Origin of the sequence: Bradyrhizobium sp. HKCCYLRH2047 (genome assembly GCF_051168175.1) — a bacterium.
In the GTDB taxonomy this organism is placed as follows: domain Bacteria; phylum Pseudomonadota; class Alphaproteobacteria; order Rhizobiales; family Xanthobacteraceae; genus Bradyrhizobium.
On the sequence record NZ_JBNPUM010000001.1, the window covers coordinates 223,718 to 448,949 of the forward strand.

General features: G+C 66.2%; 206 protein-coding genes, 2 tRNA genes and 2 pseudogenes (1 of these 210 only partly in view). 93 read left to right on the forward strand and 117 right to left on the reverse strand.

All coding sequences use genetic code 11. The features are described 5' to 3' along the window. The first annotated feature begins 174 nt into the window (after positions 1 to 174). The 3 genes from ACQR1D_RS01040 to folD are packed head-to-tail and all read left to right on the forward strand — an operon-like array spanning position 175 to position 1,752. Complete coding sequence (locus tag ACQR1D_RS01040; RefSeq protein ID WP_315716734.1) at positions 175 to 465, forward strand: YggT family protein; 291 nt, start codon at positions 175 to 177, stop codon at positions 463 to 465. A gap of 18 nt (positions 466 to 483) precedes the next feature. Next, entirely contained in the window at positions 484 to 816 is a 333-nt protein-coding gene (locus tag ACQR1D_RS01045) for a DUF167 domain-containing protein (protein ID WP_315800820.1), read from the forward strand. A 51-nt stretch (positions 817 to 867) separates the two neighbouring features. After that, positions 868 to 1,752, forward strand: coding sequence for a bifunctional methylenetetrahydrofolate dehydrogenase/methenyltetrahydrofolate cyclohydrolase FolD (folD, locus tag ACQR1D_RS01050; RefSeq protein WP_315800821.1), 885 nt, complete (start codon positions 868 to 870; stop codon positions 1,750 to 1,752). Between the two features lie 120 nt (positions 1,753 to 1,872). Here folD and ppa read toward each other — a convergent pair whose 3' ends face one another. Then, positions 1,873 to 2,409 carry an inorganic diphosphatase gene (gene ppa / locus ACQR1D_RS01055; RefSeq protein ID WP_011923519.1) on the reverse strand — a complete coding sequence of 179 codons (537 nt, stop codon included), beginning with the start codon at positions 2,407 to 2,409 and terminating at the stop codon, positions 1,873 to 1,875. A gap of 172 nt (positions 2,410 to 2,581) precedes the next feature. Next, positions 2,582 to 3,091: a GNAT family N-acetyltransferase gene (locus ACQR1D_RS01060; RefSeq protein ID WP_006611902.1), complete on the reverse strand. Its 510-nt coding sequence runs from the start codon at positions 3,089 to 3,091 to the stop codon at positions 2,582 to 2,584. 240 nt (positions 3,092 to 3,331) lie between these two features. On the opposite strand from ACQR1D_RS01060, the gene ACQR1D_RS01065 reads away from it, so the two are divergent. From ACQR1D_RS01065 to ACQR1D_RS01090, 6 genes are all read left to right on the forward strand, one after another. After that, entirely contained in the window at positions 3,332 to 4,237 is a 906-nt protein-coding gene (locus ACQR1D_RS01065; RefSeq protein ID WP_316180190.1) for a dienelactone hydrolase family protein, read from the forward strand. A 9-nt stretch (positions 4,238 to 4,246) separates the two neighbouring features. Then, a complete protein-coding gene (locus ACQR1D_RS01070) occupies positions 4,247 to 4,714 on the forward strand; it encodes a DUF2269 family protein (protein WP_316180188.1) in 468 nt (155 codons plus the stop codon). 10 nt (positions 4,715 to 4,724) lie between these two features. Then, the gene (locus ACQR1D_RS01075) at positions 4,725 to 6,053 is read left to right on the forward strand and encodes an SDR family oxidoreductase (RefSeq protein WP_434838770.1); all 1,329 of its coding nucleotides are present in this window, start codon (positions 4,725 to 4,727) and stop codon (positions 6,051 to 6,053) included. Beyond that, a complete protein-coding gene (locus ACQR1D_RS01080; RefSeq protein WP_434893689.1) occupies positions 6,053 to 6,463 on the forward strand; it encodes a thiol-disulfide oxidoreductase DCC family protein in 411 nt (136 codons plus the stop codon). Before ACQR1D_RS01075 ends, ACQR1D_RS01080 begins: the two co-directional genes overlap by 1 nt. 133 nt (positions 6,464 to 6,596) lie before the next feature. Next, positions 6,597 to 7,658: a YeiH family protein gene (locus ACQR1D_RS01085; protein ID WP_434838768.1), complete on the forward strand. Its 1,062-nt coding sequence runs from the start codon at positions 6,597 to 6,599 to the stop codon at positions 7,656 to 7,658. A gap of 7 nt (positions 7,659 to 7,665) precedes the next feature. Further along, complete coding sequence (locus tag ACQR1D_RS01090) at positions 7,666 to 8,568, forward strand: LysR family transcriptional regulator (RefSeq protein WP_315800827.1); 903 nt, start codon at positions 7,666 to 7,668, stop codon at positions 8,566 to 8,568. 142 nt (positions 8,569 to 8,710) lie between these two features. On the opposite strand, the gene ACQR1D_RS01095 is transcribed toward ACQR1D_RS01090, so the two are convergent. The 3 genes from ACQR1D_RS01095 to ACQR1D_RS01105 all read right to left on the reverse strand — a co-directional run bounded on the left by ACQR1D_RS01095 (position 8,711) and on the right by ACQR1D_RS01105 (position 13,070). Continuing rightward, positions 8,711 to 9,955 (reverse strand): flavin monoamine oxidase family protein, encoded by a 1,245-nt coding sequence (locus tag ACQR1D_RS01095; RefSeq protein WP_434838767.1) that lies wholly within the window; start codon positions 9,953 to 9,955, stop codon positions 8,711 to 8,713. Between the two features lie 166 nt (positions 9,956 to 10,121). Beyond that, positions 10,122 to 11,948: a translational GTPase TypA gene (typA, locus tag ACQR1D_RS01100; RefSeq protein WP_315800830.1), complete on the reverse strand. Its 1,827-nt coding sequence runs from the start codon at positions 11,946 to 11,948 to the stop codon at positions 10,122 to 10,124. Between the two features lie 360 nt (positions 11,949 to 12,308). Beyond that, entirely contained in the window at positions 12,309 to 13,070 is a 762-nt protein-coding gene (locus ACQR1D_RS01105) for a Crp/Fnr family transcriptional regulator (RefSeq protein ID WP_316238584.1), read from the reverse strand. 168 nt (positions 13,071 to 13,238) lie between these two features. Between ACQR1D_RS01105 and ACQR1D_RS01110 the strand changes: the two genes are divergently transcribed. Next, positions 13,239 to 13,613 (forward strand): response regulator, encoded by a 375-nt coding sequence (locus tag ACQR1D_RS01110; RefSeq protein ID WP_315800832.1) that lies wholly within the window; start codon positions 13,239 to 13,241, stop codon positions 13,611 to 13,613. A 45-nt stretch (positions 13,614 to 13,658) separates the two neighbouring features. On the opposite strand, the gene ACQR1D_RS01115 is transcribed toward ACQR1D_RS01110, so the two are convergent. Together ACQR1D_RS01115 and ACQR1D_RS01120 are read right to left on the reverse strand one after the other, a co-directional pair. Then, positions 13,659 to 15,230 carry an alkaline phosphatase D family protein gene (locus tag ACQR1D_RS01115; RefSeq protein ID WP_434893688.1) on the reverse strand — a complete coding sequence of 524 codons (1,572 nt, stop codon included), beginning with the start codon at positions 15,228 to 15,230 and terminating at the stop codon, positions 13,659 to 13,661. 139 nt (positions 15,231 to 15,369) lie between these two features. Next, a complete protein-coding gene (locus ACQR1D_RS01120; RefSeq protein WP_434893687.1) occupies positions 15,370 to 16,716 on the reverse strand; it encodes a TAXI family TRAP transporter solute-binding subunit in 1,347 nt (448 codons plus the stop codon). 349 nt (positions 16,717 to 17,065) lie between these two features. Between ACQR1D_RS01120 and ACQR1D_RS01125 the strand changes: the two genes are divergently transcribed. Together ACQR1D_RS01125 and ACQR1D_RS01130 are read left to right on the forward strand one after the other, a co-directional pair. Further along, the gene (locus ACQR1D_RS01125) at positions 17,066 to 17,368 is read left to right on the forward strand and encodes a 4a-hydroxytetrahydrobiopterin dehydratase (RefSeq protein WP_315800835.1); all 303 of its coding nucleotides are present in this window, start codon (positions 17,066 to 17,068) and stop codon (positions 17,366 to 17,368) included. Positions 17,369 to 17,473: 105 nt separating this feature from the next. Next, positions 17,474 to 17,887 (forward strand): YkvA family protein, encoded by a 414-nt coding sequence (locus tag ACQR1D_RS01130; RefSeq protein ID WP_315800836.1) that lies wholly within the window; start codon positions 17,474 to 17,476, stop codon positions 17,885 to 17,887. 120 nt (positions 17,888 to 18,007) lie between these two features. Here the strand turns inward: ACQR1D_RS01130 and ACQR1D_RS01135 are convergent, their stop codons facing one another. From ACQR1D_RS01135 to ACQR1D_RS01145, 3 genes are all read right to left on the reverse strand, one after another. Beyond that, a complete protein-coding gene (locus tag ACQR1D_RS01135; RefSeq protein ID WP_315800837.1) occupies positions 18,008 to 19,183 on the reverse strand; it encodes a TAXI family TRAP transporter solute-binding subunit in 1,176 nt (391 codons plus the stop codon). 148 nt (positions 19,184 to 19,331) lie between these two features. Next, the gene (locus ACQR1D_RS01140; RefSeq protein WP_315800838.1) at positions 19,332 to 20,342 is read right to left on the reverse strand and encodes a hypothetical protein; all 1,011 of its coding nucleotides are present in this window, start codon (positions 20,340 to 20,342) and stop codon (positions 19,332 to 19,334) included. A 528-nt stretch (positions 20,343 to 20,870) separates the two neighbouring features. Further along, on the reverse strand, positions 20,871 to 21,845 hold the full coding sequence (locus ACQR1D_RS01145) for an NADPH:quinone oxidoreductase family protein (RefSeq protein WP_434893686.1): 975 nt from the start codon (positions 21,843 to 21,845) through the stop codon (positions 20,871 to 20,873). A gap of 262 nt (positions 21,846 to 22,107) precedes the next feature. On the opposite strand from ACQR1D_RS01145, the gene ACQR1D_RS01150 reads away from it, so the two are divergent. The 5 genes from ACQR1D_RS01150 (at position 22,108) to argG (ending at position 26,967) form a co-directional block, all read left to right on the forward strand. Then, entirely contained in the window at positions 22,108 to 22,719 is a 612-nt protein-coding gene (locus tag ACQR1D_RS01150; RefSeq protein WP_434893685.1) for an invasion associated locus B family protein, read from the forward strand. A 115-nt stretch (positions 22,720 to 22,834) separates the two neighbouring features. Beyond that, positions 22,835 to 24,046, forward strand: coding sequence for a 23S rRNA (adenine(2503)-C(2))-methyltransferase RlmN (gene rlmN / locus ACQR1D_RS01155; RefSeq protein WP_434893684.1), 1,212 nt, complete (start codon positions 22,835 to 22,837; stop codon positions 24,044 to 24,046). A gap of 168 nt (positions 24,047 to 24,214) precedes the next feature. Next, positions 24,215 to 24,700 carry a hypothetical protein gene (locus ACQR1D_RS01160; protein ID WP_315800842.1) on the forward strand — a complete coding sequence of 162 codons (486 nt, stop codon included), beginning with the start codon at positions 24,215 to 24,217 and terminating at the stop codon, positions 24,698 to 24,700. Positions 24,701 to 24,746: 46 nt separating this feature from the next. Further along, positions 24,747 to 25,526, forward strand: a complete 780-nt coding sequence (locus ACQR1D_RS01165) for a phosphatase PAP2 family protein (protein ID WP_434893683.1) — start codon at positions 24,747 to 24,749, stop codon at positions 25,524 to 25,526. A 103-nt stretch (positions 25,527 to 25,629) separates the two neighbouring features. Next, positions 25,630 to 26,967 carry an argininosuccinate synthase gene (argG, locus tag ACQR1D_RS01170; protein WP_316238588.1) on the forward strand — a complete coding sequence of 446 codons (1,338 nt, stop codon included), beginning with the start codon at positions 25,630 to 25,632 and terminating at the stop codon, positions 26,965 to 26,967. Between the two features lie 219 nt (positions 26,968 to 27,186). On the opposite strand, the gene ACQR1D_RS01175 is transcribed toward argG, so the two are convergent. The 10 genes from ACQR1D_RS01175 to sdhC all read right to left on the reverse strand — a co-directional run bounded on the left by ACQR1D_RS01175 (position 27,187) and on the right by sdhC (position 38,966). Continuing rightward, complete coding sequence (locus ACQR1D_RS01175) at positions 27,187 to 29,232, reverse strand: OmpA family protein (RefSeq protein ID WP_434893682.1); 2,046 nt, start codon at positions 29,230 to 29,232, stop codon at positions 27,187 to 27,189. A gap of 243 nt (positions 29,233 to 29,475) precedes the next feature. Beyond that, positions 29,476 to 29,694: a hypothetical protein gene (locus ACQR1D_RS01180; protein WP_315800846.1), complete on the reverse strand. Its 219-nt coding sequence runs from the start codon at positions 29,692 to 29,694 to the stop codon at positions 29,476 to 29,478. Next, positions 29,694 to 30,179 carry a pyridoxamine 5'-phosphate oxidase family protein gene (locus ACQR1D_RS01185; RefSeq protein ID WP_315800847.1) on the reverse strand — a complete coding sequence of 162 codons (486 nt, stop codon included), beginning with the start codon at positions 30,177 to 30,179 and terminating at the stop codon, positions 29,694 to 29,696. The genes ACQR1D_RS01180 and ACQR1D_RS01185 overlap by 1 nt, the downstream gene beginning before the upstream one ends. Positions 30,180 to 30,265: 86 nt before the next feature. Next, positions 30,266 to 31,093, reverse strand: a complete 828-nt coding sequence (locus ACQR1D_RS01190; RefSeq protein WP_316215445.1) for an FkbM family methyltransferase — start codon at positions 31,091 to 31,093, stop codon at positions 30,266 to 30,268. Positions 31,094 to 31,212: 119 nt separating this feature from the next. After that, a complete protein-coding gene (locus ACQR1D_RS01195; RefSeq protein WP_434838759.1) occupies positions 31,213 to 33,168 on the reverse strand; it encodes an ABC transporter ATP-binding protein/permease in 1,956 nt (651 codons plus the stop codon). Between the two features lie 64 nt (positions 33,169 to 33,232). Beyond that, the gene (locus tag ACQR1D_RS01200) at positions 33,233 to 35,383 is read right to left on the reverse strand and encodes an ATP-binding protein (protein WP_434838758.1); all 2,151 of its coding nucleotides are present in this window, start codon (positions 35,381 to 35,383) and stop codon (positions 33,233 to 33,235) included. A 116-nt stretch (positions 35,384 to 35,499) separates the two neighbouring features. Then, positions 35,500 to 36,282, reverse strand: a complete 783-nt coding sequence (locus tag ACQR1D_RS01205; RefSeq protein ID WP_315800851.1) for a succinate dehydrogenase iron-sulfur subunit — start codon at positions 36,280 to 36,282, stop codon at positions 35,500 to 35,502. Positions 36,283 to 36,330: 48 nt separating this feature from the next. Beyond that, positions 36,331 to 38,169: a succinate dehydrogenase flavoprotein subunit gene (gene sdhA / locus ACQR1D_RS01210; RefSeq protein WP_315800852.1), complete on the reverse strand. Its 1,839-nt coding sequence runs from the start codon at positions 38,167 to 38,169 to the stop codon at positions 36,331 to 36,333. 3 nt (positions 38,170 to 38,172) lie between these two features. After that, positions 38,173 to 38,547, reverse strand: coding sequence for a succinate dehydrogenase, hydrophobic membrane anchor protein (gene sdhD / locus ACQR1D_RS01215; RefSeq protein WP_315800930.1), 375 nt, complete (start codon positions 38,545 to 38,547; stop codon positions 38,173 to 38,175). 20 nt (positions 38,548 to 38,567) lie between these two features. Then, entirely contained in the window at positions 38,568 to 38,966 is a 399-nt protein-coding gene (gene sdhC / locus ACQR1D_RS01220; RefSeq protein WP_315800853.1) for a succinate dehydrogenase, cytochrome b556 subunit, read from the reverse strand. Positions 38,967 to 39,521: 555 nt separating this feature from the next. Here sdhC and ACQR1D_RS01225 point away from each other — a divergent pair. Beyond that, positions 39,522 to 39,779, forward strand: coding sequence for a hypothetical protein (locus ACQR1D_RS01225; protein WP_315800854.1), 258 nt, complete (start codon positions 39,522 to 39,524; stop codon positions 39,777 to 39,779). 7 nt (positions 39,780 to 39,786) lie between these two features. On the opposite strand, the gene ACQR1D_RS01230 is transcribed toward ACQR1D_RS01225, so the two are convergent. Next, entirely contained in the window at positions 39,787 to 41,313 is a 1,527-nt protein-coding gene (locus ACQR1D_RS01230; RefSeq protein WP_434893681.1) for a malonate--CoA ligase, read from the reverse strand. Positions 41,314 to 41,492: 179 nt separating this feature from the next. Between ACQR1D_RS01230 and ACQR1D_RS01235 the strand changes: the two genes are divergently transcribed. After that, positions 41,493 to 42,251: an SDR family oxidoreductase gene (locus ACQR1D_RS01235; protein ID WP_434893680.1), complete on the forward strand. Its 759-nt coding sequence runs from the start codon at positions 41,493 to 41,495 to the stop codon at positions 42,249 to 42,251. Between the two features lie 986 nt (positions 42,252 to 43,237). On the opposite strand, the gene bamA is transcribed toward ACQR1D_RS01235, so the two are convergent. Beyond that, the gene (gene bamA / locus ACQR1D_RS01240) at positions 43,238 to 45,739 is read right to left on the reverse strand and encodes an outer membrane protein assembly factor BamA (protein WP_434893679.1); all 2,502 of its coding nucleotides are present in this window, start codon (positions 45,737 to 45,739) and stop codon (positions 43,238 to 43,240) included. On the opposite strand from bamA, the gene ACQR1D_RS01245 reads away from it, so the two are divergent. The 4 genes from ACQR1D_RS01245 to ACQR1D_RS01260 all read left to right on the forward strand — a co-directional run bounded on the left by ACQR1D_RS01245 (position 45,690) and on the right by ACQR1D_RS01260 (position 51,284). After that, complete coding sequence (locus ACQR1D_RS01245) at positions 45,690 to 45,878, forward strand: hypothetical protein (RefSeq protein WP_434893715.1); 189 nt, start codon at positions 45,690 to 45,692, stop codon at positions 45,876 to 45,878. The two genes, bamA and ACQR1D_RS01245, sit on opposite strands and share 50 nt — an antisense overlap. A 745-nt stretch (positions 45,879 to 46,623) precedes the next feature. Next, the gene (locus ACQR1D_RS01250; RefSeq protein ID WP_434893678.1) at positions 46,624 to 47,838 is read left to right on the forward strand and encodes an aminotransferase class I/II-fold pyridoxal phosphate-dependent enzyme; all 1,215 of its coding nucleotides are present in this window, start codon (positions 46,624 to 46,626) and stop codon (positions 47,836 to 47,838) included. A gap of 11 nt (positions 47,839 to 47,849) precedes the next feature. Then, positions 47,850 to 50,327 carry a DNA translocase FtsK gene (locus tag ACQR1D_RS01255; protein WP_315800859.1) on the forward strand — a complete coding sequence of 826 codons (2,478 nt, stop codon included), beginning with the start codon at positions 47,850 to 47,852 and terminating at the stop codon, positions 50,325 to 50,327. A 168-nt stretch (positions 50,328 to 50,495) separates the two neighbouring features. Beyond that, positions 50,496 to 51,284, forward strand: coding sequence for an outer membrane lipoprotein carrier protein LolA (locus ACQR1D_RS01260; RefSeq protein ID WP_409997877.1), 789 nt, complete (start codon positions 50,496 to 50,498; stop codon positions 51,282 to 51,284). A gap of 19 nt (positions 51,285 to 51,303) precedes the next feature. Here ACQR1D_RS01260 and ACQR1D_RS01265 read toward each other — a convergent pair whose 3' ends face one another. Next, positions 51,304 to 52,374, reverse strand: a complete 1,071-nt coding sequence (locus ACQR1D_RS01265) for a DUF2336 domain-containing protein (RefSeq protein ID WP_434893677.1) — start codon at positions 52,372 to 52,374, stop codon at positions 51,304 to 51,306. Between the two features lie 231 nt (positions 52,375 to 52,605). Between ACQR1D_RS01265 and ACQR1D_RS01270 the strand changes: the two genes are divergently transcribed. From ACQR1D_RS01270 to ACQR1D_RS01280, 3 genes are all read left to right on the forward strand, one after another. Beyond that, positions 52,606 to 54,144 (forward strand): YifB family Mg chelatase-like AAA ATPase, encoded by a 1,539-nt coding sequence (locus ACQR1D_RS01270; RefSeq protein ID WP_434838753.1) that lies wholly within the window; start codon positions 52,606 to 52,608, stop codon positions 54,142 to 54,144. A 99-nt stretch (positions 54,145 to 54,243) separates the two neighbouring features. Beyond that, positions 54,244 to 54,720 carry a hypothetical protein gene (locus tag ACQR1D_RS01275; RefSeq protein ID WP_434838752.1) on the forward strand — a complete coding sequence of 159 codons (477 nt, stop codon included), beginning with the start codon at positions 54,244 to 54,246 and terminating at the stop codon, positions 54,718 to 54,720. A gap of 136 nt (positions 54,721 to 54,856) precedes the next feature. After that, the gene (locus ACQR1D_RS01280; RefSeq protein WP_434893676.1) at positions 54,857 to 57,091 is read left to right on the forward strand and encodes an ATP-binding protein; all 2,235 of its coding nucleotides are present in this window, start codon (positions 54,857 to 54,859) and stop codon (positions 57,089 to 57,091) included. A 48-nt stretch (positions 57,092 to 57,139) separates the two neighbouring features. On the opposite strand, the gene coaA is transcribed toward ACQR1D_RS01280, so the two are convergent. The 7 genes from coaA to hisB all read right to left on the reverse strand — a co-directional run bounded on the left by coaA (position 57,140) and on the right by hisB (position 61,904). Then, a complete protein-coding gene (coaA, locus tag ACQR1D_RS01285; protein WP_315800864.1) occupies positions 57,140 to 58,096 on the reverse strand; it encodes a type I pantothenate kinase in 957 nt (318 codons plus the stop codon). Between the two features lie 32 nt (positions 58,097 to 58,128). Then, entirely contained in the window at positions 58,129 to 58,452 is a 324-nt protein-coding gene (locus ACQR1D_RS01290) for a phosphoribosyl-ATP diphosphatase (RefSeq protein WP_316183042.1), read from the reverse strand. Between the two features lie 77 nt (positions 58,453 to 58,529). After that, entirely contained in the window at positions 58,530 to 59,306 is a 777-nt protein-coding gene (gene hisF / locus ACQR1D_RS01295) for an imidazole glycerol phosphate synthase subunit HisF (RefSeq protein ID WP_316183041.1), read from the reverse strand. An 11-nt stretch (positions 59,307 to 59,317) separates the two neighbouring features. After that, positions 59,318 to 60,052, reverse strand: a complete 735-nt coding sequence (gene hisA, locus ACQR1D_RS01300) for a 1-(5-phosphoribosyl)-5-[(5-phosphoribosylamino)methylideneamino]imidazole-4-carboxamide isomerase (protein WP_434838750.1) — start codon at positions 60,050 to 60,052, stop codon at positions 59,318 to 59,320. A gap of 59 nt (positions 60,053 to 60,111) precedes the next feature. Continuing rightward, the gene (gene hisH, locus ACQR1D_RS01305) at positions 60,112 to 60,762 is read right to left on the reverse strand and encodes an imidazole glycerol phosphate synthase subunit HisH (RefSeq protein ID WP_316215433.1); all 651 of its coding nucleotides are present in this window, start codon (positions 60,760 to 60,762) and stop codon (positions 60,112 to 60,114) included. Continuing rightward, positions 60,759 to 61,283 (reverse strand): DUF2628 domain-containing protein, encoded by a 525-nt coding sequence (locus ACQR1D_RS01310; RefSeq protein ID WP_315800869.1) that lies wholly within the window; start codon positions 61,281 to 61,283, stop codon positions 60,759 to 60,761. Before ACQR1D_RS01310 ends, hisH begins: the two co-directional genes overlap by 4 nt. 27 nt (positions 61,284 to 61,310) lie before the next feature. Further along, entirely contained in the window at positions 61,311 to 61,904 is a 594-nt protein-coding gene (gene hisB, locus ACQR1D_RS01315; RefSeq protein WP_434838749.1) for an imidazoleglycerol-phosphate dehydratase HisB, read from the reverse strand. A 195-nt stretch (positions 61,905 to 62,099) separates the two neighbouring features. On the opposite strand from hisB, the gene hslV reads away from it, so the two are divergent. The 4 genes from hslV (at position 62,100) to ACQR1D_RS01335 (ending at position 65,974) form a co-directional block, all read left to right on the forward strand. Then, entirely contained in the window at positions 62,100 to 62,660 is a 561-nt protein-coding gene (gene hslV / locus ACQR1D_RS01320; protein ID WP_434838748.1) for an ATP-dependent protease subunit HslV, read from the forward strand. A 3-nt stretch (positions 62,661 to 62,663) separates the two neighbouring features. After that, entirely contained in the window at positions 62,664 to 63,263 is a 600-nt protein-coding gene (locus ACQR1D_RS01325; RefSeq protein WP_434838747.1) for a DUF2585 domain-containing protein, read from the forward strand. A gap of 50 nt (positions 63,264 to 63,313) precedes the next feature. Beyond that, entirely contained in the window at positions 63,314 to 64,618 is a 1,305-nt protein-coding gene (gene hslU, locus ACQR1D_RS01330) for an ATP-dependent protease ATPase subunit HslU (protein WP_434893675.1), read from the forward strand. A gap of 234 nt (positions 64,619 to 64,852) precedes the next feature. Further along, positions 64,853 to 65,974 carry a hypothetical protein gene (locus tag ACQR1D_RS01335; protein ID WP_434838746.1) on the forward strand — a complete coding sequence of 374 codons (1,122 nt, stop codon included), beginning with the start codon at positions 64,853 to 64,855 and terminating at the stop codon, positions 65,972 to 65,974. 3 nt (positions 65,975 to 65,977) lie between these two features. On the opposite strand, the gene ACQR1D_RS01340 is transcribed toward ACQR1D_RS01335, so the two are convergent. The 3 genes from ACQR1D_RS01340 to ACQR1D_RS01350 all read right to left on the reverse strand — a co-directional run bounded on the left by ACQR1D_RS01340 (position 65,978) and on the right by ACQR1D_RS01350 (position 69,069). Then, positions 65,978 to 66,553, reverse strand: coding sequence for a Smr/MutS family protein (locus tag ACQR1D_RS01340; RefSeq protein WP_316183034.1), 576 nt, complete (start codon positions 66,551 to 66,553; stop codon positions 65,978 to 65,980). 12 nt (positions 66,554 to 66,565) lie between these two features. Then, complete coding sequence (mltA, locus tag ACQR1D_RS01345; protein ID WP_434838745.1) at positions 66,566 to 68,200, reverse strand: murein transglycosylase A; 1,635 nt, start codon at positions 68,198 to 68,200, stop codon at positions 66,566 to 66,568. A 167-nt stretch (positions 68,201 to 68,367) separates the two neighbouring features. Further along, positions 68,368 to 69,069 carry a Tim44/TimA family putative adaptor protein gene (locus tag ACQR1D_RS01350; protein ID WP_315800876.1) on the reverse strand — a complete coding sequence of 234 codons (702 nt, stop codon included), beginning with the start codon at positions 69,067 to 69,069 and terminating at the stop codon, positions 68,368 to 68,370. Between the two features lie 383 nt (positions 69,070 to 69,452). Here ACQR1D_RS01350 and secB point away from each other — a divergent pair, with 383 nt between their 5' ends. After that, positions 69,453 to 69,941: a protein-export chaperone SecB gene (gene secB / locus ACQR1D_RS01355; protein ID WP_315800877.1), complete on the forward strand. Its 489-nt coding sequence runs from the start codon at positions 69,453 to 69,455 to the stop codon at positions 69,939 to 69,941. A gap of 60 nt (positions 69,942 to 70,001) precedes the next feature. Here secB and dnaQ read toward each other — a convergent pair whose 3' ends face one another. The 4 genes from dnaQ to ACQR1D_RS01375 are packed head-to-tail and all read right to left on the reverse strand — an operon-like array spanning position 70,002 to position 72,853. After that, on the reverse strand, positions 70,002 to 70,700 hold the full coding sequence (dnaQ, locus tag ACQR1D_RS01360) for a DNA polymerase III subunit epsilon (protein WP_434838744.1): 699 nt from the start codon (positions 70,698 to 70,700) through the stop codon (positions 70,002 to 70,004). Positions 70,701 to 70,756: 56 nt separating this feature from the next. Further along, a complete protein-coding gene (coaE, locus tag ACQR1D_RS01365) occupies positions 70,757 to 71,356 on the reverse strand; it encodes a dephospho-CoA kinase (RefSeq protein ID WP_316183032.1) in 600 nt (199 codons plus the stop codon). A 37-nt stretch (positions 71,357 to 71,393) separates the two neighbouring features. Beyond that, entirely contained in the window at positions 71,394 to 72,002 is a 609-nt protein-coding gene (locus ACQR1D_RS01370) for a Maf family protein (protein WP_315800880.1), read from the reverse strand. A gap of 11 nt (positions 72,003 to 72,013) precedes the next feature. After that, positions 72,014 to 72,853 (reverse strand): pyruvate, water dikinase regulatory protein, encoded by an 840-nt coding sequence (locus ACQR1D_RS01375; protein WP_315800881.1) that lies wholly within the window; start codon positions 72,851 to 72,853, stop codon positions 72,014 to 72,016. A 415-nt stretch (positions 72,854 to 73,268) separates the two neighbouring features. Here ACQR1D_RS01375 and hemJ point away from each other — a divergent pair, with 415 nt between their 5' ends. The 7 genes from hemJ to ACQR1D_RS01410 all read left to right on the forward strand — a co-directional run bounded on the left by hemJ (position 73,269) and on the right by ACQR1D_RS01410 (position 81,416). Next, the gene (gene hemJ, locus ACQR1D_RS01380; RefSeq protein ID WP_315800882.1) at positions 73,269 to 73,691 is read left to right on the forward strand and encodes a protoporphyrinogen oxidase HemJ; all 423 of its coding nucleotides are present in this window, start codon (positions 73,269 to 73,271) and stop codon (positions 73,689 to 73,691) included. Between the two features lie 240 nt (positions 73,692 to 73,931). Continuing rightward, complete coding sequence (rho, locus tag ACQR1D_RS01385; protein ID WP_315740414.1) at positions 73,932 to 75,197, forward strand: transcription termination factor Rho; 1,266 nt, start codon at positions 73,932 to 73,934, stop codon at positions 75,195 to 75,197. A gap of 163 nt (positions 75,198 to 75,360) precedes the next feature. Next, positions 75,361 to 76,698 carry a tRNA uridine-5-carboxymethylaminomethyl(34) synthesis GTPase MnmE gene (gene mnmE / locus ACQR1D_RS01390; RefSeq protein ID WP_434838892.1) on the forward strand — a complete coding sequence of 446 codons (1,338 nt, stop codon included), beginning with the start codon at positions 75,361 to 75,363 and terminating at the stop codon, positions 76,696 to 76,698. Between the two features lie 234 nt (positions 76,699 to 76,932). Next, the gene (gene mnmG / locus ACQR1D_RS01395; RefSeq protein WP_434838743.1) at positions 76,933 to 78,810 is read left to right on the forward strand and encodes a tRNA uridine-5-carboxymethylaminomethyl(34) synthesis enzyme MnmG; all 1,878 of its coding nucleotides are present in this window, start codon (positions 76,933 to 76,935) and stop codon (positions 78,808 to 78,810) included. 12 nt (positions 78,811 to 78,822) lie between these two features. Then, complete coding sequence (gene rsmG / locus ACQR1D_RS01400) at positions 78,823 to 79,482, forward strand: 16S rRNA (guanine(527)-N(7))-methyltransferase RsmG (protein WP_434838742.1); 660 nt, start codon at positions 78,823 to 78,825, stop codon at positions 79,480 to 79,482. Positions 79,483 to 79,516: 34 nt separating this feature from the next. After that, complete coding sequence (locus ACQR1D_RS01405; RefSeq protein ID WP_315800885.1) at positions 79,517 to 80,368, forward strand: ParA family protein; 852 nt, start codon at positions 79,517 to 79,519, stop codon at positions 80,366 to 80,368. A gap of 151 nt (positions 80,369 to 80,519) precedes the next feature. Further along, entirely contained in the window at positions 80,520 to 81,416 is an 897-nt protein-coding gene (locus ACQR1D_RS01410; protein WP_315800886.1) for a ParB/RepB/Spo0J family partition protein, read from the forward strand. 354 nt (positions 81,417 to 81,770) lie between these two features. On the opposite strand, the gene holA is transcribed toward ACQR1D_RS01410, so the two are convergent. The 4 genes and pseudogenes from holA to ACQR1D_RS01430 form a co-directional block, all read right to left on the reverse strand. Next, the gene (holA, locus tag ACQR1D_RS01415) at positions 81,771 to 82,799 is read right to left on the reverse strand and encodes a DNA polymerase III subunit delta (protein ID WP_434893674.1); all 1,029 of its coding nucleotides are present in this window, start codon (positions 82,797 to 82,799) and stop codon (positions 81,771 to 81,773) included. Positions 82,800 to 82,817: 18 nt separating this feature from the next. Then, positions 82,818 to 83,369, reverse strand: coding sequence for an LPS assembly lipoprotein LptE (gene lptE / locus ACQR1D_RS01420; RefSeq protein WP_315800888.1), 552 nt, complete (start codon positions 83,367 to 83,369; stop codon positions 82,818 to 82,820). Continuing rightward, positions 83,356 to 84,717: pseudogene (locus ACQR1D_RS01425) on the reverse strand (class I tRNA ligase family protein); the annotation flags it as partial. The gene lptE and the pseudogene ACQR1D_RS01425, both read right to left, overlap by 14 nt. Before the next feature lie 165 nt (positions 84,718 to 84,882). Then, a pseudogene (locus ACQR1D_RS01430) lies at positions 84,883 to 86,211 on the reverse strand (class I tRNA ligase family protein); the annotation flags it as partial. Between the two features lie 324 nt (positions 86,212 to 86,535). Here ACQR1D_RS01430 and ACQR1D_RS01435 point away from each other — a divergent pair. Beyond that, positions 86,536 to 87,522, forward strand: coding sequence for a GGDEF domain-containing protein (locus tag ACQR1D_RS01435; RefSeq protein ID WP_315800933.1), 987 nt, complete (start codon positions 86,536 to 86,538; stop codon positions 87,520 to 87,522). A gap of 20 nt (positions 87,523 to 87,542) precedes the next feature. Here the strand turns inward: ACQR1D_RS01435 and ACQR1D_RS01440 are convergent, their stop codons facing one another. Continuing rightward, positions 87,543 to 89,240 carry a sensor domain-containing diguanylate cyclase gene (locus ACQR1D_RS01440; protein WP_434893673.1) on the reverse strand — a complete coding sequence of 566 codons (1,698 nt, stop codon included), beginning with the start codon at positions 89,238 to 89,240 and terminating at the stop codon, positions 87,543 to 87,545. A gap of 108 nt (positions 89,241 to 89,348) precedes the next feature. On the opposite strand from ACQR1D_RS01440, the gene ACQR1D_RS01445 reads away from it, so the two are divergent. Further along, positions 89,349 to 90,035, forward strand: a complete 687-nt coding sequence (locus ACQR1D_RS01445) for a YggS family pyridoxal phosphate-dependent enzyme (RefSeq protein WP_315800891.1) — start codon at positions 89,349 to 89,351, stop codon at positions 90,033 to 90,035. 24 nt (positions 90,036 to 90,059) lie between these two features. Here ACQR1D_RS01445 and ACQR1D_RS01450 read toward each other — a convergent pair whose 3' ends face one another. Next, positions 90,060 to 90,845 carry a 2-keto-4-pentenoate hydratase gene (locus ACQR1D_RS01450; protein ID WP_316183025.1) on the reverse strand — a complete coding sequence of 262 codons (786 nt, stop codon included), beginning with the start codon at positions 90,843 to 90,845 and terminating at the stop codon, positions 90,060 to 90,062. Positions 90,846 to 90,864: 19 nt separating this feature from the next. Then, positions 90,865 to 91,386, reverse strand: a complete 522-nt coding sequence (locus ACQR1D_RS01455; protein ID WP_434846110.1) for a L,D-transpeptidase family protein — start codon at positions 91,384 to 91,386, stop codon at positions 90,865 to 90,867. 274 nt (positions 91,387 to 91,660) lie between these two features. Between ACQR1D_RS01455 and ACQR1D_RS01460 the strand changes: the two genes are divergently transcribed. Both ACQR1D_RS01460 and ACQR1D_RS01465 read left to right on the forward strand, forming a co-directional pair. Continuing rightward, complete coding sequence (locus ACQR1D_RS01460; protein ID WP_315716813.1) at positions 91,661 to 92,347, forward strand: response regulator transcription factor; 687 nt, start codon at positions 91,661 to 91,663, stop codon at positions 92,345 to 92,347. Between the two features lie 66 nt (positions 92,348 to 92,413). Beyond that, positions 92,414 to 92,857, forward strand: a complete 444-nt coding sequence (locus ACQR1D_RS01465; protein ID WP_315716814.1) for a cyclic nucleotide-binding domain-containing protein — start codon at positions 92,414 to 92,416, stop codon at positions 92,855 to 92,857. A 226-nt stretch (positions 92,858 to 93,083) separates the two neighbouring features. Here ACQR1D_RS01465 and ACQR1D_RS01470 read toward each other — a convergent pair whose 3' ends face one another. From ACQR1D_RS01470 to rsmI, 4 genes are all read right to left on the reverse strand, one after another. Then, positions 93,084 to 93,899, reverse strand: coding sequence for an exodeoxyribonuclease III (locus tag ACQR1D_RS01470; RefSeq protein WP_315805600.1), 816 nt, complete (start codon positions 93,897 to 93,899; stop codon positions 93,084 to 93,086). Between the two features lie 115 nt (positions 93,900 to 94,014). Further along, entirely contained in the window at positions 94,015 to 94,956 is a 942-nt protein-coding gene (gene gshB / locus ACQR1D_RS01475) for a glutathione synthase (RefSeq protein WP_315805601.1), read from the reverse strand. A 33-nt stretch (positions 94,957 to 94,989) separates the two neighbouring features. After that, positions 94,990 to 95,400: a YraN family protein gene (locus ACQR1D_RS01480; RefSeq protein WP_315805602.1), complete on the reverse strand. Its 411-nt coding sequence runs from the start codon at positions 95,398 to 95,400 to the stop codon at positions 94,990 to 94,992. Next, positions 95,387 to 96,346 carry a 16S rRNA (cytidine(1402)-2'-O)-methyltransferase gene (rsmI, locus tag ACQR1D_RS01485; RefSeq protein WP_434838739.1) on the reverse strand — a complete coding sequence of 320 codons (960 nt, stop codon included), beginning with the start codon at positions 96,344 to 96,346 and terminating at the stop codon, positions 95,387 to 95,389. Before rsmI ends, ACQR1D_RS01480 begins: the two co-directional genes overlap by 14 nt. 304 nt (positions 96,347 to 96,650) lie before the next feature. On the opposite strand from rsmI, the gene ACQR1D_RS01490 reads away from it, so the two are divergent. Next, positions 96,651 to 97,859 carry a penicillin-binding protein activator gene (locus tag ACQR1D_RS01490; RefSeq protein ID WP_316183022.1) on the forward strand — a complete coding sequence of 403 codons (1,209 nt, stop codon included), beginning with the start codon at positions 96,651 to 96,653 and terminating at the stop codon, positions 97,857 to 97,859. Between the two features lie 221 nt (positions 97,860 to 98,080). Here the strand turns inward: ACQR1D_RS01490 and hemW are convergent, their stop codons facing one another. The 3 genes from hemW to rph are packed head-to-tail and all read right to left on the reverse strand — an operon-like array spanning position 98,081 to position 100,579. Beyond that, entirely contained in the window at positions 98,081 to 99,238 is a 1,158-nt protein-coding gene (hemW, locus tag ACQR1D_RS01495; RefSeq protein ID WP_434893672.1) for a radical SAM family heme chaperone HemW, read from the reverse strand. Further along, entirely contained in the window at positions 99,225 to 99,869 is a 645-nt protein-coding gene (rdgB, locus tag ACQR1D_RS01500; protein ID WP_315805606.1) for an RdgB/HAM1 family non-canonical purine NTP pyrophosphatase, read from the reverse strand. The genes hemW and rdgB overlap by 14 nt, the downstream gene beginning before the upstream one ends. Next, a complete protein-coding gene (gene rph, locus ACQR1D_RS01505; protein ID WP_315716822.1) occupies positions 99,866 to 100,579 on the reverse strand; it encodes a ribonuclease PH in 714 nt (237 codons plus the stop codon). The genes rdgB and rph overlap by 4 nt, the downstream gene beginning before the upstream one ends. Positions 100,580 to 100,753: 174 nt before the next feature. On the opposite strand from rph, the gene hrcA reads away from it, so the two are divergent. Continuing rightward, positions 100,754 to 101,842 carry a heat-inducible transcriptional repressor HrcA gene (hrcA, locus tag ACQR1D_RS01510; RefSeq protein WP_431337589.1) on the forward strand — a complete coding sequence of 363 codons (1,089 nt, stop codon included), beginning with the start codon at positions 100,754 to 100,756 and terminating at the stop codon, positions 101,840 to 101,842. Positions 101,843 to 101,972: 130 nt separating this feature from the next. Next, positions 101,973 to 102,593, forward strand: a complete 621-nt coding sequence (gene grpE / locus ACQR1D_RS01515) for a nucleotide exchange factor GrpE (RefSeq protein ID WP_315805608.1) — start codon at positions 101,973 to 101,975, stop codon at positions 102,591 to 102,593. A 155-nt stretch (positions 102,594 to 102,748) separates the two neighbouring features. Here the strand turns inward: grpE and ACQR1D_RS01520 are convergent, their stop codons facing one another. Both ACQR1D_RS01520 and ACQR1D_RS01525 read right to left on the reverse strand, forming a co-directional pair. Then, positions 102,749 to 103,684 (reverse strand): hypothetical protein, encoded by a 936-nt coding sequence (locus ACQR1D_RS01520; RefSeq protein ID WP_434838737.1) that lies wholly within the window; start codon positions 103,682 to 103,684, stop codon positions 102,749 to 102,751. Positions 103,685 to 103,882: 198 nt separating this feature from the next. Then, positions 103,883 to 105,391, reverse strand: a complete 1,509-nt coding sequence (locus ACQR1D_RS01525; RefSeq protein ID WP_434838736.1) for a hypothetical protein — start codon at positions 105,389 to 105,391, stop codon at positions 103,883 to 103,885. A gap of 354 nt (positions 105,392 to 105,745) precedes the next feature. On the opposite strand from ACQR1D_RS01525, the gene dnaK reads away from it, so the two are divergent. The 8 genes from dnaK to ACQR1D_RS01565 all read left to right on the forward strand — a co-directional run bounded on the left by dnaK (position 105,746) and on the right by ACQR1D_RS01565 (position 113,022). After that, on the forward strand, positions 105,746 to 107,641 hold the full coding sequence (gene dnaK / locus ACQR1D_RS01530; protein WP_315805611.1) for a molecular chaperone DnaK: 1,896 nt from the start codon (positions 105,746 to 105,748) through the stop codon (positions 107,639 to 107,641). Between the two features lie 145 nt (positions 107,642 to 107,786). Beyond that, positions 107,787 to 108,917 (forward strand): molecular chaperone DnaJ, encoded by a 1,131-nt coding sequence (gene dnaJ / locus ACQR1D_RS01535; protein ID WP_315805612.1) that lies wholly within the window; start codon positions 107,787 to 107,789, stop codon positions 108,915 to 108,917. Between the two features lie 242 nt (positions 108,918 to 109,159). Continuing rightward, positions 109,160 to 109,762, forward strand: a complete 603-nt coding sequence (locus ACQR1D_RS01540; RefSeq protein WP_315805613.1) for a class I SAM-dependent methyltransferase — start codon at positions 109,160 to 109,162, stop codon at positions 109,760 to 109,762. A gap of 45 nt (positions 109,763 to 109,807) precedes the next feature. After that, complete coding sequence (locus ACQR1D_RS01545) at positions 109,808 to 110,386, forward strand: NADPH-dependent FMN reductase (RefSeq protein WP_434838735.1); 579 nt, start codon at positions 109,808 to 109,810, stop codon at positions 110,384 to 110,386. A gap of 6 nt (positions 110,387 to 110,392) precedes the next feature. Beyond that, positions 110,393 to 111,124 carry an orotidine-5'-phosphate decarboxylase gene (gene pyrF / locus ACQR1D_RS01550; protein WP_434838734.1) on the forward strand — a complete coding sequence of 244 codons (732 nt, stop codon included), beginning with the start codon at positions 110,393 to 110,395 and terminating at the stop codon, positions 111,122 to 111,124. 33 nt (positions 111,125 to 111,157) lie between these two features. Further along, positions 111,158 to 111,460 (forward strand): DUF1330 domain-containing protein, encoded by a 303-nt coding sequence (locus ACQR1D_RS01555; protein ID WP_434838733.1) that lies wholly within the window; start codon positions 111,158 to 111,160, stop codon positions 111,458 to 111,460. A gap of 95 nt (positions 111,461 to 111,555) precedes the next feature. Then, on the forward strand, positions 111,556 to 112,374 hold the full coding sequence (gene dapB, locus ACQR1D_RS01560) for a 4-hydroxy-tetrahydrodipicolinate reductase (RefSeq protein ID WP_434838732.1): 819 nt from the start codon (positions 111,556 to 111,558) through the stop codon (positions 112,372 to 112,374). Positions 112,375 to 112,398: 24 nt separating this feature from the next. After that, positions 112,399 to 113,022, forward strand: a complete 624-nt coding sequence (locus ACQR1D_RS01565; protein WP_315716834.1) for a 2,3-bisphosphoglycerate-dependent phosphoglycerate mutase — start codon at positions 112,399 to 112,401, stop codon at positions 113,020 to 113,022. Positions 113,023 to 113,826: 804 nt separating this feature from the next. Here the strand turns inward: ACQR1D_RS01565 and ACQR1D_RS01570 are convergent. The 4 genes from ACQR1D_RS01570 to ACQR1D_RS01585 form a co-directional block, all read right to left on the reverse strand. Next, the gene (locus ACQR1D_RS01570; protein ID WP_434838731.1) at positions 113,827 to 114,720 is read right to left on the reverse strand and encodes a restriction endonuclease; all 894 of its coding nucleotides are present in this window, start codon (positions 114,718 to 114,720) and stop codon (positions 113,827 to 113,829) included. Between the two features lie 67 nt (positions 114,721 to 114,787). Next, the gene (locus ACQR1D_RS01575; RefSeq protein WP_434838730.1) at positions 114,788 to 115,006 is read right to left on the reverse strand and encodes a hypothetical protein; all 219 of its coding nucleotides are present in this window, start codon (positions 115,004 to 115,006) and stop codon (positions 114,788 to 114,790) included. Between the two features lie 573 nt (positions 115,007 to 115,579). Further along, positions 115,580 to 116,479 (reverse strand): methylated-DNA--[protein]-cysteine S-methyltransferase, encoded by a 900-nt coding sequence (locus tag ACQR1D_RS01580; RefSeq protein ID WP_434838891.1) that lies wholly within the window; start codon positions 116,477 to 116,479, stop codon positions 115,580 to 115,582. Between the two features lie 362 nt (positions 116,480 to 116,841). After that, positions 116,842 to 117,375, reverse strand: coding sequence for a DUF2244 domain-containing protein (locus ACQR1D_RS01585; RefSeq protein ID WP_434838728.1), 534 nt, complete (start codon positions 117,373 to 117,375; stop codon positions 116,842 to 116,844). Positions 117,376 to 117,397: 22 nt separating this feature from the next. On the opposite strand from ACQR1D_RS01585, the gene nth reads away from it, so the two are divergent. The 4 genes from nth (at position 117,398) to ACQR1D_RS01605 (ending at position 121,600) form a co-directional block, all read left to right on the forward strand. After that, positions 117,398 to 118,219: an endonuclease III gene (nth, locus tag ACQR1D_RS01590; RefSeq protein WP_434838727.1), complete on the forward strand. Its 822-nt coding sequence runs from the start codon at positions 117,398 to 117,400 to the stop codon at positions 118,217 to 118,219. 209 nt (positions 118,220 to 118,428) lie between these two features. Then, positions 118,429 to 119,481, forward strand: coding sequence for a type III polyketide synthase (locus ACQR1D_RS01595; RefSeq protein WP_434838726.1), 1,053 nt, complete (start codon positions 118,429 to 118,431; stop codon positions 119,479 to 119,481). Further along, the gene (locus ACQR1D_RS01600) at positions 119,478 to 119,984 is read left to right on the forward strand and encodes an isoprenylcysteine carboxyl methyltransferase family protein (protein ID WP_434838725.1); all 507 of its coding nucleotides are present in this window, start codon (positions 119,478 to 119,480) and stop codon (positions 119,982 to 119,984) included. Before ACQR1D_RS01595 ends, ACQR1D_RS01600 begins: the two co-directional genes overlap by 4 nt. Then, on the forward strand, positions 119,981 to 121,600 hold the full coding sequence (locus ACQR1D_RS01605) for a DHA2 family efflux MFS transporter permease subunit (RefSeq protein WP_434838724.1): 1,620 nt from the start codon (positions 119,981 to 119,983) through the stop codon (positions 121,598 to 121,600). Before ACQR1D_RS01600 ends, ACQR1D_RS01605 begins: the two co-directional genes overlap by 4 nt. On the opposite strand, the gene ACQR1D_RS01610 is transcribed toward ACQR1D_RS01605, so the two are convergent. Both ACQR1D_RS01610 and ACQR1D_RS01615 read right to left on the reverse strand, forming a co-directional pair. Then, entirely contained in the window at positions 121,538 to 122,290 is a 753-nt protein-coding gene (locus tag ACQR1D_RS01610) for a sulfate transporter family protein (RefSeq protein WP_434838723.1), read from the reverse strand. The genes ACQR1D_RS01605 and ACQR1D_RS01610 overlap by 63 nt on opposite strands. Before the next feature lie 77 nt (positions 122,291 to 122,367). Then, entirely contained in the window at positions 122,368 to 125,013 is a 2,646-nt protein-coding gene (locus ACQR1D_RS01615; RefSeq protein WP_434838722.1) for a heavy metal translocating P-type ATPase, read from the reverse strand. Between the two features lie 46 nt (positions 125,014 to 125,059). On the opposite strand from ACQR1D_RS01615, the gene ACQR1D_RS01620 reads away from it, so the two are divergent. Next, positions 125,060 to 125,335: a metal-sensitive transcriptional regulator gene (locus tag ACQR1D_RS01620; protein ID WP_315805626.1), complete on the forward strand. Its 276-nt coding sequence runs from the start codon at positions 125,060 to 125,062 to the stop codon at positions 125,333 to 125,335. Positions 125,336 to 125,347: 12 nt separating this feature from the next. Here the strand turns inward: ACQR1D_RS01620 and ACQR1D_RS01625 are convergent, their stop codons facing one another. Beyond that, complete coding sequence (locus ACQR1D_RS01625) at positions 125,348 to 126,325, reverse strand: YiiX/YebB-like N1pC/P60 family cysteine hydrolase (protein ID WP_434838721.1); 978 nt, start codon at positions 126,323 to 126,325, stop codon at positions 125,348 to 125,350. A 194-nt stretch (positions 126,326 to 126,519) separates the two neighbouring features. On the opposite strand from ACQR1D_RS01625, the gene ACQR1D_RS01630 reads away from it, so the two are divergent. Next, the gene (locus ACQR1D_RS01630) at positions 126,520 to 127,932 is read left to right on the forward strand and encodes a flavin monoamine oxidase family protein (RefSeq protein WP_434838720.1); all 1,413 of its coding nucleotides are present in this window, start codon (positions 126,520 to 126,522) and stop codon (positions 127,930 to 127,932) included. A 153-nt stretch (positions 127,933 to 128,085) separates the two neighbouring features. Here the strand turns inward: ACQR1D_RS01630 and ACQR1D_RS01635 are convergent, their stop codons facing one another. The 7 genes from ACQR1D_RS01635 to rpmI all read right to left on the reverse strand — a co-directional run bounded on the left by ACQR1D_RS01635 (position 128,086) and on the right by rpmI (position 134,769). Next, a complete protein-coding gene (locus ACQR1D_RS01635; protein WP_434838719.1) occupies positions 128,086 to 129,030 on the reverse strand; it encodes an MBL fold metallo-hydrolase in 945 nt (314 codons plus the stop codon). Positions 129,031 to 129,063: 33 nt separating this feature from the next. Next, positions 129,064 to 129,840 (reverse strand): sulfite exporter TauE/SafE family protein, encoded by a 777-nt coding sequence (locus ACQR1D_RS01640; protein WP_434838718.1) that lies wholly within the window; start codon positions 129,838 to 129,840, stop codon positions 129,064 to 129,066. Continuing rightward, positions 129,837 to 132,245 carry a phenylalanine--tRNA ligase subunit beta gene (pheT, locus tag ACQR1D_RS01645; RefSeq protein ID WP_434838717.1) on the reverse strand — a complete coding sequence of 803 codons (2,409 nt, stop codon included), beginning with the start codon at positions 132,243 to 132,245 and terminating at the stop codon, positions 129,837 to 129,839. Before pheT ends, ACQR1D_RS01640 begins: the two co-directional genes overlap by 4 nt. After that, a complete protein-coding gene (locus tag ACQR1D_RS01650; RefSeq protein WP_315805632.1) occupies positions 132,242 to 132,739 on the reverse strand; it encodes an endonuclease domain-containing protein in 498 nt (165 codons plus the stop codon). The genes pheT and ACQR1D_RS01650 overlap by 4 nt, the downstream gene beginning before the upstream one ends. 155 nt (positions 132,740 to 132,894) lie before the next feature. Beyond that, positions 132,895 to 133,977, reverse strand: coding sequence for a phenylalanine--tRNA ligase subunit alpha (gene pheS / locus ACQR1D_RS01655; RefSeq protein ID WP_434838716.1), 1,083 nt, complete (start codon positions 133,975 to 133,977; stop codon positions 132,895 to 132,897). A 154-nt stretch (positions 133,978 to 134,131) separates the two neighbouring features. Then, positions 134,132 to 134,491 carry a 50S ribosomal protein L20 gene (rplT, locus tag ACQR1D_RS01660; protein ID WP_172113603.1) on the reverse strand — a complete coding sequence of 120 codons (360 nt, stop codon included), beginning with the start codon at positions 134,489 to 134,491 and terminating at the stop codon, positions 134,132 to 134,134. 77 nt (positions 134,492 to 134,568) lie between these two features. Then, positions 134,569 to 134,769 carry a 50S ribosomal protein L35 gene (gene rpmI, locus ACQR1D_RS01665; RefSeq protein ID WP_008539890.1) on the reverse strand — a complete coding sequence of 67 codons (201 nt, stop codon included), beginning with the start codon at positions 134,767 to 134,769 and terminating at the stop codon, positions 134,569 to 134,571. A 261-nt stretch (positions 134,770 to 135,030) separates the two neighbouring features. On the opposite strand from rpmI, the gene ACQR1D_RS01670 reads away from it, so the two are divergent. Continuing rightward, positions 135,031 to 135,411 (forward strand): hypothetical protein, encoded by a 381-nt coding sequence (locus ACQR1D_RS01670; RefSeq protein WP_315805634.1) that lies wholly within the window; start codon positions 135,031 to 135,033, stop codon positions 135,409 to 135,411. 94 nt (positions 135,412 to 135,505) lie between these two features. Here the strand turns inward: ACQR1D_RS01670 and infC are convergent, their stop codons facing one another. Next, positions 135,506 to 136,045, reverse strand: coding sequence for a translation initiation factor IF-3 (infC, locus tag ACQR1D_RS01675; RefSeq protein WP_315805664.1), 540 nt, complete (start codon positions 136,043 to 136,045; stop codon positions 135,506 to 135,508). A 327-nt stretch (positions 136,046 to 136,372) separates the two neighbouring features. Between infC and ACQR1D_RS01680 the strand changes: the two genes are divergently transcribed. Continuing rightward, positions 136,373 to 137,158: an alpha/beta hydrolase gene (locus tag ACQR1D_RS01680; RefSeq protein ID WP_316239380.1), complete on the forward strand. Its 786-nt coding sequence runs from the start codon at positions 136,373 to 136,375 to the stop codon at positions 137,156 to 137,158. A gap of 11 nt (positions 137,159 to 137,169) precedes the next feature. On the opposite strand, the gene queG is transcribed toward ACQR1D_RS01680, so the two are convergent. After that, positions 137,170 to 138,354 carry a tRNA epoxyqueuosine(34) reductase QueG gene (gene queG / locus ACQR1D_RS01685; RefSeq protein WP_434838890.1) on the reverse strand — a complete coding sequence of 395 codons (1,185 nt, stop codon included), beginning with the start codon at positions 138,352 to 138,354 and terminating at the stop codon, positions 137,170 to 137,172. Continuing rightward, a complete protein-coding gene (locus ACQR1D_RS01690) occupies positions 138,303 to 138,995 on the reverse strand; it encodes a glutathione S-transferase family protein (RefSeq protein WP_316182999.1) in 693 nt (230 codons plus the stop codon). The genes queG and ACQR1D_RS01690 overlap by 52 nt, the downstream gene beginning before the upstream one ends. Positions 138,996 to 139,352: 357 nt before the next feature. Between ACQR1D_RS01690 and ACQR1D_RS01695 the strand changes: the two genes are divergently transcribed. Further along, positions 139,353 to 140,159 carry an undecaprenyl-diphosphate phosphatase gene (locus ACQR1D_RS01695; protein WP_434838715.1) on the forward strand — a complete coding sequence of 269 codons (807 nt, stop codon included), beginning with the start codon at positions 139,353 to 139,355 and terminating at the stop codon, positions 140,157 to 140,159. A gap of 126 nt (positions 140,160 to 140,285) precedes the next feature. Here the strand turns inward: ACQR1D_RS01695 and ACQR1D_RS01700 are convergent, their stop codons facing one another. Then, on the reverse strand, positions 140,286 to 141,254 hold the full coding sequence (locus ACQR1D_RS01700) for a complex I NDUFA9 subunit family protein (RefSeq protein ID WP_434893670.1): 969 nt from the start codon (positions 141,252 to 141,254) through the stop codon (positions 140,286 to 140,288). 224 nt (positions 141,255 to 141,478) lie between these two features. On the opposite strand from ACQR1D_RS01700, the gene ACQR1D_RS01705 reads away from it, so the two are divergent. Together ACQR1D_RS01705 and ACQR1D_RS01710 are read left to right on the forward strand one after the other, a co-directional pair. Further along, a tRNA-Leu gene (locus ACQR1D_RS01705) sits at positions 141,479 to 141,565 on the forward strand. A 1,136-nt stretch (positions 141,566 to 142,701) separates the two neighbouring features. Continuing rightward, positions 142,702 to 143,433, forward strand: coding sequence for a hypothetical protein (locus tag ACQR1D_RS01710; RefSeq protein ID WP_434838713.1), 732 nt, complete (start codon positions 142,702 to 142,704; stop codon positions 143,431 to 143,433). Positions 143,434 to 143,508: 75 nt separating this feature from the next. Here ACQR1D_RS01710 and ACQR1D_RS01715 read toward each other — a convergent pair whose 3' ends face one another. The 5 genes from ACQR1D_RS01715 to ACQR1D_RS01735 form a co-directional block, all read right to left on the reverse strand. Continuing rightward, positions 143,509 to 144,429, reverse strand: coding sequence for an NAD(P)-dependent oxidoreductase (locus tag ACQR1D_RS01715; RefSeq protein ID WP_434838889.1), 921 nt, complete (start codon positions 144,427 to 144,429; stop codon positions 143,509 to 143,511). 139 nt (positions 144,430 to 144,568) lie between these two features. After that, positions 144,569 to 144,997 carry a hypothetical protein gene (locus ACQR1D_RS01720; protein ID WP_434838712.1) on the reverse strand — a complete coding sequence of 143 codons (429 nt, stop codon included), beginning with the start codon at positions 144,995 to 144,997 and terminating at the stop codon, positions 144,569 to 144,571. A 127-nt stretch (positions 144,998 to 145,124) separates the two neighbouring features. Next, the gene (locus tag ACQR1D_RS01725) at positions 145,125 to 146,417 is read right to left on the reverse strand and encodes a TRAP transporter large permease (protein WP_434838711.1); all 1,293 of its coding nucleotides are present in this window, start codon (positions 146,415 to 146,417) and stop codon (positions 145,125 to 145,127) included. Next, positions 146,408 to 146,953: a TRAP transporter small permease gene (locus ACQR1D_RS01730; RefSeq protein ID WP_434838710.1), complete on the reverse strand. Its 546-nt coding sequence runs from the start codon at positions 146,951 to 146,953 to the stop codon at positions 146,408 to 146,410. Before ACQR1D_RS01730 ends, ACQR1D_RS01725 begins: the two co-directional genes overlap by 10 nt. 110 nt (positions 146,954 to 147,063) lie before the next feature. Then, positions 147,064 to 148,035: a TRAP transporter substrate-binding protein gene (locus tag ACQR1D_RS01735; protein WP_316178966.1), complete on the reverse strand. Its 972-nt coding sequence runs from the start codon at positions 148,033 to 148,035 to the stop codon at positions 147,064 to 147,066. 461 nt (positions 148,036 to 148,496) lie between these two features. Between ACQR1D_RS01735 and ACQR1D_RS01740 the strand changes: the two genes are divergently transcribed. From ACQR1D_RS01740 to ptsN, 7 genes are all read left to right on the forward strand, one after another. Then, entirely contained in the window at positions 148,497 to 149,111 is a 615-nt protein-coding gene (locus ACQR1D_RS01740; RefSeq protein WP_315758171.1) for a ribonuclease D, read from the forward strand. Positions 149,112 to 149,270: 159 nt separating this feature from the next. Further along, positions 149,271 to 149,972: an LPS export ABC transporter periplasmic protein LptC gene (gene lptC, locus ACQR1D_RS01745; RefSeq protein ID WP_316215388.1), complete on the forward strand. Its 702-nt coding sequence runs from the start codon at positions 149,271 to 149,273 to the stop codon at positions 149,970 to 149,972. Positions 149,973 to 149,976: 4 nt separating this feature from the next. Beyond that, positions 149,977 to 150,663 carry an LptA/OstA family protein gene (locus ACQR1D_RS01750; RefSeq protein ID WP_434838709.1) on the forward strand — a complete coding sequence of 229 codons (687 nt, stop codon included), beginning with the start codon at positions 149,977 to 149,979 and terminating at the stop codon, positions 150,661 to 150,663. Between the two features lie 354 nt (positions 150,664 to 151,017). Continuing rightward, complete coding sequence (gene lptB / locus ACQR1D_RS01755; protein WP_315805647.1) at positions 151,018 to 152,031, forward strand: LPS export ABC transporter ATP-binding protein; 1,014 nt, start codon at positions 151,018 to 151,020, stop codon at positions 152,029 to 152,031. Between the two features lie 211 nt (positions 152,032 to 152,242). Next, on the forward strand, positions 152,243 to 153,877 hold the full coding sequence (gene rpoN / locus ACQR1D_RS01760; RefSeq protein WP_434838708.1) for an RNA polymerase factor sigma-54: 1,635 nt from the start codon (positions 152,243 to 152,245) through the stop codon (positions 153,875 to 153,877). Between the two features lie 72 nt (positions 153,878 to 153,949). Further along, positions 153,950 to 154,552 carry a ribosome hibernation-promoting factor, HPF/YfiA family gene (hpf, locus tag ACQR1D_RS01765; protein ID WP_315741249.1) on the forward strand — a complete coding sequence of 201 codons (603 nt, stop codon included), beginning with the start codon at positions 153,950 to 153,952 and terminating at the stop codon, positions 154,550 to 154,552. Positions 154,553 to 154,880: 328 nt separating this feature from the next. After that, positions 154,881 to 155,342, forward strand: coding sequence for a PTS IIA-like nitrogen regulatory protein PtsN (gene ptsN / locus ACQR1D_RS01770; protein ID WP_315805649.1), 462 nt, complete (start codon positions 154,881 to 154,883; stop codon positions 155,340 to 155,342). Here the strand turns inward: ptsN and ACQR1D_RS01775 are convergent. The 10 genes from ACQR1D_RS01775 to ACQR1D_RS01820 all read right to left on the reverse strand — a co-directional run bounded on the left by ACQR1D_RS01775 (position 155,303) and on the right by ACQR1D_RS01820 (position 164,305). Further along, positions 155,303 to 156,307: a sulfotransferase domain-containing protein gene (locus ACQR1D_RS01775; protein WP_434838707.1), complete on the reverse strand. Its 1,005-nt coding sequence runs from the start codon at positions 156,305 to 156,307 to the stop codon at positions 155,303 to 155,305. The genes ptsN and ACQR1D_RS01775 overlap by 40 nt on opposite strands. A gap of 187 nt (positions 156,308 to 156,494) precedes the next feature. Next, on the reverse strand, positions 156,495 to 157,001 hold the full coding sequence (locus ACQR1D_RS01780; RefSeq protein WP_434838706.1) for a GNAT family N-acetyltransferase: 507 nt from the start codon (positions 156,999 to 157,001) through the stop codon (positions 156,495 to 156,497). Positions 157,002 to 157,145: 144 nt separating this feature from the next. Next, the gene (locus ACQR1D_RS01785) at positions 157,146 to 157,409 is read right to left on the reverse strand and encodes a DUF1150 family protein (RefSeq protein ID WP_009026315.1); all 264 of its coding nucleotides are present in this window, start codon (positions 157,407 to 157,409) and stop codon (positions 157,146 to 157,148) included. Positions 157,410 to 157,467: 58 nt separating this feature from the next. Then, the gene (locus ACQR1D_RS01790) at positions 157,468 to 157,893 is read right to left on the reverse strand and encodes an Hsp20 family protein (protein ID WP_006613108.1); all 426 of its coding nucleotides are present in this window, start codon (positions 157,891 to 157,893) and stop codon (positions 157,468 to 157,470) included. A 134-nt stretch (positions 157,894 to 158,027) separates the two neighbouring features. Beyond that, entirely contained in the window at positions 158,028 to 159,107 is a 1,080-nt protein-coding gene (locus ACQR1D_RS01795; RefSeq protein ID WP_315805652.1) for a sn-glycerol-3-phosphate import ATP-binding protein UgpC, read from the reverse strand. A gap of 138 nt (positions 159,108 to 159,245) precedes the next feature. Continuing rightward, positions 159,246 to 160,094 carry a sn-glycerol-3-phosphate ABC transporter permease UgpE gene (gene ugpE / locus ACQR1D_RS01800; RefSeq protein ID WP_315805653.1) on the reverse strand — a complete coding sequence of 283 codons (849 nt, stop codon included), beginning with the start codon at positions 160,092 to 160,094 and terminating at the stop codon, positions 159,246 to 159,248. Then, positions 160,094 to 160,975, reverse strand: coding sequence for a sn-glycerol-3-phosphate ABC transporter permease UgpA (gene ugpA / locus ACQR1D_RS01805; protein WP_315805654.1), 882 nt, complete (start codon positions 160,973 to 160,975; stop codon positions 160,094 to 160,096). Before ugpA ends, ugpE begins: the two co-directional genes overlap by 1 nt. 49 nt (positions 160,976 to 161,024) lie before the next feature. Beyond that, positions 161,025 to 162,344: a sn-glycerol-3-phosphate ABC transporter substrate-binding protein UgpB gene (ugpB, locus tag ACQR1D_RS01810; protein WP_316178976.1), complete on the reverse strand. Its 1,320-nt coding sequence runs from the start codon at positions 162,342 to 162,344 to the stop codon at positions 161,025 to 161,027. Positions 162,345 to 162,555: 211 nt separating this feature from the next. Beyond that, on the reverse strand, positions 162,556 to 163,758 hold the full coding sequence (locus ACQR1D_RS01815) for a CaiB/BaiF CoA transferase family protein (RefSeq protein ID WP_316178978.1): 1,203 nt from the start codon (positions 163,756 to 163,758) through the stop codon (positions 162,556 to 162,558). A gap of 121 nt (positions 163,759 to 163,879) precedes the next feature. Then, positions 163,880 to 164,305, reverse strand: a complete 426-nt coding sequence (locus tag ACQR1D_RS01820) for an organic hydroperoxide resistance protein (RefSeq protein ID WP_009026309.1) — start codon at positions 164,303 to 164,305, stop codon at positions 163,880 to 163,882. Between the two features lie 166 nt (positions 164,306 to 164,471). Between ACQR1D_RS01820 and ACQR1D_RS01825 the strand changes: the two genes are divergently transcribed. Beyond that, positions 164,472 to 164,933 (forward strand): MarR family winged helix-turn-helix transcriptional regulator, encoded by a 462-nt coding sequence (locus ACQR1D_RS01825; protein ID WP_434838705.1) that lies wholly within the window; start codon positions 164,472 to 164,474, stop codon positions 164,931 to 164,933. 36 nt (positions 164,934 to 164,969) lie between these two features. Here the strand turns inward: ACQR1D_RS01825 and ACQR1D_RS01830 are convergent, their stop codons facing one another. The 3 genes from ACQR1D_RS01830 to ACQR1D_RS01840 all read right to left on the reverse strand — a co-directional run bounded on the left by ACQR1D_RS01830 (position 164,970) and on the right by ACQR1D_RS01840 (position 166,146). Then, a complete protein-coding gene (locus tag ACQR1D_RS01830; RefSeq protein ID WP_315805659.1) occupies positions 164,970 to 165,206 on the reverse strand; it encodes a GIY-YIG nuclease family protein in 237 nt (78 codons plus the stop codon). Positions 165,207 to 165,584: 378 nt separating this feature from the next. Further along, positions 165,585 to 165,660, reverse strand: a tRNA-Ala gene (locus tag ACQR1D_RS01835). Between the two features lie 81 nt (positions 165,661 to 165,741). Continuing rightward, the gene (locus ACQR1D_RS01840; protein WP_315805660.1) at positions 165,742 to 166,146 is read right to left on the reverse strand and encodes a TIGR02300 family protein; all 405 of its coding nucleotides are present in this window, start codon (positions 166,144 to 166,146) and stop codon (positions 165,742 to 165,744) included. Between the two features lie 151 nt (positions 166,147 to 166,297). On the opposite strand from ACQR1D_RS01840, the gene aroA reads away from it, so the two are divergent. The 12 genes from aroA (at position 166,298) to ACQR1D_RS01900 (ending at position 178,301) form a co-directional block, all read left to right on the forward strand. Beyond that, positions 166,298 to 167,635: a 3-phosphoshikimate 1-carboxyvinyltransferase gene (aroA, locus tag ACQR1D_RS01845; protein WP_434893669.1), complete on the forward strand. Its 1,338-nt coding sequence runs from the start codon at positions 166,298 to 166,300 to the stop codon at positions 167,633 to 167,635. Then, positions 167,632 to 168,270, forward strand: coding sequence for a (d)CMP kinase (gene cmk, locus ACQR1D_RS01850; RefSeq protein ID WP_434893668.1), 639 nt, complete (start codon positions 167,632 to 167,634; stop codon positions 168,268 to 168,270). Before aroA ends, cmk begins: the two co-directional genes overlap by 4 nt. A 250-nt stretch (positions 168,271 to 168,520) precedes the next feature. Continuing rightward, the gene (rpsA, locus tag ACQR1D_RS01855) at positions 168,521 to 170,230 is read left to right on the forward strand and encodes a 30S ribosomal protein S1 (protein ID WP_315741235.1); all 1,710 of its coding nucleotides are present in this window, start codon (positions 168,521 to 168,523) and stop codon (positions 170,228 to 170,230) included. Between the two features lie 217 nt (positions 170,231 to 170,447). Then, positions 170,448 to 171,428, forward strand: coding sequence for a signal peptide peptidase SppA (gene sppA, locus ACQR1D_RS01860; protein ID WP_315803968.1), 981 nt, complete (start codon positions 170,448 to 170,450; stop codon positions 171,426 to 171,428). A gap of 169 nt (positions 171,429 to 171,597) precedes the next feature. After that, positions 171,598 to 171,915 carry an integration host factor subunit beta gene (locus tag ACQR1D_RS01865; protein WP_315803967.1) on the forward strand — a complete coding sequence of 106 codons (318 nt, stop codon included), beginning with the start codon at positions 171,598 to 171,600 and terminating at the stop codon, positions 171,913 to 171,915. A 77-nt stretch (positions 171,916 to 171,992) separates the two neighbouring features. Beyond that, on the forward strand, positions 171,993 to 172,385 hold the full coding sequence (locus ACQR1D_RS01870; protein ID WP_315803966.1) for a lipopolysaccharide assembly protein LapA domain-containing protein: 393 nt from the start codon (positions 171,993 to 171,995) through the stop codon (positions 172,383 to 172,385). 77 nt (positions 172,386 to 172,462) lie between these two features. Continuing rightward, positions 172,463 to 173,122: a phosphoribosylanthranilate isomerase gene (locus ACQR1D_RS01875; RefSeq protein ID WP_434888194.1), complete on the forward strand. Its 660-nt coding sequence runs from the start codon at positions 172,463 to 172,465 to the stop codon at positions 173,120 to 173,122. After that, positions 173,119 to 174,342 carry a tryptophan synthase subunit beta gene (gene trpB, locus ACQR1D_RS01880; protein WP_434893667.1) on the forward strand — a complete coding sequence of 408 codons (1,224 nt, stop codon included), beginning with the start codon at positions 173,119 to 173,121 and terminating at the stop codon, positions 174,340 to 174,342. The genes ACQR1D_RS01875 and trpB overlap by 4 nt, the downstream gene beginning before the upstream one ends. Further along, positions 174,339 to 175,175, forward strand: a complete 837-nt coding sequence (gene trpA / locus ACQR1D_RS01885; protein ID WP_316178992.1) for a tryptophan synthase subunit alpha — start codon at positions 174,339 to 174,341, stop codon at positions 175,173 to 175,175. The genes trpB and trpA overlap by 4 nt, the downstream gene beginning before the upstream one ends. Positions 175,176 to 175,269: 94 nt before the next feature. Then, entirely contained in the window at positions 175,270 to 176,208 is a 939-nt protein-coding gene (gene accD, locus ACQR1D_RS01890) for an acetyl-CoA carboxylase, carboxyltransferase subunit beta (RefSeq protein ID WP_315803962.1), read from the forward strand. Continuing rightward, the gene (locus ACQR1D_RS01895; protein ID WP_434874530.1) at positions 176,205 to 177,548 is read left to right on the forward strand and encodes a bifunctional folylpolyglutamate synthase/dihydrofolate synthase; all 1,344 of its coding nucleotides are present in this window, start codon (positions 176,205 to 176,207) and stop codon (positions 177,546 to 177,548) included. Before accD ends, ACQR1D_RS01895 begins: the two co-directional genes overlap by 4 nt. Before the next feature lie 12 nt (positions 177,549 to 177,560). Then, the gene (locus ACQR1D_RS01900; protein ID WP_434893666.1) at positions 177,561 to 178,301 is read left to right on the forward strand and encodes a metallophosphoesterase family protein; all 741 of its coding nucleotides are present in this window, start codon (positions 177,561 to 177,563) and stop codon (positions 178,299 to 178,301) included. A gap of 2 nt (positions 178,302 to 178,303) precedes the next feature. Here the strand turns inward: ACQR1D_RS01900 and ACQR1D_RS01905 are convergent, their stop codons facing one another. From ACQR1D_RS01905 to ubiE, 13 genes are all read right to left on the reverse strand, one after another. Next, positions 178,304 to 179,314: an ATP-dependent DNA ligase gene (locus ACQR1D_RS01905; RefSeq protein ID WP_316179411.1), complete on the reverse strand. Its 1,011-nt coding sequence runs from the start codon at positions 179,312 to 179,314 to the stop codon at positions 178,304 to 178,306. A gap of 143 nt (positions 179,315 to 179,457) precedes the next feature. Then, positions 179,458 to 179,778, reverse strand: coding sequence for a thioredoxin (gene trxA / locus ACQR1D_RS01910; RefSeq protein WP_015663255.1), 321 nt, complete (start codon positions 179,776 to 179,778; stop codon positions 179,458 to 179,460). A gap of 98 nt (positions 179,779 to 179,876) precedes the next feature. Then, positions 179,877 to 183,350, reverse strand: coding sequence for a double-strand break repair helicase AddA (gene addA / locus ACQR1D_RS01915; protein ID WP_434893665.1), 3,474 nt, complete (start codon positions 183,348 to 183,350; stop codon positions 179,877 to 179,879). After that, positions 183,344 to 186,490 (reverse strand): double-strand break repair protein AddB, encoded by a 3,147-nt coding sequence (gene addB, locus ACQR1D_RS01920; RefSeq protein WP_434893664.1) that lies wholly within the window; start codon positions 186,488 to 186,490, stop codon positions 183,344 to 183,346. The genes addA and addB overlap by 7 nt, the downstream gene beginning before the upstream one ends. 1,145 nt (positions 186,491 to 187,635) lie before the next feature. Further along, the gene (locus tag ACQR1D_RS01925; RefSeq protein WP_434893663.1) at positions 187,636 to 188,364 is read right to left on the reverse strand and encodes a hypothetical protein; all 729 of its coding nucleotides are present in this window, start codon (positions 188,362 to 188,364) and stop codon (positions 187,636 to 187,638) included. A 157-nt stretch (positions 188,365 to 188,521) separates the two neighbouring features. Then, entirely contained in the window at positions 188,522 to 189,244 is a 723-nt protein-coding gene (locus ACQR1D_RS01930; protein ID WP_434893662.1) for a nucleotidyltransferase family protein, read from the reverse strand. A gap of 150 nt (positions 189,245 to 189,394) precedes the next feature. Further along, positions 189,395 to 189,700 carry a PilZ domain-containing protein gene (locus ACQR1D_RS01935; protein WP_008963143.1) on the reverse strand — a complete coding sequence of 102 codons (306 nt, stop codon included), beginning with the start codon at positions 189,698 to 189,700 and terminating at the stop codon, positions 189,395 to 189,397. A gap of 179 nt (positions 189,701 to 189,879) precedes the next feature. Further along, positions 189,880 to 191,421 (reverse strand): tRNA (adenosine(37)-N6)-threonylcarbamoyltransferase complex ATPase subunit type 1 TsaE, encoded by a 1,542-nt coding sequence (gene tsaE, locus ACQR1D_RS01940; RefSeq protein WP_434893661.1) that lies wholly within the window; start codon positions 191,419 to 191,421, stop codon positions 189,880 to 189,882. Further along, positions 191,418 to 193,925: a sensor histidine kinase gene (locus ACQR1D_RS01945; protein WP_316215376.1), complete on the reverse strand. Its 2,508-nt coding sequence runs from the start codon at positions 193,923 to 193,925 to the stop codon at positions 191,418 to 191,420. Before ACQR1D_RS01945 ends, tsaE begins: the two co-directional genes overlap by 4 nt. Positions 193,926 to 194,114: 189 nt before the next feature. Further along, positions 194,115 to 194,573, reverse strand: coding sequence for a dUTP diphosphatase (gene dut / locus ACQR1D_RS01950; RefSeq protein ID WP_316179005.1), 459 nt, complete (start codon positions 194,571 to 194,573; stop codon positions 194,115 to 194,117). Beyond that, positions 194,570 to 195,997, reverse strand: coding sequence for a bifunctional phosphopantothenoylcysteine decarboxylase/phosphopantothenate--cysteine ligase CoaBC (gene coaBC / locus ACQR1D_RS01955; protein ID WP_434838690.1), 1,428 nt, complete (start codon positions 195,995 to 195,997; stop codon positions 194,570 to 194,572). Before coaBC ends, dut begins: the two co-directional genes overlap by 4 nt. Positions 195,998 to 196,204: 207 nt before the next feature. After that, positions 196,205 to 197,779 (reverse strand): 2-polyprenylphenol 6-hydroxylase, encoded by a 1,575-nt coding sequence (gene ubiB, locus ACQR1D_RS01960; protein WP_316179009.1) that lies wholly within the window; start codon positions 197,777 to 197,779, stop codon positions 196,205 to 196,207. After that, positions 197,776 to 198,537: a bifunctional demethylmenaquinone methyltransferase/2-methoxy-6-polyprenyl-1,4-benzoquinol methylase UbiE gene (gene ubiE / locus ACQR1D_RS01965; protein ID WP_434838689.1), complete on the reverse strand. Its 762-nt coding sequence runs from the start codon at positions 198,535 to 198,537 to the stop codon at positions 197,776 to 197,778. The genes ubiB and ubiE overlap by 4 nt, the downstream gene beginning before the upstream one ends. 105 nt (positions 198,538 to 198,642) lie before the next feature. Between ubiE and mutM the strand changes: the two genes are divergently transcribed. Together mutM and ACQR1D_RS01975 are read left to right on the forward strand one after the other, a co-directional pair. Next, on the forward strand, positions 198,643 to 199,524 hold the full coding sequence (gene mutM / locus ACQR1D_RS01970; RefSeq protein ID WP_434838688.1) for a bifunctional DNA-formamidopyrimidine glycosylase/DNA-(apurinic or apyrimidinic site) lyase: 882 nt from the start codon (positions 198,643 to 198,645) through the stop codon (positions 199,522 to 199,524). Positions 199,525 to 199,602: 78 nt separating this feature from the next. Beyond that, a complete protein-coding gene (locus ACQR1D_RS01975; protein WP_315803949.1) occupies positions 199,603 to 200,076 on the forward strand; it encodes a cyclic nucleotide-binding domain-containing protein in 474 nt (157 codons plus the stop codon). Between the two features lie 252 nt (positions 200,077 to 200,328). On the opposite strand, the gene ACQR1D_RS01980 is transcribed toward ACQR1D_RS01975, so the two are convergent. Together ACQR1D_RS01980 and ACQR1D_RS01985 are read right to left on the reverse strand one after the other, a co-directional pair. Continuing rightward, a complete protein-coding gene (locus ACQR1D_RS01980) occupies positions 200,329 to 201,132 on the reverse strand; it encodes an AAA family ATPase (protein ID WP_434838687.1) in 804 nt (267 codons plus the stop codon). A 451-nt stretch (positions 201,133 to 201,583) separates the two neighbouring features. Then, positions 201,584 to 202,936, reverse strand: coding sequence for a peptidoglycan-binding protein (locus ACQR1D_RS01985; protein ID WP_434838686.1), 1,353 nt, complete (start codon positions 202,934 to 202,936; stop codon positions 201,584 to 201,586). 151 nt (positions 202,937 to 203,087) lie between these two features. On the opposite strand from ACQR1D_RS01985, the gene ACQR1D_RS01990 reads away from it, so the two are divergent. Next, entirely contained in the window at positions 203,088 to 203,891 is an 804-nt protein-coding gene (locus ACQR1D_RS01990) for a HesA/MoeB/ThiF family protein (RefSeq protein WP_434838685.1), read from the forward strand. Positions 203,892 to 204,143: 252 nt separating this feature from the next. On the opposite strand, the gene ACQR1D_RS01995 is transcribed toward ACQR1D_RS01990, so the two are convergent. Next, positions 204,144 to 205,148, reverse strand: coding sequence for an aldo/keto reductase (locus ACQR1D_RS01995; RefSeq protein ID WP_316179020.1), 1,005 nt, complete (start codon positions 205,146 to 205,148; stop codon positions 204,144 to 204,146). A gap of 122 nt (positions 205,149 to 205,270) precedes the next feature. Between ACQR1D_RS01995 and ACQR1D_RS02000 the strand changes: the two genes are divergently transcribed. Continuing rightward, a complete protein-coding gene (locus ACQR1D_RS02000; RefSeq protein WP_315803945.1) occupies positions 205,271 to 206,200 on the forward strand; it encodes a LysR family transcriptional regulator in 930 nt (309 codons plus the stop codon). A gap of 127 nt (positions 206,201 to 206,327) precedes the next feature. Here the strand turns inward: ACQR1D_RS02000 and ACQR1D_RS02005 are convergent, their stop codons facing one another. Then, positions 206,328 to 207,329, reverse strand: a complete 1,002-nt coding sequence (locus tag ACQR1D_RS02005; protein WP_315803944.1) for a 2-hydroxyacid dehydrogenase — start codon at positions 207,327 to 207,329, stop codon at positions 206,328 to 206,330. A gap of 413 nt (positions 207,330 to 207,742) precedes the next feature. Here ACQR1D_RS02005 and ACQR1D_RS02010 point away from each other — a divergent pair, with 413 nt between their 5' ends. Further along, positions 207,743 to 208,228: an SH3 domain-containing protein gene (locus tag ACQR1D_RS02010; RefSeq protein ID WP_434838888.1), complete on the forward strand. Its 486-nt coding sequence runs from the start codon at positions 207,743 to 207,745 to the stop codon at positions 208,226 to 208,228. Positions 208,229 to 208,335: 107 nt separating this feature from the next. Here ACQR1D_RS02010 and irrA read toward each other — a convergent pair whose 3' ends face one another. Further along, positions 208,336 to 208,806: an iron response transcriptional regulator IrrA gene (gene irrA, locus ACQR1D_RS02015; RefSeq protein ID WP_315803979.1), complete on the reverse strand. Its 471-nt coding sequence runs from the start codon at positions 208,804 to 208,806 to the stop codon at positions 208,336 to 208,338. A gap of 455 nt (positions 208,807 to 209,261) precedes the next feature. On the opposite strand from irrA, the gene fabA reads away from it, so the two are divergent. From fabA to ACQR1D_RS02035, 4 genes are all read left to right on the forward strand, one after another. Next, positions 209,262 to 209,783, forward strand: coding sequence for a bifunctional 3-hydroxydecanoyl-ACP dehydratase/trans-2-decenoyl-ACP isomerase (gene fabA, locus ACQR1D_RS02020; protein ID WP_434838684.1), 522 nt, complete (start codon positions 209,262 to 209,264; stop codon positions 209,781 to 209,783). 76 nt (positions 209,784 to 209,859) lie between these two features. Next, on the forward strand, positions 209,860 to 211,083 hold the full coding sequence (fabB, locus tag ACQR1D_RS02025; protein ID WP_315803942.1) for a beta-ketoacyl-ACP synthase I: 1,224 nt from the start codon (positions 209,860 to 209,862) through the stop codon (positions 211,081 to 211,083). 147 nt (positions 211,084 to 211,230) lie between these two features. After that, the gene (fabI, locus tag ACQR1D_RS02030; RefSeq protein WP_315803941.1) at positions 211,231 to 212,031 is read left to right on the forward strand and encodes an enoyl-ACP reductase FabI; all 801 of its coding nucleotides are present in this window, start codon (positions 211,231 to 211,233) and stop codon (positions 212,029 to 212,031) included. 226 nt (positions 212,032 to 212,257) lie between these two features. After that, positions 212,258 to 214,243 carry an autotransporter outer membrane beta-barrel domain-containing protein gene (locus ACQR1D_RS02035; protein WP_434838683.1) on the forward strand — a complete coding sequence of 662 codons (1,986 nt, stop codon included), beginning with the start codon at positions 212,258 to 212,260 and terminating at the stop codon, positions 214,241 to 214,243. 18 nt (positions 214,244 to 214,261) lie between these two features. Here the strand turns inward: ACQR1D_RS02035 and ACQR1D_RS02040 are convergent, their stop codons facing one another. The 10 genes from ACQR1D_RS02040 to nusA all read right to left on the reverse strand — a co-directional run. Next, positions 214,262 to 215,077, reverse strand: coding sequence for a hypothetical protein (locus ACQR1D_RS02040; RefSeq protein ID WP_316179027.1), 816 nt, complete (start codon positions 215,075 to 215,077; stop codon positions 214,262 to 214,264). Positions 215,078 to 215,151: 74 nt separating this feature from the next. After that, positions 215,152 to 215,988 carry a hypothetical protein gene (locus ACQR1D_RS02045; protein WP_316179029.1) on the reverse strand — a complete coding sequence of 279 codons (837 nt, stop codon included), beginning with the start codon at positions 215,986 to 215,988 and terminating at the stop codon, positions 215,152 to 215,154. 114 nt (positions 215,989 to 216,102) lie between these two features. Next, entirely contained in the window at positions 216,103 to 216,573 is a 471-nt protein-coding gene (locus tag ACQR1D_RS02050; protein ID WP_316179032.1) for a GNAT family N-acetyltransferase, read from the reverse strand. Positions 216,574 to 216,715: 142 nt separating this feature from the next. After that, positions 216,716 to 218,872, reverse strand: a complete 2,157-nt coding sequence (gene pnp, locus ACQR1D_RS02055; protein ID WP_315803936.1) for a polyribonucleotide nucleotidyltransferase — start codon at positions 218,870 to 218,872, stop codon at positions 216,716 to 216,718. 359 nt (positions 218,873 to 219,231) lie between these two features. Continuing rightward, positions 219,232 to 219,501 (reverse strand): 30S ribosomal protein S15, encoded by a 270-nt coding sequence (gene rpsO / locus ACQR1D_RS02060; RefSeq protein WP_015663225.1) that lies wholly within the window; start codon positions 219,499 to 219,501, stop codon positions 219,232 to 219,234. Positions 219,502 to 219,503: 2 nt separating this feature from the next. After that, the gene (gene truB / locus ACQR1D_RS02065) at positions 219,504 to 220,610 is read right to left on the reverse strand and encodes a tRNA pseudouridine(55) synthase TruB (RefSeq protein WP_315803934.1); all 1,107 of its coding nucleotides are present in this window, start codon (positions 220,608 to 220,610) and stop codon (positions 219,504 to 219,506) included. Further along, positions 220,610 to 221,026 carry a 30S ribosome-binding factor RbfA gene (gene rbfA / locus ACQR1D_RS02070; protein WP_315716923.1) on the reverse strand — a complete coding sequence of 139 codons (417 nt, stop codon included), beginning with the start codon at positions 221,024 to 221,026 and terminating at the stop codon, positions 220,610 to 220,612. The genes truB and rbfA overlap by 1 nt, the downstream gene beginning before the upstream one ends. Before the next feature lie 161 nt (positions 221,027 to 221,187). After that, the gene (gene infB / locus ACQR1D_RS02075) at positions 221,188 to 223,950 is read right to left on the reverse strand and encodes a translation initiation factor IF-2 (protein ID WP_434884981.1); all 2,763 of its coding nucleotides are present in this window, start codon (positions 223,948 to 223,950) and stop codon (positions 221,188 to 221,190) included. Between the two features lie 77 nt (positions 223,951 to 224,027). After that, positions 224,028 to 224,741, reverse strand: coding sequence for an RNA-binding protein (locus ACQR1D_RS02080; RefSeq protein ID WP_315803932.1), 714 nt, complete (start codon positions 224,739 to 224,741; stop codon positions 224,028 to 224,030). A gap of 80 nt (positions 224,742 to 224,821) precedes the next feature. Continuing rightward, on the reverse strand, positions 224,822 to 225,232 hold the end of the coding sequence (nusA, locus tag ACQR1D_RS02085; protein WP_316179038.1) for a transcription termination factor NusA. It continues 1,212 nt past the right edge of the window; only the last 411 of its 1,623 coding nucleotides appear in the window; the start codon falls outside the window, past its right edge; it ends in the stop codon at positions 224,822 to 224,824.

Consider the following 225,232-nt stretch of genomic DNA (forward strand, 5'->3'; position numbering starts at 1 on the left):
GAAAAGGCGGCCGGCAGATCGGGCGCCATTTACAGTGGGTGCCGAGGTCAAGTCAAGAACGGTCACATCGGCCGTTAGCCTTGACGGGCACCTTCCCTTGTTTGCGCCGGGGGGAACCGATATCTAGCGGTCGTCACAGGTCGAATTCGCGACCTCGCCCCCGAGTGGACCCGCATGCGTGCCGTTCTCGACATCGTTCTGATCGTTCTCGACCTCTATGTCTGGCTGCTGATCGCCTCGGCGATTCTGTCGTGGCTGATCGCGTTCAACGTCGTCAACACGCGCAATCAGTTCGTCTCCGCCGTGGCCGAGTTCCTGTACCGAATCACCGAGCCGGTGCTGGCGCCGATCCGCCGCATGCTGCCCAATCTCGGCGGCCTCGACATCTCGCCGATCATCCTGATCCTCATCATCATGCTGATCCAGCGCGTGATCACCTACTACATCTATCCATTCGTGTTCTGATCGGCCTGGCCGCCCGCCATGGAGCCCTGGCGCGCCGCCGCTGACGGTCTCACCGTCGCGCTGCGCGTCACGCCGCGCGGCGGCCGCGACGCGATTGACGGCGTCGAAACGCTGTCCGACGGCCGCAGCGTGCTCAAGGTCCGCGTCCGGGCCATCGCCGACGGCGGCGAGGCGAATCGCGCGGTGACCGAGCTGCTCGCCAAGGCGATCGGCGTCACCAAGGCCTCGGTGCGAATCACCTCGGGCACCACCTCGCGGCTGAAGCAGGTTGCCATCGATGGCGATCCCGCCAAGCTCGATCAGGCCTTGCGCGACCTCATTGCAGCCCATAAGCCGACCGGGAAATCCTAGAGCGGGCCGCGCTCGTGCGACCAGCGGCGAACGACGAGGCAGAGAGCAGACATGACGGCGCGCATCATCGATGGAAAAGTGATTGCGGCGGATCTGCGCGCGCAAGTCGCCCGTGAGGTCGAGCGGGTCAAGCGCGAACATGGCCTGACGCCAGGGCTGGCCGTGGTGCTGGTCGGCAACGACCCGGCGTCCGAGGTCTATGTCCGCAGCAAGCACACCCAGACCCAGGCGGCCGGCATGGCCTCGTTCGAGCACAGACTGCCGGCCGACGTGTCGCAGGACGCGCTGCTGGCCTTGATCGGCAAGCTCAACCGCGATCCCGCCGTGCACGGCATCCTGGTGCAGCTGCCGCTGCCGAAGGGGCTGGAGACCGAGGTCGTGATCAATGCGATCGATCCGGCGAAGGACGTCGACGGGCTGCATCCGCACAATGCCGGCCGCCTCGCCGGCGGGCAGCCGGCGCTGGCGCCATGCACGCCGCTCGGCTGCATCATCCTCAGCAAGACCATTCACGCCTCGCTGGAGGGCCTGAACGCGATCGTGATCGGCCGCTCCAACCTGGTCGGCCGTCCGCTGGTGCAGTTGCTGCTCAACGAGAACGCCACGGTGACCATCGCGCATTCCCGTTCGCGCGACCTGCCGGCGCTGACCGCGCGCGCCGATCTGGTCTACGCCGCCGTCGGCCGCCCGGAGATGGTGAAGCGCGACTGGATCAAGCCGGGCGCGACCGTGATCGACGTCGGCATCAACCGCATCCCGACGGCCGAGGGCAAGACGCGGCTGGTCGGCGATGTCGCCTATGCAGAGGTGTCGGAGGTCGCCGGCGCGATCACGCCGGTGCCGGGCGGCGTCGGCCAGATGACCGTGGCCTGCCTGCTGGTGAACACGCTGCGCGCCGCCTGCGCCATTGCCGGGCTGCCGAAGCCGGCGGTCTGAGCTCACCGTCATTCCGGGGCGATGCGCAGCATCGAGCTGAGGTGCGCAGTTGCGCACCTGAGAATCTCGAGATTCCGGGTTCAGCCGCTGCGCGGCTGCCCCGGGATGACGTCAATCGTTTTACTTCTTCGCCGCCTTGGCGCGCGCGATGCCCTCGGCGATCAGCTGGTGGGCGTCGTCGGCATTGCCCCAGCGCAGCACCTTCACCCATTTGCCGGGCTCGAGATCCTTGTAGTGCTCGTAGAAGTGCTGGATCTGCTGCAGCGTGATGTCCGGCAGGTCGCTGTAGGTGCGGACCTTGTCGTAACGCTGGGTCAGCTTCGAGGACGGCACAGCGATGATCTTCTCGTCGCCGCCGGCCTCGTCCTCCATCAGCAGCACGCCGACCGGACGCACGCTCATCACCGCGCCCGGCACGATCGCGCGGGTGTTGGCGACCAGCACGTCGCAGGGATCGCCGTCATTGGACAGCGTGTGCGGGATAAAGCCGTAATTGCCGGGATAGCGCATCGCCGTATAGAGGAAGCGGTCGACGAACAGCGTGCCGGCTTCCTTGTCGAGCTCGTACTTGATCGGCTCGCCGCCGACCGGCACTTCGATGACGACGTTGACCTCGCGCGGCGGATCTTTCCCGATCGGGATGGCGTCGATGCGCATGGATGCTCCGTAGAACTTGAACGTTTCAGGGTCGGACGCCCGAGGAATGAGCGCTGGCATTCGCAGTCGCAAAAAAATCGCGGCTGCGCAACAGCTACCTCAAGCCAACACTTTCAGTTCAATTCACCGGCGCGTTAACGCTTAACGCGCCCAGAGCACAGCCGGTCCAGGCTCAGTTGGTCCAGGCAAAGGCAACCTTGTCGAGCGACTTCGGCCCGAAGCGCTCCGACGACCGCGCGACCATCCGGCCGCCCAAGGCGCGGTAGAACTCGGTGGCGGGATCGTTGTCGGACAACGCCCACACCACCATGCTCTTCAGGCCGCTCTGCGCGAGGTCGCGCTTGGCGGACTGAAAGAGCCGGCGACCGAACCCCAGCCCCTGAAATTCCGGTCGCAGATAAAGCTCGTAGACTTCGCCGTCAAAATGCAGGCTGCGGGCGCGATTGCGGCCGTAATTCGCGTAGCCTGCGACCTTGTCGTTGAACACCAGCACGCTGACGCGGCTGCCTTTGCGGATCGCGCTGTCCCACCATTGGGGGCCGCGCCGGTTGATCAGCTTCTCCAGCTCTGCGCCAGGGATGATCCCCTGGTAGGCGGAACGCCAGGCTTCATCATGGGCTGACGCCACCGCAGCCGCATCTGCAGCCTTGGCCGGACGGACTTCGATCAGGGTTGTGCTCATGAGTGGATCAAAGCAAGTCGGCGGTCCGCCTTCAAGGTGCCACGTTAAAGATCGGTTAACCTGTGGACTTTCGGCATCACCGTGGCGGAAAGCTGTGCCGAAAAGGGACAATTTCGCAACATTGTTGAGGGTCGGCGGTGCCCTGTCACCGCGCGTTCATACGTCGAACGAGAAATCGCATCCGACGGGCCGCGGCCTCGGCTAGTGTGGCGCGGGCTCAACATCTTCCCGTTCGGCTGAATGGTGCTGCTTCGCTGCGTCTCATGGTTGCTCGCGCTGGTCGTCCTGTCAGTAGCAGCCGGCGCAACGGCACAGCCGTTCGGTCCCGCGTCGCCCGAAACCGAGCCGGCGCGCCGGCAGCAATGGCTGATTCCGTCGATCGAGCCAGAAATTCCCGCGCATGCGATCCTCTATCGGCCTGCTGGCGATGGACCGTTTCCGCTGGCGGTGATCGCGCATGCCTCGACGCAGAATCCGCTGTGGCGGGCACAGCTGCCGCAGCCCACCTACACGGCGCTGGCGCGTCTCCTGGTCGGCCGGGGCTATGCCGTGCTGGTCCCGGAGCGGCTCGGGCACGGCCGCACCGGCGGTCCCTATGTCGAAGACCAGGGCGGCTGCGCCGACGCGGACTACGAGAAGGCAGGACGCGCGACGGCGGCGCAGATTTCGCGCGCGCTCGCCTACATGCGCGAGCAGCCGTTCGCGGCGAAGGGCGGCGCCGTCGTCATCGGCCATTCGGCCGGCGGCTGGGGCGCACTGGCACTCGCCGATCAGCCGCCGCAGATCGTCTCGGCAATCATCGTGTTCGCACCCGGCCGTGGCGGCCATGCCGACGACGTGCCAGGGCGCGTCTGTGCAGAGGCGCGCCTGCTCGATACGGCCCGCGTGTTCGGACTCGGCGCGCGTGCTCCGGTCACGTGGCTGGTCGCGACCAATGACAGCTACTTTCCACCAGCGCTTTCGCGTCGGCTCGCGGAGGCCTTCAATTCGGCCGGAGGCCGGGCGGGCTTCAAGCTGTTGCCAGCTTCCGGCGCGGAGGGGCATTGGATGATCGAGCACGACGACGGCGTGGCACTGGCGGCGAATTTGTTGTTGAAGGCGCTGACAACGACTCGTCGGTCGACGCATCCGATGCCGCCGAACTAGCAGGACACGATGACGCTGTATTTCCTGGTCAAATATCTCCACGTGCTCGGCGCCATCGTCATTCTCGGCACCGGCACGGGGATCGCATTCTTCATGCTGATGGCGCATCTCAGCGGCGAGGCCGCGTTCATCGCGCGCACCGCCGGCGTCGTGGTGATCGCCGACATGCTGTTCACGCTGTCGGCCGTGCTGCTGCAGCCGATCACCGGCGGCACGCTTATGTGGCTGTCGTCGACGGCCGTCACCGACGGCTGGCTGCTCACCTCGCTCGCGCTCTACGCCGTTGCCGGCCTGTTCTGGGTGCCGGTGATCTTCATGCAGATCGAGCTGCGCGACCTGGCGCGCCTCGCGGACATCGGCGCCGAGAAGCTGCCGCCGCGCTATTTCATCGTCTTCCGCCGCTGGTTCCTGTGTGGCATCCCCGGTTTCGGCGCGGTCATGGCCATCCTGTGGCTGATGATCGCAAAGCCGTTCTGAGGACAGGCGCATGATCCGTTCGGTCAACTCCCGCATCCTCGTGCTCGGCGCCTCCGGCCTGATCGGACGCTTCATCACCGACGATCTGCGCCAGCGTGGCTGTACGACGGTCGGTGTCGCGCGCGCGTTCTCGCCCTCGCAACGCGCGTCGCCGTTCGACATCGAGCTGCCGATCATGGCGCTCGATGCGCCGGCCTTGGCGAGCCTGATCCGCGCTCACGAGAGCGACGTCGTCGTCAATTGCCTCGGCGTGCTGCAGGATGGTCCGGGGAGCGATACCGCTGCCGTGCATCGCGACTTCGTCGCGCGCCTGCTCGCGGCGATCACGGCGTGCGGCCGTCGCGTGCGCTTCATCCACATCTCGATCCCCGGCATGGCCGACCAGGATCACACCGCCTTCGCCACCACCAAGCGCGAGGCGGAGCGGCTGATTGCATCCTCAGGCATTGCCCACGCCATCCTGCGCCCGGGCTTCGTGATCGCACCGTCGGCCTATGGCGGCAGCGCGATGGTGCGCGCGCTGGCAGCGCTGCCGGTCGACCTGCCGGCGAAGGATGCGGCGACGCCGTTCCAGCCGGTGGCGGTCGCGGACATCGCCACGACCATCGCCTGGCTCGCGACGCAGCCGACCGATGACGAGGCGACGCGCGCGGTGAGCTGGGACCTGATGCAGCCCGAGGCGGTGACGCTCGGCGACGTCGTCGGCGCGTTTCGGCGTAGTTTGGGCACAATGGATTGGCCGCGCGTTGCCGTGCCCACGACCCTGATCAATCTCGGCGCCTTCGCCGGTGACCTCTGCAGCAGGCTCGGCTGGATGCCGCCGATGCGCACCACCGCGATCGCCGAGCTTCGCCGCGGGGTGCAAGGCGATCCCGCACCGTGGATCGCGGCAACCGGCATCACACCCGCGACGCTGGACCGCGCCGTCGGCGCGCATGGCGCCACCATTCAGGACAAATGGTTCGCGCGGCTCTTCCTGATCAAGGCGCTGATCATCGCGAGCCTCGTGCTGTTCTGGGTCGCATCGGGGTCGATTGCGCTGTTCATCTCGTTTCCCGCGACCACGGCGATCCTAACCACGCGCGGCTGGCCCGACTGGTTCGCCGTTCCGTTCGCGGCGATCACCAGCATGATGGACATCTCGGTCGGCGTGTTGATCGCGTTCCGCAAAACGGCGACTTTCGGCCTCGCTACCGGCATCTTCGTCTCGCTCGGCTACATGGCGGGCTGCGCGGTGCTGACGCCTGATCTCTGGCTCGAACCGCTCGGCGCATTGGTGAAGACGGGACCGGCGATCGTGCTGATGCTGGTCGCGCTGCTCATGATGGACAATCGCTGATGACCAACTGGCCCGACGACGACGTGATTCTCTACGACGGCGTCTGTGTGTTCTGCTCCCGCTGGGTGCAGTTCGTGATCGCGCGCGACACCGCCAAGCGCTTCCGCTTCACGCCGATCCAGTCGCCTTACGGCACCCGGCTGGCGCAGGCCTTCGGCATCGATCCCCGGGATCCCGACACCAACGCCGTCGTGCATGGCGGCACGGCGCATCTGAAATCCGATGCTGCGCTGACCGTCTTGTCGAACCTGCCGGGCTGGGGCTGGACGCGCGCGCTACTCGCCATTCCGAAGCCGCTGCGCGATGCGGTCTACAGCGTGGTCGCGCGCAACCGCTACCACATCTTCGGTAAATATCAATCCTGCTTCGTGCCGGATGCCGAGCTGCGCAATCGAGTGCTGGAGTCGTGATCGGGTCGGCGGAGAGATGCGGCAGCGAGCCAATTAATCGATTGAAACGAATGATACATACAATATAATCTGTTGGATCGATTGATAACAGCATGAAATTCTTCTCCCCAGACTTGGTTTGGGAGAGATTTCCATGACTGCCCCTTCGCATGATCTGATCGCCGATGCGCCCATTGCCGTTCATCATCGACCTGCGCACGCGCCGGCGGCATCGGCGCTGCTGCCCGGGCTCGCGCTGTCAGCCGCGCTCGCGGCCGGCGCCTTCGGGCTGCGGCTGCTGCCGGGCCTCGGCCTGTTCAGCCCGATGATCCTGGCGATCGTGGCAGGGATGGCGCTGCACAACGTGGTCGGCACCCCGGCGCGCGCCAAGCCCGGCGTCGCCTTCTCGATGCGCCGCGTCCTGCGGCTGGCGATCATCCTGCTCGGCCTGCAGCTGACGGCGGCCCAGATCGTCGAGGTCGGCGCGCGTGGTCTCGCCGTGATCGCGCTGAGCCTCACCGGCACCTTCCTGTTCACGGTGTGGATGGGACGGCTGCTCGGCGTCAACCGCAAGCTGGCGGAGCTGATCGCCGCGGGGACCTCGATCTGCGGCGCGTCCGCCGTGATCGCGACCAACACGGTCACGCGCGCCCATGACGAGGACGTCGCCTATGCGGTGGCCTGCGTCACGGTGTTCGGCTCGATCGCGATGTTCATCTATCCGCTGCTTCCGGCGCTGCTGCATCTCGACGCGCACGCCTTCGGCCTGTGGAGTGGCGCCTCCATTCACGAGATCGCCCAGGTGGTCGCGGCCGCGTTTCAGCAGGGCCAGCAGGCCGGCGAGTTCGGCACCATCGCCAAGCTGGCCCGCGTGATGCTGCTGGCGCCGGTCGTGCTCACGCTCGGCCTGCTGGCAACGCGGCGTGTGCGCCATGGCGGCGAGACCCGGGGCAATGCGCAGCCGCCACTGCCCTGGTTCGTGTTCGGCTTCATCGCGCTGGTCGGCCTCAACAGCGTGATCAGCATTCCCGCCGAGATGAAGACGGTGATCGTGACGACGACCACATTCCTGCTGTCGATGGCGCTGGCCGCGATGGGACTGGAAACCGATTTCGCCAAGCTCAAGGCAAAGGGCCTGCGGCCGCTGGCGCTGGGCCTGCTCGCCTTCCTGTTCATCGCAGGCTTCAGCCTGGCCCTGGTGAAGCTGACCACGTAGGACGCATGTGACGCTCGAACAGCTCAGGATTTTCGTTGCGGTCGCGAACCGCGAGCACGTCACCCAGGCGGCCCGCGACCTCAATCTGACCCAGTCGGCGACATCGGCGGCCGTGGCCGCGCTCGAAGCCCGCTACGAGACCAAGCTGTTCGATCGTGTCGGACGCCGCATCGTGCTCACGGCGACCGGGAAGGCGTTTCTCGTCGAAGCAAAGGCGGTGCTGGCGCGCGCGGCCGCAGCCGAGACCGTGCTGAACGATCTCGCCGGCCTGAAGCGGGGGCAGCTGGCGCTGGCCGCGAGCCAGACCATCGCCGGCTATTGGCTGCCGGCCTTCATTCACCGTTTCAAGACGGCGCATCCCGCCATCAAGCTGCAACTGTCGATCGGCAATACGGAGCAGGTGGCGGACCGGGTGCGCGAAGGCTCCGCCGATCTCGGCTTCGTCGAGGGCGACGTCGACGATCCCGCGCTCGCGGCCCAGCCGGTCGCCGAGGACGAGATGGTGCTGGTCGGGCCGATCGATCATCCGTTGTGCCGCGGCGCGTCTGTCACAACCAGAGACCTGAAGACGGCACGCTGGGTGCTGCGCGAGCAGGGCTCCGGCACGCGCGCCGTGCTCGAATCAGCGCTCGGCGGGTTCGGGATCGCGCCAGCCGAGCTCGACGTGGCGTTCGATCTGCCGTCCAACGAAGCCGTGCGCGGCGCCGTCGAGGCCGGCGCCGGCGTCACGGTGCTGTCGCGCCTCGTCGTGATGCGCGCGGTCAAGGCGGGCCTGCTTGCTGTCGCCAATATCGAACTGCCCAAGCGCCGCTTCTACAGCCTGCGCCACAAGGAGCACCATCAGACCCAGGCTGCGCGGGAGTTCCTGCGAATCGCAGGGGAGACCGCGGCTGTCGACACTCATCGGTGACGGCTGAACCGCGAAAATCACAGAGAGAATCGAATCTGGATCAACGAATTCCGTCATCGCGAGCGCAGCGAAGCGATCCAGAACTGCGACCACCTGCGTGACCCTGGATTGCTTCGCTGCGCTCGCAATGACGAAGGAAGGACTAGGGCTTACGTAACGATGCCAACGCTTCCCGCGCCGCCCGCTCGCCCGAGTCTCGCGCGCCATGGGCGGTGGAGAAGAAGTCCGATGGCGTCGCTTCCCCAGCGAAGAACAGGCGGTCATCGACCGGCGCGGCGAGCACCGCGCGCTTGTCGGCATGGCCCGGCAGCGCATGCGAATAGGCGCCGCGCGCGAACGGGTCGGCACCCCAGCGCGACTCGGCGAGCGGCTTGAGACTTTTGCGGATGTCGCCGCCGAGCAGCGCGACGACGTCATCGATCGCCTGGGCCGCGAGCGCGCCCTCGCCGGCCGCTTCGATGTCGCGGGCGAAGCTGCCGCCGTAGAAGCCTTCGATGCAAGGCTGGCCGAACGGGCGCAGCTGGAAGCTGCCGACCCGCGCGGTGCTGCTGCGGCCGCGCATCCCGGAATCTTTTGGCAGGTGCTCCCAGCCGTCGAGCGCCAGCGTCACCTTGTTGTCGAGGCCGAGCGGCAGACCAGCGGCGGCTTCGACCTTGGCCGGCAATGCGGGCGTAAAGCGGATCGCCTCGTCCGCGATGAGATTGGTCGGCACGGTGACGATCACCTTGTCGGCGGTCAGCGTGCCCTGTGATGTCGTCAGACGGATAGGCTTGTCGCTGTGATCGATCCGCGTGACGTCGCAGTTCAGCGCGATTGGCAGGCCGGCACCGTAGGCGGCAACCAGCGCGCCATAGCCGCGGCGGATCCGCCAGTTCAGCTCGGTGTCCTCATAGGCCTCGAAGTCGAGCAGCGACATCTGCTCGAGCTCGCAGCCGTTGAGATAGGTGCAGATCGCATCGATCATGCCGTTCCAGCGATTGCCGGGCTCGAGGCAGATGCTCGCAGGCGCATCGCGGCCGCTCTTGGCAGCATCTGCCGTGCGGGTGAAGAACGACTCCAGCGCGCCAAGGAAATCCTCGCGCACAGGCTGCGGGAATGCCGCGTCATAGGCCTGGTCGCGCCACGGCGGACGTGACTTGTCGATGGCGAAAGCGAGCTTCTCGGCGATGGCGACGAACGAATTGCGATCGGCCGAATGCAGCCAGCCGCAGCCGAGATCGAAGGTCACCTCGGGCGAGGCCATGATGGTGTGGGCTCGCCCGCCGATGCGGTCGCGCGCCTCCAGCACGATGAAGGAGACGCCCGCGTTCTTCAGTGCGTGCGCGGCGCCGAGGCCGGCCGCGCCGGCCCCGATGATGGCGATGTCGGTGGAGAGTGGAAAGGACATTGGCTCATCCAACTCCGTCGTCATGCCCGGGCTTGACCCGCCTGCGCGGCCGAAGCCGCTTCGGCGCGGCGAAGGCCCGGGCATCCACGCCGTCGCTTCCACGGCGCCAGACCGTGGATGGCCGGGTCAAGCCCGGCCATGACGAAGGAAAGAGCAAAGGCTGGCCTTACGCCACCGCTTCCTTCTGCTTCTCCGCGCGCTTGCGCTCGTTCGGGTCGAGGTGCTTCTTGCGCAGGCGGATCGACTTCGGCGTGATCTCCACCAACTCGTCGTCCTCGATATAGGCCAGCGCCTTTTCCAGCGTCATCCGGATCGGCGGAGTCAGACGGACGGCCTCATCCTTCGAGGTGGTGCGGATGTTGGTGAGCTGCTTGCCCTTGAGGACGTTGATCTCGAGATCGTTGTCACGGGTGTGCTCGCCGACGATCATGCCCTTGTAGACCTTCCAGCCCGGCTCGATCATCATCGGGCCGCGGTCCTCCAGCTTGAACATCGCGTAGGCCACGGCCTCGCCCTGGTCGTTCGAGATCAGGACGCCGTTGCGGCGGCCCTGGATCGCGCCCTTGTACGGCAGGTAGTTGTGGAACAGGCGGTTCATGATCGCCGTGCCCTTGGTGTCGGTCATCAGCTCGCCCTGATAGCCGATCAGGCCGCGGGTCGGCGCGTAGAACACCAGCCGCAGACGGTTGCCGCCGGACGGCCGCATCTCGATCAGCTCGGCCTTGCGCTCGCTCATCTTCTGCACGACGACGCCGGAATGCTCCTCGTCGACGTCGATCACGACTTCCTCGATGGGCTCCAGGGTCTGGCCGGTGGCCGGGTCCTTCTCGAACACGACGCGCGGACGGGACACGGAGAGCTCGAAGCCTTCGCGGCGCATGGTCTCGATCAGGATCGCGAGTTGCAATTCGCCGCGGCCGGACACTTCCATCGCGTCCTTGTCCTGCGATTCCACCACACGCAGCGCGACATTGCCCTCGGCCTCGCGCAGCAGGCGGTCGCGGATCAGGCGGCTGGTGACCTTGTCGCCTTCGGTGCCGGCGAGCGGCGAATTGTTGACGATGAACGACATCGACACGGTCGGCGGATCGATCGGCTGCGCCTGCAGCGGGCTCTCGACGACCGGATCGCAGAACGTATCGGCCACGGTGCCCTTGGTGAGGCCCGCGATGGCGACGATGTCGCCGGCTTCGGCGAAGTCCACCGGCTGGCGCTCGAGACCCCGGAACGCCAGGATCTTGGTGATGCGGCCGGTCTCGATCAGCTTGCCTTCACGCGACAGCACCTTGACCGCCTGGTTCGGCTTCACGGTGCCGGAGGCGATGCGGCCGGTGATGATGCGGCCGAGATAGGGGTTGGCCTCGAGAATGGTGCCGAGCAGCCGGAACGGGCCCTCTTCGACCACCGGCGGCGCCACATGCTTGATGACGAGATCGAACAGCGGCTGCATGCCGTCCTCGTGCGAGGCATCGGGCGAGGTGCCCATCCAGCCGTTCTTGCCCGACCCGTACAGGATCGGAAAATCGAGCTGCTCATCGGTGGCATCGAGGGCGGCGAACAGGTCGAACACCTCGTTGACGACTTCGGTGATGCGCGCGTCGGGCCGGTCGACCTTGTTGATGGCGACGATCGGCTTCAGGCCGAGCTTGAGCGCCTTGCCGACCACGAACTTGGTCTGCGGCATCGGGCCTTCGGCGGCATCGACCAGCACGATCACGCCGTCGACCATCGACAGGATGCGCTCGACCTCACCGCCGAAATCGGCGTGGCCGGGGGTGTCGACGATGTTGATCTGGGTATCCTTCCACTGCACCGAGGTGCACTTGGCCAGAATGGTGATGCCGCGCTCGCGTTCCAGATCGTTCGAATCCATCGCGCGCTCAACCTGACGCTGGTTTTCGCGATAGGTACCGGATTGCTGCAGCAGCTTGTCGACCAGGGTCGTCTTGCCGTGGTCAACGTGGGCGATGATAGCGATGTTACGGAGGTTCATGGTCGGTGTCTTCTAAGCTTTCTCAAGAGCCCGTGCTCTGTCCCCGGCGGGGCGCGCGCTTTATGATAGTCGAATCAAGCTGTTAGCTTTGCGACGCGCGCTCGCGAAACTCGTTCGGCGGCAGGGGCCGGCAGCCCCAAATAGGAAGCCCGGCCAATCGACCGGGCAGACCTCGCGCGTTGCGGCGCAATATAGGCAGAAAATGCCAAAAAACAATGACTGCTTTCAGGAGCGAGGAGCAGTTTCCGGGCGGCTGGCTAATGCCTCCGCCGCCACGCGCCTCCGGCCGCGCGGGAGAAAACGCTGACGGCCGACGCGGCCGCTGCGCCCATGCGCGGAAAGTCAATGGCGCCTGCGGGCTCAGCCCGCCTCGGCCTGCTCGGTCGGATAGACACCGCGCAGGACCTCCTCGAAATGGGTCTTCACGGCCTCGTTGCACAGGCAGGAACGGCGCTTCAGCGCGTCGAAGTCCCGCACCATGAAGGCGCCGCGGCGGGTTTCGAGAATGCCCTCGGCCCTGAAGGTCTGGACAACCCGGCTGACGTAGCTGCGGCCGACGCCCAGCAGCGTCGCCAGCTGCTCATGCGTCAGTGGCACGATCGGCTCGCCATCGGTGCGGTCCATCGCGGCCACGATCCACTTCGCCGTGCGCTGCTCGATCGAATGGATCGCGTTGCAGGCGGTCGACTGGAACATCTGCGCCAGCATGCAATCGGCGTAGCGCGCGAACACGTGGCGCAGCGTCTTGGATTGCAGCTTGGCGGCCGCCAGGCGGGACAGCGGCAGCCGGGCGAACGGGCCGCCGAACTTGACGACGATCCGCGTATAGGCCGGCAGGAAGCCCTCGCTGACGATGCCGCCGACGGCACCCTCGCGGCCGACCAGGATGGTCTCGACGTCGCGACCGTCCTCATTGGGAACGAGATAGGACGTCAGCGCCGGCCCGCAGGGAAAATGCACGATCTGCACGTCGTCGCCCGGACTGTAGAGCAGCTCGTTCGGCGTTGCCGTGTCCTCGACCAGATTCGGCGAGATCAGCGCGTAGTCGGCCGGACTGAGCCGCCGCAGCAGGTTGTTGTAGGGCCGTTCCCGGCTCAACGTGGTCACACCCTGGCTCAGCATCGTCATCCCCCGTGCGCAACGCATGTGCGTGATCCGTGCTCCTTGTGTTCACAAGTGCACCGACAGAGGAACTCTGATATGCTGCCTTGGTTCCAGGAACCCGCCAGCGCGCTCGAGAGGAGGCGCCGGCCGCGGGGTCCGTCCCTCCTCCTGGAACCCGCAGATCCCATGACCAGCTCGCAATCAGGCGTGCCCGAGTTCTATCAGCATGTGCTGGTCGTCGAAGACGACCCCATCATTGCGCTCGGATTGGAAGACACGATCACCGACCTCGGCGTTCCCGACATCAGGATCGCAGCCGACGTCGCCACCGCGCTCGCCATGATCGCCGAGCGCGTCCCGCAATTCGCACTCCTCGATGTCGGCCTGGTCCGCGAGAAGAGCTTTGCGATTGCCGAGCGGCTGGCGGCGCTCGGCATTCCCTTCGCATTCTCGACCGGTTATGGCGCCGACCGCGTGCCGGCCGCATTCGCCGACCGGCCGCGGCTGCCGAAGCCGTGCCCGACCGAGGCGCTGGAGGCCGTGCTGCGGCGACGCGATTAGTTGCCGTCGCAGCACGCGATCGTGTTGCCGCCGAGCAACAAGACCTCAGCCGAGCTTCGGATCGAGCGTGGTCGACCACAGCGCGACGTCGGCGCGATCTCGCAGGGTCACGGTCATCTGGCCCGTTGCGCCTTCGATCTTGACGTGGCCGAAGAACTGCATCCCGGCCGATGGCGGCAGGTTCTGCTTGTCGAGGCCGGGCGCCTTGATGAAGCGCACCTCGGGGCCGAAGGTGTTGTCGAGTTCGTTCGGACCGAACGTGCCGGCATGCAACGGACCGGAGACGAACTCCCAGAACGGCTCGAAGTCCTGGAACTGCGCCTTGTTCGGATCGTAATAATGCGCGGCCGCGTAGTGCACGTCCGCCGTCAGCCACACCGTGTTCTGGATCGGCGCCGTCTTGATGAAGCGCAGGATCTCGGCAATCTCGAGCTCGCGGCCGCGCGCCGGGCCGTCACCCTGGGCGATGGCTTCCGAGCCCTTCTTGTTGGCCGCGTCGTCATAGACGATGATGCTGAGCGGCATGTCGGAGGCGATCACCTTCCAGGTCGCGCGCGAATTGAGCAGCGCCTGCTTCAGCCAGCGCATCTGCTCCGGCCCGATGAAGTAGGACGCCGGGCCATATTTGTCCTCGAGATTGGGACCGTTGGCGCCGCGGTAGCTGCGCTCGTCGAGCACGAACACGTCGAGATGCGGACCGTAGTTGATGGTGCGATAGACGCGGCCCGGCTCGATGATGCTCTCGCGCATCGGATACATCTCGTGGAAGGCGCGCGCCGCGCGGGCCGCGAGCAGCTGGATGTTGCGCTCCTTGTAGCTCGCCGGCAGCTCCTTGGAAGCCGACCAGTTGTTGGTGACCTCATGATCGTCCCACTGCACGAAGATCGGCACCTCGGCATTGAAGGCGCGAACGTTCTCGTCGAGGAAATTGTATTTGTGGGCGGCTCGGAATTCGTCGAGCGTCTCGGCGACCTTGGCCTTCTCTTCCACGGTGAGGTTCTTCCACACCTTGTTGTCCGGCAGCTTTACCTCGGACTTGATCGGGCCGTCGGCATAGATGGTGTCGCCGGAATGCAGGAAGAAATCCGGGCGGTGCTTCTTCATCGTCGCAAAGGTGAACATGCCGCCATCATCGGGATTGATGCCCCAGCCCTGCCCCGCCACATCCCCGCCCCAGACGAACGAGACGTCGCGCTTGTTGCCGGGCGCGGTGCGGAAGCGGCCGGCCACGGCCTCGCTTTCGACCGCGGTATGCGACAGGTCGCGGAACTTGACGCGGTAGAAGATGTCCTGGCCGCTCGGCAGGCCTTCGATCAGCATCTTGGCCGTGAAGTCGCTCTCCGGAAGCGCGGCGATCGCTGGCAGCGCCCGCGCGTCCTTGAACGATTCGGTGGTCGCCACCTCGACCAGCATCTGCGACGGCCGGTCGGCGCGCGCCCAGACCACGCCGCCATCCATGCCGACGTCGCCGGACTGCACGCCATGCGTGATCTGCGGCCGGTCGGCGGCGCGGCTCAGATAGGGCATCGCCAGCGTAGAGACGCCGGCGGCGGCGGCCGTCGACAGGAAGCGGCGGCGGGACAGGGCTGTGTGCGGTCGAGGAATGCGAAGCGTCATGCGGATCTCCTGGTCGGATCGCGCGCGGGAGCAGGCGCGAGCCACGGCCCGGCAGACCTAGGAAAGATTGATGACGCTGGAATTACAATCGCGCCCCGGCCGGCGCGTGACACGGCCGCAGCGCAAGCGTGATCCGACCTCAGGTCCCGGCGGCCCGCAACTGCGCGCCGGTTCGCTGCAGATTGGCGGGCATGCTCATCAGGATGAGCTTGCGATCGGCGACCGCGTTGTGGAACTGCTCGAGCGCGATGTTGAATGCGGTCAACGCCGCGTGCTCGATAGCACCGTCCTCGAAGCAGGTCAGCGTGTTGCGCAGGATCTCGTCGGCCTCGCTCTGCAGCAGGTCGAGCTCCTCCGTCGAATCGCTCTTGCGCGCGATGGTGATCATTTCGAGCAGGCGATCGCGCAGCGAGCTGTTGATGGTGCGTTCGTCGCGCTTGAGATAGCCGGCGAACCAGGCGCCGGCCGAGCCCATCGCCGACAGCGCCATCAGGCTCCACCAGATGTAGTCGCTGTAGCGGTCGAGGAAGGTCTTCTCCTCGCCGTCGACGAACGCCGCCGCGCCGGGATGAGCGGGGATCGCCGCGTCCTTGTCGGTGTCCGGCGTCTCGATCTTGGCGGCAAGCGGAAATTCCGACAGCAATTGTTGGCGCACCGAGAACAGCTGATGCGTAAACGTCGAGACCGTCGATTCGGCGAGGCCCTTGCGTGCCACGATGTGGTGATTGAAGCTGATCGTCTTCACTTCATCTTCGGGGCGATCGGGCGCCCCGCCGAACGCGCCGGCCGGAATCTCGGTAGCCTCGTATTCAGGATGGTTCTGTGCGATGGCGGCGGCGGAATCGATGGCCAGGAAGGTCGGAGGCCCGCCTTCCTTGGTGGCGGCGGCGATCGCATCCGTCGTGATCTTGCTGTTGATGGGACCGGCCGCCAGATAGACATCCGCCCTCTGGCTTCGGACCGCTTCGGCGGCCTCGGTTATCGGGAACTGGACGATCTCGACCTTGCTGGCGTCGACGCCATACTGGCGCAGGATGACCTTCAGCAGGTTCGCGTTCGCCGGCGTCCGGCCGATGATGCCGACCTTGTGGCCCGCGAGCTGCGAGATCTTCGTGATCTTGGCGCCGCCTTTGCGGTTCTTGCCCTTGCCGGACGAGGGCACCCAGAGGACGACGACGTTCTTGCGCAGCGTCGCCACCGCCTGTGCGTTCTTTGGGACCTCCAGGTCACCCCGCACGATGGCAAGATCCACCTTGGTGGCGGCCAGCGCCTGCGCGCTCTCGGCGGCGCCCTCGGTCGGAACCGGCCGCAGCCTGACGGAGGCGTGCGACTGGGAAAAGGCCTGGGTCAGGGCCTGGACGACCTTCAGGTCGTCGCTGTTGGGCGGACCGACCGCGATCTTGAGCACCACGGGACGCATCGCAAAATAGTAGGCACCCGTCAAAGCGCCGACGACCGCGAGGATCCCGGCGATGACGATGAACACGGCAGGGCGCATCCGTGAGCGCTGCGCTGGCGTGGTCTGAGTATCGACCAGATCCCGTCCTCCGGTGGTCCCAGGCCCGGGCGATGCCACAGGCGGCTTCGTCTGGCCACGTCGTCCTTCGATAGAGCTGAACTGTAGCAAATTTCTTGTCCGCCCGGGGTGACATCTGCGTCATGGTTACCATCGCACCAGCCACCGGGGGATCGGGACAGGTCCGAGCCCCTCCGGCAACGGCCTGTGACAAGGCTCTGATCGGGCGGACCCCGGCGCGATCCGGCTGGAGGTAGACCCCGCAATCGCCCGGATGTTGCCACGTGTCCGGTCGATTGCACCACGAGAGGAGATCGAGATGCCGCAACGATTGTCGGCGGAGGCACGCGCCACTGCCTTGCGGGAGCTTCCCGGCTGGTCCGAGGCGGTGGGCCGTGAGGCCATCGCCCGCACGTTCACATTCACAGACTTCAACGAAGCCTTCGGCTTCATGACCCGCGTCGCCCTGGTCGCCGAAAAGGCTGACCATCATCCCGAGTGGCGCAACGTCTACCGCACCGTCGAGGTGGTCCTCACGACCCATGACGCCGGCGGCGTGACCCTGCGCGACATCGAGCTCGCCAAGGCGATGAACGCGATCGCCGCGACGATGCGCGGCTGAGGCCTTGGCGACGACGGCACGCGCCTTGCGGCCGGCGTCGCCATCACCACATCCGAGGGCGAGGACCGCGCCCCCGGCGCCGTCTGGAACCGGAGATCGGACATCATGTCGGATGCGACCGACTACAGCGTTGGCTTCGAGCCCGCGGAGCGGCTGGCCCGGGATCGCGAGACCCTTCGCCGTCGTTTCTGGATCAAGTTCAAGAAGGTTGTCGCGCGGTTGCCATTCGCCGAGGAGCTGCTTGCGGCGTATTACTGCGCCTTCGACAAGGAGACACCCCGGCACGTACAGGTCGCCCTGCTCGGCGCCATCGCCTACTTCGTCGTGCCGTTCGACTTCATGCCTGACGTGCTGCCCATCCTCGGCTTCACCGACGACGCGGCGGTGCTCGCCACCGCCATCCGCATGGTCGCCTCGAACATCACGCCCGACCATCATGCCGCCGCCCGCGCCGTACTCGCGCGGCTGGCGGCAGACAAGAACGCTGACGTCGCGAAGGACGGCGAGACGATCGGCTGACGACGGCTCCGGCCGGGCAAGCCGGGCGCCCGCAGTCAGCGCCTCGGAAGGGCGCAAAAGCAAAAAGCCCCGCATCCGCGGGGCTTTTCTCTTGATGGGACGTCGTCGAACGCTCCGAGCTCAGCGCTGGCCGCGCGCCTGGGCGCGGGCGCTGCCGGTCTTCTCGGCCTCCCAGGCCTGGTACTGCTTGAACAGCGCCTCGCGGTCGGCCTGGCTGGGCATCGCCCTGCCGGCGCTGCTCTGCTTCAGGAAGTCGTCGAAGCGGTCGCGTTGCGCGCCTTCCATGGCATGGCTCTCCAGCCATTTGCTGGCGGACGGCAGCCGCTGCCAGCCGGCGAGCGGGGCCGACAGCGAAACCTCCTTCCACTTCGGATGGAACGGCGGATTCTGGAATGCCGGGAATTTGGTGAAGAAGGCGTCGACGAAGGTTGCGAGCTTGCGATAGCGGTCGGTGTTCGGCGCCCAATTGTAGGCGGCGAGCACGGCCGGCACCGCGATCGTGTCGACCTTCTCGCCCTCGGCGATCAGGTTCGGGTAGTCCTTCGCCGTCAGGGTCGCGGGCAGATAGTCGGTCTGCAGCGGTCGATCGTAATCGACGTTGACGAGATGGAAGCGGCCGTCGTTCACGAAGGTCGAGACCGACTTGTAGGGCTTGCCGCCGACCACGATGACGGCATCGAGCTCGCCGCGCTTCAGCTTCTCCATCGCGATGCGCTGCTCGATGTAGGCGAAGTTGGCGCGCAGGCCAAGCCGCTCGAACACCGTCAGCGCCGTGACGAAGGTGCCGCCATTCGGCAGGTCGACGCTGACGCGGCGGCCCTCGAGGTCACGCAGGTTGCGCACCGCGCGCGGCGCGATCACCTGCATCTCTTCATTGTAGAGCTTGGTGACGTAGGTGAACTGCCGCTTGATGTCCTTGGCGAAACCCTTGCGCTCGAGATAGTCGAGCGTATCGGCGCGGACGATGCCGAGATCGACGCCCTGCAGGAACAGAATGTCGGCCACGCTCTGCACCGAGCCGCGGCCGACGATCGGCAGGACGCGCAGATTGTTGCCGTCGTCGAGCAGCGAGGCCAGGTCGGCGCCGAACTGCACATAGGTGCCGCCGATCGTGCCGGTGATGAGCGTCACCGTGTTGGCGTTCAGCGCCTGCTTGGTCTGCACCGAGCCGAACTGGAAGATCGCCTTGAGGCTGTCGCTCACCTTGGCCGGGTCGAACTCGCCTTCCTCGGCGTGGGCAGCAAAACCGCACGCTATCATCATTGCGGCTAGGGCCGCTCCAACAAGACGTCGCATCTGTCCCCCTTGATGTAAGGCTGGCACATGGTTGCGAGCCGGACGCGGGCAGCGCCAAGTCTCGGCTGGCGTCGCCCCTGAACGGACCCGAAAATCATGCGTGAAACAAAAAAATGAAACGGGGCGGCATCGCTGCCGTCACGAGCGTTCAGTTCTGCAGCTGATCGAGCCTGCGCTGCGCCTCTGACGAGCCGAGTTGGGCGGCGCGGCGGTACCAGTTGCGAGCCGCAGCCGGATCGGCATTGATATTGCGGATGTCCTTCGTTCCCAGCACGTGGGGATCGTAGGTCTGCGCCAGCATCAGCGCCGCGGCCGGTTCTTGCGCCTCGGCGGCGCGCTCCAGCAGCAGTCGCGCCGGCGGGATGTCACCCGCGGCCAGCAGACTCTTGGCGCGTTTCATGATGCCCGCGAGTTCGTCGGGATCGAGCCGGCGGACCTGCGCGGGCGGCGGAGCGGCGGTCACGGCGCCGAGGCCGGGTGCGACGATTGCCGATCCCGCGCCAGGCGAATTGATCGAGGACGGCTCCATCGCGCTCGGGGCCGGCGCGGCCGGTGCCGTGGCGAAGCTCGGCGGTGCTGCAACCGGCGCAGGCTGCGTCACGCTGCGATTCTGCAGCGCTGTCTGGTAGGCGTTGGCGATGTCGTCACGCGTCGGGGCGACGGCTGCCGTCTGCACCGGCGCCGCAGCGGCAGCCGGCGGCTCGGGCGGCAGTCGCGCCGGCTCGTTCAGCTGCATGTCGCGCGCGGTGAGCTGCGTGTTGGTGGCCTGCGGCGGGGCCGTCGGATCCGGCGTGGCGCCGATGATGGAAGCCTTGGCACTGGCGATCAGGTCGCGCGTCGCATCCGAGGTGACAAGCGCGAAGAGCACCGCGACGCCGGCCGCAGCCACCACGGCGAGAAGGATCCGGGACGAGATCGAGACGCGGCGGGTCCGCGCCGGCCACTGGTCCTCGAAATGCGTGCTGTCGATCTGATTGCCGCTCTCATACTCAGAGAGGAACATCGGCATCGATTCGTCGTTTGGATAATTGTCCTGGGTCGACCGGCCGAAACGATAGTTCGGTGGGCGCTCCTGAGGGAGTTCGTCGGGGAAAGGCCTGAAGTCAGGCTCCGAAGGAGTTCTGTTGTTGAAACGTCCGCGCGTCGTCCGCTCAGCCATGGCCTTCATCCCCATCTCAACTTCACGCAACATACTTTTGGTCCCAAGCCCGTCAGAAGCTCGAGACACGTCACGATTGCCAGAGGCACCCCACTGCCGACAACTAATTGACTAATTGAATCCGACTAAAAGTGGACGAGAGCCGGCATGATTCTGGAAATATTTTGATCTGATTGTGGCGACGCACGTGCGACATCGCACGGCACCAAATCCAGAAACGTCGAGATAACAACGGCAAAGCCCTACAATTAACTATGCCATAATGTGGCGAGGTTGCGTTAACCAAGAAATGCTCGTTTTCGGATTTTCTGCTTCCGGTTGCGAATCCGTGACGCCGGCGCGGCAGCCCGCCGAACAAATTTGCGACCGCCGCGCATCGCGCGGATGTCACAGCGACCTCGGGCCGGCTCGGCTCGAGCCTTGCGCCCGCAGAACAGACAGGGCTCTGCCCGGTTTGGTTGCGCGGATCAGGGCGAGGCCACCCCGGGGGAATACAGCAACCCCGGGGGCCTTCATTGCGCGACGTCCTCAGGGGTGCAGGATCACCTTGCCCATCGCCTGGCGGCCGGCCAGCACCTTCAAGGCATCGGCGGTCTGCGCCAGCGGGAAGGTGCGGTCGACATGCGACGACAGCTTGCCCTCCGCGGTCCACCGCACCAGCTTTTCGAGGTTCGCGCGGTTCTTGGCGGGGTTGAGTCGGGTCCAGGCGCCCCAGAACACGCCGCGGATATCACAGCCCTTCAGCAGCGCGAGGTTCAGCGGCATCTTCGGGATGTCGCCGGCGGCGAAGCCGATCACCAGGAACCGGCCTTCCCAAGCGATCGAGCGCAGCGCGGCCTCGGCGTAGGTGCCACCGACGGGATCGAAGATGATGTCGGCGCCCTTGCCGTCGGTGAGCCGCCGCAGCCCCTCCTTGAGATCCTCCTTGGCGTAGTTCAACGTCAGCGTCGCGCCGTGCTGCCTGGCGAATTCGAGCTTCTCGTCCGAAGAGGCACAGGCGATGACCTTCAGCCCCATCAGCTTGCCCAGCTCGCAAGCGGCAAGGCCGGTGCCGCCGGCGGCACCAAGCACGGCCAGCGTCTCGCCCGGCTTCGGACTGGCACGATCCTCCAGCGCATGCAGCGCGGTGCCGTAGATGATGATGATGCCGGCGGCGCGATCGAAATCGAGATTGTCCGGAATCTTGACGATCGACGCGGCCGGCAGCGCGATCTTTTCGCGCGCGCCGTTGTGGCCGCAGGAGGCGACGACACGGTCGCCGACCTTCAGGTCGGTGACGCCATCGCCAACGCTCTCGATGACACCTGCGACCTCTGCGCCCGGCGAGAACGGGAACGGCGGCTTGATCTGGTACTTACCCTGGATCATCAGGATGTCGAAGAAGTTCAGCGCCGCCGCCTTGATCGCAATCACGGCCTCGCCGGGACCGGCCACCGGATCTGGCACCTCGGTGAGGACGAGATCGTCGGGCTGACAGAATTGCGAGCAGAGAATGGCTTTCATGGGCGCTCCTTGGTCGTTGCCGCCGGATCGAGGTCCGGCTTTGGGAACGTCATGCCGGATTTGCCGCCGCGCCACAATCATCATCGGGCCGCGGCATGGGCGCGGCGCCGGCCCGAGGACGCGAAGCGCCGGACAATCCGGCTCTGCGGCCTTTGCAAGCGGTGCATTTAGCCGCTATCCATCGCGACCACGGTCAGCGATTCCGGGCCATTTTCCAGTCACAATATTGGTGGAACGAAGTCGCGGGGGAACTCAACGTATCATGTTGTTCGGGCGATTGTTGACAACGCTGGTCGGCGGCGTGCTGCTGTTCGGAGCTCCGAGCCTCGTCGTGGCACAGAGCGCCGCGCCAAAGGCCGCAGCTCCGCATCCGAAGGCCGCACCGAAATCGGAATCGAAGCCGGCCGTTCCCAGCATCGGCGGCGCGGAACCGACGCTGATCGGACAGTTCGGCGGCTGGGGCGCCTACACCGCGATGCCCGGCGGCAAGAAGGTCTGCTTCGCGCTGGCCAAGCCGACAACCTCCAAGACCAATCCGCCCAACCGTCCGCGCGATCCCGCCTATGCCTTCGTGTCGACCCGGCCCTCCGAGAAGGTCTTCAACGAGGTTTCGATCATGATCGGCTATGCGCTGAAGCCCGGATCCGACGCCGCGGTGGAGGTCGGCGGTGCCTCCTATGCCATGTATACCCAGGGTGACGGGCTCTGGATCAAGAACGCCGCCGAGGAAGAGCGGATGGTCGAGTCCATGCGCAAGGCGCCCGAGGCGGTGGTCAAGGGCGTTTCGGCCAAGGGCACGGAGACCACCGACGTGTTCTCGCTGAAGGGGCTCGCCCAGGCGCTCGACCGCATCGCGCAGGATTGCCGCCGGTAGACGGCGGCCGCCGGTACCGCTCGTCAGGCGGGTCGCATTTGCCGGCCGGATCGTTATATAAACCCGCTGAACGCCTTCGGCCGCCGCGGCCGGGCAGCACTTTGGGCTCCTCGACATGGCAACGACTGCCGGGCTGCGCGACTTATCTGCGCCCCTCGAAAAGACTCCGCTCGAAACCTACGTCCCGCCGGCGAAGCCCTCGCTGATCGGCCTGTCGCGCGCGGAGCTGGCCGCGAGACTGGGCGAGGTCGGAGTACCCGAGCGCCAGCAGAAGATGCGGGTGCAGCAGTTGTGGCACTGGATCTATTTCCGCGGCGCCAGCTCGTTCGACGAGATGACGTCGGTGTCGAAGGACACACGCACCGCGCTGGCCGAGCATTTCACCGTCGACCGTCCCGAGGTCGTGGCCGAGCAGATCTCCAACGACGGTACCCGCAAATGGCTGCTGCGGCTGCCGAGCGGCGACAATCTGCAGAAGGCGCACGAGGTCGAGTGCGTCTACATCCCCGAGACCGACCGCGGCACGCTCTGCGTCTCGTCGCAGGTCGGCTGCACGCTGAACTGTTCGTTCTGCCACACCGGCACGCAGCGGCTGGTCCGCAACCTGACGGCCGGCGAGATCGTCGGCCAGGTGATGGTGGCGCGCGACCGGTTGAACGACTGGGCCGACCGCGAGACCCCGCTCGGCAACCGGCTCATCACCAACATCGTCATGATGGGGATGGGCGAGCCGCTGTACAATTTCGACGCGGTGCGCGACGCGCTGCTGATCGTCTCGGACAACGAGGGCATCGGCATCTCCCGCCGCCGGATCACGCTGTCGACGTCCGGCGTCGTGCCGAACATCAAGCGCGCCGGCGAGGAGATCGGCGTCATGCTGGCGATCTCGCTGCACGCCGTGCGCGACGAGCTGCGCAACGAACTGGTGCCGCTCAATCGCAAATATCCGATTGCCGAGCTGCTGCAGGCCTGCCGCGACTACCCCGGCGCCTCCAACGCGCGCCGCATCACCTTCGAATATGTGATGCTCAAGGGCGTCAACGATTCGCTCGATGACGCCCGGCTGCTGGTGAAGCTGCTGAAAGGAATCCCGGCCAAGATCAACCTGATTCCGTTCAATCCCTGGCCCGGCTCGGCATATGAATGCTCGGATTGGGAGCAGATCGAGAAGTTCTCCGAATACGTCTTCAACGCCGGCTATTCGTCCCCGGTGCGCACGCCGCGCGGCCGCGACATCCTCGCCGCCTGCGGCCAGTTGAAGTCGGAGACGGAGAAGTTGTCCGCACGGGAGCGTCAGGCGCTGCGCGCGATGGCGATGACGGATTGATTCTTCTAATCCTCGGCGACTTCAAGCAACTCGTCATGCCCGGGCTTGACCCGGCCATCCATCCGCCAGCATGACGCGATCTTGATCGAGTGATGGATGGCCGGGTCAAGCCCGGCCATGACGAGCGAAGAAAACGGAGCCTTGCTTGTCTAACGCGGGTCTAGAGCCATGGCGCTGATCGGCCGTCTCGTCGTGATCGCGTTCGCCTTTCTCGCCGCGTGCTTCCTGGCCGGGCTGATCGTCGTGACCGCGATCCTGTTCCCGGAGTTCTCCGATCTCGGCAACGGCCCGATCGACCAGGGCGCGTTCGAGGTCATCATCGGCTTCGGCTTCATCTTCGTGTCGGGGTTCGCGCTGATCCCGGCGCTGCTGATCGCGCTGATCACCGAGGCGTTCTCGATCCGCAGCGTGCTCGCCTATGCGATCGGCGGCGGCGTGGTCGGCGCCGCCTGCTATCTTGGCCTGGTCCCGTTCGATCCCGAGACCTTCCGGTTCGAGGGCATCGTGCGCCGCCATCTCGAGATCCTGACCGGCGCCGGCATCGTCGGAGGGCTGGCCTATTGGCTGATCGCCGGTCGCAACGCCGGCCGCTGGCGCGAGCCGTCGCCGCCTCTGCCGCCGCCCCCTCCGCTTCCGTCGGGGTCGCCGCGGTGAGCGCGCGGCCTTTCCATCGCCACCCGCTTTCGCTAAACCGCGCGCCATGAACCGCACTGGACTCTTCATCGCATTGTCGCTCGCGCTCGTCATCGGCGTGCTGTTCGGCGTCTATCCCGAGCTCGACCTCAAGCTCGCCGCGCTGTTCTACGATTCCCACACGCGCAGCTTCCCCGTGAAGCTCGACGGCTATGCCGCGTTCGCGCGCGATGCCGCGATGTGGGTTGCCTGGGGCATCGCGCTGCCGTCCATCGTTGCGCTGGTGGTGAAGCTCATCCGTCCCGACCGGCCGCTGCTGGTGAAGGGCCGCGCCATGGCGTTCCTGCTGCTGACCTTGTCGCTTTCGGCCGGCGTGCTCACCAACTTCACCTTCAAATCCTATTGGGGCCGTCCGCGCCCGGTTGTCGTGACCGAGTTCGGCGGCGACATGCAGTTCGTGCCGTGGTGGGATCCGCGCGGCGGCTGCGGCCGCAACTGCTCGTTCTTCTCCGGCGAGGGCGCCACCGCATTCTGGACGCTGGCGCCGGCCGCGCTGACGCCGCCCGCGATCCGGCCCGTCGCCTACGGCGCCGCCGTCCTGTTCGGCATCGCCACCTCGGTGTTGCGGATGGCGTTCGGCGGACATTTCTTCACCGACATCGCCGCCGCCGGCCTCGTCACCTTCGTCGTGATCTGGCTGCTGCACGGCTACATTTACCGCTGGCCGTCCACCCGCCTGACCGACGCCGGGATCGACGCCGCCCTGACCCGTTTTGCCTGGCCGGGCTACCGCCTGATGCGACGGATATTCGGCCGCCGCCAGCCAGACACCAGCCCCGCGGCCTGAGCGCAGCGAGAAGCCGATTAATCGCGTGCCGATCGGGGCGAAATCTGCTATCCGCGCCCGAATTTCTGAACGATACGGCCATCAACACCGGTTGGACTCTCCCATGACCACGATCCTGAAAAGCCTGCCCAAGGGCGAGAAAGTCGGCATCGCCTTTTCCGGCGGCCTCGACACCAGCGCCGCGCTGCTCTGGATGAAGCAGAAGGGCGCGCGCTGCTTCGCCTACACCGCCAATCTCGGGCAGCCCGACGAGTCCGACTATGACGAGATCCCGCGCAAGGCGCTGAGCTTCGGCGCCGAGAAGGCGCGCTTGGTCGATTGCCGCACCCAGCTGGTGCATGAGGGCATCGCCGCGATCCAGTCCGGCGCCTTCCACATCTCGACCGGCGGCATCACCTATTTCAACACCACCCCGCTCGGCCGCGCGGTGACGGGCACCATGCTGGTCGCCGCGATGAAGGAGGACGGCGTCAACATTTGGGGCGACGGCTCGACCTACAAGGGCAACGACATCGAGCGGTTCTATCGCTACGGCCTGCTCACCAATCCAAACCTCAAGATCTACAAGCCCTGGCTCGACCAGCAGTTCATCGACGAGCTCGGCGGCCGCGCCGAGATGTCGGCGTTCCTGACCGCCAACGGCTTCAATTACAAGATGAGCGCCGAGAAGGCGTACTCGACCGACAGCAACCTGCTCGGCGCCACCCACGAGGCCAAAGATCTCGAGAGCCTCGACAGCGGCATCCGCATCGTCAACCCGATCATGGGCGTGCCGTTCTGGCGCGAGGACTGTGTGGTCAAGCCGGAAACCGTCGTCGTCCGCTTTGAGGAGGGCCAGCCGGTCGCGCTGAACGGCCAGACTTTCGGCGACGCCGTGGCGCTGTTCCTGGAGGCGAACGCGATCGGCGGTCGCCATGGTCTCGGGATGAGCGACCAGATCGAGAACCGCATCATCGAGGCCAAGAGCCGCGGCATCTACGAGGCGCCGGGCATGGCGCTGCTGCACATCGCCTATGAGCGGCTCGTCACCGGCATCCACAACGAGGATACGATCGAACAGTACCGCATCAGCGGCATGCGCCTGGGACGCCTGCTCTACCAGGGCCGGTGGTTCGATTCGCAGGCTTTGATGCTGCGCGAGACGGCGCAGCGCTGGGTGGCGCGCGCCGTCACCGGCGAGGTGACGCTGGAGCTGCGCCGCGGCAACGACTACTCGATCCTCAACACCGAGAGCCCCAACCTGACCTACCAGCCGGAGCGGCTGAGCATGGAGAAGGTCGAGGACGCCGCCTTCACTCCGGCCGACCGCATCGGCCAGCTGACGATGCGCAATCTCGACATCACCGACACCCGCTCCAAGCTGAAGCTCTATTCGGACACCGGGCTGCTGTCGGGTTCGGACGGCGCGGAGATCTTCCAGCTCGGCCACGACAAGGGTTGAGCGCCGTCTCCACCGGCGTCGTCCCTGCGAACGCAGGAGCCATAACCACCGGCTGACGTGGTGAGAGCTGGCTGTAGCTCCAACCATCGCAAAACTGGATCCTGGGAGTATGGGTCCGCGCGTTCGCGGGGACGACATCGAGTTGGCCGCGACAGATTGCCTCCAACGAAAAATGGCCGGGATTGCTCCCGGCCATTTTCTTTACTGAGTCGCAGCGCCTCAGCGCGGCGGCGCGACGCCCGGAGGCGGCGGCGGCAGCGCGGCCTGGCCGCCATTCAGCAGCGGCGTGATGCGGCGGACCGTGACGCGCCGGTTGATGCGGCTCGGCCCCTGCGTCTGCTCCTTCAGGTACTGCTCGCCATAGCCCTGCGAGGTCAGGTTCTCGGCCGGCACGCCGAACTGCTGCGTCAGCAGCGTCGCCACCGACTCGGCGCGGCGATCCGACAGCGACAGATTGTCGGTCTCGTTGCCGACCGCGTCGGTGTGGCCCTCGATCAGGTAGACCTCGCGCGGATTGCGCTGGATCGCCTGGTTGAGGCCGTCGGCGATGACCTGCAGCTTCGCCGCCTGCTCCGGTCCGATCTCCCACGATCCGGTATCGAAAGTGATCGTGTTGAGATCGATCGACGGCATCAGCTGGCGCACCGACGGCGAGTAGCGGACCTCGTCGAGCGAGTAACGGCGCTGCACGCGCTCGACAGGCGGGGCCATCAGCGTGTCGTAGATGACATCCGGCGGCGCCTCTTCGGCGTCGACGATGTAGCGGTTGTAGGGGATGCGGATCTCCGGCGGCGGCAACTCGACATAGAAGCCGCCGACCGCAGCCGGATCGCGATAGGTGTTGTCGATGATGATGATCTCGCGGCCGCCGATGTCGCGGCGGATGCGCCGCAACAGCCGGCCGTCGGGCGTGGTGACCGTCACGATCTGGCTGCCGTCGGGACGGATCACGACGGTGCGGGTCTCGCCACGCTCCTGCTGGACGCGGATGTCCCGCGCGCCGTAGCGGAAGCGCTCGAGCTCATCGTGGCGCACGAACTCTTGTCCGCTCGGGTCGCGGACAATGACGCGGCCGGGCTCGTAGATCACCGTGCGACCACCCTCCTGAACCTCGCGGCGCTGGCCGCGGAAGTCTTCCAGCCGCTGCGGCCCGGGCATCGGAGCGCCCGGTGCGATCGGCGTGAGCTGCTGGGGCGTCGGCGGGGGCGGCGCCGGAAGTGGCGCGGCGACCTGCGGCGGCGGCCGATTGGACATGGCCGGGGGACCGGCAGGCGGCACGGCGCCCGGCCCGGCCTGCGGCGCGCCGGCGGGTCCCGGTCCGGGTCCAGCAGCACCGGGACCTGCCCCCGGGGCACCCGGGGCCGTTCCCGGACGTCCGCCGGGCGGGCTGCCAGCGACGGGCGGCGTGCCTTGCTGTGTTGGCGTCTGGGCGGCCGGAGGCGCGGGTGGCGCCGGCGGAGTTCCCGGAGCAGGCGCGACGGTGCCGGCGGGCGGGATCGGAGCCCCTCGCGGCGGGGGTCCGCCTTGCGGGGAACCGGGCGGCGGGCCGCCGGCGCCCGGACGGCCTCCCGGTCCACCGGACGGTGGAGTAGGCGCGGCCGAGGGTTGCGGCGACGGGCCCGCGGCGGGTGGCGGCGAATGGGGCGGTGTTGCGCCAGCCGGAGGCGGCGGGGTTCCTGGCCGCTGATTCGGCGCAGCACTCGGCGGCGGGGGCGGAGCAACCACGGGCGGCGCAGGCGGCGTTGGCCGCGATGGTGCCGCCGCGGGCGGCGGCGGAGCGGGCGGAGTTGCTGGACGCGGAGGCTCGCGCACCACGGGCGGCGGGGCCGGCGGATGCGCCGGAGGCGCTGCGACCGGGGGCGGGGGCGTTGTCGGACGCGGGGGAGCCGCCGGCGGCGGGGGCGCGGGGCGCGGTGGCTCCGCACGGGGTGGCGGCGGGGGAGGCGGCGGCGCGGGACGCGGTGCCGCAGCCGGGGGAGGCGGTGGGGGAGCAGGACGCGGCGGAGCCGCCGCGGGCGGCGGCGCAGGCGGTGCCTGATGGGGCGGTGCAGCGGCCGGCGGCGGGCCAGCCGGCCGCTGAGGCGGGCCTGGCGGTTGACCATGCGGCGGCTGCTTGGGCCGACCGTCCGGGCCGACCTCGCCGCCGGGGCCGCCTGGACCTTGCGCCATGATCATCGGCGCGCTCCGCGCGTGGGAGCCGGAGCTCATCAGTTGCATCGCCGACAGCGCAGTCGTCGCCAGCAGCAGGACGCGAAGTTTGCTCATGTGTCTTGTTTTCCCGGAACGATCTTTTTCAAGCACGGAGAGATCAACGAGTATGGGTTAGGCCGGATTGTGGCGCAGTTCAAATCCGCAGGCGGATTTATTTCGACGCGAAGCCACCACCGCGGGGCCGCCATTCAGGTTTCATTCAGCCTTGATTTTCAAGGGCTTGGCGTAACCGCAGAGATGCGGACCGGCTCGCGGCCAAGCCCTTGGCAGGCGATCATCATGACCGTCCAATCGCGGTCAATCCGTGGCCGGATTCGGTGTGGTGGGACCGAGCGGCCCTCGGCCGGGGATTTCGTCCGGCGTCGGCCCTGGCAGCTCGCGCGGCGGCGCCGGCGCATCAGGCTCGTACACCGGCGGCGGAATGTCGGGCTGCGGATTGCCGACCGGGTCTTCCTGCGGCGGTTCAACCGGATGGCCCGGCGTCGCCGGCGGAATCTCTGGCGGTTCGATCGGCATCACATCGCGACCTTGCGGTTGTCGCCGAGGTCGGGACGCGTGCCGGTCACCGCGGCCGCCGCCATCTTGACGTAGCTCACGACCGTGCCGGGCGAATCCCAGAACTCGGCGTCATCAGGCGTGATCTTCAACAGGCGGATGTTCGGATCCTCGGCGCTGTCCCACCAGGCCTTAGCCGGCGTCGAGAAGAGCTCCCGGATCTTGCCGCGATCGTTGGAGACGGCTGCCGTGCCCGTCAGCGAGACGTATTTCTGGGCTCCGGCGTCCGCAAACGACAGATTGATCTGCGGCGACCGCGCGATCTCCTCGTCCTTGTGACGCCGCGCGTCGGTGAGGAAATAGATCATGTTCTCGTCGCGCGCGAGATAGGCGCTCATCGGCCGTGCTCGAAGCCTGTCACCGTCGCGGGTGACCAGCATCGCAAATCCGATCTTCTTCATCAGGTCCCAAACGCGATCCTGATCGCGCGCGTCGTCATTGCTCATGGCCGGCTCCCTTGATGTCAGGGCCGACAACGCAGCGTGGGGCGCCGCGTTCCGGACGTAGCAAGGAAAGCGGACGGATGCGCGGTTCAGCCGCGCAGCAGCAGCGTGTTGCTGCGGGTGCGGCCGCTCTCGCGGTAACCGCGGCCGAGCATGTCGGCGAGGCAGTCGTTCTGCCATTCGTCGCGCGACAGATGTTCGATGACCACCGCCCGCGGCCACAAGGCGGCAGGCGCGTCACGGAAGAAGCAGGTCAGCACGCGGTCCTCGAAACCTTCCACGTCGATCTTCAGCGCGTCGACCTTGGTCGCTCCGGCCTGTTCGAGGATGGTCTGCAGCCGCAACGATGGGACCTTGAATGCCTCCGCTCCGGCCTCGCCGATCACGATATGGCTGGCGCCGAGATTGTCACCGTCCGTCTCGATCATCACCTCGCCGTCGCTGTCGCCTGCGGCCGCTGCCACCAGCCTGACCTGGGACAGCGCGGACGCAGCACGGTTGAAGCTCAGCCGCGCATGCGTGACCGGATGCGGCTCCACCGCGATCACGAGGCCGTCGGGCCCGACGTGACGGGCCAGCGGCAAGGCGAACGTTCCGACATTGGCGCCGATATCCACCACCACGCCGCCCTGCGGAACGTGGCTGCGCAGGAAATCCAGCTCCTCGCGATTGTAGTCGGGATTGAACAGCGCGCCGCGCTCGGTCGCACTGAGCTGATGGTAGAAGCGGAAACTGGCGCCCTGATAGCCGACGTCAACGGGGCCCGCCCCGAGCACATTGACGACGCGCGTCAACATCGGCCGGAACGCGCCGCGCTTGAGCCCGGAGCCGTGCGCCAGCCGGATCACCAGCGCCTGGGCGGCGTTGGGAGCGAAGGCACCAAAGGGAGGCGGAGAAGGATCGTTGTCGGGCGTCAAGGTCGCGTCCTGGGCTGAAGGCGACGTGTGATAGCCGGTTTCGCTGCGATCTCCAATGCAGGCGGCGTGTCCGCATTGTGTCGTCACCGGGACAGCGCTGCGGCAGGGGCGCGAGGCGCTCAGGCCGCCTTGCGCTGGCGCAGGAAACGTCCGATGAGGCGACGCTTCCCCTTGCGCGGAATGAGGTCGATGTCGCTGACGAGCTTGGCGCCGCCCTTGCGCCGCTCGAGCACGATCTTGCGGCTATGGAAGGCCTCCAGCTCCACCCGGTGCGCCACGCTCACGATGGTCGCCTTCGGCAGCTCGCTCGTCACCATCTCCATCATCTTGTCCTGGCTCTTCTCGTCGAGCGCGGAGGTGGCTTCGTCGAGCACGACGATGTCGGGGCTGTGCAGCAGCAGGCGCGCGAAAGCGAGGCGCTGCTTCTCGCCGCCGGAGAGCGTCTGGTCCCACGGCGCCTCCTCCTCGATCTTGTCCTTGAGATGATCGAGCCCGACCTTGTGCAGGGCTTCGCCGACCTGCGCCACGCTCCAGTCCTCGGCGGCGCCGGGATAGGCGACGGCCCGGCGCAGGCTGCCCGAGGGCACGTAGGGGCGCTGCGGCAGCATGAACAGCCGCCGGTCGGGATGGAAGTCGATGCTGCCGCCGCCCCACGGCCACAGGCCGGCAATGGCGCGCACCAGCGTGCTCTTGCCGGTGCCGGATTCGCCGGCGACCAGGAGTCGCTCGCCGGGATCGACGACGACCTCGGTTTCGCCGACCACGGCGGTGCCGTCGTCGAGCGTCACCTGCAGATCATTCAGACTGAGCATCGCTTCGCCGGCGGTCTCGCCGCGCTTGATACGGCCAATGCCGTCGCCCCGCTCTGCACGCTCCAGCGCGTCGAGCGACATCATCAGCGAGGCGATGCGGCGGGCACAGGCGTTCCAATCCGCGAGACGCGGATAATTGTCGACCAGCCAGCCGAACGCAGTCTGCACGATCGTGAATGCGCTCGCGGCCTGCATCACCTGCCCGAGCGTCATGCTGCCGTCGAGAAATTTCGGCGCGCACAACAGCAGCGGCACGACCGGAGCGATGAGGCTGGAGCCCTGCGACACCAGCGTGGTGCGCATATGCTGGCCGGCGAGCCGCGCCCATTGCTGCAGCACGTTACCGAACGTCCGGTCGATGCCGGCGCGCTCCTCGGTCTCGCCGCCGAGCAGGGCGATGCTCTCGCCGTTTTCGCGGACGCGGGTCAGGGTATAACGGAAATCGGCCTCGGCCTGGTTCTTGTCCTCGGACACCTGCACGAAGCGGCGGCCGATCGTCATGATCGAGCCCGAGGCGATGGCGGCGTACACGATCGCAGCAATGACCAGAAAACCGGGAATGGTGATCTCGGTCGCGCCGAGATGCAACGTCAGCGCGCCGCCGATGGTCCAGAGCACGACGATGAACGTCGCGGCCGACAGCAGCGCAGAGGTCACGCCGGCGATGAAGTCGACCGGCGAATCGGTTGCGACGCGCAGGTCCTCGGCGATCCGGTATTCCGGATTCTTGTGGTCGCCGCTGACGAGATTGAGCTGATAGTAGCGCCCGCTGGTCAGCCAGCGGGTGATGACGCTGTTGGTCAGCCACGCGCGCCAACGCCGCTGGATCGCCATCCGCGCATAGACCTGGGCGACGCCGAGGATGACGCTGCCGATCGCGAGCGGAAAGAAGATCGCGGTGAGATGAAAGACGGTCGCGGAATCGCGTTTCTCGATCGCGTCGAAGATCGACCGATTCCAGACGTTGATGCCGTACTGAAATCCGACAGTCGCAACGATCAGGACCAGCAGCCCGATCGTGAACGCCCACGCCAGACGTTCGCCGCTCCGGCCCCAATAACCGCGGGCGCTGATCCAGAACCGGGTCAGCAGATAGCGCTTGCGCAGTTGCTCGGCCTCTTCGGGCGACAGCTCCGGATCAGGCTCCACCAATTCGGGCGGCGGCGGCTCGACCTCAGCGCCATTCTCGGCCGCGATCTCGATGATCGGCGCCTTCTCGGGCGCCTGTGCCCCCGGCCGCGCGATGTCCTGAACCTGTCCCATGGCGCGATAACAGCAACGCAACCAGAAGGTTCCCGTCCGGGTTCCCGCGCAATGCGTGCCGGTCTCACGGCACCTGCGTGTTCGGCGCCATGGGTGGGGCGCGATACAGCGGCACCGGAACGACCTTGTGCAGCACGCGCGACAATTCCTCGATCGAATAGGGCTTGCGCAACAGCTCGAAGCCATGCGTGCCCTGCTGCACCAGCACATGGCTGTAACCGCTCGCGAGCACGACCGGCACGTTGAGCTCGAGCCGCCTGATTTCCTCGGCAAGTTCCAGCCCGGTCATGCCGGGCATCACGACATCGGTGAAGACGACGTCGAATCGGCTGGTGCCGCCGATCAGCTCCTCCAGCGCGTCCCGGGCGTTGTCGACCAGCGTGGTCCGATAGCCGAGCTCGGCCAGCGCTTCGGTCGCCGACCTGCCGACGTCGATGTTGTCCTCGACCACCAGCACCGACATGCCTCGACCGCCGATCGGCTCGGCATGGCTACCGTCCTCGCCGCGCTGCACCTGGGCTGGAGCGACGCGCGGCAGATAGAGCGTGAACGTCGCGCCGCGGCCCTTCTCGCTCGTGACCCCGACTTCGCCGCCAGACTGCTTGGCGAAGCCGAACACCTGCGAGAGGCCGAGGCCGGTGCCCTGGCCGATGGTCTTGGTCGTGAAGAACGGCTCGAAGATGCGTCCGAAATGCTCCGACGGGATGCCGACGCCGGTGTCCTGGACGTTGATGGCGACATAGCCCAGCGGCGGACGGTCGTGCGGCGCCGCCGGAGTCGGCAGCGCCGCTGCGGGGGCGACGGTGATGCTGAGACGTCCCTGGCCGGCCATTGCGTCGCGGGCATTGACGGCCAGGTTGATCAGCGCCGTCTCGAACTGGCCAGCGTCGGAATTGACGTAGCACGGCTCGTCGGGAACGGAGATCACGACCTCGACGCGTGACCCGACCAGGGTCTTGGTCATGTCGCGCAGGGCGATGACGCTGCGGCCGATGTCGAACACCTCGGGCTTCAGCGTCTGGCGCCGGGCGAACGCGAGGAGCTGCGACGTGAGCTTCGATGCGCGCGCCACCGTATCCGAGATCGCGTCGATATAGCGCTGCCGCCGTTCGTCAGCCAGATCCGGCCGGCGCAACAGGTCGGCCGAGGCCCGGATCACGGTCAGCAGATTGTTGAAGTCGTGCGCGACGCCGCCGGTCAGTTGTCCCAGCGCCTCCATGCGCTGACCGTGCTTGAGCGCATCCTCGGCCTCGAGGCGGCGGGCGGCCTCGACATGCAGGCGCTCGGTCCGCCGCTGGGCAAGGGTCAGGAAGACGATGAGCAGCGCGGTGGCCGGGATGCCGAAGATGAGGTGCCGGCCGATCGTGCCGAGCCAGCGGTTGCGGATGATCGACGTCGCCAGCCCCGCCGAGACGTAGACCGGATAGCCGCCGAGCCGCTGATACCCGACGAGACGCTCGACGCCATCGACCGGCGAGATCTCGGTGACGAGCTGCTCCGCATCTGCGGCCCCGGCGGGAATGTCGCTGGGCCCTGCAGCCGCGCCTCTCCCGCCGCCCGGGAAGCGCGCCAGGATGAGACCATCGAAGCGGCGCAGCGCGAAGTAGCTGCCGGGTGCCCGGCCGATCCGGGCGTAGAAGTGCTCGAAATAATCCGGCAGCACCGAGGCCTGGATGATACCGGTGAAGCTGCCGTCGTCGCTCTGGCGGCGGCGGCTGATGCTGAAGAACGGCGCGCCCTGATAGGGCGGCCGCGGCGTCAACCGCGCGCCGATGAAGGTGCCGATGCTGTCCTTGACGTGGGCGCTGAAGTAGTCGCGGTCGAGGAACGTCATGTCCGGCGCCGGATAGATCATGCTGTTGACCAGCGGCCGGCCATTGGCGTCGAACACCCAGGCGGACTTCATCTGCGGCAGCGCGTCCGACAATTGTCGCAACCGGGCGTGCAGCGCCTGCTCGCGCGCCTTGATGTCGGCATCCGACAGGTCGCGGACGACCTCGTCGATCTCCGAGAGGCTGCGCTCGATGGTCTCGAACACCTTCAGCGCGTGCTCGTGGACGATTTCGAGCGAGCGGCTGATCTCGCGATCGGCCTCCTCATATGTCGTGCCGTGGGAGACGTAGGCCGCGATCACGAACAGAGCGACAGGAAGCGCAAGTGACGCGACCATCATCCAGCGCAGCATCGTCAGCGATTTGCGTTGTGCGGTCTGCACGGTCGCTCCGGCCTCAAAGGGCCACGAGCTTAACGCAATCGACGGCGGCTACAAACTCGCTGCGCCCGGAACTTGTGCCGGTTCCGGGCGCATGATCGGTAAAGCTGTCCGCCCGGCTAGATCTGCCGCTCGACCAGCTTGAACTTGAGTTCCGCGATCGCCTCGGCGGGGTTCAGCCCCTTCGGGCAGGCCTTGGCGCAGTTCATGATGGTGTGGCAGCGGTACAGCCGGAACGGGTCCTCGAGATTGTCGAGCCGCTCGCCGGTGGCTTCGTCGCGGCTGTCCTTGACCCAGCGCGTCGCCTGCAGCAGCGCGGCGGGTCCGAGATAACGCTCGCTGTTCCACCAGTAGCTCGGGCACGAGGTCGAGCAGCAGGCGCACAGGATGCACTCGTAAAGGCCGTCGAGCTTCTCGCGATCCTCGTGGCTCTGCCGCCATTCCTTCTGCGGCGTCGGCGAGGTCGTCTTCAGCCAGGGCTCGATCGAGGCGTATTGCGCGTAGAAATTGGTGAGGTCGGGCACCAGGTCCTTCACGACGGGCTGATGCGGCAGCGGATTGATCTTGACCGCGCCGTCCTTCACGTCGTGCATCGAGCGGGTGCAGGCCAGGGTGTTCTGGCCGTCGATGTTCATCGCGCAGGAGCCGCACACACCCTCGCGGCAGGAGCGGCGGAAGGTCAGCGACGGATCGATGTGGTTCTTGATCCAGATGAGGCCGTCGAGCACCATCGGGCCGCAATCGTTGACGTCGACGTAGTAGGTGTCGACGCTCGGATTCTTGCCGTCGTCCGGATTCCAGCGATAGACCTTGAACTCGCGAACCTCGGTGGCACCGGCCGGCTTGGGCCAGGTCTTGCCACCGGTGATCTGAGAATTCTTTGGAAGTGCGAACTCAGCCATTTCGGAAGGCCTTCTTGGGTTTGACGGTCGGGCTCAGGTCACACGCGATCAGTACACGCGCGCCTTCGGCGGAATGTACTGCACGTCGTTGGTCATGGTGTAGTTGTGCACCGGGCGGTAATCGATCGTCGTCTTGCCGTCCTTGCTGTCGATCCACGCCAGCGTGTGCTTCATCCAGTTCGTGTCGTCGCGATCCGGAAAATCCTCGCGCGCATGGGCGCCGCGGCTCTCGGTGCGATTGACGGCCGAGTCCATCGTCACGACCGCCTGCGCGATCAGATTGTCGAACTCGAGCGTCTCGATCAGGTCGGAATTCCACACCAGCGAGCGGTCAGACACGGCGATGTCGCCGATGCCGCCATACACCTTGTGGATCAGGTTATGGCCTTCCTGCAGCACCTCGCCGGTGCGGAACACGGCGCAGTTGGTCTGCATCACGTTCTGCATGCTCTCGCGCAGCTTCGCGGTCGGCGTGCCGCCGGAGGCATGGCGATAATGGTCGAGCCGGCCGAGCGCCTTGTCGGCGGAGTCCTTCGGCAGGTCCGGCTGCTTGCCGTTCGGCGTCAGCTTCTCCGCCAGTCGCAGCGCCGCCGCGCGGCCGAACACCACGAGGTCGATCAGGGAGTTCGAGCCGAGCCGGTTGGCGCCGTGCACGGAGACGCAGGCGGCCTCGCCCACCGCCATCAGGCCGGGGACGATCGCGTTGTCGTCGCCGTCCTTCTTGGTCAGCACCTCGGCGTGATAGTTGGTCGGGATGCCGCCCATGTTGTAGTGCACCGTCGGCACGATCGGGATCGGCTCGCGGGTGACGTCGACATTGGCGAAGATCTTGGCCGATTCGGAGATGCCGGGCAGACGCTCGGCCAGCACCTTCGGATCGAGATGGTCGAGATGCAGGAAGATGTGGTCCTTCTTCCGGCCGACGCCGCGGCCTTCGCGGATCTCGATGGTCATCGCGCGGGAGACGACGTCGCGCGAGGCGAGGTCCTTGGCGGATGGCGCGTAGCGCTCCATGAAGCGTTCGCCCTCGGCGTTGACGAGATAGCCGCCTTCGCCGCGCGCGCCTTCGGTGACCAGACAGCCGGAGCCGTAGATGCCGGTCGGGTGGAACTGCACGAACTCCATGTCCTGCAGCGGCAGGCCGGCGCGCAGCGCCATGCCGCCACCGTCACCGGTGCAGGTGTGCGCCGAGGTGCAGGAGGCAAAGGCGCGTCCATAGCCGCCCGTCGCCAGGATCGTGGTCTGTGCGCGGAAGCGGTGCAGCGTGCCGTCGTCGAGCTTCAGCGCGATGACGCCACGGCAGACGCCCTGGTCGTCCATGATCAGGTCGATGGCGAAGAACTCGATGAAGAACTCCGCGGCGTGCCGCAGCGACTGGCCGTACATCGTGTGGAGCATCGCGTGGCCGGTGCGGTCGGCGGCGGCGCAAGTGCGCTGCGCCTGGCCCTTGCCGTAGTCCAGGGTCATGCCGCCGAACGGCCGCTGGTAGATCTTGCCGTCCTCGGTGCGCGAGAACGGCACGCCCCAATGCTCGAGCTCATAGACGGCCTCGGGCGCGTTGCGCACCATGTATTCGATCGCGTCCTGGTCGCCGAGCCAATCCGACCCCTTGACGGTGTCGTACATGTGCCAGCGCCAGTCGTCCTGGTGCATGTTGCCGAGCGAGGCCGAGATGCCGCCCTGCGCCGCCACGGTGTGCGAGCGGGTCGGAAACACCTTGGTGATGCAGGCGGTGCGCAGGCCCGCCTCGCTGCAGCCGACGACGGCGCGCAGGCCCGCGCCACCGGCGCCGACCACGACGACGTCGTAGGTGTGGTCCTCGATCGGATAGGCTTTTCCGTTCGTCGCGGGCGCGCCGTTCGCGCTGCCATTTGCTCCGCCGGCCATGGGCTAGACTCCAGTGGACAGTTTGATGAGGGCGTAGATCGAGGCGAGCGCCACGGTCACCGCAAAGAAGTTATTGGCCATGATCGCAACGAGCTTGAGCGGCTCGCTGTGGACGTAGTCCTCGATCACGACCTGCATGCCGATCTTCATGTGCCAGCAGCTCGCGATCACGAACAGCAGCATGATCACGGCGATCGGAATCGAGCCCAGGATCTGGACCGCGCCGGCCTGGTTGCGGCCGAGCAGCATGATCACGACCACGACGACCGGCACGATCAGCAGGGTCATGGCGACGGCGGTGATGCGCTGGCGCCAGAAGTCGCCGGTGCCGGAATGCGCTGCGCCGAGGTTGCGGACGCGGCCGAGCGGGGTCCGCATCGATTTCGCGCGTGCGTTGCTCATCGGCCGCCTCCCACCGCGTAAGCCACGATCCACACCAGGACGGTCAAGGTGATGCCGCCGATCAGGGCACCCCAGGTCAGCGCCTCGCGCTCATTGGGCTTGAAGCCGTAGCCGAGGTCCCAGACGAAGTGGCGGATGCCGGACAGCAGGTGGTGCAGCAGCGCCCAGGTGTAGCCGAACACGATCAGGCGGCCGAGGAAGCTGCCCATGAAGCCCTGGACGTAGGAGTAGGCGCTGGGACCAGACGCGGCGGCGATCAACCACCAGGCCAGCAGCAGCGTCCCGAAATATAGTGCAACCCCGGTGGCGCGATGGACGATCGAGAGGATCATCGTCAGCGTCCAGCGGTAGGTTTGCAGATGCGGCGAAAGCGGTCGTTCGATCCTGGCTGTCATTGGTTGCTTTGATGATTTCTTGTGGGCCGTGAACGCGGGGGGCTTGCGGCCGTGTGGATCGGCAAGGCGGCCTTTATTTACGGAGAAGGAACAGGCGTTGCAACGAACAAATCGCTCAAAATAGAACGCGGATTCAGTACTAGGCGGCCCGAAGGAAAAGGATCAATCGCCGCCGTGGTATACCAGAAACCGATCGCGGCTGGATGCAGCGAACCATTATTCATTGCTACCTCCTCTCCCCGGCCGTTGCCAACGTGGCGGAACAGCTGAATAGCGCCGATCGCCGAGCACTGATTCACCGCTTAACGATGGTCCTGAGCGAGCGGTTTCGCGACAACAGCCAGCGCCATCTGATGATTCTGCAAACCTGCCCGGAGCGATACGCGGAGCAACAACCTGTCTCGGCGCCGGCCCGCGCGGCAGCAAAAGCGCCTCGATCTCCCGCGTTCCTCGCCGCGCACATGGCCCTCCGCCGGTCGATTTTGCCGCATGTCGCCACCCGGCGAAGCAGCCTAGTCTCAACGAGGTGCAACAGACGCGGTGCAGGGAGCCTCGATGCCGCTGCCGACGGTGCGACCGACAGCCACTGAACGCCCGGCGGAACTGCCGGCGCGCAAGGTGTCGTCGCACGAGCCCGTCGAGGAGCCCCTGACCTGCGTGCTCGGCTTCGCCGCCGCCGGCCTGTTCGCCGCCTGTCTCGCGCTGGCCATCCAGCATGAGATTGCCTCGCTCGCCGTGCTCGAATTCGTGCTGATCTGCGCCGCGCCGCCGCTGGCCGCGCTCGCCGGCCTTGCGATCGGACGACGGCGCTAGGCCGTCGTCACTTCGTATAAATGTCCTTGTACTGATCACGCAGCACGTTCTTCTGCACCTTGCTCATCGCATTGCGCGGCAGCTCGTCGACCACGAATACGCGCTTGGGCATCTTGAATTTCGCCAGTCGGCCGTCGAGACCCTCGAGCACCCCGGCCTCGCTGACATCGGCGCCGGGATGGCGCACCACGACCGCGGTGACACCTTCGCCGAAATCGGGATGCGGCACGCCGATGACGGCGGACTCGACCACGCCGGGCATGGCGTCGATCTCGCTCTCGATCTCCTTCGGATAGACGTTGAAGCCGCCGGAGATCACGAGATCCTTGCCGCGCCCGACGATATGGACGTAGCCCTGTTTGTCGATCTTGCCGAGATCACCGGTGATGAAGAAGCCGTCGTCGCGGAATTCCGACTTGGTCTTCTCCGGCATCCGCCAATAGCCCTTGAACACGTTCGGGCCCTTCACCTCGATCATGCCGATGTCGTCGCGCGCGAGCTCCTTGCCCGTCTCGGGATCGGTGACGCGCACCGAGACTCCGGGCAGCGGGAAGCCGACCGCGCCGGGCACGCGCTCGCCCTCGTAAGGATTTGACGTGTTCATGTTGGTCTCGGTCATGCCGTAGCGCTCGAGCACGGCATGGCCGGTGCGCGCGAACCACTCGCGATGCGTATCGGCGAGCAGCGGCGCCGAGCCCGAGATGAAGAGCCGCATGTGGCTGGTCGTCTCCTTCGACAGCCGCGGGTTCTGCAACAGCCGCGTGTAGAACGTCGGCACGCCCATCAGCACGGTGGCGCGCGCCATCAGGTTGATGATCAGGTCAGGATCGAGCTTGGGCAGGAAGATCATCGACGCCCGCGCGAACAGCGTAACGTTGCTGGCCACGAACAGGCCGTGGGTGTGATAGATCGGCAGCGCGTGGATCAGCACGTCGTCCTGGGTGAAGCGCCAGTAGTCGATCAGGGTCAGCGAGTTCGAGGCGAGATTGTCATGAGACAGCATCGCGCCCTTGGAGCGGCCGGTCGTGCCGGACGTGTAGAGGATCGCGGCCAGGTCATCCGCGCCGCGCGGCGCGGTGGTGAACGCTGCATCGGCCTTGTCGGCCGCCTCGGTCAGCGAGCCCTTGCCGGACGCGTCGAGCGTTTCCACCTTGGCGCCGACCTTGGCCGCCAGCGCGCCGATGCCCTCGGCCTTGGCCGGATCGCAGACGACGACCGTTGGCTCGGCGTCGCCGATGAAATAGTCGAGCTCGTTGAGCGTATAGGCGGTGTTGAGCGGCAGATAGACGCCTCCGGCACGCACCGTGGCGAGATAGAGCACGAGGCCGGACACCGACTTCTCGGTCTGCGCCGCCACGCGATCGCCGGGCTTGACGCCACGGGCCACCAGCACGTTCGCCATCTGGCCCGCGCGCGCGATCAGATCGCCGTAGGTGATGCGCTGGCCGTCATGGGTCTCGATCGCGAGACGGCTGGGATCGTCGAGACCGTCGAACAGGCGGGAGAACAGATTGGCGTTGGCGGCTTGGTTCATGCGACATTCCCCTGGAGCGGTGGCCCGCCGGCAGTGCCAGCCTGCGGAACATGATGCTCGACGAAGACGAAAAGGGCTGGGACGGCGGATGGCACCGGCGATGTCGCCAGGGTTGCCGTCTCTGATCGAGGCTGCCTTAGCAAAAACGCCCTTTCAAAGGCAACGGGAGACGCCAAGATATGACCAAAGGGAAACGGATCGCGTGGATCACGGGCGGCGGCACCGGAATCGGCGAGGCCGGCGCGCTGGCGCTGGCGTCCGATGGCTGGACGGTCGTGGTGTCGGGCCGTCGCAAGGCGGCGCTCGACTCCGTGGTGGCGCGAGTCGCGGCGAGCGGCGGCACAGCCGAGGCTGTCGTGCTCGACGTCGCCAAGGCGGCGGACGTGCAGGCCGCCGCCGATGCCATCCTGATGCGGCACGGCCGCATCGATCTCCTCGTGAACTCCGCCGGCGTGAACGTACCGAGGCGGCGCTGGGACGACATGACGCTCGACGGCTGGAACCAGCTCGTCGAGATCAATCTCAACGGCGTGCTGTATTGCATGAAGGCAGTGCTGCCGGCGATGCGCGCGCAAGCGGACGGCACCATCATCAACGTCTCGTCCTGGGCCGGGCGCCACGTCTCGAAGATGCCGGGGCCGGCCTACACCTCGACCAAGCACGCGGTGCTGGCGCTGACGCACTCCTTCAACATGGAAGAATGTGTGAATGGCTTGCGCGCGTGCTGCCTGATGCCGGGCGAAGTCGCGACGCCGATCCTGGAGCAGCGCCCTGTGGTGCCGAGCGCGGAGGAGCAGGCGCGGATGCTGCATCCGGAGGATCTCGGCCGCACCATTGCTTTCGTCGCCAACATGCCGCCGCGCGTGTGCATCAACGAGATCCTCATCAGCCCGACTTGGAATCGTGGGTTCATCCAGACGCCGGGCTACAGGGATTGAGGGGGCTTGCATATCAAACATGCCGAACGTTCCCTACAACGACAGAGGACCTCGGGCCTGGTCTCACGGGATAACCACTGTCGGGCGGGCCTATCACGCGCGACCCCACCGGTGTCGTCCCCGCGAACGCGGGGACCCATACCGCGTGATGTCTGAAACAGGCAGGCGGCCAGTATCGAGCACGACAATTTAGCCCTGTGGTTATGGGTCCCGGATCTGCGCGCTTCGCGCTTGTCCGGGACGACAGTGGAGGTTGGCGCATCGAGCGCCGCCTCCGAAAAGCAGATTGAAATCGTGCGGTCTCATCCTCGCGACACGGTGCGCCCGAGCTGTGCTGAAACTCATCGCCCTCAAACAAACAGAGGGCGCAGGGAAGGCCGGGCGCTGGCCGCGCCCGTGGCCCGCCTGCGAAAGAAAATGCAGGCGGCAGGTACCACAGGTCTGGCCGAACACACCCGGCCCTCCCTGCGCAACGGTTTTAACGGCTGCTTCGCGTTCTCCCTGGTGCGCCGGCTTGCTGGCCACCATCACGAGCGCGACACGCCAGGGCATCGCCACCCGCTTGATATCAGCGTCGGGATATCAGGACCGCGCGACTTGACCGTGCGTGCATCGCCGTTCGTCCGCGCAGACGGATCCACGCTGCAGCCACACACGCCCATCGCATCCCACTGCCAACGTCTCGTGACGGTCGCGACACGCCCCTCATGCGGCAGCAGGGACGCGCGGAAATGTGCAGGTGATTTGCCCGACGGCGCAAGGCCGAATATCGCGACAAACTAACACGACGGGCAGTTTGCGCATGGGAGGGATGCGAGCGACGTCAGGCGATCTCGCATGAGCGATCATGTAGCCGAAGACTGTGCCGCCCGGACGGTCGGCTTCCCTCCCCCTTGCGGGGAGGGGAGCGCACCGTCGTTGCGGCAAGGGCGGCGTCACCGACGGAAAGCGACGTCATAACTGCCCAGAGTTCGTCACGCCCGCCCTCAGAACGACGTGCCGCCGCCGAACCGGAATTCCTGGGTGACGTCGTATTTGCCCTTGGACAGCGGCACCGCGTAGTCGAAGCGGAGCGGGCCGAACGGGGAGGCCCAGATCAGGCCGACGCCGACGGAGGAGCGCACGACCTTGCTGTCGTCATACAGCATGCCGCATTTGCAGGCGGCCGAGTTGACCTCGCCGGTGGCGGCCCAGGAGGTCGGGCCCTGATAGCCCCACAGCGAGCCGGCGTCGGCATAGACGGCGCCCTTGAGGCCGACTTCCTTGGGCAGGAACCAGAACGGCATCTGCAGCTCGGCGGAGGCGCCCCAATATTTGGTGCCGCCCAGCGAATCGCCGGTGGCGCCGAGGCTGCGATAGGTGATGTCGCGCGGCCCGATGCCGTTGGACGCGAAGCCGCGCACCAGCGTCGGGCCCATCTGGTAGTGGTCGAGCATGCGCAGGTCCTTGTCGCCGATCTTGTTCAGCATGCCGCCCTGCAGATGGATGACGCTGACGATATCGGCGACCAGCGGGGTGTAATATTTCGCGTCCACCGCCGACTTCAGATAGCTGACATTGCCGCCGACGCCGGCGAAATCCTGCCGCCAGTCGATCAGCAGGCCGTCGGTCGGGTTCTTGGTGTTGTCGAGCGTGTTGTAGGTAAGAGTGTAGCCGAGCGCCGAGGTCAGCGCGGCGCCGTCATTCAGCTCCTTGCGCACCGCCAGGCTGGATTCGCCGTCGCCGTAGCAGCCATAGCCATAGACGCCGGAGCTGGTCGCGTTGGTCGGATCGACGCCGCCGAGCACGCTCTGGATATAGGCCGGGGTCGGATTGAAGGCGAGCAGGCCGTTGGCGTTGTTGTTGTTGCAGTTCGCCAGATAGGACGGCAGCGTGATCTCCTGCCGGTACAGCGAGTAGCGCAGCTGCAGCGACAGGTCCTCGCGCAGCTGGAAGCCGAGCCGCGGGCTGAAGCCGATCGTGCGCGTGCCGTAGCTCGTATAGCTGTTGGCGAGCTGCTGACGATAGGAGACGTCCAGCCCGAGCGCCACGCGGTAGTCCAGCAGATAGGGCTCGACAAAGGACAGCGACACGCCGCGGGTATATTGTCCGTAGGTGACCGCCGCCTTGGCGTACAGGCCGCGGCCGAGGAAATTGCGCTCGGAGATCGAGACCTCGGCCAGGGCGCCGTCGGTGGTGGAATAGCCGCCCGAGATCGAGAAATCGCCGGTCGACTTCTCCTCCAGATTGACCACGAGGATGACGCGGTCGCTCGACGAGCCCGGCTCGGCGGTGATCTTCACGTCCTTGAAGAAATCCAGGTTCTTCAGCCGGCGCTCGGCACGGTCGACCAGCGCGCGGTTGTAGGCGTCGCCCTCGGACAGATCGAACTCGCGCCGGATCACGTAGTCGCGGGTGCGGGTGTTGCCGCGGATGGTGATGCGCTCGATATAGGTGCGCGGGCCCTCGTCGACCTGGAACACGATCGCCACCGTATGGGCTTCCAGATTGCGGTCGCCGCGCGGACGCACGACGGCAAAGGCGAAGCCGCGGCGCGACGCCTCGATCTGCATCTCCTCGACCGACTTCTCGAGCTGCTCGACGTTGTAGAGCGCGCCGACATTGACGCGCGAATAGCCGCGCAGCGTGTTGGCGTCGAGCGCCGCGACGCTCGACTGGAACTGCACCGAGCTGACGCGGTATTGCTGGCCTTCCTCGATCTGGAACGTGACCAGGAAGCCCTTCTGCCCAGGGTCGTATTCGCTGAGCGCCGCGACGACCTGAACGTCGGCATAGCCGTTCTTCAGATAGAACCGGCGAATCAGGTCTCGATCGGCCTCGACGCGATCGGGGTCGTAGACGTCGTTGTTGCCGAGAAAGCTGAGCCAGTTCGATTCGTGGGTCTTGATCACGTCGCGCAGGCGCGCGGCGGAATAGGCGTTGTTGCCGACGAAGCTGATCGACTTCACGCCGGTCTTGACGCCCTCTTCGATGGTGAAGACGAGATCGACGCGGTTGTTGGGCTGCTCGATGATCTCGGGCGTGACGCGGACGTCGTAGCGGCCGGAGCGGCGATAGATCTCGGCGATGCGCTGCGCGTCGGACTGCACCATCGGACGGGACAGCGTGCCGCGCGGCTTCGACTGCACTTCCGCCGTGAGCTGCTCGTCCTTGACCTTCTTGTTGCCCTCGAAGGCGACGCGGCCGATCACGGGATTCTCGACCACGCGCACGATCAGCCGGCCGCCCTGCCGGTCGATCTTCACGTCGGCGAACAGGCCGGTCTCGACCAGCGCCTTGAGACCGTCGTCGACCTGGCCGGCATCGAGCGTGCCGGCGGGACCCGGCTTAAAGTAGGAGCGGATGGTGTCGGATTCGACGCGCCTGTTACCCTCGACGGTGATCGCGCTGGCGACGGCGGGTGCCGCCGCGGCCATGCGGGGCAGCGAGGAAACGGGCATGGCCAGCAGCATCAGGGCAAGCACGCCCAGCAGTCTCAGACGCATCATCGACGCTCTTTCGAAAGTCAGAGTCCTCGGCGCGCAGACGTTCGTCGGCACGCCACCGGAATCGCTGATGCCCGTCAAAGATGGTCGCGATGCGCCGATCACGTTTCGTGAAATGTCTGATGATGCTGGATGTGACTGAGTGTTTCCGGTCAGACAAGATTCTCGGGCCAACCGAGCGGCAGAGGGCATGAGCAGCTAATAAGTGCGTCGCCCGCGCTGCGACCGGAAAGCCACGGCTGAGACGGACATCTCCGTTAAGCAATTGGTCCATCCACGCCGCACTCGGTGGCTTCCGAAATCAAATTCTACAAATCTTCGGAAGTTGGCAATACAAGGGAAAAACCAGGGTGCTAATTGACCATCACCCGAACTAAGCCCCCAAGTAGTTCGGCCAAGGCCCGGTGCGCGCAGATTCCCATTGATATTCCGGCGCACCGGGCCGCCCGTTTTTGTCATCTGCGGCGGTGCTTATGAATGCGCCCTCTCCCCTTGTGGGAGAGGGCATGTATGAGCGTGCGGCAGGCGCGGTTGAGTGAGGGGTATCTCTTCACAAGTTCAGCCCGCGGAGAGAACCCACCCAACCGCGCTCGCGGATGGGCCAGCGATGCCCTCTCCCACAAGGGACGAGGGCACCGTATCGCACAGCGCGCTGGCGGCCGCTTGGGCCTAGCCAAATGAGACGGTTCCCCGCCGCCCCACCCGAATCACCACAATGTCCGCCGCTGTTGCGAAATTGCCTCTGGATCGGGGCGGGAAAACCGATCAAAACGGGCCGCAGCGCCGATGGTTAATCGCGTCTTAACCTCGCCCCACCTATGGTGACCACACAGGCACCGGTTCATGGGCGATCGGCGGCTTCCACTGGTTTGGCGCGCGTTTTACGTATGGCAATGACCGCTTCATCCCCCGCGCCCGCTGGCGCCAGCCATTCGGAGAGCGAACGCTCGCCGTTTGCGCGGCTGAACGAGCTGCTCGCCCCGTACAAGCCGGGCAAGCCGATGATCACACTCGCCGTTGGCGAGCCGCAGCATCCGGTGCCGGACTTCGTCGGACCTGTATTGGCCCAGCACATCGCCGAGTTCGGCCGCTACCCCGCGGCCAAGGGCATCGAGCCGTTCCGCAAGGCGGCCGCCGGCTGGCTGTCGCGCCGATTCGCGCTGCCGCGCGCTGTTGATCCCGAGCACGAGATTCTGGTCCTGAACGGCAGCCGCGAGGGCCTGTTCTTCGCCGCCCATGCGGCGCTCCGCCATGTCGGCCCGCGCCGCGGACGGCCCGCGATCCTGATGCCGAACCCGTTCTATCCGGTGTATGGCGTCGGCGCCCGCACCGCCGGCTGCGAGTCCATCTATCTGCCGACCACGCGCGACAACGGCTTCCTGCCCGATCTCGATGCGATCGACGAGGCGACCCTGGCGCGCACGATCGCGTTCTACCTCGCGACGCCGGCCAACCCGCAAGGCTCCGTGGCATCAGCGGACTATATGCGCAAGCTGGTCCGGCTCGCCAACGCCTACGGCTTCCTGATCTTCAGCGACGAATGCTATTCGGAGATCTACACGAAGGCGGCGCCCGGCAGCATGCTGGAGCATGCCGGGCCCGACTACACCAATGTGGTCGCGTTCCAGTCACTGTCGAAGCGCTCCAACGTGCCGGGCATGCGGATCGGCTTCGCCGCCGGCGACCGCCGATTCCTCGCGGGCTTTCACGAGCTGCGCAATGTCGCCGCGCCGCAGGTGCCGGTGCCGCTGCAGCACGTGGCGGTCGCCGCCTATGCCGACGAGGCCCATGTCGAGGAGAACCGGCGGCTGTACCGCGCCAAGTTCGATCTCGCCGACCAGATCATCGGCAACCGCTATGGCTACAGGCGGCCCGATGGCGGCTTCTGCGTCTGGCTCGACGTCGCGGACCACGGCGGCGACGAGGAGGTGACGTTGCGGCTGTATCGCGACGCCGGCGTGCGCGTGGTGCCCGGCAGCTACCTGGCGCGGCCGCAGGCCGACGGCTTCAATCCGGGCCTCGGCTACATCAGGCTGGCGCTGGTGGCCGATGCCGAATCCACCGGTGAGGCGTTGCACCGGCTGGTCGAGGTCCTGGGATAATCGCGGGGCTGATGCAGATGCCGGCGATCGAACGAGTCATTCCCCTGGTCAACCACCTGCCGACGTCGCTGCGCGACGCGCTGGTGCGGCGGCTGCGCGAGCTCGCGGGCCTCTGCCTGATCGCGCTGTGCGGCGTGGCCGCGGCGGCGCTGATGACGTGGTCGGTGCAGGATCCCAGCCTGAGCCACGCCACCTCGCGCGCGATCCGCAACATCGTCGGCTATCCCGGCGCGATCAGTGCCGATCTCCTGATGCAGATCCTCGGTCTCGGCTCGATCATGGCGATCCTGCCGCTTTCGATCCGCGGCTGGCGGATGATGACGCACCGGCCGTTCGACCGCGAGGCGCTGCGCTTCGGCGCCTGGATTCTCGGCGCCGTCATCGCCGCCGGCTTTGCCAGCTGCTGGCCACGCTCCCATGCCTGGCCGCTGCCGACCGGTCTCGGCGGTGTCGTCGGCGATGCCCTGGTGCGCGCACCGGCCGTGGTGTTCGGACCGCCCGGCGTGATCTATCGGCTGGTGCTCGGCGCCCTTCTTCTGGTGGCGATGATCGGCTGCCTGCTGGTGGCCGGCGGCATGGGCGCGAAGGAAGCCGACCCGAGCCTGCTCGCCGACGAGGACGACGACACGCCGCTGGCCGACCCGGAGGATGACGACGACCGCAAGGCGATCCGGCTCGGCTGGGTGTTCCATGCCATCATGAGCGCCAAGGCCCAGGTCGTCTGGTTCCTGAGCACGGCCTACCGCGCGCTGGTGTCGTCAGGACCGCAGCCGCGCGCCGCCGCCGCAGGCCGGCAGGAGCCGAGCCTCGGCCGCGGCCAGGGCAAGCCGACGCTCGCGCCCGAGATGGACGAGGACGGCGGCGACGAGGAAGAAGCCGAGGAGGGCGAGGACGAAGAAGAGGAGGAGGAGCCCGCTCCGAAGTCGCGCAAGAAGCCGGCGCCGAAGACTCCTGCGAAAAAGTCCAACGACAAATACGACCTGCCGTCGGTCTCGATGCTGGCGGCGCCGAAATCGTCCGACCGCCAGCCGCTGTCGAAGAGCGAGCTGGAGGCCAATTCGCGCGCGCTGGAAGGCGTGCTGCAGGATTTCGGCGTGCGCGGCGAGATCGTCAAGGCGCATCCCGGCCCGGTCGTCACGCTGTACGAGCTGGAGCCGGCGCCCGGCATCAAATCGTCCCGCGTGATCGGCCTCGCCGACGACATCGCCCGCTCGATGAGCGCGCTGTCGGCGCGCGTCGCCGTCGTGCCCGGCCGCAACGCCATCGGCATCGAGCTGCCCAATGTGCACCGCGAGAAGGTCTACTTGCGCGAGCTGCTGGTCGCCAAGGAGGCGACCGAGAGCGTCGCCAAGCTGCCGCTCTGCCTCGGCAAGAACATCGGCGGCGAATCCATCATCATCGATCTCGCCCGCACCCCGCACATGCTGATCGCCGGCACCACCGGCTCGGGCAAGTCGGTCGCGATCAACACCATGATCCTGAGCCTGGTGTATCGGCTGCGCCCCGATCAGTGCCGCCTCATCATGGTCGACCCGAAGATGCTCGAGCTTTCCGTCTATGACGGCATCCCGCATCTCCTCACGCCCGTCGTGACCGACCCGAAGAAGGCCGTGGTCGCGCTGAAATGGGCCGTGCGCGAGATGGAGGAGCGCTACAAGAAGATGGCCAAGCTCGGCGTGCGCAACATCGACGGCTACAACGCCCGTCTCGGCGAAGCGCGCGCCAAGGGCGAGGAGCTGACCCGCACCGTCCATACCGGCTTCGACAAGGAGAGCGGCAAGGCGATCTACGAGGAAGAGAAGCTCGACCTCGATCCCCTGCCCTACATCGTCATCATCGTCGACGAGATGGCCGACCTGATGATGGTCGCCGGCAAGGACATCGAGGGCACGGTGCAGCGCCTCGCCCAGATGGCGCGCGCCGCCGGCCTGCACGTCATCCTGGCGACGCAGCGTCCGTCGGTCGACGTCATCACCGGCACCATCAAGGCCAACTTCCCGACCCGCATCTCCTTCCAGGTGACGTCGAAGATCGACAGCCGCACCATCCTGGGCGAGATGGGCGCCGAGCAGCTGCTCGGCCAGGGCGACATGCTCTACATGGCCGGCGGCGGCCGCATCAGCCGCGTGCACGGCCCGTTCTGCTCCGACGAGGAGGTCGAGAAGGTGGTCAAGCATCTCAAGGCCCAGGGCTCGCCGGAATATCTCGAGGCGGTCACCGCCGAGGAGCCGAGCGAGGAGGATGGCGCCGTGTTCGACGCCACCGGCATGGGCGGCGGTGGCGGCGGCGACGACCTGTTCTCGCAGGCGGTCGCCGTGGTCAAGCGCGACCGCAAGGCCTCCACCAGCTACATTCAACGGCGGCTGCAGATCGGCTATAACAAGGCCGCTTCGCTGATGGAGCGGATGGAACAGGAAGGCATCGTCGGCCAGGCCAACCACGCCGGCAAGCGCGAGATCCTGGTGCCCGAGGAGGAAGGCGGGTTCTGACGGCCCGATGGCCGCAGAAACGCCGCTTCGGTGCCCGATCTTCACGCGATTACGATCACGCTGCCCGGCCGAACCGGGATAGAACGCGTAAAACCTCAGGACGTCGTTTTGAAAAGCTCCTTGTTGAACAGCACGTTTTCGTATCACGCAGCCTGGCGCGGGCGCCGGATCGGCGCCTGGCTGGTCGCCTGCGCCGTGACGACATGCTCCATCGCCGGAGCGTCCGGTCACGCCGCCGCGCAAGGCACGCCGGCTCCGAAATCAGGCCCGAAGAGCGGCTCCCAGCTCAGCGCCTCCGACCAGCAGCGGGCCGGCCAGAGCCCCTCGACCACCCAGACGGCCCCGCCCAATCCGGTCATTCCCGATCCCCGGCGCAACGTGCCGGCCAGCATCTTCACCTCGTTCGACGCCAACCAGAAGGCGCAGGCGGCCAAGGTCAGCGCCTATCTGTCGTCGCTGCAGACGCTGGTCGGGAATTTCGTCCAGGTCGGCCCGGACGGCAGCAAGACCAAGGGTGATTTCTACATCCAGAAGCCCGGCAAGGTCCGCTTCGAATATGACCCGCCGACCCCGATCGACATCATCGCCGACGGCTCCTCGCTGGTGGTGCGCGACCGCAAGCTCGCCACCCAGGACGTCTATCCGCTGTCGCAGACGCCGCTGCGCTATCTCTTGTCCGACCGCATCGACCTGTTGAAGGACACCAACGTGATCGCGGTCGCCGCCGACGACCTCTACGTCACGATCACGATCGAGGAGAAGCAGGCCCTGATCGGCACCAGCCGGCTGATGCTGATGCTCGGCGCCAAGGACGGCCAGCTCAAGCAGTGGACCGTGACCGATCCGCAGGGCTACGACACCACGATTGCCGTCTACAATCTCGATACGACCAAGAAGCTCGACCCGGCGATGTTCAAGATCGACTTCACGGCCTACCCGTCGACCCCGCCGGGCTGACGCCGCTTCCCGCGCTCGCTCAGCGCGATTCGAGCCCGCGCACCTTCCACTGCGCTTCGGACAGCGCAAGCTTCTCGAAGCGCTTGCGCGCCTCCTCGAGGTCATCGGCTGGAAGCGCGTCGCAGCCGGGCCGGTCGCGCAGGATCATCGACGTCGTCGCCCAGCTCAGCCGTGCCGCCTTGCAGGCCAGCAGCAGATCCGTGAGGCGATCCTCCTCCAGCAGCGTTTCGATCGTCTCGATGGTGACGACGCAGAGCAGCGCCAGCGCCGCGATCACGGCAGGGAAATCGCCGGTGGCACAGAAGCGGTTGACGGCGGAGTCGCCGAGCTTGCCGGTGCGGCTGAGGGCGGCGACCTCAGCCTTGACCTGCTGATAGTCCCAGATCGCGCGCATCGCCGCGCCGGGCGAGCGGGTCGGCGTCGCCTGAAGGGTCGCGCGGGTCGCCGGCGGTGCGGCCTTGATGAAGCGGGCGCGGGCGCCCTCGCTGGCCGCGGCGACGAAGGCCCGCGACAGCTTGGCCGGCAGGTCGGTGCGCAGCGCGAGCTTCTCGGCGAGATCCTCATCGCGCTCGGCGATCTTGAACAGGCTGCGATAGCCATCCTCGGACAGCTTTGCTGTGAGGTTCTGCGCCAGCGCCATGCGCACCGCCGGAAAGCCGCGCGCGATCAGCTGCGTCGTGAGGTTGTCGCCGATGCCCCTGCGGCTGGCGAGCGCGACGAGATGCGCCGGGCTGCCGGTGCGGATGAACTCGGCGAGGTCGCGCTCGGTCAACACCGCCGCCTTGGCCAGCATCGGCCCGGCGACGCGCAATTCGGGGTGAACGGCGAGCATCCGCGCCGTCGCGTAAGGCGCGCGCTCGACGCCGGCGAGCGCCATGCTCAGCTCGGCCAGCAGTTCGGTCGCGACCTGCGGCATCAGCCGGGCGAACATCTGATCGTAGAGATCGAGCTGCTCGGCGGACGCCGGCCGCGGACCGGCCAGGAACAGGCTGGTGGTCCGGCGCAGCATGTCGGTGGCGAGCTCGGACACCGTCCGCGCATCACCGGCGGGCGTCTTGGCGGTCGGAGCTGCCGCGGGCGCTGGAGGCATCACACGTCCCTCGTTGGGCGCCTCTCGGCCGTGACGGAGGCGCGGGTCGATCATCGATTGCGGAAGAATGCGAAGGCCGGACTAAAGGGGCGTTAAGCCCAGCGGCCGGAGCTGCAACCTCACGCGGCTGTCGTTAATGGATTGCAGCAGAGCGCGGCAACGACAATGTTCCCGTATTGTTCTTGCGAACAATGCCTGCTTCCGCTAGCCTCCCTGCCCGGGAGGGGCATCATGGTCCAGCGCGTTTCCACCGTCGCCTTTGAGGGGATCGAGGCCCGCGCGGTCGACGTGCAGGTCCAGGTCGCGCCTGGCCTGCCGGCGTTCGCGATCGTTGGCCTGCCGGACAAGGCGGTGTCGGAGGCGCGCGAGCGGGTGCGCTCGGCGCTGATCGCCTCGGGGCTGGCGCTGCCGGCGCGGCGCATCACCGTCAACCTGGCGCCGGCCGACGTGCCGAAGGAAGGCAGCCATTACGACCTGCCGATCGCGCTCGGCCTGATGGCCGCGATCGGCGCCATTCCACCGGATGCGCTCGGCGGATTCACCGTGCTCGGCGAGCTCGGCCTCGACGGCTCGATCGCGCCGGTCGCCGGCGTGCTGCCCGCCGCCATCGGCGCCAATGGCCGCGAGGAAGGCCTGATCTGCCCGGCCGCCTGCGGCGCCGAGGCGGCGTGGGCGAGCCCCGATCTGCAGATCATCGCGGCGACATCGCTGATCCAGATCGCCAACCACTTCAAGGGCACGCAGGTGCTGTCGCGGCCGCAGCCGAAGATCCAGGAGGCGCCGGCCAGCCTGCTCGACCTGCGCGACATCAAGGGCCAGGAGAGCGGCAAGCGCGCGCTCGAGATCGCCGCCGCCGGCGGGCATCATCTCTTGATGATCGGCTCGCCGGGCGCCGGCAAGTCGATGCTGGCGGCGCGGCTGCCCTCGATCCTGCCGCCGCTGTCGCCGGCCGAGCTCTTGGAAGTGTCGATGATCGCCTCGGTCGCCGGCGAGATCGAGGGCGGCGCGCTGACCAACCGGCGGCCGTTCCGCAGCCCGCATCATTCCGCCAGCATGGCGGCGCTGACCGGCGGCGGCCTGCGCGCCCGCCCCGGCGAGATCTCGCTGGCGCATCAGGGCGTGCTGTTCCTCGACGAGTTGCCGGAGTTCGATCCGCGCGTGCTGGATTCGCTGCGGCAGCCGCTGGAGAACGGCGAGGTCTCGATCTCGCGCGCCAACCACCGCGTCACCTACCCTGCCCGCTTCATGCTGGTCGCGGCGATGAATCCATGCCGCTGCGGCAACGCCTTCGAGCCCGGCTATGCCTGCAAGCGCGGCCGCATCGACCGCTGCACGGCCGACTACCAGACGCGCATCTCCGGCCCGCTGATGGACCGCATCGATCTGCGCATCGAGGTCCCCGCCGTCACCGCCGCCGACCTGATCCTGCCGCCGTCCAAGGAAGGCTCGGCCGAGGTCGCTGCCCGCGTCGCCGCCGCGCGCGACCTGCAGCGCGAACGCTATGCCAAAGCGGGCCTGCCGCAGGTCAGGACCAATGCCGAAGCGCCCGCCGCCGTGCTCGACGAGATCGCCAAGCTCGACGCCCCCGGCCAGAAGCTGCTGCGCGAGGCCGCCGAGACGATGCGGCTGTCGGCGCGCGGCTATCACCGCGTGCTGCGCGTGGCGCGGACGCTCGCCGATCTCGATCACGCCGAGGCGATCGGCCGGCTGCATCTGGCCGAAGCGCTGTCGTATCGCGCGCTGGCGGAGGACAATCGTCACGCGGCGTGACTGCCCGCCCCTTCAACACTCTGGTAACGACTTCTCTTTACGCTCCGACAACCATAAGGCCCGCGTTTCGTCCTCGGGCCTGCCGCGTCGGTGCGTATCATGTTGCGTTTCAAGGTCATCGTTTCGGCCGTGCCGCTGATCGCGGCCGTGGTCTTCGCCAAGATCGAATTGGCGCCCTCCCCCCAGCCCTGCATTGCCGTCGGCGCCGACTCCGTCGCGCTCGGCTCGGCGCCGTTCCACGCCGATCTGCATGTCGATTTCACCGATGATCCGGGGCTGGCGACGGTGCGCGTGGCGCTGGCCGACAGTCCGGAGACGGCCGATGTCGTCGTGGTCGACGATGCGCCCGTGACGGAGGACCAGGGTTGCGGCATCACGGCAGCCACCCAGCTCGTCGCCATCGCTGCCGACCCGCGTCCCGGCACGTCCCTGATCTATCTCGCCCGTGATGATGCCGATGGCCGCGCCGACTATCGCATCTACGTCCGCTCCAGCCACACGACGGCCGGGGACGCTGCCGCATTGATCGTCGCGGCCCGTAATCATTTCTCATCGCCGGCCAACCCGGTTCTGTGACTCGGGCTAACGCCCGGTTCACCATCTCTGCACCGCCGGCTGGCGTGGGCATGACCTTTCAAAGTCTCAGCAATACCGACGCCGCATGGTGCGGGGTCGGCGAGGACATTGGGATCGGAAGCTGGGGGTGATCGAGATGGGACCGATTTTTCACGTCAGGCTGCGCCTGCGCCGGTTCATGCGCCGTCACCGCACCATCTTCGCGATCCTGCGCTCGCTGATGATCTTCTCCGCCGGCTTCGGCGGCGCCTACGGCTTCATCAAGGCCAGCGTCTCCCCGAACTCCGGCTACAATCCGCACGCCTTCGCGATCGGCGCCAGCTTCCTGTTCGCGCTCGCCTGCGTCGGCCTGGCCACGCTCAGCATGCGGCTGCGCTTCGTCGCCAGGAAGCTGCACAAGATCGCGCTTCACAACGAGGTGCTGGCCGACCGGAACTGGGAGCTCCAGGAAGCCGAGCAGCGCGCCCGCAATCTGTTCGAGCAGCAGGGCGACCTCATCGTCATGCGTGCGCGCGACGGCAGCATCATCTTCGTCAACGACGCCTATTGCCGGATGGCGGGTCTCGACCGCGACAAGCTGCTCGGCAGCGCGTTCACCTTCCAGCTGATCGAGCAGGGCGACAGCGCGCTGGAGCCGAGCGGCACCCGCGTCCACGACCAGCGCATCGAGAGCGCGATCGGGCCGCGCTGGATCGCGTGGCGCGAGGCGCTGGTGCGCTCCGACGCCGGCCAGCCCGCCGTGCTGCAATGCGTAGGCCGCGACGTCACCGACCGCACCGAAACCGAGCGCGCGCTGGCGGAGGCGCGCGACCAGGCCAACGCCGCGAACCGCGCCAAGTCGCGCTTCCTGGCGATGGCGAGCCACGAGATCCGCACGCCGCTGAACGGCATCCTCGGCATGAGCGGCCTGTTGCTCGACACGCAGCTCACGCCGGAGCAGACGACCTACGCCAAGGCGGTCCGCACCTCGGGTGAGGCCTTGATGTCGCTGATCAACGAGCTGCTCGACTATTCCAAGATCGAGGCCGGCAAGCTGGCGCTCGAGGCGCAGCCGTTCTCGCTGGCGGCGCTGATCGAGGAGATCGCCGAATTGCTGGCGCCGCGCGCGCAGGCCAAGCAGTTGGAGATCGCGGCCTATCTCGACGAGCGGCTGCCGACCTGGGTGACGGGCGACGCCGCGCGGCTGCGCCAGGTGCTGCTCAACCTCGCCGGCAACGCCATCAAGTTCACCGCGACGGGCGGCGTTGCGCTGATCGCCGAGCCCGGCATCTGGCCGAACGAGATCAGCTTCCAGGTGCGCGACACCGGCATCGGCATCGCAGCCGACGCGCAGGAGCGCATCTTCCGCGAATTCGAGCAGGCCGACGACAGCGTGGCGCGCAGCTTCGGCGGCACCGGGCTCGGGCTCGCGATCTCCGACCGGATCGTCAAGCGCATGGGCGGGCGCATTTCGCTGCAAAGCCAGCTCGGCGCCGGCTCGACCTTCGAGGTGGCGGTGCCGCTGCCGCCGGCGCTGGAGCGCGGCGAGCAGAACAGCTTCCGCGGCCCCGACCTCGCCGGACAGTCGATCATGCTGGTCGCGCCGGCCGGGCTGCAGGCCGAGCTGATCGAACGGCGCCTGCAGAACTGGGGCGCGCAGACCTGCCTGGTCGCGGAGGCCGAGGTGGCGGAGGCCCTGCTGCCCGAACGCGCTTGGCATGCCGTGCTGGTCGACGATGCCATCGGCAGCGATGAATCGCTGCGTCTGGGCCGGGTCGCGCACCACCATACGACACGGCTGATCGTGCTGGTGACGCCGGCGAGCCGCCACGAGCTGGCACCGGCGGCGCCATTCCACGGCTATCTCGTCAAGCCGCTGCGCGCCGCTTCGCTCGCCGCGCGCGTGAGCTTCGACACCGACGGCACGGTCCTCGCCGACGATCCAGTCCCGACGATCGCGCCGCCGATCGCGGCTCAGGCCGGCGCGGGCCTGTCGATCCTCGTCGCCGAGGACAACGACATCAACGCGCTCCTGATGCGCTCGCTGCTGACCAAGCTCGGCCATCACGCCGACATCGCCGTGCATGGCGAAGCGGCGCTGGACTCCTGGCTCGCGGCACGCTCGGCCGGCGCGCCGTACGATCTGATCCTGATGGATGTGCAGATGCCGAAGCTCGACGGCATCGCTGCCGCCAGGCGCATCCGCGCCATCGAGGCCAGCGAGCCCGGCGGGCGCACCCCGATCCTGGCGCTGACGGCCAACGCGCTGGTCGAGGACCGCTACGCCTGCTTCGAGGCGGGCATGGATGGGTTCCTGGTCAAGCCGATCGATCGCGACAAGCTCGACGAGGCGCTGGCGAATCTGGCGGCGGCGCGACAGGTGCCAGCGTAAGGAATTAGTTGGGGCGGATCAGCCCGGCGCCGCGCCCGCCGGCCCCGTTTACAACCGCCTCAGCGCCACCGTCTCGATCTCGTGATCCGCGCCCTTCTTCAGGATCAGGGTCGCGCGCGGCCGTGTCGGGAGGATGTTGTCCTCGAGATTGGCCAAGTTGGTGCGCTCCCAGATCGCGATCGCGGTGGCGATGGCCTCCTCGTCCGACAGCAGCGCGTAGCGGTTGAAGTAGGACCTGGGATCATGGAACGCCGTGTCGCGCAGCGACAGGAAGCGCTTGACGTACCATTTGCGCAGGATCGCCTCGTCGGCATCGATATAGACCGAGAAGTCGAAGAAGTCGGAGACGACCGGCACGGCCTTGCCGTCGCGCGGCAGCGGACCGGTCTGCAGCACGTTGACGCCTTCGACGATGAGGATGTCCGGCTGGTCGATCTCGGTCCACTGATTGGGGACGATGTCGTAGCTCAGATGGGAATACACCGGCGCGCGCACCGGATGGCGGCCGGCCTTGATGTCGGAGAGAAAGCCGAGCAGCCGCGGCAGGTCATAGCTTTCCGGAAAGCCCTTCTTCTGCATCAGGCCCTGCCGCTCCAGCACCGCGTTCGGATACAGGAAGCCGTCGGTGGTGATGAGATCGACCTTGGGCCGCGGCGACCAGCGGGTCAGCAACGCCTGCAGCACGCGCGCGGTGGTCGACTTGCCGACCGCCACCGAGCCGGCGACGCCGATGATGTAGGGCATCTTGCGGTCGCGGATGCCGAGGAACTGGCGCTGCGCGTAGTACAGCCGCTGCGCCGCGTCGACATACATCGACAGCAGTCGCGACAGCGGGAGGTAGATGTCCTCGACCTCCTGAAGGTCGAGACGATCGTGCATCGACCGCAGCTTGGAGAACTCGCCGGGCTCCAAGGTCATCGGCGTGTCGTTGCGCAGCTCGGCCCATTGTTCGCGGGTGAAGACGCGGTACGGATTATATTGTTGTTCGGTGGTGCGCATATCCATGACGCTGCCCTTCGTTTCCCCGCCGTCGCGCCCTACTCCGTCTTGCGCGACGCCTTTTCTTCCAGTCCCGATTGACCGGTGCGCTTGCCGAGCGCCGCCTCGACCTCCTCGAGCCGGACGTCGCGCGACTTCAACAACACCAACAGATGAAAAAGCAGATCGGCGCTTTCGGAGATCAGATGCTCGCGGTCGGTGCCAACAGCGGCAATGACGGTCTCGACCGCCTCCTCGCCCATCTTCTTGGCGCATTGCGGCGGCCCCTTGTCGAGCAGCTTGCGCGTATAGGACGCCTCGCCGCCCGCCGCGGCGCGCGCGTCGATGATGGCAGCGAGATCGTGAAGCGTGAAGCGGGACATCAGCCGGTACTCGGAACGCCTGCCCGACCACGGCGGCCGGACCAGCGTTCATCTAACATTTTTGCGACGCAATGTCGTCAGGGATCGAGCCGCATCGGCAGGCCCTGGCGCACCATGTGCTCCTTGGCCTGCCGGATGGTAAATTCCCCGAAATGGAAGATCGACGCCGCCAGCACCGCGGTCGCGCGGCCCTCGCGGATGCCGTCCACCAGATGATCGAGGTTACCGACACCCCCGGAGGCGATCACCGGCACCGGGACGCTGTCGGCGACCGCCCGGGTCAGCGGCAGGTCGAAGCCTTGGCGGGTGCCGTCGCGGTCCATCGAGGTCAACAGGATCTCCCCTGCCCCCAGCGATACCACCTCCTGGGCGTATTCCAGCGCGTCGATGCCGGTCGATTTGCGGCCGCCATGGGTGAAGATCTCCCAGCGGCTGCCGCCGCCAGGGCGCGACACGGACTTGGCGTCGATCGCGACCACGATGCACTGCTCGCCGAACTTCTCGGCCGCCTCCTTGACGAATTCGCGCCTGCTCACCGCGGCCGAATTGATCGAGACCTTGTCGGCGCCGGAACGCAGCAGGGTCTTGATGTCGTCGATGGTGCGCACGCCACCGCCGACCGTGACCGGCATGAAGCAGGCCTCCGCCGTGCGCCGGACGACGTCCAGCATGATGCCGCGGTTCTCATGGGTGGCGGTGATGTCGAGGAAGCAGAGCTCGTCGGCGCCTGCGGCGTCATAGGCGATCGCCGCCTCCACCGGATCGCCGGCATCGCGCAGGTTGACGAAGTTGACGCCCTTGACGACCCGTCCGTCCTTGACGTCGAGGCAGGGAATGACGCGGACCTTGAACATCCTGTTTCCTCCTACGCACGCGCCGCGCGGATCAGCGCCAGTGCTTCCGCGGGATCGAGGCGGCCGTCATAGAGCGCGCGGCCAGCGATGGCGCCTTCGAGCTTTTTCGCCCGTGGTGTCAGCATCGCCTTGACGTCCTCGATCGAGGCCAGGCCGCCGGAGGCAATCACGGGGATCGAGATGGCGTCACCGAGCGCGATCGTCGCCTCGAGATTGAGGCCCTTGAGCAGGCCGTCGCGCGCGATGTCGGTGAAGATGATCGCGGCGACGCCGGCGTCCTCGAAACGCCTGGCGATGTCGAGCGCCGTGACCTCGGAGGTCTCGGCCCAGCCTTCGACCGCGACCTTGCCGTCGCGGGCATCGAGTCCGACGGCGACGCGGCCAGGGAAGGCCTTGGCTGCGGTCTTCACCAGCTCGGGATCGCGCACCGCCGCGGTGCCGATGATGACACGGGTGATGCCTTTGCTGAGCCAGGCCTCCACCGTCTTGAGATCGCGGATGCCGCCGCCGAGCTGCACCGGCATCTTGACGACTTTCAACATCGCCTCGACCGCATGCGCATTCATCGGCTTGCCGGCGAAGGCGCCGTCGAGATCGACGACGTGGAGATAGTCGAAGCCCTGGTCGGCGAAGCTCTTGGCTTGCGCAGCGGGATCGAGATTGAACACGGTGGCGCGCTCCATGTCACCCTGCTCCAGGCGCACGCATTGGCCGTTCTTCAGATCGATGGCAGGAAAAAGGATCATCGGAGCTGTCTTTCAGGCAAGCGCCCTGCCCGCCTCCTGGACGGACAGGCGCGCTGCGCTCACGGCTTCCACTTCAGGAAGTTGGAAATGAGGGCGAGACCGAAACGCTGGCTCTTCTCGGGATGGAATTGCGTGCCGATCGCGGTGTCCTTGCCGACGATCGCGGTGACCGGACCGCCGTAGTCCGCGCGCGCCAGCACGTCGTTCTCGTTGACGGCATTCAAGTGATAGGAGTGCACGAAGTAGGCGTGCAGGCCCTTCGGCCCGAGCGGCAGCCGCTCCAGCACCGGATGCTCTTGCAGCACATCGAGCGTGTTCCATCCCATGTGCGGGATCTTCAGGCTCTCGTCGCGAGGCGTGATCTTCTCGACGTCGCCGGAGACCCAGTCGAAGCCGTCGGTGGTGACGTGCTCCTTGCCGCGCGTCGCCATCAGCTGCATGCCGACGCAGATGCCGAAGAACGGCCGCGCCTTGTGGCGCACGGCTTCGGTCATCGCCTCCAGCATGCCGTCGACGGAGTCGAGACCGCGGCGGCAGTCGGCGAAGGCGCCGACGCCGGGCAGCACGATGCGGTCGGCGCGATACACCGTATCCGGATCGCGGGTCACCACGACCTTCTGCGGATCCGCCATGCCGCGCGCGGCGCGCTCGAACGCCTTGGCGGCGGAATGCAGATTGCCGGAGCCGTAATCGATGATCGCGACACTCATCGTCCACCTCCGGGTTCTGGGAACAAGCCAATGATGCTGGCATGCGGCAGCGGCGGCGGGTGCTGCCCATTGCCATTGTCACGCGAGGGCGGCGGTGCGCCGCGATCGACGGTGTAGTTGCTGTAGCCGAGATCGCTGCGCCGGGCGGCCCAGCGCTCGAAGAAGCGGCGCTCGGCGGCATCGAGATCGTCGGCCACGACGACGTCGAGCTGGCGCCAATTGCCGCGCGAATAGCTCCAGCGCTTCAGGCTCGAGGCTTCGAGCCCGAGCAGGATCGCAAGCAACAGATCGATCCCGGCAATCGCGGCACCGCTGACGCCGACGCGCACCAGGACGACGTCGAGCGCGATCATCAGCAGGGCCCAGACCAGCATCGCAAGCCAGAGGCGATGCCAGGCCAGCCAGACGGCGCCGAGCACGGCGGCCCAGAAATGGAAGCCATCGCGGATGAAGACGAAGCGATCGGTCGAGCGCAGATCGGCTCCGGCGGCGAGGGGAGCGTGAACCGTATAAACGGGCATGTCGAAATTCCCTTGGGAGGAGGGAGGTCAGCCGCCGAGCTGACCCTTGGTGGATGGCACTTCGCCCTTGTTGCGCGGGTCGATCGCGAGCGCAGTTCGCAGCGCCCGGGCCAGACCCTTGAAGCAGGATTCGGCGATATGATGGGCATTCTCGCCGTACAGCGTTTCGACATGCAAGGTGATGCCGGCGTTCATGGCGAACGCGTTGAACCACTCACGCACCAGCTCGGTGTCGAACTCGCCGATCTTGTCGCGCGCGAAGGTCGTGCGGAACACCAGCATCGGCCGGCCCGACACGTCGATCACGACGCGCGTCAGCGTCTCGTCCATCGGCATGTGGATCGAGGCGTAGCGGGTGATGCCGGCCATGTCGCCGAGCGCCTGACGCACGGCCTGGCCGAGGGCGATGCCGACATCCTCGGTGGTGTGGTGGAAATCGATATGCAGGTCGCCGGCCGCCTTGACGGTCATGTCGATGCGGGAATGCCGGGCCAGCAGATCCAGCATGTGATCGAAGAAGCCGATCCCGGTCGCGATGTTCACGACGCCGGTGCCGTCGAGGTTCACGGACACCTCGATCTCGGTCTCTTTGGTCTTGCGCTTGATGGTCGCGCTACGCATGGGGTCAGCTTTCCCTTGAAAACGCGGCCCTTTTATCAGGCGGATGACACCTTAGCTACTGCGGGATGACGCCCCTCGGCCCTGATCTCGGGCCATGGTGAGCGGATTTCAAGGCCCGCCAGGGCAGGGCAGGGACCCGGTAATTGTATCCCGACGCCTGAGCGCCTAAATCAGGGCATCAACCAGGGATCCCCCATGCACGCATCCTCGAACGAGCCCTCCGTCTGGCACGGCACCACGATCCTGACCGTCCGCAAGGGGGGCAGGGTGGTGATCGGCGGCGACGGCCAGGTCTCGATCGGCCAGACCGTGATCAAGTCCAACGCCCGCAAGGTGCGCAAGCTCGGCAAGGGCGACGTCATCGGCGGCTTCGCCGGCGCCACGGCCGACGCGTTCACCCTGTTCGAGCGGCTGGAGAGCAAGCTGGAGCAATATCCGGGGCAGCTGACCCGGGCCGCGGTCGAGCTCGCCAAGGACTGGCGCACCGACCGCTACCTGCGGCGGCTGGAGGCGATGATGATCGTGGCCGACAAGGAGGTCTCGCTGGTGCTGACCGGGACGGGCGACGTCCTGGAACCGGAGGCCGGCGTGATGGCGATCGGCTCCGGCGGCAACTATGCGCTGGCGGCCGCGCGGGCGCTGATCGACACCGACAAGGACGCCGAGAGCATCGTGCGCCGCTCACTCGACATCGCCGCCGACATCTGCGTCTACACCAACCGCAACATCACCATCGAAGCGCTGTCGGCCGAGTAGACGATGACCGCGGACGAGATCGGCGCCCCGTCCCGGCCTTGGTCCGGACCCTGGCTCATCCTGGCGCTCGGTCTGCTGGTGCTGCAGGCCGCACTGTTGTTCGCGCTGGGCCGGCTGCCGATCTGCGCCTGCGGCACCGTGAAGCTGTGGCACGGCGTGGTGCAGAGCTCGGAGAACTCCCAGCATCTCACCGACTGGTACACGTTCTCCCATGTCATTCACGGCTTCCTGTTCTATGCGCTGACCGCGCTGGTTCTGCCGTTTCTGCCGTGGCAGGGGCGGCTGATCATCGCGATGCTGATCGAGGGCGCCTGGGAGCTGGTCGAGAACTCCAGCTTCATCATCGAGCGCTATCGCGCCGCCACGATCTCGCTGGACTATTTCGGCGACAGCATCGTGAACTCCGTCGGCGACACCTTGGCGATGATGACCGGCTTCCTGCTGGCGCGGGTGCTGCCGGTCTGGCTGACCGTCGTGATCGCAATCGCGTTCGAGATCGGGGTCGGCCTGCACATCCGTGACAACCTGACCCTCAACATCCTGATGCTGATCCATCCAACCGAGGCGATCCGGCAGTGGCAGGCCGGGCCGCCGCTCCTGTGACGGCGGAAATCCGGCTTGCCCTCATCCCCGTCCGACCCTAGCTAGAGCCCATGACCGACTTTTCCCCCCGCGAAATCGTCTCCGAACTCGACCGCTACATCGTCGGCCAGGCCGACGCCAAGCGCGCCGTCTCCATCGCCCTGCGCAACCGCTGGCGCCGGCTGCAGCTCGATGCCGGCCTGCGCGAGGAGGTGCTGCCGAAGAACATCCTGATGATCGGCCCGACCGGCGTCGGCAAGACCGAGATCGCGCGGCGGCTGGCCAAGCTCGCGGGCGCGCCGTTCCTCAAGGTCGAGGCGACCAAGTTCACCGAGGTCGGCTATGTCGGCCGCGACGTCGAGCAGATCATTCGCGACCTCGTCGAGGTCGCGATCGTCCAGGTGCGCGAGCGCAAGCGCAAGGATGTCGCCGCCCGCGCCCAGCTCGCCGCCGAGGAGCGCGTGCTGGATGCGCTGGTCGGCGCCAATGCGAGTGCTGCGACGCGCGACTCGTTCCGCCGCAAGCTGCGCGCCGGCGAGCTGAACGACAAGGAAATCGAAATCGAGACGCAGTCCTCGGGCGGCGGCATGCCGATGTTCGAAATCCCAGGCATGCCGGGCGCGCAGATGGGTGCGATCTCGATCGGCGACATCTTCGGCAAGCTCGGCGGCCGAACCAAGACGCGGTGCGTGACGGTCGAGGCCTCGCACGACATCCTGATCGCGGAGGAATCCGACAAGCTGCTCGACAGCGACCAGCTGGTGCAGGAGGCGATCGGCGTGGTCGAGAACAACGGCATCGTGTTCCTCGACGAGATCGACAAGATCTGCGTGCGCGAGAACCGCGCCGGCGGCGACGTCTCGCGCGAGGGCGTGCAGCGCGACCTGCTGCCGCTGATCGAGGGCACGACGGTCTCGACCAAGCATGGCGCGGTCAAGACCGATCACGTCCTGTTCATTGCCTCGGGCGCGTTCCACATCGCCAAGCCCTCGGACCTCTTGCCGGAGCTGCAGGGACGATTGCCGATCCGGGTCGAGCTGCAGGCGCTGACGCGCGACGACATGCGGCGCATCCTGACCGAGCCGGAGGCATCGCTGATCAAGCAATATGTCGCGCTGATGCAGACCGAGGGCGTGACGCTCGACATCACCGACGATGCGATCGACGCGCTCGCCGACATCGCGGTTGCGGTGAATTCCACGGTCGAGAACATCGGCGCGCGCCGGCTGCAGACGGTGATGGAACGCGTGCTGGACGAGATCTCCTTCAACGCCTCCGACCGCGGCGGCGAGACGATGCGTGTCGACGCCGCCTATGTGCAGCAGCATATCGGCGACCTCGCCAAGAACACGGATCTCAGCCGGTTCATTTTGTAAGAGGCGTCGCCCTTCAGCCTCTGCGCTCTTTCGCACAGGCGTAGCGTCACCCTCCGCTGTCGTCCCCGCGAAGGCGGGGACCCATAACCACCGAAGCTGATTGTCACTCAAGATGGCGGCTCCAGCCCTGCCTCATCACGTACAGCGGTGGTTACGGGTCCCGGCTCAAGGCCGGGACGACAGCGGTGGGTGTGGCGGCGAGCTTGCCTCCATCTCTCACCGCTCGGACATCGCATGACGGCCGCCTACAGCCGGCACTGGCGCACGATGCTCGCCGTCAACGCCGCGGTCATGCTCGGCGTGTTCCTGCACAAGCTCACGCTGCCGCCCTACATTCCCTACATCCACCTGCTTGTCGACTATCACCACGGCTTCATCAAGCGCGCGCTGATCGGGGCCATCGTCGGGTTGTTCACGACGAAGGTGCCGGTGTGGCTGGTGTTCGCGTTGGCAGGCCTCGTCTGGCTGATCACGTTCGGATTGTTCGTCCAGCTATTCCGCCGAACATTCGGATTGAACAGCGCACAGCTCCCGCTGTTCGTCTTCACCGCTGGCTCGCCGTTCGTGTTCAAGAACTTCCTGTTCACGCTCGGGCACTTCGACGTCTATGGCTGTCTTGGTGCCATCATCCTGATGGTGGTGCCGGCGGGCTCGCTCGGCTACGTCCTGCTCGCTGCGCTGACCTCGGCGGTGCTGGTGCTGATCCATCACATCCATCTGCTGATGTACGTGCCCACCATCGCCGCCATCGTCGTGCTGCGCTACTACTTGCCGCGCAGGACGACGCGCCTCGACATGGCCGTCGGCGGAGCCGCACTGATCGGACTCGGCGCGCTGTTCCTAACGGCGCAGTTCCTCGGCACGATGCCGCTGCCGGAAGCGGACTTCACAGCATATCTGCGGACCCGCATGGCCGATCCGACACGCACCGAGCTCTTGCAGTTCGCTTACGTGTGGTACCAGCCACTGACGAAGGAGGTGCAGGACACCTGGGCAAGACTGCCGTCGAACCTGCTCGGCGTTCCCGTGTATGCGCTGCTGCTCTGGCTTCACGCGCCGCTCTGGCGCACTTTCAGGGACCTGATTGGCGCGCTGGAAGAGCAGCGCCATCGCCAGATCGTCATCGCCGCGCTGGTTGTCATCACTCTCGCTTACCTCGTGATGTTCGCGATGGTGTTCGACTATTCGCGCTGGATCTCGAGCTGGGTGGTCTGCATGGTGCTGATGCTGCACGCGGTGAAGACGCTGCCCACCACAAAGCCTGTGGCCCTCATCGACGCCGGCGACCGCACGACCACGATCCTGGGCTGGATCGTCACCGCCATCCCGCGCGTCGGCATCATCCGGCCGTTCTGAGGCTCAGCCCCGGGCGCGCCTGATCCGGACATAGAGCGCGCCGGCACCGCCATGTCCCACATGAGCCTCCTCGAAGCCGACAATCAGCGAGCGGAATTCCGGCAGGCTCAGCCAATGCGGCACCTGGCGCCGGAGCACGCCGCGTTCGGGATCCGCACCGATCGTACCCTTGCCGGTGATGACGAGCACGAAGGTGAGCCCGTCATGCTGGGCGCGATGCAGGAAATGATGCAGCGCCTGGTGCGCCCGGCTCTGGGTCATGCCGTGTAGATCGAGCCGCGCATCGATCTCGCTGCGGCCGCGCGACAGTTTCGAGCGCTCCTTGCGGCCGAGCGAGACCAGAGGCGGGATGGCCGGCCGGGCCGGCTTCGGCACGACCACCGGCGCGACCGGCCGCGGCGTCATCATCGGCTTGTCCGGCTGCGGCTCGGCCGTCACCATCGGAGGATGCGGCCGCACCGGACGCGGTGTCTTGCGCAGCGGCTTGACCTGGCGCGCCACCGTCTCCCACAGCGTACGCTCGTCCTCGGAGAGGCCACGCTTGCGACGGCCGCGGGGCGGCTCGGGATCTTCAGACATGGAGACGGCTTGTCATCGGCGGTTGCGGTGGCGCCTGCCATAACGCAATCGGCGGATATTGCGATCACTTTCGATACGGGGGCGGGCCTCGGGCAGGGGCACGGGCTGTGGTGCCACGACGTTCTGCGCCACCGTGGTCGCCGGGCTTGCGCTCGCGGCGGGAGCAGGGGCTTTCGCGTCGTTGACCGGAGAGGCGGCGGCTTTGTTGGCCTGGTTGGCCTGCCCCTGATCCTTCCCTTGATCCTTGACCTGATCCTTGGCTGCCTCCTTCGGCAGCACCTGCGGAAACAGTTTTGCGATCTTCTCCGACGGCCGTGCATCCGGCAGCGGCATCTTGCGGCCACGCGCAACCGGATCGAGGCTCTTCGGCACCAGCATCACGAACTGGATGCTGTGCTTGAGACGGCCGGAAACCTTGCCGGCGTCCTGGCCGGCGCCGAAATAGAGATCGGCCCGCGCAGGTCCGACGATCGCCGAGCCCGTATCCTGCGCGATCATCAGCCGGTGGAACGCCGTCTTCGACTTCTCGGATTCGATCGGCAGCTCGCCGGTGATGAAGAACGGCGTGCCATAGACGTGCAGCGACTTGTCGACCGCGATCGAGCGGCCCGGGGTCAGCGGAATGCCCTGCGCGCCGACCGCCTCGTCCTTCTCCGACAGCTGCACCTCGCGGAAGAAGATGTAGGAGCGGTTCATCCGCCGCAGCTCGTTGGCACCTTCCGGATTCTGCTCCATCCAGTCGCGGATGCGCTGCATCGACATCTGCTCGCGTGGAATGATGCCGCGCTCGATCAGGATGCGGCCGACCGGTGTGTAGGGAAGGCCATTATAGGCATCGTAGTTGATGCGAATGGTCGAGCCGTCGTCGAGACTGATGCGCGCCGATCCCTGGATCTGGGCAAACAGCAGGTCGGTCTGGTTCCTGAGCCACGCGATCTCCAGGCCGCGCCCCTCGATCGCACCGTCCTCGATCTCGGCGCGGTCGTAGTAGGGGACCAGCTTGCGCCGTCCGATCTTGCGATAGACGGGGCCCTTGTTGGGCAGACTCGTCGCATCCTGCTTGAAACCACGGACAAACAAATTGGAGGGCCGGCGATAGACTGGAACGTTGTAGACCTCATTCTGGGTCCGCGAGCCCTCGATGACGGGTTCGTAGTAGCCGGTGACGAAACCGTCGGCATCGCCGAGCTTGGAGATCCTCAGCGGCTCGAAGTGCCGTTCGAAAAAAGCCCTTGCCGCAGCATTGTCGGCGAGATCGGTGGCCCGAGCATCGCGACAGGGGTGGCGCAGGGAATCACCCAGCGCCTTACCATCCACCCTGCCATCCGGCGCTGCATCCGTCTTCGCGGCGATCGGCTTGCAGCTGGCGCGGAACGTCCGATAGGCCGCGAGCTGATCGTCGTCGTTCCAGCCGGGCACGTCGGTCCAATCCATCGGCAGGTACTGGCTGTTGCTGATCTCGAGCGGCCAGTCGAGCTGCGGGTAGGGCAGGTGGCGCATCGGCGGCGTCGCCGCCCGATGGCGCGCGCGAACCGCCTCGGCTGCATAGGGGGCGAGCGCCACGGCAGCGACGCTCAGGGCGAGCGCCGGCGTCCAGTAGGTCAGGCGGCGAGCGGTGAAACCCCGCTTCCAAATTTCGCGAACCATGCTTGCACCATCAAAGTACCACTCAACGCGAAATTCAGAGAAAACGGGATGCTGAAAAGATCCGTGTCAAAAATCGAGGATGCGCCTCTTCACGCGCCTCACGCAGCCGGTCGACAACGGGAGCAGGCGATCTCCCAATGTAACGCCAGCGGCGGCAGCCTATTCCATCAATGGCTGCCGGTTCCGACCAGCTTCCAGTTCGGATCGCGCGAGCCGGTGTCGCGGGCGAAAGTCCAGATGTCGGTGATGTCGGCGACCTTGTCCGGATTGCCGTCGACGATGTTGCCGCCCTTGTCACGTGTCACCGAGATCATCTGCGAGACGAAGCGCACGGTGACCTGCGCGGTGCGGTCGCGCAGCTCGGCGCCGACCAGTTCGGCGGTATCGATGGAGACGAAGCGGGTTTCGGTCTTCTGCTCCTGCTTCTCACGCTCCTTGATGACGGCGTCGAAACTCTCATAGACCTCGGACGACAACAGGTCGCGCAACGCGCGGCGATCGCCATTGGCAAACGCCAGCACGATCATCTCGTAGGCGCTGCGCGCGCCGGTCAGGAAATGGCGCGGATCGAACGAGGAGTCGTCGGCGACGATCGCATCGAGGCCACGGGCGAGCGGCGTGCCCGGCTCGGCCAAGCCACGCCAACGATCGCCCGGCGCCGGCATCTCGCCGCCGGGAACCGCAGCCGAGGGGTCGATGGGCTTGTTGGGAACCGGCATGACGTGGTTGTCCTGCGCGCCCTGGACCGCGTTTCGGGCGGCATGATCGAACGGCGTCCGCTCGCTCCCGGTGCGCTGCCCGAGCACGGCGCGCAGGCGGATGAAGATGAAGACCGCCAGCGCCAGGAAGATGATGGTATAAATGTCCACGTCGTGTTCGCTTTCTGACTTGTCGAGCCGAACGCGGAGCCCGGCCACCGGGCACCTGTTCTACAGGATCCAGGTAAAGACCCGTGAATCCCTGGTCGTCCCGGATGTAGTCATCGAATTGGGCCCGGCCAATGGCACATTGTGGCGCGCCGATCCTAACCCTTTTCCCCCTCTAGGGGAAATCCGATCGGCCCGGATTGGAACAGGGAACGCCCGTCGCTGGTTCCACCCGGCGGTCGATGCGACAAATAGAGGCATGCCGGCCGGATCGAGCGGTTGCCTCGGCCCTTGACGGCGTCGGTGGCTCGTCCTTGTGGAACAAGCCGGCCCTATGGTAGCCACGCGCCGCAACGACCCGCCCTTTTTGCCTGGAGAACACTGCGATGACCAACGGTAACGGCGCCACTCCCGACGCGGCTCCTCCTCCTCAACTGAACGTGCTGGCGCAATACATCAAGGATCTCTCGTTCGAGAATCCGAACGCTCCGCAGTCCCTGGCGCCGCAGGGTCAGCCGCCGCAGATCAACATCCAGATCAATGTCGGTGCCAATGCGCTGAATGACACCGAATACGAGGTGACGCTGACGATCGAGGGCAAGGCCGAGAGCGGCAGCCAGGTGATGTTCAGCTTCGAGCTGGTCTATGGCGGCGTGTTCCGGCTGGTCAACATCCCGCGCGAGAACCTGTCGCCGATGCTGCTGATCGAATGCCCGCGCCTGCTGTTCCCGTTCGCCCGCGAGATCGTCGCCAACTCGGTGCGCGACGGCGGCTTCCCGCCCCTGATGCTGGACCCGGTCGATTTCGTCGGCCTGTACCGCCAGAACATGGAGCGCCAGGCCGCGGCCCAGGGCGGCCAGGTGCTGTCGAGCTGATCGTTTCGCTCTTTAAAAATTTGATGTTTGCAGGGCGTGATCCGCCGCCGATCGGGCGGATCACTTGCCGGCGAGAAACTCCATCCAGATCGGCTTGTCGCCGAGGGTAGCGATGAAGGCGCGATGCGCCTCTCGCTCCGCCTCCGTGACCCGCGGCGACAGCGGCTGCTCTCGCTGACGGCGCGGCGTCTCGCCGGCGGACCCGATGCGGATCTCCTGGCTGTCCTGGGTCAGGATCAGCTGCGACTGCCGCGCCCCGACCAGATCGACATAGACCTCCGCCAGCAGCTCGGCGTCGAGCAACGCGCCGTGCTTGGTACGTCGTGAGTTGTCGATCGCATAGCGCGAGCAGAGGTCGTCGAGACGGTTCGACACGCCAGGATGCTTGCGACGCGCGAGCAGCAGCGTATCGACCAGACGATCCCTGGGAATGGCCGCGCGCTTGACCCGGTCGAGCTCGGCATTGATGAAGCCGATATCGAACGAGGCGTTGTGGATCACCAGCGGGGCATCGCCGATGAACTCCAGGAACTCCTCGACGACCTCGTGAAACAGCGGCTTGTCGGCCAGGAACTCGCTCGACAGGCCGTGAACCGCGAACGCTTCCGCCGGCATGTCGCGTTCGGGATTGATGTAGCGATGGTAGACTTGGCCGGTGGGCATGCGGTTGATGATTTCGACACAGCCGATCTCGACGAGGCGGTCGCCGCGCAGGGCGTCGAGGCCGGTGGTTTCGGTGTCGAGAACGATCTCACGCATCTGATTTGATCCGTCTGACTTGATCCGTCGAAATTCCGCGCGGCCGGATTTGCGAATCAGCCCCGGCGCTGCGGCATTCTAACGACCTCCGCCAGGATGTCGCGGATGCGTGCCCGCACCGGATCGAGCCCGTGCGAGGTATCCACGACGAAATCGGCGCGCTTGCGCTTCTCGGCATCCGGCATCTGCCGTGCGAGCAGCGCATCGAGCGCTTCGTCCGTCATCGTGCCGCGCGCCAGGATGCGCTGACGCTGGATCTCGGGCGAGGTCGACACCACCACCACGGCATCGACGCGCTTGTCGCCGCCGGTCTCGAACAGCAAGGGGACATCAACAACGGCAACGGGCACGCCGGACTGCTCGGCGTCATCGAGAAACTTCTGATGATAGGAGCGCAGCATCGGGTGCACGATCGCTTCGAGCCGGCGGATTGCGGCGGGATCGCCGACGACCTTGGCCGAGAGCCTGGCCCGATCCACCTTGCCGTCCACCGTGGTCCCGGGAAATTCGGCTTCGATCGCCGGCGCGGCTTCGGCTTCATAGACCTTATGAACGGTCGCGTCGGCGTCGTAGACCGGGACGCCGGCTTCGGCGAACAGCTTCGCGGTCGTCGACTTGCCCATGCCCATCGAGCCGGTCAGACCCAGCACTCTCATCCGCGGTCACTCCCCTTACGCGTGGCTGCGGTCGGCATCAGATCCTGAGCAGCTTCGCTTCGCGAAAATAGGCGAGCAGCGGCAACAGCGGCAGGCCGAGGATGGTGAAGTGATCGCCGTCGATCCGGTCGAACAGGTGCACCCCGAGCCCCTCCAATTGATAGGCGCCGACGCTGGATGTGACGGCGTCGCCGGCGGCATCGAGATAGGCGGCGATCTCGGCCTCAGAGAGGGCGCGCATCGTCATCCAGGCGACGGCGACGTGCGAGAACAGCACCTCGCCGTTGCGGACCACCGCGATGGCCGAGTGCAGCGCATGGGTGCGCCCGCCCAGCGCCAACAATTGCTGCATGGCATGCTGGCGGCCGGCCGGCTTGTTGAACATGCGCTCACCCAATGCGAGCGTCTGATCCGCGCCGACCACATAGGAATTGGGCCTGCTTGCCGAGACCGCAGCGGCCTTCGCATTGGCGAGGTGTAGCGCAATCTCGTAGGGCGCGACCAGGCCGGCTTCGGCCTGGACCGCGCGTTCGTCGATATCGGCCGGAAGCGCCTCACACGCGAGTCCTGCGTTCGCGAGCAGCATCCGCCGCGCGCGGCTCTGCGATGCCAGAATGAGAGGCTCGTCACTGCACCAGATGGACATTGATCCGCTCACTAGTCCGGAAGCCGCTGCCGCTGCCGGTCGGTATAGAGTTTCAGGATCGCGGCGGCCGTCTCCTCGATCGAGCGCCGCGTCACGTCGAGCATGACCCAGTTGAACTTCGCACTGAGCTTGCGTGCATAGGCGACCTCGTCCGTCACCGACTGCTTGTCGACATAGTTCTCATTGCCGGATTCCGCACCCATGCTGAGCAGGCGATTCTGCCGCACCTGGATCAGCCGCTCCGGGGTCGCATGCAGGCTGACGACCAGCGGTTTCTTCAATGTCTCGAGCTGGTGCGGGATTGGAATGCCCGGGACCAGCGGCACGTTGGCTGTGCGCACGCCGCGGTTGGCGAGATAGATCGAGGTCGGAGTCTTCGAGGTCCGGCTGACGCCCACCAGCACCACCTCGGCGTCTTCGAGGCCGTCGACCATTTGCCCGTCATCGTGGAGCATCGTGTAGTTCAGCGCATCGATGCGGGCGAAATATTCGGCATTGAGCACGTGCTGCGCACCGACGCGGCCGGCGGTCGACGCGCCGAGATAGGCCTCGAACAGCTGCATCACCGGACCGATGATCGACAGGCTCGGAATGTTGATCTGCTGGCACTTGCCTTCGAGCCGGCTGACCAGGTCCTTCTCGAGCAGGGTGAACAGCACGATGCCCGGCGCTTCCTCGATCTCGTCGAGCACGCGGTCGAGCTGCTTCTGGCTCCGCACCAGCGGGTACACGTGCTCGACCGGGGTCACGTTGGTGTATTGCGCGGCGACTGCTCGCGCGACCGTGATCAGGGTTTCGCCCGTCGAGTCGGAAACCAGATGCAGGTGAAAATAGTTGCCGGTGCTGGGCATCAAATCCTTAACGATCTGTGAATCCCTGTGAAGGATGGGACCAAAAAGCAGCCGCCGACCGCGCCCCTTTGGATAACCCCGATTCTTCTGCACATGGTCGCCGTCCGGGACAACGCCAAGCCGCAGGCCGATGATATCGGGACGACGTTCGTTTGTCTCTGGATAAGCTGTCGACGGATTTCGGCAAGCGTTTGAATCGCATTGAACTCTGGAGCGATCCGGCGGGCGCGGCTCGCATGTTGAGGAATGTGAACAAGCTGCGGGCAAACTGCGGATGACATTTCATGAGTCCAATCCACCGCTACCTAGACTCAAACCTTAAGATTCTAAAATTATTTGGTTTGGAGGGGACTGAGCGAGCGGATATGTCTCAGCACGCAAGCTTATCGCTGCCTGAGAGGACCGCGCGTTTCCGATGTATGAGTGGATCAAGGCCCTTCACGTCATCGCTGTCATCGCGTGGATGGCCGGCATGCTGTATCTGCCGCGGCTGTTCGTCTATCATTGCGAGGCCGAGATCGGCTCGAAGCAGTCCGAGACGTTCAAGGTTATGGAGCGGCGCCTGCTGAAGGCGATCATCAATCCGGCGATCACCGTGACTTGGCTTGCCGGACTCTATCTGGTCTGGGCCGGCCACTGGTATACCAGCGGTTGGTTTCATGCAAAATTTCTCCTGGTGCTGATCATGTCGGGAGTCCACGGACTGTTCACCCGCTGGGTCAGGGAATTCGGCGCCGACAAGAACACCCGGAGCCAGAAATTCTACCGCTATGTCAATGAGGTACCGACGGTGCTGATGATCGGCATCGTGATTCTCGTGATCGTCAAGCCGTTCTGACCGTTTCCCAGGGAATACCGCTCCGCTGCAGATGCCTTGCAGACGACGGCGCGATTTTCTATATTATGGATATCCCACCCCACGCAGGCGGATGTGGTTGCGTTCCGGCTTGACCGGCCGCCGCATCAGGTCTGGTGCCTCATCGGCGCCAACCTTGCTCAGACCTGCGGACCTCATTTTCGTCCGCCTTCCCACAGCCACCTCGCATCCCTCCCAAGTCGCTTCCACAGGACCACCCCAATGCGGGAAATCAAACTACAGGACCTCAAGTCAAAGACGCCGGCCGAGCTCGTCTCCTTCGCGGAGGAAAACGGGGTCGAGAACGCCAGCACGATGCGCAAGCAGGAGCTGATGTTCGCCATCCTCAAGCAGCTCGCCATCCAGGAAATCGACATCATCGGCGAGGGTGTCGTCGAGGTTCTTTCTGACGGTTTCGGCTTCCTCCGCTCGCCCGATGCCAACTACCTGCCCGGTCCGGACGACATCTATGTCTCGCCGTCGCAGATCCGCCGCTTCGGCCTGCGCACCGGTGACACGATCGAGGGCCACATCCGCAGCCCGAAAGAAGGCGAGCGCTATTTCGCGCTGCTCAAGGTCAACACGCTGAACTTCGAGGATCCCGAAAAGTCCAAGCACAAGGTCAATTTCGACAACCTCACGCCGCTGTTTCCGGACGAGCGCTTCCGGCTCGAGCTGGAGGATCCGACCCGCAAGGATCTGTCGCCGCGTGTCATCGACATCGTCGCTCCAATCGGCAAGGGCCAGCGCGCACTGATCGTTGCGCCGCCGCGCACCGGCAAGACCGTGCTGATGCAGAACATCGCGCACTCGATCACGGCCAATCATCCCGAGTGCTACTTGATCGTACTGCTGATCGACGAGCGCCCCGAGGAAGTCACGGACATGCAGCGCTCGGTGAAGGGCGAGGTCGTGTCCTCGACCTTCGACGAGCCGGCGGCCCGTCACGTCCAGGTCGCGGAGATGGTGATCGAGAAGGCCAAGCGCCTGGTCGAACACGGCCGCGACGTCGTCATCCTCCTGGACTCGATCACCCGCCTCGGCCGCGCCTACAACACTGTCGTGCCGTCATCCGGCAAGGTGCTGACCGGCGGTGTCGATGCCAACGCGCTGCAGCGGCCGAAACGCTTCTTCGGCGCCGCGCGCAACATCGAGGAAGGTGGCTCGCTGACGATCATCGCTACTGCGCTGGTCGACACCGGCAGCCGCATGGACGAGGTCATCTTCGAAGAGTTCAAGGGCACCGGTAACTCCGAACTCATCCTCGACCGCAAGGTCGCGGACAAGCGAACCTTCCCGGCGATAGACATCGCCCGGTCCGGCACCCGCAAGGAAGAGCTCATCACCGAGCCGCAGAACCTCAAGAAGATGTACGTCCTCCGCCGCATCCTCAATCCGATGGGCACCATGGACGCGATCGACTTCCTGCTCGACAAGCTCCGCAGCACCAAGAGCAATGCCGAGTTCTTCGAATCCATGAATACCTGATTGGACCACGGTCTCGATCTGGACGGGGGCGCTCTTCGGAGCGCCCTTTTTGTTTGCGGGACTGTATCAGGCGCGGGCGCCACCGCTCGTCGGCGGCATCCGACGTAAAGCATGCCGCTGCAAACCGATTGTGTTTCGCTGCCGGCAAGCCCAACTGAGGATGATGCATCCTCACGATCAGACCATCTTTGCATTGTCCTCGGGACGGCTGCCGAGCGCGATTGCGATTGTCAGACTCTCTGGCTCACATGCGGGATCTGCCCTTCGGCTGCTGGCGGGAAGATTGCCGGTGCCGAGGACTGCAACACGCGCCTTGTTGCGCGATGGCGGTGGCGAAGCGATCGACGATGCCGTCGTGCTGTGGTTTCCCGGACCCGCAAGCGCCACCGGCGAGGATGTCGCCGAGCTGCACGTCCATGGCAGCCGGGCCGTCATCGCGGCGGTGTTCTCGCTCCTCTCGACGATGCCGCAGATGCGCCCTGCGGAGCCGGGCGAGTTCACGCGGCGCGCGTTCGAGAATGGCAAGATCGATCTGACCGAAGCCGAGGGGCTCGACGATCTCATTCACGCCGACACCGATCGCCAGCGGCGCCAGGCGTTGCGGCAGTTGAAGGGCCTGCTGGGCGATAAGGCGCGGAGCTGGCGTGAGCAGATCATCGAAGCTGCGGCGCTGATCGAAGCCGGGATCGACTTTGCCGATGAAGGCGACGTTCCGGCTGAGCTGATGGCGCCGGCGCTGTGCCGGATCGAACAGCTCCTGGCGGAGATCGAGACCGTGTTGACGGCGCAGGGCCGGTCGGAGCGGCTGCGCGACGGTCTGACGGTCGTGATCGCCGGACCTCCGAACGCCGGCAAGTCGACATTGATGAACCAACTGGCCCGGCGTGAGGTGGCGATCGTCTCGCCCCATGCCGGCACCACGCGCGACGTCATCGAGGTTCAGCTCGATCTCCAGGGCTATCCCGTCACGGTGATCGATACTGCGGGGATCCGGGAGACGGACGATCCCGTGGAGCAGGAGGGCGTGCGGCGGGCCCGCGATCGGGCGGCGCAGGCCGATCTCGTGCTGTGGCTGTCCGAGGATGATCAGGCGGAGGCAGAGCGTCGAACCGGGGTGCCTGTCTGGCTGGTCCGCAACAAGATCGACCTGCCGACCCCCCAGGAGAGAGCTGCGGCGTCGGTGCAAAGCGCGGATCGAGTTTTTGCGATCTCGGCGAGAACCGGAGCAGGCTTGTCCGAACTGCTGGAGGCCCTGATCGGCTTCGCTGGTGACTTCTTTGGATCGATCGAGAGTGGCCTGATCACGCGGGAGCGGCAACGAACCCTGCTCGAGGAGACCGCGGCCGCACTTCGCCAGAGCATTGCGGACGTAGATCTCGGGGAGGAGCTCGCCGCGGAGGAGCTGCGGATCGCCGCCCTCGCGCTCGGGCGCCTCTTGGGGCGGGTTGACATCGAGGATGTGCTGGACGTGATCTTTCGCGAGTTCTGTATCGGCAAGTAGCGACGGCAACGGCCTCGGCACGACAGATATACTTAATGAAGCGTTGCTTGGTTAACGGACCATCAACTGTTTCACGTGAAACAGAGGCGGAACTCTTTGCGACGTTTCACGTGAAACAAGTTCCGATCTCACAGGGGTGCTGTTTCACGTGAAACGTCCTCGCCTTGGTCATCGGCGGAATGTTTCACGTGAAACGTCTTCCGAGCGTTGTCTGCAAGCGTTAGATAAGCCCCCATGATCCAGCATCTGACATCCTACGACGTCATCGTCATCGGTGGCGGCCACGCCGGCTGTGAAGCTGCAGCGGGTGCGGCACGCATGGGCGCCCGGACCGCACTGATCACCCATCAGTTCGCGACGATCGGGGCCATGTCCTGCAATCCGGCCATCGGAGGATTGGGGAAAGGACATCTGGTTCGCGAAGTCGATGCTCTCGACGGCTTGATGGGCCGCGTCGCCGATGCGGGCGGCATCCAGTTTCGGGTTCTGAACCGCCGGAAGGGACCCGCCGTTCGAGGTCCGCGCGCCCAGGCCGATCGCAAGCTTTATGCCGCAGCAATGCAGTCGGCGATCCGGGAGACCGCGAACCTTTCTGTGACCGAAGGCGAGGCGGACGAACTGATCGTCACGGACGGCCGGGTCACGGGCGTGCGGTTGGCCGACGGCCGGACCTTTGTCTGTGCTGCTGTGGTCATCACGACCGGGACGTTCCTCCGTGGTCTGATTCACCTCGGTGAGCGGACCTGGCCGGCGGGCCGGGTCGGCGAAGCCCCGGCGCTGGGACTCTCCCAGTCCCTCGAAGCCATCGGATTTCGTCTCGGCCGGCTCAAGACCGGGACCCCACCGCGTCTGGATGGATCGACGATCGACTGGACAGCAGTCGAGATGCAGCCCGGCGACGATCCGCCGGAGCCGTTCTCCGTCCTGACCGGTAAGATCACCACCCCACAGATCCAATGCGGCATCACCCGGACGACGACCGCGACCCATGAGGTGATCCGCGCCAATGTCCATCGCTCGCCGATGTACTCCGGGCAGATCAAGTCGACCGGGCCGCGCTATTGTCCCTCGGTCGAGGACAAGATCGTTCGCTTCGGTGATCGCGACGGCCACCAGATCTTCCTGGAGCCGGAAGGACTCGACGACACGACGGTCTACCCGAACGGCATCTCGACCTCGCTGCCAGAAGAGGTTCAGCTCGCGCTGCTGCCGACCATCCCGGGTCTCGAGCGGGTCCGGATGATCCGGCCCGGCTATGCGATCGAGTATGACCACGTCGATCCGCGTGAGCTCGAGCCGACCCTGCAGACCAGGCGGATGAAGGGTCTATTCCTGGCCGGTCAGATCAACGGCACGACCGGGTATGAGGAGGCCGCGGCTCAAGGTCTGGTCGCCGGCCTCAATGCGGCGCTGGCCGCAGGCGGCGGCGCGCCGGTCGTGTTTGATCGCGCCGACGGTTATCTCGGGGTGATGATCGATGACCTGGTCACGCGAGGGATCACCGAGCCGTATCGGATGTTCACCTCGCGCGCCGAGTATCGGCTGACGTTGCGGGCGGACAATGCGGACCAGCGGCTGACCGACAAGGGCATCGCACTCGGCTGTGTCGGCAATGAGCGTGCGTGTTTCCATCGAAGCAAGATGGATGCGTTGGAGGCTGCCCGTTCGCTGGCGAGGTCGCTGACGATCACGCCCAACGAGGCGGCTAAGCATGGCCTCACGCTCAACAAGGATGGCCAGCGCCGCTCGGCCTTCGAGCTGATGGCCTATCCGGAGATCGGCTTCTCCGAGGTGAGGGTGATCTGGCCGGAGCTCGGCGCGATCGATGCCGCCATTGCCGCGCATCTCGAGATCGATGCCAAATATGATGTCTATGTCCGCCGCCAAAGCGACGACGTCGATGCCTTCCGGCGCGACGAGGGATTGGTGCTCGGCGACATCGACTATGCGCTCGTTCCGGGTCTTTCCAATGAGGCGCGGGCGAAGCTGGCGGCTGCCAGGCCGTGGACTATCGGGCAGGCGGGCCGGATCGACGGCATGACGCCGGCGGCGCTCGGAATTCTCGCGGCCTATCTTCGCCGCGAAGCGCGTCGCAGCAAGGCCGCGGGCTGAAGGGCGTTTCACGTGAAACAGGCAGTGGCGTCCAAGGTGATCGAATCCGACAAGGCGGCTGCGCTCGCCTTGACGCCCGTTTCACGTGAAACGGAGCAGCGCCTCGATCGCTATGTCCCCCTGCTGCTGGAGTGGCAGGCCAAGACGAATCTCGTCGCGCCCTCGACCTTGCCGCATCTCTGGACCCGGCACATTTCGGATTCGCTGCAGCTTCTCGATCTCGCGCCCGACGCCCGGATCTGGGTCGATCTCGGCAGCGGCGGCGGGTTTCCGGGCGTCGTCCTCGCCTGCGCGCTGGCCGAGCGGCCCGGCGCCCAGGTCCATCTGGTCGAGCGCATCGCCAAGAAGGCGGCGTTCTTGCGCGAAGCAATTCGCGTCACCGGCGCTCCGGGGATCGTGCATTTGTCAGAGATCGGGGATATCGTGGAGAAGTGGAGTGGGCGAGTCGATTGCGTGACCGCACGCGCGCTGGCTCCGCTACACCAACTCATCGGCTTTGCGGAGCCCCTGGTGAAAAAAGGCGCGAAAGCGCTGTTTCTCAAGGGTCAAGATGTAGAAGCGGAATTGACCGAATCTACTAAGTATTGGAAAATTGAGCCGAAACTTCATTCCAGCCGGACGGGCGGGCAGGGCTGGATCGTCGCAATCGATTGCATCGAGCGACAGAGCTGAATTCCGTCAAGACGACAACCAATGGCGATCGCGCATGGCCGTAATTGATCAGATTTATCAAGAAGATAGGGCTCCTCACCCGGAGGGGCATCCGCGCATCCTGGCGCTCGCCAACCAGAAGGGCGGGGTTGGCAAGACCACGACCGCGATCAATCTCGGCACGGCGCTGGCCGCGATCGGCGAGCGCGTGCTGATCGTCGACCTCGATCCGCAGGGCAATGCCTCGACCGGGCTCGGCATCGACCGTGGCAGCCGCAACTGCTCGACCTATGACGTGCTGATCGGCGAGGCCTCGCTGCGCGACGCCGTCGTTGCGACAGCCGTGCCACGGCTGCACATCGCCTCCTCGACGATGGACCTGTCGGGTCTGGAGCTCGAGCTCGGCTCCAGCGCCAACCGCGCCTTCCGTCTGCGCGACGCGATCGCCGGTCTCAACAACAACGTCTCGCCGGAGAACGACTACACCTACGTGCTGGTCGATTGCCCGCCGTCGCTGAACCTGCTGACCGTCAATGCGATGGCCGCGTCGGATGCGATCCTGGTGCCGCTGCAGTGCGAGTTCTTCGCGCTCGAAGGTCTGTCGCAATTGCTGCAGACCGTGGAGCAGGTGCGCTCGACCCTGAACCCGAACCTGTCGATCCACGGCATCGTGCTGACGATGTTCGACTCGCGCAACAACCTGTCGAACCAGGTGGTGGCCGACGTCCGTCAGTTCATGGGATCGAAGGTCTACAACACGATGATCCCGCGCAACGTGCGCATCTCGGAAGCACCGTCCTACGGCAAGCCGGTGCTGGTCTACGATTTGAAGTGCGTCGGCAGCGAGGCCTATCTGAAGCTCGCCACCGAGGTCATTCAGCGCGAGCGTGACCTGCGCACGAACTGACCTTGCCTCTGCTCCGGGCACCTCGTCGCCCGGATCTCATTTGAGGACGGCAGCGGATCCGGTCAGGATCCGCTCCCTCGTTCATTGTGCCGGCGGGACTGATCGGCAGCAGACGCAAGCGGAGCGTGACGTGAATCCAAAGGAGAAGGCGATGGCCGACGAGTCGCGATCGCGATTGGGCCGGGGTCTTGCAAGTCTGATCGGTGACGTCGGCCGCGAGGCCGGCGCGCCGCCGGAGCGGCCGCGCAATCAGCGCAAGGTGCCGATCGAGTTTCTCAAGCCCAATCCGCGCAACCCGCGCAAGACGTTTTCCGACGGCGAGCTCGCCGAGCTCTCGGCCTCGATCAAGCAGCACGGCGTGATCCAGCCGATCGTGGTGCGTCCGGTGAAGGGCCAGCACGACCGCTACGAGATCATCGCCGGCGAGCGGCGCTGGCGCGCCTCGCAGGCCGCCGGCCTGCACGAGGTGCCGATCGTTCCGGTCGATGTCAGCGACAGCGACGCGCTGGAGCTCGCGATCATCGAGAACGTGCAGCGTGAGGATCTCAACCCGATGGAGGAGGCGCAGGGCTATCACGCGCTCGCCAACGAGTTCAAACGCAACCAGGAAGACATCGCCAAGATCGTCGGCAAGAGCCGCAGCCACGTCGCCAACATGATGCGGCTGACCAAGCTGCCGGCCGAGGTGCAGGGCTTCATCGCGACCGGGCAGATCTCGGCCGGTCATGCGCGCGCGCTGATCAACCTGCCGGATCCGATGTCGGCGGCGAAGAAGATCATCGCGGAAGGATTGAACGTCCGGCAGACCGAGGCGCTCGCGCATGAAGAGGGCGTGCCGGAGCGCAAGCCGCAGAAGCCGCGCAGCGCTGGAGGCAGCGCGACGGCGGAGAAGAAGGACGCCGACACCATCGCGCTGGAGAAGCGCGTCGGCGATGCGCTCGGCCTTTCCGTGTCGATCAGCCACCGCGATCCCGGCGGCACGGTGCAGATCACCTATCGCAGCCTGGAGCAGCTCGACGAGGTGATGCGTCGGTTGGAGCAGGGTTAGATGTGAGTTGGCGGCGCTTACTGCGCCGCGGTCTCTCATGAGTTCGTTGCCCCGAACTCACATTCGTCAAGCACGAGCATGACGAGCTACTAATGAGTGACGAGAGTGGCCTGCATGTGTCCTCGTCGCGTCTGCCTCTGCTGATCTCGGCTCTCTCCTCCGTCATTCCGGGGCGCGCGAAGCGCGAACCCGGAATCCATTTTACGGCAGATGACGCAGCCCGATGGATTCCGGGTTCGCCGCGCTGCCGCGCGTCGCCCCGGAATGACGCCGGAAATTGGAGCGCGGTCGCTGGCCAATTTGGGGTGTGCGCTTCGTCACCGCCGCCGCCTCAGCCGACGTTACGTAGACGCGTCACCCCTTCCGCCGTGCCGCGACCGCGATCGACAACAATGTCCGCTGCGCGATCGCCGCTGCGAGCCCCGGCTGCTTGCGCATGTCGAGCGCGGCCGTCGCCAGCTGGTCGATGATCGGCAGCAGCCGGGCAGGGGAGAAATTGCGCAGTGCGACTTCCGCGCTCGGCTTGCGCGAGAAGTGCAGCCGGGGGAAGCCGCCTTCGAGGATGGACGAGACCGGCGTGCCGGAAGCGACGGCGAGCGCCGATTTGTGCAGCCATGCCGCATGTCGCTGCGCAGCGGAGATGATGACGCCGGGATAGCTGCCGGCGATCATCGCCTTGCCGAACTCGGTCTCGACAATTTCGGGCTTGCCGCCGAAGGCGCCGTCGACGATCGGGTCGAGCTTCATCTCCGAGGCGTCCGCGACCACGGCCATCACGTGGTCGAGCGTCACCTCGCCTTCGCCATGGGCGAACAGGGTCAGCTTGCGCAGCTCGTTGCGCGAGGCCTGGCGGTCGCCCCCGAGCAGCGCCATCAGATAGGCGCGAGCGTCGGGCGCGATGCGCAGGGCCGCGATGCGCAATTCGTCGTCGATCAGCTTGGCGAGATCGCGCTCGGTGTCCGGGTAGCAGCCGATCGCGACCGCCGTTCTGGCCTTCTCGCAGATCTTGCGCAGTGGCGAATCGGGGCGGATGTCGCCGGCCTCGATCACGATGCGGCAATCCCGCACGTTCATCTCGCTGAGCGTCTCGACGCCGCTGGCGAAATTGCGCGACCCGGCGCGGACTCGGATGGCTCGCCGGCCGCCGAACAGCGGCACGGTCATGGCTTCGTCGACGAGGCGCGACGGCTCCGCGGCGAGTTCGTCACCATCGAGCCTGACCACGGAGAACGGATCATCGGGGTTGTCGACGGCCGAAGCGATAAGCGCCTCGGCGCGTTCGCGAACCAGGCCCGTATCAGGTCCGTACAACAGGATCAGCGGACGCGCGGCGTCCGGTTTGGCCAGGAAGGCATCGATGTCTCGTCCGCGCAGCGCGACCACGGCGATGTCAGCCGTGCGTCAGGTGCCCGCGGTGAAATAGGCCGCGAGCCGGGTCTTGATCTTCTCGGCGACCTCCTCGGAGGCGCGATCCTCGGCGTCACGGAAGGCGCGCTGCCGGGCGAAGCGCTGGTACGAGCCGGGGATGTCGTAGGAGGTGCGCGCGAAGGTCGTTCCGGTCATGACCGACTTGTTGGTCGCCAGCTCGACCAGATTGTACTGCACGTCGAGGCCGACATTTTCGGTGGTCGGCAGGCCGGTGGTCTGCGAGACGATCAGCGAGGACCGGCTGGTCTGCAATCGCAGCACCAGCTTGTGGGTCGGCGCCGTGCCGGTTGCGGTGCCGTACAGCTTGAAGGCGAGCGCGTTGCGGATGCCGACGCCGATGCGCGCCTCGGGCGAGGCGTTCGGCTTGTCGACCGGCGGCAGCTCGATGCCGGCAAGCTTTTCACGCAGGCCGGGCGTGCCGTCGGTATGTTCCGCATACATCGGCTGGAAGCAGCCTGCCGTCAGCGCGGCCAAAGCGGCCACGGCAACAAGCCGAGCAGCGATCCGAAACCTAGCCGACGACATTCACGATCCTCTTGGGAACAATGATCACCTTGCGGACGGGTTTGCCATCCAGCGCCAGTTTTACTGCATCGAGGGCCAAAACGGCAGCCTCAATTTCCGGATTCTGCGCGTTGCTGGCGACTGTGACTTCTCCGCGCTTCTTGCCGTTGACCTGGACGACCAGGCTCATGCTGTCCTCAACCAGCAAATCTCGTTCGATTTGCGGCCAGGACGCCTCCGAGATCAGCCCAGTGTGGCCCAGCAACTGCCAGCATTCCTCGGCCAGATGCGGCATCATCGGCGAGAAAAGCTGCACCAGGATCCCCGCAGCCTCGCGAATCGCCCAGGCCAGGTCGGGGGCCGGCTTGGCCGGCCGCGCCAGGACGTCGGCCAGCGCGTTGGCGAATTCGCGGATATGCGCCAGGCAGACGTTGAAGTGCAGCCGCTCGATGCCGCCGGTCACCTTGTCGAGGGCGCCGTGGGCCGCCTTGCGTAGCGCCAGCGCGTCGGCGCCGAAGGCGGCGGGACGGGGGGAGGGGGTTTCGGCGGAAGCCGCGACCGATTCGTTGACCAGCCGCCACAGACGCTGGACGAAGCGCGCCGCGCCCTGCACCCGCTCGTCGCTCCAGATCACGTCGCGGTCCGGCGGCGAGTCCGACAGCATGAACCAGCGCGCGACGTCGGCGCCGTAGCTCTCGATGATGTCGTCGGGGTCGACCGTGTTCTTCTTCGACTTCGACATCTTCTCGATCGGGCCGATCGTGATGTCCTCGCCGGTCGCGCTCAGCACCGCGCGGCGGCCATTGCCGCCAACCTCGATCTTGACCTCGGCCGGGTTCACGTAAGTGCCGTCGGCCTTCTGGTAGGTCTCGTGCACCACCATGCCCTGCGTGAACATGCCGGCGAACGGCTCGTCCATGGCGACGTGCCCGGTGGCCTTCATCGCGCGGGTGAAGAAGCGGCTGTAGAGCAGATGCAGGATCGCGTGCTCGACGCCGCCGATATACTGGTCGACCGGCATCATCCGGTTGGCCACCGCCGGCGTGGTCGGCGAGGTCTCGTTCCACGGATCGGTGAAGCGCGCGAAGTACCAGGACGAGTCGACGAAGGTGTCCATGGTATCGGTTTCGCGCGTCGCCTTGCCCCCGCATGTCGGGCAGGTGACGTGCTTCCAGGTCGGATGATGGTCGAGCGCATTGCCCGGCTTGTCGAAGCTGACATCATCCGGCAGCACCACCGGCAGGTCCTTCGCCGGCACCGGCACCACGTCGCATTTGGCGCAGTGGATCACCGGGATCGGGCAGCCCCAGTAGCGCTGCCGGGAGATGCCCCAGTCGCGCAGGCGGAAATTGACCTCGCGCTTTCCGACGTAAATGGGCGTTGCGAACCGCAACACTTCGCTATCGCCGAACTGATCCTCACGGCCTACGACAAACCGCTTCAAATTTGGCATCCAGTGACCGGGCTCTAGACCCCACTGAAACCGCTTGTCGAAGCTACGTGGAACATCGAATGGCGGGACTAGTTTGCCGTCAGTAGCATTAGTGACCACTGGCGTTACTAGCGCTTCGGGCGTCTCTTCGGTCCCTTTTGGGAGATCGAGGCGATATCCCCAAACCGTATTCTCAAGACGACTGGCAACTTCGTTCTTTGCTGCGGCTACAGTCATTCCGTTCAAGAAATCGGAGTTAATCATCCGACCTTCGCCATCATACGCGGTGTCAGTCACCACAAAGGTCGCGGGATCTTGGCCTTCAGGGCAGACCACCGGCGTGTTGCCGAGATTGTATTTATTCGCGAGATCTAGGTCGCGCTGGTCATGCGCCGGACAGCCGAAGATGGCGCCGGTGCCGTATTCCATCAGCACGAAGTTGGCGACGTAGACAGGTATCTCCCAGCTTGGATCGAACGGATGTACCGCTCTGATTCCGGTGTCGAAGCCCAGCTTTTCGCCAGTGTCGATCTCGGCCTGAGCTGTTCCCCGTCTCATGGCCCGAGCGCAAAACTCGGCCAGTTCTTCATTCTTGCTGGCGGCGGCTAACGCAACCGTATGGTCCGGCGCGAGCGCCAGGAACTTGGCGCCGAAAAGAGTGTCCGGTCGCGTCGTAAATACCTCTATCTCCTGCTCTCCCTGCGGAGCCGTCTCCGACGTCAGTCTAAATTTTACCCTCAAGCCCTCGGAGCGGCCGATCCAGTTCCGCTGCATCAGCCGGACCTTGTCGGGCCAGCGGTCGAGACCATCGAGCGCGTCCAGCAGCTCCTGCGAGTACTTCGTGATCTTGAACACCCACTGGTTCATCTCACGCTGTTCGACCACCGCACCGGACCGCCAGCCGCGACCGTCGATGACCTGCTCGTTGGCGAGCACGGTCATGTCGACCGGATCCCAGTTCACCTTGCGCTGCTCGCGCTCCACCAGCCCGGCTTGCATGAAATCGAGGAACATCTTCTGCTGGTGCTTGTAGTAGGACGGATCGCAGGTCGCGAATTCGCGCGCCCAGTCGAGCGACAGGCCGATCGAGCGCAGCTGCTTCTTCATCGCGGCGATGTTGTCGTAGGTCCATGCCTTCGGCGCGACCTTGCGCTCGATCGCGGCGTTCTCCGCCGGCAGGCCGAACGCGTCCCAGCCCATCGGATGCAGCACGTTGAAGCCCTTGGCGCGCATGAAGCGCGCCAGCACGTCGCCGAGCGTATAATTACGGACATGGCCGATATGGATGCGTCCCGACGGATAGGGAAACATCTCGAGTACGTAGTATTTCGGACGCGGATCGTCGTTCCTGGTGGCGAAGATCGCCTTCTCGTCCCACTGGCGCTGCCAGCGCGGCTCGGCTTCACGGGCGTTGTAGCGTTCGGATGTCATGGAATCGCTTATAATTTTCGAGGATTCGCGTCGTTTGAAGACGGCGGACTAGGCCACAAAAGCGGCAGCCCGGTCAATGGGGCGACAGATGATGATACCATTTTGGGCATCCGCTAAGCGACGGTAATCGCGAGTTTTTTTGCAGCCTCCGCCGGCTGTGTCGAAGGTCCGATTGAGGCACGGTTAAGACTTGAATGGGAGACTGAGTGCATACATCCAGGCATCAGCCCGCATCTGGGATCACTCCACATCGTGTCCGGCGCTACGTTCGACGAGCTTGACTTCGAGTACGCGACGACGGTCGCGGAAAAGGCCATGAAATCCATGGCTCAACAGCGCGTGCCACCGACGCCTAACAACTTCCATCTGTGGTTCAAGTACTCACTGGGCTCGGCGTCGGATCTCAAGCGCGCCGTCGACATCCTGGTCAGCAACAAGCGCAAGTTCGACAAGACCACCAACCAGGCGCTGTTCGACACCTATATCGGCCAGCAGGGTACGGAAGCGGCTGTCGTCCACAAAGTCTCGCAGCAGTTGCATGGCGTGATGGACTCCGCCAAGCAGTATCTGACGGCCGCGATCGCCGACAACCGCACGCACATGGCGGCGATCGATGGCGTCGCCGAACGCAGCGAGCAGGGTGTCGATCCGAAGATCCTGATCGAGAACCTGGTCAGTGAGCTCGCCCAGGCAACCGCGCGTGCGGCGAAACTCGAAGCGAGCTTTGCCGAGAAGTCACGCGAGCTCGACACCATCCGGGACTCGCTCAACAAGTCGGAGCAGCGCGCCCGCACCGACACGCTGACTGGATTGCCGAACCGGCGCGCGCTCGAAGAGTTCTTCCGCCATGCACAGGTCGAGGCGATGGAACGCGACGAACCGCTCAGCATTCTCCTGATCGACGTCGACCACTTCAAGAAGTTCAACGACAATTACGGCCATGGCGTCGGCGATCAGGTGCTGCGCCTCGTCGCCAAGGCATTGCGCGAGCGCGTCCGCGACAAGGATCTTCCGGCGCGCTACGGCGGCGAGGAACTGATCGCGGTGCTGCCGCAGACCGACCTCGAAGGTTGCACCGTCATCGCTGAGCGCATCCGGCGCACCATCGCCGACTGTCAGTTCACGCGGCGCTCGACCGGCGAGGTGCTGCCGCAGATCACGGTGTCGATCGGCGTCGGCCAGTTCCAGTTCGGCGAATCGATGGCTGATCTGATCGACCGTTGCGACCGCTCGCTGTATCTCGCCAAGAAGCTCGGCCGAAACCGCGTGGTCACCGAGCTCGAGCTCGACCGGAAGCTCGCGGTCGGCTGATCGCTGGCCGCGGCGCAGCCCTATCCGGCGCGTGCCACGCCGCTCCTGTCATCCGCGACATCCGCGAAGCCATGCGCGATGACCGTGTTGCGGCCGCGATGCTTGGCCGCATAGAGCGCGGCATCGGCGGCTTCGATCAGGTCGGAGGGCATCAGCGACTCGTTCGGCCGGGTCGAGGCGACACCGACGCTCACGGTGACGCATCGATGCGCCGACGTCGCGTGCGGCAGCTCGAGCTCCAGCACCGTGGCGCGCACCTGCTCGCCGACCGCGAGCGCCTCTCTCGCACCCATGCCCGGCAGCAACAGGCAGAACTCCTCACCACCATAGCGGCCGGCGAAAGCCGTCATTGCACCGGCGATCTGCGACAGCGTCTCGCCGAGACGTGACAGGCAGGCGTCGCCCTCAGGGTGCCCATAGGTGTCGTTGTAGAGCTTGAAGTGGTCGACGTCGATCATCAGCAGCGACAGCTCGGTGCCGGCCTGCTGCGCGCGGCTCCATTCGACGTCGATGCGGTTCTGGAAGCCGCGGCGGTTGGCGAGGCCCGAGAGCATGTCGATCGACGCCATCACCGTCAGCCGGTCATTGGCGGCGACCAGCTCGCGCTCGCGCTGGCCGAGTTTGGCGGCCATCGCATTGAAGGACTTTGCCAGCGGAACGAACTCCGACGGCAGATGCTTGGTGGTGACGCGCGCCGACCAGTGGCCGTGGCCGAAGCGCTTGGCGGTCGCGGCGAGCATGCTGACGGGCTTCACGATCAGCTTCTCGGCGGCGATCAGCGCGCCGAGCAGCACGATCAGGCAGACGAGGCCAGCCTGCAGATAGGCATTGCGGATCTCGCGGTCGATGGCGGCGGTGACGCGCGTCTCATCGATGCTGACGATCAGCCGCGAGCCGGTGTCGGCGATCCGGGTGAAGGTGATCGCGCGCTTGGAGCCATCCGCCGCCGTGAAACTCATCGTCTCGGACGGCTTGCCCGAGCTCAGCGCGGTCTCGGCAACGGCCGACAACAACGGCACGCTGTCGAGCGGCCGGCCGATCAGCTCGGTGCGGTCGGCGGGCGTCGCCAGCACGGTTCCCTCGCTGTCGATCAGCACCGCCGTGATGCCGGGACGGCCGCCAAGATTGCTCATGATCTTGGACATCCATTCCAGGTTCACGCTCGCCAGCATCACCGCGTCCGGCTCGCCGGTGATGGCGCCGACCGGATAGGCGGCCATGACGATCGGCACGTGCGACGGTTTCGACAGCAGGTAGTCGCTGAACACGAAATCACGTGATTCCTGGGCGCCACGGAAATATGGCCGGTCGCTGAAATCGAGCCCGACATATTGGTTGTTGGTCGAACACTGGATGCGGCCGTCGCGGCCGGCGATCATCAGGGTGCGGATCCACGGCAGGGTCGCCGGCAGGCTGGCGCGCATCATGTCGCAGCTGCGGCTCACGCCGGTGCTCGACGCCCGGACATAGGCCGTCGATTTCAGCACCGTCTCCACCGACATGATGACCTCGCGCTGCATGTCGGCGCTCTGCCGGGCGAGGCTGGAGAATTCCTCCGATGCGAGCGCGATCTGCCTTGTCCTGGCGCCTTCCAGCGAGCGCGCACGTTCCAGCATCAGCGGCGCCACCAGGATCAGGGCGAGCAACGCCAGCCGGGCGCGGATCCCCATCAGCCGGTTCAGCTTCACTCTATTGCGATTGAACCGGATGCTTGGCATTTCTTCCCCCTACCCCCGGCCGTGGAGGGTAAGGAGAAGGGCTCAAGAACCTTTTCTCGAACTGCGTAAAATTGCAGCCAAACCCGTAATCTACCGACGGACGCCATCGTGCCTGATGAATCGAACGCCTCAACCTCGTCCTCGCCGTCCGCGCTCGCCGCCGTCGAGCAGGAGATTCTGCGGGCCTGCCGCGACGCCAAACGTGATCGCGGCTCGGTCACGCTGATCGCTGTGTCGAAGACCTTCGATGCCGACGCGATCGAGCCGGTGATCGCGGCCGGACAGCGCGTGTTCGGTGAAAATCGCGTTCAGGAAGCCAAAGCCAAATGGCCGCCGCTGATGGCCGCGCATCCGGGACTCGCGCTGCACCTGATCGGGCCGCTGCAATCCAACAAGGCCAAGGAGGCGGTGGCGCTGTTCGACGCCATCCATTCGGTGGACCGGCCGAGCCTGTGCGTGGCGCTTGCCAAGGAGATTTCCGCCCAGGGCCGGCATCCGCAACTGTTCATCCAGATCAACACCGGCGAGGAGCCGCAGAAGGCGGGCATCGCGCCCGGCGACGCCGACGCCTTCATCGCCGCCTGCCGCACGGATTACGGGCTCACGATTTCAGGGCTGATGTGCATTCCGCCGGTCGACGAAGCACCCGGGCCGCATTTCGCGCTGACCGCCAAGATCGCCGCCCGCAACGGCCTCGCGCATCTGTCGATGGGCATGAGCGCCGATTTCGCCATCGCCATCCAGTTTGGCGCCACACATGTCCGTGTCGGCTCGGCGATCTTCGGGCATCGCTGAAGAGGGCGCGGTCGCGGCAGGTCCCTACTCGAACCGCACCGATACCTGCCCCAGATCGCCGAAATCGGCCTCCATGTGGTCGTCGCTGTCGATCGGCAGCGGCGGATGACAGGTGCCGGTCGTGATCACCTGCCCTGCTCGCGCGGGCACGCCGAGCGCGCTGAGCTCGTTGACCAGCCAGGCCAGCGCGATCAGGGGATCACCGAGCACGTTGCGGCCGTGGCCGATGAAGGTCTCGCCACGCAGCGTGATCCGCGGCCGCTCCGCGATCAGGTCGCGGCTGCGCCAGTCGGCGGTGCTGGCCTCGCCCAGCACGAACAGATGCGCGCAGGCATTGTCGGCGATCAGTTGCGCCTCGCCGGCACTGACGAAGTCGGCGAACCGCGAATCGGGAATTTCGATCGCGGGGTGCAGCGTGTCGACCGCGGCCAGCACCTCCGCGACATTATAGGGTGTCGGCCGGGGCGGCAGATCGCGTCCGAGGCGGAAGGCGAATTCCGGCTCGGCGACCCGCATCGCGTTGCCGGCCATCGACGCGGTGCCGCCGACCGGCAGCACCGTTTCGGCCAGGATTCGCCCGGCCATCGGACCGGCGACATTGATATGGCGCTGGCCGGCCTCGCTGGTCGCCGCAATCTTCCAGCCAAATAGCGGCTTGGGCGAGTGGCGCTCGAGCTCGGCCTGGACCGCATAGCCCTCTGCGCGGTCGCGTGGACGCAGCTCCGGCGGCAGCGCCGCCAGCTTCCGGCCTTCGCTCCAATGCTGGCGCAGGATGCCCGAGGCGCTGGCTGGCTGATCCGGTGCGCGCATGACGTCGTCCTCCCTTACATTATTGGATGACGATCCTGGTGCGCGGGCCGATCCTTTGCAACAGACGCAGCATCGCCGGTCGGGTCATGGCCACGCAGCCTGCGGTCGGGCCGAAATTCGGCCGCGCCAGATGCAGGAACACGGCGCTGCCGCGGCCCGCGATCCGCGGTCGCGCGTTGTGATCGATCTCGATGATGAAGTCGTAGAGATGGTCCTGGCGCGCCAGCCGGTCCCCGGGCCGGTCGCCGCGCAGCCGGATCGCCCGATTGTAGTGCCGGTCGGCCGGGTCCTCGCACCAGGCGTCCTCCGGACCGATCCCTCGGATCGGAAGAAAGGTCCGCGGACGCGGATGACGATCGGCCCGCCACCACAGCTGCCGGGGCCGGAAGGTCCCCCGGGGGGTGCCACCATCGCCCTCGCGCTTGTTGGCCAGGACGCCGCCGCGGCCGAGCGCCACCGGGATGACATGGCCCCAGACATGGAGCCAGCCGCGCTGCCGCGACCCGGCTTTGGCGCGAATCGAGATCCGCGATGCTGGCATGCCAGGCTTCACCTTCGATAACGACATGAAACAACGTGCCTTTTCATTGCCACGGATTGCCCGGTAATTGCCTTAATGTCGGCAAATGGTCCGGCGCGAGGGTCGAACAGGACAATCATCTCAATCCCTGCTCAATTCTGGAGTAGAGTCCCGGGCGCTTGTGAATCGGTAACAGCCCCCTACTTCAAGACGGAACAGGGCTGATGAGCCTGTTTGCCCACCGTTGACGGCGCCACCCATCCGATCCCGCCGGCGCCACCTAGAGGATTGTACAATGGCCAATGCCCGCAAGATCCTGATCGTGGATGACGACACCGATCTGCGCGATGCCCTGATGGAGCAGCTCTCGCTGCATGACGAGTTCGAAGCCCAGGCCGTCGATACCGGCGCCAAAGGCGCCACCGCCGCAAAGGCCAATTCACCCGACCTGGTTCTGATGGATGTCGGCCTGCCCGACACCGATGGCCGCGAAGTGGTGCGGTCCCTGCGCAAGGGCGGCTTCAAGGCGCCGATCATCATGCTGACCGGGCACGATACCGATTCCGATACGATTCTCGGGCTCGAATCCGGCGCCAATGACTATGTCGCCAAGCCGTTCCGCTTCGCCGTGCTGCTGGCCCGCATCCGGGCCCAGCTTCGCCAGCACGAGGCCAGCGAGGACGCGGTGTTCTCGGTCGGCCCCTACAGCTTCCGGCCGGGCTCGAAGATGCTGACCGGCGCCAATGCCCGCAAGGTCCGCCTGACGGAGAAGGAAACGGCGATCCTGCGCTTCCTGTACCGCGCCGGCCAGCAGCCGGTGTCGCGCGAGACCCTGCTCCAGGAGGTGTGGGGCTACAATTCCGGCGTCACCACCCACACCTTGGAAACGCACATTTACCGTCTGCGGCAGAAGATCGAGAAAGATGCCGCGAATCCGGAGATTCTGGTGACGGAGGCCGGTGGCTACAAGTTGGTACCGTGATAGGTTCGGGGATGGCGGTTTCGCCATTTATGATATTGGTTCCATTCTGCCTTCCCCGGGCCCTTGATGTCGATCGAAGACGATATTGCGCTATTGGAGCGCGTCCCAACATTGCGCCTGCTGGGAAGCGACTCACTTCGCATGATCGCCATCGGCTCCGAGCAGCGTAACATCCAGAGCGGCGAGACCCTGTTCCGCGAGGGCGACACGGCCGATTGCGGCTATGTCGTCCAGCGCGGGTCATTGCGCATCAGCGACGAGGTCGGTGCCGAGATCGTCGCGACGCCGACCATGCTGATCGGCGAGCTGGCGCTGCTGGTCGAGATGCGGCGTCCGGCGACCGCGACGGCCCTGGAATATTCGACCGTCGTGCGGATCTCGCGCAGCCTGTTTCAGCGTGTGCTGGAGAGCGACGCCAAGGCTGCGCGCCGGCTGCGCGACGAGTTCGCCCACCGCGCCAGCCGAATCGCCAACGACATCATGGCGGCCGGGGCCAAGCTGACGTCGTGACGGGGCTGGCGGCCGCCCGAGGTCTACGCGGACCTCTTGCCGATGCAGCACGATCGTCTCGCTTGAGTTTGGCTCCTTCCCCGCCGTCATGGCCGGGCTCGTCCCGGCCATCCACGTCGTCCGGCGTGCTAAGAACGGCGTGGATGCCCGGGACAAGCCCGGGCATGACGATGTGGGGACAGGCGAATGACAAACTCGGCACTGACGGGTCTGTCTGGTCGCGCCGTCAAACGTCCAGCGTCACCGTGACCGGCACGTGATCCGACGGCCGCTCCCAGCTGCGGGCGTCGCGCAGGATCCTGAAGTCGCTGACCCGGTCCTTCAAGGCGCGTGACACCCAGATGTGGTCGAGCCTTCGGCCGCGATCACCCACGGTCCAGTCGGCGGCGCGGTAGCTCCACCACGTGTAGACCTTCTCCGACATCGGGATGCGTTCGCGGGCGACGTCGACCCATTCGCCATGGGTCTGCGCCGCCAGCAGCTTCTCGCATTCGATCGGAGTGTGCGACACCACCTTCAGGAGCTGCTTGTGCGACCAGACGTCGTGCTCATGCGGCGCGACGTTGAGGTCGCCGACCAGGATATGCCGGTCGTCGCCGCGCGGATGCAGCGGCTCGCACGCCTTCAGTTCGTCGAGGAATTGCAGCTTGTGCTCGAATTTGGGATTGAGCGCGGGATCGGGAATGTCGCCGCCGGCCGGCACATAGAAATTATGCAGCACCAGCGGCTGCGCGAGCTGCGCCTTCTCGCCGAATGCCACGGTGATGTGGCGCGAGTCCACCTTGTCGCAGAAGGTGCGGACGTTGGTCTCCTCGAACGGCCATTTCGAGATCACGGCGACGCCGTGATAGCCCTTCTGCCCGTTCAGTGCGACGTGCTCATAGCCGAGCCGCTTGAAGCGCTTCAGCGGGAAAGCGTCGTCGATGCACTTGGTCTCCTGCAGGCACAGGACATCGGGCCTGACCTGCTTGATGAGCTTGGCGACAAGGTCGATGCGCAGGCGCACCGAGTTGATGTTCCAGGTGGTCAGGACGAGACGCATGAGAATGGCGTCATAGCATGAATTGCGCCGATGTCAGCGATTCCGCCTCGCCTCTGACGCATCGGACTGATCGCGTTGGTTGGCCTTATCCCCAGCGAAGTGGGACGGCGCTTGATCAGCGCCGTTTGCTCTCGATGACGTCCCATACGCGGGCCGCGATGTCGGGTCCGCCGAGCCGCGAGATCGCGCGGATGCCGGTCGGCGAGGTCACGTTGATCTCGGTGAGGTTGCCGTCGATGACGTCGATGCCGACCAGCAATAGCCCGCGCGCGCGCAACTCCGGACCCAGCGTATCGCAGATCTCGCGCTCGCGGGCGCTGAGATCGGTGGCCTGCGCGGCGCCGCCGCGCACCATGTTGGAGCGCAGATCGTCGGCCGCCGGCACGCGGTTGACGGCGCCGGCGAACTCGCCGTCGACCAGGATGATGCGCTTGTCGCCATGCTTCACCTCGGGGAGAAAGCGCTGGATCACCCAGGGCTCCTTGAACGTCACCGAGAACATGTCGAACAGCGAGCCGAAATTCATGTCCTGCGGCATGACGCGGAACACCGCCGCGCCGCCATGGCCATGCAGCGGCTTCATCACCACGGCGCCGTGCTGATCGCGGAAGGCGTTGATCTCGTCGAGGTCGCGCGAAATCAAAGTCGGCGGCATCAGTTGCGGGAAGTTCATCACGAACAGCTTTTCCGGCGCGTTGCGCACGCTCGCGGGATCATTGACCACCAGCGTCTTCGGATGGATGCGCTCGAGGAAATGCGTCGAGGTGATGTAGGCGAGATCGAACGGCGGATCCTGGCGCAGGAGCACGACGTCGAACGAGGTCAGCGCGGTCGGCTTCGGTTCGCCGAGCGTGAAGTGGTCGCCGACCTGGTCGCGCACCGTCAGCGCCTGCACCGGCGCATACAGCTCCTCGCCGCGCAGCGACAGCTTGTCCGGCGTGTAATAGCACAGGCCATGGCCGCGCCTCTGCGCTTCGAGGAGCATCGCGAAGGTGGAGTCGCCGCGGATGTTGATGCGCGCGATGGGGTCCATCTGGACGGCGACGTTCAGTTTCATGGGCAGGTCCCTGCTCTCTGCAATCAGTTCATGTCAGGTGCTGGCGTCGAACGCCGCTACCAGATGGCGCGGCAGGCTGCGCGGCGCAACCAGAATCGCGTCGAAGCGCAGCTCCAATTCGGCATGGTCGGGATGCGCCATCAGCCACGCCTGCGTGGCATTGATGATGCGCTGCTGCTGGCGCGGCGTCACCGCATAGGCGGCATCGTCGAGCGAGGCGCGCGCCTTGACCTCGACGAACGCCACGAGGCCGCGCTTGCGCGCGATGATGTCGATCTCGCCATGCGGCGTGCGGAAGCGCTTGGCGAGGATGCGATAGCCCTTGGCGATCAGCAGCGCTGCCGCGCGGGCCTCCGCCGATAGTCCGGTGCGAAAGGCGGCGACGCGCTCCGGCGCAGCCGTCTTGGCCGGCTTGTCGGCGGACGCGCGCTCAGTCTTCGCCATCGGCCGACCCTGACCGCGCGTCCTTCGCCAGCTCGAGCGCGCGCGCATAGACTTCGCGGCGCGGCCGGCCGGAGAGCTCGACCGCATGCATGACGGCATCCTTGACGCTCGATCGCTGCAGCAGATCCTTCAGTACGGCATCGAGCGCGTCCGGCGTCAGCACCCCGGCGCCGCGCGGCGGCGGACCGATCACCAGCACGAATTCGCCGCGGGTTTCGAGATCGCGAGCCGCTGCAGCGAGATCGCCGATGGCGCCGCGCAGCACCTCCTCGTGCAGCTTGGTGAGCTCGCGGCAGATCGCGGCCTGGCGTTCCGCCATGGCCTCGGCGAGATCGGCCAGCGTCTCCTGAACCCGGCTGCCGGCCTCGAACAGCACCAGCGTCGCGTCGATGCGCGCGAGCTCGGCCAGCCGCGCGCGCCGCGCCTGCTGCCTGGCCGGCAGGAAACCCTCGAAGAAGAAGCGGTCGGTCGGCAGCGCCGCGACGCTGAGCGCCGCGAGCACGGCGGACGGGCCCGGCAGCGCGGTGACGTCATGCCCGGCCTCGCACGCCTCGCGCACCAGCTTGTAGCCGGGATCGGAGATCAGCGGCGTGCCGGCGTCGGACACCAGCGCGATGGCCGTGCCTTCGGCGAGGCGCTGCAGAATCCTGGGCCTGACGGCTTCGGCATTGTGCTCATGATAGGCTGCGAGTTCCGCGCTGAGGCCGTAGCGCTCGGTCAGGCGCCGCGTGATTCGCGTGTCCTCGCACAAGATGAGATCGGCGCCGGCCAGGGTTTCCAGCGCGCGCAGTGTGATGTCGCCGAGATTGCCGATCGGCGTCGCCACCAAGTGCAATCCAGGCCGCGCCTTGGGCGCGGCAACGATCTGCCCCGCCACCAGATAGGTCGGCGTGGTGGAAGATTTGCCGTCGTCCGGCGACGTCTTGGGGATTGCCTTCGCGCCCATCGAGGTAATTTAAAGGGCCTGCCGCGGGATTGCCACAGGGGAACAGCCGCGCGGCGATTTGAAGTTCCGGGATCGGCATCGCCGCGTCGCCATTCATCGCCGATTCAAGTCCGAAACGGCACATCGATGGGGGTGTGGACGAGCAGGGGATAGGCCGTGCAAAACGTCGAATTGATCGGCGGTGTGGCGCTGACAGCCTTTTGTTTTGCTTAACTATTCGTCGACAATATGAGTGAATCGGCACGGCCTTGCGGACGTGCGTTTGGGGAACTTCTGGCCGGTCTCGGCCGAACGAAGAGATGCCATGGTGGGCCCGCGTCATCCCAACTCTCTCGGTCCGGGACCCCATGGGGTCGCCCGGCGAACGGCGCTGGGCCTGATCGTCGGCGCGCCGCTGCTGTCGGCGTGCTCCAACGTGCAGCAGGGCTTCAACCCGTTCGAGCAGCCGACGGCGCCGGCCGGACCGCCGCAGCAGCCGGCGGTGGCCGGCAACGGCCAGGTCAAGGTCGGGCTGATTCTGCCGCTGTCGGCGTCGGGCAATGCCGGCGTCGCCGCGCAATCGATGAAGAACGCGGCCGAGATGGCGCTGGCCGAGTTTCAGAACCCCAACATCCAGCTCCTGATCAAGGATGACGCCGGCAGCCCGCAAGGCGCGCAGCAGGGCGCGCAACAGGCCTGCGACGAAGGCGCCGAGATCATCCTCGGCCCGCTGTTCGCCGGCTCGGTGCCGGCGACGGCCCAGGTGGCGCGCACGCGCAACATCTCGGTCATCGCCTTCTCGACGGATTCGAGCGTGGCGGGGCGCGGCGTCTATCTGCTCAGCTTCCTGCCGGAGTCCGATGCGAGCCGCATCGTCGAATATTCCGCCAGCGTCGGCAAACGCTCGTTCGCGGCGCTGCTGCCCGACAATGCCTATGGCACCGTCGTCGAGGGGGCGTTCAAGACTGCGGTCAGCCGCCGCGGCGGACGCATCGTGGCATTCGAGAAATATTCCGGCGACCGCACCGGGCCGGCGCGCACGGTGGCGCAGGCGCTCGGCGGCGCCGATGCGCTGCTGCTGGCCGACGACGGCGAATCGGTCGCGGCGACGGCCGATGCGCTGACCGCTGCCGGCGCCAATCTGCGCAACATCCAGCTGCTCGGCACCGGGCTGTGGGACAATCCGCGCGTCTATGCCAGCGCCAGCCTGCAGGGCGGCCTCTATGCCGCGCCGGATCCGTCCGGCTTCCGCGCTTTCGCCGGACGCTACCGGACGCGATTCGGCGGCGATCCCGTACGCACAGCGACCCTCGCCTATGATGCGGTGGCGCTCGTGGCCGCGCTGGCGCGCACCCAGGGCAACCAGCGTTTCGCGCCCGATGTCCTGACCAATGCCTCCGGCTTCGCCGGCATCGACGGCCTGTTCCGGTTCCGCAGCGACGGCACCAATGAGCGCGGGCTTGCCGTGATGCGTGTCGGTTCGGGGGGCGGACAGGCTGTCGCCGGCGCACCGAAGAGTTTCAGCGCGACTTAGATCGTCCAGCGCGGCTTGTTCGGCGGGTCAGAGCGGTCGCCGCGATGTCGCGCCTTACAGAAGGCTGCTTCCCCTCACCCTGAGGAGCCCGCCGAAGGCGCGCGTCTCGAAGGGCGAGGCCCCGGCACGGGCCTCATGGTTCGAGCGCCTGCGGCGCTCCTCACCACGAGGGTTAGCGCCGAAACCGCCGCTGCATCACGCGCAGCATCCTCATGCAAAGCTCAGGCGGCGAGGTCGGCGACGACCGCGTCGAGCACCGGAAAGCCGTCCTGGGTCACGCGCAGCCGCCCGTCCGGATCGACCGCGATGGCGCCCTCCTCGCGCAGCAGCGCGATGCGGCGCGGATCGAGCGTGCGGCCGGAGATCCTCGCGTAGCGCTGCGGGTCGATGCCCTCGGCCAGTCGCAGCCCCATCAGCAGGAATTCGTCGGCGCGCTCCTCGCGATTGAGCTCGTCGTCGGTCATCACACCGTGACCGTTGGACTCGACCCGCATCAGCCAGGCCTCGGGCCGCTTGTCGGTTGCGGTCGCGTGTCTGATGCCGCCGATGTCGAGACGGCCATGGGCGCCGGGACCGATGCCGGCATATTCCTGGCCACGCCAATAGAGCAGGTTGTGCCGGCACTCCGCGCCCGGGCGGGCATGATTGGAGATCTCGTAGGCCGGCAGTCCGTGACGGCCACAGATCTCCTGCGTGACGTCGTACAATGTGCGCGCCAGGCCGTCATCCGGCGTCTTCAGCTTGCCCGCGGCATGCAGGCCGAAGAATGGCGTGCCTTCCTCGATGGTCAGTTGATACAGCGACAAATGCTCGGCTGCCTCGCCGATCGCGCGCGTCAGCTCCTCGGTCCACATCGCCGGCGTCTGGTCGGGCCGGGCATAGATCAGATCGAACGAATAGCGCTCGAAGGCATTGCGCGCGATCGCCACCGCCTTCATCGCCTCCTCGGCCGTGTGCAGTCGGCCCAGCATCTTGAGCGACGCATCGTCCATCGCCTGGACGCCGAGCGAGACGCGGTTGACGCCGGCGGCGCGATAGCCGGCAAAGCGCGTCGCCTCGACGCTGGTCGGATTGGCTTCCAGCGACACCTCGACGTCAGCGGCGACATGCCAGTGCCGGCCGATCGCGTCGAGAATCGCGCCGACCGTCTGCGGCTGCATCAGCGACGGCGTGCCGCCGCCGAGAAAGATCGAGCTGACGGTGCGCGGCCCAATGCGGGCGGCGGTGGTCGCGATCTCCTGGGCGAAGGCGCGGGCGTAGCGCTCCTGGTCGATGGCCGCATGCCGGACATGGCTGTTGAAGTCGCAATACGGACATTTCGACAGGCAGAACGGCCAGTGCACATAGACGCCGAACGCTTCGCTGTCAGCGCTGGTCAAGGCAGATCTCCGCGAGCTTCACGAAGGCGCGCGCCCGGTGCGACAGGCCGAGGCCGAGCGGCGGCAGGCCGTGCTTCTCGATGCTGGTCATCTCGCCGAACGTGCGATCGTGCCCTTCTGGCAGGAACATCGGGTCGTAGCCGAAGCCGGCCGTGCCGCGCGGCGGCCAGACCAGCGTGCCGTCGACCCGCGCCTCGACCTCCTCGACATGGCCGTCCGGCCATGCCACGCACAGCGCCGAAACGAAATGAGCGCCGCGCTGGTCGGCACCCGCGGCGCCGCGCTCCTGCAGCAGGCGCTCGATCCGCGTCATCGCGCCGGTGAAATCCTTGTCCGGTCCGGCCCAGCGCGCCGAATAGATCCCCGGCGCACCGTCGAGGGCGTGAACCACGATGCCGGAATCGTCGGCAAAGGCCGGAAGCTGCGCGGCCTTGGCCGCGGCGACCGCCTTGATGCGGGCGTTGGCCTGGAAGGTCTCGCCGGTCTCGTCCGGCTCGCCCAGGCCGAGATCGCCGGCCGACACCGCCTCGACGCCATGGGGGGCGAGCAGCTCGCGCATCTCGGCAAGCTTGCCGGGATTGTGGGTCGCGATGACGATGCGACCGGTGAGCCTGCGGTGCGGACCGTTCACGCGACCGCCATCTTCTGCAGGTCGACCAGCCGCGCGACGCCCTTGCGGGCGAGCGCCATCAGCGCCAGGAACTCGGCCTCGGTGAACGGCGTCTTCTCCGCCGTGCCCTGCACCTCGATGATGCGGCCGTCGCCGGTCATGACGAAATTGGCATCGGTCTCCGCCTCGGAATCCTCAGCGTAGTCGAGATCGAGCACCGGCGTGCCGTTGTAGATGCCGCAGGAGATCGCGGCGACGTTGGCGCGCAGCACCTCGGTCTTGATCATGTTGCGCGACTTCATCCACTTGATGCAGTCGGCCAGCGCGACCCAGGCGCCGGTGATCGACGCCGTGCGCGTGCCGCCATCGGCCTGCAGCACGTCGCAGTCCACCGTGATCTGGCGCTCGCCGAGCGCTTCCAGGTCGATCGCGGTGCGCAGCGAGCGGCCGATCAGGCGCTGGATCTCGACCGTGCGGCCGGTCTGCTTGCCGGCGGAGGCCTCGCGCCGGGTTCGCTCCAGCGTGGCGCGTGGCAGCATGCCGTATTCGGCGGTGATCCAGCCGCGTCCCTGGCCCTTGAGCCAGGGCGGCAGCCGGTCCTCGAGCGTGGCGGTGACCAGCACATGGGTGTCGCCGAACTTCACCAGGCACGAGCCCTCGGCGTATTTGACGACGCCGCGTTCCAGGCTCACGGCCCGCAGTTCATCCGGTGCACGGCGGCTCGGCCGCATGATTCTCTCCGTGAAAGAGGCGAAAGAGGGTGTTTGACGGCCTTGTAGGAGCCGCGACCGGCAGCGGCAAGGGTTTATCAAGGGCCCGTCGCTCCCGGAGCCCCCTCCTCATGACCGGCTTGCCACCGAGCCGCCGCATGGACACATTATAGGCAGCTGGGAGGAGTGCATCTGGTGGCCCACCACGATCCGATCAACCTGATGACACCGCCGGCCGGTCTGGCGCAGCTGAACGAGCGCTCGCGCGAGATCTTCCGGCAGATCGTCGAAAGCTATCTGGCGACCGGCGAGCCGGTCGGCTCGCGCAACATTTCGCGGCTGATCGCGGTTCCGCTGTCGCCGGCCTCTGTGCGCAACGTCATGGCCGATCTCGAGCAGCTCGGCCTGATCTACGCGCCGCACACCTCGGCCGGCCGGCTGCCAACCGAAGCCGGCCTGCGCTTCTTCGTCGACGCCCTGATGCAGGTCGGCGACATGACGGAGGCCGAGCGGCAGTCGATCCAGAGCCAGCTCGCGGCCGTCGGCCGGGCGCAATCGGTCGAGGCGGCGCTGGATGAAGCGCTGACCCGGCTGTCGGGTCTGACCCGTGCCGCCGCCGTGGTTCTAACCGCCAAATCCAACACCCGGCTGAAGCACATCGAGTTCGTCAGGCTCGAGCCCGAGCGCGCGCTCGTCGTTCTGGTCGGCGAGGACGGACAGGTCGAGAACCGGGTCCTGACCCTGCCGCCGGGCGTGCCGTCCTCGGCATTGACCGAAGCGTCCAATTTCCTCAACGCCCGGATCAGAGGGCGGACGCTGGCGGAAGCGCGGCTCGAGCTCGAGACCGCGCTGGCGCATGATCGCGCCGAGCTCGACCAGCTGACGCAGAAGGTGATCGCCGCCGGCGTCGCGAGCTGGTCCGGCGGCGACAGCGACGAGCGGCAGCTCATCGTGCGCGGCCACGCCAACCTGCTCGAGGACCTGCATGCACTCGAAGATCTCGAGCGTGTCCGGCGGCTGTTCGACGATCTCGAAACCAAGCGCGGCGTCGTCGATCTGCTCGGGCGCGCGGAGAGCGCGGAAGGTGTCCGCATCTTCATCGGCTCGGAGAACAAGCTGTTCTCGCTGTCGGGCTCGTCGACGATCGTGTCGCCCTATTCCGACGCCACGGGTCGCATCGTCGGCGTGCTCGGCGTCATCGGTCCGACCCGGCTCAACTATGCCCGGGTGATTCCGACGGTCGATTATGCCGCGCGCCTGGTCAGCCGGCTGCTGGGTGGCTGATGCGTGAGATGGTTAATCCGCGGACGGCGTCTCCGGCGAGCCGGTCAGGCTGCGCTTGATTTTCGACGCTCAAAGCACGATATCCCGCCCCATATCCCCAAACCCGTCAGCCGAACTTGCGAGTCTGTCCATGACCGATCCCGACCTGCATAAGAATGATCCGGAAAACCCGGCGCAGGCCAGCGAACCCGTCGTCTCCAAGCCCTACATCATGCCCGATGATCCCGAGGCCGGCTCGGCAGAGGCCCTTGCCAAGGAGGCGGCCGACGCGCGCGACAAGATGCTGCGCACGCTGGCGGAGATGGAGAATCTGCGCAAGCGGACCGCCCGCGAGGTCGCCGATGCGCGGATGTACGGCATCACCGGCTTCGCCCGCGACGTGCTCGACATCGCCGACAATCTGCAGCGCGCGCTCGATGCCGTGCCGGCGGAGACGCGCGACAATGCCGATGCGGGCCTGAAGTCGCTGATCGAGGGCGTCGAGCTCACCGAGCGCTCGCTGCTCAACACGCTGGAGAAGAACGGCGTCAAGAAGTTCGATCCGACGGGACAGAAGTTCGACCCCAATTTCCAGCAGGCGATGTACGAGGTGCCGGATCCGTCGGTGCCGTCCGGCACGGTGGTGCAGGTCGTGCAGGCCGGCTTTATGATCGGCGAGCGCGTGCTGCGCCCCGCTTTGGTCGGCGTGTCCAAGGGCGGCGCCAAGGCGGCGCCCGCGGCGAGCAACGATCAGTCGAACAGCGCCGCCTGACGGCGAGCACGGGCACGCATTCTGCGGCCGTCCTGTTGTCGAACGAAGAAGCCACGGGCAGCGATGCCCGTGGCTTCTTGTTTGTCGGCGCGACCTTGTAGTTCGTCTCGCGGCGAGCAGCCGGCGTGATCACGCCGTCCGATGCCGGGCTGGTCTCAGCCTCTTGGCTGGATGCCGTCGCGGACGGCACGGAACCGCGGGAAGGCCGCCGACCACTGGTCGCGCGGCGCGCTGCCGATGATCCGCAACGTGTTTGGCCCGCCGAAGCGCAGCCACTGCACCACCGTCACCGGCGTATTGTCCTTGCCGCTGGTGGCGTCGATCCGGGTCTCATAGGCCGGCTGGCCGTCGATGCGGATCGGCTCGGACATCGTGATGCGCGCTTCGCGGACGCCCGGAATGGTGGTGGCCGCCTGTTGCGCCACGCGCGCGCGGTCGCCCGCCTCCGGGGCCACGCCGGCCACCAGCCCGATCACCACGAAGGGCGCGGCCTCGAATCCCTTGTCCTCCTCGCCGTCGGCGAGGATCAGGGCGCCCGGCCCGAGCGTGCGGATGGTCTTGAACCCGGAGAGGTCGGTGACCTTGAACGGCATCATCGCGAGCTGCTCGTCGACCGGAACGTCCTTGCGGACGACGGCGGAGGCGAACATCTGGCGCACGGCATCGTCGGTGTAGATCCGGCTCGCGGTCTCCGGAATCTGCACGGCCACGTAGCCGGAGAAGCCGTTGCCGGGCAGGATCATCGAGTAGCGCCGCACCGGCGTGTTGCCATCGCGGCCGTTCTCGACGGTATAGTAGGCGGTGCCGGCGGCGGTCTCGATGCTCTCCGGCTTGACGCTGCCGGTCCCGGCGGGATTGGCGGTAAACGCGTTCTTCACCTCGCCATAGGCGGCGGCGGGCAGTTCGGTCAGCAGCACCTTCACGCTCTGGTCCTCGGTTTCGAAGCCGGAGAACGTCTTGGCCTTGGCGAGCCCGACCAGCGGCGCGAGCCCGATGCGGACGCCGGGCGGAAATACGGCGTCAGTGGCCAATGCGGGGTGCAGCAGCGAGATCAGCAGGGTGGCCGCGGTGAAGAGTCGAACGATCATCATCAAACATTGCCTCGTTGACCGGGGCCGCGCGCCGAGGCGGTCGGGGGTCCTCGCCAGCGTGGTCTTCGGCGGGCACGCTTTTAGCGGCTTTGCGCCCCCCGCAACAGGCCGGGCGCGCGGTTTTGATCGCCTGCGGCGGTCGGCGCGCTCCGGCGGGGCACATTTTGCCTCAAAAGGCGGATTCAGGATGGTACAGCGCTAGCCGCGCTTCAGGATTTCGACGCCGTCGACGGTCTGTACCAGCACATAGGGCGCGAGCAGGGCCCTGAGCTCGGGGTCGGAACGCGCCCAATCGCCCCAGTCGCTGTTCTGATTGTCGATCAGGACGACGTCGGGCGGCTGCTTCCGGAAGTCGGCGATGATCCCGGCGCGTTCGCGTTCCACATAGGGCGCGAGCCGCTGCGCCGTCTGTGAATCGATGGTTCCGTCCTGTTGCGATCGGCGGACGATTTCCCGGACCCAGAACGCCTCCTGGCGCGAGATCCAGGTGCCACCGAGGGTCCGCACCATCGGGTGGCCGATGACTGCGGCCGCGCTGAGCACCAGCATGCTCGGGCGCGGTCCGAGCCGCGCCACCTGGGCTTCGATTTGCCGGACGTCGACGCTGCCATTGAACCAGAGGCAGGTCTGCACGAACAGCACGGCGCCGGCGAGAGCGGTGGCGACCTGCGGCCAGCGCCGCATGTCGCGGCTGGTGTCGATCGCCGACACGGCAAGGCCGGCGGCAAGCAGCGCCAGCGCGACCATGGGATAGGCGTGATAGCCCCAGCCCTTCTGCTGCGCGACGAACGACACCAGGAATCCGAGCGATCCGGCCAGCGTGGTGAAAGACGCCGCGTCGCGCGCGTGCTGCCGGCGTTGGAGGAGGAGAATGGTGATCGCTGCCGCAAGCCACAGGCCCATCGGCAGGGTCACGAGGATGGTCGGCACCGGCGCCTTCAGGAGCAGATAGACGTCGCGGACCAGCGGATAGATGAGCGTGAAATATTCGGGAAAGAACAGGTAGATACAGGCCGCGTTGAGCAGCACCAGCGCCGCGGCGATCCAGTTCTCCAGCGCGAACAGCACGCGCCAGTCGCGCGCCTGCGCGGCGGCGGCGAGAATGCAGAAGCCGGCGCTGAAGGCGAAATAGGGCTTGAAGCTCATTGTGAGGCCGGCGCTGAGCCCGGCGATGAGCACGGCGGCCGGGCCCACCCGCTCGCCCCTGGCGCGCCGGATGTACACCGCGATCGCCGGCAGGATCGTGATCAGGGCCAGGTGTTCCCGCTGGCCGAAATCATACATCGGCGCGATCAGGAGCAGGGCGGCCGTCCACGCCGCCAGCCAACCGTCGGCGAGGCGATGGCGCAGGGCCGATGTCCGCAGCACCAGCCACACCAGCATCAGGGACGCCGCCGTCATCGCGAAGATCAGGATGTTCGTCGCCAGCTCGGGCCGGAGATGGATCGCACGCGCCAGCGCAACGGCCAGCAGATAGACCGATCCGGCCATCGGCGGATTGGTCTCGAGGATATCGACGTAGAGCCGCTGGCCGTCGAGCATGCGCTCGCTGACGAGGAGCCACCAGCTGACATCGACATTGAGGGGAAGGGCGTGCCGCAGCCACGCCGCTGCAACCACGATGGCGCAGATCAGCAGTCCGGGGAACGTGGCCTGGCCGGCTTCGCGCGCACGCTGCGGAAAGCCCCAATCGGTGTCGATGACCATGCCTCATTCCCGTCCCAGGAGTGCGGCAGGCTAGGGCCCGTGGGTTAACAACGCATTTCGGTCATCGGGGCAGATCCGGAGTACCGGATTCGTTGCTCCCTGCCCGCGATCGCACCCTCCCGTTTAGGGCGCTGCCAAGGTCGATTGGCCCTTCTTGATGACTCCGCGAGGTCGTTCGGCGAGGGCCGTGATTTTCGTGGGGTCGAACCCCTGGTCCGGTCCTTGCGGGCCACTCCCCCCCTCCTATATGACGCTCATCGTCGCAATATCGCGAGCATTTGATCTGAGGGGGTTTTGGATGGGGGCGCCGTCAGGGCCCCACCCAACCTGCCGCAAAAAGAAGGATATGAGACCATGGGAAAGGTCATCGGGATCGATCTCGGCACCACGAATTCGTGCGTGGCCGTTATGGACGGCAAAACGTCGAAGGTCATCGAGAACGCCGAGGGCATGCGGACCACGCCGTCGATCGTCGCCTTCAGTGACGACGGCGAACGTCTGGTCGGCCAGCCGGCCAAGCGCCAGGCCGTGACCAACCCCGAGCGCACCTTCTTTGCGGTCAAGCGCCTCATCGGCCGCCGCTATGATGACCCGATGGTCGAGAAGGACAAGAAGCTCGTCCCCTACAAGATCGTCAAGGCCGGCAACGGCGACGCCTGGGTCGAGGCCGACGGCAAGACCTATTCGCCCTCGCAGGTCTCCGCCTTCATCCTGCAGAAGATGAAGGAGACCGCGGAAGCCCATCTCGGCCAGAAGGTCGACCAGGCCGTCATCACCGTCCCCGCTTATTTCAACGACGCCCAGCGTCAGGCCACCAAGGACGCCGGCAAGATCGCGGGCCTCGAGGTTCTGCGCATCATCAACGAGCCGACCGCGGCGGCGCTCGCCTACGGCCTCGACAAGACCAAGGCCGGCACGATCGCCGTGTACGACCTCGGCGGCGGCACCTTCGACGTCTCCATTCTTGAAATCGGCGACGGCGTGTTCGAGGTGAAGTCGACCAACGGCGACACCTTCCTCGGCGGTGAAGACTTCGACATGCGTCTGGTCAGCTACCTCGCCGACGAATTCCAGAAGGAGCAGGGCATCAACCTGCGCAACGACAAGCTCGCTCTGCAGCGCCTGAAGGAAGCGGCCGAGAAGGCCAAGATCGAGCTGTCGTCGACCACGCAGACCGAGATCAACCTGCCCTTCATCACCGCGGACCAGTCCGGTCCGAAGCATCTGACGATGAAGCTGACCCGCGCCAAGTTCGAGGCGCTGGTGGCCGACCTCGTCGAGAAGACCATCGAGCCGTGCCGCAAGGCGCTGAAGGATGCCGGCCTCACCGCCGGCGAGATCGGCGAAGTGGTGCTGGTCGGCGGCATGACCCGCATGCCGAAGATCCAGGAGATGGTGAAGCAGTTCTTCGGCAAGGAGCCGCACAAGGGCGTCAACCCCGACGAGGTGGTGGCGATCGGTGCCGCGATCCAGGCCGGCGTGCTGCAGGGCGACGTCAAGGACGTGCTGCTGCTCGACGTGACCCCGCTCTCGCTGGGCATCGAGACCCTGGGCGGCGTGTTCACCCGCATCATCGACCGCAACACCACGATCCCGACCAAGAAGAGCCAGGTGTTCTCAACCGCTGAGGACAATCAGAACGCGGTCACCATCCGGGTCTTCCAGGGTGAGCGCGAGATGGCGGCCGACAACAAGATGCTCGGTCAGTTCGACCTGATGGGCATTCCGCCGGCCCCGCGCGGCATGCCGCAGATCGAGGTGACGTTCGACATCGACGCCAACGGCATCGTCAACGTGTCGGCCAAGGACAAGGCCACCGGCAAGGAGCAGCAGATCCGCATCCAGGCCTCGGGTGGTCTGTCGGAAGCCGACATCGACAAGATGGTCAAGGACGCCGAGGCGAATGCCGCGGCGGACAAGAAGCGCCGCGAGGCGGTCGACGCCAAGAACCATGCCGACGCGCTGGTGCATTCCACCGAGAAGGCGCTGGCCGAGCATGGCTCGAAGGTCGCCGACACCGAGCGTCGCGCCATCGAGGATGCCGTCAGCGACCTCAAGGAAGCGCTGAAAGGCGACGATGCCGAGGCCATCAAGGCCAAGACCAACACCCTGGCCCAGGCGTCGATGAAGCTCGGCGAGGCCATGTACAAGCAGCAGGCCGAGAGCGACGCGGCCCGCGACGCCGCCAAGGATGACGTGGTCGACGCGGAGTTCACCGAGGTCGACGACGACAAGAAGAAATCTGCTTAACTGAGGCAGAGGTAGTGACCATGACCCCCATGCCAAAGAGCGCTTTCAGCGGCTCGTTGGATGGGGGTCATTTTCATTGACCCGGAACGCGCGCGGCGATCGCGCCAGCCGTTCCTGTTGGGCGAAGTTCGGGCGGGTTTGATTGATGTCCACCAAGCGCTGCTACTACGAGACTCTGGAAGTCGAACGCGACGCCGACGAGGGCAAGCTCAAGGCCGCCTTCCGCAAGCTGGCCATGAAGTGGCATCCGGACAAGAATCCGGGCGATGCCTCCAGCGAAGTGAAATTCAAGGAAATCAACGAGGCCTATGAGGTGCTGCGCGACGCCGACAAGCGCGCCGCCTACGACCGCTATGGCCACGCCGCCTTCGAGCAGGGCGGCATGGGCGGCGCGCACGGCTTCGGCGCCGGCTTTGCCTCCTCGTTCTCCGACATCTTCGAAGACCTGTTCGGCATGGCCGGCCAGCGGCGCGGCGGCACGGGGCGCGAGCGCGGCGCCGACCTGCGCTACAACATGGAAATCACCTTGGAAGAGGCGTTCCAGGGCAAGACCGCTCAGATCGAGATTCCGGTCTCGGTGACCTGCGAATCCTGCTCCGGCACCGGCGCCAAGGCCGGCACCAAGCCGAAGACCTGCGCGATGTGCGGCGGCGCCGGCCGCGTCCGGCAGGCGCAGGGCTTTTTCACCCTGGAGCGCACCTGTCCCGGCTGTCACGGCCGCGGCCAGATGATCGAGGACCCCTGTCCGTCATGCTCCGGCTCGGGCCGCGTCACCCGTGACCGCACGCTGTCGGTCAACATTCCCCAGGGCGTCGAGGACGGCACCCGCATCCGTCTCGCCGGCGAGGGCGAAGCGGGCCTGCGCGGCGGGCCGCCCGGCGATCTCTACATCTTCCTGTCGCTGACGGCCCACGAGTTCTTCCAGCGCGACGGCGCCGACCTGCACTGCCGCGTGCCAATCTCGATGGTGACGGCGGCGCTCGGCGGCGAGTTCGAGGTGCCGACGATCGACAAGGGCAAGACCAAGGTCAAGATTCCCGCCGGAGCGCAGTCCGGGCGCCGGTTCCGGATCGCGGCCAAGGGCATGCCGGTGCTGCGCTCGCGCCAGACCGGCGACATGTATGTCCAGATCGTGGTCGAGACGCCGCAGAACCTGACCAAGAAGCAGCAGGAGCTGCTGGCCGAGTTCGAGAAGTTGTCGTCCGGAGCGACCCAGCCCGAGGCGGCCGGCTTCTTCACCAAGGTCAAGGACTTCTTCGGCAAGGCGGCGAGCTGAGCCGTGAGTTCAAGCAAGCACGGCCTCGTGGTTTCGCCGAATGATTTCGGGATTCAGATTCAGAGGTCGAGCGAATTTGCTGCTCTGCACATGCAAAAAATTATCGAATGCAACTGTAAGAGCGCGGACCCGCCAGCCTTAATCGTACGTTACGGTTCGGCTTGACCGTCCCGCCTGCGCCCTATACGTCTTTGTGACTCTTTTCTGACATCGCCGTGAAAGCGGTCCCGTCTGGTACCGAGATGCCCCTGCAAACGTCCGTGCGTGCGTCGAAAAAGCCTCTCCGTCTGGACGACGAAGTGCGCTTCCTCCGCTCATGGATCGAAAAGCCGCTGCATATGGGCGCCGTCATGCCGTCGGGCCGGCTGCTGGCGCGGACCATGGCGCAGTACGTCGATCCGCACGGCACAGGCCCTGTCATCGAGCTCGGACCGGGCACCGGCGCGATTACCAATGCGCTGGTCGAGCGCGGCGTCGATCAGAAGCGGCTGGTGCTGGTCGAGTACAATCCGGGCTTCTGCGCGTTGCTGCGCGACCGCTACCCGCAGGCCAAGGTGGTCCAGGGCGACGCCTATCGCCTCCGCGACACACTCTGGAACGTGCTCAGCGCCCCTGCCGCCGCCGTCGTCTCCGGCCTGCCGCTCGTGACCAAGCCGATGCTGACGCGCATGAAGCTGATCCGCGATGCGTTCGCGGCGATGTCGCCGAATGCGCCGTTCGTGCAGTTCACCTATTCCGTCGTGCCGCCGATTCCGAAGTCGCTGCCCGGCGTCACCACGCAGGCCTCCGAGCGCATCTGGATGAACCTTCCGCCGGCGCGCGTCTGGGTGTATCGCAAGCCCTGACCGGCGGCCGCGATCCTTCGTGGCGGGTCGCTGACCGACCTCACGATGTCCGCGCTGAAGATCCTCATCATTCCCGGCTCGACCCGGGCCGGCTCGCACAACGCGAAGCTCGCCGCGGCCGCCGCCTATCAGTTCGTGCAGGCTGGCGCCGACATCACCCGTATCTCGCTCGCTGACTTCCCGCTGCCGATCTACGACGCCGACCTCGAGGCGCAATCGGGCATACCGCATCACGCCCTCAATCTGACGCGCATGATCGGCGTCCATCACGCCGTGCTGCTGGTGACGCCGGAATACAACGCCTCGGTGCCGCCGCTGCTGACCAACGCCATCACCTGGATCTCGCGGGTCGACGAGCCGCCCGGCAGCCGCGGCGCGGTTTTTCGCAGCCGGCCGTTCGCGATCGCCGCCGCCTCCGAGAACCGCTTCGGCGGCATCCGCGCGCTCGCCGCCTTGCGGCTGGTGCTGACCGCCTGCAATGCGACGGTGATTCCGAGCCAGCTCGCGCTGGCCTTCGCCGACAAGGCCTACAACGACATGGACCGGCTCAAACTGCCCGCTGACGTCACCGCGCTCGACGCGCTGGTGCGGGAGCTGATCGCAACAGCGCAACATACGATGTGAGGTGACATGCCGACCGAGATTGCTCCGCGCGACCGCCTGATCGTGGCGCTCGACCTGCCCGGCGTGGCCGAGGCCGAGGCGATGATCGCCAGGCTGGGCGAAGCCGTGACGTTCTACAAGATCGGCATGGAGCTGACCTATGCCGGCGGCCTCGGCCTCGCCGAGCGCCTCGCGGCCGAGGGCAAGCACGTCTTCATGGACCTCAAGCTGCACGACATCCCGACCACGGTCGAGCGCGCCACGAGGCAGATCGCCCGGCTCGGCGCCCGTTTCCTTACCGTGCATGGCTTCTCGCAGAGCATGCGAGCGGCGCTCGCCGGCGCCGCCGGCTCCAGCCTCGAGCTGCTCGCCGTCACCGTGATGACGTCCTACGATGATGCCGACCTCGCCGCCGCCGGCTACGCCATGGGCGTCAAGGAGCTCGTCGCCAGGCGCGCCGTGCAGGCCAAGGAGATCGGCATCCACGGCCTGATCCTGTCGCCCGAGGAAACGGCGCTGGTGCGTCCGCTGGTCGGGCCTGACATGCAGCTCGTGACCCCCGGGATCCGTCCGGCGGGATCCGACGTTGGCGACCAGAAGCGCATCATGACCCCGGCCCTGGCGATCGCCGGCGGCGCCGACCGCCTCGTCGTCGGGCGTCCCGTCACCGGCGCTGCCGATCCGGCTGCGGCCGCCGAGAGCATCGTCGCCGACATCGCCGGCGCCGTGGCGCTGGCCGGCAGGACCAATCGCACGTAAGCAACAGCGACCGAGAACAGGGAGACGACAGGGATGCCCAAGGCCTATTGGATCGCGCGGATCGACGTGCACAACATGGACGGCTACAAGGACTACGTCGCGCAGAACGGCGCGGTGTTCCACGAGTACGGCGCCAAGTTCCTGGTCCGCGGCGGCCAGTACGAGACCAGGGAAGGCACCTCGCGCTCGCGCAACGTCGTGATCGAGTTCAAGGACTACGCGACCGCGCTGGCGTGTTACAATTCTCCTGAATACCAGCGCCTGGTCGCGATGCGCGCGCCGCATTCGCAGGGCGATCTGGTGATCATCGAGGGCTATGACGGCCCGCAGCCCTGATCGCCGCCCGCCCCACACCACGCGCGACCTGGCCTCGCTCGGTTGCCGCCGCCATCGGCCCCGGCTATAGCCCTTGAAGGAGCGGAGGAGCTGAGATGTCCAAGATGCGCTTGATCGTTGCCGGAGCCGGCGGCCGCATGGGCCGCGCCCTGGTGCGTGCGATCGCCGAGACCGACGGCGCCGTGCTGGCGGGTGCGCTCGAAGCCCCCGGCTCGGAGCTGATCGGCAAGGACTCCGGCGCGCTCGCCGGCCTGCCCGCCAACGGCATCAAGCTGTCGGGCGACCTCTGGAGCATGTCCGCGGACGCCGACGGCATCCTCGATTTCACCGTCCCGGCCGCGACCATCGCCAATGTCGCCATCGCCGCCCAGCGCGGCATCGTCCACGTCGTCGGCACCACCGGCCTGTCCGCGTCCGACGATGCCGTCATCAGGAGCGTGACCAAGCGCGCCATCGTCGTGCAGTCCGGCAACATGAGCCTCGGCGTCAACCTGCTGGCGGCGCTGGTGAAGCAGGTGGCGAAGTCGCTCGATGCCGGCTTCGACATCGAGATCCTCGAGATGCATCACAAGCACAAGGTCGACGCGCCCTCGGGCACGGCGCTGATGCTCGGACGCGCCGCCGCGGAAGGCCGCGGTATTGATCTCGATGAGCACTCCGCCCGCGGCCGCGACGGCATCACCGGCGAGCGCCGCTCTGGCGACATCGGCTTCGCCTCGCTGCGCGGCGGCACCGCCGCAGGCGATCACAGCGTCATCTTCGCCGGTCCCTCGGAGCGGCTGGTGCTGTCGCACCAGGCCGAGGACCGCATGATCTTCGCCCATGGCGCGCTCAAGGCGGCGCTGTGGGCGCACGGCAAGCCGCCGGGCTACTACACGATGGACGACGTGCTCGGCCTCACGGACCTGTTCTAGTTCAACGTCGATGGAAGCGAACTGATGAGCGAACGTCTCCTGGTGCTGGTGCGCCACGGCCAGAGCGAGTGGAATCTGAAGAACCTGTTCACCGGCTGGAAGGATCCTGACCTGACCGAGCAGGGCGTGGCCGAGGCCAAGGAGGCCGGCCGCAAGCTGAAGGCGCAGGGGCTGGTCTTCGACGTCGCCTTCACCTCGGTGCTGACGCGCGCCCAGCACACGCTCGACCTGATCCTGACCGAGCTCGGCCAGACCGGCCTGCCGACAGCCAAGAACCTCGCGCTCAACGAGCGCGACTATGGCGATCTCTCCGGCCTCAACAAGGACGATGCCCGCGCCAGATGGGGCGAGGAGCAGGTCCACATCTGGCGCCGCTCCTACGACGTGCCGCCGCCCGGCGGCGAAAGCCTCAAGGACACGCTGGCCCGCGCGCTGCCCTACTACGTCCAGGAAATCCTCCCCGGCGTCCTCCGCGGCCAGCGCACGCTGGTGGCGGCGCACGGCAACTCGCTGCGCGCTTTGATCATGGTGCTGGAGAAGCTGACCCCGGAAGGCATCCTGAAGCGCGAGCTCGCGACCGGCGTGCCGATCATCTACCGCCTGAACGCGGATTCGACGGTGGAGTCGAAGCTGGATCTGGCGGGCTGATCGAGCGGACCCGACGCGCGAGCTGATCAGTTAGCTCGTCATGCCCGGGCTTGACCCGGGCATCCATCCCCTTCGATGAACTTGTTTCAGAGAAGCTGGATGGCCGGGTCAAGCCCGGCCATGACGGCCTGAGTGACCTAACGACGACCGGCATTGAGGCGACGTTGTCCGAAGGCACGCGCCACCACACGCCCCGCGTAGCCGACCACGCCGATCATCTCCCCGATTCACATCTCAAACAGCCCGCCCACGGCTCCACGACCTCGCGGCGTCTCCCGCCCGAGTCCTGCTCCAACCATGTCCCTCCGAAATCGAGAGGGCGCAGGGAATGCCGGATGCTGGCCGCACCCATGGCCCGCCTGCAGAAAGAAAAGCAGGCGGCAGTCACCACAGGTTCAGCCGAGAACAACCGGCATTCCCCGCGCGATGGTCTTCACGCTTATACGCAGTCTCCCTGGTGCGCCGGGCTTGTTGGCCACCATCCCCACGCGAAGCGAAGCTTCGTCGTGAGTTGATACCAGCGTCGGGGTATCAGGACCCTGCGACTTCACGTCCGCAATCCAGCCGTTCGTCGGCGCGCCCGAAGACACGCTGCGGCAGACCGCGGCCATCGCCTCCCCACCTCGCGTGTCGTGACGATCGCGCGCAACGCCCCTCTCGTTGAGGCGGGATGTCGGGATAGAAACATGATTTCTGAAAAATAGCAAGATAATTATTATTATCGGCAGTCGCGAGTACGGCGCCGGCTAGAAAGCAGAGACGAAGTCGGGATCGCGAACCCAGAAAATCTGAGCACCACATGCCTCAAGGCGCGAGAAAATAGACCGGTTCGAGACGCAGTTTCGATCGCTTCGCCTCCGGTATCTTGCCGTAATGCTGCTGCCAGAGCATCAGGAAGCGATCGAGATCGACCAATTCGATATGAACGGCGCCGACTCCCGCTTCACGGCGGGCCTCCTTGGTGAAGCCGCCTGAGGACACGAAAAGCCCGATCTCGCGGTCTCCGCGCATGATCCCTCTGAGGGCCGCGACATCCTCGCGCGAGGCAGCCTGATCACGGTGCTTCACCTGGACACGAATGTGAGGGGTCTGTGCCCCCAAAGGGTCCGTGTAGGCCAAGATGTCCGTCCCGCCGTCGGCACCCGGCTTGGATACGGCGCTGGTTGCATAGCCCATGCCTTCGAGAAGCGCGGCGACGAGGTCCTGAAACTCGTATCCAGAAAGCGTGTCGAGATACTCATCAATCTCGGCCCGGGCCTTCTCCTTTGCATCGTCGAATAGAACCGATGTGTCCGGGACTGGTGGCGGATCGTCAGCCGTTGCTATGGTCTCGGCCTCCGACTTCGCCTTCGGCTGGCCCCACCGCCATTCCCGATAGCGCGATCTCAGATAGCGCTTCAGTTCATCGTCCGGTAGCCCAGCCGCCTTCTGGCCTTCCTCAGTGACGAGCCACTGTCCGTCCGATTTCACCAATAGCCCTGCTTTGCTGGCCGCGACGGACTGAAAATGTAGCAAGGCGCGCCAGCGCGGCAGGCCGGAGCCCTTCATGATCTCCTTGTCGAAATTGTCGAGCGGAAGCTTGGCTTCGATATCGGCATAGAGGTCGCGAGGCGGCTTGCCGTCGGGATACGACTTCAGCAGTCCCAGAACGAACTTGATCAACACGACGCCGCGATCAACAGTCTTGATCTGGCTCATGGCTTTCGTTCCTCAACGAACGAGTCCAACAAGCCGCCGTAGCTTCCAGTTGAACAACCCATCGGCCTTACGAACTCTGCTTGGCGATCTCGGGCACCTTTGTATCGAAGGACTCCCAAGACAGAAAATGGTGCTTCTTGGTGCTTTTGCCGGGATACCAGCGAAGGCCACCCTTGCTCACGACGAGACGGCCAATCTGCCCATTTCCATTCGTGGCCCGGAACGTAATTGGCTTCTGTTCCTTGCGCAGCTCATGGTCAGACGTTTGGAAAATCACCTTCGCCATGACATTCCCTCCTGAAAATTGATTGCTTTGGTCTCGCTGCCGAGACCTACCTGCGGGGTCGGAAAAATGTCTGGACAGACAATGCCCCATACGACAGTCAACCCGATTCAGGGCGAGCATGCAACTTCAGGATGGGTCTGCTTGCCATGACGGTCATGGACCCGCTAGTCGCGCTCAACCGGCAACGGGCCGCCGAGGAGAAGCGCGGTCGGTCCGCTGGCTACGTCACGACGTCGGATGGCAGGGCGTTCGCGTTGCGCAAGGTGGCGCAATCGTGATGCCGCGACTGGTCGAGCTTTTGCCGATAGGCGGTTCTCGAAGTGCCTGATGCTTTGGCTGCGAGGTCTCGAAGCTCGACGAGCGCGGACTCGTTCTCTGTACTATCAGGCCGCTGGGCTTCGACGAGTAGTTCAGCGAATGGTGCGCCCCCGCTCCCCGTTCTTACGGCGAGGGGGGCGGGGTGGGGGCAGCTGCGCGCACTGACCGTGCGGAGAGTCCCCCTCACCGGATTGCATCTTCGATGCAATCCGACCTCTCCCCGCAAGCGGGGTGAGGTGCACCGAGCAAGCCGCTCTACCCCATCCCCACCTGCCCAGCCTCCCAGCCGATCATCGCCTGCTTCCGCGTCAAGCCCCAATGATAGCCTGTCAGCGCGCCGGTCTTCCCCAGCGCGCGATGACACGGCACCACGAACGAGATCGGGTTCTTTCCCACCGCCGCGCCCACCGCGCGCGAGGCTTTCGGCGACTCCAGCCGGGTCGCGATGTCGGAGTAGCAGACGGCGCGGCCCATCGGGATCTTGAGCAGGGTTTCCCAGACGCGGACCTCGAAGTCGGTGCCGATCAGGACGACGCGTAAGGGCTGGTCGGGGCGCCACAGGGTCTTGTCGAAGATGCGCTGGGCGAGGCCGGCGGTGCCGGGGACGTCCTCGATATAGGTGGCGCGGGGCCAGCGGCTCTTCATGTCGGCGAGCGCGGAGGCCTCCTCGCCGGGGTCGGCGAAGGCGAGGCCGGCGAGGCCGCGCGGGGTGGCCATCACCAGGGCCATGCCGAACGGGCAGGGGTGGAAGCCGTAACGGAGCGTGGTTCCGGCGCCGCCGGTCTTCCATTCGCCGGGGGACATCGCCTCGTGGGTGACGAACAGGTCGTGCAGGCGGCCGGGGCCCGACAAGCCGGAGTCGAGCGCGGCGTCGAGCACGCTGGCCGAGCCCTTCAGCAGGCCCTTGGCGTGGTCGAGCGTCAGCGCCTGCATGAACGCCTTCGGCGTCAGCCCGGCCCAGCGCCGGAACAGATGGTGCAGCTCGTCCGGCGTCAGGCTGGCGGCGTCGGCCATGTCCTCGATGGTCGGCTGCCGCCGCCAGTGCTCCGAGATGAACGCGATCGCGCGGCGCACCGCGTCGTAGTCGCGCAAAGCGGCCGATTGCTGCGGGCCCGGCTTGGCCAGGGCGGAATCGTGAATGGCAAGGGTCATCATCATGATCCGGATGTAGGGCGGCCGGGGTGGGCACTCCACCCGATTTCTGATCGGAGGGCTATGGGGGATGTGATCGGCCGGGCTGCTCGTTTCGGGCCTCATGGTTCGAGACGCGCCGCGCACGACGATTTTACGACGTAACGGCCTGATCGGCGCAGCGCTCCTCACCATGAGGGGGCAAGCGCCGGAACGGCCGCTGCACACGTGACCATGAACACGCTGACAGCGTGTTCATGGCGAGGGTTGGGAACCCTCCGCGTATTCAGTCCTCGTCCTGAGGAGCACGCCGCAGGCGTGCGTCTCGAAGGACGGCCGCGGGGTTGCTCGTCGTTCCGCGGGAGAGCCGCCGGCCACGGGCAGGACTACAGCGGATTGTACACCGGCCCGCGCTTGGCCGCCTGCAACCCCGCCGTCAGCGCCTTGGCAAAGCTCGCCTTCTCCTCCGGACCGAGGAAGCTCGCGATCGCCACGCGCTGGCCGCGGGCGACGAGGTAGAGGCGCTCGATGCCGAACTCCTCGTGGGTCTCCTGGTCGAGCCGCACCCAGAGCGGGTTGAAGCGCCATTCCATGACGTGGCCCTTGTGACTGACGCGGCGCAGGCGCAGCTCGGTGAGCGTAATCGAGACGTCCTCATAGGCCCGGGCGCGGCGGAAGTTGACCTTGAATGCCCAGTAGATCGCCAGCGCGTCCAGGCCGAAGAAGCCGAGCACCGGCCAGGCGCCCATCATGAGCGAGGCGATGCCGCCGACGAAGCTGATGGCGCAGACCACGGCCATCAGCACCAGAAATCCGGTGCGGTTGAGCGAGCGATGCGGCGTCAGCCGGGCCGAGAACAGCTCGGGATCAGCGGCGTCGGTGCCGGTCTCCTGATACGCAAAAGCGTTGCCTGGCGTCATGGGGCCTCAGTATACCCGGATCATGGCCAAAATCACCCGCCCCCAACGCGCCAAGCCGGCGCCGGTTCGCAGCCCCTCCAAGAAGGCTCCCAAGGCCGCTCCCAAGTCTGCCCCCAAGGCGGCCTCGAAACGGGCCGCCAAGGCCGCGAAGACGGCCCCAAAGGGCTCGCCGGGCCGGCCGGTCAAGAGAGCGCTGAAAGCGACGAAGCCCTGGACCCCGGCCGAGATCCGCGAGGCCTTCAGCCGATTTGCTGCGGCCAATCCGGAGCCGAAGGGCGAGCTCGAGCATCTCAACCCCTACACCTTGCTGGTCGCCGTGGTGCTGTCGGCGCAGGCGACCGACGCCGGCGTCAACAAGGCGACGCGGCCGCTGTTTGCGGTCGCCGACACGCCGCAGAAGATGCTCGCGCTCGGCGAGGAGCAGTTGCGCGACACCATCAAGACCATCGGCCTCTACCGCACCAAGGCGAAGAACGTGATCGCGCTCTCGCAGAAGCTGATCGCCGAGTTCGGCGGCGAGGTGCCGCGCACGCGCGCTGAAATCGAATCGCTTCCTGGTGCCGGCCGCAAGACCGCGAACGTCGTGCTCAACATGGCATTCGGCGAGCACACGATGGCGGTCGACACCCATGTGTTCCGCGTCGGCAACCGCACCGGGCTCGCACCCGGCAAGACGCCGCTGGAGGTCGAGCTCGGGCTGGAGAAGGTGATCCCGGCCGAGTTCATGCTCCACGCCCATCACTGGCTGATCCTGCACGGCCGCTACACCTGTCTGGCGCGCAAGCCGCGCTGCGAACTGTGCCTGATCAAGGACCTCTGCCGCTGGCCCGACAAGACCGCCTGATACGTTTTGCGTGCCGAACGGTTGCACCTGAGAACGCGTTTGACAGTCACTTTTGTGTCACGCGGCGACGCCGTCTCACCATGGCCGGGCCACATCGCCGCCCGCATTGGTCATAAGATGACACGCGTAATCCGGGGCGATGTGAGTGGCGCGTGACGATTCCCGCGTTCTCGGACCTTTCTGCGCCGGGACGTTGAAGGATCAGCCGCATGGACAACACTGCCGCACTCGTGTCGCTCGCGACCTCCGTGCCACCGCATCAGTTCCGCCAGAACGAGGTGATGGAGGCCGCACGCGTGGTGCTGTCGCCGCGCTTTCCGCAGTTCGACACGATGGCGAGCCTGTTCGCCAACACCGGCATCCGCCAGCGCTACGGCGTCAAGCCGATCGAATGGTACATGGAGCGGCGCGGCTGGCCGGAGCGCACCGAAGCCTATCTCGAAGGCGCCGAGGCGCTGTTCGTCGATGCGGCGAACAAGGCGCTCGCGCAGGCCGATCTCAACGCCGCCGATATCGACACCATCGTCACCGTGAGCTCGACCGGCATCGCGACGCCGACCTTGGAAGCGCGCGTCTCCGGCCGCATGGGTTTTCGCGCGGACGTGTCACGCGTGCCGGTGTTCGGGCTCGGCTGCGCCGGCGGCGTCTCGGGCCTGTCGATCGCAGCAAGGCTGGCGCAGGCCCGGCCCGGCACCAACGTGCTGCTGGTGACCTTCGAATTGTGCACGCTGGCCGTCCGCCATGATGAGCTGACGAAAGCCAACATCGTCGCGCTGAGCCTGTTCGGCGACGGTGCCGCCGCGGCGATCCTGCGCGCCGGCGATGGCGGCGCTATCCGCGTCGAGGCGACCGGCGAGAAGCTGTGGCCCGATACGCTCGACATCATGGGCTGGAGCGTCGATCCCGAAGGCTTTGGCGTGATCTTCCAGCGCACCATTCCGGACTTCGTCACCGAGAACATGGGCCCGGCGGTCACCGAGATCCTGGACCGGATGAAGCTCGCGCCTGCCGACGTCGACCGCTTCGTCTGCCATCCCGGCGGCGCCAAGGTGATCACGGCGCTGGAGCGCGCGCTGTCGCTGGATCAGGGCACGCTGGATCATGAGCGCGAGATCATCGCCGACTACGGCAACATGTCCGCGCCGACCGTGCTGTTCGTGCTGGAGCGCGCCCGCGCGCGGGGCTTGCCGCCGCGCTCGGTGCTCACAGCGCTCGGACCTGGGTTCACCGCAAGCTGCGTATCATTGAGGAACGCCGCATGACCTTCGCCGCCTTCGTCCTCGCCCTCGTCACCATGCAGCGGCTCGGCGAGCTCGTGCTCGCCCGCCACAACACCAAGCGCCTGCGCGCCATGGGCGCGGTCGAGGTCGGGGCGGATCATTATCCGCTGATGATCTCGATGCATGCGGCCTGGCTGGTGTCGCTGTGGCTGCTCGGCGCCGACCAGGAGGTCGACCCATGGCTCTTGAGCGGCTTCGTGGCTCTGCAGGGGCTGCGCTGGTGGGTGCTGGCGACGCTCGGCCCGCGCTGGACGACGCGCATCATCATCCTGCCCGGTGCGCCCTTGGTGACCGATGGTCCGTATCGCTACATCTCTCATCCGAACTATCTGGTGGTCGCGGCTGAGATCGCGCTGCTGCCGCTGGCGCTGCATCTGCCGTTGATCGCGCTGATCTTCTCCGGCCTGAACGCGGCGGTGCTGTTCATCCGCATCCGCGCCGAATCCGAGGCGCTCTCCGGCATCGGCAGCGGCCAGACCGCATGAGCGCATCGGCCGCGCCGCAGGACAGACCAAGCCTCGCCACCTGGCTCGGCTTCGTCCTGATGTGCGTCGGCATGTTCATGGCGATCCTCGACATCCAGGTGGTGGCGACGTCGCTGCCGACCATCCAGGAGGCGCTCGGCATCACGCCGGACGCGATGAGCTGGATCCAGACGGCGTATCTGATCGCCGAGATCATCGCCATTCCGCTGACAGGCCTGCTCACGCGCGTCTTCACGCTGCGCTGGCTGTTCGTCGGCGCCGTCGGCATCTTCACCGCCGCCTCGTTCGGCTGCGCGTTCAGCGGCAGCTTTCACATGCTGCTGGCGTTCCGCGTGCTGCAGGGCTTCTTCGGCGGTCTCCTGATCCCCGTCGTGTTCTCCGCCGTCTTCCTGCTGTTTCCGCCGCGCCTGCACGCGGTGGCGACCACCATCGGCGGTGTCGTCGCGGTGCTCGCGCCGACCATCGGCCCGGTGGTCGGCGGCTTCATCACCAACACCTGGTCGTGGCCCTGGCTGTTCCTGATCAACATCGCGCCCGGCGTCGTCGCCGCGCTGGCGACGCCCGGCCTGCTGCCGAAGCAGCGCATGGACCTCGCGGAGCTCGACAAGCTCGATTTGTTCGCGCTGCTGCTGCTCGCGGTGTCCCTGGCGAGCCTGGAGCTCGGGCTGAAGGAGGCGCCGAAGGGCGGCTGGCTGTCGTCGAACTGCATCGCATTCCTGGTGCTGAGCGCGTCCTGCCTCACTTTGCTGGTCCAGCGCCTGCTGGCCTCGCCGCACCCGATCCTGCGGCTCGGCAGCTTCCAGCGCCGCTCGTTCACGCTCGGCTGCCTGTCGAGCTTCTGCCTCGGCATCGGGCTGTTCGGCTCGGTCTATCTGATGCCGGTGTTCCTCGCCTTCGTGCGCGGCCACGACGCATTCGAGATCGGCAAGATCATGCTGGTGACCGGCGTGGCGCAGCTGATCGCCGCGCCGCTGGTGACGGCGCTGGACGGCAGGGTCGATGCGCGTCTGCTGACCGCGTTCGGTTTCGTGCTGTTCGGCTTCGGCCTGGCCGCGAGCGCGTTCCAGCCGCCGACGGCCGACTATCAGGAGATGTTCTGGCCGCAGGTGGTGCGCGGTGTCGGCATCATGTTCTGCCTGCTGCCGCCGACGCGGATCGCGCTCGGCGACCTGCCGCAGGCCGAGGTGGCGGACGCCAGCGGCCTGTTCAACCTGATGCGCAATCTCGGCGGCGCCATCGGCATCGCGCTGATCGACACCATCATCTATGGCCGCGTCGCCCTGCATGCCCAGGCGTTTCGCGACCGCCTGCTGGCCGGCGACACCGTGGCAGCCAAGGCGATCGGGCTCGCGCCTGAGCTGCTGCGCAACCGCCCGCGCGGCGTCTCGGAGGAGCAGGCGATCGCCTATGTCCGGCCGCTGGTGGAAAAGGCCTCGCTGGCGCTGTGCGTCAACGAGGCGTGGTCGCTGCTCGCCGGCGTCGCGCTGCTCGGCTTCCTGCTGATCCCCTTCGCCCGCAGCAAGGCGGCCAGCCTGTCGCCGCGGATGATGGCGCTAGAGGCTGCGCAGCCGGCGCTCCGGCGACGGCTCGATCAGCTCGGGCCGCGGTCCGGATAGGCGCTTGTGCAGATGGACCATGAACGCCATGCCGAACAGCGGCGTGGCGAGATTGACGATCGGAATCGTGACAAACGCCGCGATGATCAGTCCCGCAGTGAACACGGTCACCGCATTGTCGCGCCGCATCGCCTTGGCTTCGGCCGGCGGCCGGAAGCGCATCGCGGCGAGCTCGAAATATTCGCGGCCGAGCAGCCACGCCGTGGCGATGAAGAAGATCACGAAGCCGGCGCCGGCCAGGAACACGAAGGGCAGGGCGACCAGATAGACCAGGATGGTGAGGCCGGCGGCCTTGAGGCCCTCGATGATGGCGACGCCGAACGGCAAAGCGACGCCGGGGCGCTCGGCCGGATAGTGCTCGCGCTCGACGAGGTCGGCGACGTCGTCGACGAACAGGCTCGCGATCACCGATGTGATCGCCGGCATCAGCATGATGCCGCCGAACACGACGCCGAAGCCGGCGGCGATCGAGATGATCCAGGTCAGCACTTCGAGCGTGCCATGCGAGTTCGGCCCGAGCATGGTCTCCGCCCAGCCCTCGCCGGCGGTTGCCAGCCAGGTCAACAGCCGCTGCAGCCCGATCGCGAGCACCGTGACCAAGACCAGCGCCAGCCCGATCGAGCGCCACAGGATCGAGCGCATCGGCGGCGACAGAATCTGCGAAATCGCCTTGATGGCGGCGTCGATCATGGCGGGGTCCCTCGCTGCAAAAGCCCGCGGCAGAGGTAGACATGCCGGCGGGCTTCGGCAAGTCCGCCGGCATTGGATCAGAGGTCGGTCGCCCGCAGCCGCAGCGCGTTGCCGACCACGCTGACCGACGACAGCGACATCGCGGCCGCGGCAATGATCGGCGACAGCAGGATGCCGAACACGGGGTAGAGGATGCCGGCGGCGATCGGGATGCCGGCGGCGTTGTAGATGAACGCGAAGAACAGGTTCTGGCGGATGTTGCGCATCGTCGCCGACGACAGTTTTCGCGCCCGCGCGATGCCGCCGAGATCGCCTTGCAGCAAGGTGACGCCGGCGCTCTCCATCGCCACGTCGGTGCCGGTGCCCATGGCGATGCCGACGTCGGCGGCCGCCAGCGCCGGCGCGTCGTTGACGCCGTCACCGGCCATCGCGACCACCTTGCCGCTGGCGCGCAGCCGCGCCACCACCGCGCTCTTCTGCTCCGGCAGCACCTCGGCCTCGACCTCGGTGATGCCGATTTTTCGCGCCACCGCGGTGGCCGTGGTGCGGTTGTCGCCGGTCAGCATGATCACCTTGATGCCGTCGGCCGCGAGCGCCTTCAGCGCCTCGGGCGTCGAGGCCTTCACGGGGTCGGCGATCGCAAACAGCGCGGCCGGCTTGCCGTCGACGGCCATGGTGATCACGGTGGCGCCCTCTTCGCGCAGCCGCTTGCTCTCGACGCCCAGCGTATCGGTGATGATGCCGAGCGAGGCGAGATAGGTGGCATTGCCGAGCACGATCGCCTTGCCGTCGACCTCGCCGCGCGCGCCCTTGCCGGTCGGCGCGTCGAAACCTTTCACATCGGCCAGATTGAGCTTGCGCTCGGTGGCGTGACGGACGATCGCTTCAGCGAGCGGATGCTCGCTGGCGCGCTCGACGCTGGCGGCGAGCCTGAGCGCTTCGGTCTCGTCGAAGCCATCAGCCGTGACGATGTTGGTCACCTTCGGCTTGCCCTCGGTGAGCGTACCGGTCTTGTCAACGACCAGGGTGTCGACCTTCTCCATCCGCTCCAGCGCCTCGGCGCTCTTGATCAGCACGCCGGCCTGGGCGCCGCGGCCGACCCCGACCATGATCGACATCGGCGTCGCCAGTCCCAGCGCGCAGGGGCAGGCGATGATCAGAACGCTGACGGCTGCGACGAGGCCGAAGGCGAAGCGCGGCTCGGGACCGAAGGCGTACCAGGCGACGAATGCGGTGATTGCGGCCGCGATCACGGTCGGCACGAACCAGCCCGCGACCTGATCGGCGAGGCGCTGGATCGGCGCGCGCGAGCGCTGCGCGTCGGCGACCATCTGCACGATCTGCGACAGCAGGGTCTCGCGTCCGACCTTGTCGGCGCGCATCACGAAGCTGCCGGTCTGGTTCAGGGTGCCCGCGATGACGCGCTCGCCTTCATCCTTGGTGACCGGCATCGACTCGCCGGTGACGAGCGATTCGTCGAGCGACGAGCGACCTTCGAGGATGACGCCGTCGACCGGTACCTTCTCGCCGGGACGGACGCGCAGCCGGTCGCCGACCGCGAGCTCGGCGATCTCCACCTCATGATCGTTGCCCTCGGCGTCGAGCCGCCGCGCCGTCTTCGGCGCCAGCTGCAGCAGCGCCTTGATGGCGCCCGACGTCGCCTCGCGCGCCCGCAGCTCCAGCACCTGGCCGAGCAGCACGAGGACGGTGATGACCGACGCCGCCTCGAAATACACCGCCACCGCGCCGCCATGGCCGCGGAAGGCCGGCGGAAACGCCTGCGGCGCGAAGGTCGCGATGACGCTGTAGACATAGGCGACGCCCGTGCCCATCGCGATCAGGGTGAACATGTTGAGATTGCGGGTCTGGACCGACTGCCAGCCGCGCACGAAGAACGGCCAGCCGGCCCACAGCACGACCGGCGTCGCCAGCGCGAACTGGATCCAGTTCGACAGCACGGGATCGATCAGGCCGTGTCCGCCGACGAGGTGGCCGCCCATCTCCAGCACGACCACGGGAGCTGCCAGCACCGCGCCGATCCAGAATCGCCGCGTCATGTCGGCGAGCTCGGGATTGGGCGCATCGTCGAGGCTGATGACGTCGGGCTCCAGCGCCATGCCGCAGATCGGGCAGGTTCCCGGGCCTTCCTGCCGGATCTCGGGATGCATCGGGCAGGTGTAGATCGTGCCCGCCGGCATCTCCGGCGGCGGCTCGCGCTCGCCGAGATATTTGTCGGGCTCAGCCGCGAATTTGGTGCGGCAGCCGGCCGAGCAGAAATGGAACGTGTGACCCGCGTGCTCGAAGCGATGCTTCGAGGTCGCGGGATCGACGCTCATGCCGCAGACGGGATCGATGACCTTAGCGTCATCGTGCTGGTCCGCGTGATGATCATGGCCGCCACAGCACGACCCGGCGGCCGCGGGCGCGGCCGTCACGAGATATTTGGCGGGATCGGCGGCGAACTTGGCGCGGCAACTCGCGGAGCAGAAATGGAAGGTCTGTCCCTGGTGCTCGAAGCGGTGCTTCGAAGTCGCGGGATCCACCGACATGCCGCAGACCGGATCCGTCACCTTCGCCGCCTCAAGCGCCGGCGCCGCGCCGGCACGATCGCTGCAACAACCGTCCGCGGATGCTTGTTTGTGTCCGGTTTCCGCCGCGCGCGCGTGCGATCCACAGCCGCATCCGCCCTCCGCGCCACCATGCTCGTGTCTGGTTTCCGACATCGCCAAGCCTCTTGAAACCTATACCCTGTAGGGGTATATAAGCCGCATGCGCGAGGACATCAAGACATCCTGTCAGAAACGTTTGAGCCGGATCGAAGGGCAGGTCAGGGGCCTGTCGAAAATGGTCGAGGACAACCGCTACTGCATCGACATCGTGACCCAGATCTCCGCTGTGCGGGCGGCGCTGCGCCGGGTCGAGGAGGAGATCCTGCGCGACCACGTCGCGCATTGCGTCGAGCACGCCATCGCATCCGGCGACAAGGCCGATCAACGGCAGAAGATCGCGGAGTTGATGGATGTGATCAGCCGGTCGGATCGCTGAGGTCAGTCCGGGTCAGACTGCCACCTTGTTGCGGCGTCGTGCGGTCGGACGTGGCGCGACGTTTCGTACCGGCTCGGCGACGAGAAAATGCTCGCTGACCACGAGCCGCTCGCCGAGCTTCGCAACTACTTCCTCAGCCGCAGCCTGCTGCGTCGCTTCTTCGTCAGCCGTCTCAGGAACGAGCGGCGGCGCTGTGATGGCTCCTGGAAACACGGCGAACTCGCCCGCTACCTCCGCGAGCGGCTTCTGCTTGTCGGCCCAATGCAGCGTCGTGTAGTCGAATCCGTTGACGATGGTCGGCTTGACGATCTCGAAATAGGGCGAGATGTCGAAGTCGCGCGGCATATACAGCGACGAATCCCGGATGTGCAGGATCTCGCGCTTGGCGCGCCGCGACGGCGCCCGCGTGATCTTGGGCAGGATCGGATAGCGCACCGCATCGAAGGCCTGCGCGATCAGCGCCGAGCAGATCATCTTGGTCGGATCGCCCGAGCCCAGCGCGATCATGCGCCGCCGCCAGCGTTGCGGAATCGGCATCGGGATCAGATAGCGCATCAGGTCGATGATGTTCTTGGTATCGTAGCCGAAGCCGATGCGGTTGATGGCATAGCGGCAAACCGTGTGCCGGTCCTCATACGTTAGTCCGACCGGGCGGCACACACGGGTGTGGTAGGCGAAATATTTCGACAGCGGCGCCGAGATCACGCCGTCGCCGACATAGGCCTCGACCAGCACGTGCGGCTCCCCATCGGGCTCGACGGCGCCATCGATCGGCCCGACATAGAGCGCGGCATGCGACCAGGTCGACTGCGTGAGGTATTTGATGATGCCGGAAATCCGGCTGTTGCCCTCGACGAGCAGCACGTCGCCGGGCTGGACATCCTTGCGCAGATAGTCCGGATCGCTCGGCGTGAACGGCTCATAGCCCGGGATCTCCTTCTGGAGATAGGCGGCAATCAGCTTGCCGATGTGATCGAGCACGATACCCATAACGCTCCCCGGGCGACCTTGGCCGGTCGCCGGCTTTTTCCCTTCTTCCATGATGGTCGATTGCGGTTGCAATTTGGTTCATAGTCGATGCGTTCTGCACGGTATCACGTTTACCATCCCGGTTGCCGCAGCGCGGCAGATGCGGCAAATTCGGCGGGTATTCGTTTGATTCAAAAGCTTTCGGAAACCATGTCATGAATGTCACGCGCCGCGGCTTCCTCTCCGCTTCCGCGGCGCTGGCCGCGCTGCCTATTGCCGGCCGCGCCGCGCAGGCGGCTGTTCCACGCGAGGCTGACATTGTCGTGATCGGGGCGGGAGCGGCGGGAATCGCCGCGGCCCGTCGGATCGTCGCGGCCAACCGCAAGGTCGTGGTGCTGGAGGCCGCGCCGCAGCCCGGCGGCCGTTGCAGCACGGATACTGCCACCTTCGGCGTGCCGTTCGATCGCGGCGCCCGCTGGCTGCTCAACGCCGACGGCAATCCCATCAGCAGGCTCGCGCGGGGTCTCGGGCTCGATCTCGTCGCGGCCCCCGTCGGGCAGAAGATCCGGGTCGGTCGGCGCAATGCGCGGCCCGGTGAGACCGAGCAGTTCCTGGCGGGGCTGGTGCGCGCCAATCGCGCCATCGACGAGGCGGCGCGCGGCAAGCTCGACACCTCCTGCGCCGCGGCGCTGCCGAAGGATCTGGGCGACTGGACCAGCACCACCGCCTTCGTGCTCGGCGCCAGCGCGACCGGGAAGGATCTCGCCGATCTCTCCGCGATGGACAAGGCGCGTGCGCAGGATCGCAGCGCGCCGCTGGCCTGCCGCCAGGGGCTGGGCACCTTCATCGCCAGGCTCGGCGAAGCGTTGCCGTTGTCGCTGTCGACGCCGGCAACGCGCGTCGTGTGGGCCAACCGCGACGTCGCGGTGGAAACGCCGGCGGGGCGAATCGCGACGCGCGCCGTCATCCTCACGGTGTCGACCAACGTGCTGACATCAGGCGCCATCAAGTTTGCGCCCGAGCTGCCCAAGCGGCAGCTCGACGCCGCCGCCAAGCTCAGCCTCGGCAGCTACGATCACATTGCGCTGATGCTGGCGGGCAATCCGCTCGGCCTGTCGCGGGACGAGGTCATCATCGAGCAGAGCAATTCCAACCGCACGGGTCTGTTGCTGGCCAATATCGGCGGATCGTCGCTCTGCGCCGTCGATGTTGCCGGCGCCTTCGGCCGCGAACTCTCAGCGCAGGGCGAGGCGGCGATGGTCGACTTCGCGAGGGACTGGATCGGCAAGCTGTTTGGAAGCGAGGCCGCCGCGGCGGTGAAATCGTCCGCAGCCACGCGCTGGAACCAGGCGCCGGGCGTGCTCGGCGCGATGTCGGCGGCCACGCCCGGCAGCCAGGGGGCGCGCAAGATCCTCGGCGAACCCCTCGGTCCGCTTTTCCTGGCGGGCGAGGCGACGCACGAAACGCTGTGGGGCACGGTCGACGGCGCCTGGGACTCCGGCGAACGCGCCGCCGAAGCCGCGCTGCGCCGGATCGGCGCGCTGAAGGATCCCGAGCCGGAGCCGAGCAGTGAGCGGCAACGGCCGCGCCGCCGCGGCAAGGTACGCTCGGCCTCGCCGGAGGATTGAAGTAGGACCGTAGGGTGGGCAAAGGCGCAGCCGTGCTATCACCACATTCGAAAATCGTCGTGGCGCCGTGCCCACCATTTTGCTGATGAGTTCGCGGGTGGATGGTGGGCACGCTGCCGCCTTGCGGCGGCCGCTTTGCCCACCCTACGCGGGCTACACCGGCAGCTTCAGCTCCATCAAATCCTTCGCCACGATGATCCGGCCCGTGTAGTTCTTCTTCACGTCGCGCGTCCAGTCGTCGTCGGTGACCTCCGGATCATCACCGGGCACGAAGTGGCTGAGCGCCAGCACCTTCACGCCTGCCGCCGCAGCGATACGCCCGACGTCCTCGGTCGTCGTGTGGCTGTCGAGCAGGTGCTTCTTCAGCGTCGAGCCGTTCTTCGTTTTCGCGACCAAGCGATCGACCGCCGGCACATACAGGCATTCGTGCACCAGCACGTCGGCGCCCCTGGCGAACTCGGCGAGCTTCGGATTGTAGGCGGTGTCGCTCGAGAACACGATCGTGCCGTTCGGGGTCTCGAACTTGTAGGCGAAGTTGTCGGTGATCGGCGGATGCGGCGTGCGGAACGCGGTCACCGTCACATCCGCCGTCTTCAGCACGACGCCGTCCGCGTCGATGTCCTTCGCGACCAGGAGCGGCCGAGGATCGGGCCTGCCTTCATCTGCGATGCGGGTGTCGACGTCGAACTTGTTGGTTTCCCAGAAACTCCTGGTCATCGCCTCCAGGCCCTTCGGTCCGAACGACTGGATTGGCGTCGACAATCCTGCGGCCCAGGCGTTGTAGAACAGGTTGCCGTATTCGAGATTGTGATCGGAATGGTGATGGCTGATCAGGATGTACTTGACCGACGGGATCGGAACGCCCGCATTGACGAGCTGACGGCTGACGCCCATGCCGCAATCGATCACGAACGGCGTGCCGTTGACGACGACGAGATTGGCCGGATTCGAAGCGCCCACGCCGACGCGTGGGCCGCCCTTGGTGCCGAGGAAGACGATCCGCGTGCCGGTCTTGGCGCCTTGCGCGAACACCGAGCGCGCTGCGACAGCTCCGGCTGTGCCCAGCGCGAGCGACAACATCGTGCGGCGATTGATCATGGTGTCCTCCCGGTCGGTCTCGTTGCGGGGAGGCTAGCCTCGCCCGAGCACGCCGTCGAGGGCCGGCAGGCCGGCGATGACGGCAATTGCGATCAGCACATAGCAGATGGCGCGGAACACCTGCTCGCTGGCGCGGCCGAACAGCGAAGCGCCGAACGCAACGCCAAGCGCGTAGACCGGCCCGATCAGCAGCGAGAGCTTCAGCGAATCCCAGGAGATCAGCCCGCTCATTGCGTAGCTCACCATCGCGAAGAAGTCCGATGCGCCGAAGAACAGCACGATGTTCGCTCGCGCGATCTTCGGCGGGATCGGGCGTCCCAGCCAGTAGCCGACGATCGGCGGGCCCCCGGTCTGCGCCAGTCCGCTGCAAAATCCGGAGATACAGCCGACAGCGACCGACAGTGCGGTGTACTCCCTGCCGCGATAGCGCCAGCCGGACAGCAGCAGCGCAAGCAGCGCGAGCACGAAACCGGTGATGATCCAGCGGACGGTGACCGGGTCCAGCCGGCTGAGGAAATAGGTGCCCACGGGCACGCCGACCAACGCGCCCGTAACGATCACCGCGGTGGCCTTACGGTCGGCCTCGCGCCAGGCCGGCGCCACCATCGGGGCCATCGAGACGAAATCGATCACCAGCAGCAGCGGCGCGACCAGACGGGGCGTCGCAAAGCTGCTCGCGAGCGGCATGAAGATCAGCGCCGAGCCGAAGCCGGAGAAGCCGCGCGCGGTCGCAGCGATAAAGGCCGTGATCGCCAGCGCGACCGTCGCGAAGGAGCTGAGGTCGGCAGGGATGAGCCCGGACAGGCTCATCCGCGCAACGTTCCGCCGGTCTTCTTGGCGACGTCGGCGGTGATCTTCGCCGCGACGGCGTCGATTTCCTCGTCGGTCATGGTCTTGTCGCGTGGCTGCAGGGTCACGGCGATCGCGACCGATTTCCTGCCGTCCTCGATGCCCTTGCCCTCGTAGACGTCGAACACGGTGACATCGGTGATCAGCTTCTTGTCGACGCCCTGTGCGGCGCGCACGATGTCGCCGGCCTTGACCTTGCGGTCGACGATGAAGGCGAAGTCGCGCGACACCGGCTGGAACGCCGAGAGCTCCAGGACCGGCTTGGCGCGCGTCGGTTTCGCCTTGGCGGCCGGAATGCGATCGAGGATGACCTCGAAGGCGACGAGCGGGCCGTCGGCTTTGAGCGTCTCCAACGTGCGCGGATGCAGCTCGCCGAAATGCCCGAGCACGTTCTGCGGTCCCATCTGGATGGTGCCGGAGCGACCCGGATGCATCCAGGCCGGACCGCCGGCAACGATCTGCAGCGACGCCATCGGCGCGCCGGCCGCCGCCAGCACGGCGAGCGCATCGGCCTTGGCGTCGTAGGCACTGGCCGGCTGCGATCCTGTCCAATGCCGGCCGAGTCCCTTCGCCGAGGCGATGCCACGGCGGATGCCGCTCGCGGCCACGAACTGATCCGTCGGGCCGTCGTCCTTGAAGACCTGCCCGACCTCGAAGATCGCGGCATCGCCGAAGCCGCGATCGGCGTTGGCCTGCACAGTCGCGATCAGGCCCGGCAAAAGGCTCGGGCGCATGTCCGAGAGATCGGCCGCGATCGGATTGGCGAGTGCGAGTTGGGCCTTGCCGCCGCCGAACAATTCGGCGGCCGGCTTCGAGATGAATGACCACGTCACGGCTTCGACCATGCCGCGTGCCGCCAACGCGCGCTTGGCGCGCCGCGTGCGCAATTGCAGCGGCGTCAGAACCGGCTTGCGCGGCGCATCGCCGCGCTCGAACGGCGTCATCGGCACCTTGTCGACGCCGACGATGCGCACGATTTCCTCGACGATGTCAGCCTTGCCGTGGACGTCGCTGCGCCAGGACGGCACCGCGACCTTCACGACCGGGCCATTGCCTGCGACCACGAAGCCGAGATGCGTCAGGATCCGCCGCATCTCGGTCAGTGGCACCTCGATGCCCGCCAGCCGCTTCACCTCGGTGAGCGGGAAGTCGACGATGCGGTCATCGCCGAAGGGATTGCCGACGACGAGGGTTTCCGATGGCGTCCCGCCGCACAGGTCGAGCACCAGCCTGGTCGCCATCTCCAGGCCCGGCACCATGAAGGCCGGATCGACGCCGCGCTCGAAGCGGTAGCGCGCATCGGAGTTGATGCCGAGCTTGCGGCCGGTCTGGGCGATGTTGATCTCGTTCCACAGCGCCGATTCGATCAGCACGTCGGTGGTGTCTTCATCGCAGCCCGACGCCTCGCCGCCCATGATGCCGGCGAGCGATTCGACAGCGGCGTCATCGGCGATGACGCACATCGAATCGTCGAGCGTGTAGGTACGGCCGTCCAGCGCCAGCAGCGTCTCACCGTCGCGGGCGCAGCGGACGACCAGGTTGCCCTTGACCTTCTTGGCATCGAACACGTGCAGCGGACGCGCGCGGTCGAATGTCATGTAGTTGGTGATGTCGACGAGCGCGTTGATCGGGCGCAGGCCGATCGAGGTCAGGCGCTGCTGCAGCCATTTCGGCGACGGGCCGTTCTTGACGCCGCGCACCAGCCGCAGCGCGAAGCCGGGACACAGCTTCTCGTCTTCGAGCACGACTGTCACGGGACAGGGGAATTCGCCCTTCATCGGCTTGATGCCGGGGTCTTTCAGCTTGCCCATGTCGGCGGCAGCGAGGTCGCGTGCGATGCCGTGCACGCCGGTGCAGTCCTGGCGGTTCGGCGTCAGATTGATCTCGAACTGGGGATCGCCGAGCCCGGCCCATTCGGCATAGGGGGTGCCGATCGGCGCATCCGCCGGCAGCTCCATGATGCCGTCGTGATCGTCGGAGATCTCAAGCTCGGCCGCCGAGCACAGCATGCCGCGGCTCTCGACACCTCTGATCGTGCCGACCGAGAGCGTGATGTTCTTGCCGGGGATGTAGGTGCCGGGCGGCGAGAACACCGACACCAGCCCCGCGCGCGCATTCGGCGCGCCGCAGACCACCTGCACCGGCGCGCCACCGTCACCGGTGTCGACCATGCAGACGCGCAGCCGGTCGGCGTTCGGGTGCTGCTCGGCGGAGACGACGCGCGCAATCCTATACGGCGCGAGCAGCTTCGCCTTGTCCTCGAGATGCTCGACCTCGAGGCCGATCATCGTGAGCTTGTCGGCGATTGTCTCGACCGACTCATCGGTGTCGAGATGGTCCTTCAGCCAGGACAGCGTGAATTTCATGGCTGCATGCCTCGGATCTTGCTGGTGTTTGTATCGTGAGTGTGGTCGTGTTCGCTGTCTTGGTCGCTTGCGACGCTCTCTCCGCTCCCTCCCCCCTTGTGGGGGAGGGGTGGGGAGGGGGGTAAGCCGCGGGCGCGGTCGGCAATGGCTTGGCGGATTGCCGCAACAACACCTTCCAGATTCGAGGTCACCTGCTCATTAGTGAAGCGGAGGACCTCGAAGCCTTCGGCTGCGAAGAAGGCGTCACGCTCGGCGTCTCTTGCCTGCCGTTCGGTGAAATCGTGCGACTCGCCATCGAGCTCGATCACGAGCTTGGCCGAGAAGCAGGCGAAGTCTGCGATGTAGTTGCGAAATGGCACCTGGCGGCGAAAGCTGGCGCCGTCAATTCGGTCGGCCTTGATGTAGCGCCACAGCAGCGTCTCGGCGCGCGTCATCGCCTGGCGAAGTTGCTTCGCTCGGTTGCGCTGGCGGTTGCTGACAACGGCGTGCGGCATCCTGGGCTACCCCCCTCCCTGACCCTCCCCCACAAGGGGGGAGGGAACGGAGAGACCGATGGTTGTCGAAGTAAGAGCGCGCAGATCCCAGCCCTCCCCCGCAAGCGGGAGAGGGAGTCCTAGCGTTTGCTGGGAAACATTGGGGCCGACAATCGTCACGTGCTCAATCCCCCGGCCAGCGTCGGCACCTCCAGCGGCTTGAAGCCGTAGTGCGACAGCCAGCGGACGTCGCCTTCGAACAGTTGGCGGAGGTCGCTCATGCCGTATTTCAGCATCGCGATGCGGTCGATGCCCATGCCCCAGGCGAAGCCCTGGTACTCGTCGGGATCGATGCCGCAGGCGCGCAGGACGTTCGGATGCACCATGCCGCAGCCGAGAATCTCCAGCCAGTCCTCGCCCTCGCCGAAGCGGATCTCGCCCTTGTCGCGGCGGCACTGGATGTCGACCTCGAGCGACGGCTCGGTGAACGGGAAGAACGACGGCCGGAACTTCATGTTGATGTGGTCGACCTCGAAGAACGCCTTGCAGAACTCGTGCAGGATCCATTTGAGGTGGCCGAGATGCGAGCCCTTGTCGATGACGAGGCCCTCGACCTGGTGGAATTGCGGCGTGTGGGTCGCGTCCGAATCGATGCGGTAGGTGCGGCCCGGGCAGATGACGCGGATCGGCGGCTTCTGGCTCAGCATGGTGCGCACCTGCACCGGCGAGGTGTGGGTGCGCAACAGCATGCGCGAGCCGTCCGGCTTCGGATTGAAGAAGAACGTGTCGTGCATCTCGCGTGCGGGGTGGCCTTCCGGGAAGTTCAGCTTGGTGAAGTTGTAGTCGTCGGTCTCGACATCGGGGCCTTCCGCGATCGAGAAGCCCATGTCGGCGAAGATCGTGGTCAGCTCGTCCATCACCTGGCTGAGCGGATGGATGCGGCCGGTCTCGGCCGGCGAATCCTGCAGCGGCAGCGTGACGTCGATGGTCTCGGCCGCGAGCCTCGCGTCGAGCGCCGCGGCCTTGAGCACCTCGCGGCGCGCGGTCAGCGCCTGCGTGACCTTGTCCTTGGCGAGGTTGATCGCCGCGCCTTGCGTCTTGCGCTCGTCCGGCGACATCTTGCCGAGCGTCGCCAGCAGCGCCGAGATCGAGCCCTTCTTGCCGAGCGCCGAGACGCGGACGGCTTCCAGTGCGGCTTCATCGCCGGCGGCGGCGATCTGGTCGAGGATCGAGGTTTCGAGCGTAGCGAGGTCGGACACGGTCAAAATCTCCGCGGAATAAAAGGCGGCTGGTTGTCGCCGTGCGGGCGACACGGGTCAAGCGAAAGCAGGCAAGCAATCGGCATGTCGCCGGATAGCAAAAAGCGGCCGAGAGCATCGGCCGCTTTTGAAACCCTCACGATGCGCTGGGCGATCAGGCGGCGAGCGCCGCCTTGGCCTTCACAACGATCGCCTCGAACGCGGCGGGCTCGTTGATCGCGAGATCCGACAGCACCTTGCGGTCGACGGTGATGCCGGACTTGGACAGGCCGTCGATAAATCGGCTGTAGGTGAGCTCGAACGGGCGCACGGCGGCGTTCAGGCGCTGGATCCAGAGCGCGCGGAAGGTGCGCTTCTTGCGCTTGCGATCGCGGAACGCATACTGGCCGGCCTTTTCGACGGCCTGCTTGGCGGTGCGGATCGTGTTCTTGCGGCGGCCGTAATAGCCCTTGGCGGCCTTGAAGACTTTCTTGTGCTTGGCGTGGGCGGTCACACCGCGTTTGACGCGAGACATGCCGGAAATCCTTGGATTCAGAGATGACGATCAGCCGCGGCTTTGAGGCGGCCAGGGGTTCGGAAGCGAGAGGCCGGTCAGGCGTTCGGCAAGAAGTACTTCTTGACGTTGTCGCCGTCGGTCTTGAACAGCACGCGGGTGCCGCGCAGCTGCCGGATCTGCTTCTTCGTCCGCTTGATCATGCCGTGGCGCTTGCCGCGCTGGGCGTGCATCACTTTGCCGGTGGCAGTCACCTTGAAGCGCTTTTTGGCGCCGGATTTGGTCTTCAGCTTGGGCATTTGGCTCTCCTTGATGCCAACGGCAAGCCGCCCGCAAAAGCGGCGCCATCCGGCGAAAATGCTCGTTAGAGCGTTGGTTGTGCTCAGGTTTCGGGTCCAAACGAGGATCCACCCGCACAGAAACATCGCCACGGCAGCCCTTGATCAGCCGGGCGACGAAGGCCGCGCTTATGCCAGAGACAAAGCCAGTTGGCAACGTCGAACCACGGAATCGGCTATTCCGACCCATGATCAGCCGACCATGACAGTCGAGGATCGACCATGACCCGCCTCATTCGCCGCGCCATCTCCGCCGCCCTTACGACCGCGCTGCTGACGGGCCTCGCAGGCCTGCCGGCGAGGCCTGCGCACGCTGCCGGCTTCGATGGCGCCTGGACCGTGCTGATCATTACCGAGGCCGGCAGTTGCGACCAGGGCTACAGCTTCCCGATCCGGATCAGCAGGGGCCGGGTCCTCTCGAACAGCACCGCCAACATCACCGGCTCGGTTGGCCGCGGCGGCGCCGTCACCGTGCGGGTATCCCAGGGTGGCGCCTCGGCCAGTGGCACCGGCCGGCTCGGCGCCACCTCAGGTTTCGGTCGCTGGAGCGGCAAAGGCTCGTCCGGAACCTGCCGGGGGCGGTGGCAGGCGACGCGGTCCTGACCCCGGCCCGCAAGAGCGGTCCTGGCGGGCGCCCTCAAGAGAAAAGCCCGCCAAACGCGTGGCGGGCCCGGCTTCGGGTGTCGGTGTGCTGGACCTAGCGCGGCGCCAGAACCATGACCACCTGACGGCCCTCGAACCTGGCGTCCTGCTCGACCTTGGCGAACGCTGCGACGTCGGATTTCACCTTGTCGAGCAGCTTGGTGCCGATCTCCTGGTGCGCCATTTCGCGGCCGCGATAGCGCAGCGTGATCTTGACCTTGTCGCCCTCTTCGAAGAACCGCTGCATCGCGCGCATCTTCACGTCGTAGTCGTGGTCGTCGATCATCGGGCGGAGCTTGATCTCCTTGATCTCAACGACCTTCTGCTTCTTGCGGGCCTCGGCGGCCTTCTTCTGCGCCGAATATTTGTACTTCCCGTAGTCCATGATCTTACAGACGGGAGGCGTGTTGTTCGGCGAAATCTCGACCAGATCCATGCCGGCGTCAGCGGCCATCTTGATCGCGACAACGGTCTCGACGACACCACGGTTGGTGCCTTCGGCATCGATCAGCTGGATCTGCGCATTGCGAATCTCATCATTGGTGCGCGGCCCGTCTTTGACGGCAGCGGGCGGGGCTCGATTGGGGCGGCGAATGGGTAGTTCTCCAAGGTTGTGGAAGAAGGCGGCTAGTTTGAAGGAAGATGCTTTCGCGGGCAAGGTCGCAACTGTCCGGTGCGTCGAAATTCCGCCCGGCCGTCGCGGCTCCTGCGACGCATGCGCGAGACTCGTGCGTCGATGCATTCCCCCAAGGAAGCCACACGGCCGAGAATTGCGATCAAACTCGCGCTTTTTCGGGCCCTCGTGGTTCCGCCGGGGGACATAGAGTGCGCCGCGCGCTTTCGCAAGCGGCAGCGTCAAGCTTGGCCGATTGACGGAAACGGCCGGTTCGCCCACACAACACCCGACAGCGAGTAACGATCCATGAACCCTGCTGCAGAGAATGCCGATCCGCCTGTCTTCATCACCGTCGGCGCGGGCGAATCGTCGCGCCGGATCGCGGTGCGGGCGCGGCCAGGCCATCCGCCCGGGCTGTTCTGGCTCGGTGGCTTCAATTCCGACATGAAAGGCACCAAGGCACTGGCCCTCGATGCCTGGGCCGCCGGGCGCGGCCGCGCCTGCGTCCGCTTCGACTATTCCGGGCACGGCGAATCCGGCGGACGCTTCGTCGACGGCACGATCAGCCGCTGGCTCGAGGAGAGCGTTGCCGTGTTCCGGCAATTCTGCCGCGGACCGCAGGTCGTGGTCGGCTCCTCGATGGGCGGCTGGATGGCGCTGCTGCTGGCGCGCGCGCTGCTCGATGAGCCGGCCGAAGCGACGCTGGCGGGCCTGGTCCTGATCGCCCCGGCGCCCGATTTCACCGAGGAGCTGATGTGGAAGGGCTTCTCGCCGGCGGTCCGGACCGAGATCGAGACCAACGGCGTCTGGATGCGCCCGTCGGAGTACGGCGAGCCCTATCCCATCACCAGGGCGCTGATCGAGGACGGGCGTCATCATCTCCTGCTCGGCGGTGCCATCAAGATCGGCTGCCCGGTGCGCATCCTGCAGGGCGCGCAGGACCCGGACGTCCCCTGGCAGCATGCGTTCGCGCTGACCCACCGCCTGCCCGCCGAAGACGTGGTGCTGACCATGATCCAGGACGGCGACCACCGGCTGTCGCGTCCGCAGGACATCGCGCGCATGCTGGCCGCCGTTGGCGAGATGGGCTGAGGCGGCCTGCTTCAGCATCGGACTTGCCATTCCGCGCGGACGCTCTCGGCGGCCTCGGTCGCCAGCGCAATCGTCGCACGTTGGGCAAAAGCCCCCGGGTCGAGCAGTTGCGCCAAGGCCCAGGCGGCGGCACCGCGCACCAGCGGACTCGGATCGGTGGCCAGCCGCTCGGCGGACGGCGTCAGCGCCACATCGCCGGAGTTGCCGATCGCGATCAGCACGTTGCGCAGGAAGCGGTCGCGGCCGATGCGCTTGATCGGCGATTTCGCGAACAGCGCGCGGAACGCGGCATCGTCGAGCGCGGCCAGCTTCGCCAGTGAAGGCGCGCGCAACGCGTCGCGCGCCGCCAGCTTCGCCTCGCGTCCAGCCTGCGCGAACTTGTTCCACGGACAGGCGGCGAGGCAGTCATCGCAGCCGTAGATGCGATTGCCCATGGCCTTGCGGAACTCGCGCGGGATCGGCCCCTTGTTCTCGATCGTCAGATAGGAGATGCAGCGCCGTGCATCGAGGCTGTAGGGGGCCGGGAAGGCCGCGGTCGGGCAACTGTCGAGGCAGGCCCGGCAGGAGCCGCAATGATCGAGCTCCGGCGCATCCGGCGGCAGGTCCAGCGTGGTGTAGATGGCGCCGAGGAACAGCCAGGAGCCGAAGCCTGATGACACCAGGTTGGTGTGCTTGCCCTGCCAGCCGAGCCCGGCCGCTTCGGCCAGCGGCTTCTCCATGACGGCCGCGGTGTCGACGAACACCTTCACGTCACAGCCGGCCTGCGCGACCAGCCAGCGCGCGAGCGTCTTGAGGTTCTTCTTGATGACGTCGTGATAGTCGTCGCCGCGGGCATAGACCGAGATCGCAGCATTGCTGCGCTGGGACAGCACCGCGCGCGGGTCCTCGTCGGGGCCGTAATTGACGCCCAGCATGATGATGCTGCGGACCTCGCTCCACAGCGTTGTGGGATCGGTGCGGCGGGACGGCTCGCGCGCCAGCCAGTCCATGTCGCCGTGCTGGCCGGCGGCGAGGAAGCGTTCGAACGCGGCGGCCCGCTCGGCGCTCACGACCGGGGCGGTGAGACCGATGACATCGAAGCCCAGCCGCTGCGCCTCGGCGGCCAGCGCCGCCTTCAACGTCTCCGGCGTGGGCCTATCGGCGCTCAGAAGTCCAGATCCACATAGGTGCGCGACGCCGGCACGCCGGCCAGCCAGTCGCTCAGCAGCGGCCGGAACGACGGCCGCGACTTCACCCGCGCGTACCACGCCTTCGCGGCGTCGTCCTCGATCCATGGCACGTCGCCCAGATAGTCGATCGCCGACAGATGCGCGGCGGCGGCCAAATCAGCATAGGTCAGGCGGTCGCCGGCCAGGAAATTGCGCCGCTGCGCGAGCCAGCCGATATAGGCGAGATGATAGCGCACATTGGTCTTGGCGGCGCGAATCACGTCGGTCGACGGCGGCCCGCCGCCATCCTCCTCGCTCATGAAGCGCTTGTAGATGCGCTCGGTGACCAAGAGGTTCGAGGCCTCCTCGAAGAACTTGGTGTTGAACCAGTCCATCAGCCGGCGCACCTCGATGCGCTCGGCCGCCGTGCCCGGCATCAGCCGGCGATCGCCCATCTCAAGCCCGCAGGTCTCATCGATGAATTCGGCGATCACGCCGACACCGGGCACCGGCGGCAGGCCTTCGACCGACAGCACCGGCGTGGTGGCCGCGGGATTGAGCACGAGAAACGCCTCGCGGCGCTCCCAGGCGCGTTCCTCCACCAGGCGCAGATCGAGCCCGTATTCGCCGAGCACCAGCCGGACGAAGCGTGAATGCGGGCAGAAGGGATGGTGGAAGAGCGTGTACATGGAGCCTTTCGACGATTCCGCGGCTGCGGCGCTTAACGAACAATCAACCATCGGTTCGCACCGATGCCTCGTCCCGATACCGGCGCGCGGTTGCGCTCGCGAATCGGACCATTAGCGCATGGTCGGCGAAAGTGTAAGCAGTAGGGCGACGGGTCAGCATGCGGGAAACGACGTTCGGGGAACACGCGTCGGTGAGCTGGATCGGCCCTCCGGACCCGTCGCGTTCTGATTCGTAAGCTGCGCTCACGCGCCGGTTCATTCATCCGATAGGACCGCCCATGCCGTTTTTTGCAATTGCGGGCGGGGGCCGAATAGGCGAGAAGGGCGGCGTTTTGCCGGCAATCCAGGATCCGATCCATGATGTCAGATACGCTGCGGGCGGTGCTTCTCGGCATCATCGAGGGCGTCACCGAGTTTCTTCCGGTATCCTCGACCGGCCATCTCTTGCTGGCGGAGCGCTTCTTCGGGCTCGGTGACGAGGGGTTCTGGAAGAGTTTCGCGATCCTGATCCAGCTCGGCGCCATCCTCGCCATCGTCGCGCTGTACTTCTTCAAGCTCACCCGCGTCGCGATCGGCGCGCTGACGAACCCTGACGACCGCCGCTTCATCATCGGCGTGCTGGTCGCCTTCCTGCCCGCGGTCGTTGTCGGCCTCATCGCCGGCAAGTACATCAAGGCGCTCCTGTTCGATCCCTGGGTGGTGTGCTTCTCGCTGATCGTCGGCGGCGCCATCCTGCTGTGGGTCGATCAGATCGATCTCAAGCCGCGGGAGCACGACGCCACGCGCTATCCGCTGATGATGTATCTGTGGATCGGCGTCGCGCAGTGCCTGGCGATGATCCCCGGCGTGTCGCGCTCCGGCGCCACCATCGTGGCGGCGATGCTGCTCGGCGGCGACAAGCGCTCGGCGGCGGAATTCTCCTTCTTCCTGGCGATCCCGACCATGGTCGGCGCCTTCGTCTACGACTTCTACAAGAGCAGCGCCGAGATGACGTCCGATCACCTCGGCCTGATCGCGATCGGCTTCGTCGTGTCCTTCATCACCGCGATGATCGTGGTGAAGGCGTTCCTCGGCTACGTCACCCGCCATGGCTTCGTGCTGTTCGCCTGGTGGCGCGTCATCGTCGGCACGATCGGCCTGATCGCGCTGGCCCTCGGCAAGTAAGTCGGCCCGTCTCTCTCCGCTCGTCATTGCGAGCGCAAGCGCAGCAATCCAGTGTGGTGGGCGGGACTCTGGATTGCTTCGTCGCTTCGCTCCTCGCAATGACGGCGTTTAGCAGGGGGGCCCTTCTTACGCGTTCTTGCGCTGGAACTGCCCGGCGGGACGGAAGCGCCAGAGATATTGCGGGGCGACCGCCTCGAGTGAATCCGGCGTGATGCCCAGGCCCTGAAAAGTCAGGCCGGCCGCCTTCGCCGCCTCCGACACGACGTTGTCGTGGCGCAGCAGCTCGACCTGGTCGGGCGTCAGCTTCAGCGGCCCCGGCGCGAACTGCAGGAAGGTTGCCTTCATCTTCGCCAGTCCGAACGGCACCGGCAGCAGCGCGCGGTCGCGGTCGGTGATCTCGAGGATGATTTTCAGGATCTCCCGGAAGCTCAGCACTTCGGGCCCGCCGAGCTCGTAGGTGGCGCCCGGCTGCGCCTTGCCGTCGACCGCATCGGCCACTGCTGACGCGACGTCGCCGACATAGACCGGCTGCATCTTGGTCTCGCCGCCGCCGATCAGCGGCAGGAACGGCGAGATCCGCGCAAGCCCCGCAAAGCGGTTGGTGAACTGGTCCTCGGGGCCGAACACGACCGAAGGGCGCATGATCACGGCCTCGGGGACCGCCGCCAGCACGGCGGCCTCGCCGGCCGCCTTGGCGCGGGCGTAAGCAGACGCCGACTCCGCATCGGCGCCGATGGCCGAGACATGCACCATGCGGGCGCCGGCCGCGGCGGCCGCCTTGGCGACGGTGGCGGCACCCTCGGCCTGCACGGCCTCGAAGGTCTGCGCGCCGCTCTCGGTCAGGATGCCGACGAGGTTGATGGCGACATGGCTGTCGCGCAGCGCTGATGCCACCGAGTCGGGATAGCGCAGATTGGCCTGTACGGCGTGGATCTGACCGACCCGGCCGAGCGGCTGCAGGTGGCCGGCGAGCTCCGGCCGCCGCACCGCGACGCGGATGCGGTAGTCGCGCTTGGCCAGCGCCCGGACCACGTTGCGCCCGACGAAGCCGGAGCCGCCGAAGACGGTAACCAATGTGTCCAGATTCGATGCCATGGAATGCTTCCTGGGATTGCATCGGGCGGTCGGGCCGCCTCGACGAGAGGGCTCTGAGCGGCGATTCGCACCCCGCGGGCCGCCATCCTGGCCCGCTGTATAGCCCATCGTCCGCACCGCGGAAAAGTGGCCGTGTTTTTGCGCATGGCGTGAGAAAAATTGTCATCTTGGGCGTTCAGCGGTTTGACAAGCCGCCGTTCGATCCGTACACACCGCCTCCACATGCCCAGGTGGCGGAATTGGTAGACGCGCTGGCTTCAGGTGCCAGTGGCTTAACGGCCGTGAAGGTTCGAGTCCTTTCCTGGGCACCACGCTTCGCTCTTCGAGCTTCGCGTGGCGCCGCCGAGCTAAGGCTCGGTTTTGATTTTTCCCCGACATCGCTGTAGCTCCGAAGTCGCCGGACCACGCATCCCGTCGGTCGCAGACACGCTTCGCCGCGCATCGGCGGCTTTCGCCGTGAGCTCCGGTTCGGCCATGCCAACACCTCGTGTCATTCTCGATCTCGCCGCAGCGACGGTCAGATCCCCTCCCCCTTGCGGGGAGGGGTTGGGGGTGGGGGTCCGCACGCTCCGCTGCAAATGAGGCGCACGTCGCTTCTCTTGCTTCAGAGAGGTGGTGCCTGTCGCTTGCTTCATCGCCCGGAGACCCCCACCCCCGACCCCTCCCCGCAAGGGGGAGGGGAGTGGACCGAGACCTTGGTGAGACTTTGATCCGATCGCGTAACGAAGAAAGGCAAGGCGCCTCCTGCACGAAGATGCATCTGTGTCAGTCGTCCTCATCGTCTCGGATCTCGTGCGCTTCTCGGAAATCATTCTGGACGAGCCTCCTCAACCTCGCGACGCATCCGCGCCCGAGTCATGCTGATCGTCTCGCCCTCCAAATCATGAGGGCGCAGGGAAGGCCGGGTGCCGACCGCACCCATGGCCCGCCAGCGGAAGAAAATGCTGGCGGCAGGAACCACAGGTACGCGCCGGAGCATCCGGCCCTCCCTGCGCAACGGTTTTAACGGCTGCTTCGCGTTCTCCCTGGTGCGCCGGGCTTGTTGGCCACCATCCCCCACGCAATGCGCCAGCATTGCGCCAGGTTGATATCAGCGTCGGGATATCAGGACCGCGCGACTTGACCGTGCGTGCATCGCCGTTCGTCCGCGCGATTAGCTCACGCTGCGTCGACACACGCCCATCGCATCCCACTGCCAACGTCTCGTGACGGTCGCGACACGCCCCTCATGCGGCAGCAGGGACGCGCGGAAATGTGCAGCTGATTTGCCCGACGGTGCAAGCGGGAATACTGCGACAGACTGGCACGACGGGCAGTTCGTGCATGGGAGGTAAGCTAACAACTCCACCGTCATTGCGAGCGCAGCGAAGCAATCCAGGGCTCCGGGCGTCGCCCTGGATTGCTTCGTCGCTTCGCTCCTCGCAATGACCGTGGCTGGGATCGTGCCGTGAACCGCTGGGATGAGATCTGCAACTTGCCCGTGTTATTGGTCTGCAAGATCACGACGCGGGATCGTGTATATAGAGGTTGGGCTAATCATAGCTGGATCGTCACGATCTGGCAGATGATCGCAACATCGAACAGGATCGTCATGGCGGATCACCTCGTTGTCGGCCTCTCGGCCTGGATCATCCAGGACGGCAATTACGGTGATTTCACGCGCGGCGACCGCACCGCGTTCGCGCTCGAATTCTGGGCGCAGCCGCCACCGACGCGAGTCGAACCGCGAGACGAGATCATCGCCTCAATGGCGCATCGCGGAAGTGCGATATATGAAGTCGTCGCGCGCGTTGTTCATGTTGCCGAGGATTGGTGGGCGATCGACGTCGGCGTTCTTGTGTATCAGTACAGCAGGCCACCGGACTCTGCGCAGCCCGGCGCCTGGCTGCGGGGAAACGTCTTCATCGGGATCGATCCATTTCTCTATTTCGAGGACTGCGGCCGCCGGCCTGGCGCGCCCGCGCTGGTCTACGAATGGAGCATCGACAAGATCGAGATTGAGACCGCGCCATTCGTAGAAGTGAGCCCGCGGCGATTTGAGCGTGATGCCAGTCAGCTCGGCTGGCGGGAGGTCGCCGCGACGACAGCCTGGGAAGACGACTCGGGCATGGGAGACTATTTGCTCCATTGCACGCTGCTCGCCGGCCCTCGTTTGCCTCGCAGCAAGGATCTGCCGTAGACGCGCGACCTAGTCGCTGCGAAGCATGTTGCTGGCGCGACCTCGTTGTCAGCGAGGCAAAGTCCGACGTCCAGGTCACTCCGTGCGTGACGCCGCGATCACGCGCGCCAGCACGGGCCAATACAGATCGCCATACCCCGCCTCAATCGCCTCTCCGAGACGTCGGTCCGCGAGCTCCGCGCCCGGCAGATCGATCTGCACGGACCTGGCGAGATCCAGCGCGTAGCCGATGTCCTTGCGCGCATATTCGGTCGAGAATGCGCGCTCGGGAAATGTGTCCGGCAGCATTGCCTTCATGCCGTGGTTGCGCAGCGCGAAGCTGTCGGCGGAGCCCTTCGCGAGGGTCTCGAACAGCAGCTTGGGATCGAGGCCCGCACGCTTGGCGGTCTCCAGCGCCTCGCCGAGCGCGACCACGGTCTGCATCAGCACCATGTTGTTGAGGATCTTCACGACCTGGCCGGCGCCGACGCCCCCGCAATGGGTGATGTCGGTCGCGAACAGCGCGATCAGCGGCCGCAGCCGTTCGAACGTCGCCGCGTCGGCCCCGACCATCACGCTCAGCGTGCCGTCCTCGGCCGCCTGCCGGGTGCGGGCGATCGGCGCATCGGCGAAGGCCGCGCCCTTGGCGGCGAAACGGGCGGCGAGCTCCCGGCTGGCCTGCACCGGCGAGGTGCCGAGGTCGACGATGGTGTGGCGCGCCTCGACATGGCGGAGCAGGCCGTCATCGCCGTCGCACACGGCCTGGACATGCTTGCCGCTCGGCAACGCCATGAAGATCAATTCGGCCTCCCGCGCCAGCTCCGCGAGCGACGCGGCCCTGATGACGCCGACCTCGGCGAGCCGCTCCAGCGGGGCGTCCGCACGATCGAAGCCGAACACCGTGGCGCCGGACTTCCGCGCCAGATTGCGGCAGATCGGCTCGCCCATGACACCCAGACCGATGAATCCGATCGCCGCCATTGCAAGCTCCCTTTCATTCGGACCTGCCTGTCCGATCGACCATGGTGCCGCTCTGCGGGGCAGCCCAGTCCAGATCCGGATAGTCGTCTGAATATTCGCCGGTGTCGATCGAGCAGACGATCCTGCCGCTCTTGCCGGCAGCACGGACCTCGTTGCCGAGTTTGCGATCTGACCGTCAGGGGAGCGAATCCGGTTGGTCCTTGCCTTCGGGACCGCGGGACTTGCGAAAAGGATACACCGTGATGCCGATGGCTGCGCCGAGCGTTGCGATGCGCAGCAGCAGGTCGGCGGAGATCGTGGTCTCAAGCGCGGGGAATTCGCGGCCGCCCTCGAAGCCGTAGGAAAAGGTGCGCGACGTGCAGCCGTTCCACAGCGCCCTCGCGGGTTGGGGCAGCGATTCGATCAGCGTCAGGAATTGCTCGGTGCATGTGGTCGGATCGGGGGATTCTGTCGTGTTGATCTCCAGGACCAACAGAAACTCCCGCTCATGCTCCGCATGATGCAGAATGTACACGCTCTGATCCAGATGCGCGATCAGCGGCGTGAAGTCGAATGTCGACTTCAACGCCAGATCGAGATTCAGGAAATGCGAGAATGCGGCCATCCTCGCTCACGCGGATTGCTGTGGAGACAGGTGTCGAGTGTACCGCGAGCAGTCGCGGCAGGTCGAGGCCGAACGCATCGGGATGCGGCGGAGGATCGCCGGCCGAAGCCGGCGATCCTCGGGACGGCTATCCCTTATACCCCATCAACAGCCGCGGCAGCCAGAGCGAGAAGGCCGGCACGTAGGTCACGAACATCAGGGCGGCGATCAGGGCGGCGTAGAACGGCAGGATGGTGCGCATGACGGCGCCGACTGAGATGCCGCCGATGGCGCAGCCGACGAACTGCGTGGTGCCGACCGGCGGGGTGTTGAGGCCGAGCGCGCAGTTGATCAGCATCAGCATGCCGAACTGCACGGGATCCATGCCGGCCTTCATCGCGATCGGCAGGAAGATCGGCGTGCAGATCAGGATGGTCGCCGCCATGTCCATGAAGGTGCCGAGCAGGAACAGGATGACGTTGATCAAGAGGAAGATCATCCAGGGCTGCGTCGAGACCTTGCTCATCAGGTCGCCGGCGAAATCGGCGACCTCGTAAAGTCCCATCAGGTACTGGAACATGGTGGAGACGCCGATCAGCAGCAGCACGACGCCGGTGGTCTTCACCGCCTTGGCGGCGGCGCGCAGGAAGTTGCCCAGGGTCATCGTGCGGTAGATGAAGAACGTCAGCAGGATCGTGTAGGTCACCGCGACGGCCGCGGACTCCGTGGCGGTGAAGACGCCGGACAGGATGCCCGTCAGGATGATGCCGACGATCAGAAGGCCGGGCAGCGCCGCCGCGAACGAGCGGAAAACTTCCGCCCAGCCTGGAAACTTGCCGGCGGGATAGCCGCGCTTCACGGCGACCGCATAGGCGGCCACCAGCATGCAGACCATCAGCACCATCGCCGGCAGGAGGCCCGCGGCGATCAGCGCGCCGATCGACACCTTGCCGCCGGCGGCCAGCGCATAGATGATCATGTTGTGGCTGGTCGGCATCAACGCGCCGACCAGCGAGGCGTGGGTGGTGACGTTGACGGCGTAGTCGGTGTCGAACCCTTCCTTCTTCATCATCGGGATCATCACCGCGCCCATCGCCGAGACGTCGGCGACGGGTGAGCCGGAGACGCCGCCGAACAGCGTGCAGGCGACGACGTTGGACATGCCGAGTCCGCCGCGGATGTGGCCGACGAGGTTCTTGGCGAGCTGCACGATCTTGTCGGCGACGCCGCCATGCAGCATCAGCTCGCCGCTGAACACGAAGAACGGGATGGCGAGGAACGAGAAGATGTTCATCCCCGACATCATCTGCTGGAAGATGACGGCGACCGGCAGGCCTTCATACAGAATGGTGCAGATCGCGGAGAGGCCGATGGCGAAGGCGACGGGGACGCCGAGGATGAGAAAGCCGAAGAACGTGACGCCGAGAATGATCAGTTCCATGACGGGATGACCTCTTCACCGCGCAGGAGAGCAATGATGTGCTCGATCGAGAAGGAGACGATCAGGAGCCCGGAGACGACCAGCGGGACGTAGCGGACGAGCTCGGGCAGGCCGAGATTGGCGATCTTCACGGTGCCGACGGAGGCGCCGAGGATCCAGCCGTTGTAGGCCATGGCGATGCCGAACAGGGCGACCAGCACGTGAATCACGATCTCGATCTTCTCGCGCGTCGAGTCCGGCAGCATCACGAGGAGACTATCCATGCCGATATGTCCGGCGTCGCGGACGCCGACGGCGCCGCCGATCAAGGTGACATAGAGGATCAGGACCAGCGCCAGGTTCTCGGTCCAGGTCGGGCTGGAGTTCAGCACGTAGCGGCCGAACACCTGGTAGAACACGATGGTGACGATGACGAGCAGGCCGGCGACGGACAGATACATGCCCAGCCGCGCGATGACGGCGTTGATCCGCGTCAGCGGGCCGCGTGACGGGCGTCCCTCCCCATGCTCGTGGTCGCCGACATGTGGGTCTGTCATTCCCGTCCCTCCCCTGGCCTTCCTCCGGCGCCGCCTGAGGGCGACGCCGGAGCGTATGATTGTTGTTCTTGGTAGATGTCTTTGAAGTCGCGATTGTTACGTCGCCACTCTTACTTGGTATCCTGGATGCGCTTGACGAGACTCGAGAGCTTCTCGTCGCCGGCGAACTTCTGGTAGACCGGCTTCATCGCGTCGACGAATTCCTGCTTGTTGGCGATCGTCACGACCTGGACGCCGGCGGCCTCGACGGCCTTGCGGGAGGTCTGCTCGCGCTCGTCCCACAGCTTGCGCATGACCGGCACGGAGTCCTTGGCCGCCTTGCGGATCATCGCCTGATCCTCCTTGCTCAAGGTGTCCCAGACCTTCTTGGACATCACCAGGACTTCGGGCGCCAGCGAGTGCTCGGTGACGTTGTAGAACTTGGCGGCCTCGAAATGGCGCGAGGATTCGTAGGACGGCCAGTTGTTCTCGGCGGCGTCGACGAGGCCGGTCTTGAGCGCGGTGTAGACCTCGCCATAGGGCATCGGCGTCGGGTTCGCGCCGAGGCTCTGGATCATGCCGACCCAGAGGTCGGACTGCTGGACGCGGATCTTCAGGCCCTTGAGGTCGGCGAGCGACTTGACCGGCGCCTTGACGGTGTAGATCGAGCGCGCGCCGCTGTCATAATAGGCGAGGCCGATCAGGCCGGCGGGCTCCATGGCGGCCAGGATCTCGTCGCCGATCGGCCCGTCCAGCACGGTGCGCATGTGCTGGGTGTCGCGGAACACGAAGGGCAGGCACAGCGCGACGGTCTCGGGCACGAAATTGTTGAGCGGCGAGGAGTTGATGCGCATCATGTCGAGCGCGCCGATCTTGAGCTGCTCGATCGTGTCCTTCTCGGAGCCCAGCGCCCCGTTCGGAAACACCTTGACGCCGAGCTTGCCGCCGCTCGCCGCCGCGAGCTGCTTGCCCATGAACTTGACGGCTTCGACGGTCGGATAATCGGCGGGGTGCACGTCGGCGGAGCGGAAATCGCGCGCGGTCGCCAAGGGCGACGAGACCGCCAGCACAGCGGCCGCAATGATACCTGTAAGTGCCTTCATCCTGGCTTCCTCCTCATGTGATTATGTCGTTGTCGGCAGATGCTGCGGCCGCCTTGGGTCGCTGCACTTCAGATGCGAAGTCATGCGACAATATCACGCGTACGGCCAGTGGCATTTTCTGTCCAAGCCAAAGGCGGCATCGATCAATGCAAGAGTTGCATCGATCGACGGGGTGCGATCTGGCGCGATGCAACCGGCGGGTCGACCGCCTCATGAGGAGGGCGCCGCCTCGACCGGCCGCGTGACACCTGCCGGCGCCAGCTCGGATGCGATCACCTTGCCCCGTCCGGCCCTTGCGCCCGGGCGGCGGGGCTGGCATTCCCGCGGCTGATCTCCGGACCGGCCCGGCGCGTTTGCCGGTTGGTTACCAGCGCCGGGCTACAGCCGGTTCCCGAGCGCTTCCCGCGGCGTTGCTCCGGCCCGTCGCATCCGATTTCGATTCGACCGAGGTTTTGAGAGCCATGACCGTACGCCTGCACCGCGGCGACCTGCCCGATCTTTCCCGCTACACCTCGTCGGTCGCGATCGACACCGAGACGATGGGGCTCAATCCGCACCGCGACCGGCTGTGCGTAGTGCAGCTGTCGCCCGGCGACGGCTCGGCCGACGTGGTGCAGATCCCGAAGGGGCACACCGACGCACCGAACCTGAAGGCGCTGCTCGGCAACCCCGACATCACCAAGATCTTCCACTTCGCGCGCTTCGACGTCGCGGCGCTGTTTCACGCGTTCGGGGTGATGCCGCAGCCGGTGTACTGCACCAAGATCGCCTCGCGGCTGGCGCGCACCTACACCGACCGCCACGGCCTCAAGGATCTCGTGCGCGAGCTGCTCAATGTCGATCTCTCCAAGCAGCAGCAGTCGAGCGATTGGGGCGCCGAGCAGCTCAGCGAGCCGCAGCTCGCTTATGCCGCCTCCGACGTGCTGCACCTGCATGCCCTGCGCGAGAAGCTCGACGTGATGCTCGCGCGCGAAGGGCGGCTGGCGTTGGCGCAGGCCTGCTTCGCGTTCCTGCCCCACCGGGCCACCCTCGATCTGGGCGGATTCGAGGCCGAGGACATCTTCGCGCATTCCTGACGGGGGCGAATCGCAGACGTGTTCACGATCATTAATGTCTCGTAATGATCGCGAGGCCCTTGCGTCGCGATTTCGCGCCAGTTCCAGGCTGCAATGGTGGGGCCCCCCATGGTAGGATGGGCGCTGTTTCGCGCGCATCCCGTGTCCGTCGGAGCCCTGGTGAACTCGGTCCACAACCCCGCCTATGATCCCACCCTGCAGGCGCGCTTTGCGGTCGCGGCGCGCCACAGCCGTTTCGTGCGCGTGCTGCGGGTCGCGGTGCCGGCGGCGGTCGGACTGGCGATGGCGGTCGTGATCGGCATCGCGCTGTTCAATCCGTTCCACATGGAGATCAACACCCCCAATCTCACCGGCAACCTCGTCATTTCCGGCCGCAAGATCACGATGGAGACGCCGCATCTGACCGGCTTCACGCCGGACCAGCGGCCCTATGATCTCGTCGCCCGGAGCGCGGTGCAGGACCTCACCGATCCCGATCACGTCGAGCTCAACATCCTCCGCGCCAAGGTGCTGATGGAGGATCAGTCGACGGTGACGTTGAAGGCCAATACCGGCGTGTTCGACACCAAGCAGCAGCAGCTCGAGCTGAAGAAGGACATCCTGCTGACGACGTCGACGGGCTACGAGGCGCGGCTGAGCCGGGCCTCGGTCGACATGGCCAAGGGCACCGTGAGCTCGGACGAGCGCGTCGACGTCAAGCTCACCAACGGGACGCTTTCCGCCGACCGCCTGCGCATCACCGACAATGGCGAGGTCATCCGCTTCGAGGGCAACGTGATGATGAACCTCGACAACATGAATGCCGCTCCGGCCACGACCGCGAGCGCCGATCCCGGCCGTCCGGCCCGCAACGTGAAGTGAGCTCATGACGACGTATCGTTTGATTGCCGCGGTCCGGCGCGGCGCCTCGTTCGGTGCGCTGGCGCTGATCGCGTTCGCCGATCCGCTGCAGGCGCAGAGCGCGACCACCGGGGTGCCGAACGCGCTGCAGGGATTTTCGCAGAACCGCGACCAGCCGATCCAGATCGAGGCCGCTGCGCTCGAGATGCGCGACAAGAAGAAGGAGGCGACCTTCACCGGCAACGTCAAGGTCGTGCAGGGCGATACCACCATGACCTCGAAGTCGCTGGTGGTGTTCTACGACGGCGGCGCCCAGCCGGGCGGCGCCAAGTCGACCAAGGCCACGCCGGCGGCGACGCCGGGGCCGGACGGCAGCTCGGCGATTCGCCGGTTGGAGGCGCGCGGCGACGTCAAGGTGACCCAGAAGGATCAGGTCGTGACCGGCGAGACCGCGGTCTACGACACCAAGACCAACATGATCTCGATGCAGGGCGGCGTGGTGCTGACCCAGTGCAAGAACGTGATGCGTGGCGACCGCTTGACGGTGGACATGACCACGGGCGTGTCGCGCGTCGAATCCGACAGCGGGCGCGGCGTGCAGGTGCTGCTGCCGCAGGCCGGCGCCGGCGCGGGCGGCGGCTGCGGTCCGTCGACCGCCTCGGCTCCGGGCAGCGCCGCGCCGCTGCAGCTCGGTCCAGGCAAATCGAAGTGACTTCAATTATTTAGCAAAACGCCGGCGGCCCAGTTGAACCGCGCCGCTGCTGCCTCTATCTAGCGGGCGGGCGGTTCTGTCGCAGGACCGATGTAACGGGAGGCCGTGGAGCCCGTTGCATGGCTGCGAAAGAGTGATGCCGGACACGATTGCGATCTTGCGATCGGTCGCCTGCGTGGCGACCGCGACTTCGCCGTCAGACGACAGACTCCGAAGCGCGGCCTGCCGCGCTTTGGCCGGCCTCGCGCTCCCTGTGATCCGCGAGAGAGGTGAGATGCGTTCGCTCGCGGTGAGCGGGCGAGCCAGCGCTGCGGTCGGTGACGGGCAGCCTCGAAGGGCGTAAGCGAAGCGGGGATGGTGGATCTACTCGGCATGTTTCGTGGGCGTCCCGCCAAGCGCGGCCAGCGAGGCTCCTCGCGCCGGCGCGACGACATCACGGCCATGGACGATCCGTTCGGCAATTCCTACAGCGATGATCCGCTCGCCGCGCTCGCCGACTCCGTGCGCGATGAAACGGTGCCACGCATCAATCCGCGCTCGCCGCAGAACACCGAGCAGATCCAGCGCAAGCGGCCGGCCTCACAGCCGGCACCGGCCAAGCCGCGCAACAATGGCGCAGGCGGTGGCCCGCAATTGCTGCGCCGGCCGGGCTTCCTTGCCGTGCATTCGATCGAGAAGAGCTTTGGCAGCCGCCAGGTCGTGCGTGGCGTCTCGATCTATGTCCGCCGCGGCGAGGCCGTCGGCCTGCTCGGGCCGAACGGCGCCGGCAAGACCACCGTGTTCTACATGATCACCGGCCTGATCAAGGCCGATCGCGGCGCCATCGAGCTCGATGGCCATGACGTGACGCGGCTGCCGATGTATCAGCGCGCGCGGCTCGGCATCGGCTACCTGCCGCAGGAGGCCTCGATCTTCCGCGGCCTCACCGTCGAGCAGAACATCCGCGCCGTGCTCGAGGTGGTCGAGCCGTCGCGGAAGAAGCGCGAGCGCGAGCTCGACGCGTTGCTGGAAGAGTTCACCATCACGCGGCTGCGCAAGTCGCCGTCGATCGCGCTGTCCGGCGGCGAGCGTCGCCGCGTCGAGATCGCGCGCGCGCTGGCGACGCGCCCGAACTACATGCTGCTCGACGAGCCGTTCGCCGGCATCGATCCGATCGCGGTCGGCGACATCCAGCAGCTGGTGCGCCATCTCACCAACCGCGGCATCGGCGTGCTCATCACCGACCATAACGTCCGCGAGACGCTCGGCCTCACCGATCGTGCCTACATCGTCTATGCGGGGCAGATTCTCACCGAAGGCAGCCCGGAGGAGATCGTCGCCGATCCCGACGTGCGCCGGCTGTATCTCGGTGAGGAATTCCGGCTGTAGGATTGCCGACGCGCTGTTTGTCCGCTTTGTCGGACACGGGACAGGTCGCGGAAACGCTGCGAATACCGCTGTTTCCAACTGCTTTGCGAGGGCCGGTAACCTCGTCTTCCGCGCGCGCCATACTCCCTTTTTCTTATTCGTCAAGCCGTGTACATCGCGCGCGGATTAGGATAAGCAAGAATTGGACCAGTAAGGGAATGTTCTTGCTCCCATGGCGTTGACGCAGAGATTAGAATTCCGCCAGTCGCAGTCGCTGGTGATGACGCCGCAGCTGATGCAGGCGATCAAGCTGCTGCAATTGTCCAATCTCGACCTCTCCACGTTTGTCGAAGAGGAGCTGGAGCGCAACCCGCTGCTGGAGCGCGCGAGCGACGGTCCGGAAGCGCCGGTCGCCGGCGAGCAGCAGATGTCCGAGCGGGCCGAGTTCTCGGAAGGTGGCGAGGCCGGCGGCGACGATTTCGGCGAGGGCGCGAGCGGCGGCGAGAGCTTCGAGGGCGCCCAGGACGACTGGATGAGCCGCGATCTCGGCACCCGTACGGAGATCGAACAGACGCTCGATTCCGGGCTTGAGAATGTGTTCTCCGAAGAGCCCGCCGAAGCGGCCGCGCGGACTGCGCAGGACGCCGCGCCGACCACCTACACCGAATGGGGCGGTGGCGCCTCCGGTGATGAGGACTACAATCTCGAAGCCTTCGTCGCGGCCGAGACCACGCTGTCGGATCATCTCGCCGAGCAGGCGGCGGTGGCCTTCACCGCGCCGGCCGACCGCATGATCGGCCAGTATCTGATCGATCTCGTCGACGAGGCCGGCTATCTGCCCGCCGATCTCGGCCAGGCCGCCGACCGGCTCGGCACCGAGCAGGCCGACGTCGATGCCGTGCTCGGCGTGCTGCAGACGTTCGATCCGCCCGGCATCTGCGCCCGCAATTTGAGCGAATGTCTCGCAATCCAGCTGCGTGAGCTCGACCGCTACGATCCGGCGATGCAGGCGCTGGTCGAGCACCTCGATCTCCTTGCCAAGCGCGACTTCGTCGCCCTTCGCAAGCTGTGCGGCGTCGACGACGAGGACCTCGTCGACATGATCGGCGAGATCCGCAGGCTCGATCCGAAGCCGGGGCTGAAGTTCGGCACCACGCGCACACAGACCATGGTGCCCGACGTCTACGTCCGCCCGGGTCCCGACGGCGGCTGGCTGGTCGAGCTCAACAGCGACACGCTGCCGCGCGTCCTGGTGAACCAGCACTATTACTCCGAGCTGTCGAAGACGATCCGCAAGGACGGCGACAAGTCCTACTTCACCGACTGCCTGCAGAACGCGACGTGGCTGGTGCGTGCGCTCGATCAGCGCGCCCGCACGATCCTGAAGGTCGCGACCGAAATCGTGCGCCAGCAGGACGGCTTCTTCACCCACGGCGTCGCGCATCTGCGGCCGCTCAACTTGAAGGCCGTTGCGGATGCGATCCAGATGCATGAATCGACCGTGTCGCGCGTCACCGCCAACAAATACATGGCGACCAATCGCGGCACGTTCGAGCTGAAATATTTCTTCACCGCCTCGATCGCATCGGCCGATGGCGGCGAGGCGCACTCGGCGGAAGCCGTGCGCCATCACATCAAGCAGCTGATCGATGCGGAAGATCCCTCCGCAATTCTCTCCGACGACACCATCGTCGAGAAGCTGCGGACCGCCGGCATCGATATCGCCCGCCGCACGGTCGCGAAATACCGGGAGGCGATGCGGATCCCGTCCTCGGTGCAGCGCCGCCGCGACAAGCAGAGCATGCTGGCGCATGCCCTGTCGGCCCCCGCCAGCGCCGACCGCACCCGGGATGCCGCGTCAGTTTGACCGTGCCCCGCGATTGCGCCTTAACCAAATAGGCTTAGTGTCACACTTGGTTCACATGAATCGAGGCGACACATGACCCTGCGGATTTCCGGAAAGAGCATCAGCGTCAGCGAAGCGCTGCGTGGGCGCGTCAGCGAGCGCACCGACGAAGTCTTGCGAAAATACTTCGACGGCAACTATTCCGGCCATGTCACGCTCTCCAAGGACGGTTTCGGGTTCAAGACCGATTGCGCCCTGCACCTCGATTCCGGCATCACGCTCGAGGCCGAATCGAATGCGCCGGACGCCTATGCCAGCGCCGACCAGGCGCTCCTGATGATCGAGAAGCGCCTGCGCCGCTACAAGAGCCGGCTGAAGGACCGCTCGGGGCGCAAATCCCATGCGGCCAATGCGGCGCTCGCCAATCTCGACGGCGCGGTGCTGGATGCGCCGAGCTATGTGATCGAGGCGCCGGCCGAGGGCGACGAGGAGATCACTGGCTACAGTCCGGTGATCATTGCCGAGAACACCACGGCGCTGAAGCGGCTGTCGGTGTCGGAAGCGGTCATGGAGCTCGATCTTTCGGGGGCGCCCTGCATGGTGTTTCAGCATGGCTCCAGCGGCCGGGTGAACATCATCTACCGCCGCGCCGACGGCAATATCGGCTGGGTCGATCCACCGGCGGTGAAACCGTAGTCACGCGGATGCGTTCCAGGGATCTCCTGGCGGCGCGAAAACCGGTTCCCGATCAGGCGGTTGGCGGACGGGTTGCGACGTCACGCCACGGCAATGAAGGGATGCGACCAAGCGGTTGGGGCGCTGGCGCCTTCAGGCCGCCACGCTCCGGCGATCTTTAAGGATAGGCTGCGGGAACACGCTTGCGGGTGTTGGCACGGCCGTTGCGTTGGGGTAGAAGCCCCACCCATCGGACACGGGTTAAGCCCGCCTGCCGCCTCAGCTTCTTGACGCCGGTCTGTCCCGACCTATTTCGCACCCTGACGGTTCAATCACCTCGGAACGCCCTATGCCGATTACCGATCTGGTCGCACCCGAGGCGATCGTGCCGGCTTTGAAGGTCATCAGTAAGAAGCAGGCGCTGCAGGAGCTTGCCGCCCGCGCGGCTGCGCTGACCGGGCAGAACGAGCGCAACATCTTCGAAGTGCTGCTGCAGCGGGAGAAGCTCGGAACCACGGCCGTCGGGTATGGCGTGGCGATTCCGCACGGCAAGCTGCCGAAGCTGGAGAAGCTGTTCGGCCTGTTCGCCCGGCTGGAGCGGCCGATCGATTTCGAGGCCATGGACGGCCAGCCGGTCGATCTGGTGTTCCTGCTGCTGGCGCCGGAAGGCGCCGGTGCCGACCATCTGAAGGCCCTGGCGCGGATCGCCCGGCTGCTCCGCGACCAGGATGTCGCCAAGAAGCTCCGTGCCTCGCGCGACGCCCAGGCGATCTATTCGGTGCTGGCGCTGCCGCCCGCCTCCGCGGCCTGACGTCGTATCGCGCCGCCGCCCTGCAAGGACCGGGAAAGCCTGCTGGCGAGCTTCCGCGCCGCACTGAACCCGCTCGTCCGCGCGGGTGGGTGCAACGGCGTCGGCTCGTAGCCGAACTCGACGACGAGCTCCTGGAAGGCCTCGCTGCGGAGCAGGTCGAAATGATGCGGCATCATTCGCTCCTTGTAGATGCCGACCTTCCGGCCCCGTCCCGACGACGTCAGACCGCGGCCGAGCACATCGACCTCCGCGGCCGTCTTCCGCGGCAGCCCCAGGTAGTCACAGATGCCGTGAAGGACGGGAAACGACGACCGCGCCACATCGTCGGCCGCGAGCTCTGCATAGAGCTCTTCGAACCTCACGGTCAGGCAGGCCGGCGAGTCCAGCCAGCTCATGAAGTTCTTGATGCCGGACCGGGGCAAAGAGAGGAGGGTCGACGTGATTCGGGAGGCGTCGTCGGGGTGAGCAGCCGATCCGGCCGCCCGCAGATAGGCGTTCCACTTCCGCATCTTCGGGTAGGCCGCCGAATGGTAGACGAAGTCGACCCAGCTCACGACGATGTCGCGGGGGTCGCGGACGATGAACAGCATCTTGTGGTCCGGTCTGCCCAGCAGGTATTGCTCGAGATACGGACAGTACTCGGTGTGCGAGGCGCAGGAGTAGCCGGAGCTCAGGGCCGACGCCCAGAGCGGCGCCGGGAGCGCGCGTCCGTAGTCGAGCGAGCCGTCGGGATTCAGCCTGCTGATCGATGACGTGTAGGTGTGATAGCCGACATCGACGTGACCACCCAGCGCTCTGACGAGTTCGACCAGCAGGTACGTTCCTGCTTTCGGCACGCTGTTGCAGATGACGTAGTAAGGGCTCGGTCCCGGCGGAGGACTGTCCACAAAGACGTGCCGGTTGGGGAGGGTCCCGCGTGCAAGCTCTCGATAGACGCCGCCTGCATCAAGCCGTGATCCATGCATTTGCCATCCCTACACATGCTCGTCACACATCGGACTAGCGCGTGCCGCAACGGGGACAACTTAAGGATTGGACACCTTCGCCTTAAACCCGGTTGGATTGTATCTGGTTGTCAAATCGACCGTTCCAGACATCGATGGAAACAAATTTCTCAAAGGCGCTTTCAGCAGCCGCGTCGTCTGACGCCGGCTATCGCAACGATCTCGCCATGTAGCGCACCGTCTTGGCGCCGCCATGGATGCCGGCCATCGCCAACGGCGCGAAGCCGAGCGCAGCATGAAACGCGTCCGACTGCGGATTGGGCGGATCCAGATTGACCTCGCAGACGATGTGGTCGTGGCCCGCCGCGGTCGCCTCCCGAATCAGCTCCTCATAGAGCTGCCGCGCCAGGCCCCGGCCGCGGGCGGCCGGCGCCACCACGATGCGGTCGACATAGACGAACCGATCGTAGCGCGCCCGGAACCAGCGGTGATTCGGATTGTCATAGGCGGCGGCGTGATCCAGCGCGATCACCAACGCGTCGGCCCAACCAACGCGCCGGGCGCGCCAGGCTCGATCGACCAGCTGCTCCAGCGCATCGGGCGAGAGCCAGGACAGCTCCGAGGCATGCGCATTGTTGAGCGCGAGCAGTGCGTCCGCGAGCGCACGATCTGCGCTCAGCTCTGCGGCGCTCAGGGGTGTTGTCGGCAACGTCATGTGCGGCGCTCGCTCCGGGCAGAAAAAAGGGCCGCCCCCGTTTCCGGGGACCGCCCTCGTGTCAGTGCGTGAGCCACATGGATCTCGTGAGCATCAAGTCTCACGAGACGCGGTTGCCGCAGGCGCTGCGGCGCGGCCTTTGCGTCAGTGCACGCTCACGGCCTGGAGTTCGTGGCTCCAAGCATTCGCAATCGCGGCTTCGCGGCTGTCGGTGAGCATGATCGGCGTGCCGTCAGCGGCATGCAAGGCGAACAGCTTCAGTCCCGGCGCGATGTGCGGTGCCTGCGGAAACAGTCCCGGTACGTCCTCGGAGCGGATCTGCTTCACATAAGCAATGTGGCCCTCGCCCAAGGTAGCCAGCGACTCCAGGGAGACGGGGGATTCCGACGCAACATTACCTTCAGTCATGGTCTCGACTCCTTCTGAGACTCAAGCGGTCGAGTCCGCTACTCGTTCCATCAAACCATTATTCGTGTTCATTGATCGCTATTGTCTTAACGATCCGCTCAGGCTCCGGCCTGGCCAGATCGACCGACAACAACCCGTTCTTCAGGTCCGCACCGAGCACATGCATTCCCTCCGCCAGCACGAAGGTGCGCTGGAAGTGGCGCGCGGCAATGCCGCGATGAATGTATTGCCTGGTCTTGTCGTCCTGCTGCCGGCCGCGGATGACCAGCTGGTTTTCCTCAATGGTGACATCGAGTTGGTCGCGGGTGAAACCCGCCACCGCCAGCGTGATCCGCAGACGCTCGGGCTGGCCATTGGTGCGTTCGAACCGCTCGATATTGTACGGCGGATACCCGTCGGCACCTTTGACGACGCGGTCGAGCACGCGCTCGATCTCGTCGAAGCCCAGCAGAAACGGACTGGAGAGCGAAGGAACACGAGACATGGTTTACAAAGTCCTCTCGAAGCGACTTTGATGTATCAGGGCCCTGTCGGCACCCCTTGAGCAGCAATATGGGCACGATCCGGGGTGCGTTCAAGCACCCCGAGTGCGCCGGAACGGTCAGCCTGTGGAAGGGCTTAAGCCGATAGCCGCTGCCGGCCGTCGGCCGAGAACAGGTGCAGCTTGGCCCGCGGCGCCACGGCGCGAATCCGCGCGCCGATCTCCGGCGCGGCCGTGCCCGGCAGCCGCACGATGATGTCGTTGGCGGTGGCGGAGAGCCGGTCGTCGCTGCCGGCGTCCTGGCGCGCGCCGTAGACATAGGTTTCGGCGCCGACGTGCTCGATCGCTTCGACGCGGAGGTCGAGCCCGACCCCGCCCGCCGGAACGGTGTCGCCGAGCTCGAAATCTTCAGGGCGGATGCCGAGCTGGCCGGCATCGGCGGGAACCGCGTCGGCACCGTGCAACTGGGGACGGAGGCCATCGACCGGCATCAGGTTCATCGGCGGCGCGCCGATGAACGATGCGACGAAGGTGGTGGCGGGCTTCTGATAGATCTCGAGCGGATTGCCGATCTGCTCGACCTTGCCGCCGTTCATCACCACCAGGATGTCGGCGAGCGTCATCGCCTCGAGCTGGTCGTGGGTGACGTAGATCGCGGTGGTGTTGAGCCGGCGCTGCAGCTTGCGGATCTCGACCCGCATCGCGATGCGCAGCTTGGCGTCCAGGTTGGAGAGCGGCTCGTCGAACAGGAACACCTTGGGCTGGCGCACGATGGCGCGGCCCATCGCGACGCGCTGGCGCTGGCCGCCGGAGAGCTGGCGCGGCTTCCGCTCGAGCATGGTGCCGAGCTCGAGGATGCGAGCGGCGTCCTCGACGCGCGTCCTGATCTCCTTCTCGGCCATGCCGCGATTGCGCAGGCCGTAGGCCATGTTGTTGTAGACGGTCATATGCGGATAGAGCGCGTAGTTCTGGAACACCATCGCGATGTCGCGATCGGCCGGCTCGATCGCATTGACGATGCGGCCGCCGATGTCGATCTCCCCCGAGGTGATCGTCTCGAGCCCCGCGACCATCCGCAGCAGGGTGGATTTGCCGCAGCCCGACGGGCCGACCAGCACGCAGAACTGACCGTCGCCGACATCGATATCGACGCCTTTGATGGCTTCGAAGCCGCCCTGGTAGACCTTGCGGACGTTGCGGAGGGTGACGTTGGCCATGGAATGATTACCGGTAGAGGTTGAGCAGCGGGCGGTGGCAGGCGAATGGCGAATGGGGAGTGGCGAGGAGGGGAAGGCGAACGGCTTCTGATGCCCGGATGTCTCTATTCGCTATTCGCCACTCCCTATTCGCCGTCCTCACTTTTCCGTCTCCACCAGCCCCTTGACGAACAGGCGCTGCATGACGACGACGACGAACACCGGCGGCAGCATCGCGAGCACTGCGGTCGCCATGACGATCGGCCACTCCGTCAGCGCGTCGGTCGTCGTGATCATCTTGCGGATGCCGATCTGGATGGTCTGCATGTCGTCGCGCGTCGTGATCAGCAGCGGCCAGAGATATTGATTCCAGCCGAGGATGAACAGGATCACGAATAGCGCCGCCATGTTGGTGCGCGACAGCGGCAGCAGGGTGTCCCAGAAGAAGCGGAACGGCCCGGCGCCGTCGATGCGGGACGCCTCCAGCAGCTCGTCCGGCACGGTCATGAAGAACTGGCGGAACAGCAGCGTCGCGGTGGCGGACGCGATCAGCGGCAGCGCGAGCCCCGCATAACTGTCGAGCATATGGAGGTCGGCGACGATCTTGTAGGTTGGATAGATGCGCACCTCGACCGGCAGCATCAGGGTGATGAAGATGAGCCAGAAGATCGGCATGCGGAACGGGAAGCGGAAGTAGACGACCGCATACGCCGAGATGATCGAGATCGCGATCTTGCCGACGGCGATCGAGAGCGCCATGACCAGCGAGTTCAAAAGCATGGTCGCAACCGGCTCGCGGGTCGAGCCGCTCGTGCCGACGAAGATCGTCTGATAGTAGGTCGACAGGAAGTGCCCGCCCGGCAGCAGCGACATCTGCCCGTTGGCGATCACCGCATTGTCCTGCGTCGAGGCGACGAATGCGAGATAGACCGGGAACGCGACGATCGCGATTCCGATCCACAGGATGACATGCGCGACGTAGCGTCGAATGCCTTCTTGCTCGACCATCAGTAGGTCACCTTGCGCTCGACGAAGCGGAACTGGATCGCCGTCAGCACGATGACGATGACCATCAGAACGACGGATTGTGCAGCCGAGGAGCCGAGATTGCCGCCGAGCAGGCCATCGGTGTAGACCTTGTAGACCAGCGTCTCGGTGGACTTGCCAGGACCGCCGCGGGTCATCGTGTCGATGATGCCGAACGTCTCGAAGAAGGCGTAGACGATGTTGATCACCAGCAGGAAGAAGATGGTCGGCGACAGCAGCGGGAAGGTCACGGTCCAGAACCGCCGCATCGGCCGTGCGCCATCGATCGCGGCGGCTTCGAGCACGCTCTTGGGGATGCTCTGCAGCCCGGCGAGGAAGAACAGGAAGTTGTAGGAGATCTGCTTCCAGGCGGCCGCGAGAATGATCTGCAGCGCCGCCTGGTCGCCGTCGAGCAGCGGATTCCAGTCGATGCCCATGGCGCGCAGATAGCGCGAGATCACGCCGAGCGAGGGATGCAGCATGAAGATCCAGAGCACGCCCACCACCGGCGGCGCCACGGCATAGGGCCAGATCAGCAGCGTCCGGTACAGCGTCACGCCGCGCAGCGGCTTGTCCGCCATGACCGCGAGCAGCAGCGCGACCGACAGCGACGAGAATGCGATGGCGAAGGAGAAGCCGAAGGTGCGGAGAATGGCTTCAAAATAGTCCGGCTGGCTGAGCAGGTCGGCGTAGTTCTCGAACCAGACGAAGCTCGTGGACAGGCCGAACGCGTCCTGCAGCAGGAACGACTGGATGACGGCCTGGATGGCGGGCCAATAGAAGAAGATCAGCACGATCGCAAGCTGGGGAGCGACCAGCACGAACGGCAGCAGCTTTGACTGGAAGATGGCGTTCTTCTGCATGATCGGTCGGCGAGCCGGCAGGCCGCGGGTGGCCTGCCGGCTCTTGGCCTTATTTCACGGCCGTCTTTTCGAACTGGCGCAGCATCTGGTTGCCGCGCTCGACGGCGGCGTCCAGCGCCTGCTTGGCGGTCTTCTTGCCGGCCAGAGCCTGCTCGATCTCCTCCGACCAGACGTCACGCAGCTGCACCATGTTGCCCAGGCGCAGGCCGCGGGAGTTCTCGGTCGGCTCCTTGTTGGTCAACTCGAGCAGCGGGGTCTCCAGATAGGGCTGATCCTTGTAGAAGCCCTCGGCCTTGGCCTTGGCATAGGCGGCCTTGGTGATCGGCAGATAGCCCGACGCCTTGTGGATGTAGACTTGGCGGTCGGTGTCCGAGAGGAAGGTCAGGAACTTGGCGACGCCCTTGTACTCATCGGCCGACTTGCCGCCCATGACCCAGAGCGAAGCGCCGCCGATGATCGAGTTCTGCGGCGCGCCCTTCACGTCGGGGTAATACGGCATCGGTGCGGCGGTGAAGGCGAACTTCGCCTGCGCCTTGACGTTGCCGAAGAACGCCGACGAGGTCAGGTAGATCGGGCATTCGCCCGAGGTGAAGCGGCCCTCGCCGGTGTTGGTGCGGCCGGCGTAGTCATAGGTCTTGTCCTTCTGCAGCTCGACCAGGTTTTCGAGATGCTTGACCTGCAGCGGACCGTTGAACTCGAGCACGGTGTCGAAGCCGTCGAGGCCGTTGGCCTTGCTGGCGAGCGGCACGTTGTGCCAGGCGGAGAGCTGCTCGAGATTGACCCAGGTTACCCACGAGCCGGAGAAGCCGCAGGTCGGGTGGCCGGCCGCGTGGAGCTTCTTGGCGGTCTCGAACAGCTCGGGCCAGGTCTTCGGGATCTCGGCGTTGACCTTCTTCAGCTCATCGAGATTGACCCACATGACGGTGGAGGACGAGTTGAAGGGGAAGGACAGCATTTCGCCCTTCGAGGTCGAATAGTAGCCGGTGATGGCCGGCAGGTAGCTCTTGGGATCGAACTTCTCGCCGGCGTCCTGCATCAGCTTGTAGACCGGCTTCACGGCGCCGGTGGCGGCCATCATCGTGGCAGTGCCGACCTCGAACACCTGCATGATATGCGGGGCATTGCCGGCGCGGAACGCGGCGATGCCGGCATTCATCGTGTCGGCGTAGTTGCCCTTGTAGGTCGGAACGACCTTGTAGTCGGTCTGCGAGGCGTTGAAGTCGTTGGCGAGCTTGACGATGACGTCGTTGTTGGCGCCGGTCATCGCGTGCCACCACTGAATCTCCGTCACCGCGTGTGCGGGTGCGGCGGCGCCAAGGACCAGCGTGGCTGCCGCAGCGGCGGCTGTCCAGAATTGTCGAAGTGACATTAAAAAAATTCCTCCCATGGAACGTCATCGGCGTCGCGGCCGTAGCAGCGCGAGATGACAGTTTTGTGAATGTATAACCGGTTGGATCGTCAGCGGAAAGCGCGTTCGTCGCGGCTTTGCGGCGCAACGCCGCGAGTTGTGCGAGACGGCGCGGCGCCCGGGCGATGCCCGAGGCGACGCTCGCGTTGCGAGACGACAGGCTGATGGCGCTTCACCGCTTGCGCTCTGCGCACACGGTGCCCTCGGACAGCAGGGCCTGGATCTCGGGCTCCGAGTAGCCGAACTCGCTGAGCACCTCCTGGGCATGCTGGCTGAACTTCGGCGGGGTGGAGCGCAGGCTCGGCTTGGTGCGTTCGAGCCGGATCGGCGAGGCGACGCCCTTGTACCAGTCCTTCTCGATGACATCGCCGCGGTGGATCGTGTGCGGATTGGTCAACGCCTGGTCGATCTTCTGCACGGGTCCCGCCGGCAGGCCGGCTGCGAGCAGCCGGTCGCACAGCGGCTCCGCCTCGAATTGGCTGAACACGGCGGCGAGCTCGGCGCGCAGTGCCTCGCGATTGGCGACGCGATCCTTGTTGCGGGCGAAGCGCGGATCGGTGCCGAGTTCCGGCCGGCCGATTTCCTTGGCGAGCTTGCGGAAGGTGCCGTCATTGCCGACGCCGATGAAGATATCGTCGGTCCTGGTCGGGAAGATCGCATAGGGCACGAGGTTCGGATGCTCGTTGCCGGTCAGCGACGGCGGCTTGCCATGCATGAAGTAGTTTGCGGTATGCGGATGCATGATCGCGAGGCCGGTCTCATACAGCGTGACCTCGAGGAACTGACCGAGCCCAGAACGCTGCCGTTCCGACAGCGCCATCAGGATGCCGATCGCGGCATAGAGGCCGGTGGTGATGTCGACCAGCGGCACCCCGATCCGCATCGGCCCGCTTTGCGGCGAGCCGGTCGCGGCGATCATGCCGGTCATCGCCTGGATGATCGCGTCATAGCCGGGATTGCCGCCGCGTGGACCGTCGGCACCGAAGCCGCAGATGCGGCAGTGCACCAGCTTCGGGAATTTCTCGCGCAGCGTGTCGCTGCCGATGCCCCATTTCTCCAAGGTGCCGGGCTTGAAGTTCTCGATCAGCACGTCGGCGGTCTCGAGCATCCGCATCAGCACGACGCGTCCGCCCTCGGACGCGAGATCGAGGCCGATCGAGCGCTTGTTGCGGTTGATCCCGACGAAATAGGCGGCGTCCTCGTCGTGGAACGGAGGGCCCCAGTCGCGCACTTCGTCGCCGGCCGGCGGCTCGACCTTGATCACGTCGGCGCCGTGATCGGCCAGGATCTGCGTGCAATAGGGCCCGCCGAGCACGCGCGTCAGATCGATCACGCGCAGTCCGGCCATGGCGCCGGGAGCAAATTGAGGTGTCATCGGATGTCGCGAGGTTGGTTTCAGCTCGCGATCATTAAGCATTGCAGCGCGCGCGGCGCAAACGGGGCCTGCCATGCGGCAGGACGAGGGAGGCCGTCCTGCCGCACGACGGAATTGAAGCTCAGACGACGCTCAGCTTGACGTCGACATTGCCGCGCGTGGCGTTGGAATAGGGGCACACCTCATGCGCCTTGGCGACCAGCGCCTCGGCGTCAGCCTTGGCGAGGCCGGGCAGGGAGACGGCGAGCTCGACGGTGATGCCGAAGCCGCCTTCCGAGCGCGGCCCGATGCCGACGGTGGAGGTCACCGACGTGTCGGCGGGAACCTTCGGGCCGCCCTGCGAGCCGACGAACTTCATCGCGCCGATGAAGCAGGCGGCGTAGCCCGCCGCGAACAACTGCTCCGGATTGTTGCCGGCACCGCCGCCGCCGCCGAGCTCCTTCGGGGTGGAGAGCTTGACCTTGAGCGAGCCGTCGAGGGTCGCCGCCTCGCCGTCGCGGCCGCCGGTGGCCTTGGCGCTGGTCTTGTAGAGCACGTTCACGGACATGGGGGGTCTCCTGGTTGGACGAATTCAGTGACCCCATATTGCACGCAATTAGATTGTGCACAAGATAATTGTTCGGTAGAAAATTCGTGATCGGTGCGCCGGGCCCGTTGTCGATGCGAGGCGCGCGGGCTCAAGATGCCGATAGGATCGACCTGTGGTGACCTCGATGCGAAAGAAGTCCGCGGCAGATCTGCCGCTCCAACTCGGCAACCAGCTCTGCTTCGCCGTCTATTCGACCGCGCACGCCTTCAACCGCGTCTACAAGCCGCTGCTCGACCGCCTGGGCCTGACCTATCCGCAATATCTGGTCATGCTGGTGCTGTGGGAGCAGGACGGCCTGACGGTGAAGGACATCGGCGCGCGGCTGTTCCTCGATTCGGGCACGCTGACGCCGCTGCTGAAGCGGATGGAGGCTACGCATCTGGTGAAGCGGACCCGGTCGGCCGAGGACGAACGGCAGGTGCTGATCACCCTGACGAGCCAGGGCGCGAGCCTGCGCGACAAGGCAAGAGCGATCGTGCCGCCGGCGATCCTGGATGCGACGGGATGCTCGATCGCGGAGCTCACGGATCTCCACGGCAAGCTGGTGAAGCTGCGGGAGCGGCTCGATGCGGCGGCGGAGGGGTGAGGCCTCCCGCCAGATCAGCCTCGGAACACCGCATCGTTAGAGGCGCTTCTTCGCAAACGCCCGACCTGAGCCAGATTTGAGATACTTCTCGAAGGCGAAGGCCTGCTTCACGTCGTTGAAAGCGATGTAAGTCTTGAGCCGCCACGGCCGAAACTTCGAGGTGTGCGGGACTTCGCCTGCATTGTGCTTTGCGACCCGAGCCGGGACGTCGTCTGTGATGCCGGCGTAGAAGTGCTCGCCATCGAGGCTTTCGAGGATGTAGACAAACTTCATGGCAGGCCGCCCCGACCCTTCTAGGTACGATTGTGGCAGGCGATGCCGCTTAGGGTCTACAGCTTCGGTCGAATGAGCAGTTCGAAGGAGGTGGCCTTATCGCCCGGAGCCCAGGTCCGCCTTCGCCCTTCGGGCTATGGCGCGACAGCCCTCGCACGCTTCGCGCAATTGGCGGATTAGGGTGGCTTGCCGAGCCGAAGCTCGCGAAGCGACGGAGAGGGGGGTATCGTCGTGCGGAGCGAAGTCCGCCTTCGCCTTCCCGCCTGCGCCAAAGAGGGCTCCGGCGTCCAGGCTACGGCGCGACAGCCTTCGCTCGCTTCGCTCAATTGGCAGATTGGGGTGGCTTGCCGAGCCGAAGCTCGCGAAGCGAGCGAAGGCTGGTGGAGCCAGGCGGGATCGAACCGCCGACCTCTTGCATGCCATGCAAGCGCTCTCCCAGCTGAGCTATGGCCCCTGAACCGAACCGGCGGTCTGGGTGACCGCCGGGGAGCACCGTGAACCACAGTTCGCGGCTGATCTCAAGTGTCTTCGACGATTATTCTTCGTCGCCGCCGACATCACCGATGATGTCGGTCACGTCCTCGTCGCCTTCTTCCTCGTCGGCGATGAAGGTCGAGTCATCATCCTCGTCATCGTCGAGGGTCTCGTCGATCTCGATGTCGTCCTCCGATTCGGGAACGACGGCCTTGACCTTGCCGGAGTTCTCCTCGGCATCGGCCTCCTCGAGCGACACCAACTCCTCGGCCTCGGCGGGCTCAACCACGTCGGCCGCCGCAGCGGCACGCGCAGCCTCGCCGCGCATGGCGCGGGTCGGAGCCACGGGCGCGATCGGCACGACCTCGCCGGTGTAGGGCGAAATCACCGGGTTCTTGTTGAGGTCATAGAACTTTTTGCCCGTGGTCGGGCAAATGCGTTTGGTTCCGAGCTCGGATTTGGCCACGTGCAGGCGTCCTGGCAATGTCTGAAAAGCGGTGTCTCACTTGGCTAGTTGCCGCGCCGCTGTCAATAGCGCTGTCAACGGGAAAATCACCGCTCGTGACGGAGGGCGGGGGCTGTGATACCTGCCGCGTCCGAAACACGAGGATCCCGCCGTGAGCACGTCAGCCGCCCCGACTCCCCTGGAATCACGCGCCTCCGGGCCCCTCTCGGGCACGATTCGCGTGCCTGGCGACAAGTCGATCTCGCACCGGGCGCTGATCCTGGGGGCGCTGTCGGTCGGCGAGACCCGGATTTCCGGCCTGCTCGAGGGCGAGGACGTCCTCAACACCGCCGAATCGATGCGATCCCTGGGTGCCAAGGTCGAGCGCACCGGCGACTTCGCGTGGACCGTCCGTGGCGTGGGGGTCGGCGGCTTCGCCCAGCCCAGCACACCGCTCGATTTCGGCAACTCCGGCACCGGCTGCCGGCTGGTGATGGGCGCCGTCGCCGGTTGCCCGATCACGGCCGTTTTCGACGGTGATGCCTCGCTGCGCAGCCGTCCGATGCGGCGCATCCTCGACCCGCTGGCGCTGATGGGCGCGAAGGTGGTGTCGATCGCCGAGGGCGGCAAGCTTCCGTTGACCCTGCAGGGCGCCGGCAACCCGGTGCCGATCGAGTATCGCACGCCGGTGGCTTCGGCCCAGATCAAGTCGGCGGTGCTGCTCGCGGGCCTCGCCGCGCCCGGTGTGACCACCGTGATCGAGCAGGAGGCCAGTCGCGACCATACGGAGCTGATGCTGAAGCATTTCGGCGCGGAGATCGCGACCACGCCGGAAGGGTCTCATGGCCGCCGCATCGCACTGACCGGCCAGCCGGAGCTGTGTGGTGCCCCCGTGATCGTTCCCGCCGACCCGTCCTCGGCCGCGTTCCCGCTGGTCGCCGCGCTGATCGTCGATGGCTCGGACCTCGTGCTGTCGGACGTGATGACCAACCCGCTGCGCACCGGCCTGTTCACGACCCTGCGCGAGATGGGCGCCTCGATCGAGGAGGACGACGTCCGCGGCGATGCCGGCGAGCCCATGGCCCGGCTGCGCGTGCGCGCCTCGAAGCTGAGGGGCGTCGTGGTGCCGCCCGAGCGCGCGCCGTCGATGATCGACGAATATCTCGTCTTGGCCGTCGCCGCCGCCTATGCCGAGGGCACCACCGTGATGCGCGGCCTGCATGAGCTGCGCGTCAAGGAATCCGACCGGCTGGAGGCCACCGCGGCGATGCTGCGTGTCAACGGCGTCAAGGTCGAGATCAGCGGCGATGACCTGATCGTCGAGGGCCGCGGTCACGTGCCGGGCGGCGGCATCGTCGCGACCCACATGGACCACCGCATCGCGATGTCCGCCCTCGTGATGGGCCTCGCGTCCGACAAGCCGGTCACCGTCGACGATACCGCCTTCATCGCCACCAGCTTCCCGGATTTCATCCCGCTGATGTGCAAGGCGGGCGCGGATTTCGCATGATCATCGCCATCGACGGCCCGGCGGCCTCGGGCAAGGGCACCATGGCCAAGCGTCTCGCGGCGCATTACGGCCTCAGGCACCTGGATACGGGCGTGATCTACCGGGCCGTTGCCCATGCGCTGCTGACCGCCGGCATCGACCTCAAGGACGAGGTGCGGGCGGCGGACGCCGCCATGAGCCTGGATCCCTCGACCTTCGACAATCCGGCGCTGAGGTCGCACCAGGTCGGGTCCGCGGCCTCCGTGGTCTCGGCGTTGCCGAAAGTGCGCGAGGCGCTGGTGGCCTTCCAGCGTCAGTTCGCAAGCCAGCCACCCGGTGCCGTGCTCGACGGCCGTGACATCGGAACCGTGATCTGCCCGGACGCCGAGGTGAAGATCTACGTCGTCGCCGATCCCCGCATCCGGGCGCATCGCCGCACGCTCGAGGCGCTTTCGCGGGGGGAACCGGCCGACGAGGCGGCCATTCTGGCCGACATCCTGGCGCGCGACGAGCGCGACCAGAACCGGGCCGTCGCGCCTTTAAAACAAGCCCCGGATGCTTACTTGCTTGACAACTCCCATTTGGATATAGAAGGCGGCGTCCGGGCCGCCATCGACATCGTCGAGGCCGTTCGAGCGGGCCGCCAGCGGGTTTGATTTCCGCCGGCGTCATTGGAGGAAAGCCCGCTCCCGCCCTTGACCGTCGATAGCTCGATTGCGGTTCAATCGAGTCCGATCAGCCGGACGCACTTCATACGTATCGCATGTGCAGGCACTGCCGGCCCGCGTCGTTTGCGCTTATCGCGCTGACAGCGCGGACGTCTGGGGATTTGTGGACCTCCAGGCATTGTCCATTCGATGCGCCGATCAACCCAAGCTGGCGAGAATGTCCGCATCTGGAGAACAAATGGCTTCGAGTACCTCTGCTTCTTCCTACAATCCCAGCCGCGATGATTTCGCCGCGATGCTGGACGAGTCCTTCACCAAGGGCAACCTGCAGGAAAGCTCTGTCGTCAAGGGCAAGGTTGTTGCGATCGAGAAGGACATGGCCGTCATCGACGTCGGCCTGAAGACCGAAGGCCGCGTGGCGCTGCGCGAATTCGCCGGGCCCGGCCGTGACAGTGAATTGAAAGTCGGCGACGAGGTCGAAGTGTTCCTCGATCGCATCGAGAACGCGCTCGGCGAAGCGGTGCTGTCGCGCGACAAGGCGCGCCGCGAAGAGAGCTGGGGCAAGCTCGAGAAGGCGTTCCAGAACAACGAAAAGGTCAACGGCGTCATCTTCAACCAGGTCAAGGGCGGCTTCACCGTCGACCTCGACGGTGCCGTGGCCTTCCTGCCGCGCTCGCAGGTCGACATCCGTCCGATCCGCGACGTCGCGCCGCTGATGAACAACTCGCAGCCGTTCCAGATCCTCAAGATGGACCGTCGCCGCGGCAACATCGTCGTGTCGCGCCGGACCGTGCTGGAAGAGACCCGCGCCGAGCAGCGCCAGGAGCTGGTGCAGAACCTCGAAGAGGGTCAGGTGATCGACGGCGTCGTCAAGAACATCACCGACTACGGTGCGTTCGTCGACCTCGGCGGCATCGACGGCCTGCTGCACGTCACCGACATTGCCTGGCGCCGTGTCAACCATCCGACCGAGGTGCTGAGCATCGGTCAGACGGTCAAGGTCAAGATCATCAAGATCAACCACGAGACGCACCGCATCTCGCTGGGCATGAAGCAGCTGCTCGACGATCCGTGGCAGGGCATCGAGGCGAAGTACCCGCTGCAGGCCCGTTTCCATGGCCGCGTCACCAACATCACCGACTACGGCGCGTTCGTCGAGCTCGAGCCGGGCATCGAAGGCCTGATCCACGTCTCCGAGATGTCGTGGACCAAGAAGAACATGCACCCCGGCAAGATCGTGTCGACCTCGCAGGAGGTCGAAGTGCAGGTGCTCGAGGTCGACAGCGTCAAGCGCCGCATCTCGCTCGGTCTCAAGCAGACCATGCGCAACCCGTGGGAGGTCTTCGTCGAGAAGCATCCGACCGGTTCGGTGGTCGAGGGCGAGGTCAAGAACAAGACCGAGTTCGGTCTGTTCCTGGGTCTCGAAGGCGACGTCGACGGCATGGTCCATCTGTCGGACCTCGACTGGAAGCAGCCCGGCGAGCAGGTCATCGACAACTACAAGAAGGGCGACATGGTCAAGGCCGTGGTGCTCGACGTCGACGTGGAGAAGGAGCGCATCTCGCTCGGCATCAAGCAGCTCGAAGGCGATCCCTTCGCCGAGCCGGGCGATGTCAAGAAGGGTGCGGTCGTCACGTGCGAGGTGCTCGACGTCAAGGACGGCGGCATCGACGTCAAGATCACCGGCACCGACTTCACCACCTTCATCAAGCGCTCCGAGCTGGCGCGCGATCGCAACGATCAGCGCACCGAGCGGTTCGCCGTCGGTGAGAAGGTCGATGCCCGCGTGATCCAGTTCGACAAGAAGGCCCGCAAGGTCCAGGTGTCGATCAAGGCGCTGGAAGTCGCGGAAGAGAAGGAAGCCATCGCGCAGTACGGCTCGTCCGATTCGGGCGCGACGCTGGGCGACATCCTGGGCACCGCACTCAAGAACCGCGACTCGAAGTAAGCCTTCGCGTCCTGTGATCAGATCAAAGCCCCGGCGCAAGCCGGGGCTTTTTTTGTTCCGGAGACGCGAGGATGCGCGCTCTGTCCGGGCGGAGCCGGCATCCGGCCACTTCACCGCGAGCCTTCCTTTCTTCAAATTGCGCCGTGATTGATGTAATCGGATAACGAGATATTCAGGCTGCGGATGCAAAACGCGCCGAGACTTCCAGGAGCTGTCCATGTCGCTTGATTCGGATGTGATCGTCGATCGCCGCAGGCTGCGCCGCAAGCTGACGTTCTGGCGGGTGGTCGCGGTGCTGATCGCGGTCGCGGCTCTTTCCGCCATCGGCCTCGCCATGTCGCCGCGCGGCCGCACCGTGCTGTCGACCACCGGCTCGATCGCCCGCGTCAATATCGAGGGCCTGATCCGTAGCGATCATGAGCGAGTCGAGGCGCTGGAGCGGCTCGAAAACTCCTCGGCCGAAGCCGTCATCGTCCACATCAATTCGCCGGGCGGCACCACGGCCGGCTCCGAGCAGCTCTACGATTCGCTGGTCCGGCTGAAGGCGAAGAAGCCGCTGGTCGTCGTCGTTGAAGGTCTCGCGGCGTCCGGCGGCTATATCGGCGCGATCGCTGCCGATCACATCGTCGCGCAGCAGAGTTCGCTCGTCGGTTCGATCGGCGTGCTGTTCCAGTACCCCAATGTCGGCGAGCTGTTGAAGACGGTCGGCGTGAAGATCGAGGAGGTCAAATCCTCGCCGCTGAAGGCCGCCCCCAACGGCTACGAGCCCACCAGCCCGGAAGCGCGTGCGGCGCTCGACGCCCTGGTCAAGGATTCCTACGCCTGGTTCCGCGGACTGGTGAAGGATCGCCGGGCCATGAATGATGAGCAGTTGGAGAAGGTGGCCGACGGCCGCGTCTTCACCGGCCGGCAGGCGATCGAGCTGAAGCTGATCGACGAGCTTGGCGACGAGAAGACCGCGGTCGCCTGGCTCGTCGCGAACAAGAACGTCAAGAAGGACCTTCCGGTGCGTGACTACAAGCTCACGCCGCGGTTTGGCGATCTCACCTTCCTGCGAACGGCCACCTCGATCGCGCTCGACGCCGTCGGCCTGTCCGGAATCGCCCGCCAGCTCGAGCACACCGGCGTGGTCCAGGCGGTCGATCGCATCGGCCTCGACGGCATGCTCGCGCTCTGGACGCCCGCGCCGGGCAATTGAACTCGCCAAGACCATCCTCGGGACGATCTTCCCGTTTCGCGTGTGCCATGGCGAGGCCCCGTATCCGGCCTCGCCCCCCGATTCACGGCCGCGATGAATGATTTAGCGTCTTGACAGTCCAGCATATTTTCACGGAAATGGGACCTGTCTCCCCGGGTACATTTTCTCGATGATCAAATCCGAGCTGGTTCAGCGTATCGCCGAGCACAACCCGCATCTCTACCAGCGGGATGTCGAGAACATCGTCAACGCGATCCTCGACGAGATCGTCGCGGCGCTCGCCCGCGGTGACCGCGTCGAGCTGCGCGGTTTCGGCGCCTTCTCGGTCAAGCATCGGCCGGCCCGCGCCGGTCGCAACCCGCGGACCGGGGCGCATGTCCCGGTGGACCAGAAGAGCGTCCCGTTCTTCAAGACGGGCAAGGAAATGCGCGAGCGGCTGAACCGAGACAATCCCGCGGGCGCTGCGGCTGACGACTCAGACGATTGAAGCATCTCGCGCCGGCCGTGCTAGTCGTCGGCGGCTGATTTCGAGGCGAATCCGGCCTGACTGACACGAGCGAGCGCATGCGAAAATTCTTCACTGTCGTGGTCGTCCTTCCGCTGCTGGTGCTGTTCGTCATCTTCGCGGTCGCCAATCGGCATTTCGTTACCGTATCGTTTGATCCGTTCAACGCGACCGATCCGGCGCTCGCGGTATCGGTCCCGTTGTTCGCCTTGATCATCGCCGTCGCGATCCTGGGCGTGATCGCAGGTGGTTGTGCCACCTGGATCGGCCAGCGCCGCTGGCGGCGGGCCGCGCGCCGTCATCAGGCCGATGCCGAAGCGGCCCGTGCGCAGGTGGTGCAGTTGAGCGCCGCGGCGCGTGCAAATCAGGGCTCGGCACAATCTCTGGTTCCGGCGGCGCCGGCGCGGCTTTTCGCCCCTTATGGGCGAGACAAGCAGGGCGCCGCGTTGTAGAAGGCGCCCAAGCTCGGCGGCCTTTGAAGCCGCCGGCTTCTGGTGATCCTTTCCGCCCGGACGTGCGTTGTTCATCGATGTCCCTGCTCGTCAAAATCTGCGGCCTGACCACGCCCGATACCCTCGCTTCGGCGCTCGACGCGGGCGCCGACATGGTGGGCTTCGTGTTCTTTCCGCCGTCCCCACGCCATGTCGACCTGACGGCCGCGCGTGAGCTGGGCCGTGACGTCAGGGGGCGCGCGCTCAAGGTGGCGCTGACCGTCGATGCCGACGACGCGATGATCGAAAATATCGTCGAGACGCTGCGGCCTGATCTCCTGCAGCTGCATGGCCGCGAAAGCATCGCGCGCATCCGCGACCTCAAGCAGCGCTTCGGCCTGCCCATCATGAAAGCCATTCCGGTCGCGACCGACGCCGATCTTGCGCCGCTGGCGGGCTACGCCGATGTGTGCGACCGCATCCTGTTCGACGCGCGGGCGCCGAAGGATGCGACCCGTCCCGGCGGACTCGGGGCTACCTTCGATTGGCGTCTGCTGCAGGGCCTGAAACTCGATCGCCCGTTCATGGTGTCCGGCGGCCTGAGCGCCGACAACGTCGCCGAGGCCGTGCGGATCACGCGCGCCGGCGGCGTCGACGTGTCATCCGGCGTCGAGCGAACGCCGGGTGTGAAGGATTGCGACATGATCCGGGATTTCATTCGCGCGGCGCGGGCCGCTGAAGAGTTGAGCGTTCAATGACGACAGCCATTCCCAATTCCTACCGCAGCGGCCCTGATGACCGCGGCCACTTCGGCATCTTCGGCGGCCGCTTCGTCGCCGAAACCCTGATGCCGCTGATCCTCGACCTGGAAAAGGCCTATGCGGAGGCCAAGGCCGATCCGGCGTTCCATGCCGAGATGAACGGCTACCTCAAGAACTACGTCGGCCGTCCCTCGCCGCTGTACTACGCGGAGCGGCTGACGGAGCATCTCGGCGGCGCCAAGATCTATTTCAAGCGCGAGGAGCTGAACCACACCGGCTCGCACAAGGTCAACAACGTGCTCGGCCAGATCATGGTCGCGCGCCGGATGGGCAAGAAGCGCATCATCGCCGAGACCGGCGCCGGCCAGCATGGCGTGGCGACGGCGACGCTGTGCGCGCGCTTCGGGTTGGACTGCGTCGTCTACATGGGTGCCGTCGACGTCGAGCGGCAGCAGCCGAACGTGATCCGCATGGAGATGCTCGGCGCCAAGGTGGTGCCGGTGCAGTCCGGTGCGAAGACGCTGAAGGATGCGATGAACGAGGCGCTGCGTGACTGGGTCACCAACGTCCACAACACGTTCTATTGCATCGGCACCGTCGCCGGCCCGCACCCCTATCCGATGATGGTGCGCGACTTCCAGTCGGTGATCGGCAGCGAGACGCGCGCGCAGATGCAGCAGGCCGAAGGCCGCCTGCCGGATTCGCTGATCGCCTGCATCGGCGGCGGCTCCAATGCGATGGGCCTGTTCCATCCGTTCCTCGATGATCCCTCCGTCGAGATCTACGGCGTCGAGGCCGCAGGCCACGGCCTCACGCAGCTGCATGCGGCATCGATCGCCGGTGGCCGTCCCGGCGTGCTGCACGGCAACCGCACCTATCTGCTGATGGATGAGGACGGACAGATCGAGGAGGCGCATTCGATCTCGGCCGGTCTCGACTATCCCGGTATCGGACCGGAGCATTCCTGGCTGCACGAGGTCGGCCGCGTGAACTATTTGTCGGCGACCGATGAGGAGGCGCTGGCCGCGTTCCAATTGCTATCGCGGCTCGAAGGCATCATCCCGGCGCTGGAGCCGGCGCATGCGATCGCCAAGGTCATGGAGCTCGCGCCGAAGAAGCCGAAAGACCACCTGATGGTGGTCAACATGTCCGGCCGCGGCGACAAGGACGTGCCGCAGGTGGGCGACATCTTGCGAGGAAGGGCGAAGGCATCGTGACCAGCCGGATGGATGCGCGTTTCGCGCAATTGAAAAAGGAAGGCCGCTCGGCGTTCGTCACTTTCGTGATGTCAGGCGACCCTGATCCTGAAACCTCGCTGGCGATCGTCAAGGCGCTGCCGCAGGCTGGCGCCGACATCATCGAGATCGGCATGCCGTTCACCGATCCGATGGCCGACGGTCCGTCGATCCAGGCGGCGGGCCTGCGCGCGCTGAAGGCCGGCATGACCCTGAGGAAGACGCTGCAACTGGTGCGCAGCTTCCGCGACAGCGATGTCGACACGCCGATCGTGCTGATGGGCTACTACAACCCGATCTACATCTACGGCGTCGACAGGTTTCTCGACGATGCCAAGACCGCCGGCGTCGACGGCCTGATCATCGTCGACCTGCCGCCGGAAGAGGACACCGAGCTCTGCATCCCCGCGCTGAAGGCCGGGCTCAACTTCATCCGGCTGGCGACGCCGACCACCGATGACAAGCGGCTGCCGGCGGTGCTCGCGAACACCTCGGGCTTCGTCTACTACGTCTCGATCACCGGCATCACCGGCGCGGCGGCCGCGGATTCGTCGGCTGTGGGCGCCGCCGTGGCGCGCATCAAGCGCCATACGGCGCTGCCCGTCTGCGTCGGCTTCGGCATCCGGACACCGGAGACGGCCCGCGCCATCGCAGCCCATGCCGATGGCGCCGTGGTCGGCACCGCCCTGGTCGACGCACTCCGCGCCAGCCTCGATGCTGAGGACCGCGCGACCGCCAAGACCGTCAGTGCGGTCGCCGATCTGGCCGCCGCTCTCGCCCAGGGCGTGCGCGGCGCGCAACAGGCCGCGGAATAGGCCGTCAACCACTATCCGAGCGGATGTCGCGGCCGTCTTGCCGTGACCCCGCCGTCCCGCCATATATCCGGGCGACCGCAACACGGAGCGACACATGAACTGGCTTACCAATGTGGTCCGGCCGAAGATCCGCAACATCCTGCGCCGCGAGACGCCGGAGAACCTCTGGATCAAGTGCCCGGATTCCGGACAGCTCGTGTTCTACAAGGACGTCGAGGCCAACCAGTTCGTCATCCCCGGCTCCAACTACCACATGCGCATGGGCGCGGTGGCGCGGCTGAAGTCGATGTTCGACAACGAGACCTGGTTCGACGTCGCGCTGCCCGAGGTCACGCCCGACCCGCTGAAATTCCGCGACGAGCGCCGCTATGCCGACCGCATCAAGGATGCGCGGGCGCGGACAGGCATGAACGATGCGGTGAAGGTCGGCTTCGGCAAGCTCGAAGGCATGGGCGTCGTCATCGCCGTGCAGGATTTCGATTTCATGGGCGGTTCGCTCGGCATGGCCGCCGGTGAGGCGATCGTGCGTGGCCTGGAGCTCGCGGTCGAGAAGAAGTCGCCGTTCATCGTGTTCGCGGCCTCCGGCGGCGCGCGCATGCAGGAAGGCATCCTGTCCCTGATGCAGATGCCGCGCACCACGGTCGCTGTCCAGATGCTGCGCGAGGCCAAGCTGCCCTACATCGTCGTGCAGACCAATCCGACCACCGGCGGCGTCACCGCGTCCTACGCGATGCTCGGCGACGTCCACATTGCCGAGCCCGGTGCGCTGATCGGGTTCGCCGGCGCCCGGGTGATCGAGCAGACCATTCGCGAGAAGCTGCCCGAAGGTTTCCAGCGTGCGGAATACCTGCTCGACCACGGCATGGTCGACATGGTCGTGCACCGTCATGACCTGCGCCCGACGCTGGCGCGGCTGTGCCGATTGCTGACCAAGGCGCCGGCCATCGAACACGCCAAGCCCGCGCCGCAGCTGCCGCCGCCGGCCAAGCCCGCCGAAGCCGCGGAAGCGCCGGCGGTCGCAACGAGCGCGTGAACGATTCTGCCGCCCAGCCAAGACCGTCGCTCGACGAGCTGATCACGCGGCTTTCTGCCCTGCATCCGAGCCGGATCTCGCTCGGGCTGGATCGCATGCACCGGCTGCTGGCGCAGCTCGGTCATCCCGAGCGCAAGCTGCCGCCGGTCATCCACGTCGCCGGCACCAACGGCAAGGGCTCCACGGTCGCATATCTGCGCGCAATGCTCGAGGCCGCGGGGCTGCGCGTCCACGTCTTCACCTCGCCCTGGCTGGTGCGCATCAACGAGAGCTATCGGCTCGGCCAGGTCGGCGGTGGCGTCCTGGTCGAGGACGACGAGCTGATCTCCGCGCTCTTGGAGTGCGAGCGGGTCAATGCCGGCGCGCCGATCACCTTCTTCGAGGTCAAGACCGTCGCGGCCTTCGTGCTGTTCGCAAGGCATCCAGCCGATGTCGTGCTGCTCGAAGTCGGCCTCGGTGGCCGGCTCGATTCCACCAATGTTGTCGAGCAGGTCGCGGCCTCCGTGCTGACGCCGATCAGCATGGACCACATGGAGTTTCTCGGTGACACCCGCGCGCTGATCGCGGCCGAGAAGGCCGCCATCATCAAGCGCGGCTGCCCGGTGATCTCGGCGGCGCAGGAGCCCGATGCGATGGCCGTGATCGAGCGCGAGGCCAGGCGACAGCGCGCGCCGTTGTTTGCCGCGGGCGAGAGCTGGCACGTCAGTGTCGAGCGCAACCGGCTGGTCTATCAGGACGACCGTGGTCTTCTTGATCTTCCGGCGCCAAAACTGTTCGGCCGGCATCAGTTCGACAATGCGGGCCTCGCGATCGCGACCTTGCGCGCGGTCGATCAGTTCAAGCTCGCCACCAAGGCGTTCGAGGACGGCATCGTCGGCGCCGAATGGCCGGCGCGCATGCAGCGGCTGTCGAGCGGCGCGCTCACCGCGATCGCGCCGCAGGGCGCGGAGATCTGGCTCGACGGCGGCCACAATGCCGAAGGCGGCCGTGTCGTCGCCGCGGCGATCGGGGATCTCGAGGAGCGCGTGTCGCGGCAGCTCGTCGTCATCGTCGGCATGATGGGCAACAAGGACGCCGCGGGCTTCTTGGTCAACTTCGCCGGCCTGACGCGCCACATCATCGTCGTGCCGATTCCGAACGAGAGCAAGGCGATGGCGCCGGCTGATCTGGCCGCCGCCGCGCGCACGCTCGGCATGCGCGTCGAGATCGCCGATGGTGTCGCGTCGGCACTGGCCGGCATCGCGCGGCTTGCCTATGAGGTCCCGCCGCGTATCCTGATCACGGGGTCGCTCTATCTCGCGGGCCACGTGCTCGACCTCAACGGCACCCCGCCGACCTGAGAGGAATGGCGCATGCGCTTTGCCGCGATCGCGGACGTCCACGGCAACCACCTCGCACTGGAGGCCGTGCTCGCGGATATCAGTGCGCAAGGCGTGACCGAGATCGTCAACCTCGGCGACATGGCGAGCGGCCCGCTCGACGCGCGCAAGACGATGGACATGCTGATGCCGCTCGATGCGGTGCATGTCCGCGGCAACCACGATCGCTGGCTGATCGATCGACCGCCGGAGAAGATGGGCGCATGGGAGCGGCCTGCTTACGCCCAGCTCGAAGCTGATCATCTCGACTGGCTGCGCACGATCCCGGCGACGGCCGTGTATCAGGACGAGGTGTTTCTATGTCACGCGACGCCCGATGACGACAACGTCTACTGGCTCGAGCGCGTCGCTCAGGACGGTGCGATCACTTGCGCGCTGCTCGACGACATCGAGCGACTGGCCGCCGGCATTTCGCAATCATTGATCCTGTGTGGCCATACCCACACGGCCCGTGCGGTGCGCTTGCGCGACGGTCGGCTGATCGTCAATCCGGGCAGCGTCGGCAGCCCCGGCTATTCCTATAACGCGCCGCATCCGCATGTCGTGCAGGCCGGCACGCCTGATGCGCGCTACGCGATCCTTGAGCTGACGTCGTCCGGCTGGAGCGTGAGCTTCCGCCACGTGCCCTATGATCACCGATCCATGGCTGCGCTCGCGCGCGCCAATGGCGACGAGGAATTTGCATCGGCGCTTGCGACCGGCTGGATCCGCTGAGCTCACGCGAGCAGTTTCCAGGGATCGGCGACCCTCTGCTCGAGCTGCTCGAACGTGCATTGCCTCGGCGATTTGTCGGGCCGCCAGCGCAGGATCGAGGTGCCGTGGCGAAAGCGCTCGCCGGAGAAATGGTCGTAGCAGACCTCGATCACCAGCTTCGGTTTCAGCGGACACCACTCCGCGGAGCGCTCGGTCGACCAGCGGCTCGGCCCGCCCGGCGCATTGCCGGTGAAGCCGGGCGGCGAGATCAGCGGCTCGAGCTTGTCGGTCAGCGCGGGCTTCTCGTCCTTCTTGAGCGCGGAGGTGAAGCCGACGTGATGCAGCAGGCCGTCATCGTCGTAGAGCCCGAGCAGCAGCGAGCCGACCAGCTTGCGCCCCTGGGCGCCCTTGTTGGTGGCGTAGCGGAAGCCGCCGATCACGCAATCGGCCGAGCGATAGCGCTTGATCTTCTGCATGCCGTCGCGGTTGCCTGCCTGGTAGGGCAGGTCGATGCGCTTGGCGATCACGCCATCCGAGCCGCCGCCGGATTGCGCCAGCCAGTCTTGCGCGGTCGCAAAGCGCGTCGTCGCCGGCGACAGCCGAAACGTCGGGTGCCCGGCGAAGTTCGCTTCCGCAAACGCCTCCAGCGCCGGCCGCCGCTCGTGCAGCGTGTGCGTCACGAGCTCCTTCTTGCCACTCGCCAGCAGATCGAAGGCGAGGAACAGCGCCGGCGTCTCCACCGACAGCTTCTTCACCCGGCTGGCGGCGGGATGAATCCGCTGCAGCAACGCATCGAACGAGAACGACTTCACCTGCGGCACCACCAGCTCTCCGTCGAGGATGAAGCTGGTTGCCTTCAGTTGGCGTGCCGCAGCGACCACCTCGGGGAAGTAGCGGGCGAGATCTTCGCCGGCTTTCGACTGCATCGTCACCTGAGCGCCCTCGCGCGCGAGCAGGCAGCGGAAGCCGTCCCATTTCGGCTCGTATTGCCAGTCCTCGCCGCGCGGGATTGCATCCACCGAGCGCGCCTCCATGGCCAGCAAACCGGATTTGCGGGAGGGCGAGCGATGGGCGCGGGCGGGCATGGCGACATCCGAAAACGCTGAAACACACCCCCTCAACGCGAACGGCCGGCGATTCCGCCGGCCGTTCGACAAAAATCCTGGATCGTGGAGCGTCAGACCGCCGACGAGATCCACTGCTGCAGCTTCGCCTTCGGCGCAGCGCCGACTTGGCGCGAGGCCATCTCGCCGCCCTTGAATACCATCAGGGTGGGGATCGACATCACGCCGTACTTCGAGGCCGTCTTCGGGCTCTCGTCGACGTTGAGCTTGACGATCTTGACCTTGTCGCCCATCGCGCTCGAGATCTCGTCGAGGGCGGGCGCAATCATGCGGCACGGGCCGCACCACTCGGCCCAGAAGTCGACCACGACCGGGCCGTCGGCCTTGAGCACTTCGCTTTCGAAATCGGCGTCGGAAACCTTGCCAACGGCCATGGAATTACCTCGTTCGGTTGGAGGGAGCGGCGCGGACGCGCCGCCTCAGCGTGGGTGTCAAAGTAGGAATGGCGTGATGCCGGGTCAAGCGGGCTCACTCAGTCGTGCTGGGATGGCAGCACGGCGTCCAGCGCGGAGGCCGGAAGCTCCATGAATTCAGGAGCTTCGGTCCAGAGCAGCGCGGCGCGGACGTTTCGTCCGGGGTACAACTGGCCGAGCACGGCGCGGTACAGCGCGAGCTGCCGGACATAGGCCGGGGGCACGTCGGCGAGTCCCGAGGGCGGCTGCTGGTTGGTCTTGAAGTCGACGATCAGCACCTCGGCCTCGGTCACCACCAGTCGGTCGATCTGGCCGGAGACCAGCGCCGGAGGCTGGCCGGCCAGTGCGAGGCGGCCCACGATCGAGACTTCCGCCCGGCTCCCGGCAGCGAACACCGCGGCAAAGCGCGGGTCTTCGACCACGGCGAGCACGCGTTCCGCGAGTCCCGCGCGCTCGTCCTCCGGCCAGTCGGCGGCGTTGCGAATCAGATATCGCAGCGCGGCATCGCGCCGCCGCTCCGGCGGCACCTCGGGCAGCGACTGCAGCAGGCGATGCACCAGCGTGCCGCGCTGCACCGCGAGGCTGCGCGCGGCCAGCGATTCGCCCGTGCGCACCGGCCGCTCGTCGGCGGACGGATCGGATGGCCGGAGCACGGCGACCTCGCCGGGCGCCTCCGCCGCCGCCGTGCGCAGCCACGCCGGCAGCTCGACGGCCGTCTCGACCATGCGCTGCGTTTCGTCAGCAGCGGTTTCCGCGATGTCCTCGGCCCGCGCGTAGCGCTTGACCGGCCCGTCCTCGGTTTCGGTCACCTCGACCTGCAGGCCCGCCGCGTCAAGGCCGCGCGCCATCAGGTCGTACCAGCTGCCGCCGCGGACGTTGTTCATGTTGCCCGGCATGCAGCCGCCGATGACCAGCCGATCCGCGGCGCGCGTCATCGCGACATAGAGAAGCCGCCGATATTCGTCCTCGGTTTCCTTGAGCATCGCCGTGCGCGCCGCAGCCACGGCTTGCGGATCGTCGGCCTTGCGGCCGGCCCAGACCACGATCTCCTGCTCGCCATGCGGCACGTGGATCAGCCGCAGCCGCTGCGAATCCGCCGGCGATGACGTCGTGTCGACCAGGAAGACGACGGAGGCTTCGAGGCCCTTGGCGCCGTGCACGGTCATGACGCGCACCTCATCGCGCGAAATCTCCATGTCGCGCTTCACCTCGGTGTCGGCGGCGCGCAGCCAGGCGATGAATCCCTGCAGCGAGGCCGGCGCCTTGCGCTCATAGGACAGCGCCAGCTCCAGGAATTCGTCGAGCGCGTCATTGGCCTCGTGGCCGAGTCGCGCCAGGATGCGGCGCCGGCCGCCATCGCCGCCAAGCAGCCAGGCATAGAACGCGAACGGCGTGTCCTCAGACGCACGGCGCTCGCATTGCTGCAGGCGTCGGACGACCGCCTGCAGCCGCTCGTCGTCAGCGGCATGCACCGTGAGTGCATCACGTAGCGAGCCGCGACGCTGCCACGCCAGCTTGAACAGATCCTCGTCGTTGAGCCCGAACAGCGGGCTCTTCAGCGCCGTGGCCAGCGCGAGGTCGTCCTGCGGCAGCAGCAGCGCGTCGGCGAGGTTCATCAGGTCGATGATCGCGATGTGCTCGGTCAGCTTCAGCCGGTCGGCGCCGGCGACGGGGATGCCGGCGTGCTTCAGCGCCTGGATCACGGCATCGAAGGCGTTGCCGCGCCGGCGCACCAGGATAAGCATGTCGCCATAGCTGAGCCGCCGCCGCGCGCCGTCATGGCCGGTCATCGTGCCCGCACGAATGAGCCGCTTGATCTCGGCCTGGATGCGCCTGGAAAGCTTGACCTCGGGGCTGGTGACGGAGACGCCGTCGAACGGCGCGCGCCAGCCCTCGATCTCCTTGCGGTCGTCGCGCTCGCACAGGCTCCAGAGCTCGACCATGCTTGGTCCGGCATCGGTCAGCGCGTTGTGGATGGGATGGCCGATGTCAGGCGAGTGAATGCTGCTGTAGACGTCGCGCTCGCGGAACACGTGGTCGACCGCGTGCAGCACCGTCGGCCCGGAGCGGAACGAATAGGTGAAGGACACCGGATCGAACAACAGCCCGGCGTCGGTGAAGCGCTTCTGCAACTGCCGCCGGCGCGCATCGAACTCGTGCGGGTCGGCGCCCTGGAACGAGAAGATCGACTGCTTCTCGTCGCCGACGGCGAAGATCGTCCGTGTCAGGCCGTCGCGCGCGCCGGCGCCAGCCGTGAATTCCTCGATGATGTGGGCAACGATGTCCCACTGCCGTGGGCTCGTATCCTGGGCCTCGTCGATCAGCACGTGATCGACGCCGCGGTCGAGCTTGTAGTGGACCCAGCCGGCGGAGACGCGGTTGAGCATCGCCAGTGTCTTGTCGATCAGGTCGTCATAGTCGAGCAGCCCGCGCTCCTCCTTCTCGCGGCGATAGTTCGCGGCTGCCGCTGTCGCGATCTGCAGCAGCGCCTCGGTGCGGTCGCGCACGACAGCGGCGCGGCGCTTCTCGATCAGGCGGTCGAGCCGGGCGGCCTCGGAATCGAACAGACCCGCCAACCCCGGATTGGCGTCGGCGAACTTCTTGGTCAGCAGCGATTTGCGCGGCTGCTTGTCGTCGGTGAGAAACAGCCGGAGATATTCGTCGACCTGATCGGCTCCAGAGAACGCCAGTGCAGCGCGAAGTTGCTCCGCCTGCTTCTGGTCGGTCTTGGCGCCGCCATCCAGCCGACCGGCGATCTCGGTCCAGTCCGCGCGCGGCAGGTTTGGACCGTCAAGAATGTCGCGCTCGATCGCCTCCAGCGTCTCATCAGCGCCGATGCCAAGTACTTCGCCGAGATGCTGCGCGGCGACCTCGACGCGGCCGGCGCCATCGGTCCAGGCCATGAAATGATCGCGGCTCAGGCAAGCCTCGCGCACGACGTCCTTGAAGGTCGAGTCGGCGGCATTGGCCATCGCCACCTGCAGCGCCCGGCCGACCGCGCTGTCCGGCGCCCTGGAGGCATCGAGCAGCACCTTGAGATTGGCGCGCTCCATCATCTCGGTCTGGTCGCGCTCGTCGAGCACCGAGAACCGCGCGGGAACGTTGGCCTCGAATGGAAACTGCTGCAGCAGCCGGGTGCACAGCGCGTGGATGGTCTGCACCTTCAGCCCGCCCGGCGTCTCCAGCGCGCTGGCAAATAGTTTGCGCGCCGAGGCGCGCAGCTTCTTGTCGGGGTTGGGAATGCCGGTGGATCGGATCGCGTCATCCAGCGCGTCGTCGTCGAGCGTCACCCAATGGCCGAGCGTCGAGAACACGCGCTCGGCCATGTTGGCGGCGGCGGCCTTGGTGAAGGTGATGCAGAGGATCTTCTCCGGCGGCACGCCGTCGAGCAGCAGCCGGATCACGCGCTGCACCAGCACATGCGTCTTGCCCGAGCCGGCATTGGCCGACACGAACGCGGAGGCCGCCGGGTTCGATGCGCGCGTCTGCGCCTCGCGCACGGCCTGCGGAATGGGGCGGGGCGCCTTCACCATTCCTCCACTCCCAGGCCGCCGGCCGCCGACCATTCCTTGATGCGGGCGAGGTCGTCATAGCTGCCGTAGCGGTTGGCCCACATCGACAGGTTCAGCGAGGTGTAGCCCTGATTGACGTCCTCGAAGCTGCGGATCAGCGCTTCGAGTTTTTCGCGCGCCTCCTGCGCGGCCTGGTCCGGATGCTGCGGCGGGTCGCTCTTGTTGATCTTCAGCTCGAGAATGCGCTCCTCGCCCGGCGGGTTGTTGCCGGACAGCCGGACATAAACGAGCTGGCTGATCAGGCTGCCGGCCGGAATGCCGTCGAAGCCGCCCTCGCGGAGGATCGCGGCTTCAAGCGTGAGCTGCGGCGACAGGCCCATGCGCACCTGCTTGGCCGTTGGTGGCTGCCCGGTCTTGTAGTCGAGAATGGCGTAGGTGCCCTCGGCACGCTGCTCGATGCGGTCGGCGCGCGCCGACAGGATGAAGGTACGGCCATTGTCGAGCGGAATGCCGATTTCGCCGCGGATCTCCGCGGTGATCGCGCCGATCTGCGCGCGTCGCCCGCTCTCCCACGCCGCAAACCAGCCGGCGATGCGCTGGAAGCGAGGCCACCACAGCGCCCGCGCCTCGGGACGCTCCATCAATGGTGCAAAATGCTTCTCGCCGATCACGCGCAGCGCATGCGCCGGATGCAGCGGCAGCGCATCGGCATAAACTTGCGTGAACTCGCCGATCGCCTCGTGGATCGCCGAGCCGCGATCGGCTGATGACAGCGGCATGTCGACGGGATCGAGCGGATCGAGCCGCAGGATGTAGCGCGCGAAGATGGTGTAGGGATCGCGCAGCCAGTCTTCGATCGCGGTCACCGACATGCGCAGCGGCCGTGCCGCCAGCGGCGGCTTCGGCGCCGGCTGCTCGATCGGCTTCACGGTCGCGGGCTGGTCGAGCACCTCGGCATAGCGGACGTAGATGTCACCGCGCGCCTCCGCCGCCTTCCAGCGCTCGGCGCCGGCGACGGCTTCGAGCCGATGCAGGAAGCGCGAGGCCACGGCGGGCGCGCCGCCGGACTTTGCGGCGTGGGTCAGGATCACCTCGGGCGCGCCGAGCAATTGCGCGAAATCGTGTGCTGATAGTCCGATGCGGCGCTCGGGCAGGTCGAGGCCGAGCTGATGCCGCATCGGACGGCTCAGCCAGGGGTCGATTCGCGGCGCCGGCGGCCAGATGCCCTCGATCAGGCCGCCCACGATCATGCGGTCGGCCTGCATCAGCCGCGCTTCGAGCGGACCGTAGATCTGCAGCTGCGCACCGTGGCGCTCGGGCCGGCGCACCGCGCGATCGGAGAAGGCGGTATGGAACAGATCCGGATAGTCCGCCAGCGGCGCCATCAGGCCGCAGCGCTCGCCGGACGCGAGCAGGTCATCGAAGCAGCGTGCCAGCGCGGCGCCGTCGCGATCGGTGAAGGCGGTGCTGAGACCGACATCGTCGGAAGACAGTGCAATCAACACCTCACGATGCCGCGCGGCGAGCTCAGCGAAATCCTGCGGGCGCGGCGAGGCGAGGTTTTCCAGCGGCGCCAGCGCCGTCTGCAACTGCGCGATCAGCGCGCCGGCGCGGTCGAGCTGCTCGGGACTGAGACGCGCGCGCGGCTCGGCCTTGTGCAGCGATGATACCTCGCCCTGGTGCAGCTTGGTGTGCTCGTCGCGGAAGCGCGCGAAGTCGCGCGCGAGCCCGCCGGTTCCGGCTTGCGGCCGCGTGCCGCGCAGCACCGCGAGCTCCAGCGTCTCGATGGCACTCTTCCAGCCATTCGCGGCGCGGCCGAGCCGGCACAGCGGATGCTTGAGCAGCGCCAGCAGGGTCGGCGGCTCCAACCCGCGCGCGGCGGCTTCGGCGGCGAGGCGCGCGAAGATGCCGGCGGGCGTCTCCAACAGCGCATCACCGCCGGAGTCGTCGAAGGTGAGGTGCCAGCGCGCTAGCGCCGCCATCACGCGGCGGGCCAGCGCGCGGTCCGGCGTCACCAGCGCGGCCGATTTGCCGAGATGGCGCGCCTCGCGCATCGCGATCGCGATCGCCAGCGCCTCCATCTCCGGATTGGGCGCAGCGACGACCGCGAGGTTGTCCATGGCTTCCGCGATGTTGGCGGCGATGTCGAACTGGCGCAGCCGCTCGTGCCAGACGGCGGTCGCCTCCGACGGCCGCATCGCCTCTGAGATCAACACCTCCCGGCCGCCGCGGCCGGTTGGGACGAGACGGACCACGTCGCGCCGGTCCAGGCCGAAGCGCTTGAGCAGCAGATGCATGGCATATTGCGGATGGTTGACCGCGGGCGGCGTCAACACGCGGCCGGCGCGGTCCCTGGCACCGCCGATCGAATTCCACGCGGCTTCGTCGAGATCGGTGTCGAGCCCAGGCAGCACCACCGCGCCATGCGGAAGCTTGGCGACGGCGAGCAGGAATTTTGCCGTCGCCGGCATCGAGCCGGTGGAGCCGGCGGCAATGACGGGACCATCGGCATGCGCCGACAGCCGCGCGGCTTCGGCCGCGATCAACAGATCGCGCCGCGCCGCCGGCTCGATGCGCTCGATCTCCTGCAGATAGGCCGGCCACGCGGTCCGCGCGATGCGCAGGAACTCGAGCGAATACTGCCAGTATTTGTCGAGCTGATCCGGCACCAGCGCGTCGAGCGCGTCCCACGACACGCCGCGCGTCACCATGTCGTCGATCAGCCGTGCGAGGTCGCCGGCCAGCGCGAGCGTCGAGGCGGGCCCGCCGATCACCAGCGGCGCCGACACCGGCGTCTTGGCCCAGGCCGCCACCAGCCGTGCCAGCGTAAGCCGGCGCTGCAGGTCGTCGAGCCGTTCCGGAATCTCCAGCGGCGCCGGCCCGAGGAACGCGTCGCGGTCCTCCGCGAAGGCGAGCTCGTCCTCGTCGATGTCGCCGAGCGCGACGAGGCGCGGCAGCACCGCGGCATCGGTCTTCAGCTCCTCGAGGAACATCTCGCGTGCCACCCGGAGCGAGCGCCGCGTCGGCAGATACAGCGTCGCGGTCGCGAGCCGGGCGGGGTCGCTGCGTGCCTCGAAGCCGTCGACCAGCCGGCCGCCGACCAGCGCGGCGATCACGCTGCGCAGGAACGGCGCCGAGATGGGAACGGTGAAGACGCGCATGGCCCTGCGATTCGCGAGTTGCTCCTGAGGGTCTATATAGGGAGCTGAGGCCGGAAGGTCATATCCGGGGTGTGGACGGGTGTTGATAGGTCCGGCGTCACCCCATTGCGATTGTCGATGACGGCTCTCGGCGAGACAGATATTCGTGGCAGAAGCGGCGGTCCCGGGTGAATTGTCCTGCCGAGATGAGTGAGACGATCACGCAACGTCGACACATTCGGTGTTGTCCCGGGCAAGTCTCGGGCAGCGCGTCAGTGCTGTCGTAGGCGTCGATCCGGGATCCATAATCACCGGCCGTCATGTGTTGGGCGATGGTATTGACCAGTCGCCGCCACTCCGCCGCTGGTGGCTATGGGGTTCTGCGCCCTGGCCTTGTGAGCAAAGCGTCCCGCGCCGTACGCCCTCCCTTAAGCGGAAACCGTCGGCGTCATGCGTTCTCATTCTCGCGACACCTCTGCGTCCGAGTGATGCCAAAACTCTCGCCCCCATGAATGCAAGGGCGCAGGGAAGGCCGAGTGCCGACTGGCACCCGTGGCCCGCCTGCAAACAAAAATGCAGGCGGCAGGAACCACAGGTTCAGCCGGAGCGACCCGGCCTTCCCTGCGCGATGGGTTTACGGCTTATACGTCCTCTCCTCGGTGTGCCGGCTTGTAGCCACCGTCGCCCGTGCCTGCGTCAGCAGCGGCACGAGCTTGGCATCAGCATCGGGATGCCGGGACCTTACGATTTCGCCGTCCTGCCAGAACCGTTCGTCGGCGCGCCAAGAGCACGCTGCGGTCCCAACAGGCCATCGCATCCCGCGCTCAACGTCCGTGACGACCGCGATACGCCCCTCGCAACGAGGCGGGATGGGCCTTATAAACACAAATTCTGATAGACCGAAAGAGCTATTTTGGATGTCGCTAGGGTTGCGTCGGTTATCGCATTGAGAGACGAGGCGAATTGAGTTTTTCGGCGCGGCATTTTCTAGCGGTGCCGGGCAGAAACGTACAGATCAATAAGTGCAAATGGGAGGCGCGGTCCGCCTGAGTCGCCCGTCGGGCGTGTCTGGCAAATCAAGGAACATCTACGCTGCGCTGTCCGTCGATTGCAGAAACCCTTGGGCAGAACAAATGTCGAGCCAATAATGTCGCGTTGGTTCGCGTTTACGGTTCTCTTCGTTTCGCATTTGCAGAGCGAAGTGATGCAATCGGCGACTGGTAAAAATCCAAAACATCTTGAAGGTCGAATGCCAGTTCTTCATCCAGCTTGAGGGAGAATTTGTCGGCGTGATCCGATATAAGCTTGAAAAATTCGAGCGGCGTTGCGTTAAAAAACGCGGTTTCGAGCGCACTCTGCCAAGCTTCCTGGAACTTCGGGTCGGGCACCTTCACGAGATGCGGCATGAGTGTTTGAATAAACCAGAAGTATACTCGAACGTGATGTGATGAGATTTGGAACAGCTTGGTATAGTTCACCGCGCACAAAAAGACCGCCATTACGTTTAGCATGGCGATGTCGTGGACTGGTAGTTGCTTGTTGAAGTCTGAATCTGCGTGTTTGAAGTAGTTGTATGTCTCACGATAATCTTTGAAGAAGCGCTTGTGGTATTCGTCCTTTATGTAGAGCTCCCAATCAAGCTCAAGGTATGTTCCTTTTTTCTTCGCGACGTCGATCAGAAGCTTGTCTGCCGAATGTACGACGAGATGAATTACGAACGGATCTTCTTTGGATAAGACAAGTCGGATTGCTCCGTGGACTAAATGACGGATGGCCTCTTGCTTATCAAGATAGCGACGCGGCTCTTCGCGTTCAAACTCGTCTGAATCATCGTCCATATAGAATGATAGCACGAACATCACTGCGGCAGCACAGTGAGGCGTCATTAATAACATGCGGCGACGCCAAAAATTAGCGAGGCTAGGTATTGGCAAAGACGCTTTGTGAGCCAACCAGCGCGATATTCCTGCCGTCGCAATAAGGCATTGACGAATCTTGCGACGCTATTCGCCTTCCTCTTGGTCAGAGTGCATGCGGCCGTGCGTAGTCGCCCTAAACCGCGCTCTCCAGCAGCGCCTCTTCCGCTTCCGTCACCGCGGCCGGCGTGCCCACATGCATCCACACGCCTTCGAGGCGGAGGCCGAACAGGCGGTCCTGCTCGTTCGCCTTGTCGAACATCTTCGTCAGCGAGAACTCGCCCTTCGGCGCGCCGTCGAAGATCGCCGGCGAGATGATCGCGGCGCCCGCATAGACGAACGGCACCACCTGATGCTCCCGCCGCTTGCGCAAGGTGCCGTCGGCGAGCATCGCGTAGTCGCCTTGACCCGCGTAGCCGATCGAGGTCGCGGTCGGCGCCATCAGCAGCATGATGTCCATGCGTTCGGGATCGAACGCGTCGGCGAGCCGGGACAGGTTTTGGCGCACGCCCTCGATCCACATCGTGTCGGAGTTGACGTGGAAGAACGGCTCATGGCCGAGCAGCGGCAGCGCCTTGACGACGCCGCCGCCGGTGCCGAGCACCTGGTCGCGCTCGTCGGAGATCGTCACGCGGGGTGAGGTGCGTGTGGCCGTGTGAGCGATGATCTGGTCGGCGAGATAGTGGACGTTGACGACGGCTTCGGTGACGCCGGCTTCGGCGAGGCGGTCGAGCACATGGTCGAGCAGCGGGCGGCCGGCGACGCGCACCAGCGGTTTGGGCATCGTCTCGGTCAGTGGGCGCATGCGCAATCCGAGACCGGCGGCGAGGACCATGGCTTTGTGCGGCTTGACGGGCATCTTCAGGGCATCTCGATCAACGGTGGTGCGAATCATACCACGCAAGAACATCTATCGTCTCGGCCGGTTGCGATAGCCTGGGCCGATGACGAATATGCGACGGCTGCCCGGCCGTCGTGATGCAAGATGCCGCAGGCTGTCGTGGCTCGGTCAGGCTTCGGCCGTGGCGCGCTTGTTGGTCTTCTTCTTGCCCTGCTTCAGGAAGGTGACGCCGATCTGGTCGCCATTGACCCAGGCCAACTCGCAGCGCCGGTAGGCCAAGCCGGTCGACGACAACAGCAGGAAGAACTCCTTCAGGTGCAGGCCTTCGACCGAGCCCTCGACCGTCAGCTTCGCCCCGGTCTCCGAGACGTCCTCGATGGTGCAGTTGCGGCGCCAGGTGCCGTCGATGCCCATCATGAAAGCCGGGATGCCGCGCTCGAAGACGACGCGTTCGCCCTTCATCCGCTCTGCCATCGCAACCTCCATTCACGCGCGGCGCGCAACCGGCGCCGCGGGCGCAAGGTAAGGGGGGATGGCTAAGAACCGGTAAAGCTACGGTGTGAGAGCGATGGTGCGAGCTTGCCATGGCGACGGTCGGCTCCCCTGCCCGCATGGGGGAGGGGAGTGGACCGTCGGTGCCATGAGAGGATGCTTCAAGCTATGCCCGCCGGCGGCGGCACGTTCGCCGCGTACCAGTCGCGCAGCGGCTCCAGTGCGGGATGGGCCAGCGACCGGTGGAGATAGTCCCAGATGCGGGGCTGGTGCTTGAGGTAATGCGGCTTGCCGTCGCGGCGGTTGAGGCGGGCGAAGGTGCCGAGCAGGCGGGTGTTGCGCTGGGCCGACATGATCGCGTAGTGCGCGCTGAATTCGTCGGCGTCGAACTCCGTCGACGCAGCTTGGCGCGCGGCGATGTAGCGCTCTCGGAGCGCCCGCTCGATCTCGGGCGACACGTCGATCCGGGCGTCCTGCGCCAGGGAGACCACGTCGTAGGCCGGTGGTCCCATCACCGCGTCCTGGAAGTCGATCACGCCCACGCGGGCGATGCCGTCGCGCGCGGGCAGCCAGAGCAGGTTGGGCGAGTGGTAGTCGCGGATCACCCAGGTCGGCTTAGATGTCGGCTTGGCCGCGAGCGGCGCCTCCAGCATCTCCCGCCATATTTCCAGGAATTCGGCCCGCAGCACCTGCGACAGCTCCACGCCACGGTCGGGCAGGTACCATTCGAGCATCAGGCCGATCTCGATCAGCATGGCTTCGACGTCGAAGGTCGGAACCTCGTAGGTCACCTGCGGCGCCAGCGGCAGCACCGAGGGGACGTCCTGCGCGTGCAGCGTGGCCAACAGATCGGTCGCGGCCTCGTAGCGCTCCACGATCGGTCGTGGCGGGTCGCCCTCGATCACGCCCTCGCGTCCCAGATCCTCGGTGATGAGAAAGCCTTGGCCGAGATCGGCGTCGTTGATCTTCGGCGCCGAGATGCCGCGCCCGCGCAAGGCCGCGGCGATCGCGACGAAGGGGCGGACGTCCTCGGCGAGATGCACGGCGCCGCTATAGGGCTTGCCGTTGTAGGTCGCCGGGCCGTCAGGGCGTTTCGGCGAGTTCATCAGGATTGAGACGCGCTCGCCCTTGTGGAGCCGCGCATAGGAGCGGGTCGAGGCATCACCGGCCATGCGCTCGCGGCGCGATTTGGCGTGCCCGGCCTCGGCGAGGAATTCGCGCAAGGCTTTCAGCCGCGCAACCACCGCGGCCGCCTTGCCGCTGCCGGTGACCTCGGCGCTGCGGGCGGTGTCGCCCTGCGATGGATCGTGGCGCAGCGCGATGTCGATGCGGTCCAGCGGCAGAGCGTTGCCGGCGCGCTCCGGCCATTCGATCAGCACGACGGTCGCCTCCGGCAGCGGCGACAGGCCGATCTCCTCGAGCTCCGATGCATCGCTGATGCGATAGAGATCGGCATGCACCAGCGGGAAGCTCGGCAGGTCGTAGCTCTGCGCCAGAGTGAAGGTCGGACTGGGCACCTCCAGCTCGTCGTCGCCGGCGAGGTAGCGGATCATCGCCCGCGCCGCCGCGGTTTTGCCGGAGCCGAGATCGCCGGTGAGCGTGATCAGCGCGCCCGGGCCGATCAGCAGCGCGAGGTCGGCCATGAGAGCGGCGGTGGCGGCTTCGTCCGCGAGCGCGGTGGTGAATGTCAGCTGGTCCGTCATTCCGCGGCGTTGCGTTGCGCGACGTGGTCGGTCGGGAAGTCACAGGTGACCGTGGTGCCCTTGCCGACCACCGAATCCATCCGCACCCTGCCGCCATGCAGCTCGACGAAGGAGCGCACCAGCGACAGGCCGAGGCCGGCGCCGCGATGGCGCGAGCCCTGCGAATGGCTCTCGAACCATTCGAACACCTTGTCCTTCACCTCGGGCGGAATGCCGGGGCCGGAATCGGTGACCGCGAAGGTGACGCTGTGATCGGTGCGGCGGGCGCTGACGACGACGCTCGAATCCGGCGGCGAGAAGCCAACGGCGTTGGCGAGCAGATTGTAGAGCACCTGCACGACGCGGCGCTCGTCGCCGACGAAGGAGCCGACATCGGGGTCGACCGCAATCGTCAGGCGGATGCGATCGGTGGCGAGGCGGTCCTGCACGCCCTCGGCCGCGGCCTCGATCGCCTTGGCGGCGTCGACCGGCCCGAGCTCGAGCTTCATGGCGCCGGCATCGATGGTGGCGAGGTCGAGAATGTTGTTGGTGAGCGCGAGCAGCGCGTTGGTGGATTTGGTGACGTAGTCGAGATACTCGGCCTGCTTCGGCGTCAGCGGTCCCGTGGATGGATCCGACAGGAAATGCGCGAAGCCGATGATCGTCGTCAGCGGCGCGCGCAGCTCGTAGGACACGTGGTGGACGAAGTCGATCTTCATCTGGCCGGCGGCTTCGAGCGCCTCGTTGCTCTCGCGCAACGCCCGCTCGACATTCTCGGTATCGGTGATGTCCTGGAAGGTGAGCATGGTCGCGCCGTCGGGCAGGGGACGGCTCATGCAGTCGAGCACGCTGCCGTCCTTGCGCTCGAGCTTCAGCGCCGCGTCGAGCCGGTTCTCGATCGAGGTGATCGCCTCGCGGATGGTGCGCCAGGCGACGGCGTCGTCATAGAGCTGATGGCACCAGGATTCCACGGTGTCGATATGCGGATGCTCGCGCAACTGATCCGGCGACAGCCGCCACATCTTGGCGAAGGCCGGATTGAACAGCTCGACCCGGCCGTTCGAGCCGAACACCGCAACGCCTTCGGCAAGGCTGTCGAGCGTCTCGCGCTGGACCCGGATCAGGCCGTCGAAGCGGCGGGCAAGCGCGAAGCTCTCGGTGACGTCGTCGAACAGATAGGTGACGCCGCCTTCCGGGTTCGGCGTGGTGACGACCGATAATGCGCGGCCGTCGGGCAGGAACCAGGTGTCCTTGGCGGCCTCGACGGCGCGATAGGCCTCGTGAAGCTTGGCCTTCCAGGCCCGGAAGTCGGCCTGCTCGGGCAACTTGCGCGCGGCGCGAAGACGGTCGAGCACCGACGAGTCATCGGGCTGACTGTCCAGGAAGGCGGGATCGAGACCCCACAGTCGGCGATAGGAGTCGTTGTAGAAGGCGAGCCGGCGCTGGCCGTCGAACACGGCCACGCCCGAGGACAGCTGGTCGAGCGTGCGCCGGTGTGCTTCCCGCATCCGCACCACGGCCGCATCCAGCGCCGCCGCCTCGCTGGCATCGATGGCGACGCCGGCGCTGCCGTGGCCCAGCACGAAGGCGCGCACGTCATACATGCGACGCTCGCCGCCGGTCACGATCGGCAGCCGGCCCTCGAAACGGCCGTTGGCGCCGAGCGCACGCTGCAGGTCGATACGGTCGGCCGAGTCGAGCAGCTCGATGTTGCGGCCGATCGCGTCCGGCACGTCGCGGGCGTCCGCGGCGCGGGCATAGGCCGGGTTGACGTAAGCGAGGGCGCCATTGGCCTGCCGCGCCCAGATCGGCCACGGCAGCGCCGATGCCAGCGCGCGCAGCGACTCCGTCTCCTCGCCGAGCGCCTTGAAGCGGAGCTGCGTCTCGGCGAGCTCGCGGCGCAGGCCGGACAATTCGCGGATGCGCACGATGGCCTGTCCGCCGATGGCGCGGCCCATCGCCTCGATCGCATGGCCGTGCGAGGTGGTGAGATTGAGCATGAAGCCTTCGCCCGCTTCGCGCAGCGCGTCGACGGCGCGGTCGAGCTGCAGCGCGGGCTCCGGCGGCAGCCAGGTTCCAAAGGCGAGAATGCGCTGCGGCTGATCCTGCGGCACCAGCATCGAGGTGTCGCCGGAGATCTGCGGGCGATGGCCGCCGGCCGGCCAGGCGATCAGGATCTGCGGCTCGGCGAACAGCAGCGCACGGTAGCGATCGGCCTGCAGTTGCAGCTCGGCGACATTGGCACGCAGCCGCGCTTCCTTGCGCGCGGCCGCCAGACGCGTGCGCACCAGCGCGACTGCAGCGACCACGGAGAAGCCGAGCAGCGCCAGCATCGCCGTGACCTCGGCGATATCAGGACGGCTCAGCTCGAACAGCGTCGTGATCGCATCCGGCGGCACGCCATCGCCTGCGAAGCCCGGTGTCGCCGGCGCAAGCGCAGTCGCAGCGAGACCCATCAGGCCTTTGCGCGCAAGTGACGTGCACGACAGCAGCGTCTGACGCATCACCACGATCACGCCCGACATATTTGCCCCAAACCGCACGAAGTTCCGCGCGGCGCCGATCGCGTCGACCGCGCCGTCTCACGAATCAATCAACCATAACCGCTTCGGGACTCCAGCGGTAAGAGTCCAGACCGTGAACGGTGGTTGCGCCTGAGGAAAATGCGTCCGCCGATCGACTCTTTCGAGTCGGAACAGTGGCAAGCCCGTAGTTCAACGGCCCGTCGAGCCGAAGCCGCCGCTGCCGCGCGCGGTCGTCGTCAAGCTTGTCGCGAGGCTGAGCTCGGCGCGCACCACGGCGGCGATCACCATCTGCGCGATGCGCTCGCCGCGACGGATCGTGAACGGTTCCTTGCCGTGGTTGATCAGCAGCACGCAGATCTCGCCGCGGTAGTCCGCGTCCACCGTGCCCGGTGCGTTCAGCACCGTGACGCCGTGACGCGCAGCGAGCCCCGAACGCGGCCGCACCTGGGCCTCATAGCCGTCGGGCAGCGCGATCGACAATCCCGTCGGCACCATCGCGTGGCCGCCTGACGCAAGGACAAGCGGTGCATCGGCCGGAACCGCGGCGAGCAGATCGAGCCCCGCGGCATGTGCGGTCTGATAGGCCGGCAGCGGCAGGCCCTCGCCATGCGGCAGGATCTGCACGTCGATCGCGATCGTCTGTGTCACGCAACGGGTCCCATGGTTCTGGCAATCTCGGCAACGAGCGCCGTCGCGACCTCGTCCTTGGTCATGATCGGCCAGGACGCGACATGGACGCCATCGGCGTCCTTCGTCAAGAGATGCACGGTGTTGCGGTCGCCGCCCATCACGCCGGTCGCAGGCGAGACGTCGTTGGCGACGATCCAGTCGCAGCCCTTGCGGGCGAACTTGGCCTTCGCGTTGTCGATCAGGTGCTCGGTCTCGGCGGCGAAGCCGATCACGAGACCTGGCCGCTTGTCTTTGAGCTTCGAGATCGTTGCGAGGATGTCGGGATTCTCAACCAGCGCGAGCGGCGGAATCGCCTTGTCCGTCTTCTTCAGCTTCTGGCCGCCCTCGTTGGCGACGCGCCAGTCGGCCACCGCCGCGGCGAAGATCGCGACGTCGGCCGGCAGCTCGGCCTCGACCGCTTCCAGCATCTGCCGTGCCGACTCGACATGCGTGACGTTGACGCCCTTGGGATCGGCGAGCTCGACCGGCCCCGCGATCAGCCGGACGTCGGCGCCGGCGGCCTGCGCGGCGGCGGCGATCGCAAAGCCCTGCTTGCCGGAGGAGCGGTTGGCGATGTAGCGCACCGGATCGATCGGCTCGTGCGTCGGTCCGGCCGTGATCAGCACGCGGCGGCCGGCGAGCGGGCGCGGCGTCGGCGGCTTGAGCATGGCGACGACGGCGTCCGCGATCTCGATGGCCTCGGCCATGCGGCCGACGCCGGCCTCGCCCTTCTCGGCCATCTCGCCGGCGTTGGGGCCGATCATCCGGACGCCGTCGCGCTGCAGGGTGGCGGCGTTGCGGCGCGTGGCCGGGTTGCTCCACATCATCGGGTTCATCGCCGGCGCCAGCAGGATCGGCCGGCTCGCCGCGAGCAGGATGGCGCTGGCGAGGTCGTCGGCGGCGCCGTGCGCCATCTTCGACATCAGGTCGGCGGTGGCCGGCGCGACGACGATCAGGTCGCAGTCGCGCGCGAGGCGGATGTGGCCGACGTCGAACTCGCTGCGCGCGTCGAACAGATCGGTGAACACGCGGTCGCCCGACAGCGCTGACGCGGCCAACTCGGTGACGAACTGCGTCGCCGCCTTGGTCAGCACGCAGCGGACGCGGATGTGGCGTTCCTTCAGACGGCGGATCAAGTCGAGCGACTTGTATGCCGCGATGCCGCCGCCGATGATCAGGGTGACGCGCGCTTCACGGGCGGCGCCGGGCTGAGGGAGACCAGGCTCAGGCAGAGCGGCTGGAGCTGGCGCTGCCGTCGTCGGCTCGGACGGATCGACCGGCTCGATCAGCGCGCGCAGGATGACCCGGACTTCCTCCTCGACGGAGCGCCCGTTCTGCGCCGAGCGCAGTCGTAGATAGGTTTTGAGCGAGTCGTCGAGCTTGCGGATGGTCAGGCTGGCCATGTCCGCCTCCCCAGCAGGGTCCAGATGCAAGCAATGCTAGCAGAAATTGATCGCAGTGCAATCAATGTAGGGTGGGCGAAGCGGCCGCCGTAGGCGGCAGCGTGCCCACCGTCGATCGGCAGGCTCCAGGGTGAGACGGTGGGCACGGCGTCACCGCCATCTCGTACGACGAGACAGCACGGCTGCGCCTTTGCCCACCCTACGAATCTACAGCCTGAGCACCGCGAACAAAATGCCGATGAAGGTCAGCGCGATGACCCACAGCGCGATGGCGCGCCAGCGGCTCTTCTTGCCTTCGGTGCGGCCCATGGCGGCGATGGTCTCGGGCGACAGGCGGAGGCCGTCGCGGGTCATGGTCTCCATGTGCTCGAGCACGGCGGCGGCGCGGGCGGCGAGCACCGGCAGGGTCGCGGTCAGCCGGGCCAGTTCGCCGATTCCGGTGACGGCGCCCTCGATCCGGCCGATCGGCCCGAGATTGCGCTCGATCCATTCTCGCACCACGGGGTCGGCGACCTTCCAGATGTCGAGCTTGGGATCGAAGCCGCGCGCGACGCCCTCGACCACCACCATGGTCTTCTGCAGCAGGATCAGCTCGGGCCGGGTGCGCATGTCGAACAGGCCGGTGACCTCGAGCAGCAGGGTCAAGAGCTTGGCCATCGAGATTTCTTCGGCCGTGCGGTTATGGATCGGCTCGCCGATGGCGCGGATGGCCTGTGCGAAATTCTCCACCGAATGATGCGGCGGCACGTAGCCGGCCTCGAAATGCACTTCGGCGACGCGGCGATAGTCGCGGGTGATGAAGCCGAGCAGGATCTCGGCCAGGAAGCGCCGCTCCTTCATGCCGAGCCGGCCCATGATGCCGAAATCGACCGCGACCAGCCGTCCCTGCTGGTCCAGGAACAGGTTGCCCGGATGCATGTCGGCATGGAAGAAGCCGTCGCGCAGGGCGTGGCGGAGAAAGCTCTGGATCACCTTGCGGCCGACGTCGGGCAGATCGACATTCGCCTCCGCGAGCCGGGCGTGATCGTTCAGCGCGATGCCGTCGATCCACTCCATCGTCAGCACGGTGTTGGCGGTCCGGTCCCAGTCGACCGCGGGCACGCGGAAATCCGGATCGTCCTTGATGTTCTCCGCCATTTCGGAGAGCGCAGCGGCCTCCAGGCGAAGGTCCATCTCCATCGCGACCGAGCGCGACATCGTGTTGATGACCTCGACCAGCCGCAGCCGCCGCGCCTCCGACGAATGCGCCTCGGCCTTTTCGGCGACGAAGAAGAAATCGGAGAGGTCGCGGCGGAAGCGCGCAGCGACGTTCGGTCGAAGCACCTTCACCGCGACCGGACGACGAATGCCGTCGCGCTCGACCTCGCCGCGATGCACCTGCGCGATCGAGGCGGCGGCGACCGGCGGACCGAGATGCGTGAACAGCTGGCTGATCGGGCGTTCGAGCGCGGTGGCGATGACCGCTTCGGCCTCGGCCTGCGGGAACGGCGGCAGCCGGTCCTGCAGCGATTCGAGATCCCGCGCCATGATGACGCCGACGACGTCGGGCCGGGTCGCCAGGAACTGGCCGAGCTTGAGATAGGCCGGGCCCATCCGCTCCAGCGCGCGCGACAACCTTGGCCCGGACTTGGCGCCGGGGCGCTCGATGAGCCGCGCCAGCTTCAGCGCGAGCTGGCCCGGCGGCGGCGCCAGGCTCGGATCGACGGCGCCGAACACGCCCTCGCGCGCGAACACCAGGGCGGCCCGGGCGAGCCGCGTAATGTGGGTGAGTGCGGAGATCACAAACGCCAGCCGGAATGAAGCGCGACGATGCCGCCGGAGAGAGTCTGCCAGGACACGCGGGAGAAGCCGGCCGCCGAGATCATCTCGGCGAAGGCGTTGGGCCGCGGAAACTGGCGGATGGATTCGACGAGGTAGCGGTAGGACTCGGCATCGCCGGTGACGGCGCGGCCGAGCTGCGGGATCACGTTGAAGGAGAACAGGTCATAGAGCTTGTCTAGCCCTGGCATCTCGACGGTGGAGAACTCCAGGCACAGGAAGCGGCCGCCATGCTTGAGCACGCGGAATGCCTCGGCCAGCGCCAGCTCGATCTGCGGCACGTTGCGGATGCCGAAGGCGATCGTATAGGCGTCGAACGAGCGATCGGGGAAGGCGAGCTTCTCGGCATTGCCCTCGACGAACGAGACCTTGTCGTCGAGATATTGCTTCAGCGCGCGCTGGCGTCCGACCTCGAGCATGTCGCCGTTGATGTCGCACACGGTCGCATGGAAGCCGGCGCCGGCCTTCCTGGCGGCGCGGAAGGAGATGTCACCGGTACCGCCGGCCACATCGAGCAGCGCAAACGGCGCATCGCTCTTCGGCGGGTTCAGCATGTTGATCATGATGTCCTTCCAGACGCGGTGCAGTCCGCCCGACATCAGGTCGTTCATCAGGTCGTAGCGCTGTGCCACGCTGTGAAACACGTCGTTCACCAGCGTCTGCTTCTCGCCCAGAGGCACGTCCCTGAAGCCGAAATGAGTGGTTTGGTCCGGCTGATCCATCACCCTTACTCCGATACGGCACCATAGCGCTGATGCGGCCAAGGCGCTATCACGTCAGCCGGACAAGGTGAATGGTCGCGGATGCAAAAGGTGAAATGAGCAGGGATGCCTGAGCTGCCCGAAGTCGAGACCGTCCGGCGCGGGTTGCAGCCGGTCATGGAAGGCGCTGTCATCGTCAAGGCCGAGGCCCGGCGCGGCGATCTCAGGTTTCCGTTTCAGCCCGATTTTGCCAAGCGCCTGCAGGGCCAGACCGTCAGGGGGCTCGGCCGGCGTGCCAAATATCTGCTGGCCGACCTCGGCTCCGGTGACGTGCTCTTGATGCATCTCGGCATGTCCGGCTCGTTCCGGGTGATCAAGCCGGAGCACGAGGAGACGCCGGGCGAGTTTCACTATCCGCGCGGCAAGGACAGCGTGCACGACCATGTCGTGTTTCACATGTCGTCGGGCGCCGACATCGTCTTCAACGATCCGCGCCGCTTCGGCTTCATGAAGATCATCGGCCGCGGCGACATCGAGACCGAGCCGCATCTGAAGGGCCTCGGGCCGGAGCCGCTCGGCAATGAATTCGATGCCGCGATGCTGGCGCGCGCCTGTGCCGTCAAGAAGACCAGCCTGAAGGCCGCGCTGCTCGACCAGCGCGTGGTCGCCGGGCTCGGCAACATCTATGTCTGCGAGGCGCTGTTTCGCGCCCATCTGTCGCCGCGGCGTCTGGCGGCGACGCTGGCAACGAAGAAGGGCGAGCCCACGGATCACGCCACGCGTCTGGTGGAGGCGATCCACGCCGTGCTCAACGAGGCGATCCGCGCCGGCGGCTCGTCGCTGCGCGATCACCGCCAGACATCAGGCGAACTCGGCTATTTCCAGCATTCGTTCCAGGTCTATGACCGCGAGGGTGAGCCATGCCGGACGGACGGCTGCAGCGGCGTGGTGAAGCGCTTCGTGCAGAACGGCCGCTCGACCTTCTGGTGCCCGAAGTGCCAGAAGTGATGTCGCGGCCGAGGAGCCGGCACGGCCGGCCATCCCCGGTCTGCTTGTGGCGGACGGGAGTGGGCGTATACTGCCGCCATGGCTGTCAGCTCGCCCGACCTGAAAGCATTTCTGCTCGCGACGCCGTTCTTCGGCGGCCTGCTTGATGCGAGCCTCGATCTGCTGGTCTCGATGCTGGTCGAGCGGCGCTTCGACAAGGGCGCCGTGGTCGTCGCCGAAGGCGAGGCGGGTCGCTCGATGTTCGTCGTGCATAGCGGTACGCTGGAGGTCAGTGAGCGCCTGGAGACGGGTGCCGCGATCCATATGTCGCGTCTCGAGCCCGGGGATTTCTTCGGCGAGATGACCCTGCTCGACATGCAGAACAGATCGGCCACCGTGGTCGCGGAAGCGCCGACCGTGCTGTACGAGCTGACGGCGCAAAAGCTGTATGCCTTCTACAAGGCTGACATCCACGCCTACGTGATCGTGCTGCAGAACATCAATCGCGAGCTGTGCCGCCGCCTGCGTCGCGCCGATGCGCGGATCAAGATGCGGGAGGGTGGGTCGCGGTAGGCGAGCGGGCGGCGAAGCAGTGCGAAGCGTGCTCGATCTACGGCTGGGCTACTCCTTAACCTCGCCCCGCTTGCGGGGAGAGGTCCGATTGCATCGTGAGATGCAATCCGGGTGAGGGGGTACAGGTCTCACCACGAACACTTCCCGCGTGTCTGCCCCGCGTCTGCCCCTCACCCCAACCCTCTCCCCGCAAGAGCGGGGCCAGGGAGCGCACCGCCGTCGCGGCAGAAGCTCGGGTCCAACTAACGAGGACTACAATCCCGCCTTCCAGTTGATGCCGTTGTCGGCCCAGGTCGGATACACCCGCGCCACCGGCAGTTTCGCTTCCTCGGTGGGCGGCGTCAGCATGATCGGGAATTCGACCTCGGCGTGCTCGCTCGCGTCCTTCAGTTCGCCCGCGTCGTGCATGACGTGATCGCCTGCAAGCTTGCCGGCGGTCCAGCGCCACAGGCTGCGAATCTCCTGCGCCGATTTACCGGCCGCATCGAACTCGCTGACGCCGAGACCGGCGGCGAGCGCGTCCTGGTGGTCGTTGCGCATCATGATGAAGGGCTGCGCCAGCACCTCCGCGATGTCGCGTGGCGCGTCGGCGTCGAGCGCCGTCGTCGCATCGGTGACGCGATGGCCGCCGCGGATCGGGGCCTGGTTGAGCACGAAGGCGAACGGCTTGCGCCAGGCGCGCACGATGCTCAAGGTCGGTGCTGTCGCTTCGATGTCGGCGACGCTCGGACGCGCCGGAATGAGGCACAGATCGCAGTGGCGGATCGCGGCCGTTGTGGACGCCGTGATGCCGGCCCCGGTGTCGATCACGCAGACAGTGAAGCCGTCGCGGGCCAGCGCTTCGAGGCGAGGCTCGATCATCTTGGCATAGTAGCCGGCTTCGACGATCGGCTCGCCCGCGGCGCGGCGCGCCTGCCATTTGGTCAGCGTGCCCTGACGGTCGGTCTCGATCACGCGCACCTTGTGGCCGGCCTGCTGCGCGGCCACGGCCAGACCAATCGCCAGCGTGCTCTTGCCGCTGCCGCCCTTCTGCGTGGCCAAAACGATCGTGTACATCGGGAGACAGTCCTTCGGATGTTGACGGAACTTATGAGAACGCCAAAGCTGAGTGCATCGCGGTTGCGCGGTGCGGAGCTATTCTCGCTCAGGACAGTCCCGGCCCGATCCAACTAACAGAGGGATCGCGGTGGTCCGAATCAGCACGCCGACAAAACTGTTCGAACTATCTCACGCTCGGCCTGTGCCTGCACAGACCGGTTGACTACGGCGGGAGCCGTTCCGAGTTGATAGCAAGGTGCTAGGAAGTTGAGCGGCAGCGAGCCGCGGGCGAGCGATCGGCATCGCCGAGCATCATCCCATGCAGTCGCGATGCTGCACGTCCGATCCCCGCCGGCCGCCGTTGGGCCCTTAATTTTTTCTAAAACGACATGCTTAACATTGCGTAAACGCTGCCGCGCCGCAGTGCACAGCGGCACGATCGCGATGCCGAACCGGTTTGGCGCAGGCTCTACTTCCGCACGCAGATCACGCGCACCGTGGCCGCCTTGGCGTCGAGCGAGGTTCCGTCGGGCTTGACACCATGCGAGGCGAGAAACGCACGCGTCGCATCGGCGCTGACCATCACGACCTGTGTCGATGGGATCAGTGCCGTGCCCGCGAGGACGCCGGGCTTGAGCAAGGTGACGCCGGCGAACTTGCCGTCGCCGTCGAGCGCTGCCGCTCCGGAAAAGCCGAGCCCGGGCGCCGGCGCCAGCGAGGCGTCGCCGGTGCCGTTGGCGGCGAGCTGCGCCTTGACGGTGCTGATCGCGGCACCGCCGCCCTGGCTCTGCGGATCGGCGATGCCGACGATGTCGACCGACGATTTCGCACTGCCGCCCGACAGCGCCAGCGGCTTCAGGCCGCGCCCGCCGTAGATGCGCAGCAGCGCCAGGCCGCGCTCCTTGTCCTCGGCCACGCGCTCGGCATGGCCGAACCCGGGAATGGTGATTGCCACGCAGCCGTCGGTCACCTCGCGATCGGCGATGATGGCGCCGTCCTGGGTGGCGACGATGCCGGTGCCGTAATCGACGCGGCGCCGTGGCGCGGGCTGCGCGGCCAATGTCGACGGGAACGCGGTGAAGGCGCTCGACATCGCGATCACGACCGGCTCGACCGTGTTCTCGGTCGCCTGGTCGTAGAGGATGGTCAGGATGCGCACCTCGTCGCCCCGAAAGGTGCCGCGGATGTAGAACTTCTTCAGGTTCTGCAGGCCCGAGAGCACGAAGAAGTCGGGCTTCACCACGCTGTAGTCGACGGTGCGGCCGGCTTCCTTCTTTTCACGGTCGGCCAGTGCCGCGGCGGTCGGGTTGGCTTCCTTGCGGCGCGACAGCACGACCTGCACGGTGCCGGTGGGCGATGTCCATTTCGAGCCGTTGCCGTCGCTGGTCTGCTGCGGCACCAGCTTGGTCGGGATGCCGAGCCGGGCCCCGCTGACCGGCTCGGTCACGAGCTTCCAGCCGACGCCCTCCTGCTTGCGGCGCGCGGTGTCGGCAAGCACGGCGCGCTCCTGCGGGTTCAACACGCCGGTCGGCTTGCCGCCGGATAGCTTCTGGTACTCCTTGATCGCGTTGACCATGCGCTCGCTGACGTCGCCGGTGATCGCGCCATTGTACTGGCCGACCCAGGCAAGATCGGATTGCAGCGCGAGCCGCTCGGCCTGGCTCATCGCGTTGGCGGTGTCGGCGGGCGCCTGAACGCCCGGGCGCGCTGGCTGGGTCGCGACCGGCTTGGGCTTGGCGCCGGGCATCGTGGGCGTCTGTGCCTGCACCGACGCGCACGCGGCGATCCCGCAGATGAAGGTTGCCGTGGCCAGCCGTCTCATGACAAATCCCGATGCTCTTGCCGCGCCGTTAAATAAGCACATCTGCTTGGTCGGTCACAATCCGGCGAGGGTTCAGTGCGGAGATCCGCCGTCTTCGCTACGGGCCGGCAATGGGCTGACAGCGATGCGGCGGCGGAAGGACGGTGTAACGATGCTGAGCGACGAAGAAGTGGAGCGCTATGCCCGTCACATCGTGCTGCGCGATGTCGGTGGTCCCGGTCAGGCGGCGCTGAAGCGCGCCGCGGTGCTGGTGGTCGGCGCAGGCGGCCTCGGCGCGCCGGCACTGATGTATCTCGCCGCCGCCGGCGTCGGCACGATCGGCGTGGTCGACGACGACGTCGTATCGCTGTCGAATCTGCAGCGCCAGGTCATCCATGCGACCCCCGACATCGGCAGGCCCAAGGTCGAGAGCGCCGCCGAGCGCATCAATGCGCTCAATCCGCATGTGAGCGTCGTGGCGCATCGAAGCTGGCTCAATGCCGACAACGCGCTCGATCTGATCGGCGGCTATGATCTCGTGCTCGACGGCTCCGACAATTTCGACACGCGCTATCTCGTCTCCGACGCCTGCTTCCTGGCCGGGAAGCCGCTGATCACCGGCGCGCTCGGGACTTTCGATGCGTCGCTGACGACGATCCGCGCGCATGAGCGGAACGAACAGGGCCAGTTCAATCCGACCTATCGCTGCCTGTTCCCCGAGCCGCCGCCGCCGGGCACGGTGCCGGCCTGCGCGGAAGCCGGCGTCATGGGCGCGCTCGCCGGCATGCTGGGATCGATGATGGCGCTGGAGGCGATCCGGGAGATCGTCGGTTTCGGCGAGGGTCTGGTGGGACGGCTCTTGATGCTGGACGCGCGCACGATGCGGTTCGAGACGCTGCGCTACGGGCGCGATCCGGCGAACCCGTTGAATGGCGACGGGCCTGTGATTGCGGATTTGAGTGCGCACCGAAAGTGAGGTGTGCGTGAGCCGAGAGGCCGCCACGCATCTAGTTGTCGGTCATGAGTTGAGAGACTCTCGCCTCACTCTCCGCTGTCGTCCCGGACAAGCCGGGGCGACGCGATAGCGTCGGCGCGGCGCCGATCCGGGATCCATACTCCGTGAGCGTGATGAGGCGCGCGGAATTGACGGCCTGCCCGTTTCAGACGTCAGGCGATATGGGTCCCGGCGTTCGCCGGGACGACGCCGAGGGGCTTGCCCGGTCTCGGCTCACATTCGCTTCCCGCGCTCACTGTCCATGTGGACCAGCTGCGACTCCGGATAGCGTTCGCCTGCCGCGACGCCAATCGGGAAGGCCTTGTCGAGCGCAGCGAGTTGCACTTCGGTGAGCTTGACGCAGAGCGCGCCGAGCGCCTCGTCGAGGCGGTCGCGGCGGCGGGCGCCGACCAGCGGGACAATGTCGTTGCCCTGCGCGGCCACCCAGGCGATCGCGACCTGCGCCGGCGTGGCGCCGACCTCGTCGGCGATGCTGCGCAGCGTGTCCACGAGGGTAAGATTCCGGTCGAGATTGTCGCCCTGGAAACGCGGCGAATGGCCACGGAAATCAGCGGCATTGGCGCGGTCCTTCGACCAGTGGCCGCTGATCAGTCCGCGCGACAGCACGCCGTAGGCGGTGATGCCGATGCCGAGCTCGCGGCAGGTTTGCAGGATGTCGCTCTCGATGCCGCGCGAGATCAGCGAATATTCGATTTGCAGATCCGCGATCGGGTGCACCTTGTGCGCCCGGCGGATCGTCTCGGAACCGACCTCCGACAACCCGATATGCCGGATGTAGCCGGCCTGTTTCAGCTCGGCCATCGTGCCGATGGTCTCCTCGATCGGCACCTTGGGATCGAGCCGCGCCGGGCGATAGATGTCGATGGCGTCGACGCCGAGCCGCTGCAGCGAATAGGACAGGAAGGTCCTGATGGCCTCGGGCCGGCTGTCATAGCCGAGCCAGCTCCTGTCGGGGCCGCGCAGCGCGCCGAACTTCACGGAGATCTGCACGTTGCGCGGACCGGCCGAGGCCAGCGCCTCGCGGATCAGCATCTCGTTGTGGCCCATCCCGTAGAAGTCGCCGGTGTCGAGCAGCGTGATGCCGGCGTCGAGCGCGGCGTGGATGGTGGCGATGCTCTCGGACCGGTCGGTGGGGCCGTAGAAGTCCGACATGCCCATGCAGCCTAGTCCGATGACCGAAACCTCGGGGCCGGTCGAGCCGAGTTGGCGGGTTTGCATGATCAATCTCCTCTTGCTGGCGCAGGCGGCCTGCTGGTCCGCCCGGACAACGCGGATATCGGCGGATTTCCGCGGTTCGAAAAGCTGGACAATTCCGAATGGACTGTTCAGCATGTCGAACAATGAGCGAGCCGGACCTCCGTGATCTTCAAGCCTTTGCTGCCGTGGCTCGCAGCGGCAATTTCCGCCGCGCCGCGCGCGAGCAGGGGCTCGCGGCATCCAGCCTCAGCCAGCGGCTCAAGGAGCTGGAGCAGCGGCTCGGCGTCCGGCTGCTCAACCGGACCACGCGAAGCGTCGGCCTGACGCAGGCCGGCGAGGCGCTGCTGGCACGGCTCGAGCCTGCGCTGTCCGAGATCGAAGCGGCGATCCATCAGGTGCGCGGCCAGCAGCAGGTCGCGGCGGGACGCCTGCGCATCAATGCGCCGCCGCCTGCGGTCGATCTGGTGCTGGCGCCGATGGTCGCGCCGTTCCTTCAGGCCTATCCGCTGATCGAGCTCGAGATCGTCGCCGACAGCGGCTTTGTCGACATCGTGCAGGCCGGGTTCGATGCCGGCGTGCGCTATGGCGAGCACCTGGCGCAGGACATGATCGCCGTACCGCTCGGCGAAACGCAGCGCTACGCCATCGTCGCCTCACCGCAATATGTTGCGCAGCATGGCCGTCCCGCGCATCCGCGCGACCTGCTGCAGCATGGCTGCATTCGGACGCGCTTCTCGTCCGGTGCGATGCTGGAATGGGAGTTCGAGAAGGACGGGCAGGTGATCAGGATCGCGCCGCCGGCTCGGCTGATCGCGGTCCAGCTCGGTCTGGCCTTCCGTGCCGCCTGTGACGGCGTTGGCTATTGGGCGACCTTCGAAGGACATGTGCGTGATGCGCTGGCGGATGGCCGCCTCGTCAGCGTGCTCAACGATTGGTGTCCGCCGTTCCCCGGGCCGTATCTGTATTATCCGAGCCGACGCCAACCACCGCCGGCGCTGGCAGCGTTCGTGTCTTTCGTCGGCGAGTGGCGGAAGCGGGCGGGCGGCCGGACCGAGCTGTCGTCCCGGCCTTGAGCCGGGATCCATAGCCACCGAACTGAATACGTTATGCGCGATCAGCCGCGTGCCCGTTTTCAGACATCGCGCGGTGTGGGTCCTGCGTTCGCAGGGTCGACACCGATTGCTGAGATGGCTAGTCGGCCTACAGCATGCTCGGCAGCACGCGGTCCGGCGGGCGGTGGTTGTCGAGGAAGGTCTTGATGTTGATGATGACCTTCTCGCCCATCTCGACGCGGCCCTCGATCGTGGCCGAGCCCATGTGCGGCAGCAGCGTCACCTTGCCAGCCTTGGCGAGGCGCACCAGGCGCGGGTTCACCGCCGGCTCGTGCTCGAACACGTCGAGGCCGGCGCCGGCGATGTCGCCGGCTTCGATCAGCCGCGTCAGCGTCTCCTCGTCGATCACCTCGCCGCGCGCCGTGTTGACGATGTAGGCGTCCTTGCGGATCAGCTTCAGCCGGCGCGCCGACAGGAGATGGAACGTCGCCGGCGTATGCGGGCAGTTGACCGAGATGATGTCCATCCGCGCCAGCATCTGGTCGAGGCTCTCCCAATAGGTGGCGCCGAGCTCGTCGGCGATCACCGGCGCGACCGGTCGGCGGTTGTGATAGTGGATCTGCAGGCCGAAGGCGCGGGCGCGCCGCGCCACCGCCTGGCCGATGCGGCCCATGCCGATGATGCCGAGCCGCTTGCCGCCGATGCGGTGGCCGAGCATCCAGGTCGGCGACCAGCCCGCCCAGTTCTTGCCCTCGGTGAGAACGGAAGCGCCCTCGATCAGCCGCCGCGGCACGGCAAGGATCAGCGCCATGGTCATGTCGGCGGTGTCCTCGGTGAGGACCTTCGGCGTGTTGGTGACGGTGATGCCGCGCGCGACGGCCGCCGCGACGTCGATGTTGTCGACGCCGTTGCCGAAGTTGGCGATCATGCGCAGCTTGCACTCGGGCTGATTGAGAATGTCGGCGCTGATGTGGTCGGTGACCGTCGGAACCAGCACCTCGGCGGTGCGTACGGCATCGGCGAGCTGCTCCTGGCTCATCGGCTCGTCGTCGAGATTGAGCCTGGCGTCGAACAGCTCGCGCATGCGGGTCTCGACCGAGTCCGGCAGCTTGCGTGTCACCACGACGAGGGGCTTTTTCCTACCTGACATGTGCTGCTCTCATGAGATCCTTCAGACCTCATTAACCGGGTTCGCCGAAACTACCGTCGTCGCCTGAGAGCGGCGCTTCCCTGGACTGGTCGTGTCGGATCTCGCAGGTGGGCCGATCCGTCCCTGACAGGGCTTCGCGAGCGATTCTCAGGCGCTTCCTGGCCGCTTGTGTTCGGTCCTGTCTAGCAGAAGGCCGGGCCAAGACAAGAAGCCAACGGCGGGTCGGGACTGGCGCTTTCGGCAAGCCCTCTCCGAGCACGAAGGGGGGCAGCCGGGCGGTTCGATGGGGATCGGGCGAAGGATCGCAACGCAATCCGCCTTGATCGGAGCGCGGGTCGATCCTTTCGAGGGAGAGTAAGTTGAGTAAATCGACGTTGTGGCGTTTGGGTGCTGTCGTGGTGCTGCTGGTCTGTCTGTTCGACGTTGCCGTCGGCAGGGGCCGCGTTGCGGCGAAGGACTCCGTTCTCACCACCAGCGGCCTGCCGGTGCCGCGCTATGTCAGCCTGAAGTCGGATCATGTGAACGTTCGCGCCGGTCCGACCAAGGACAACGACGTGGCCTGGGTCTACACGCGCTCCGGCCTGCCGGTCGAGATCACCGCGGAATATGAGAACTGGCGCCGCGTGCGCGATTCCGAAGGCTCGGAGGGGTGGGTCTATCACTCCTTGCTGTCGGGGCGCCGCACGGCGGTGGTCACGATGAAGAACAAGGACGATCTCGCCCCGATCTATGAGAGCGCCGACGCCACGAGCGGGATCACCGCGCGGCTGCAGGCCGGCGTCGTCGCGCAAGTGAAGAAATGCGGCAACGGCTGGTGCCACGTGCTCGGCAATGGTTTCGAAGGCTGGATCCAGCAGCAGCGGCTGTGGGGCGTCTACGCCGACGAGCAGGTCAATTGAAAGCCCAGGTCAGCGCCATGCGCTGACCTCTATCCTGACGCACGCCCGACACAAAAATGCCCGCAGCGGCTGCGGGCTTGATGCTTCGATGACGATGTTCCGGAGGCTCAACGCTTCTTGCGCAGCCGGACGACCATGTCGATCCGGGCGATCTCGTAACCTTCGGGCGCCTCCGGCAGCTTCGACAACGCCAGATGCTGGTCAGGGATGTCGACCAGCTCGTGGTTGTTCTCGAGATAGAAGTGATGGTGGGCGGTGACGTTGGTATCGAAATAGGTCTTGGTGCCGTCAACGCTGACCTGGCGCAGCAGACCGGCGTCGGTCAGCTGGTTCAGCGTATTATAGACCGTGGCGAGCGAGACCGGAACCTTGGCCAGCGTCGCTTCCTCATAGAGCATTTCGGCGGTCAGATGCCGCGCACCCTTGCCGAACAACAGCCAGCCCAAGGCCATGCGCTGGCGGGTCGGGCGCAGCCCGGCCGCCTGCAGCATCTCGTTGACGTCGTGCCATGGGCAGCCATTGAGTGCCGGCTGCCGGCCGCTCCCGAGATCCGGGTTGCCGCGATCATGACCATTCATCGAGGCGTTGTTGCTGACATCCACTTCAAGCACCGCACAATTCGCTCTCATCCACAACTGATATAGGAAGAAACCCATTCAGATGCAAGCTTATCGCAACTAACGTATCTAGAACGCCCCTAAACTGCATTTGCCGTCCGGTTCGGGCGCGGGGCCCGGTGCTGCGTCGATTTACCTGGATACGCGCATTGACGCCGCAATTCTCTATGTTAGAGAGCGCCCGGACCCGATTTGCCCTGCCATGGTGAGCGCCGGCGGCCGTGATGGCCATGTGCGCGAATCCAGGCGTCGTTAAGCCCGCCGCCGACAGCGGTCATGTTCGCCAGGTGCGATGGCCCAGCCTTCGTGCCGACGCGATGACCGGCCAGCGCGGCGCGGAAGGGGGCGGCGCGCGGGAAGGGTCCATGTCGCGCGGCACAAATTCCACCGGGGATCGTTGAGAAAGGCCACCAAGCATGCTGGATCGGCGCAGCGAATATGAATACGAGGACCTGCTGGCCTGCGGCCGCGGGGAGCTGTTCGGCCCCGGCAATGCGCAACTGCCGCTGCCGCCGATGCTGATGTTCGATCGGATCGTCGAGATCTCCGAGACCGGCGGCGAGTACGGCAAGGGTGTCGTCCGCGCCGAGCTCGACGTGAAGCCGGATCTCTGGTTCTTCGGCTGCCATTTCAAGAATGATCCGGTGATGCCAGGCTGTCTCGGCCTCGATGCGATGTGGCAGATGGTCGGCTTCTACCTCGGCTGGACGGGCGGCGCAGGGCGCGGCCGCGCGCTGGGCCTCGGCGATCTCAAGTTTTCCGGCCAGGTTTTGCCGACCGCGCGCCAGGTTGTGTACAACGTCGACATCAAGCGCGTGATGCGCTCAAAGCTGGTGCTCGGTATTGCCGACGGGTGGCTTTCGATGGATGGCGAGATTATCTATCGCGCCAAGGACCTGAAGGTCGGCCTGTTCAAGCAGGACGCCGCGCCGACTTGAACCGGCAGGCTGCGACCACAGACAGTGCAGCAGGCACGACTGCAACACAACACACGAGCAAGGTGAGGCGGACATCATGAGGCGGGTTGTCATCACGGGCATGGGCATCGTCTCATCGATCGGCAACAACACCCAGGAGGTGCTTGCCAGCCTGTACGAGGCGAAGTCCGGCATCTCCCGTGCTGAGAAATATGCCGAGCTTGGGTTTCGTTCGCAGGTGCAAGGCGCGCCGACGCTGAATCCCGCCGACGTGGTCGACCGCCGCGCCATGCGCTTCCTCGGCGAGGGCGCCGCGTGGAATCACGTCGCCATGGAGCAGGCCATCCTCGATTCCGGGCTGGAGCCGACTGACGTCTCCAACGTCAGAACCGGCATCATCATGGGCTCCGGCGGGCCCTCGACGCGCACACTGGTGGAAGCGGCCGACATCACCCGCACCAAGGGCCCGAAGCGCGTCGGTCCGTTCGCCGTGCCGAAGGCGATGTCGTCGACGGCCTCGGCGACGCTGGCGACCTGGTTCAAGATCAAGGGCGTCAACTACTCGATCTCCTCGGCCTGCGCGACGTCCAATCATTGCATCGGCAATTCCTACGAGATGATCCAGTACGGCAAGCAGGACGTGATGTTCGCCGGCGGCTGCGAGGAGCTCGACTGGACGCTGTCGGTGCTGTTCGACGCGATGGGCGCGATGTCGTCGAAGCACAATGACACGCCCGCGACCGCGTCGCGGCCCTATGACGTCACGCGCGACGGCTTCGTGATCGCCGGCGGCGCCGGCGTCCTCGTGCTGGAAGAGCTTGAGCATGCCAAGGCGCGCGGCGCCAAGATCTACGGCGAGATCGCGGGCTACGGCGCGACCTCGGACGGCTACGACATGGTGGCGCCGTCGGGCGAAGGCGCCGAGCGCTGCATGAAGATGGCGCTGTCGACCGTGAAGACGAAGATCGACTACATCAATCCGCACGCGACCTCGACGCCGGCCGGCGATCCGCCGGAGATCGAGGCCATCCGCAAGGTGTTCGGATCGGGCGAGAAGTGCCCGCCGATCGCCGCCACCAAGGCGCTGACCGGCCACTCGCTCGGCGCCACCGGCGTCCAGGAGGCGATCTATTCGCTGCTGATGATGAAGAACGGCTTCATCTGCGAGAGCGCCAACATCACCGAGCTCGATCCCGCCTTCGCCGACATGCCGATCGTGCGCAAGCGCATCGACAACGCCAAGCTCGGCACCGTGCTGTCGAACTCGTTCGGCTTCGGCGGCACCAACGCGACGCTGGTGTTCAAGCAGCTCGACGCTTAAGATTTCAAACAGCACTGGTTTCGTCGGCATCATGGCCGGGCAGCAGCGCGAAGCTCATTCTTCGCACCGATGTCCGGCCATTGGCGTCTCGAAGGCGGAACGATCATCCTGGCTGGGCCGATCCCGGCATGACGAAGGAGAGACATCATGCAGGGTCTGATGAAGGGCAAGCGCGGGCTTGTCATGGGCATCGCCAACGACCATTCGATCGCCTGGGGCATCGCCAAGACGCTGGCTGCGCATGGCGCCGAGATGGCCTTCACCTATCAGGGCGACGCTCTCGGCAAGCGCGTCCGCCCGTTGGCAGACGAGCTCGGCGTCAAGCACGTGCTGCCTTGCGACGTCGAGGACATCGCCAGCGTCGATGGCGTGTTCACTTCGCTGCGCGAAGCCTGGGGCGGGCTCGACTTCATCGTCCACGCCGTCGCTTTCTCGGACAAGAACGAGCTCAAGGGCCGCTATGCCGACACCTCGCGCGAGAATTTTGCGCGCACGATGCTGATCTCCTGCTTCTCCTTCACCGAGATCGCCAAGCGCGCCGCCGAGCTGATGCCGGAGAGCGGCGGCAGCATGATCACCTTGACCTTCGACGGCTCCAACCGCGTGATGCCGAACTACAACGTGATGGGTGTCGCCAAGGCCGCGTTGGAAGCCTCGGTGCGCTATCTTGCCGCCGATTACGGCCGCCGCAGCATCCGCGTCAACGCGATCTCGGCCGGCCCGGTGCGCACGCTGGCGGGCTCGGGCATCGGCGACGCCCGCTTCATGTTCGCGTTCCAGCAGAAGCACTCGCCGCTCGGCCGCGGCGTGACCCTGGAGGAGCTTGGCGGCTCCGCGCTGTATCTGTTGTCGGAGCTGTCCGGTGGCGTCACCGGCGAGATCCACTATGTCGACTCTGGTTACAACGTGATCTCGATGCCGCGCCCCGAGGATCTCAAGGCGGACTGACCTCCGCGCGCATCGGCGGTATCGGGGGACGCGAGACTCCGTCCTCCGATCGACCCAAATTTTCCCAGTTGAAGACAATGTTCCTGAACGGCTAATCAGGAGGCATTGGCGCAACTCTTGCGGTTGGCTGTTGCGACGACGCTGCGATGCATCATGACCGGTGCATCGGCCGCGGCCGTCAGCCAGACGCTCGCGCCGGCAGCAAGACAAGTCGTGGGGGCGATTGATGCTGCGTTCGAAAGTCCGTGTCATCGCTCTCTGCGCGATGACCGGCATCGTGCTTGCGGCAGGGGGCGCAGGGCCGGCGAAGGCGCAATCGAGCGTCTGGGACTCCACGATCTCCAACACCAACTGGTATGTGCCGACGGCGCAACTGCTCGCCTACCTGTCGCCGAAGACGGGCTTCTCCAATCCGGTCCCGATCGGTGACCAGACGTTGTGGACCCTGGGCACCGCGACCAACGGCGCCTTCACCGGCACCAGCGTCGCGCAGCTCAGGATCGGCCCGGCGCTGCTGACGGACACCTCGACCATCCAGGGCTTCGTCACCACCAGCGGCCAGATCACCATGCTGTTCACGCCGACCGGCGGCGGCACTGCGACCGTCGGGCTCGGCTATATGCGCAACGTCAACGGCGTGACCAGCATGGAAATGCAGATGATCACCGGCGACAGCCTGCTGGTGACGCATTGGGCCTACATGCTGCCCTATGATCCCGCGACCTTCACGCCGCCGCCGTCAGCACCGGTGCCGGCCAACTCCGTGCCGCAATGGGCATGGACCGCCGGCACGCCGTGGCGGATCGTCAGTCCGACATTGTTCGGCACGCAGGCACCGGGCCGCTTCATCATCACCAACTATCAGAACGGCTATTTCTGGGGTGCGGGCGTCGCGCCGACCGGCAGCACGGCCGGTGGCTTCACGCTGCTCGGCTCGGTCACCCCGGAGGGAAGCGTGCTGTTCAATACGCTGTCGCGCGGCAGCCTGACCAGCCTCTACGGCGCGATGAGCGGCAATGCGTCGAATGCGCAGATGGTCACCTCGACGTATGATCTCACGGGAAGCATGACCGGCGATCTGGCGACGATGTCGCTGATCCAGCCCTATGGCGCTGCGCTTCGGTCGGCCGGCGGCCGCGTCGGCCTGGAAGCCGCCGACGTCCTGTACCGGCTGTCGATGACGTCGGCCGGCTGGACCGGATCGATGGTCTCGGGATTTGCCGCGCTCGACAATCTCAGCGGTCCCTCGCTCAGTGCCGCCGTCAAGCAGACGCTGCCGGTGCTGACCGGGGCGGCGTCGCAGGCGACCTATGTCAGCCAGCAGGCGTTCCGGCAGACGATGACCAACAGGCTCGATGAGGTCAGCAGCATCGGCTGGGCTGCTGGCCGCAATGTCTGGATGCAGCCTCTCGGCGGCACCGCGCAGCAGACGGGACGTGATGGCGTTCCCGGGTATAGTGCCGCCGGCGCGGGTCTGGCGCTCGGCGCCGATGTCGCCGTCTCGTCCCGCGCCATCATCGGCGGCGTTCTTGGCTATTCTCATCACACGATCAGCGGAAGCGACGATGCGGTGCCAAACCGTCTCGGTCTCGCCTCCTATCAGCTCGGGCTCTATGGGGCCTACGCCGTCACTTCTGATGTCACCTTCGACTATCAGCTCGACGGCGGATCGAGCGACAACAGCGAAAGCCGGTCGCTGAGCTTCATGGGCGCGTCCGCCGGCGGCAGCTATCGTTCCTACAACGGCCACGCCGGTGCGGGCATCAAGACCCGCATTCCGCTGCAAGACGACCTCGCGCTCGTTCCTGCACTGCGCCTGGACTACGGCACGGTTCGCAGCGGCTCCTATCGGGAAGGCGGTGCCGGCGGTTTCAGCCTCAACGTCGATCCTCAGGTCTATCAGGAACTCGTGACGACGGCGCAGCTGAAAGCGGTCTATGCGCCGACAACGCAGGTTCGTCTGATCAGCGATGTCGGCGTCGGCTACAACGCGCTGAACCAGGCATTGCAGATCGGCGCCGCCTTCTCCGGCGGCGGCGACGGCTTCGTCACCCGTGGCCTCAGCCTGTCGCCCTGGGTCTACTCGGCCGGGCTTGGTCTTGTCGCTGCGGGCAACGACCGCCTCGACCTCAGCGTTCGCTACGGCATCAACGCGACGCCGTCCGGCCTCGTCCAGCAGTCAGGCCATGCGGTGCTTAAGATCCGGCTATGACGCGCCGAGCTGATGGTTCTATTCGCGCCCGAAATAGGCCGGCAGGCGCTGGTCGAGCCGGAACTTGAGCATCGAACGCGCCATGTCACGCAGCACGTTGTTGTTCGCGGCATCCGGCGGCGAGGCGGGAAATGCGGAGTTGTCGACGTCGCCGGCATGAGACGGCGGTCCGACGCCGGACGTCAGCCGTGAGAGCAGCGCCTTGGAACTCGTGGCGGGCTCGCGCGTCTCGAATGTCGCGCCGTCATAGAGCTGGATATCGATCATGATGAAGACGTGGCTGATCCGGCCAAAACCCTCGCCCCGATTGACCACGCCGACGCCGGTGACCTCGTCGTTCGTCGAGGGTTCGCTGTCGGTCCGGCGGGTGATCACGAGGTAACGAGCGCACCCCGCCGAACCGGCCACCCTCCTGACGATGGGTGTGAGCTTCCCGTTCTCAGCCTTGATCGGGGGTGACTGATAGAACGGATCGAATGACCCCTTGGGGACGCCGATGCGGCGGATCCCGGCATCACCCGCGGCGGCTTTCACGCGCGCATAGACGATATCGTCGAATCCCCAGGAGACCGGCACCTCGGCGTACTCATTGCCCAGGCGGGTCATGCCGTTCTTCTGCACCGTGAAGACATCGCCAAGCGCTGAGATCACCCCGAGCTCGCACGGTCCGCCCTCGCGGACGGCCCTTGCCGGCTTGGCGGCCTTGGCAACGCCGGCCGCCGGCTTTGCCGCAGGCTTGGCGCTCAGCGGCGCAGGTGACGATTCCGCCAGGGCGTTGGTGCCCGACCAGAGCACGGCAATGAGCAGCGGCGCGAGCAGGCGTGAAATCGTCACTGGGAAAACTCGTGCTGGGAGAAACGAATGCGGACGGTGAAGCCCGTTCGAGGCGTATGACAGCGGGCGACGGCTCATTCGATCTTCAGGTAGCTCGGCAGGTCGCGATCTAGCTTCGCCGCGACCAGGCTGCGCAGGCGTTCGCGTAGCACGGTGCTGGTGGCTGCGGCGGCAAGAGGCTCGGGGAAGTCGGCATTGTCGAGCTTGTTGAGGGGATCCTCGGTGAGCCTCATGGTCTCGGCCAGCCGTGCGCCGGTATCCGCCGAGAATGAGCCGATCTTCTCGTAGGAATGGCCGTCGATCAGCGTGATGTTGACGTTCGCGAACAGGTGCGAGTGCCGGATGAGTGATCCGAGGCCCTGATTGTAAGCGCCAATGCCCCTGAGCCTCAGGGTGGTGTTGGGAATGGTCGCCTCAAACCTGGTGACCACGAGGTAGCGTTCGCAATTTGCATTCGTGGTGACGTTGCGCACGATCGAGGCCAGGCTCTCCTTCGGATCGGGCAGGAAGCGCGACGTCGGATGGTAGTAGGGCTCGAACGCGCCTTTCGGATAGCCGATCCTGTGCACGGTCGGGTCGCCGCCGGTGGCCGCGCGCACGCGCGCCATGGCGAGGTCGTCCAGTCCCCATCCCGGCAACGTGACTTCGTCCTCTTCGATTTCAAACACGGTGAGGCCGAACTTGCTGACGGCGAGCTGGTCGCCGAGTGCGGAAATGACGCCAAGACGGCACGGACCGCTTTCGATGGCGCCTGGTTTCGCCATCGCCTTTGTCTTTCCGGAGGGTTTCTTGGTCGCGGGGGCGGCCTTGGGCGCTGTTGCTGACGGAGCCTGGGCCCAAGCCCCGGTTGCGAAGGCAGCGGCGATGACGACGAGCGCAAGGCGACGGATCGGCAGGAGCGGCACGGACATGGGGACGGTTCGAGAATGCAAGGTCGTCGGGAACTCGAACTTAGTTCGCCTGCGAAGGCGCACGCAACGGTTTCCGGTCGTCACGCGCAAGATTTGCGCTTGCACGCTCTGCGATCAGGAGCCCGCCGCCTGACCGTCACGCTTCCAGCGATAATATTTCATGATCCGGCCGTGCAGCGGGTCAGCTTCCTCCTTTTCCAGCACGAAGCCCTCGCGCTCATACCAGCGCCACGCCTTGTCGTTGCCCTTTGCGCAGCGCAGCCACACTTCGTCGGGGAGCAGCTCGCGGGTGAAGGCGAGCAGCCGGCGGCCGAGCGAGCGGCCCTGATGGGACGGGGCGATCATCAGCTGGTCGAGATAGAGCGTGGGGACGTTGATCGCGAGCATCGCCGCGAGGCCGCCGCGGTCGTCGGCGACATACAGGCTCCAACCGCCAGCGACTTCACGCGGTACGCGCTCCCTGAGGACAGCGAGCAGCCTCTCGCTCTGCGTTTCCAGGCCCGTCGAACACCAGCTCTCCATCCAGAGCCTGGCGACGGCGTCGTATTCGTCCGGGCGGGCAGGGCGGATGATAGGATGGTGCATGTGGGGTGACCTTGAGCGGGGGTGACGGCCTCTGCATCCGCAGCCGTGACATGGGACGCGCGAGGGTGCGCGACCAATAGGACAACAAAAAAGGGCGGCTCGAAAGCCGCCCTTTGTGTTTCACTCGAAGGGTGCCCCGGCCTTACTCGCCGGCGGCTTCGCGCGCCTCGGCGGGCGCGTCCTTCTGCTTGGCCTCGAGATCCTCGCCGGTGGTCTGGTCGACCGCCTTCATGGACAGCCGGGTCTTGCCGCGGTCGTCGAAGCCGAGCAGCTTGACCTTGACCTTGTCGCCTTCCTTGACGACGTCGGTGGTCTTCTGCACGCGCTTGTCGGCGAGCTGCGAGATGTGCACGAGGCCATCGCGGGTGCCGAAGAAGTTCACGAAGGCGCCGAACTCCATCACCTTGACGACGGTGCCGTCATAGATCTGGCCGACCTCCGGATCGGAGGCGATCGACTTGATCCACTTGATGGCGGCCTTCATTGCCTCGCCGTCGTTGGAGGCGACCTTCACGGTGCCGTCGTCCTCGATGTTGACCTTCGCGCCGGTCTTCTCGACGATCTCGCGGATCACCTTGCCGCCGGTGCCGATCACTTCGCGGATCTTGTCGGTCGGGATCTTGAAGGTCTCGATGCGCGGCGCGTATTCGCCGAGCTCGGCGCGCGCGGCGGTCAGCGCCTTGGACATCTCGCCCAGGATGTGGATGCGGCCTTCGCGGGCCTGGCCCAGCGCAACCCGCATGATCTCCTCGGTGATGCCCTCGATCTTGATGTCCATCTGCAGCGAGGTGATGCCGCTCTCGGTGCCCGCGACCTTGAAGTCCATGTCGCCGAGATGGTCCTCGTCGCCGAGGATGTCGGACAGCACGGCGAAGCGGCTGCCTTCCAGGATCAGACCCATCGCGATGCCCGCGGTCGGCCGCTTCAGCGGCACGCCGGCATCCATCAGCGCCAGCGAGGAGCCGCACACGGTCGCCATCGACGACGAACCGTTGGACTCGGTCACCTCCGACACGACGCGAGTCGTGTAGGGGAACTCGTGGTGCGGCGGCAGCACCGGGTGGATGGCGCGCCAGGCGAGCTTGCCGTGGCCGATCTCGCGGCGCTTGGTGCCGCCGAGACGGCCGGTCTCACCGACCGAGTAGGGAGGGAAGTTGTAGTGCAGCAGGAACGTCTCCTTGTACGTCCCCGACAGCGCGTCGATGTACTGCTCGTCCTCGCCGGTGCCGAGCGTGGTCACGACCAGCGCCTGGGTTTCGCCGCGGGTGAACAGCGCCGAACCGTGGGCGCGGGGCAGCACGCCGACCTCGCAGACGATGTTGCGCACCGTCTTGGCGTCACGGCCGTCGATCCGCTTGCCGGTGTCCAGGATGTTCCAGCGGACAATCTTTGCCTCGAGCTCCTTGAACACGGCGGCGATACGGAGCTTGTCGTATTTCGGCTCCTGCCCCTCGGGGAAGAAGTAGGCCATCACCTTTTCCTTGACGGCGCCGACGGCAGCATAGCGCTGCTGCTTGATCGGAATCGCGTAGGCGGTGCGCAGGTCCTGCTCGGCGATCCCGAGCATCTCCTTCTCGATCGCGGCGTTGTCGATGATCGCGACGTCGCGCGGCTCCTTGGCGGCCTTTTCGGCGAGCTCGATGATCGCGTTGATCACCGGCTGGAAGTGACGGTGACCGAACATCACCGCACCGAGCATGATGTCCTCGTTGAGCTCCTTGGCCTCCGATTCCACCATCAGCACGGCGTCCGAGGTGCCGGCGACCACCAGGTCGAGCTGGGTATCGGCCATCTCGTCGAGGGTCGGATTGAGGATATATTCGTCATTGGCGAAGCCGACGCGGGCCGCGCCGATCGGACCCTTGAACGGCACGCCCGACAGCGTCAGCGCGGCCGACGCGCCGACCAGCGCGACGATGTCCGGATCGTTCTCCATGTCGTGCGACAGCACGGTCACGATGACCTGGGTCTCGTTGCGCCAGGCATCGACGAACAGCGGGCGAATCGGGCGGTCGATCAGGCGGGAGACCAGCGTCTCCTTCTCGGTTGGACGGCCCTCGCGCTTGAAATAGCCGCCGGGAATGCGGCCCGCGGCGTAGGTCTTTTCCTGATAGTCGACGGTCAGGGGCAGGAAGTCGACGCCCTCCCGCGGCGCCTTGGCGGCGACGACGGTCGCGAGCACGACGGTCTCGCCATAGGTGGCGACGACGGCGCCGTCAGCCTGGCGGGCGATCTTGCCGGTTTCCAGCTTGAGCGGACGCCCACCCCAGTCGATCTCGACGGAATGCTTGGTAAACATGGGTATCTTCTTTCATGAGATGATCGAAGGCAGACTCCCCAGAAACAAAAAAACCATGCGCAAGATTGCGGGGCGCTGGAATGCGATCAGCGGCCTGCGATCCTGCCATGGTTTTCTTATTTCGGATGGCGTCCATCCTTCTCGTAAATAACGGGCACCTTGCCCGTCACGCCCAGCGGCCGGATTGCTGCTGAAGCGTACTGCATGGTCCTGGTCGGATCAGTCGAAGAGCGTATCCGCTTCTTTCCAGATCCGGCCAGACCGCATGATCCCGGATGAGCGAACGCCGCGCGTGCGGCGTCCTCAGGATCATGTCGTCAACGCGCGCAATGATGCGCGCGCTCATTCCATAGCGAAGCTCAACGACGAATGTTGTGCTTCTCGAGCAGCGCCTTGTAGCGCGCCTCGTCGTTCTTCTTCAGATAGTCCAGCAGCGAACGGCGGGTCGACACCAGCTTCAGGAGGCCGCGGCGGGAGTGATTGTCCTTGCCGTGGGTCTTGAAATGGCCGGTCAGGTTGTTGATGCGTTCCGACAGGATCGCAACCTGCACCTCGGGAGAACCGGTATCACCGGCCTTGGTGGCGTTCGCCTTGATGATTTCCGCCTTGCGCTCTGCGGTCACCGACATCGTCAGTCTCTTTCGTTGCGACCGGAGCTGGCAGTCAGTCCGGTCAGGTTGAACACGCGCTTGGGGATGAGTTCGCCATTGCCAATTTCGGCAAGCGCCAGAAGGCGGCCTGCGACCGTGACATAGACTGTGCCGCTACTATTGGGCGCATCCCGTCCGCGCAACAAAACGGCCTGGCCCCTGTGGAGCCTTGCCGCATCAGCCCGAGTGACGGCCAGTGCCGGGATGTCGTCCAGCGCGGTCTCAACGGGCAGGAGTGCGTCGGCGAGGCTTCCCTCACCGGACGCGGCTCTATTGCACAAAGCCTCCAACTGTTCCAGCGGAATCATGTCGTTCTCGGTAAACGGACCCACCAGGGTCCGCCGGAGCGCGCTGATATGGCCGTAACAGCCGAGGAGGCGGCCCATGTCGCGGGCCAGCGCCCGGACATAGGTTCCCTTGCCGCATTCCGCCTCGAATACCGAATGGTCGGTGTCGGGCTGGTCGACGAGGGTCAGTTCATGGATCTCGACCGGGCGCGGCTGCAGCTCGACGACCTCGCCGTCGCGGGCGAGATCATAGGCGCGCTCGCCCTGGACCTTGATCGCGGAATAGCGCGGCGGCGTCTGCTCGATCCGGCCGGTAAATTGCGGCAGCAGCGCCCGGATCGCCGCGGCATCCGGCCGGCTGTCGCTGGTCTCGACAACCCGTCCTTCGGTGTCGTCGGTATCGCGCTCCTCGCCCCAGGTCACGGTGAAGCGGTAGCGCTTGCGGCCGTCCATCACGAAGGGGACCGTCTTGGTGGCTTCGCCCAGCGCGATCGGCAGGCCGCCGGAGGCGAGCGGATCGAGCGTGCCGGCATGGCCGGCGCGCTTGGCCTGGAACAGGCGCTTCACCACCGCCACGGCCTGGGTCGAGGTCATGCCGATCGGCTTGTCGAGCACGACCCAGCCATGGACGTCGCGACGATCGCGGCGCGGCTGGTTGCCCTGACCGTTTCCTTGGCGCTGCTTGTTGCGCGGATCATTGTTGTCGCGCAACGGGCGTCCGTCGGCAGAATGGATCGTCTTGGCCGTGGTCGGTTCGGCGCTCGGCGCGTCGACAGTGCCGGTTTCGGGGGGAATGGTCATCAGCTCTCTTCCGAATCCGAATTGAGGTCTCTCTGCACCGCGGGTGTTCGCAGTAATTTCTCGATCCGTTCCGCTTCGTCGAATCGCTCGTCGACGCGGAAGCGGATGTCAGGTGCAAATTTCAGGTTAACGCGCCGCGCGATGTCGCCGCGCAGGAACTTCTTGTTGCGCTCCAGCGCCGTGAGCACGACGTCCGTATCCTGTCCGCCGAGCGGCATGATGTAGATCGTGGCGAGCTTCAGGTCGGGCGACATGCGGACTTCGGGCACCGTGATGATGTGTCCCTCCAGGTCCGGATCGTGCACGTCACCGTGGCTGAGAATGTCGGCGACAGCGTGACGCACGGTCTCGGCCACGCGCAACTGACGCTGCGAGCCGCCGGAAGCGGCGCTTCCCCTCTGGTGATGGCGAGGCATTTTTCAAAAAATCCAATGGATCGTCGCCCGGCGTGAGCACGGGCGAGAGGATCATTCTGATTGAGTTCAACGACGCTTCGTTAAGTTCAAGAGGCGCAGCGATTCCGCATCTGCACGGAATCGCTGCTCACTCGAATTGCAGCGCTCTGTAGGATTCGGACTTACAGCGAGCGCTGGATGGTCTCCACGCGATAACATTCGATGACGTCGCCGACACGCATGTCGCCGTAGCTCTCGAAGGCCATGCCGCATTCCTGGCCGGCCTGCACTTCCTTCACTTCGTCCTTGAAGCGCTTCAGCGTCGACAGCTTGCCCTCGTGAACCACGACGTTGTCGCGGATCAGGCGGACATTGGCGCCGCGTTCGACAGTGCCGTCGGTGACGCGGCAGCCGGCGACCTTGCCGACCTTGGAGATGTTGAACACCTCGAGGATCTGCGCATTGCCGAGCATGGTCTCGCGCAGCGTCGGCGCAAGCAGACCGCTCATCGCCTTCTTCACGTCATCCACGAGGTCGTAGATGATGTTGTAGTAGCGGATCTCGATGCCGTTGCGCTTGGCGAGCGCGGCCGCTTCCTTGTTGGCTCGCACCGAGAAGCCGATGATCGCGGCGTTGAAGCCTTCGGCCAGCGTGACGTCGGACTCGCTGATGCCGCCGACGCCGGCATGCAGGATGCGGGCGGCGACCTCCTCGGTGCCGAGCTTCTCCAGCGAGCCGAGAATGGCTTCCAGCGAGCCCTGCACGTCGGCCTTGATGATCAGCGGGAATTCCTTGCGGCCCACGGTCTTCAATTGCGACATCATCTGTTCGAGCGAACCGCGCATGCCGGAGATCGAGGCTGCCGCGTTCTCGCGCTTCTGGTGCGCGCGGTAGCTGGTGACCTGGCGGGCACGGGCTTCGTTCTCGACGACGGCGAGACGATCGCCAGCTTCCGGCGGACCGTTGAAGCCGAGCACCTCGACCGGCACCGACGGGCCTGCCTCCTGCAACGTCTCGCCCTGGTCCGAGATCAGCGCGCGGACGCGGCCCATCTCGGCGCCGGCGACGATGATGTCGCCGACCCGCAAGGTGCCGCGCTGAACCAGCACGGTGGCAACCGGGCCGCGGCCGCGATCGAGCTTGGCTTCGATCACGGTGCCCTCGGCCGGGCGATCCGAATTGGTCTTGAGGTCGAGGATGTCGGCCTGCAACGCGATCATCTCGAGCAGACGATCGAGATTGGTCTTGTTCTTGGCGGACACCTCGACGTCGACGACCTCGCCGCCCAGCGATTCGACCTGCACCTCGTGCTGGAGCAGCTCGGTGCGGACGCGCTCGGGACGGGCGTCGGGCTTGTCGATCTTGTTGATCGCCACGATCATCGGCACCTTCGCCGCCTTGGCGTGGTTGATGGCCTCGATCGTCTGCGGCATGACGCCGTCATCGGCCGCGACCACCAGCACGACGATGTCGGTGACCTTGGCGCCGCGGGCGCGCATCGCGGTGAACGCGGCGTGGCCGGGCGTGTCGATGAAGGTGATCTTCTTGCCGGAATCCGGCGCGGTCACCTGATAGGCGCCGATGTGCTGGGTGATGCCGCCGGCTTCACCCGAGACCACGTTGGCGTGGCGCAGCGCGTCGAGCAGCGAGGTCTTGCCGTGGTCGACATGGCCCATGACGGTGACGACCGGCGAGCGCGGCTCGGTGTCGGTCGAATCGTCGACGACGTCGAACAGGCCCTCTTCCACGTCCGAGGCGGCGACGCGCTTGACCGTGTGGCCGAGTTCTTCCGCGATCAGCTGCGCGGTGTCGGCATCGATCACGTCGGTGATCTTGTGCATCGCGCCCTGGCGCATCAGCAGACGGATCACGTCGACCGCGCGCTCCGACATGCGGTTCGCCAGCTCCTGGATGGTGATGGCTTCCGGAATCGTCACCTCGCGGACGAGCTTCTCCTTCTGCTCGTTGGCGGCATGGCCCTTCAGGCGCTGCGTGCGGCGGCGGAACGATGCGATCGAGCGCTCGCGCACATCGTCGGCCGTGAGCGCCGTGACCACCGTCAGGCGGCCACGCTGCTTCTGCGGACCCGGCTTGTGCGTGGTCTTCGGCGGCGGCGCGGGACGTGCGGCTCCGCCGGGACCCCTGCGGATCTGGCGCGGACCCTCATCCTCGTCCGGACCGGCGGCAACCGCCGCCGGCGCGCGGCCGAGCGGGCCGCCTGCGGCAGGACGGGCGCCGGCCGGGCGGGCGCCCGCCGGCTGAGCGCCGCCGGGCCGCGAGCTCGGACCACCAATCTGCTGCGGCCGGCTGCCCGGTGCGCCGACGGGCCTGCCGGGGGCGGGCGTCGAGCGGGCCGGTGCGGTCGCGGCGGGCTGCGGCGCGGATGTCGCGGGACGGGGCGCCTCGCCTTCACCGAACCGCTTCTTGGCCTCGAGCTCGGCCTTGCGCTTGGCTTCCTCTTCGTGACGGTGCCGCTCTTCCTCGGCCTTGCGGCGCGCCTCGGCAGCCTCGCGCTCGGCGCGTTCGGCGGCTTCGCGCTCGGCGCGGCGGCGGGCTTCCTCTTCGGCCTGGCGGCGTTCCTCGATGTCGCGCACGCGGGCGTCGGCCAGCGCGCTGGCGCGCGCCGAGCGCTCGTCCTCGGTCAGGGTGCGGAGCACGACGCCTGAGCCGCTGCGCTGTGGACCGGATGACCGCGGCCCGGACGGGCGGTTGCTCGTCGGCGGCGGCGTCGGCGCCTTGGCGACGGTCGGCTCCGGCGCGTGCGGCGCATCGGGCGCCCCATCGCCGACACGGCGCTTGGTGCCGCGCTTCTCGACCACCACCTGCTTGCTCCGGCCATGTGGGAAGCTCTGGCGCACCGTGCCAGTCTCGACGCGCGGCTTCAGCGTCAAGGTCTTGGTCGGGACACTCAGTTTCTTGTCGCCCGGAGTGTTGTTGTCGGCCATTCAGTCGTCCTAATCTCGTTTACCTGCGTGCGGGTCTGCCGCACCGTCCCATTCGTGCAATCGTCGCGTATTCGTCGCTATGTCTTCGAAGTCGAAGCAGATTTCGTGGCCGCGGTTCCGGCAATCTTGTCAGCGTCGGCCGACCGGTATCGGACCAGTGTCTGGCTGCGCGACAGGAATGTCCTGCTCGCCGGGCCTGCGAGCACGGCAGCATGTATCACATTTGAGCGCCCAAGTGCCAAATCCAATTCTGCCGAAGTGAGACAGCAGATGATCGGAATTGTCGGGGCTTGGCCCTGACCCTCGGCGTTCGGCCGCACCAGCGCGTCGAGCTTGCGGATCCCGTCGGCTGCACCGTCCGCAGCATGGACGAGGGCTGCCAAGGTCGACCGTGACTGCCGCTGCGACAGCGCCGCTTCCACCTTGGAGAAACCGGAGACGACCTCGCCGGCCTTGGCGGCAATCCCCAGCGCTTCGATCGCGCTGCGGGCCAGCAAGGCTTCCAGGTCTTCGGGAAGGGTAGGCGGGACGCGGACGTTGGTCTTGAAGCCTCGGCTGAAATGGTGACGCCGCACCGCCTCCGCAACCGCCTGGCGCGAGGCGGTGATCCACAAGCCCCGCCCCGGCAGCTTGCGCTTGATGTCGGGCACGACCTCACCCGACGGGCCGACGACGAAGCGGATCAGCTCGCCGATCGGCCGCACTTCGCGGCTGACCGCGCACATGCGCATGGTCGCGGACTTCTCGGTCCGCGGTCCATTGTCGAGCTCGGGGTCGGCCAAAGCGAGCATGCGGTGATGCGGCTCCTCATCTCAAGCGAGCTGGGTCAGGGTGGGGGTCATTGCGGTGTCCATGGGGCGAGCCAAACGGGTCAGGCGGGCTGTCCTTCGGTCGTTTCGTCCTCATTCTCGGGCTCGGCTTCGGCCTTGGCGAGGTCAGCCTCACTGATCCAGCCGGCCTTGACGCGGGCCTGCATGACCATGGCTTCGGCGTCATCGCGGGAGACATCGAGACCGTCGAGGAAACCGGGGAATTTGGTGGCTTCGCCCCCCTCCTTGCGCTCGGTCCAGCCGACCAGATCGTCGGTGGCGCAGCCCGCGAGGTCCTCGACCGTCTTGATGTCGTTCTCGCCGAACTTGACCAGCATCTTGGTGGTGACGCCGGGCACGTCCTTCACCGCGTCCTCGACGCCGAGCTCCTTGCGCCTGGCCTCGAGCTCGGCTTCCTGCTGCTCGAGGAATTCGCGGGCGCGGGTCTGCAGCTCGGTCGCGGTCTCCTCGTC

Bases quoted from the DNA above. Each gene is read 5' to 3' on its own strand.
- ACQR1D_RS01040 (WP_315716734.1), top strand. From the start codon at position 175: ATGCGTGCCGTTCTCGACATCGTTCTGATCGTTCTCGACCTCTATGTC.
- ACQR1D_RS01045 (WP_315800820.1), top strand. From the start codon at position 484: ATGGAGCCCTGGCGCGCCGCCGCTGACGGTCTCACCGTCGCGCTGCGC.
- folD (WP_315800821.1), top strand. From the start codon at position 868: ATGACGGCGCGCATCATCGATGGAAAAGTGATTGCGGCGGATCTGCGC.
- ppa (WP_011923519.1), bottom strand. From the start codon at position 2,409: ATGCGCATCGACGCCATCCCGATCGGGAAAGATCCGCCGCGCGAGGTC.
- ACQR1D_RS01060 (WP_006611902.1), bottom strand. From the start codon at position 3,091: ATGAGCACAACCCTGATCGAAGTCCGTCCGGCCAAGGCTGCAGATGCG.
- ACQR1D_RS01065 (WP_316180190.1), top strand. From the start codon at position 3,332: ATGGTGCTGCTTCGCTGCGTCTCATGGTTGCTCGCGCTGGTCGTCCTG.
- ACQR1D_RS01070 (WP_316180188.1), top strand. From the start codon at position 4,247: ATGACGCTGTATTTCCTGGTCAAATATCTCCACGTGCTCGGCGCCATC.
- ACQR1D_RS01075 (WP_434838770.1), top strand. From the start codon at position 4,725: ATGATCCGTTCGGTCAACTCCCGCATCCTCGTGCTCGGCGCCTCCGGC.
- ACQR1D_RS01080 (WP_434893689.1), top strand. From the start codon at position 6,053: ATGACCAACTGGCCCGACGACGACGTGATTCTCTACGACGGCGTCTGT.
- ACQR1D_RS01085 (WP_434838768.1), top strand. From the start codon at position 6,597: ATGACTGCCCCTTCGCATGATCTGATCGCCGATGCGCCCATTGCCGTT.
- ACQR1D_RS01095 (WP_434838767.1), bottom strand. From the start codon at position 9,955: ATGTCCTTTCCACTCTCCACCGACATCGCCATCATCGGGGCCGGCGCG.
- typA (WP_315800830.1), bottom strand. From the start codon at position 11,948: ATGAACCTCCGTAACATCGCTATCATCGCCCACGTTGACCACGGCAAG.
- ACQR1D_RS01105 (WP_316238584.1), bottom strand. From the start codon at position 13,070: ATGCTGAGCCAGGGTGTGACCACGTTGAGCCGGGAACGGCCCTACAAC.
- ACQR1D_RS01110 (WP_315800832.1), top strand. From the start codon at position 13,239: ATGACCAGCTCGCAATCAGGCGTGCCCGAGTTCTATCAGCATGTGCTG.
- ACQR1D_RS01115 (WP_434893688.1), bottom strand. From the start codon at position 15,230: ATGACGCTTCGCATTCCTCGACCGCACACAGCCCTGTCCCGCCGCCGC.
- ACQR1D_RS01125 (WP_315800835.1), top strand. From the start codon at position 17,066: ATGCCGCAACGATTGTCGGCGGAGGCACGCGCCACTGCCTTGCGGGAG.
- ACQR1D_RS01130 (WP_315800836.1), top strand. From the start codon at position 17,474: ATGTCGGATGCGACCGACTACAGCGTTGGCTTCGAGCCCGCGGAGCGG.
- ACQR1D_RS01135 (WP_315800837.1), bottom strand. From the start codon at position 19,183: ATGCGACGTCTTGTTGGAGCGGCCCTAGCCGCAATGATGATAGCGTGC.
- ACQR1D_RS01140 (WP_315800838.1), bottom strand. From the start codon at position 20,342: ATGGCTGAGCGGACGACGCGCGGACGTTTCAACAACAGAACTCCTTCG.
- ACQR1D_RS01145 (WP_434893686.1), bottom strand. From the start codon at position 21,845: ATGAAAGCCATTCTCTGCTCGCAATTCTGTCAGCCCGACGATCTCGTC.
- ACQR1D_RS01150 (WP_434893685.1), top strand. From the start codon at position 22,108: ATGTTGTTCGGGCGATTGTTGACAACGCTGGTCGGCGGCGTGCTGCTG.
- rlmN (WP_434893684.1), top strand. From the start codon at position 22,835: ATGGCAACGACTGCCGGGCTGCGCGACTTATCTGCGCCCCTCGAAAAG.
- ACQR1D_RS01160 (WP_315800842.1), top strand. From the start codon at position 24,215: ATGGCGCTGATCGGCCGTCTCGTCGTGATCGCGTTCGCCTTTCTCGCC.
- ACQR1D_RS01165 (WP_434893683.1), top strand. From the start codon at position 24,747: ATGAACCGCACTGGACTCTTCATCGCATTGTCGCTCGCGCTCGTCATC.
- argG (WP_316238588.1), top strand. From the start codon at position 25,630: ATGACCACGATCCTGAAAAGCCTGCCCAAGGGCGAGAAAGTCGGCATC.
- ACQR1D_RS01175 (WP_434893682.1), bottom strand. From the start codon at position 29,232: ATGAGCAAACTTCGCGTCCTGCTGCTGGCGACGACTGCGCTGTCGGCG.
- ACQR1D_RS01180 (WP_315800846.1), bottom strand. From the start codon at position 29,694: ATGCCGATCGAACCGCCAGAGATTCCGCCGGCGACGCCGGGCCATCCG.
- ACQR1D_RS01185 (WP_315800847.1), bottom strand. From the start codon at position 30,179: ATGAGCAATGACGACGCGCGCGATCAGGATCGCGTTTGGGACCTGATG.
- ACQR1D_RS01195 (WP_434838759.1), bottom strand. From the start codon at position 33,168: ATGGGACAGGTTCAGGACATCGCGCGGCCGGGGGCACAGGCGCCCGAG.
- ACQR1D_RS01205 (WP_315800851.1), bottom strand. From the start codon at position 36,282: ATGGCTGAGTTCGCACTTCCAAAGAATTCTCAGATCACCGGTGGCAAG.
- sdhA (WP_315800852.1), bottom strand. From the start codon at position 38,169: ATGGCCGGCGGAGCAAATGGCAGCGCGAACGGCGCGCCCGCGACGAAC.
- sdhD (WP_315800930.1), bottom strand. From the start codon at position 38,547: ATGCGGACCCCGCTCGGCCGCGTCCGCAACCTCGGCGCAGCGCATTCC.
- sdhC (WP_315800853.1), bottom strand. From the start codon at position 38,966: ATGACAGCCAGGATCGAACGACCGCTTTCGCCGCATCTGCAAACCTAC.
- ACQR1D_RS01225 (WP_315800854.1), top strand. From the start codon at position 39,522: ATGCCGCTGCCGACGGTGCGACCGACAGCCACTGAACGCCCGGCGGAA.
- ACQR1D_RS01230 (WP_434893681.1), bottom strand. From the start codon at position 41,313: ATGAACCAAGCCGCCAACGCCAATCTGTTCTCCCGCCTGTTCGACGGT.
- ACQR1D_RS01235 (WP_434893680.1), top strand. From the start codon at position 41,493: ATGACCAAAGGGAAACGGATCGCGTGGATCACGGGCGGCGGCACCGGA.
- ACQR1D_RS01245 (WP_434893715.1), top strand. From the start codon at position 45,690: ATGGCCAGCAGCATCAGGGCAAGCACGCCCAGCAGTCTCAGACGCATC.
- bamA (WP_434893679.1), bottom strand. From the start codon at position 45,739: ATGATGCGTCTGAGACTGCTGGGCGTGCTTGCCCTGATGCTGCTGGCC.
- ACQR1D_RS01250 (WP_434893678.1), top strand. From the start codon at position 46,624: ATGGCAATGACCGCTTCATCCCCCGCGCCCGCTGGCGCCAGCCATTCG.
- ACQR1D_RS01255 (WP_315800859.1), top strand. From the start codon at position 47,850: ATGCAGATGCCGGCGATCGAACGAGTCATTCCCCTGGTCAACCACCTG.
- ACQR1D_RS01265 (WP_434893677.1), bottom strand. From the start codon at position 52,374: ATGCCTCCAGCGCCCGCGGCAGCTCCGACCGCCAAGACGCCCGCCGGT.
- ACQR1D_RS01270 (WP_434838753.1), top strand. From the start codon at position 52,606: ATGGTCCAGCGCGTTTCCACCGTCGCCTTTGAGGGGATCGAGGCCCGC.
- ACQR1D_RS01275 (WP_434838752.1), top strand. From the start codon at position 54,244: ATGTTGCGTTTCAAGGTCATCGTTTCGGCCGTGCCGCTGATCGCGGCC.
- ACQR1D_RS01280 (WP_434893676.1), top strand. From the start codon at position 54,857: ATGGGACCGATTTTTCACGTCAGGCTGCGCCTGCGCCGGTTCATGCGC.
- coaA (WP_315800864.1), bottom strand. From the start codon at position 58,096: ATGGATATGCGCACCACCGAACAACAATATAATCCGTACCGCGTCTTC.
- ACQR1D_RS01290 (WP_316183042.1), bottom strand. From the start codon at position 58,452: ATGTCCCGCTTCACGCTTCACGATCTCGCTGCCATCATCGACGCGCGC.
- hisF (WP_316183041.1), bottom strand. From the start codon at position 59,306: ATGTTCAAGGTCCGCGTCATTCCCTGCCTCGACGTCAAGGACGGACGG.
- hisA (WP_434838750.1), bottom strand. From the start codon at position 60,052: ATGATCCTTTTTCCTGCCATCGATCTGAAGAACGGCCAATGCGTGCGC.
- hisH (WP_316215433.1), bottom strand. From the start codon at position 60,762: ATGAGTGTCGCGATCATCGATTACGGCTCCGGCAATCTGCATTCCGCC.
- ACQR1D_RS01310 (WP_315800869.1), bottom strand. From the start codon at position 61,283: ATGCCCGTTTATACGGTTCACGCTCCCCTCGCCGCCGGAGCCGATCTG.
- hisB (WP_434838749.1), bottom strand. From the start codon at position 61,904: ATGCGTAGCGCGACCATCAAGCGCAAGACCAAAGAGACCGAGATCGAG.
- hslV (WP_434838748.1), top strand. From the start codon at position 62,100: ATGCACGCATCCTCGAACGAGCCCTCCGTCTGGCACGGCACCACGATC.
- ACQR1D_RS01325 (WP_434838747.1), top strand. From the start codon at position 62,664: ATGACCGCGGACGAGATCGGCGCCCCGTCCCGGCCTTGGTCCGGACCC.
- hslU (WP_434893675.1), top strand. From the start codon at position 63,314: ATGACCGACTTTTCCCCCCGCGAAATCGTCTCCGAACTCGACCGCTAC.
- ACQR1D_RS01335 (WP_434838746.1), top strand. From the start codon at position 64,853: ATGACGGCCGCCTACAGCCGGCACTGGCGCACGATGCTCGCCGTCAAC.
- ACQR1D_RS01340 (WP_316183034.1), bottom strand. From the start codon at position 66,553: ATGTCTGAAGATCCCGAGCCGCCCCGCGGCCGTCGCAAGCGTGGCCTC.
- mltA (WP_434838745.1), bottom strand. From the start codon at position 68,200: ATGGTTCGCGAAATTTGGAAGCGGGGTTTCACCGCTCGCCGCCTGACC.
- secB (WP_315800877.1), top strand. From the start codon at position 69,453: ATGACCAACGGTAACGGCGCCACTCCCGACGCGGCTCCTCCTCCTCAA.
- dnaQ (WP_434838744.1), bottom strand. From the start codon at position 70,700: ATGCGTGAGATCGTTCTCGACACCGAAACCACCGGCCTCGACGCCCTG.
- coaE (WP_316183032.1), bottom strand. From the start codon at position 71,356: ATGAGAGTGCTGGGTCTGACCGGCTCGATGGGCATGGGCAAGTCGACG.
- ACQR1D_RS01370 (WP_315800880.1), bottom strand. From the start codon at position 72,002: ATGTCCATCTGGTGCAGTGACGAGCCTCTCATTCTGGCATCGCAGAGC.
- ACQR1D_RS01375 (WP_315800881.1), bottom strand. From the start codon at position 72,853: ATGCCCAGCACCGGCAACTATTTTCACCTGCATCTGGTTTCCGACTCG.
- hemJ (WP_315800882.1), top strand. From the start codon at position 73,269: ATGTATGAGTGGATCAAGGCCCTTCACGTCATCGCTGTCATCGCGTGG.
- rho (WP_315740414.1), top strand. From the start codon at position 73,932: ATGCGGGAAATCAAACTACAGGACCTCAAGTCAAAGACGCCGGCCGAG.
- mnmE (WP_434838892.1), top strand. From the start codon at position 75,361: ATGCATCCTCACGATCAGACCATCTTTGCATTGTCCTCGGGACGGCTG.
- mnmG (WP_434838743.1), top strand. From the start codon at position 76,933: ATGATCCAGCATCTGACATCCTACGACGTCATCGTCATCGGTGGCGGC.
- ACQR1D_RS01405 (WP_315800885.1), top strand. From the start codon at position 79,517: ATGGCCGTAATTGATCAGATTTATCAAGAAGATAGGGCTCCTCACCCG.
- ACQR1D_RS01410 (WP_315800886.1), top strand. From the start codon at position 80,520: ATGGCCGACGAGTCGCGATCGCGATTGGGCCGGGGTCTTGCAAGTCTG.
- lptE (WP_315800888.1), bottom strand. From the start codon at position 83,369: ATGTCGTCGGCTAGGTTTCGGATCGCTGCTCGGCTTGTTGCCGTGGCC.
- ACQR1D_RS01435 (WP_315800933.1), top strand. From the start codon at position 86,536: ATGGCTCAACAGCGCGTGCCACCGACGCCTAACAACTTCCATCTGTGG.
- ACQR1D_RS01440 (WP_434893673.1), bottom strand. From the start codon at position 89,240: ATGCCAAGCATCCGGTTCAATCGCAATAGAGTGAAGCTGAACCGGCTG.
- ACQR1D_RS01450 (WP_316183025.1), bottom strand. From the start codon at position 90,845: ATGCGCGCACCGGATCAGCCAGCCAGCGCCTCGGGCATCCTGCGCCAG.
- ACQR1D_RS01455 (WP_434846110.1), bottom strand. From the start codon at position 91,386: ATGCCAGCATCGCGGATCTCGATTCGCGCCAAAGCCGGGTCGCGGCAG.
- ACQR1D_RS01460 (WP_315716813.1), top strand. From the start codon at position 91,661: ATGGCCAATGCCCGCAAGATCCTGATCGTGGATGACGACACCGATCTG.
- ACQR1D_RS01465 (WP_315716814.1), top strand. From the start codon at position 92,414: ATGTCGATCGAAGACGATATTGCGCTATTGGAGCGCGTCCCAACATTG.
- ACQR1D_RS01470 (WP_315805600.1), bottom strand. From the start codon at position 93,899: ATGCGTCTCGTCCTGACCACCTGGAACATCAACTCGGTGCGCCTGCGC.
- gshB (WP_315805601.1), bottom strand. From the start codon at position 94,956: ATGAAACTGAACGTCGCCGTCCAGATGGACCCCATCGCGCGCATCAAC.
- ACQR1D_RS01480 (WP_315805602.1), bottom strand. From the start codon at position 95,400: ATGGCGAAGACTGAGCGCGCGTCCGCCGACAAGCCGGCCAAGACGGCT.
- rsmI (WP_434838739.1), bottom strand. From the start codon at position 96,346: ATGGGCGCGAAGGCAATCCCCAAGACGTCGCCGGACGACGGCAAATCT.
- ACQR1D_RS01490 (WP_316183022.1), top strand. From the start codon at position 96,651: ATGGTGGGCCCGCGTCATCCCAACTCTCTCGGTCCGGGACCCCATGGG.
- rph (WP_315716822.1), bottom strand. From the start codon at position 100,579: ATGCGGCCGAGCCGCCGTGCACCGGATGAACTGCGGGCCGTGAGCCTG.
- grpE (WP_315805608.1), top strand. From the start codon at position 101,973: ATGACCGATCCCGACCTGCATAAGAATGATCCGGAAAACCCGGCGCAG.
- ACQR1D_RS01520 (WP_434838737.1), bottom strand. From the start codon at position 103,684: ATGATGATCGTTCGACTCTTCACCGCGGCCACCCTGCTGATCTCGCTG.
- ACQR1D_RS01525 (WP_434838736.1), bottom strand. From the start codon at position 105,391: ATGGTCATCGACACCGATTGGGGCTTTCCGCAGCGTGCGCGCGAAGCC.
- dnaK (WP_315805611.1), top strand. From the start codon at position 105,746: ATGGGAAAGGTCATCGGGATCGATCTCGGCACCACGAATTCGTGCGTG.
- dnaJ (WP_315805612.1), top strand. From the start codon at position 107,787: ATGTCCACCAAGCGCTGCTACTACGAGACTCTGGAAGTCGAACGCGAC.
- ACQR1D_RS01540 (WP_315805613.1), top strand. From the start codon at position 109,160: ATGCCCCTGCAAACGTCCGTGCGTGCGTCGAAAAAGCCTCTCCGTCTG.
- ACQR1D_RS01545 (WP_434838735.1), top strand. From the start codon at position 109,808: ATGTCCGCGCTGAAGATCCTCATCATTCCCGGCTCGACCCGGGCCGGC.
- pyrF (WP_434838734.1), top strand. From the start codon at position 110,393: ATGCCGACCGAGATTGCTCCGCGCGACCGCCTGATCGTGGCGCTCGAC.
- ACQR1D_RS01555 (WP_434838733.1), top strand. From the start codon at position 111,158: ATGCCCAAGGCCTATTGGATCGCGCGGATCGACGTGCACAACATGGAC.
- dapB (WP_434838732.1), top strand. From the start codon at position 111,556: ATGTCCAAGATGCGCTTGATCGTTGCCGGAGCCGGCGGCCGCATGGGC.
- ACQR1D_RS01565 (WP_315716834.1), top strand. From the start codon at position 112,399: ATGAGCGAACGTCTCCTGGTGCTGGTGCGCCACGGCCAGAGCGAGTGG.
- ACQR1D_RS01570 (WP_434838731.1), bottom strand. From the start codon at position 114,720: ATGAGCCAGATCAAGACTGTTGATCGCGGCGTCGTGTTGATCAAGTTC.
- ACQR1D_RS01575 (WP_434838730.1), bottom strand. From the start codon at position 115,006: ATGGCGAAGGTGATTTTCCAAACGTCTGACCATGAGCTGCGCAAGGAA.
- ACQR1D_RS01580 (WP_434838891.1), bottom strand. From the start codon at position 116,479: ATGATGACCCTTGCCATTCACGATTCCGCCCTGGCCAAGCCGGGCCCG.
- ACQR1D_RS01585 (WP_434838728.1), bottom strand. From the start codon at position 117,375: ATGACGCCAGGCAACGCTTTTGCGTATCAGGAGACCGGCACCGACGCC.
- nth (WP_434838727.1), top strand. From the start codon at position 117,398: ATGGCCAAAATCACCCGCCCCCAACGCGCCAAGCCGGCGCCGGTTCGC.
- ACQR1D_RS01595 (WP_434838726.1), top strand. From the start codon at position 118,429: ATGGACAACACTGCCGCACTCGTGTCGCTCGCGACCTCCGTGCCACCG.
- ACQR1D_RS01600 (WP_434838725.1), top strand. From the start codon at position 119,478: ATGACCTTCGCCGCCTTCGTCCTCGCCCTCGTCACCATGCAGCGGCTC.
- ACQR1D_RS01605 (WP_434838724.1), top strand. From the start codon at position 119,981: ATGAGCGCATCGGCCGCGCCGCAGGACAGACCAAGCCTCGCCACCTGG.
- ACQR1D_RS01610 (WP_434838723.1), bottom strand. From the start codon at position 122,290: ATGATCGACGCCGCCATCAAGGCGATTTCGCAGATTCTGTCGCCGCCG.
- ACQR1D_RS01615 (WP_434838722.1), bottom strand. From the start codon at position 125,013: ATGTCGGAAACCAGACACGAGCATGGTGGCGCGGAGGGCGGATGCGGC.
- ACQR1D_RS01620 (WP_315805626.1), top strand. From the start codon at position 125,060: ATGCGCGAGGACATCAAGACATCCTGTCAGAAACGTTTGAGCCGGATC.
- ACQR1D_RS01625 (WP_434838721.1), bottom strand. From the start codon at position 126,325: ATGGGTATCGTGCTCGATCACATCGGCAAGCTGATTGCCGCCTATCTC.
- ACQR1D_RS01630 (WP_434838720.1), top strand. From the start codon at position 126,520: ATGAATGTCACGCGCCGCGGCTTCCTCTCCGCTTCCGCGGCGCTGGCC.
- ACQR1D_RS01635 (WP_434838719.1), bottom strand. From the start codon at position 129,030: ATGATCAATCGCCGCACGATGTTGTCGCTCGCGCTGGGCACAGCCGGA.
- ACQR1D_RS01640 (WP_434838718.1), bottom strand. From the start codon at position 129,840: ATGAGCCTGTCCGGGCTCATCCCTGCCGACCTCAGCTCCTTCGCGACG.
- pheT (WP_434838717.1), bottom strand. From the start codon at position 132,245: ATGAAATTCACGCTGTCCTGGCTGAAGGACCATCTCGACACCGATGAG.
- ACQR1D_RS01650 (WP_315805632.1), bottom strand. From the start codon at position 132,739: ATGCCGCACGCCGTTGTCAGCAACCGCCAGCGCAACCGAGCGAAGCAA.
- rplT (WP_172113603.1), bottom strand. From the start codon at position 134,491: ATGTCTCGCGTCAAACGCGGTGTGACCGCCCACGCCAAGCACAAGAAA.
- rpmI (WP_008539890.1), bottom strand. From the start codon at position 134,769: ATGCCCAAGCTGAAGACCAAATCCGGCGCCAAAAAGCGCTTCAAGGTG.
- ACQR1D_RS01670 (WP_315805634.1), top strand. From the start codon at position 135,031: ATGACCCGCCTCATTCGCCGCGCCATCTCCGCCGCCCTTACGACCGCG.
- ACQR1D_RS01680 (WP_316239380.1), top strand. From the start codon at position 136,373: ATGAACCCTGCTGCAGAGAATGCCGATCCGCCTGTCTTCATCACCGTC.
- ACQR1D_RS01690 (WP_316182999.1), bottom strand. From the start codon at position 138,995: ATGTACACGCTCTTCCACCATCCCTTCTGCCCGCATTCACGCTTCGTC.
- ACQR1D_RS01695 (WP_434838715.1), top strand. From the start codon at position 139,353: ATGATGTCAGATACGCTGCGGGCGGTGCTTCTCGGCATCATCGAGGGC.
- ACQR1D_RS01700 (WP_434893670.1), bottom strand. From the start codon at position 141,254: ATGGCATCGAATCTGGACACATTGGTTACCGTCTTCGGCGGCTCCGGC.
- ACQR1D_RS01720 (WP_434838712.1), bottom strand. From the start codon at position 144,997: ATGGCCGCATTCTCGCATTTCCTGAATCTCGATCTGGCGTTGAAGTCG.
- ACQR1D_RS01725 (WP_434838711.1), bottom strand. From the start codon at position 146,417: ATGGAACTGATCATTCTCGGCGTCACGTTCTTCGGCTTTCTCATCCTC.
- ACQR1D_RS01730 (WP_434838710.1), bottom strand. From the start codon at position 146,953: ATGACAGACCCACATGTCGGCGACCACGAGCATGGGGAGGGACGCCCG.
- ACQR1D_RS01735 (WP_316178966.1), bottom strand. From the start codon at position 148,035: ATGAAGGCACTTACAGGTATCATTGCGGCCGCTGTGCTGGCGGTCTCG.
- ACQR1D_RS01740 (WP_315758171.1), top strand. From the start codon at position 148,497: ATGACCGTACGCCTGCACCGCGGCGACCTGCCCGATCTTTCCCGCTAC.
- ACQR1D_RS01750 (WP_434838709.1), top strand. From the start codon at position 149,977: ATGACGACGTATCGTTTGATTGCCGCGGTCCGGCGCGGCGCCTCGTTC.
- lptB (WP_315805647.1), top strand. From the start codon at position 151,018: ATGGTGGATCTACTCGGCATGTTTCGTGGGCGTCCCGCCAAGCGCGGC.
- rpoN (WP_434838708.1), top strand. From the start codon at position 152,243: ATGGCGTTGACGCAGAGATTAGAATTCCGCCAGTCGCAGTCGCTGGTG.
- hpf (WP_315741249.1), top strand. From the start codon at position 153,950: ATGACCCTGCGGATTTCCGGAAAGAGCATCAGCGTCAGCGAAGCGCTG.
- ptsN (WP_315805649.1), top strand. From the start codon at position 154,881: ATGCCGATTACCGATCTGGTCGCACCCGAGGCGATCGTGCCGGCTTTG.
- ACQR1D_RS01775 (WP_434838707.1), bottom strand. From the start codon at position 156,307: ATGCATGGATCACGGCTTGATGCAGGCGGCGTCTATCGAGAGCTTGCA.
- ACQR1D_RS01780 (WP_434838706.1), bottom strand. From the start codon at position 157,001: ATGACGTTGCCGACAACACCCCTGAGCGCCGCAGAGCTGAGCGCAGAT.
- ACQR1D_RS01785 (WP_009026315.1), bottom strand. From the start codon at position 157,409: ATGACTGAAGGTAATGTTGCGTCGGAATCCCCCGTCTCCCTGGAGTCG.
- ACQR1D_RS01790 (WP_006613108.1), bottom strand. From the start codon at position 157,893: ATGTCTCGTGTTCCTTCGCTCTCCAGTCCGTTTCTGCTGGGCTTCGAC.
- ACQR1D_RS01795 (WP_315805652.1), bottom strand. From the start codon at position 159,107: ATGGCCAACGTCACCCTCCGCAACGTCCGCAAGGTCTACCAGGGCGGC.
- ugpE (WP_315805653.1), bottom strand. From the start codon at position 160,094: ATGGTCGAGCAAGAAGGCATTCGACGCTACGTCGCGCATGTCATCCTG.
- ugpA (WP_315805654.1), bottom strand. From the start codon at position 160,975: ATGCAGAAGAACGCCATCTTCCAGTCAAAGCTGCTGCCGTTCGTGCTG.
- ugpB (WP_316178976.1), bottom strand. From the start codon at position 162,344: ATGTCACTTCGACAATTCTGGACAGCCGCCGCTGCGGCAGCCACGCTG.
- ACQR1D_RS01815 (WP_316178978.1), bottom strand. From the start codon at position 163,758: ATGACACCTCAATTTGCTCCCGGCGCCATGGCCGGACTGCGCGTGATC.
- ACQR1D_RS01820 (WP_009026309.1), bottom strand. From the start codon at position 164,305: ATGTCCGTGAACGTGCTCTACAAGACCAGCGCCAAGGCCACCGGCGGC.
- ACQR1D_RS01825 (WP_434838705.1), top strand. From the start codon at position 164,472: ATGCGAAAGAAGTCCGCGGCAGATCTGCCGCTCCAACTCGGCAACCAG.
- ACQR1D_RS01830 (WP_315805659.1), bottom strand. From the start codon at position 165,206: ATGAAGTTTGTCTACATCCTCGAAAGCCTCGATGGCGAGCACTTCTAC.
- cmk (WP_434893668.1), top strand. From the start codon at position 167,632: ATGATCATCGCCATCGACGGCCCGGCGGCCTCGGGCAAGGGCACCATG.
- rpsA (WP_315741235.1), top strand. From the start codon at position 168,521: ATGGCTTCGAGTACCTCTGCTTCTTCCTACAATCCCAGCCGCGATGAT.
- sppA (WP_315803968.1), top strand. From the start codon at position 170,448: ATGTCGCTTGATTCGGATGTGATCGTCGATCGCCGCAGGCTGCGCCGC.
- ACQR1D_RS01865 (WP_315803967.1), top strand. From the start codon at position 171,598: ATGATCAAATCCGAGCTGGTTCAGCGTATCGCCGAGCACAACCCGCAT.
- ACQR1D_RS01870 (WP_315803966.1), top strand. From the start codon at position 171,993: ATGCGAAAATTCTTCACTGTCGTGGTCGTCCTTCCGCTGCTGGTGCTG.
- ACQR1D_RS01875 (WP_434888194.1), top strand. From the start codon at position 172,463: ATGTCCCTGCTCGTCAAAATCTGCGGCCTGACCACGCCCGATACCCTC.
- trpB (WP_434893667.1), top strand. From the start codon at position 173,119: ATGACGACAGCCATTCCCAATTCCTACCGCAGCGGCCCTGATGACCGC.
- accD (WP_315803962.1), top strand. From the start codon at position 175,270: ATGAACTGGCTTACCAATGTGGTCCGGCCGAAGATCCGCAACATCCTG.
- ACQR1D_RS01900 (WP_434893666.1), top strand. From the start codon at position 177,561: ATGCGCTTTGCCGCGATCGCGGACGTCCACGGCAACCACCTCGCACTG.
- ACQR1D_RS01905 (WP_316179411.1), bottom strand. From the start codon at position 179,314: ATGGAGGCGCGCTCGGTGGATGCAATCCCGCGCGGCGAGGACTGGCAA.
- trxA (WP_015663255.1), bottom strand. From the start codon at position 179,778: ATGGCCGTTGGCAAGGTTTCCGACGCCGATTTCGAAAGCGAAGTGCTC.
- addA (WP_434893665.1), bottom strand. From the start codon at position 183,350: ATGGTGAAGGCGCCCCGCCCCATTCCGCAGGCCGTGCGCGAGGCGCAG.
- addB (WP_434893664.1), bottom strand. From the start codon at position 186,490: ATGCGCGTCTTCACCGTTCCCATCTCGGCGCCGTTCCTGCGCAGCGTG.
- ACQR1D_RS01925 (WP_434893663.1), bottom strand. From the start codon at position 188,364: ATGTTATTAATGACGCCTCACTGTGCTGCCGCAGTGATGTTCGTGCTA.
- ACQR1D_RS01930 (WP_434893662.1), bottom strand. From the start codon at position 189,244: ATGCCCGTCAAGCCGCACAAAGCCATGGTCCTCGCCGCCGGTCTCGGA.
- ACQR1D_RS01935 (WP_008963143.1), bottom strand. From the start codon at position 189,700: ATGGCAGAGCGGATGAAGGGCGAACGCGTCGTCTTCGAGCGCGGCATC.
- tsaE (WP_434893661.1), bottom strand. From the start codon at position 191,421: ATGACGGACCAGCTGACATTCACCACCGCGCTCGCGGACGAAGCCGCC.
- ACQR1D_RS01945 (WP_316215376.1), bottom strand. From the start codon at position 193,925: ATGTCGGGCGTGATCGTGGTGATGCGTCAGACGCTGCTGTCGTGCACG.
- coaBC (WP_434838690.1), bottom strand. From the start codon at position 195,997: ATGGCCAGCCTGACCATCCGCAAGCTCGACGACTCGCTCAAAACCTAT.
- ubiE (WP_434838689.1), bottom strand. From the start codon at position 198,537: ATGGATCAGCCGGACCAAACCACTCATTTCGGCTTCAGGGACGTGCCT.
- mutM (WP_434838688.1), top strand. From the start codon at position 198,643: ATGCCTGAGCTGCCCGAAGTCGAGACCGTCCGGCGCGGGTTGCAGCCG.
- ACQR1D_RS01975 (WP_315803949.1), top strand. From the start codon at position 199,603: ATGGCTGTCAGCTCGCCCGACCTGAAAGCATTTCTGCTCGCGACGCCG.
- ACQR1D_RS01980 (WP_434838687.1), bottom strand. From the start codon at position 201,132: ATGTACACGATCGTTTTGGCCACGCAGAAGGGCGGCAGCGGCAAGAGC.
- ACQR1D_RS01985 (WP_434838686.1), bottom strand. From the start codon at position 202,936: ATGAGACGGCTGGCCACGGCAACCTTCATCTGCGGGATCGCCGCGTGC.
- ACQR1D_RS01990 (WP_434838685.1), top strand. From the start codon at position 203,088: ATGCTGAGCGACGAAGAAGTGGAGCGCTATGCCCGTCACATCGTGCTG.
- ACQR1D_RS01995 (WP_316179020.1), bottom strand. From the start codon at position 205,148: ATGCAAACCCGCCAACTCGGCTCGACCGGCCCCGAGGTTTCGGTCATC.
- ACQR1D_RS02000 (WP_315803945.1), top strand. From the start codon at position 205,271: ATGAGCGAGCCGGACCTCCGTGATCTTCAAGCCTTTGCTGCCGTGGCT.
- ACQR1D_RS02005 (WP_315803944.1), bottom strand. From the start codon at position 207,329: ATGTCAGGTAGGAAAAAGCCCCTCGTCGTGGTGACACGCAAGCTGCCG.
- irrA (WP_315803979.1), bottom strand. From the start codon at position 208,806: ATGAATGGTCATGATCGCGGCAACCCGGATCTCGGGAGCGGCCGGCAG.
- fabA (WP_434838684.1), top strand. From the start codon at position 209,262: ATGCTGGATCGGCGCAGCGAATATGAATACGAGGACCTGCTGGCCTGC.
- fabB (WP_315803942.1), top strand. From the start codon at position 209,860: ATGAGGCGGGTTGTCATCACGGGCATGGGCATCGTCTCATCGATCGGC.
- fabI (WP_315803941.1), top strand. From the start codon at position 211,231: ATGCAGGGTCTGATGAAGGGCAAGCGCGGGCTTGTCATGGGCATCGCC.
- ACQR1D_RS02035 (WP_434838683.1), top strand. From the start codon at position 212,258: ATGCTGCGTTCGAAAGTCCGTGTCATCGCTCTCTGCGCGATGACCGGC.
- ACQR1D_RS02045 (WP_316179029.1), bottom strand. From the start codon at position 215,988: ATGTCCGTGCCGCTCCTGCCGATCCGTCGCCTTGCGCTCGTCGTCATC.
- ACQR1D_RS02050 (WP_316179032.1), bottom strand. From the start codon at position 216,573: ATGCACCATCCTATCATCCGCCCTGCCCGCCCGGACGAATACGACGCC.
- pnp (WP_315803936.1), bottom strand. From the start codon at position 218,872: ATGTTTACCAAGCATTCCGTCGAGATCGACTGGGGTGGGCGTCCGCTC.
- rpsO (WP_015663225.1), bottom strand. From the start codon at position 219,501: ATGTCGGTGACCGCAGAGCGCAAGGCGGAAATCATCAAGGCGAACGCC.
- truB (WP_315803934.1), bottom strand. From the start codon at position 220,610: ATGACCATTCCCCCCGAAACCGGCACTGTCGACGCGCCGAGCGCCGAA.
- rbfA (WP_315716923.1), bottom strand. From the start codon at position 221,026: ATGCCTCGCCATCACCAGAGGGGAAGCGCCGCTTCCGGCGGCTCGCAG.
- infB (WP_434884981.1), bottom strand. From the start codon at position 223,950: ATGGCCGACAACAACACTCCGGGCGACAAGAAACTGAGTGTCCCGACC.
- ACQR1D_RS02080 (WP_315803932.1), bottom strand. From the start codon at position 224,741: ATGCTCGCTTTGGCCGACCCCGAGCTCGACAATGGACCGCGGACCGAG.